Here is a 223,677-nt window from a genome sequence, read left to right as displayed (position 1 = left end):
GCCGGATAATTCCTGGGACCGCCGCAGCGGCGGCGAAGCCGCCGCGCACCGCGCGCGGGCGTCGACGAAGGGCAGGAGCGCCGAGGTCGCGACGGGCGACGCGTCGGCGCGGCCCATGCCGCTGCGGCCGAATCCGCAGCCGGCGGGGGAGCGGTCGTCCGTCCGTGACACGTCACGAGCTTCAGCCCAGCAGGACGCTGCGCTCCCTCCCCCCTTGTGGGGGAGGGCTGGGGAGGGGGGTGCCCCAAGCAACACTGCCCGTGAATCCACCCCCGCCTCCTCCCCGCAAGGGGGAGAGGAGGAGAGCGTGGCAGCGCGACCTGCGCCGCCTCCCGCGCTGGCTGACGACTCAGACGCAGCTCGTGCCGGAGTACCCCCCTCCCCACCCCTCCCCCACAAGGGGGGAGGGAGCGCCGCGGCGCAAGCGGACGCGCCCTCTGACAACACTACTGGCGCTTCCGGCCTCGCCGAAGCGCCGCAAGCCAAGTACGGCACCGCCGCCACCATCCCGACGCTCGATCCGGAACTGGCGCGGCAGCTCGGCCTGCCCACCGCCGAGGACGACGAGGAAGCGCTCGCCCGCCCGCCGCGCAGCAAGATGGAGGCGCTCGGCGTCAAGGCCACGGCGGAAGCGCTGGAGTCGCTGATCCGCGAGGGCCGTCCCGAGTTCCGCAAGGACGACGGCTCGCTCAAGGTGTGGACGCCGCATCGTCCGCCGCGCCCGGAGAAGTCGGAAGGCGGCGTCCGCTTCGAGATCAAATCGGCCTATGAACCCAAGGGCGACCAGCCGCAGGCGATCAGGGAGCTGGTCGAGGGCATCCAGCGCAACGACCGCACCCAGGTGCTGCTCGGCGTCACCGGCTCCGGCAAGACCTACACCATGGCGAAGGTGATCGAGGCGACGCAGCGCCCGGCCATCATCCTGGCGCCGAACAAGACGCTGGCCGCGCAGCTCTATGGCGAGTTCAAGAGCTTCTTTCCCGACAACGCGGTCGAGTACTTCGTCTCCTATTACGACTACTACCAGCCCGAGGCCTACGTTCCGCGCACCGACACCTATATCGAGAAGGATTCCTCGATCAACGAGCAGATCGACCGCATGCGCCACGCCGCAACGCGCGCGCTGCTGGAGCGCGACGACGTCATCATCGTCGCCTCGGTGTCCTGCATCTACGGTATCGGCTCGGTCGAGACCTACACCGCGATGACCTTCGCGCTGAAGAAGGGCGAGCGCATCGACCAGCGCCAGCTCATCGCCGACCTCGTCGCCCTGCAATACAAGCGCACCCAGCACGATTTCACCCGCGGCACCTTCCGCGTCCGCGGCGACGTCATCGACATCTTCCCGGCGCACTATGAGGACCGCGCCTGGCGCGTGAACCTGTTCGGCGACACCGTCGAGAATATCGAGGAGTTCGATCCGCTCACCGGCCACAAGCAGGACGAGCTGGAGTTCATCAAGATCTACGCCAATTCGCACTATGTGACGCCGCGCCCGACCCTGGTGCAGGCGATGAAGTCGATCAAGTCCGAGCTGAAGGTGCGGCTCGACCAGTTGCACGCGCAGGGCCGCCTGCTCGAGGCGCAGCGGCTGGAGCAGCGCACCACCTTCGACCTGGAGATGATGGAGGCGACGGGGAGCTGCGCCGGCATCGAGAACTACTCGCGCTATCTCACCGGCCGCCTGCCCGGCGAGCCGCCGCCGACTTTGTTCGAATACGTCCCCGACAATGCGCTGGTGTTCGCCGACGAAAGCCATGTGACCGTGCCGCAGATCGGCGGCATGTTCCGCGGCGACTTCCGGCGCAAGGCGACCTTGGCCGAATACGGCTTCCGCCTGCCGTCCTGCATGGACAACCGCCCGCTGCGGTTCGAGGAGTGGGACATGATGCGGCCGCAGACCGTGGCGGTGTCGGCGACCCCCGGCGGCTGGGAGCTGAACGAGGCCGGCGGCGTGTTCGTCGAGCAGGTCATCCGCCCCACGGGCCTGATCGATCCTCCCGTCAACATCCGCCCCGCCCGTACCCAGGTCGACGATCTCCTCGGCGAGGTCCGCGCCACCGCGCAGGCCGGCTATCGCTCGCTGATCACGGTGCTGACCAAGCGCATGGCCGAGGACCTCACCGAATATCTGCACGAGCAGGGCATCCGCGTCCGCTATATGCATTCGGACATCGACACGATCGAGCGCATCGAGATCATCCGGGATCTCCGCCTCGGCGCCTTCGATGCGCTGGTCGGCATCAACCTGCTGCGCGAGGGTCTCGACATTCCCGAATGCGCGCTGGTCGCCATCCTCGACGCCGACAAGGAAGGTTTTCTGCGCAGCGAGACCTCGCTGATCCAGACCATCGGCCGCGCCGCGCGCAACGTCGACGGCAAGGTGATCCTCTACGCCGACCAGATGACCGGCTCGATGGAGCGCGCCATCGCCGAGACCAACCGCCGCCGCGAGAAGCAGGTCGAGTACAACACCATCAACGGCATCACGCCGGAGAGCGTCAAGAAGTCGATCGGCGACATCCTCAACTCGGTGTACGAGCGCGACCACGTGCTGATCGAGACCGGCGGCGGCACCACCACCGACGACGTCATCTCCATCGGGCACAATTTCGAGGCCGTCCTGGCCGACCTCGAAACCCGCATGCGCGAAGCCGCCGCCGATCTCAACTTCGAGGAAGCCGCTCGCCTCCGCGACGAGGTCAAACGCCTCCGCGCCACCGAGCTCGCCGTCGTCGACGACCCCACCGCCAAGCAGCGCACCGTCCAGGGCAAGGCCGGCGCCTACGCCGGCACCAAGAAATACGGCGACGCCGCCAATTTGCCGACGGCGGCCTTGAAGGGCCGGGGTGGCTCGCGCAGTTCTTCATCCCGCAGCGGCGGTCCCTCCGTTCCCTCCCCCCTCGTGGGGGAGGGTCAGGGAGGGGGGCCCGCGAGTCGCGGCGGTCGTGGCGGCGCAAAGTCTCGCGACCACGATCCACTGCTGCCCTCGGTCGACGAGATCACCGGCGGCGCCTCACGCAGCACCAGCTCCAAAGTCCACAAGCCCCATCTCGACGAGATGCACGGCCCGGAATCCCTGCCCTACCGCCCCAACGCCAAGCTGCCGGCAAAGCCGTTCGGCAGCAGCAGCAAGATCATCCAGCCGACCAACTCCCGCGAATCCGGACCCGAATTCGGCCCGGCCCCACGCTCGACCGGCGGCGCGCCGGGGAAGCGGGGCGGGTGGAAGAAGCGGTGAACACAAACCTTACGGAAAGCCACACTGATTAAACGAGATCATCAAATCATGCGCGACTATTGAGTCGACCGCAACAATTCTAGAAACCGCGTCGATGAGGAGAAGACGGGACGGCGATAGCGAAGCGATCTTGTGCCGCTTCTTTCAGTCGATCGAGGAAATGCGGATCATCTTCTATACTTCTGCCATCTATGCTTGGCTCGATTTTGCCTTCTGCTATTGGAAAGAAAATATCCTCAAACCCGCGAGCCTCATGTAGCCATAGTGCCGTCACATACATTGCAGGCACCTCCAGCGCTCTGACCTCATACTCTTCACTCGAGGATTCATACTCCCGCTTCACTATCTCCGTCGCTTTGAAAAAGCGCTCGGCCACAGGTCCGCGAATAAGCGCTGAGAGATTTGGAGGAGCTTTATCGGCTCGGACGTCAGCCAAGGCTATGCCGCCTGCCCAAACGATCGGATATCGCCACGCCGTGGGATCGCTCTTGTGCAGAAAATCAGATTTTAGTGCGTCTGCTGGACTAATCAGAAAAAGCGGGATCGCACCTTTGTTATGAACTTTCTTGGCGCCGCCGAGCGTAGAACTGCTGCTTCGAGGGCCCCTGGACAACAAATGCGGGAGAGCGGCGTTCACCGCAGCCACCCCGCCAGACGGACCAAGACGACTGACAATAGTCATATCGGGAGTCCCTTTTTACGATCCCATTACGCCGAAAGCGGAGCGTCCGCGACAGGGCCGCCGGCCACGGGGCTAGGAGTTGCAGAAGTAAAATACGTATGCGTCCATGTGTCTCCGGGAGAACGGTAAGACGAGCAAAAATCGTTGTATGCGATTTGAACGAAGCCGTAAAATGGATCGTGAACCTCCACATACTCCAGGCCCGTACCATCCCGGGACCATCCGCCCACTCCGACAAAGTGGGCGCCAAAGCCGCCGGCCCACTGTATCCGGCAACCTAATGGCCGATCAGCATTCATTTCGCTCACGAGGTCCGCGAAGGATATGTCGGAGAGAATGAGACCGGCAAAGTGACCAACGCGAGTGAGCGCGCGGTCCAGGTACCACGCCCGATTGCATGCACCGCTCGCATCCACCCCACAGCAATCCAAAGGTGCCAGTTCACCTGAAGCAACTTCGCATTGTGTCCGATTGACCGCACCGTAGAAGATGGCGACGCTCGCGCTCACGGCAGCCCAGCACCAGAACTCTTGTTCCTGCATCTGAACCGCGAAGCCACTCAATGATTTCGAACCAGCGCCTCCACCGGTGGATCCCGACGATACCGTCTGCATAGACATCCGTTAGTCCTTCGCCAGTATTCATTCCTGAAAATCAATAGGACGTGGGTGCATCAGACCGACGCTGTCATCTCAGAACAGCCTCGGCGGCCCTTTACAACTTCAAACGTCCGAAATCTATCATAGATTGTAGATTTTTAAAATCAAACTATCCGAGTAGTCGGGGGGGGGGAGAGGCGCCTAACTGTTGAGGCGATTTCCTCGCCGTGACCGACGAAGCCTTACATTGTAGATATAGGCGAGGATTTCAGTCGGCAGACCGCTTGCCGCCAGTGGCCATAACGCCAGCAAGACGGTTGCCCTCGCGAGAAGGCTGCAGAGGGCTGCTCGGCACGAGGCAATCACTTCAGCGACACTCCGCCCTCAAATCGAGACAGCGATTTTTTCATTGGCCTCAGGATGCCGAGCGGTCCTGAGGCAACCGAACCAGCTCCGCCAGATAACCGGCCTGACAAGCGAAAGACCCAGCGCTTATTCCGAAAAATAAAAACATATTGCGTTTTATCGGAAATCATGATTATCTCCGCGCATCCCGCCTCACCGCAGAGGGGCGTAGCGCGCGATCGTCACGACACGCGAGGTGGGGATGCGATGGCCGCGATCAAGTCGCAGCGTGTCTTCGGATGCGCCGACGAACGGCTTGGCACGGACGTGAAGTCGCAGCGTCCTGATACCCCGACGCTGGTATCAACCTGGCGCAATGCTAGCGCATTGCGCTGGGGATGGTGGCCAACAAGCCCGGCGCACCAGGGAGACTGCGTATAAGCGTGAAAACCGTCGCGCAGGGAATGCCGGAGTGTTCGGCTTTGCCTGTGGTACCTGCCGCCTGCATTTTTTTCGCAGGCGGGCCATGGGTGAGGCCTTCACCCGGCATTCCCTGCGCCCTCCGCACTTTCAAGAGGGCCACATGGATCGCAGCACTCGGGCATCACATGCCGCGAGGCCGCGCTGCCGTGTCCCGGCCCTGTCATCGGCTGTTTGAGTCGTAAATCCGCCAAACCCACCGCTGTCGTCCCGGACAAGCCGTGACGCGCGCCAGCGCGTCACGGCGCCGATCCGGGACCCATACGCCGCGGCGGACGTGATGGGCACAATGCCAATGACCGGTCTGCCTCAAACCCCTCCCTGGGGGTATGGGTCCCGGCGCCGCGTGCGCAATTGCGCACCAGGCCGGGACGACAATGGAGTTTGTCGCGGCAGTCAAAGCCATTTCCAGTGCATGAGACAACCGAGCAAGGGATTGAGACGTTCCGTGGGCGATGCACCTGATCGTGATGATCCCGCTTTGGACAACCGCTGCTCTGCGATTGCAACTGCGCCGTTTGCTGTTATGGAAACGCGGCTTCAACGGGGGGTAAGATGATTTGGAAATTGCGTTTGGCTGGTCTTGCGCTGGCGACCGTCGTGATGGCGCAGCCCGCTTTGGCTGCCGATGATCCGACCGGCACCTGGCTGACCCAGGCCGGCGACGCCAGGATCAAGGTCGCCAAATGCGGCGCCGGTCTCTGCGGCACCGTCGTGTGGCTGAAGGAGCCGATGGACACCGACACCGGCAAGCCGGCCGTCGACAACAAGAATCCGAATCGCGCGCTTGCCAACCGCCCGATCATCGGCCTGCAACTGTTCGAAGGCGTTCACGCGGAGGGGCCGAACAAATGGTCCGGCAAGATCTACAACGCCGATGACGGCCAGAGCTACACCAGCCACATCTCCGTCTCCGGCCCGGACACGCTGAAGGTGGAAGGCTGCGTCGGATCGCTGTGCGGCGGCGAGACCTGGACCCGCGCGCGCTGATCAGCGCTCAGGCGACCGCGGCCTTCAACGCGGTCGCAGCCGACGCGTAGCCGCCTCGCGCGCCGTCGATGAAGTGGACGTGATCCGGCCGGATCGCGGACGGCGTGAAGCAGGTCATCATCGCGGCATCCTGGCGATGCAGCCCGTAGCGGACGATGCCGCGCGACGCCGCCGCGCCAAGCCGGCGCTCCAGGTCCTGCGCGAGCTCGTCGGTGCAGTCGAGGATCATGCGCAGCGCATCGTCATATTTGCGGAAGTCGGAATTCTCGACCACCTGCTGCTTGTAGAGATCCGGCACGAAGCCGCCGATGCTGATGTTGAACCGCATCACGGCATAGACGAACAGCGTCCGTCCGAGCACGCGGGCCCAGCGCGACAACAGCGGTCCGCGCGCGGCGCGGACTTCGTAGCCGAATCCCTGCGGCGGCCATCGCAGCGCCGGCGCGCCGGCCGGCACCGGCCGCCCGGCATCGGGGCTGCGTTCGGTCAGGGTGATGATCTCCTCGATCACCTTGCGATAGGCCTGCGCATCGGCGCCGGGGGCCGGCAGCACCAGCACCGACAGGATGAGGCCGCGCGCCGCCGGGATCTCCTCGAACCGGCACGACAGTCCTGACAGATCGGGCTGCGCACCGGACGCCGCCGGCGGAATCGCGAACTCGCCCCGCTTCATCGCGGCCTCGGCCCAGCCCAGTCCGCCGCCTGCGAACATCGCGTAGGACAGGTTGGCCGACGGACCGTAGCGCGCCACGCGGACGTCGAGGCCCTGCGCGCGGATCGCGCTCACCGGCACCAGGGCGACACGCATCGCGAGATCGAGATCCTCCCTGACCCAGGTCGCGGTCGCGGCAAGGGCCTCGCGCGCGGCCGCTTCGTCATCCGGGCTGACGGCGAAGCTCGCGCCGTCGCCCCCGAACACGAATGGGAATTCGCGCCCTTCCAAGGCATTGGTGACCGCGGCGATGACCGCCGCCCCGGCCATGTTGACCGCCTTGTAGCGCCTGTCGGCGATCGCCTTGGTCGACTCGACGATGTCAGCCGTGCCGATCAGCCAGTCATCCGGCACCGGCTGGTAGAGCTGCGGCTCCATCAGGCGCGCGAAGCCGCGAAACACCGGAATCGAGGCATAGTAGTCCGCAGCGCTGGTCTTCGACATTGAGAGGCATCCGTCCGGGGTGCGCGTCCAATGAGGAGCTACGTTCTTTCCTGTCAAGCGGGTTCAGGCAACGATATTCGGCAGCGGACGTGTCGCCTGACGGATTGCACCGCGTTATCGTTCCATCGGCATTGACGTGCTAGCCTATCGCCATCATGGCCGACACCTCACCCGTTCCACAACTCGCCGCCCGCGCGCTCCAGATCGCGGACCGCATCAATACCGCCGGCTTCGAGGGCCAAGTGCTGTCGGCGACGCCGCTGGCGGTCCGCATCGGCGAGACGGGTATCGCCGTGGTCTTCCGCTACGGCGTCGTCGTCTTCATCGGCCTGTCGGTGGCGGAGGAGATCAACTTCCTCGACCGGCTGAGCGCGCGACTGTTCGGCCCGATCGCGCCGCACGAGGAAGAGACGGCCAAGGTCCAGGTCGCGCGCGAATCCGACGAGCCGATCCCGGTCGGCGGCCCGGTCCTGGTCAAGGAATTGTCGCTGGAGCGGCTGCTCATCGTCGCCGATGCGCTGGCCAAGAGCGTCGTGCTCGGCCGCAGCGAGCGCGAGATCGCCAACGTGTTCGACACGATCGAGCCGTTCGCGCGCGAGCTGGCGCTGCTGGGGCGAACATCGAAGAGCCGGGTGGCGATGCTCAAGCTGCTCGGCGAGGCGCTGCTGGTGCAGCACCGCGTCTCCGGCCGCGTGGCGGTCGGCGAGAAGCCGGACGTGTTGTGGGACCGGCCCGATCTGGAACGGCTCTATGCACGGCTCGAGGACGAGTATGAGCTGAAGGAGCGGGAGGACACCCTCAACCGCAAGCTCGCGGTGATCGCGGAGACGGCGACCACGCTCGCCGACATCATCGACACCAAGCGCTCGCTGCGGCTCGAGGTCATCGTCGTCATCCTGATCGCCTGCGAGATCGTGCTCGGCTTCTACGAGATCTTCGCCCGCGGCGGGCATTGACGGCAGAGCCTCGACCGGCGGCCATCGCATTCAGCGATGGTTCAGACGCGGCATGGAACTCTCGCATGGGCGCGATGAGCGATGCTGGGGGATGTCGAACCATGACGTGGGTGGGGAGCTTGCGACCGTCGCCGGCGGCAGCCAGCCACGAGGTGTGGCGAGCGCCCCGCCGCCGGCGCGGCGATGCTGGTCCGCCAATGCCGTCACACCAGCGCTCTGACGTTCCAAGTCGCATGACGGACCCCGGCAAGCTTCGCCAGCTCGGACACGACGCGGTCGAGATCGACCGTATCGACCGCGAGCGGCACCAGCGTCGCGATGATCTCGACGATGTCCTCGGAACGATAGACAACCTCGGTCTCCCGCACCGGGTATTTGGCCGCCTCCAGCCGCTCGTCGAGCGCCTCGCGCAGCTCGGCGGCGCGCAGCCCGTCGGTGGTCAGGACGATCTCGTAGTTCGCCTCCGAGGTCTGCGCATTGAGCGGGATGCGATCGATGGCATTGACCAGCGGCCGCAGCAAGGTGTTGCCGGCCAGCACGAACACCGTCAGCGCCACCGACTGCGCGATCAGGTCGGCGCCGGCGCAGGCGCCGACCGCGGCGGACGCCCACAGCGTCGCGGCGGTGTTGAGGCCGCGGACGTTCATGCCCTCCTTCATGATCGTGCCAGCGCCCAGGAAGCCGATGCCCGACACCACATAGGCGATGATCCGCACCGCGCCGTCGGCGCCGGTCAGGCGGTTGCCGAGGTCGACGAAGGCGGCCGCGCCGACGGCGACCAGCACGTTGGTGCGCAGGCCGGCGCTGCGCTGCCGGTATTGCCGCTCGGCACCGATCAGCGTGCCCAGCACGAACGCCGTGAACAGGCTCACGAGCGTGTCGAGGAAGTCGAAGACCTGGAAGGTGTGGAGGAATCGCATGGGCTTGCTGACTGTCTACGGTATTACGCTCCGTGGCCTGCCTGGCGGCAGCGGCACGCGTGGCATCCGGCGGCGGAACCGTCGCGAGAAGGCCGCTTTCTTAAGCCGTCCTTGATCGAAATCAAATCCCCGTCCCTCCCGTATACTTTAGGCTGATATGATCAACAGGCAGATGACGTCCGGCAAACACATGACGCCATTCTCCGACGTCCGCAGGGATCACAGCCCGGCCGTCCGGCTGGGACATGATGCGGTGAGCGCGGTGAAGCTGTCCCAGGAGCTCACCGCCGAGATCGACGCCTGGGCGGAGGCTCACCAGATGACACGCTCCGACGCCATCGGCCAGTTGCTCACGATCGGCCTGCATGCATCGCGGCCGGCCGCAGCCGGGCAGCCCACGTCGCGGGATCCCGTCGCCATCGAGCAGAATGCGATCCGGCTGATCGATCGGATGCTCGATCCGAGCCTGTCCGCCGAGGAGCGCGAGCGGCGGATCCGCCGCCTGATCGAAGGTCCTGCGGAATTTGCCAACGAACGGATCGACCTGCCGCGGCATCCAGGCTGACGCGAACGGCTCAGGCGGCCGAGCGCGCCACTACGGCCTCGTAGATGTCGTCCTCCTGCGCCGTGTGCATGCGGACCAGCGTCTCGATCGCCTCGATCACCCGTTGCGCATCGCGGATCAGATAGCGGTCCACATGTTCGGACGGCAGATCCTCGACCAGCCGGCCGAGCAGGCGCGCCAGATGCAGGATCTCGCGATGCGCGCGGCTCATTGCCGACAGGCCGTGGCTCTCCTGCAGGAGCCGCGCAAGCTTCGGATAGACCGATCCCTCGTCGTCGCGCTCATGCGCCACGACCTTGTCCTGCACCACGCCGTTCGCCTCCATGATCAGCGCCACGGCGCCGTCGGGCGGGGCTTCGTCGAGCGCATCGACGATCGCGCGCAGGCGGTCGAGGCCGCGCAGCAGCGCCTGGTGATCATGCCTGAGCCCTCGGCCGTCTTCGGCCGTGATCCGGCCGGCCTTGCTGCGGCCGGCCGGGAACAGGGCGCGGAGCGCGTTGAGGATGACGGCGACGTCGATGGCTTCCTGGACCAGGGCCGCAGGCACCGGCTGCAGCAGGCCGAAGGCCGCGGCCCCCATCGCCACGAACGACAAGCCCATGCCGACGAAGATGCTCTCCAGGGCGATGCGTCGGGCGCGCTGCGCGATCACGATCGCCTCGCCGACGCGATCGAGCCGATCGGCGAGAATGACCACGTCGGCGGCTTCCGACGAGGCGCTGGCACCACGGGCGCCGAGCGCGATGCCGACGTCGGCGGAGGCCAGCGCCGGAGCATCGTTGATGCCGTCACCCACCATGATGGTGGGATGCAGCCGCTGCTCGCTCTTGACCGCCTCCACCTTGTCGGAGGGGACACGGTCCGCCAGCACGGCGTCGAGGTCGAGCGCCGCGCCGATCGCCTGGGCGGCCGCGGCGCGGTCCCCGGTCACCATGACCATGCGCGCGATGCCGGCCTCGCGGAGCCAGCGGATCGCGCGCGGCGTATCCGCGCGCAGTTCGTCCGCCAGCAGCAGCGCCCCGATCGGGCGCCCCTCGATCGCAACGAAGACGATCAGCGCCGACCGCCACGACGCCCGGCGGATCGCGCGCGCCGCCCAGGGCGGCGGCGTCCGGCTGCCGAGCACGAGGTCGCGCGAGCCGGCCATCACGGGGCGGCCATCGATCAGACCTTTGAGGCCCGAGCCCATGGTTTCTCTGACCTGTTCGGGCACCTTCAGCTTCAGCCCGCGCGCCTGGCCGGCCTGAACGATCGCGTGCGCCACCACGTGGTGCGAGGCCTGCTCGAGCGATGCGCAGAGCAGCAGCACCGCATCGGCGTCCTCGCCCGGTGCGGCGTCGACCGACAGCAGCCGCGCGCCGCCGACGGTCAGCGTGCCCGTCTTGTCGAACAGTACGGTATGGGCGCGCGCGAGCGCCTCGAGCTTGCCGCCGCCTTTGACCAGAATGCCGCTTCGGGCCGCCTGCGCCACGCCGGCAATGAAAGCGACGGGTGCAGCGAGAATCAGCGGGCACGGCGTTGCCGCCACCAGCACGGCAAGACTCCGGATCAGATCGCCCGAAGCCAGATAGGCGGCCCCCGCGATGGCGAGGCTGACGGGCAGGAAGATCAGCGCATAGCGGTCGGCAAGCCGCACGAACGGCGCCTTCGCGGTCTGGGCCGTCGTCACCAGCTTGACGATGCCGGCATAGGTGCTTTCGCCCGCAGTGGCGGTGACCGCCATTTCGAACGTGTCGCCGGCATTCACCGATCCCGACAGGATCGCCATCCCGCGCGTCTTCGTCACCGGGATCGGCTCCCCCGTGAGCGCCGACTCGTCGACGACCGCGATGGTCGCTTCGACCATGCCATCGACCGGGACGATCTCGCCGGCGCGGACCATCAGGCGATCACCGACCGCGACGCTGGCGATCGGAACGTTGTCGATCTGGTCGCCACGGCGGCGATGTGCCTCGCGCGGCGCGCGATCGACCAGCGCGCGCAGATCGTGCTCGGCGCGGGCGACGGCAATGTCTTCGAGCACGTTGCCGCCGGAATACATCAGCGCCACGACAGCGCCGGCCAGCGGCTCGCCGAGGATGATCGCCGCGCTCATCGACACCAGCGCGATCGCGTCGACGCCGATGCGGCCGGCCAGGACATCGCGGACGATCGAGACGATCAGCCCGAGGATGACAGGAACGGTCGATGCCGTGAACGCGATCCCCGCAAGATCGGGGCGACCGAGCACATGCGCGAGGCCGCCCGCGGCGAGGCCCGCGATTGCGATCGCGACGAGGGTCCACCGCATAATGCGCTCGAACATGGATGCCGGTTCCGGATTGCGCGGACACTATCGCTGCTGCCGCCCGTCGGGTGCTTGAGCGAAATCAACGGCGAGAGCGACCGATCGCCGCAAATGGCTCAGGCGGTATTGCCTGCATCGACCGTCAGCACGGTGCCGGTGACATTGCGCCCGCCGTCGCCGAGCAGGAATTCAACCATCGCCGCCACGTCATCCGTTTCCGGCAGCCGTCGCAACGCGCTGCGGCCGGCGATGCGCCGCTGCTGCTCCTCGTCCATGCTCTGCGTCAGCTCGGTGGCGATGAAGCCCGGTGCGATCGCGTTGACGGTGATGCCGACCTTGCCGACCTCGCGCGCCAGCGAGCGCGTGAAGCCGTTGGCCGCCGCCTTGGTCGCGCCGTAGACGGACAGGCCGTTGTAGCCGGTGGAGGCGATGATCGAGGAGATGTTGATCACCCGCCCCTCGCCCGCGGCCATCATGTGGCGAACGACATATTTCGTCAGGATCATCGGTGCCAGCACGTTCAGCCGCACCAGTGCCTCGATCTCCGAATTGTGCATGGTCGCCAGCAGCCCTTCGGTGCCGAGACCGGCATTGTTGACGAGACCGTAGAGCGGACCGTACTCGTCGCGGACCGACTTCACGAAGGCCGGAAGTTCGTCGACGACGCTGAGATCACAGGCGCGGAAATGAATCCCGGCGCTGCTGGCGCTGAACTCGGCGATCGCAGCGCGCAGTTCCTCGCTTTCCCGGCGGGCCACCGTGACGACGTCATAGCCAGCGCCAGCGAGCCTGCGCGCGATGGCGAGCCCGATGCCGCGGCTGCCGCCGGTGACGAGAACGTTACGCATCGGCGCGCGCCAGCTTGCCGGCCGGTGTGACGTCGAGCGCCGGCACGACACGGATCATCGCCGGCACCTTGTGGGGCGCGAGGCGCGCGCGGCACGCGGCGAAAATCTCATTGCGAACCGTCTCGGTCCGCGCCGGATCGGCATCCGCCGTCAGCACGACCTCGGCGACGACGATGCCGCCGGTGATCGGGCTGCGCCGCGACTTGGCGCGCGACATCCGCACCTCGGGATGGCCATTGATCACGGCCTCGATTTCTTCCGGATGGACCTTGAGCCCGCCGACATTGATGATGCCGTTGCGACGCCCGACGAAGTAGTAGCGATCGCCGCGCAACTCGACCATGTCACCGGTGTCGACATAACCATCCGTATCGGTCAGGGCGGCCGCAGCGCGTCCGACATAGGCGTGCGCGGCGCGCTTGGAGCGAATGCGCAGCGAGCCGTCCGTGACCTTCATGTCGACGGCCCCGCGGCCTTCGCCGAGCAGCGCCGCCGGAAAACCCTCCAGCCCATCATTGACCGCAAAGCCAACGCCGGCCTCGGTCGAGGCATAGGCATGACCGATCGAAGCGCCGGGGAATGCCTGCTTCAATCCGTCGAGCACGGCCTGGTCGGCGATCTCGCCGGAGAGACGCACATAGCGCGGCGCGAAGGCGTCCACCGACCCACTCATCAGCAGCTTGCGCCAATGCGACGGCGTTCCGGACATGTGCGTGACGCCGCGTGCGTTGAGACGCGCGACGTGGTTCGACAGCCCCTCGTCCGGATCCGACAATACCATGGAGCCGCCGCCGACGACGGCACGCAGGAAGATCTGCAGGCCGCCATAGCGGCGGATGTCGTAGAACGTCGCCCACACCGGCATGGCTTCGCCGGGTACCGGACGGTCGCCGATGACCGCGCCGCACAGACCCTCCAGAGTATGCCCGACAATCTTTGGCACGCCCGATGTGCCTGATGTCAGCATCAGCCATTCGGTGGCGCGCACCGTCTGCACGACGGCGGCAGAGGGCTGCGGCAGGGCGACCTCGATCACGAGATCGACGCCGCAGGCGTCGAAACGCTGGACCTCATCGGTCACGATGGCGTCGATGTCAGCATCGGCAATGATGCTGGCGAGGTGCTCGCCCTTGAGATCCGGCGGACACAACAGGAGACGTCGTGCGACGCCATCGATCTCGATCAGCGCAAGGCCGGCGAGGAGCTGGCCGGAGGGCGCCAGCAGCACCGAACGTCCGTTGAGCTCTTCGGTGCGGCCGCCGAGGCTGCTTCCGCGCGAGAGCTCGGCGAGCGATATGACGTGACGCGGATCGGAGATCGTCCGTTCGGTCAGCGCGGTCCCGAGATGGTCGCGAAGGGCGAAGATCTCACGCGGGGACATTCTCATAGGCCCCGATGAAGTCGCCTATCGTGTTGGGGAACGTCACATCCTCGGACAGGGTGAACGGATCGACGCCAAGATCGTCCTCGAGACGGGCGACCAGGATGGCGAAAGCGAGCGAGTCGAAGCCGGTCTCATGCAACGTCAGCTCGTCGGTCAGCGGCGGCAGCTTGACCTTCTGTTCTTCCGCAATCTGCTTGATCGCTGCAATGATTCTTAACCGTACCGACATGGGCCAATCCGCTCACTGTTCAAACGATGAAACCGACCATAGGGCCAGAAGGTGAAGGAACCCGGACTGGCCCGCGATGTTTCGGGACCGTTGGTAAATGCCCATCATGGCCTATGATTAAAATCACCTACAAACGAACCTCGCCGGCGAGGATCCGCGCATGCAGATCGCGATCGAGCGGGTAATATGCACCTGTCCCGGCGTCTCGCACGTAGAGCGGCTCGTGCACGACCGACGGATCGAAGCCGTCGCGCATCAGCTCCTGCTTCTTCTGCTTGAATGTTTCAGTCGACTGCAGCGACGACGTGATGCGGAGCGCCACCGGCCGCGCGTAGGACGGCAACCTTCGGGCAAGTTCGACGGAGAGACGATCGAGATCGAAGCTGTCGCCGACGACGAGCGCGGCCATCCCGGCGCGCCCATCGGTCCCCGGCACGACAACACCATAGGTCGATGCTTCCAACACGCCGGGACATTGCAGGATCGCCTCGTTCACCTCGCTGGTCGCGACGTTCTCGCCCTTCCAGCGGAAGGTGTCGCCGAGACGATCGACGAAATAGAAGAAGCCCTGGTCGTCCTGGCGCATCAGGTCACCGGTGCGGAACCAGGCGTCGCCCTTCTCGAAGACGTCGCGCAGGATCTTCCTCTCCGTCTCGCCCGTATCGGTATAGCCTTCGAAGCGACCGCCTCCCTTGTCCGCCGTACCGATGCGGCCAATGGCCTCGCCGATCTCGCCGCGCGTGCAGACGAGGCACCGTCCGTCAGCTCCGCGCAGGGGTGCGCGCTGGTCGGCGTCCAGCTTGATGATTTCGGCGGGAAAGCGATGCGCGAGCAGCGACGGCACGCGCCCGATCGATCCCACCCTGCCCTCGACATTGTAGAGCGAGAAGTTGCCTTCGGTCGCGGCATAGAATTCCAGCACCTGAGGAATGCGGAAACGCGCCTGGAACGCCTCCCAGACGTCACCGCGCATGCCGTTGCCGCAGGCGAGCCGCAGCCGATGGGCGCGGTCGAAATCGGACGGCGCGGCGGCCAGCAGATAGCGGCAGAGCTCGCCGATATATTGCAGCAGCGTGCAATCGTGACGGACGATGTCGCGCCAGAAATTGCGCGCCGAGAATTTCTCGGCGAGCACCGCGGCTCCCCCGGCGCGCAGCATGCTGCAGGGCGCGACGATGCCGCCGACGGAATGATAGACCGGCAGACAGTCATAGAGGCGATCGTCGGGACCTGCGCCGGTGAGGCCGGCAAACCATCCCCCCCAGTTCATGATGCGGCGATGGCTGATGCTCGCGGCCTTGGGCAGGCCCGTCGTGCCGGAGGTGTAGATCAGCAGCGCGCGGTCGTTGATCGTCACGGCGCGGCGCTCGGTTGCATCGAGCGCGTGCGTATCCATCGCGGCGATCGCGACGTCGAGATCGCCGCCGTCGGCAAACCAGACACGCGGCCCGCCCGCGATCAACGGCGCAACCTCCGTATAGGCTTCGTGGAAGTCCTTGGAGACGATCACATGGATTGGCCGGGCCACATTGATGCAATGCGCGAGCGACGGTCCGATGAGATTGGCGTTGATGAGCGCAACAACACCGCCGACGCGGCTGATCCCGAGCCACGCGGCCAAGTAGTCGGGCCGGCTCGGCATCATCAAGGCGACCGTGTGGCCAGGCCCGATGCCGTTGGCCAACGCCCAGCGGGCGTATCGGTTGATGCGCGCAGACAGGGCGGAATAGCTCAGCGTCTCGCGATCGGAGACCAGCGCCGGCCGTTCGGGCTGCTTCGCAGCCCAGTCGTCCACCACGTCGGCGAACAGCCGCGTGGGCTCTGCCTCGATGCGCGAGGTCAGCTCGATCGCCTTCAGCCAGATCTTCGCCGCCGACGGCTTCCGAGAGGCCGTGCTGAGTTCCACAGATCGATCCGACGGCCCGGAGTTCATGAACGCCCTCACCCCAATTCGGCGTGCTTATAGGCGGTGTGGCCTCACCAGCCGTTAATCGGGAGGGTTAACCGGCCGAGAGTGCGTGGCTGTTGATGCGAATGCGATCCTTTACGAAGTTCTCGGAAATGCCGGTTAGCGTACCGCTCCCAGAACATGCCAACGCGAAGGCCGGCATGCCCAAGGACACGATGACACGACGCGCATTGCTGCGCTGCGCCGCCTGGAGCAGTGTTGCAGCCATGACTTCGACCACGGCGTTCGCCGGAGTTGATGCGCCCTATCCGGCTCAGCCGGTCACCTGGGTCATTCCGTTTGCCCCGGGTGGAGCCACCGGCCGGCTGTCGCTCCTGATCTGCGACCGGCTGACCCGCCGCCTGGGCCAGCCCTTCGTGCTCGATCACCGGCCGGGTGCGGGCGGCGCCACTGCCACCAAGAGCGTCGCGAGCGCCGCGCCGGACGGCTATACGATTCTTGCGACCTCGACCGCCAACGTCATCACGGCCTCGACCGACGGCTCGCCGAACACCGACGAAGGCCTCACGCCGGTCGCCGGCATGGCGCGCATGCCGCTGCTGCTGCTGGTCAGCCGGCAGCTGCCTGTCAAGACGCTGCCCGAATTCCTGGCCTATGCCAAGGCCAACCCGGGCAAGCTCAGCGTCGGCTCCGCCGGTCCCGGCACCGTCCAGCTGCTGTCGGCCGAGCTGTTCCGGACACTCGGCGGCCTCACGTGGTCGACTGTGCACTATCGTGGCTCGGGTCCGGCCCTGACCGACCTCGCCTCCGGCCACATCCACGCGATGTTCGACAACGCCGCTTCCGCCGTCGACCTTTTGCGCAGCGGCAAGGTCCGGGCGCTGGCCGTCACGACGCGCGAGCACGCCGCCGCCTTCCCCGATCTGCCGCCGGTCGCCGACGTGCTGCCGGCGTTCGAAACCTCCGGCTTCTATGGCGTCGCCGTGCCGCACGGCACGCCGAAAGCCATCGTCGAGCTGCTCAACCGCGAGATCAACGCCGCGCTGGCCGATCCCGACATCAGCAGGCAGTTCGCCGAGGTCGGCGCCACGCCGCTCATCGGCGACGTCGGCGTCTACACCGCGACCTACCGCGCCGAGATCATGCACTGGCGCAAGCTGGTGCCGCAGGTGAGCGCGAAGAACTGACCTCCGCGCCCGGCGACCCGCCTGCCTCAGGCCCCCGCGACGCCCTGCAGCACCAGCCGGTTGAGACGGGCCGCGAAGGCGGCCGGATCCTCCGGCAGTTCGCCGTCGAGGATCTGCGCCTGCTCGAGCAGCAGGAACGACAGATCGTCGACCTTGGCCTTGTCGGCGGCGGCCTTGGCGACCGCCACGACCAGCGGATGGCGCAGATTGATCTCGAGGATCGGCTTGGTGCGCGCCCCGCGCGCCTGCTGCGACAGGATGCGCTCCAGCTCGCGATCGGGACCATGGCTGCCGGCCACCAGGCACGACGCGCTGGTGGTGAGCCGGGTCGAGACCTTCACGTCGGTGACGTGATCGCCGAGGCTCGCCTTGATCAACGCGATCGTGTTGGCCTCGTCGGCCGCCGGCTGCGCCTCGTCCTCGGCCTTCGGCTCCGTCACCGGGATCGGATCGAAGTTGATGTCGCCCTGGCTCAGCGACTTCAGCGGCTTGCCGTCATATTCGAGCCGCGCCGAGGTCCAGAACGCATCGACCGGATCGGTCAAGAGCAGCACCTCGACGCCGCGTGCCTTGGCCGCCTCGAGCCGCGGATTGGACTTCAGCCGCTCGATGCTGTCACCGACCAGGAAGTAGATCTCGGTCTGGTTCTCCTTGAGGCCCTCGACATATTGCTTCAGCGAGCGCTTCTCGCCGGTCGTCGTGGTGAAGCGCGCCAGCGCCAGCAGCTTGTCACGGCGCTCGAAGTCCTCGTAGAGTCCCTCCTTGATGACGGCGCCGAAGGAGTCCCAGATCTTGTCGAAGTTCTCGGCGTCCTTCTCGGCCAGCTGCTCCAGCTCGCTGATCACCCGCGTCGTCACCGCCTTGCGGATCTGCGCCAGCTGCGGATTGTTCTGCAGCATCTCGCGCGACAGATTGAGCGGCAGATCCTCGCTGTCGATCACGCCGCGGATGAAGCGCAGGTACGCCGGCATCAGGTCGGCGTCGTCGGTGATGAAGACGCGGCGGACATAGAGCTTGACCTTGCCCTTGCGCGCCGGCTCGAACAGGTCGAACGGCTTGGTCGAGGGCGCGAACAGCAGCACGGCATAGGAATAGCGGCCCTCGGCGCGGTAGTGCAGCGTCATCGCCGGCTCGTCGAACGCATGCGCGATCGACTTGTAGGCCTTGCTGTAGTCCTCCGGCGTCAGCTCGGATTTGGAGCGCTGCCACAGCGCGCTGGCGGAGTTGATCTGGCGCGGCTCGCCCTCCTCCGGCACCAGCATGATCGGGAACTGGATGTTGTCGGAATAGGCGGTGACGATGCGCTCGATCTCATAGGTTTCGAGATATTTCTTCGCGTCGTCCTTGAGGTGCAGCACGATCTCGGTGCCGCGCGCAACCCGCTTGGCATCCTCCTCGGACGCGGGCGCCACCTCGAAGCCCGCCCCGCCCGACGAGGTCCAGGTCCAGACCTCGCCGCCGCCGGCGCGGCGGCTGATCACCTGGATGCGGTCGGCGACCATGAAGGCCGAATAGAAGCCGACGCCGAACTGGCCGATCAGGCCGGTGCCGTCCTTGGCCTCGGCCAGCTTCTGCACGAACGCCTTGGTGCCGGAGCGGGCGATGGTGCCGAGATGGTCGATCAGCTCCTGGCGCTCCATGCCGATGCCGCTGTCGGCAATGGTCAGCGTGTCGGCGGCCTTGTTCGGGATGATGCGGATCTGCGGCGGCTCGCCGTCGCCGATCAGATCGGGTCTGGCGATCGCCTCGTAACGCAGCTTGTCACAGGCGTCCGAGGCGTTCGAAATCAGCTCGCGCAGGAAAATGTCGGTCTCGGAGTAGACCGAATGCACCATCAGATGCAGCAGCTCGGAGACTTCGGCCTGGAAGGAATGGCTAACGGTGGCGGTGTCGGTCATCGTCGTACGTTGGCCCATGCTATCAGGGGAGGAGAGAGACCGTCGATATAGCGCGGCGGCGGCACCGATCAAGCCTTTCGGCCAGGGGGATCGTCGACCGATCGTTCGGCGGCCGCGAGCAGCTTGTCGATGACCGTGTCGAGGGTCGCGATCTCGGCGGCCGAAAGCACGCTCAGCAGATCGGCCTCGCGCGCCAGCGCATGGGGCACGATCCTGCGGTACAGCCCTCTGCCGGCAGCCGTCAACGCCACGATCCGCTCGCGGCCGTCCGCGGGATCGCGGCTCCGGCTGACGATGCCGCGGGCCTCCAGGCTCTGCATGGCGCGGCTGACATTCATCTTGTCGAGCGTCGTCAGCCGGCCGATCTCCTTGGTCGGCAGCCGCGGCTGCTCGCCGAGCGCCGCCAGGATCCGCCATTCCTGGCGCGACAGCGCGAAGCGGTCGGCATAGACCTCCGCCACCGCCAGCGACACCTGCTCGGCGAGCCGGGCCAGCCGGTAGGGAAAATAGCGCTGCAGCCGAAGCTCGGGCTCGGCGGCCCCCTCTCCATTTGTCCGGCCGCGGGTCTCGTTGGCCACCTTCGTCATCTCATCCCTGCCTTCGTCCGTTCCAGGCGCTCGTCCCGGCGACCTCGATCCGATCCACATCGGGTTGATCTGGATCAAAGCCACACAATCGTATCATTCGTTACTATCCTGCCAACAATGATCATGGGAGGACCATCGTGCAGATCGAGAAGATTCATCACGTCGCCTATCGCTGCGTCGACGCCAAGGCCACCGTCGAGTTCTACAAGAAGGTCCTCAACATGGACCTGCTCGGCGCGATCGCCGAGGACAAGGTGCCCTCGACCAAGGCGCCCGATCCGTACATGCACATCTTCCTCGATGCCGGAAACGGCAACATCCTCGCCTTCTTCGAGCTGCCGAACTCGCCGCCGATGGGACGCGATCCGAACACCCCGGAATGGACTCAGCACATCGCCTTCCAGGTCAAGGACATGGACGAGCTCGAGGAAGCCAAGGCGCGCGCCGAGGCCGCCGGCCTCGACGTCGTCGGGATCACCGACCACACCATCTTCAAGTCGATCTATTTCCATGATCCCAGCGGCCACCGGCTGGAGATCGCGGCCTGGACCGCGACGCCCGAGCAGATCGCCCGGATGAAGTCTGTCGCCCACGCCATGGTCGACGAATGGGCGACCACCAAGAAGCCGCCGCGGCACACCGCCTGGATGCACGAGAAGGAATTCGCAGGCAGCGACTGAGCGCTTGCTCCTCCCGATAGTCCCGACCGCAACGCGCCAGCCGAGGCAGCCATGAGCAACTATGTCTATCCGCGATTTCCCTATGTCTGCTCGGCAGAGCAGAGGAGCGGCACGCTCCGGCGGCATCCGATCGTCGTAATCGGCGCCGGGCCGATCGGCCTGACGGCGGCACTCGATCTCGCCGCCCGCGGCCAGCCGGTCGTCGTGCTCGATGACAACGACACCGTCAGCATCGGCTCCCGCGCCGTCTGCTACGCCAAGCGCCCGCTCGAGATCTGGGACCGGCTCGGCTGCGCAGCGCCGATGGTCGAGAAGGGCGTCAGCTGGAACATCGGCAAGGTGTTCTTCCGCGACCAGCTCTCCTATCAGTTCGATTTGCTGCCCGAACCCGACCACCGCTGGCCGGCGATGATCAACCTGCAGCAATACTATCTGGAGGAGATCCTGGTCGACGCCTGCAGCAGGAGCCCGCTGGTCGATCTGCGCTGGAAGCATCGCCTCGTCAGCCTGAAGCAGAGCGAGGATTGCGCGCAGCTCGCGGTGGAGACGCCCGACGGCATCTTCACCATGGAGGCGCAATGGGTGATCGCCTGCGACGGCGCCAATTCCGACACCCGCCGGATGGTCGGCGCCGAGTTCACCGGCCAGTTCTTCCAGGACCGCTTCCTGATCGCCGACGTCAGGATGAAGGCGGACTTCCCCACCGAGCGCTGGTTCTGGTTCGACCCGCCATTCCATCCGGGACAGTCGGTGCTGCTGCATCGCCAATCGGACAACATCTGGCGCATCGACTTCCAGCTCGGCTGGGACGCCGATCCGGACGAGGAGAAGAAGCCCGAGCGCGTGATCCCGCGTATCCGCGCGATGCTCGGCGCGAGCGTCGACTTCGAGCTCGAATGGGTGTCGATCTATCAGTTCGCCTGCCGCCGGATCGACAATTTCCGCCATGGCCGGGTGCTGTTCGCCGGCGATGCGGCGCATCAGGTGTCGCCGTTCGGCGCCCGCGGCGCCAACACCGGCGTGCAGGACATCGACAATCTCGCCTGGAAGCTCGCTCTGGTGCTGCGTGGCGAGGCGCCGGAGAACCTGCTCGACAGCTATCACGAGGAACGCGCTTATGCTGCCGACGACAATATTCTGAACTCGACGCGGGCGACTGATTTCATCACGCCGAAGACGCAAGCGAGCCGCCATTTCCGCAACGCCGTGCTCGACCTCGCGCAGCACCACAGCTTCGCGCGGCCGCTGGTCAACAGCGGCCGGCTGTCGACGCCGACGCCTTACGTCACCTCGTCGCTGAACACGCCTGACGGCGGGATCGTCCCTGGCGCGATGATGCCGGGCACCAATGCGGCCGATGCGCCGGTGACGATCGCCGGTCAGCCCGGCTGGCTCCTGAACTGTCTCGGCTCCGGCTTCACGATCGTCTCGTTCGACGACGCGATCACGACCGAACAGCTCGCCATCGACGGCATGGCTGTCCGCGTGATCGTCGTCGGCCGCGACATCGCGGACCCGAAGGGCCTGCTCGCGGCGCGCTACGGCGCATCGCCCGGCACGACCTATCTGTTCCGGCCCGATCAATATGTCGCCGCCCGTTGGCCGCAGTTCGACGCGGACGCCATCACCGACGCGGTCCGGCGCGCCTGCGGCAGGCACAGCACGGCCCAACAGGAGCTTGCGGCATGAGCCTGACCCTCACCCCGAACATCAGCGACCCCGACGGCTTCTACGCCGAACTGATCGGCGGCCAGCGCGACCTCAGCGAGGACGATGCGCAGCGCATGAACGCCAGGCTGGTGCTGCTGCTCGCCAACCACATCGGCGACCGCGCCGTCCTCAGCGCGGCGATCCGGCTGGCGCGCTCGCCCGCCGGCTAACGCAGGCCGCAACACGTCACATCGGCAGCCGGATTTGATCCCGATCAAAGCCGGCTCACCACGGTTTGCGGCAGACAGAGAGACCAGTCGGCGCGTCCTGCGCCGGTGCGGAGTTCGCGCGCCTGCGCACGTTGCGGCTCGTGATCCGATCCCGGTCGGTTTCATTGTGACAACATCATAATGTCACGCCAGCTTCACTGAGGCCCTCTACCTCTTCGCCTCGTTCCACAACGGCACGGGGATTCGCATGTCGCGCTACTACAAGACGCTGCAGACGCAGCGCTTCGACGACTATCGCTACTATCATCAGAGCCGGATCAATCAGACGCTGCACCTGATCAGCGCCGTGATCTTCCTCGTGTGCTACGCGCTGCTGTTCAAGGATCCGGCAATGGCCGGCCTGGTCGGCTGGCTGGCGATGCTGACGCGGCAGACCGGGCACTTCTTCTTCGAACCGAACGGCTACGACCACGTCAACGACGTCACCAACGCGTACAAGGAGGCGGTCAAGGTCGGCTACAATCAGACCCGCAAGATCGTGCTGCTGACGGTATGGGGACTGGTGCCGGTGGCGCTGTTCGCGTTTCCGACGCTGTTCGGCCTGTTCGCCGAGCCGGCCGGCCGGATCGACTTCGTCCGCCATGTCGGCCTGCTCTGGCTCGCGGTCGGCATCGGCGGCGGCCTGTTTCGCGTCATCCAACTGTTTGCGACGCAGGATGTCTCGACCGGCCTCATCTGGGCGTTCAAGGTGCTGACCGACCCGTTCCACAACATCGCGCTGTACTGGAAGTCGCCGCTGGCGTTGCTGCGCGGCGAGCTGATCGACCCGACCATCAAGGACGCCTCGCACTGGGGCGCCGCCGAGGACGAGGCCGAAGAAGCCGCGCATCTCACCTGATCGCGAGTTCCCGCCGCGGGACCGTCCCGCGGCGGGCGTCGTCGGAGTGACGGGCTTCAACACCATGGAACGACTCTCCTGCTGCGCCGTTGCGGGCTTAGTGCTGGTGGCCTTCAGGAGCTTTCCATGTGTGACTACAGCCTCCATACTGTTGCTTCCCGTGACGCCAAAACCGCCGACGTGCTGGTCTCCTGTCGCTTTCCCGGCACGGAGACCCGCGGCTTCTGCACCAAGGACGATCCGTTGACCGCGGTGTGCCTGCGCCCAGGCACCGAGCTCGCCTTCGAGGGCGACGTGCGCATCAAGGGCCTCTTCTTCCGCCGCAAGGTCGGCGCGCATCTCGCCCGCTTCCGCCAGGTCGACACCAACAAGCCGGCCGAACATCACGATGCGCTCGAATTCTCCAATGGCCGCATCGTCAAGGTCACCAACCTCGCCGCCGGCCAGCGCGCCCGCGTGGTGCAGATGCCGGCCGACCCGGCTACGAGGCGCACGACCGCGCCGCTTACGATCGAACTGCGGGCGACGCAGCTCTGAAGACGTCGACACGGCCGGCGTCAGCGCCGCAGCGGCGCTGGCGTCGGACATGACCGGCTGGAGATATTGCGCGTCGTCGGAAGCTGCGCGCGCGAATCCTGGTGCCATGCCGAACATGTGATCCTGCGTGCGTGCTCGCGATCCCGCGGCACGATCGATGCCCGGGTGATGCGGCCGTCAGCCCTCTCGGCGAGAGGGCGCGGGGAAGGCCGGGTGCTGACCGCGGCCCATGGCCCGCCTGCAACAAGAAAAGCAGGCGGCAGTCACCACAGGTCGGGCCACCAAGCGGCCTCCCCCGCGCAATGGTTTTACGGTGTCCTTCGTGCTCTCCCTGGGGATCGGCGTTCTTGCCCCCATCGCCCGCGCGTGCCGTCAAGCAACCGACCGCGGACTTGACCTCAGCGTCGAGAGGCCAGGACCACACGACTTCGCCGTCCGTGCCGCATGCGCTCGTCTGGCACAGCCATCACGTCCATCGCAACCCACCTCCACGTTCGTGACGACGCGTCCGTCCCTCTGCACGAGGCGGGATGGGGGATAGAACCACATATTCCGTAAAAACGCAAGGCGTTTATATTTTTCCGAATTCTAATCGAGCGCGGTCGGACAGAACCGATCCACACTCCCGGCAGCGGCGGATCAGCATCATACGAAGCACGCGCCAGACTGCAGGAAATTTCACCGCGAACGGCTGCTGCGGGGGTTGAACTTCGGCTATATGCGGCTGATCTTCCGCGTTCCGTTCAGAAAGCCTCACCGTGCCGCTCATCATCTTCGACTTCGACGGCACGCTGGTCGACAGCCGTGCGCTGATCCTGGAATGCCATCGCACCGTGTTCACAAAGTTCGGCCTGCCGGTACCGGCTGCGCAGGACAGCCTCGCGCTGATCGGCCGCTCGCTGGAGCTCGTGCTGGCGGAGCTCGCCGGCCCGGATGCGCCTCTGCTGGACATGGTGGCCACATATGGCCGTGTGCTGCCGCGGCTGCGGGCCGATCCGGCGTTCGCGGAACGACCGTTCGAAGGGATTGGCGCATTGCTGCTTGGCTTGAGCCGCAGGAGCCGGACGCAACTCGGCATCGCAACCGGTCACACATCAGAAGCGGTGGTGCCGGCGCTGACGACCCTCGGCTGGCGCGATTGGTTCAGCACCATCCAGGCCGCCGACATGGCGCCATCGAAGCCGCATCCCGCCATGCTGCTGCAGGCGATGGCCGCGGCCGGGGTCACCGCCGGAGAGGCGGTCTTCATCGGCGACACTAGCTTCGACATGCAAATGGCAAAGGCCGCGGGCGTCAGGTGCGTCGGCGTGACCTGGGGCTACCACACCGCGGAGCAGCTCAAGGAGGCTGGCGCGAGCGAGGTGGTACCAACGGTGGGTGAGCTGCAGGCGTTGCTCGAAAGCTCGCTCTAGCCACAGCCTGCGACGTGTGAGGCCCAGTAACTAATCGACCGTAGCCTCCGCACCGCTACCCAATACGGTGCCCTCGCCCCTTGTGGGAGAGGGCATCGACGGCCCATCCTCCTATTCGGTTGGGTGAGGGGTTTGTCTCCGCGAGCAACGCGCGTGGAGACAAACCCCTCACCCAACCGAGCCCGTTGCACCGTCCTACATGCCCTCTCCCACAAGGGGCGAGGGCACAATAGTGACCACTGCGCCCGCAGCGAGGCCGAATGATCCGAGGCATCGAGTCGACGATCATCCCCGTTCAATCCGGCAAATTCGTAAACCTCGGACGCCAGACGCCCAGGATCACGTTCACGGTGGCGACGCCGAGCATGACCCAGATGGCGCCCTGCTCGGTGCCGAAGTTGGGCGCAAGCGTCGCCGGGTCGATCTGGCCGGCGACGGCGCGGGCGGCCTCCTCGGCCGCCTCCTGCATCGGACCCTGCACGGCGGCAAAACCCCATTCGAAGACCAGGATGCCGGAGGCGAGCTTGGCGAGCGCCCAGCCGGCGCTGTGCAGCGCGCGGTTGATCGCGATGGCGAGCAGTCCGGCGATCAGGGTCAGGCCGAGCGAGGGGAAGAACACGTAGCGCACGATGGCGCCCATCGCCGCGCGCATCTCGGCGTAATGCGACAGCGACACCGACGGCTGCGGGATCAGGCCGAGCAGCACGACGAGGCAGGCCATCGCGCCCATCATGCCGATCGCGCCCATCGTGTGCAGGAACTTCATCAACCGTCGCATGGCATTCCCCCGGCGTCGTGAAGATGAGATCTCGTCCGGCAGGGCTCGCGGTCCCCCGCCAAGTCAAGCCACGCTGCATGCGCGGGCGGCCGTCACCCGTCATCCATACGATCAAGACCGGACATCGGATCACGCATCGGGACGAGCACCTGGCTCTACCAGTGCCGCGTACCCGGCCCGCCCTTGAACGGTCCGACGACGCGAGAGGTGATCCAGCCGCCGTAGAAATCGCCCTCTTGCGCGGCAACGCGCTCGTCACCGACGAAGCAGGCGTCGACGCGGGAGGCATAGAATGCCAGATGGCCCGCGATCGGCGCGAAGGCGGGCGTCGGCTGCTCATAGCTCCACGCCGCCTGCTCGGACCGGCGGCCATCGACCTCCACGGTCCAATAGCTGGCGACGCCCTTGAACTCGCAGAACGACCGGCCCGGAGCGGCACGCAGCCACTGCATCGCGACATGCTGCGATGGGATGTAGTAGACGGGCGGATGGCTGGTCTCGAGCACGCGATAGCCGTCCTGCGTGTCGGCGATGGTGACGCCGGCGAATGCGACGCGCAGCCGCGACATGCAGCGCTCCAGCCGCGGCGGCCGCGGATAGTCCCACACCGATTCCTGTCCCGGCCCCGGCACGATCCGCTGCATGTCCCTTCTCCGTCATGGCGCCGCCGCCGCGCGTAGCGACCGGCCAGCGCAAGGCAACGGCCCAAGGGAGGCAGAGGATCACCGTAGATTGATGGGGAGCGGCGGCTGTCGTTCCGGCTTCACGACGGTGAAGCCGCCGGCGGAGCGGGTTCAGGCTCGCGCACCGCGGCCTTGCCGTTGCCCTGCCCGATGCGGAACAGTTGGATGTAGCTGCCGAGATAGAGCGGCGAGAGGCCGGCGACCGGCTGCTCCGGGACCGGCGGGTCGAGCAGCAGGACAGCATCGAAGTTCGAGCGCCAGCCGGCCAGATAGCGCGCGAGCGGCAACACGTCGGCGGGCGGCGTGTCCGGCTGCAGCCAGCGCCACGCGGCGGGCTCGGCCAGCGGCTGCGCGAGACGCGCGAAAGAGGGACGCACCGTGACGGGCTGCTGGTTCGGATGGGCGAACATCAGCGGCCAGAACGCCCGCCGCTCGATCACGAGCAGCGCCGCCATATGGGAATCGACATAACGGAAGCCGGGCAGGATGCGCTCGCGCCGGCTGGAGACGGGCTGCTCGTGGCCATGCGCGGCGATGACGCGCGCGCCGGGCTGCACATGCGCGATCGCCGCGCGCAGTTCGGCGAGGTCGACCCGGTGATCGATCCAGGCCGATGCGATATCCGCGGTCCGAACCAGCATCAGCCCTGCGAGGACGATGCCGACGAGCGCCGCCTTCCTGCCGGACACGACCGGATGCAGGCCGGCGAACAGCAGCAGGCCGTCCATCGCGGCAAAGCGCATGTCGATCAGCGTTCCTCCCAGCGCCGTCCAGGGCGCCGCGACGAAGGCCGTGAACAGCGCCGCCAGCGCCAGCGGAACGCCCGGCGCGATGACGAGCTGGCGCCGGACGAGAACCAGCACCGACATCACCACGACGGTCGTGATGATCGTCAGCTCGGCGCTGGTGGTCAGGAACGGCGTCATGATGCGCCACAGCTTCGGCGGTCCGTCCCAGTCGCCGAGTTGCAACCCTCCCTCGCCCAGCGGACAGAGCCCATAGAGCAGCACGGCCGGGCTGAGCGTGAGTCCGAGCGCACAGGCCGCGACCGCCAGCTCCCGCGTCAGGACCGCCGACCGGCGCAGCCGCCACAGCCGATCGGCCTCTCCGGCGCCGATCAGGACCGCGAAGAACAGCAAGCCGAAGATGTGGCAGAGGAAGGCAGCCGACGCAGTGATGGCCCCCCAGGCGATCGCCGGCAGCCAGCCGCCCCGACGGCGCAGCGCCACCCAGCCGGCGGCGCCGCCGAGGGCAAGACCGAGCGAGAGCTGGAAATTCATGAAGCCGAGCAGGAAGACGCCGTCATAGGCGACGATGCCGGCCGCCAGCGGCCACAATGACAGCCGGCCGAACACCGCGCGGTGATAGGCGATGACCCCGAGGAGCGGCGCGAACAGGCTGAGCGCGAGCAGGATGCGGCCGCCGACATGAACGCCGGTGATGCGCAGCAGCGCGACGCCGATCACGTCCATGCCGAGATTGGGCAGGATGCGCCAGTTCGGCGCGTACATCTGCGACAGCACGGGATCGTCGGGATGCGCCAGCACGAACAGCCGCGCGAGGTGGTTCGGATAGTCGAGCACCGGCGGGACATCGACCAACAGAAACGGCACCGCGAGCACGATGGCGAGCACCAGCGCCAGCAGGATCCAGCGCCAGGGCAGCTCGCCGGCGCTGGAGGCGGACACGGGAGGATGGGGGACTGATCGGAAGTCTGAATGCACGAGGAGGCTGGCCGGCGCGATGGCGCCAGTCGCCGGCGAGCACGATGGCAAATGCATTGAGGTACCCCATTCCGCCCGGGATACTTCGATACCATCCGACCAAAGACTGCAAGATGTCCTGAGGCAACCTTCTGGTTGTGCCTAATGCTCCGTTACTTTACGGGGATTCCGCGAAACCGGCGGCTCAAGCGATCGCCTGGAGATAGCGCCGCACCGAGCGATCGAACGCCGCCTTGGCATCGTCGGCGATGTTCTTCTGCCACCAGGCGCCGTAGATCCGATCGAACGCGAGCGGCGCGACCGCATCGGCGATGCGGCGCACGGCGGCGGCGCCGAGCGGGATGTAGTTCGGATAGGAGTACATGAAGCTGACATGGCGACGATCCATCGCCACCATGGCGATGTCGCCGGTCAACAGCGCACCCCTGCCCTCGGCTCCCTTCCGCCAATGCAGGATGGTGGCGCCGGCGAAGTGCCCGCCAGTCCGCAGCAGCACGATGTCGTCCGAGAGCGCGAGGCGGTCGCCGGTCCACGGCACGATCGCGGGATGCGGCCGCGTGACGAAGGCCGCGTCGTCGCCGTGCAGATAGACCGGCGCATTGCCGAACGCGGCGCTCCAATCGGCGAGCGCGCCATAATAGTGCGGATGCGACACCGCGATGGCCTTCAGCCCGCCCAGCGAGCGGACATGGGCAATGGCCGCATCCGTCGCCAGCGGAATGCAGTCCCACATCACGCAGCCGTCCGGCCCGGGAACGAGCAGCGCGCGCTGGCCGATCGCGAAGCCCGGCTCCAGAGCAAGGCCGATGAGGCCGTCATCCTCGCGCCAGACGACCTGATGCCGTTCGGCGAGGTCGTCGCGGCTGAGGAAGCTCTGTCCCGTCCAGTTCACATATTGCCGCTCGTCCTCGCAGACGACGCAATGGCCGGGCGGCGCCGGCGTATCGGGAAACTGCGCGCCGCATTGAAAGCAGGTCCAGAGAGGCATGGATCACCGGTCGTCCGGGTTGGGAATGCCAAGGATAGCATGCGGGCCATCTCGGAACACCGTCGCGCGCGGCTTCGTGATTGCCTAGTGTCGCCGGACCGCACCAGAGGAGTTCTCGACATGCCGACCCGGCTGCGCCGCGCCTACGTTCACCGCCTGCCGATGCGGAGCCCGGACGATGTCGGCGCGCTCGAGGCCGGAATCGCGCAAGGGGCGATCGATCCCGCAGGGATCGTCGCCATTCTCGGCAAGACCGAGGGCAATGGCTGCGTCAACGACTTCACCCGCGCCTTCGCCGTGCGCTCGCTGGAGGCGCTGCTCGGCCGATATCTTGCGGCGGACGCCGTGCGGCAGATCGCGATGGTGATGTCCGGCGGCACCGAGGGCGCGCTGTCGCCGCACATGATCGTGTTCGAGGCACGCGACGGCGGGGACGCCGCAGAGCCACGCGATGTCCCGACGTCGCTGGCGCTGGGGCGCGCGCGCACGCCGGTGCTGGCGGGCGAGCATCTCGGCCGCATGCAGCAGGTCGAGCTCGTGGCCGCCGGCGTGCGCGCGGCAATGGCCGACGCCGGCATCGGCGATCCCGCCGACGTCCATTACGTGCAGGTGAAATGCCCGCTGCTGACGATGGAGCGGATCGAGGCGGTCGAGGCCCGGGGACAGCGCACCGCCGTGCGCGATACGCTGAAGTCGATGGGCTTTTCGCGCGGCGCCTCGGCGCTCGGGGTCGCCGTCGCGCTCGGCGAGCTCGCCGCCGGCGATCTGTCCGATGCGACGATCTGCGCCGATGTCTCGCGCTACAGCGGGCGCGCCGCCACCTCGGGCGGCGTCGAGCTGCTCGACCACGAGATCATGGTGGCCGGCATGTCGGCCAGGTGGAGCGGGCCGCTCGCGATCGATCATGCCGTCATGGGCGATGCCATCGACATCGAGCCGGCGCGGCAGGCGCTCGCCCGGCTTGGCCTGAACGTGGCGGGCCAGGTGCCGGCGGCCGATCGCAGCCGCATCGCCGCGGTGCTCGCCAAGGCGGAGGCGGCGCAGAGCGGCCGGCTGCGCGGCCAGCGGCATACCATGCTCGACGACAGCGACGTCTCCTCGACCCGCCATGCCCGCGCCTTCGTCGGCGGCGCGCTGGCCGGGCTGTTTGGCTTCACCGACCTGTTCGTCTCGGGCGGCGCTGAGCACCAGGGCCCTGACGGCGGCGGGCCGGTCGCGGTGATCGTCGCGCGCGGCTAGATCGACGGTATCGAGATCCGGCAGGCGCCGCTCCCGCGGTTTGCGGAGACCTCGCGGGAGTTTGGGCGCGACCGGTAATGAATAACCAACAGACCCTTACCTGCGACTGATTATCACATGCATTAGGTACGATCATCCCAGGCGGGCCACCAGCGCAACCCGTTTTGGTCGAATTTCGAGGACTTGTTGAGAGGCGTTCGCAACAGGAGTGATCCTGATGGCGAATCCACGAACAAGATTTGTCCTTGAGTAGCCATTGGGGTGGTTGAGTATGGGTCGAGCCGTCTTTCCAGCAAGCTTGCGCGGGGGCACCGCGCTTCGAGGCGATCCCTCCGCTGATGTATCGGGGGTCAAGGTGTCGGCGGTCGCGGGGCTGATCGCCGTCGCCTCGTTCTCCGGCGCCGAGGCGCAGCAGGCGCCCCTGCCCTCCGTCACCGTCGAAGCGCCGGCCGCGCGCGCCAAGCCGGCGCCGTCGCGGCCGTCGGCCGACCAGGTCCGCGCCCGCAGCGCGCTGCGCCGCGCGGCCCGCCAGCCGCAGCAGCCGCCGGCTCAGACCGGACCGCAGACGCCGCCCGACGCCAACCCTTACGCGGACGCGGCCGCGCCCTACAAGGTCGACCGCGTCGCTTCCGGCAAGTTCACCGAGAAGCTGGTGAACACGCCGAAGACCATCACCGTGATGAGCAAGGAGGTGCTGGAGGACAAGCACGTCACCACGCTGAAGGAGGTCGGCCGCTCGACCGCGGGCGTCACGCTCGGCTCGGGCGAAGGCGGCAACGCGTTCGGCGACCGCTTCTTCATCCGCGGCTTCGATGCCCGCAACGACATCTTCATCGACGGCATCCGCGATCCCGCCGTGTCGGTGCGCGAGAACTTCTTCACCGAGCAGGTCGAGATCCTGCGCGGTCCCGCCTCGGCCTATGCCGGCCGCGGCACCGCGGGAGGCGCCATCAACATCATCACCAAGCAGGCCGGCGACCGCAACTTCACCAACGCGGAGTCGACGCTGGGCACCGACCAGACCAAGCGCGTGACGCTGGACGTCAACCAGACGATCTCGCCGACCTTCTCGGTGCGCACCGGCGGCCTGTTCCAGGACGCCAATGTCGCGGGACGCGACCACGTCACCGACGACCGCTGGGGCGGCTTCATCTCAACCAAGTGGACGCCGACGGACTCGCTGAAGGTCACGACCAACTACGTCCACACCGACCTCTCCGGCTATCCGGACTTCGGCGTGCCGTTCTACAAGCAGGGCAACATTCCGGCGACCTCGGCCGGCATCCCGCGCAACAATTGGTACGGCTTCCTCAACCGCGACTTCCAGGCGGCGCGGCAGGATTTCGGCACGCTGGCCGGCGAGCTCAAGCTCAGCGACAGCGTCACCTTCACGAGCAAGCTGCGCGGCGAGCATTCCGAGCTGAACTACATCGGCACCCTGCCGAATGCGAGCGTGGCGGGAACGGCCAGCCCCGATCCGACCAAATGGTTCTTCAATGCCAGCGCGCAGAGCCGCTATCAGACCGTCGACAACTGGGCCAACCAGAACGACCTCACGTTCAAATACGACACCGGCCCGGTCAAGCACACCACCGTGGTCGGCACGGAGTTCTCCAAGGAGAACATCTCGATCGACCGCTACGCCGGGCTGACCTCGGAGGCGTTCGGCTCGCAGGGCACCACCGGCGGGGGCTTGCAGAACCAGAACATGTTCAGCCCCGCCTACACCAACCTGCCGTTCACGACCGTGCCGTTCCTGACCGGTAATCCGACTCGCTACGATGTCGACAGCAAGAGCGCCTATGTGATCGACACCGCGAACTGGCGCGACACCATCATCCTCACCGGCGGCCTGCGCTATGACGGCTATGCGATGCGCTCGTCGAACAACACCGCCTCGGCGACCGTCGATTCCGACCTGATCAACTACAATCTCGGCCTCGTCTACAAGCCGCTGCCGATCGGCAGCCTCTATGCCGCCTATGCGACCTCCGCCAATCCGTTCGGCTCCGAGCTCGACGGCACCGCGACCGACTACGGCGGCATTCCGCCGAACAGCACCATCATCCTCGGGCCGGAGCGCAACAAGGGCGCCGAGATCGGCACCAAATGGGAGCTGGTCGACCGCCATCTGCTGGTGACCGGCGCGCTGTTCCAGACGGTGAAGGAGAACGCCCGCGAGACCGTCAACGGGCTTTTGACCTCCGGCGCCGCCTACCGCATCCAGGGCATCGACATCGAGGCGGAAGGCAAGCTCACCGACCGCTGGAGCATCTTCGGCGGCCTCGTGCTGATGCAGTCCAAGGTGACGCAGAGCGGCGTCGCGTCCAATACCGGACTGCAGCTCGCCAACATCGCGCACCAGTCGCTGAGCGTGCTGACCAAGTACAAGTTCGACGACGGCTGGGAGATCGGCGGCCAGGCCGTCTACCGCTCGAAAGTGTTCGGCGGCACGTTCGCGGCCAACACCGGCAACGAGCTGCCGAGCTACTGGCGGTTCGATGCCTTCGTGGAGAAGCAGATCGACAAGAACTGGAGCATGAAGGTCTATGCCCAGAACCTCACCAACCAGCTCTATTACGACACCTTCTACCGCAGCAACGTGCCGTTCACCCAGGTCGCTCCCGGCCGTGCGTTCTACCTGATCACGACGGCGAAGTTCTAAGGCCGCGCGCGTCCCGGTCGGGAAACAGATTCGCCAGATTCCCGCCGCATCTCGCGATGCGGCGGGAAGCAGCTCGAACCGAAGATCGCCGAAGTGATCATCAAGCGCACGATTAACCTCGCGGGACGGGGTGAAGGCCGGCCAATTCTCCCATCAGCAATTGAATGACGGAGATCAGCTCAACCAGGAGGTTTCAAGTGTTGCCGTGACGCGACACTTTGCGAACAACTCTCATTTTCAGAAATGGATGGAAACTTTTCGCATTCCGGCCACCGGCGGAACCAGCTTTGGACCGCTTTCCCCCGCTTCTTGACTTGCATTCGCAACAGGCACGCGCCGGTTGCGGGCGTTCAAACGAACCCAAGTCAGAGTTTTGCGTAACGAACGGGGTGGTCGAGTATGGGTAAGGCAATCTTTCCAAGGAGCTTGCGAGGGGCAAGCGGGCACGAGTGGGAGCCATCTCCCGAGATTTCCGGTGTGAAAGTCTCGGCAGTCGCGAGCCTGATCGCGGTTGCCTCGTTCTCCAGTGCCGAAGCCCAGCAGGCGCCGCTGCCGTCCGTCAACGTCGAAGCCCCGGTCGCGCGTCCCAAGCCGGCCGCCTCGCGCCCGACCGCGGACCAGGTCCGCGCCCGCGACGCGATGCGCCGCGCCGCCCGCCAGCAACAACAGCAGCAGGCCGCGGCGCCGAAGAGCAATCTGCCGCCCGACCGCAACCCCTATTCCAGCCCCGCCTCCGACTACAAGGGCGAGCGGCTGCAGGCCTCCGGCAAGTTTCCGGAGAAGCTGCTCAACACGCCTAAGACGGTGACGGTGCTGAGCAAGGAGATCCTGGCCGACAAGAACTCCACCAGCCTCAAATCCGCCGTGCTTTCCACCGCCGGCGTGACGCTCGGCACCGGCGAAGGCGGCAACGCGTTCGGCGACCGCTTCTTCATCCGCGGCTTCGACGCCCGCAACGACGTCTTCATCGACGGCGTGCGTGACGCCGGCGTCTCCGTGCGCGAGAACTTCTTCACCGAGCAGGTCGAGATCCTGCGCGGCCCGAACTCCTCGTTCGCCGGCCGCGGCACCACCGGCGGCGCCATCAACATCGCGACCAAGCAGGCCACGACCGAGAACAGCTTCTACAACATGGACACCACGCTCGGCACCGACCGCACCAAGCGCGTGGTGATCGACGTCAACCAGAAGATCACGCCGACCTTCGCCGCGCGCGTCGGCGGCCTGTTCCAGGATGCCGGCGTCGCGGGCCGCGACTACGTCACCGACAACCGCAACGGCGGCTTCATCGCCACCAAGTGGACGCCGCTCGACACCGTGACGCTGTCCGCCAACTACATCCACAACGAGGTGACGGGACGTCCGGACTTCGGCGTACCGTATTATCGGCCGAGCACGCTCACCGCCGGCGCGCCGTTCCCCGAGGTCGGCGCTCCGCGCAACGCCTGGTACGGCTTCGTCAACCGCGACTTCTCGCGCGTCGGACAGGACATCGGCACGCTCAATGCCGAGGTGAAGGTCACCCCTGACCTGACGATCTCCGACAAGTTCCGGGTATCGCGCTCGACCCTGAACTATATCGGCACTCTGCCGGAAGGCCCGACGCTCACCAATCCTCTCTCGAACTCGACGATCCGGGCCAATCCGCAGAGCCGCTTCCAGCAGACCGACGTGCTCGCCAACCAGCTCGAGGCGACCTACAAGTTCGACACCGGCAACTTCAGGCATACCGTGCTCGCCGGCCTCGAGGTCTCGCAGGAAAAGGCGCTCATCAACAGCTACACCGGCCTGACCTCCGAGCAGCAAGGTCTCGCGTTCGCCGGCAGCGGTTCGCTGTCGGGCGTGAGCGTGTTCAACCCGCAGTTCACCAACCTGCCGTTCGGCATTCCGTCGCTGGGACAATTCCCGACGAACGTGAAGATCGACTCGGCGAGCGTCTACGCCCTGGACAGCGTCAACTACCGCGATCTCGTCATCCTCAACGGCGGCGTGCGCTATGACAAATACGACGTTCGGGTCGATGGCTTCGGGACGGTCAACGGCGTCGCCAACACGCCGGGCTCGACCGCGGCCTCCAGCGGCATGCCGAACTTCAACGTCGGCATGACGTTGAAGCCGGTGCCCTACGCCAGCTTCTATGCGGCCTATGCCACGTCGTCGAACCCGGTCGGCGCCGAGTTCGACGGTCTCAGCCCGCAATATGGCGGCCTGTCGGCGGTGACCAATGGCGGCGCCAACCAGATCTTCGGGCCAGAGAAGAACACCTCGATCGAGATCGGCACCAAATGGGAGCTGCTCGACGGCCGCCTGCTGGTCACGGGCGCCTTGTTCCAGACCGAGAAGGAGAATGCCCGCGAGTCGCGCAACATCACCAGCGCCGCGCAGGCCACCGCGGACTGCCCGTATCCGGCAGGCACCGTCGGCTCCGTGCCGTGTCTCTCGGCCGGTGCCGCCTACCGCATCCGCGGCATCGATCTGCAGGCGGGCGGCAAGCTGACCGACAAATGGAGCATCTTCGGCGGCATCGTGCTGATGCAGTCGGAGGTGACGAAGTCGAACATCCCGCCGGCCAACACCGCGCTGTTCACCAGCAATGTCGGCCTGCAGCTCGCCAACACCGCGCACCAGTCGTTCAGCCTGCTGACGAAGTACCAGATCAACGACACCTGGGAGATCGGCGGCCAGGCGGTGTACCGCTCGAAGATCTTCGGCGGCACCTGGCTGGCGGCGAACCAGGGCACCGAGCTGCCGAGCTACTGGCGCTTCGACGCGTTCGCGGAAGCCAAGCTCGACAAGAACTGGACGGCGAAGCTGTTCGTTGCCAACATCTTCGACAAGCTCTACTACGACGCTCTCTATCAGAGTGCCACCCCGTTCGTGCTCGTCGGTCCGGGACGAAGCGCATCGATCGTCCTGTCAGGACGGTTCTGATCGCACACCCAAGCCGGGGCATACATCAAGTGATGAGTTCATGCTGATCTGTGTCCCCGGAATTCTGAGCAAAGACGATGTGGCGGATTTCCGCCGCATCATGGACTCCAGCGACTGGGAGGACGGCCGCTCGACGGCCGGCGCCCAGTCGGCCATGGTCAAGCGCAACGAGCAGTTGCCGCCCGACAGCGAGGTGGCGCGCAAGCTTGGCCACCGCATCGTCTCGGCGATGACCGCCAATCCGCGCTTTCTCGCCGCCGCGATCCCGCAGCAGATCTTTCCGCCGCTGTTCAACCGCTACAGCGCGCAGTCGGGCCACCATTTCGGCATCCACGTCGACAACGCGGTCCGCGGCGACAAGCTCACCGGCCTGCGCATTCGCACCGACCTCTCGGTCACGCTGTTCCTCTCCGAGCCGGAGGACTACGACGGCGGCGAGCTGGTGATCGAGGATCTGTACGGCTCGCATGAGGTGAAGCTGCCCGCCGGCGACCTCGTGCTGTACCCCGCCTCGAGCCTGCACATGGTCACGCCGGTGACGCGCGGCGTCCGCGTCGCCTCGTTCTTCTGGCTGCAGAGCATGATCCGCGATCCCCTCGCGCGCAGCATGATCTTCGATCTCGATACGACGATCCAGGGTTTGTCGCAGCGGATGGGGCGCGACGATCCGGAAATGGTGCGGCTGACCGGCCTTTATCACAACCTGATCCGCTACTGGGCGGAGAACTGAACTTCCGTCCCCAATCGCGCCGATCACGTTGAGTTCGATCGCCTTTGAGCCGGGTTGCACGAGATGCAGCCCGGCTCATTCGTTTGGATGGCGACCGCTCGCTGCAGCACTGTTCTCGGCGCGCTCGCGATGGACCGCCATCCGAGCTCACATTCGGCAGCTATGCCGGAGAGATTGTGCGTTTCGCGAACTACCGCCATTCCCTTGCGGCCGACATCGACGTTGATCACGACGAAAATAGAGTCGCGCGGCGCACGCTATCTTTCGAACCGTGCCGATCTCAGCAGCACTATGATTCGGTCCCGAGGCCTTCTGGCTTGTCGGACGGCATCACAGATGCACGCACAAGTGCTCTCACCGGCCGAACGGGCCCATCACGCCCGCACCGACTAATTAGAATTGATGGAAGACCGAACGGCGGCATTTGCGTGACAGGCAGCCGCATTGGCGACGCTGCGCAAGGCGCATCCGCCTCACAGCAGGACTTTCAGGGAGTTAAGACGCGATGCACGCCATCGCGGGCTGTTACGCAGGTCGCACGATTCGATTTTTCGTTTGGCATCGCACCCACGGCGGCAACTGCCGGCGTCGATGTTCCCGCTTTGAGTCAACGCGGCGTCTCAAAACAGCCGGGTTAGGACTGGAAACATTACGGAGCGGTTAACTACCAAGGGGTGTTCAGCAACATGTTCAGGATCGTTCTTCAAGTAGGAGCGGTGATCGCAGCGGTTTCGGCCGGCGCCATGGCGCATGCCGAGCAGCCGGCCACATCGCCGAGACCTGGCCAGGCTGCAACAGCGCCGCAGACCACAGCATCAAATCCAGCGAATGCGACCGGAGCGAAAGCCGCTCAGACTCCGACGACAGCCGCCACCGCGCAGGCGCCTGCAGTTGCGCCCGTCAACACCGCGGCCGGTGCGTCGACTCCCGCTGCGCATGCGGCTCCGGCTCAGAGCATGGCACCGAAGCCGGTGACGACGGGACAGGCATCCACGGCGCCGGCCGTTGCCCAGGCCGCGCCCGCGCCGCAGGTCGCGGCGCCTGCGCCCGCGGCTCCGACGACCAGCGGCGTCGCACCGACGGCTGCGCCGGCTCCGTCTGCTTCCACGCCGCAAGCCGCGGCACCGAGCCAGCCGCCGGCGGCCGCAACGACCGACACCCAACCGTCGACGGCGGCCGAAGCCGTGACTGACGCGGCAGCGGGCGACAAGGCGAAGGACCAGGCAGAGAAGCCGGCGCAAGGCGGCGCGCAGCCGTCAGCTCACGTTCCGCATGATCTGTCGCCATGGTCGATGTTCCTGGCCGCCGACATTCTCGTGAAGTCGGTCATGATGGGGCTTGCGCTCGCCTCGCTCGCGACCTGGACCGTCTTCATCGCCAAGACCATCGAGTTCTCCATCCTGCGCCGGAAGCTGAGCCGCGCGCTGCGCAAGGTCGACGACGTACGCTGGCTGTCGGAAGCCAAGCTCGCGCTGGGATCACGGCAGAACGTGCTGACGACCCTGATCGATGCCGCCATGCACGAAATCAGGATGTCGTCCGAGCTGCCGTCTCACGGCGTCAACGAGCGCGCTGCGTCGAGCTTCTCCGAGATCGTGCGTGCCGAGGGCCGGCGTTGCCGGACCGGCATGGGCCTGCTCGCCACGATCGGCTCGATCTCGCCCTTCGTCGGCCTGTTCGGCACGGTCTGGGGCATCATGAACAGCTTCATCGGCATCTCGAAGTCGCAGACCACCAACCTCGCCGTCGTCGCGCCCGGCATCGCCGAAGCGCTGCTCGCAACCGCCATCGGCCTCGTCGCCGCGATCCCGGCCGTGATCATCTACAATCACTTCACGCGGGTGACGAAAGGCTACATGGAGCTCGTGAACCGGTCCTCCGGCGCCACCGCCCGGATGTTGTCGCGCGATCTCGATCGCGGCCAGAGCCATCACGGCGAGCGCTTCGAGCCGATCCACGTCCACTCTGCGCCTCCGATGGCGCTGGCAGCGGAGTAGCTCCATGGCCGTCTCTCTCTCGGAAGGCGATGGCGACGATGATCTCGGCGAGACCAGTGACATCAACGTCACGCCCTTCATCGACGTGATCCTGGTGCTGCTGATCATCTTCATGGTGGCGGCCCCCCTGTCGACGGTCGACGTGCCTGTCGATCTCCCGACATCGACGGCCACGCCGCAGAAGAAGCCGGACAAGCCGATCTATGTCAGCATCAAGCCGGATCTGACACTGTTCGTCGGCGAGGAGCAGGTGAAACGGGCGAGCCTGGTGAGCACCCTCGAACACATCCCCGAGGCAGCGAAGGACAAGTTCATCTTCCTGCGCGCCGACCGGGGCGTGGCGTATGGAGAGCTGATGGACGTGATGGAGCTGCTGCGGACCGGCGGCTATCCGAAGATCAAGCTCGTGACTGTCGAAGGCGTCTCACAGGCCGCCGCCCAGGCTGCACATTGAAACCAGTGAAACGACGGAACTGAAGAATGGTCGAACACAAGTATCAGGGAGCGTCGCGCCGCTTGTGGATCTCAGCCGCGATCGGCGCCCTCATGTTGCACGGTGGCGGCGCCGCGCTCGCGGTCGTCCATCTCAGCGGCAATGACGTGGACGGCGGCCTCGGCGCGGCCGGCGCCGAATTCGCGCTCGAGATAGCCTCGCCCCAGGTCGAGGACAACGATCTTCCGCCGGGTCCCGACAGCGACGCGGCCGAAGCTGCGCCGGAGCAGATGCAGCAGACCGCCGAAGTCAAGGAGTCCGACGCCGTCAAGGACAAGCCGACCGAAACCGAGGAGGAGGCCGATCGGGTCGTCACGCAGAACGAACCCAAGAAGCCGGAGAAGGAGGAACAGCAGCAGGCGACCCAGCAGGCCGAGGCGTCGGTCGCATCTGCCGCGCAGGAGGAATCGGCCCGCAAGGCGCTGGACGAGGCCGCGCCGCCGGCCGAGACGGCCAAGGCCCCCAATCCGGGAATGGGCAAGGACAAGCAGAAGCTGACCAACGATTGGGGCCGCAAGATCAGCGCCTATTTCGAGCTGCACAAGCGCTATCCGGAAGGCAAGAAGCACAATGGCACGGTCAAGGTGGCGCTGGTGCTGAGCCGGGCCGGCAAGGTGGTGTCCGCGTCCGTCATGCAGTCGTGCGGCGACTCGATGTTCGATGATGCCGCGCTGGCGATGATCCGCCGCTCCGACCCTGTGCCTGCACCGCCGTCCGGACTGACGGACGATCAGTTCAGCTTCAGCCTCGACGTGAACTTCAATCAGAAGAAATAGTCGCGGCCGGACTGCCGCGCAGATCCGGACCTGGCAGCGCTCACGTCGTGGGCGCTGCATTTCATTTTGGAGACTGGAGCCGGGCACTCCCGCTGCGCGTCCACCCGTTGCAGGGGAGCTATACTACACGGCGAAGCCAGAGCGGGAAACTCCGGCTTCCAGGCTTGCGGCCTTGCCCGGGGGATGACTGTTGGCTGCGTCACGACAAGAAGCGCGATCTCCAGGCACGTCCTCAGAAGACCACAGATGCCGCGCGCGGGTGCGTGCCGGGCTGCCGATCAGTACTGCACCCGGGCGCCGACCTGCACCACGGTCGCCGACAGATTGTTTTCGCGGAAGTTGGAGCGCGTCTCCTCGCGCCGGACGCTGGCCCTGAGCTGCAGCAGGCGCGAGAACTTGTAGAGCATGCCGAGCTCGACCAGATAGCGGTTGTCGACCCGCGTCGTGCCGGTGAACGCGTCCTCGCCATAGCCGGCGAGGAACGTGCCGATGAGCCAGGGCTCGAACTGATGCTCGACGCCGACGGTGACGTCGCGCTTGAGCACCCCGGAAATGCCGGGCTCGGTGATCTCCACCACCTGCGACTTGGCTCCCAGCGCGATCGCCGTCTCCTTGGCGAACTGCCATGTCAGATTGGCGTCGGCAATGAAGCCGTTGACCGGCTTGAGCATCGGATCCTGGTAGCGGCGCGTCAGGTAGCCGACGGCGACGTCGCCGGTCAGCTTGTCGGCGTAGTTGAATGTCACGCCGGCCTCGACCGCCGTCCCGGTGGAGTCGCGGCGGAAGCCTTCGGCATCGACCGCGATGTCGTGAACGCGGCGATCGATGGCGACGTCGACGAAGGGGCGGATCTCCGGCGTCAGATTGTAGGTGATGCGGCTCTGCGAGCCATATTGGACGAAGTTGCGATCGGCATTGCTGACGATCTGGCCGTCGACGAGCGGCGCGTTCTGGAACGCGACGCGGTCGATGGCGGCCTTGGTCGAGACCTCGACCTCCTCGAACCGCTTGGTGACGCCGGCGGAGCCGCCGACGGTGGAGGCCAGCGGAATCCTGGCGAACCGGCCGGCGAAGCGCGGCGTGCCGGGATCATCGGCATCGACGGCAACGTGGCCCTCGCCGTTGAGCGCAAACGTATCGGTGATGTCGTAGCGCCCATTCACCTTGGCGTCGACGGTAGGCCTGCTGAGCTGCCGGAGCTTTGCATAGTCGATGTAGCCGACGCGCACATCGGCGTTGAGCAGATGCCGCTCGAACTGAGAGCGCACGAGCAGGACCGGCGCAACGCTGACGAAGGCCGAGCCCTTGCCCTGCGGTACACGGCCGGGATTGCTGTCGAAGCCCGAGGACATTTCGAACGCAGGCTTCAGGATGAAGTTTCCCACCGTGATGCCCTTGGGCTCATAGGGGTCTTCCTCCATCATCGGCGGCTGCGGCTGATCCTGCGGCTTCTGCCCCTTGTTCACCGGCGGCAGCCGCATCTTGGGCTTGTCGGCCAGAACGGGCGGAATCGGCTGTGCATCCTGTCGCGGAATCGGCGGCAGATTGCGCGGCAGCACGCCGCGCGTCGCCGGCGGCGGACTGACGGCGAACGCCAGCGCGTCAAGGCAGCGATTGGGGACGTTCGTGACCGACAACCGGCCCGGCGTCGACAGGCAGCCACCGACCAGAAGGCCGGCTGACGGTGTGCCGAAGAAGCCATTGCGGACAGGCGCCAGGCGCGGCGCCGGCTCGCGGCGCGCGGCCTGCGGAAGCGCGCCCGCTCCGGCATCGACCGGAGATCGCGGCCGCGGCGGTGGAGCCTCGTCCACCTGGGTGGCCGCCTTGGGCTCCGGCTCGACGCCACCAGGCGAAACGATCACCTGCGGAATGACCAGCGGTCCGTTGCCGTTGGCAGGCCGCGCCGGCTGCCGGCGGCGATTGGGCACGACTACCACCGGCCCCCCGTCGGAGGCTCCGGGATCTGCATAGGCTCTCACCTGGCTGCCCGGAACGACGGTCTCAGCGGACGACGGCGCGGCTCCAAGCAGCGTCACGAGCAGCACGGTGATCGCAACCGTCTCCTCCTGGCACCGTGAGACGTCGCGACCGATGCCACGTCTGGAAGCGACCGTCTCTCGTGCTGCCCGTTCCAAAGAGCCTCGTCTCCGTCGAGTTCGGCAACCTGCGAAGCGCGGCGCCCGCGGCGTGACGCATTCCGGCATCACGGCGCCGCGGGACCGAAGGCCGGATCACTCGATGATCAGCGCGCCCTTGTTGCCCTGATGGAAATCGTCGAAGAATTCGTAGCGTCCCGGCTTCTGCGCCTTGACCTTCACGACGCCTTCCATGTTCGGCTTGATCACCGTTTCGAACTCCAGCGGCTCGCTCTCGAACTCGACCGGCGCGCCATCCAGATTCTTGACCTTGAACACGATCGGCGTGTTGGCCGGCGCCTTCATCTCCGCCGGCTGAAACTTGTTGTCCTTGACCGATATCTCGATGGTCGTCTCAGCCGCTCCTGCCGGCAGCGCGAACGCCGCGATCAACAGCACGGCGGCTCCCGCTGCCTGTCCCTTCCCAAAGAGATTCATGATTTATGTCCCTGTCCCGAATTCACCCGAATGTGCCGAACGTCTTCCGGCGCTCGCCTGCTTCGACGAGTCTCCGACACTTCATAGAACGACTATGAAGTCCCGAATGCGGCAATTTGCCGTGTCGAAATTTGACAACATCGTTGTGTGCGACAAAGCGCGCGAATTTATTAGTTGTTCGGCGTCGAGGCGCCGCGCAGACGCGTCGGCTCGAGCATCGCCGATGCGCGCCGAATGACAATGACGAACATCAGCGGTCTCCGCGGTCGGGAGCAGCACGATCACCTGAGTTCGCAGCTGTGCTGATATGAGACACGACAGGTCATGCAGCGCCGTCGCGCACGCCGCGAACCACACGAGGCTCACGATCGACCGCTTACGCTGCGTACAGCACCTGCATGATTCTCATGCACCGGCTCATCGAGACGAGTACGAGCGAGATGCACGAAGGAACGCGCTCGCACTGGTCTCATGCGGCATGGACCGCAATATGCGTGTGCGCCCATCCAGCTCGAGCCGTGTGCGGACGAGCCTCGCGCGCACCAGAAATGAAATCAGGCGCGGGCCTGCTCGCCCATATCGCCGGCGAGCGCACACGACCGATGCCCGCCGTCTCATCTGCCGACCCCCAGCCGCCTGTCGTGAACGCTGAGGGATCGCGGCATACGCGCAGGCTTCGCGGCGCCGGGCGCCGGATTCACGCGCAGGGGCGGCAGATCGGGGACGACGGATATTTGCTCCTCGTCCGCCACGGGCTCGGGCTCCGGGCTCTGGCGTGCGACGCTGCGCGCCGGCGCGGCGCGCATGATGCCCGGCACGCGCTTGCGTCCCGTGACCATCGCGCGCATCAGGTTCTCCCGCTGCAGCAAGCTCATCCACACCGTGCCGAGCACATGCACGGCGATCAGGGCGATGATGGCATTGGACGACAGCGCATGCGCCTGCTCGATCCAGCCGACGCCGAAGAACCGGACCGAGACCTGCATGACGCCGCTGATGGTCGAGACGATCAGAAGCGCGAGCATCACGACCAGCATCGCGGCCCCCGCCGGGTTCAGCCCGAGATAGCGTCCCGTCTCTCCGCGCAGCATGCCCACGATATACTGAGGCGCCGCCCGCAGCTTGAGGCTGATCCGCGCGAACAGCGAATGACGGCTGCCGATCAGCCCCCAGATCAGCCTGAAGGCGAGAAGACCGATGACGGCATAGCCCGCGAGGCGGTGCAGGCGATCGAAGGTGTTGGGCGTGACGCAGGCGACGAGCACGAAGGCCGCGAGCGACCAGTGCCAGACGCGCAGCGGAAAATCCCAGACCGCCACGGTCCCCGGACGTGAGTTCGCCGGCGTCGGGGAGGCGACGCTCCGCTGCGCCTGGCCTGCGTCACGCATGACCATCAGATCACTTCGCCTTGGTGTGCTTCAGCGCGAGGTCCTCGGGGCTGTAAAACAGCTCATAGAGCTTGCCGCCCTTGACACCGTAAACCTCGTAGCAGGTGCCCTCGATCTTGGTCTGCCGAACCTCGTAGCCCGCGGCCTTCGCCTTCGCCTCGGCTTCGGCGGTGGTCTTCCACGACGCCTTGTCGAGCCTGGTGCAATCCTTGTAGCCGTCGGCGAGCGCCGCGGAGCCCGACGCCAGACCCGCCGCCAAGACCACGCCTAACAGTTTGATGACCTTCATTATGAAATTCCTCCTCGAAGACTGCGCCATCGGCGCCAACAGCGCTCGATGCGCGGACTACAAAGGGGAGGGAGATTTCAACGAAACTTGGACGTCATCGTCCGCGGTGGATGGCCTCGACCACGCAGGCGCGGCTCGAAACGTTCCACATCCGGCCGCAATGTCGCTGAGATGCGAACTCACATGCGGTCCAGTCAGGATCGAACCATGTCAGCAGGCTACTGATCTCTTCAGGACTCGACCCCGTGCCGGGTTCCCTGCGCGTTGCAACTGATATTGATTCGCAAGGATGTAGCAGCATCGTCGTGAGGCGTATGCGCTTTGCTCCCGCACAAGGCGTGGCCGGCGCGGCGTGCGGGACCACACTCCCGCCCGATTGCCGCTGTGACCATGGTGAGGCGAGAAAGGAACCGACAGCTACAAGGCTGCGACCTTAAGCCTCAGAAAAATTTTCTGAGCATCGCGATCGTTCGCACGACCAGATCGAGATCGGTGGTGGACGATGACGATGCGGCTGCTTGCGAACGGATCTAGCGGCCGTCAGACGCACATCCGTGCGGACAACGGCAAGGCCATCCTGATCCTGGACGCGGGCGATACTCTTGCCGGCACGGACTGCCGACCAGGATGGCGAGTCGCTGCAGGAAAACGACGTCTCGGATGCCTCGGCAACGACGTCCCCGCTTGCGCCGGGATCTGCCATGGACGCGCGTCCGGACGAGCGGCCGTTGCCGGATGGCGGATCGTCCTTGCCGCCATCGCGCGACAGGCGCCGCCCTCAGCGATGGATCCTCGCGGAGCGACCGAGCTTGCGTCCCACGGTCGCGCGCAAGCCGACGCGCATCACGCGCCCGGCCGTTGGGAATCAGGGCTATCGCACTTGACGATACAAGTTTGAGGTCGGCTCCTTCCACACCGTCATGGCCGGGCTCCGTCCCGGCCATCCGCGTCGTTCGGCATCCTGGGAAGGACGTGGATGCCCGGGACGGAGCCCGGGCATGACGACGTGGAGGCAGCGCAGCGAAACACTCAGATCTTCATATGCGATAGCCCTGGTTGGGAATGGAGAGGTCGTCACTTCGTCCCGGAGAAGACGCGGCTGATGAAGTCGGAGCTCTCGGGCGACTTCGTCATCTCCGGCGACGGCTCGGGCTGGGCCGGCGGCTCGGCTGGTACGGACCGGATCTGCGGTCGGTTTCGGACGGTGACGCTGCGCGTCGCCCGCGCCTCCTGCTCGCCTCCGTTCGGCTTGCTCACCGTGATCATGATCTTCTCGGAGATCACGGGCGGATCGAAGTTGAGATGCCTGGTGTCGCCCAGCACCAGCTGCAGCGTGTGCTTGCCGGGCGACAATTCGATCCGCGCCTCGGTCTCCCCCGCTGCGTAATGAACGTGTTTCTTGTCACGCGGAATCTCCTCGCCGGCCTGCATCGTCTCGTCGACGTCGACGAGAAGATGATGATGGCCACTGCCGGCGAAATCGTCGCCCGCATGGGTGACGCCCATGTTGCGCAGTCCGAAGCGAGCGATAAAGGGCCCGGTCACCGTCTCCCCATCCGCAGGAGAGATGAAATAGACGCGGGCATCCTTCGCAGCCTTCGTTCCCTTGGCCGGCGCCAATGACGGCGCGAGCACGAGCGATGCGGTCAGGATAAGGCAGAGTCGCGCAGACCTCGGCAGCATGCAAATCCCCTATGGTGAGAGCGCGACGCGGAAGCCCAGGGTCGGATGCCGGATGCGGCCGTCATAGCGGTCGCGACTGCCGGCCCGCGCATCGGCGGCGCCGTTCTTCCACGATCCCGAGCGGATGACGCGGGCATAGCTGCCCTCCTCGAGCCAGGCCGATCCATCCGCCGGCGCGCCCCTGTAGTTCTTATGCCAGTTGTCGGCGACCCACTGGCCGACGCCGCCGCCCATGTCGAACAGGCCGTAAGGATTGGCCTGGACACTGCCGATCTTCGGCGGCTGATCCGTCTCGGCGTCCCCCGTGCCGTTGCAGCCCTTGCAACTGGCCATCCCCGGGCGCATGCGATCGCCCCACCAATAGCGGGTGCGCTGGCCGGCGCGCGCGGCATATTCCCACTCGGCCTCGGTCGGCAGCCGGAACGACTTGCCGGTCGCCTTCGACAGCCAGGCGAGATAGGCCTGCGCGTCGTCGTAGCTCAAGTTGGTGACCGGACGATCATCCGCACCGGCCGCGATGTCGGCGCAGCTTGCCGCCGCGACACACTGCTTCCACTCGCCGATCGTCACGGGATGCTTGCCGAGCGAGAACGGTCGCACGCTGACCTGATGCGACGGCTGCTCGGACTCGTCGTCGCCGCCCATCGCAAAACTGCCGCCGGCGATCGCAACCAGCTCGGGCACGCGCAGCTTCGGCTCGGCGTCCGGCGCCGGCGGGATCGCCGCGGTGCCGGATGATCGCGCCAGCGTTGCCTCGAGTGCAGGAGCCGGCTGACGCGGCGCGATGAAGGCGCTGGACGGCGATCGCGCAACGTCCTGGGGCGCGCTGGCGGCTTCCAGCAGGATCCGGCGCGGCGGAGGCAGCGGCGCGGCGGACTGCGCCTCCTGCTGCGAGCTCGATGATCCTGACCCAGGCGGCGCCTGAATCAGCAGCCTGATCTCGCGTAACGGCAGCAGCACGCCGCCGAGGAAGACGATGCCGAGGACCCCGACGCCGAGCGCTCCGCGGATCAGCTTCTTGCGACTTCCTGGAGCCGGTGCGAGGAGGACGTTCAGCCGGCCGCCCTCACCCGTCTCCTCCTGATCATCGTCGCTGCCGTCGTCCCATCTGCCTGGAAGAGACGCCGGCGCGGGCGACGGGTGCGGGCGCACCGGAGAGACGGGCGCAGGTTCTCGTCGAGCCGCACTCTCCGGCTCTGCGGTCTCCCATTCGGCATCGAGCGACTGCTCCAGCGCGCCGCACATCATCAGCAGCAGCCCGCCTTCGCTCTTGCCGGTCCAGCGCTCCTGCACCTCGGGACACTCGACCTGATCCTCGACGCGCAGGAAGCTCGGCGGACGCATCGGGCTGAGCGAGACCTGCACCGTGCGGCCGCAGCGCCGGCAGGCCACCGCGCGGGAATCCTCCGGCAGCGCGTCCTCGGCGAGCTTGGGAGCCCGCAGCCATTGCAACGCTGAACTCTCGCTCATGCTGTCCTCGCTCTTGATGCCCGCCAGCCCCGTCACTGACCCCAGCTGGCGAACACGTCCTTGAACACGCGCTCGCCGTCGGATCCCTTCTCGATCGACAGCAGCGCCCGGTTGCCGCCCTCGTAGACGATCGGAATGTCGAACCACTGCTTGCCCTTGAGCAGCATCAGGTTGCGCTTGGTGTCGACCTCGTTGGCGGACAGCGCGACCATGAAGTACTTCGGCGTCACCCGGGCGGTCTGGGTCACCAGCGCCGTCCCGCGCTCGGCCTCCTCGCCCTTCAGGCCGATGCCCCTCAGGCTCGTCAGGCCGCTCACCGACTGATCCGGCCAGTCGAACTTGAGCTCCATGATGTGGCTCGCCGGCATCTCCATGTCGGCGTTCCGCCGCAGCGAGATCGTGGCCTTGGTGCCGTTCTCGATCTCGATCTCCCCCTTGATCGCCGGCGCCGCATCGAGTCGCGGACCCCTGCTCTGCTCGATCGACCAGGTGACCTTGCCGGGATAGCGCTTGCCCTTCGGATCCTGCGGATCCTCGTGATAGAGGAACGCCTGCGCCGGTGTGCTGACCGGCACGCTCATGCCGACCGTGGCATGCTCCTCGGCCGCAGCGGCGATCGCCGGCTTGGCCTCCGGCGTGATCCGCTCGGCATTGACCTTGCGGGCGCCCGGTTCGCTCGGCAGCGCGGACGCTGCCGTCGCACCGCTCAGGGCCGGCTGGATCCATTCCGACGCGCGCTCCCAGGACACCGCCGCACCGACGATCGCCAGCAGCCCGGCCGCGGCAACTGCCATCACGCGCCGGCTCGGCACACGGCGGCGTGGTGCCGCGGCGTTCTCCGTCGCCTTGAACGCCATCTCGACGAGAGAAGGGTGAATCTTGATCTCTGCCGCCGGCGTTACGGACTCCGCAACAGAGGCTGGAGCCGCGGCAGCGGCGGCAGGCTCAGTGGTGGCAGAAGCCGCTGCCGCAGCGGATGTCGCAACGACGCCTGTCTTCACGGGCTCTGCCGACGCGGCGCTCGTGGGCTTCGCGTCGATCTCTGCTGTGACCACCTTGCTTTCGCCAGGGCGCTGCGGCACCGCGAGCCGATCGGCGACAATGATCGGCGCTTCGACGACGGTGGCCGCGCGCGGTTGGGTCGGCTCGACCGTGGCCGGCTCCTCGACGGCCGGAAGCTCGGGCGGAGCCGAAGCCGGCGTCACGATGTCCGCGGCCGGCTCGCGCGGCGGACGCCGGCGCAGAACGCGAATCTCCGGCGAGGGCTTGGGCGCAGCCGCGCGGCTCTCGGCACGCTGCGCTATCGCGGGCGCGCTCGGCTTGCCCGCGGCAGACGTGGCGATGTCCGTCCCCGAGCGGCGCGCCATCGAGAGATATTTCGCGACAGTGGCGATCTCCTCTTCGAGCGAGTGCGTCGTGATGACCTGCCGCGGCTGCGGCCGCTGCTTCGGCGCCGGCGCAGCCGCGCGGGCCGGCCGCGGCAGCTCGGCGGCTGGTGCATCGGCCGATCTGGACGTATCGGCGGGCAGCAGCTGAGCTGTGACCGAGGCCGCCTCGACGCCGGCAGGGCGCGCACGCAGCTCGATCATGCGATCGGGAAAGAGGATCGCGGCGAGATCGCGCAGCGAGGCACCCGGCATCAGCAGCCGCCGCAGCGCCGGCGGAACGCGGCGCAGCGCGGTCGTCTCGGTGCGTTTGACAACAGCATCGTTGCGGCCGGCTTCGACCGAGGTCCCGTCGTCATGACGCGCGTCGCTGATCAGAACCTTACGGGCCCGCAGCATCGCCGTCAGCTCGCGCAGATCCGAGCGCGAGGCGTGGTCGACGACCAGAAGATCGAAGGTGCCGATCCGGGCCGGCAGCAACTCGGCGACACGCCAGGCCGGCATCACGTGACAAGGAATCTCCTCGAGCCAGCCGTCAAGAGACCTGCGCGCGGCAAACCGAAGCCGGCGCGCGGTCGGACCGGAGCAGGCCGACGCCATCTTCTGCATCGAGTCCCTGAACCGCTTCACCGCTTGCCTGACGGCGCCGCCCGCATTCTGCGCGATGGCCAGCGACATGCGGGCACCGATCACCGCTTCGAACAGAGCGAGCGAGCGCGTCTCAAGCCGCGCGCGCTGAGCCGCGAGGTCATGCAGCAGCTGCCGCTCCTCCGGACTTTCGATCCGCATCAGCACGGCCCAATTCCACGCCGCCACCCATTCCGCGAGCGTCGTCGCATCCTTCGCCTCGCCCGCGGCCGGCGCGGACCGCAGTCGCTGCGCCAGACTCGGCGCGCCCGCTGCAGTCGCCATCCGGCAGGCGGTCCTGACGAGTTCGTAGTCCGGGCCGGCCTCGCGGATCTTCTCCATGGTTGCGAGAATGCCTGTCCACCGCGTTTCGAGCTCCTGGGGCTCCGTCTCGGCGTCACCGACCCGCGACAGCACGTCATCCTGAACAGAGACGGCGAGTTCTCCCGCCCGGGCGAACAACTCGCCCAGGCGAGCGAGCTCGACCAGCGGTCCCGATACGCGCGTCATGACGGTCCGGATCGCCGCGCCGAACGCGGCCAGCCGCTGTGCATCGGCCAGCATCGCCCTGACGTCGCCGTCCGGCATCGACAGCTTGGAGCAGGCATCGGCCACGTTGCGGACGGCGAGCGCGGCCGTCACGACGGCGGCCTCGACGCTCCTGACGATGTGCTCGAGGTCATCGAACGCCCGCGCCGATTCCAGTTGAAGCGCGGGTGCATCGATCTGCGTTGCGATCGACGTCCAGCGCGCACGCAACGCATGCAGGTCGTGACGCCACAGCAGGAAGCGCCCGACATATTGCCAATCCGCCGGCTTCGACGGCGCGGCCCCGTCCACCGTGATGGCCTCGACGGCGGCCTTCAGCGCGCGGCGCGACGGCGAGAACCGCGCGAACGGCTTCTCGCCGGCCGCAAGCCGTTCGACCACGCGAATCGCATCCCTCCTGGTGAACGCCTCGACCGGCGCCTGCACCTGACGCCTCGTGAATTCGGCGCTTCGGGACAGCTGGAACGACGCATCACGCGCCCAGCCCACGACCTTGTCGAGAGCCACGGGCTCGTCGGCCTTGGCGGTGCCGAGCGGCGACAGACGCGCGAGCCAGGGCGCCTCCGCGATGGCGCGATGGCCAGTCACCAGCGCATCGAGATCGGCCGCCAGGCGGTTGGTTGCGTCGAGCCCGAAGGTCGCGATGGCGTCGAGCGCGAGATCCTCGTCGCGGCCTGCGTCCGACGTCAGCCCTGCCTGGTGCTGCAGCTCCGCGTGCAGACGCAGGATCGCGGCAGTGTCGGGAAGCGCCGCGAGCTCTGGCAACTCGACATCGATGTGCTTGAGATCACCGGCAAGCCGCAGCCGCGCCTCGCGTGCCTTGTCGACCGCCGTGACGAGCGGGTCGGTGGCCGCGAGCAGGCGCTTCGGCCGGTCGGTGAACCAGGCATGCGCCTCCTGTTCGCCGATCAGCGCCTTGAACAGATCGAACGGCAGCTCCGGCAAGCCGCCGGCGACTCGCAGGTTGCGCTGGACGATCTCGGCGATCTCGTCGTCGAGCGATGCGATCTGCGTGCGCTTCGAGATGATGTCGCGTTCGAGCCGGCCGATCTGACCGACCTGATCGCGCAGATTCGGCGTGTCCAGGATCGATTGCAGCCGGCCGGCCAGGGCTTCGGCCTTCCTGAGCACGTCCTTGTCGGAGCCGGTCGAGCTGACGGTCAGCTCGCGAATGGCCGGCGGCAGCTTCTGATGCAGCAGGGAAAGTGCAGCCTCGTCCCTGGACACGACGAGGACGCGCGAGCCGAGCGCGAGGTGATGGCAGACGACGTTGACGAGCGCCGCGATCCGATCGTCGCGTGCGACAGACTGGACCATCAGGCCATCCGACCGCGACAGCTCGCGCACGACCTCGACATCCTCCGCGACAGCCGGCAGCGGGAAGAACAGATCACCCTGCTCGACCGCGGCAGGCTTTGGCGCAGGCGCAATGTCGATGGGGCCCCCGACGATGCCGGACAGGTGCCGGCGCGCATTGGCGTGGCCACGTCCATCCGGCTGCGAGAGCAGCGCGTTCACGGCTCCCGACAGGCAGCACTCACTCTGCGGCGCATGCTCGATCGCGGTCTTGAGACTGTCGATGTCGCGCAGGGCGAGGCTCTCCGGCCGCCGCCGCGCGGATATGACCCAGCGTCCCGCCGCGATGGCGGCCTCCATGGCCGGCGTGCCGTCCGACGACACGGGATCGCGCGACGTCCTGTGACCGGATTGCACGCCTGCGGCGCTCAGGATCTGATCGGTCCCGATCGGCGTGAACGGCGACAGCTCTGCGCGCTGCTCCAGCGCCTCGACCAGGCGATCCGGCTTGTCGCGCACGGCAAGCGCGGCGTCCGGCGCCACGGCATCGAGCGCCCTCAAATTGACGGTTGCGCCGACGAAGCGCGGCCGGACCCTGACCTCGGCATCCGGGCGCGCGATGATCTCGATCTCGACCGCGCGCTCGAACAGCGGCAACTCGAATTCCCGCCCGCCCTGCCGCCAAGACGACAGCGCGACGCCCCACATGACCTCCATGACCTGATCGGCGCCGGCCGTGGCCGCCATGTCGCGCAGCCGCTGGTGGATCGACATGGTCCGGCGGCGCATGCGCTCGGTGTCGGCCCAGGCGGTCCATGGCCCGCTGATATAGCGCTCGAGCCGCTGCACGAGGTCAGGACGCTGCTCCAGGCGCAGCCGTCCAGTCCAGGCGCCCAGCTCCGGGGCCGGCGAAAAATCCTCGGGCCGCGCGTGGCGGGCAAAGGTGAGGCGGTTCTTCTCGATCTCATCGACCGTGACCACGATGCTCTCGTGCGGCGATGGGCGGCGGTCGGGGTCGGACGACGGCTCGACCCAGGTCTTGAGATCGTAGTCGATGGCAGGCGGCTCCGTCGCGGCAAGCGCCTCGACGGCGAGCCAGACCGGACCGTCGACATCGAAGGTATTGATCACCACGCCCGGCAGGCCCGCCAGCTCCTCCTGGTCGAGCGCGAAGCCATGATCGTCGGCGAATGGATGATCCGGCTGACGCTCCGCCGGGGAGCCCTCGGCACGAATGATCTCGGTCAGACTGCCGAGCACGTCCTGCAACGGCTCGACGACCGATCCCATGCCGAGTGCTTCGCTCGTCGAGGACGCCCAGGCGTCGGTCGGCGACTGCGGCTCCAGGGCTGCCGCGCCGATAGCACCAAGCAGCCGCATGCCGTGATCGGCTGCACTGCTCTGCGCCTTGCGATCGCCCGCGCCGGCCTCGTTGGGCCGCACATTCACCAGCTGGCTCATCGCGCAGATCCTTCTCTGAAGTCGGCCGCAACGTCGGCGCGAGCTCGGCGAGAGGCTGACCGACAAGGATGGCCCTGCGCATGATCACGGAGCGCCGGGCGATCGGAGAGTGGGTTCAGAGTGGACAAGCTTGCCTCGCTGCAACGTCGACGGAACTCCCGACTCGTTGCGGAGGGGTATGGCGAAGTGAGGTCACATCAATGACCCGACAGGTAGATGAATGTGACGATTCTCGCTCCCGTCGGAGAATCGTGAAAAAATCCCGGGTCATTCGATGAGGAAAATCGCGCCTAAGAAGTTTGTTAGTCTTGGCTTTTTGTGTAGCGTCGCGCGCGTGGCCGACAACAAGCTTGGGTTGCGGACGAATACGCTGGAATGTGTCTAAGAATACTTCTAACGCTCAAGAAGAAATATCGAGACGCATGCCGAACGCCCGATGTCCACGCCGCAGCACGGCTGCGGTCCCTGTTCGACCACGAGCCCGCCGCGTATGCGGCTCGCTTGCAGGGGGGCGGCGCCACAAGCATTGGCGCCAGCGTGCATGGCACCGCGTCGTTCCCTCCCCGAATACGGTGATTGCATCCGACCGAAACGGCGTCGCCGTGCCCCACACGATGGCCCGCCAAAGAAGCCCGGGGATGTCGCCGGATCCCATGCGATGGCTCTGCAGCCGACGCTGCTTGAAACACCCTCGAAGCTGAAGTAGCTGTTGTTGCAATGACATCGACGTCGTCCAGACGTTTCCCGATCGATGGGGCCGGGACTGCATGGTGAGGCAACGGACGAGGGCTGCGGCCGCATGCGGTGCCGTGCTGTTCACGCTGGTTTCGCTGCCGTCGCGCGCGCAGTCGCAGACTGCCGGGACGGCCGAGCGCGAACCTGCGTCGGTCAAGCTTTCCGCGACGCAACAAAAGCAGATCGGGCTCCAGACCGCCGTCCTGAAGGCGGAATCCCATCCCGAGCAATTTCGCGCCTACGGCACGGTGCTGGACGTCGCCAGGCTCACCGACCTGACCAACAACTACGCCAATGCCCAGGCGCAGCTGCAGACGGCGCAAGCGAAGCTCGACGTCGCAAGACTGGCGTTCGAGCGCGCCCGCGACCTCGTGCAGTCGGCGGCCATGCCGCGCAAGGACGCCGAGGCGGCGGAGGGCACGTTCCGGACCGATCAAGCCTCCCTGGCCGCGGCGGAATCGCAAGTGAAGACCTTGATGGCGACGGCGCGGCAGGAATGGGGCGCCGTCATCGGCAAAGGCATCATCGAGCGCTCGCCGCAGGTCGTGCAACTGATCGAACGCGAGCAGTTGCTGGTGCAGGTCACGCTGCCGCCCGGCGTGAGTCTGGCCGCGCCGCCGCGCGGTGCGCTGGCGCAGGCGCCGACCCGCAGCGCCAACATCGATCTGCGCTATCTGTCGGCTGCGCCGCGAACGGATCCGCGCATCCAGGGCGTGAGTTATTACTTCGTCGCCGCCGGCGACAGCGGGCTGCTGCCGGGGATGAACACCATCGCCTACGTACCCTCGGGCAAGTCATTCGACGGCGTCTTCGTCGAGGACACCGCGATCGTACAATGGCAGGGCCGCTCATGGGTCTATCTGCGCGCCGGTCCCGAGATCTTCAAGCGCCATCCGATCCGCACCGACCAGCCGGTGTCCGACGACGACTATGTCGTGCAGGACATTCCGTCGGGCTCCGAGATCGTCCTGCGCGGCGCGCAGGTGCTGTTGTCGGAGGAGGCCAAGAGCGAGCTGCGCGGCGGCGGCGACGATGATTGACGGCGTTCGCGGCGCCGCGGCCGGCCCCCAGGCGGCGCTGATCTCGTTTGCCATCCGCTTTCGCGGCATCGTGCTGGCGCTGGCCTGCACCATTCTCGGCTATGGCATCTTGTCGCTGGGTAGCGCCAACTACGCGGTGTTTCCCGAATTCGCTCCGCCCCAGGTCTCGATCCAGACCGAGGCGCCGGGGCTCAGTCCCGAACAGGTCGAGGTGCTGGTCACGCAGCCGATCGAGACCGCGATCAACGGTCTCGCCGGCGTCGAGAGCATGAGGTCGTCGTCGATCCAGGGCTTGTCCGTCATTTCGGTCATTTTCCAGCCCGGCACCGAGGTCTACCGGGCGCGGCAATTGGTGACCGAGCGGCTCGCGGTCGTTGCCGGCAGCCTGCCACAGGGCGTGCGGGCGCCATCGATGACGCCGCTGGTGCCGGCGGCCGGCACCGTGCTGGCGATCGGGCTGACCTCCGAGCAGCGCTCGCTGATGGATCTGCGCACCATCGCCGACTGGACCGTGAGCCGGCGGCTGCTCGCGGTGCCCGGCGTCGCGCAGGTCACGACCTATGGCCGGGACATCCGGTCGCTGCAGGTGCAGGTGCGATCCGACGATCTGGTCCGCTTCGGCGTCGGCATGAACGATGTCGTCGCCGCCGCGCGCAAGGCCACCGGCGTGCGCGGCGCCGGCTTCGTCGACACCGCCAATCAGCGCGTCATCCTGCAGACGCAGGGCCAGTCGCTCACACCCGAGCAGTTGGCGCGCACGGTCCTGCTGCATCAGGGCGGCGCCAGCGTGGTGCTCGGCGACGTCGCAACGGTCGTGAACGCGCCGGAGCCGCCGATCGGGGGCGCGCTGATCAACGGCCGGCCCGGCATCATGATGATGATCAGCCAGCAGTTCGGCGCCAACACCCGCAACGTCGCGGCGCGCGTCGAGGCCGCGCTGCGGGAGCTGCGCCCGGCGCTCGACAGCGAGAAGGTCAAGCTGCACGCCGATCTGTTTCGTCCGGCGACCTTCATCGATGCGGCGACGGAGAACGTGCTGTTCGCCCTGCTGATCGGCGGCGCCCTGGTCATCATCGTGCTGTTCCTGTTCCTCTACGATTGGCGCACCTCCGTCATCAGTTGCACCGCGATCCCGCTGTCGCTGTTCTCGGCCGTGCTGGCCCTGCAGTGGATGGGACAGAGCCTGGACACGGTGACCCTCGGCGGTCTCGCCATCGCGATCGGCGAGGTCGTCGACGATGCCGTGATCGGGGTCGAGAACGTGGTGCGCCGGCTGCGTGAGAACCGCGGCCTGCCGTCGCCGCGCAGCGAAGCGCGCGTCGTCTATGAAGCCATGCTCGAGGTGCGCGGCGCGGTCGCCTATGCGACCTTCGCCGTGCTGCTGGTGTTCGTGCCGATCCTTGCGCTGCCGGGCCTCGCCGGCCGGCTGTTCGGGCCGCTCGGCATCGCCTACATCCTCGCGGTGGTCGCCTCGCTGATCGTCGCGCTGACCGTCACACCGGCGCTCTCGATGCTGCTGTTGGCCGGTCGCAAGCCGCGAGAGCAACGCGAGCCGCCGCTGGTGCGCTGGTCGCGCCGCTCCTACGAGACGCTGTTGCGACGGCTCGGCCGCTTCCCCAAGTCGGTCATGGTGACGGCCGTGCTGGTGACCGCCGGCGGCGCAAGCCTGGTGCCGTTCTTCGGCGGCACCTTCCTGCCCGACCTGAAGGAAGGCCACCTGATCCTCCACGTCTCGACGCTGCCGGGCACCTCACTCGACGAATCGCTGCGGCTGGGCACGCTGATCGCCGAGGCCCTGCAGGGCGTGCCGGAGGTCCGCAGCGTGGCGCAACATGCGGGCCGCGCCGAAGCCGGCGTCGATACCGCGGGCACGCATTCGAGCGAGATCGAGGTCGACCTGAAGCCGGGGCTATCAGGCGACCAGCAGGAACTGGCGCAGCAGCGCATCCGCGCCGCGCTCGCCAACTTCGCCGGCATCAACCTGTCGATCAAGACCTACCTGACGGAGCGCATCGAGGAGACGCTGTCCGGCTTCAACGCCGCCGTGGTCATCAACGTGTTCGGCCCCGATCTCGACGATCTCGAGCGCGCGGCGCGCGACATCGCGCGCGAGCTCGGCGAGGTCCGGGGTGCGATCGACATCCAGCAGCAGTCGCCGCCGGGCATGCCGCAGGTCAACGTGACCCTGCGCCCGACCGATCTGCAATCCTGGGGCCTGGATGCGGTCGAGGTGCTGGAATTGATCCGCACCGCCTATCAGGGCGACGTGGTCGGCCAGGCCTATGAAGGCAACGTGGTCTTCAATGTCATCGTCAAGCTCGATCCCGATGCGACCGCACGCCCGACCGAGATCGGCAACATGCCGATCCGGACGCCGAGCGGCGCCTACATCCTCCTGAAGCAGGTCGCGGACGTCTACGGCACCGCGGGGCGCTACGTCGTGCTTCATCGCAACGGGCAGCGCGTCCAGACCGTGACCGCCAACGTCGCCGAGCGCGACCTCGAATCCTTCGTGGCCGCGGCCAAACGGAAGATCGCCAAGGAGGTCAAGCTGCCGCCGGGCGCGCATGTCGAGTTCACCGGCGCGGCCGAGGCGCAGGCCAAATCGCGGCGCGACCTGCTGGTGAACTCGCTGCTGGCGACGATCGGCATCGTGCTGCTGCTGTCCTTCGTCACCGGGCACTGGCGCAACCTGGTGCTGGTGCTGATCAACCTGCCGTTCGCCTTCGTCGGCGGCGTCCTCGCGGTCGCACTGACCGGCGGCGTGCTGTCGCTGGGCTCGATGGTGGGCTTCGTGACGCTGTTCGGGATCGCGCTGCGCAACTCGATCCTGATGATCTCGCATTACGAGCATCTGGTCGTCACCGAAGGCCGCGCCTGGACTCTGGAGACCGCGATCGCCGGCGCCGCCGACCGCCTGGTGCCGATCCTGATGACCTCGCTGGTGACCGGCCTCGGCCTGCTGCCGCTCGCCCTCGGCGCCGGCGAGCCGGGCCGCGAGATCGAGGGACCGATGGCCGTGGTCATCCTCGGCGGGCTCCTGACCTCGATGGCGCTGAACCTGCTGGTGCTGCCGACCTTGGCGCTGCGCTTCGGCCGGTTCGCGCGCGGCGTGCACGCCCGCGGAGATGTCGCGGCGAGCTGATCTTGGGCGTGAGACGTCCGCGACGTTCGCCGCACTGCTCGACGCTTCACCGTGCGGGCCGGATGAAGGAGATTAAATTCCGCCCCGTGTTGACGAGCTTGTCCCTGGTCAACTGCAGACCTTCGCGACCGAATGACCGGCGTCCGCGTTCAGCTCGATGCGGACGTGGCGAGAACATTCCCGATCGGCGGCTTCGTGCGACAGGCTACGCACAACGCACACAAGCTTGCATGCAAAGAGTGGAAGATTATTCGGATTGTTGGCTAGGCGCGCTAGGTTCGAGGTCAACGCCGCGGCGATACTGGTCGCTTGTTCGAAACTCCGCGATCGATTCCTGAATGGCAAGCGCGAACGAGCTGACCAGCGCGACCCCGAGCGTGACGTAAGTCCACTCCTCGTGCCCGCCGTTGGAATGTGAGGTAATTCGCGCATAAAAAAGCGTTCCGGCGACCAGAGACAGAATCGCCAAAAGCATCATCAAATATGTCAATGCATTCTTGGGTGTTTGGCGTCGTCCTCTCGCAAATTGCGCTATTGAGAGGAGAGATAGCCCGGAGATGACGACGGCTAACACGCATACCTCTGCGAGCGGGCTATCGGGGTAGTCACCACAAGCCTTTGCATAAAGCGCGTAAGGTTGGTGGGCAGAATCGTCGCACAGTGCCGTGAAAAATGAGTCGTTTCCGAAGCCGTGATTTAGGAGATATGCGAAAAGCGGCAACAATCCTACGACCGCTTCGCCTATCCATTGAACGCAGCCATTGCCGATGGCGCCCGCCCAAAGCCGGTATTTGCCGAAAATCCCCATGACAACTTCCCTTGCTTCCTCTCCGCAAGGTACCATTTCTCCATCGCGCAATCTTGTAAACCCACTGGTATTTTGGCGCGCAAACAATCTCCAGCAGTGCCGGGCCGTAAGATCGGTGGAACGAAGCGATGCCCATCAGCCGTAGCGAGTAGGGCGGATTAGCCGAAGGCGTAGTCCGCCGTCGTAGCCATGACATCACGCCTGCTGCCGATTTTCCCGAACGGCAGATATGCTCCGCTAATCCGCCCTACGGCCTATCTTACCGCTTCTTTTGCAGCCTTTATAAGCTCGGCCAGCTGACCGAGCGGTGGCTGGGGCACTTTGCCAAATTCGAGAGTGGGGGTTAAGGCCGCCGCTAGAAGACTATACTCGGAGACTGTTGCGCCAGATCCTAGAAGACGCAAGAGATCGGCTCTGGCTGTATAGAACGCTGCTAATCGAATGTTGTATCTGTAAAGCGAAACGAGGATGCTGACGAAAAATCCAATGACCGCCAATAATCCAAAGCGCGTTACGCTCGTCTGCAGCAAACGCAGAAACAGGTCGCTTCCGTTCTTGGGCAACGTTTCAGTGCTCTTGATGAGTCCAACCTCAGCTTCTAGTTTCTCCAAGTTTGTCTGATCTGTAATTGCATCGAGTGACTTCGATCGTGCTTCCAGCGAGGCTATTTCCGTTTCACGCTCGATTTGGTCTGTAATCAGCTTGATTGGAAACGTGGACCTAAACTCGTCAAGCTGTTGTTTAGATATCGAGAACCCGTACTCACCGTGGCAAATAAACATGCCAACCTGCACTGAGTTCACGTCTGGTTTGTCAGAAAAAGCGGATTCAACTTTCGAAACAACCTCCAATCCCGACTTTGGAGCGAATCTTTCTTGAGAAGATGGCTGCTGCACTGCTTGTTGCCACCTGCGAATTGCCTCTATGACTGTTCGTCCGCACTTTCGTTCTGGCTCCGCGAGATCCGACCGGCGCGCACGGATTTTGGCTTGCTCACGATTTATGGTAACGATTTTTTCGTCGTAGGTCGGACTTCCAATGTCTCCAGCGGTTAAGTTCGGAGCTAAGATGACGGCTGCTACCCCGCCCACCAGCAATAGGAAAACCAAGGCTAAGAATAGCAAAGCTTGATTGGCGAGGCGTTTACCGCGCGAATCGAAGCGCTCAATCGCGTCCGCGACTTCCATGCCATTGGCCTCCCTCAAGGTGATGAAGCAGAACCACCACGTGAAGGTCGACGCGCTCAAGGGCTACGACCGACGTGACAACGGGTTCGAAGTTAATCTCGGTGAGAGCTTTCTTTAGCTGTACGACGTCACGTCGCCCGAGTACTCCGCCTTGCACTCGGGGCAAGCATAGGGCATTCCCGGCTTGTGCACGACAGTCAGCTGATAGAACCTTCCTTTGTTTTGTTCACAACGCGGACAGAAAGCTGAGCCGGTTGGGTTGCCTTCAGCGTTCTTTCTGTATTTGAATCCTCGCTGTTCAATCAGATCCTGCTTGAATTCGAAGGCTTTTTTCAGAGCGGAGATTTCTGCGTCCTTTTGGCGTAGTTCGTCCTGGAAATCTGCGACAGCGATCTTTGCTGTCGCAAGTGCGCTTGTTAGATCGGCTATCTTCAACTTAAACTCGGCCTCGGTGAGAGCCTTGTTCAGGTTTAAGAGCTCCTTAGAGAAACCAATTGCTGCAGTTAAGGCGGCAGCGCCTTCGGCAATCGTGCTCATTCCTCCCCCCATTCGCGCGCGAAGCGCCGCCACCATTTAAGCACGTCTGCTGAGGCTAATGGAGTCCGATGATCGCCCTTCTCGGACCTTCCGACCGCCGCCAAAGACGTCGGCCTGCTGGGCTTGAGCGGATCTGCTTGTCGAGACTCGTGCGGGCCCGGAGCCAGGCGCGCACGACCGACAAAACAACCTCCGATGCGATGCGCCCAGAATCTGATTTTACTCACCGCCTCAAGCACATCACCCTTGTCCAGTCCTCCCACGGAAAATATTCTACTTTCGTTTTTCAGAAAAACATGATTGACTATGCGCATCCCGTCCCGCCATGAGGGGCGCTTCGCGATCGTCACGAGACGTGGGTGCGGGATGCGGTGGGTGCATTGGATCGCAGCGCGAGCAATCGTGCGGACGAACGAGCCCGATGCGCCGGCGAAATCGTAGGGTCCTGGCCTCCCGGTGCTGAGGCCAAGCGGACGGTGACGATGATCCGTTCGTGACGGGGGCAAGACAGCCGGTCCCCGGGGAGAGGACGTATAAGCCGCCCAACCATCGCGCGGGGAATGCCGGGATGTCTCGGCTGAACCTGTGGTACCTGCCGCCTGCATTTTTTTCGCAGGCGGGCCATGGGGGCGGCCAGCTCCCGGCATTCCCTGCGCCCTCTTCGTCGATGAGGGCGAAACGACCCGCACAACTCGGACGCAGGGCGCGCCGCGAGGCCGAATGACTGCGTTCTAAGAAGCACTCATCGCAGATGTCGGCGCCCGCAGCGTCGAGGCGGCGGAGAGACGATGGACGTCCCGCATGACAGCGCGCACAAACGCTGGGACTGTCGACCATTGGCCCGATGGATTTCGGCGCCGAACTGCCTCAGGCGTTCAGCCGGTCGATGTGCACCTTGCCGGCCTTCATCACCAGCGGAATGTGATCGCCCTGGCCGAGCAGGCACGAGACGTCGCGCAGCGGATTGCCCTCGACCACGAGCAGGTCGGCAAAGGCCCCGGGCGCGATGCAGCCGAGCTTGCCCTGCATGCCCAGCACCTCGGCGCCGATCACGGTCGCGCTGGCAATGACCTCGCGGGCACCGAGGATCTCGGCGCGGATCCGGAATTCATCGCTCTGCAGGCGCTGCGACGGTCCAAGGAGGTCGCTGCCGTAGCCCATCTTGACGCCGGCGTCGCGATAGATGCCGAGCGAGCGCAGGCCGGCATCGCGCACATCCGCGATCTTGGCGACGCTCTCCGGCGGCAGGCCGTATTGCGCGCCTTCATTGGCGAGCGCCTCATAGGTGACGAGCGTCGGGACGACATAGACGCCCTTCTCGGCCATCAGGCGCGCAGTCGGAAGGTCAACGAGATTGCCGTGCTCGATGGTGCGCACACCGCAGTGGACGGCGCGGGCGATCGCCTCCGCCGTGTAGGCATGTGCCACGACGTAGGTCTGCCGCGCGCGGGCCTCGGCGACGATGGCGCGGATCTCATCCTCCGAATAGCCGAACGCGCCGACCGGATCGGTCGGCGAGGCGACGCCGCCGGAGGCCATGATCTTGATCTGGTCGGCGCCCATCTGCAGCTCCTCGCGCACCGCCTTGCGGACCGCATCGACGCCGTCGGCCACGCGGGCCAGCGCGCCGACCCGCACGCAGCACGGACAAGGGGCGTTGTCGGACAGGAAATCCGTCCGCGCCCGCATGTCGCCATGGCCACCGGTCTGGCTGAGCGCCCGGCCGGACACGAACAGCCGCGGGCCCTCGGTGAGGCCGGTGTCGACGGCCTGCTTCAGCGGATAGCCGGCGCCGCCGGCGTCACGCACCGTCGTAAAGCCCCGCCGCAGCATGCCCTTGAGCAGCAGCGCCGAGCGCAAGGTGACCAGCACGTTCGGCATCTGCACCTGCTGGGCGAGATTGAGCTCGACCGCGATCGCATGGACGTGCAGATCGATCAGGCCCGGCATCAGCGTCTTGCCCTGGAGATCGATGGTCTGGTCGACGCTGGTCTGCAGCGGCTTGTCCGACACATCCTTGATCAGATGGTCCTCGACCAGCACGTGATGGCCTTCGCGCAGCTCCGGCTGCAGCGGGTCGAGCAGAGCGGCATTCTTGAACAGGATGGTCGGCATCAAGGTGTCCTCGATCGGAGCGAAGCGTGCGTCAGCGGGCGGAGCGAGCCGACGATGACAGTGTTCTCCCCTATCCTGTCCTGCGGCCTCGAGCCAGCCCGGGACGGAATACCTGTCTTCTCAGCCGATCGACATCAGGCTGGCATTGCCGCCGGCGGCCGCGGTGTTGGTGGAGAGACTGACCTCGGTGACCAGCCGGTCGAGATCGTAGCAGCCGTCGCTGGCGCGCGGCGTGACGAGCGGGACGATCGGTCCGGGGCGCGTGGCGAGGTCGCGGCCGAGCGCGATCAATTCATCCGCCGCGCCATCGGAAAGCACGGCCTGCAGATCGCGGAGAGCCCGCCAGCTGTCGACGATCCGCAGGCGGCCGCGCAGCCGGCTGGCGAGCGGTCCCAACACGGCAGCAGCGGGATTCGCGCGTTCGACGAACGCGTCGTTGCCGGTCATCAGAATGACGCCGATCTGGACCAGCAACGCCTGCTCGCTTCTCGCCAGTGCAGCGACGACGCCGCGCGCGGTGATGCGATAGATGTTCTGTTCGCCAACGGGTCCTGGCAACTCGATCTCGAGCCCGGCCAGCACCTGGGGCCCATGCGCCTCGCACGCCAGCGCCGCCGCGGCATGTCCGCTGGCCCGCAACCCGTCGAGATAAGAGCGCAAGACCGCGTCAGACTGCGACGCCATGAGCCGCTGGCGCGGCGGCATCGCGAACAGCCGGCGCAGATACAGCGGCCCGCCGGCCTTCGGCCCGGTCCCCGACAGGCCGGAGCCGCCGAACGGCTGCACGCCGACCACCGCACCGATCACGTTGCGGTTGACATAGATGTTGCCGGCGGCGCTGCGGCTCGAGGCACGGGCAATCGTCTCCGTGATCCGCGAATGGATACCGAAGGTCAGGCCATAACCGGTGAGGTTGATCGCGTCGACGAGGTCAGCGAGCTGCTCGCGACGGTAGCGCAGGACGTGGAGGACGGGGCCGAACACCTCGCGCTCGACATCGAAGATGTTGCTGATCTCGATGATGGTCGGCGCGACGAACGTGCCGTGCGCCGCCTGCGGTGGCAGCGGCAGCCGCTCCACGGCATGGCCGCGCGCCTGCATCGTGGCGACATGCGCATCGAGCGTGTCGCGGGCCTCGCCGCTGATGACCGGGCCGACATCGACCGACAACGACGCGGGATTGCCGAGTTCAAGCTCGCGCAGCGCGCCGCGCAGCATCGACAGGATGCGGTCGGCGACGTCCGCCTGCAGGCAGAGGATGCGCAGCGCCGAACAGCGCTGGCCAGCGGAGTCGAAGGCGGAAGCGATGATATCGCCGACAACCTGCTCGGCGAGCGCCGAGGAATCCACGATCAGCGCGTTCTGGCCGCCGGTCTCGGCAATCAGCGGCACGGGCTGTCCATGGACGGTGAGGCGCTCGGCAAGCTGTTTCTGGATCAGCCGCGCGACGTCGGTCGATCCCGTGAACATCACGCCCTGCACGCTGTGATCGCCGACCAGCGCGGCGCCGACGCGGCCATCGCCGGGCAGCAATTGCAGGACATCCGCTGGAACGCCGGCCTCGTTGATGATGCGAACCGCTTGGGCGGCGATCAGCGGCGTCTCCTCGGCAGGTTTCGCCAGCACGGGATTGCCGGCCGCGAGCGCGGCCGCGACCTGGCCGGTGAAGATCGCGAGCGGAAAATTCCACGGGCTGATGCAGACCACGGGACCAAGCGGCTTGGGCATCTCGCCCTCGGCGAGAGCTTCGATCTCGCTCGCATAATAGCGCAGGAAATCGACGGCTTCGCGCACCTCGCCGACGGCGTTCGCAAAGGTCTTGCCGGCCTCGCGGACGATCAAGCCGATGAGGACGAGGCGACGCGCCTCCATCGTTTCGGCCGCAGCACGCAGGCATGCGGCGCGCACGCGCGGGCTGGTCGCGGCCCAGGCCGGCGCGGCGTTCGCCGCACGCGACAGTGCGGCCTCGATCTCGGCAGGCGCGGCATCCCTGGCCGCGCCGACGACGTCACGGCGATCGGCGGGATTGCGAATGCGGCGCGCACCTTCGCTGCCCGTCGCTCCGGTCGGCACAGCCTTCCAATCGAGGCTCGCGCTCGTGACCAGGCCTTCGCCGAGACGCGCCAGCGCGCGCTGATCGGAAAGGTCGAATCCGGCCGAGTTCACGCGGCCCGGGCCGAACAGCGCGGGCGGGCGCCTGATCTTGTCGTGCGGCGCGCCCGGGCGTTCCAAGGCGCGAACGATGGCGACGGGGTCCGCGATCAGATCGTCGACGGACACCGCGGGATCGGCGATGCGATTGACGAAGGAGGTGTTGGCGCCGTTCTCCAGCAGCCGGCGCACGAGGTAGGCCAGCAGCGTCTCATGCGAGCCGACCGGCGCGTAGATGCGGCACGGGCGTCCGAGCCGTGCGGGTCCGACAACCTCCTCGTAGAGCGGCTCGCCCATGCCGTGCAGGCACTGGAATTCATACTGGCCGCGCTCGTAATTGGGACCGGCCATCTCCACGATCGATGCCAGCGTGCGCGCATTATGCGTCGCGAACTGCGGGAACACGGCGTCGGGCGCGGCCAGCAGTTTGCGGGCGCAGGCGAGGTACGACACATCGGTATGGGGCTTGCGCGTGAAGACCGGAAAGTCCTGGAGACCATCGACCTGCGCGCGCTTGATCTCGCTGTCCCAATAGGCGCCCTTGACGAGGCGCACCATCAGCCGGCGCTGCGTGCGCCGCGCGAGGTCGATGAGCCAATCAACCACAAAGGCGCAGCGCTTCTGATAGGCCTGGATGACGAAGCCGATGCCGTTCCAGCTGGCGAGGTCCGGATCGATGCAGAGCGCCTCGAGCAGATCGAGCGACAAATCCAGACGATCGGCTTCCTCGGCGTCGATGTTGAGGCCGATGTCGTAGCGCTGCGCCAGCACGACCAGTTGCTTCAGTCGCGGCAGCAGCTCGCTCATGACGCGGTCGCGCTTGATGCTGAGGTAACGCGGATGCAGCGCCGAGAGCTTGATCGAGATGCCTGGCCCGTCGTAGATGCCGGCGCCGGCCGCATGCCTCCCGATCGCGTGGATCGCCATCTCATAGGCGGCGAAATAGCGCGCGGCGTCGCCGGCCGTCGTCGCCGCCTCGCCCAGCATGTCGTAGGAGTAGCGGAAGCCCTGCGCTTCCCGCGGCCGGCCGTTCGACAGCGCCTCGTCGATGGTCTGCCCTGCCACGAACTGCTCGCCCATCAGGCGCATGGCGAGCGTCACGCCCCTGCGGATGATCGGCTCGCCGCCGCGGGCAATGAGCCGCGTCAATGCCGACGCCAGGCTGTCCTCGCTCGCGGCGGCCGTCAGCGTGCCGGTGACGATGAGGCCCCAGGTCGCGGCGTTCACCAGCAGCGACGGGCTGTGCCCGATATGGGCGCGCCAATCGCCGGTCGCGATCTTGTCGCGGATCAGCGCATCGCGCGTCGCCGTGTCCGGGATCCGCAGCAGCGCCTCGGCCAGGCACATCAGCGCCACGCCCTCCTGGCTCGACAGCGAATATTCGTGGATCAGTCCCTCGACGCCGCCGGATTGCGCCTTGCCGCGCAGACGCAGCACGAGATCGCGCGCCAGCTCGGCGGCCCGCGCCGACGACGACTCCGGGAGCGCGGCGAGATCGAGCAGCGGCGCGATGCAGTCCGGCTCGGCGCGGCGATAGGCCGAGGTGATCGCAGCGCGCAGCCCGCTCTGGCTCTGGCGCTGGACCTGGGCATCGAACGCCGCGAACGGTCGTGGCGACAACTGCGACATGACCCGTCTCCTCTGAAGCGATCCTCGTCACTCGCGACGCTTGCGCGGCCTGAGCGCGTGCCGAGTTGCCTACCGCCCGATCAACTGATCGGCGTAGTAGCCGATGGTCTTGCGGTAGATCACCGCCCTGTTCCACTCGCGCATCGCCTCGAAATTCGCACTGCCCTCATCATAGGGCGCGCCCATCTTGAAGCCGTTGCTGTGCAGCAGGTTGGCGGTCGAGGCCAGCACGTCGGCGGTCGAGTGGCGCAGGTCGACACGGCCGTCGCCATCGAAGTCGACGCCGTATTTGATGTAGGACGACGGCAGGAACTGGGTCTGGCCGATCTCGCCGGCGAAGGCGCCGACGAGGTCGCGCAAGGTGAGATCGCCGCGCTGGACGATCTTCAGCGCGGCCAGCAGCTCGCCCTGGAACAATTCGGTGCGGCGGCAATCATGCGCGAGCGTCGCCAAGGTGCGGATCACCGGCAGCTTGCCCATGTCGCCCTTGCCGAAATCGGTCTCCAGCCCCCAGATCGCGACCAGGATCTGGCGCGGCACGCCATATTGCTGCTCGATCTTCGACAGCAGCGCCGCGTGCCGCTGCAGCATCGCGCGGCCGCCATTGATGCGGCCGGCGCCGACGCGGGTCGAGACGTACTGCTCGAAGCTCTTGTTGAAGGTGTAGCGCTGGCGGCGATCGAAGGCGAGCACGGCCGGATCGAGCGTCACGCCCGACAGCGCCTGGCTGATCGTGCCGCCCGAGACGCCAGCGCCCTGCGCCTCCGCCGAGAAGCTCGTGATGAAGCTATTGAAGTCGCCGCCGCAGCGCGCGGCCAGGGCAGGAGAGGCAAATGAGAGGATCGCAACAACTACGAGGGATCGGACAACGAGCATGAGAAGAAAGGTCCCTGCATGAGAGCGTGATGAGGACAGGCGGCGCCAAGCGCGGTCACCATGCCCGATTTGGCGGCGGCAGGCCAGCCGGCAGGAATCGCCCCCGATCTGCATTGCGTCTTCGGCTCCTTTGAACGCAACGCGGCCTCCCCGCCACATATGCAAGGCGCGTCTTCGTCGCGGTCGCATTCCTTGCGCGCGCTGATCGAGCGCCCTCTGCACGCCACACGCGTTAGCCCGCTTTGCCTGCCCTTTGCCTGGAGAGGTCCCCCATGAGAATGACGTTCCGACTCGGCGCACTGACGCAGCTCGCGCTGTTCGCGGCTCTGCTCTGTCACACGCTGGCGCCTGCAGCCGCCCAGCCCGGCGACATCGCGGGAGCCAAGGATTATCCAGGCATCGGCCGTTTCGCCGGCAGCGTGATCACCGGCTACGTCGCCAAGGATTTCGATGCGGCGCGCATGCAGGCGGCGCCGTTCAAGGACGGCAAGGCGACCGACGAGCGGCGCCCGGAAGGCCGCATCGTCAGAATCGCCTATCGCACCGCGCCCGGCCCCTCGATCCTTGAAGTGTCGCGCAATTTCGAGAACCAGCTCGCCAAGGCCGGCTTCGAGCCGCTCCTCGCCTGCGACACCGATGCCTGCGGCGCCATCCCGTTCACCGAAGCGATCGACGCGCTGCCGGTGCCGCAGATGTGGGTCGACGGCTTCGATTATCGCTATGTCGCCGGCCACAAGGCGGCAGGCGGACGCGAGACCTATGCCAGCGTGCTGGTCAGCCAGAACAACCAGCAGATCTACGCCCAACTCACCATCGCCGAGCTCGGCGCGATGGAGAACAAGATGGTGAGCGCCGCCGAGATGGCGAAGGGCCTCGGCGACAAGGGCCACATCGCGCTCTACGGCATCTATTTCGATACCGACAAGGCGACGATGAAGCCGGAGAGCCGGCCGACGCTGGAGCAGATCGCGCAGTTGCTCGCCGGCCAGCCGCAGCTCAGCGTCTTCATCGTCGGCCACACCGACAATCAGGGCAGCTACGACTACAATCTCGATCTGTCGCGGCGGCGCGCCGAGGCGGTCGCCGCCGAGCTGGCGCGGAGCTATCGCATCGCGCCGGCGCGGCTGCGCACCGCGGGCGTCGGCCTGCTCGCTCCGGTTGGCAGCAACGCGACCGATGCAGGCCGCGCGCTCAACCGGCGCGTCGAGCTGGTGGCGCCCTGAGACGGCGCGCAACCCGCTTGATCCTCGTCAAGACAGTGCCATCGTGGCTCTCTAAGCTCCGCGGCCAAACTGGAGACGACGCCATGATCGGAATTACGTTGACCGCCGACCAGATTCGCTCGGCGCCACCGGAGGTGCGGCGCTGGATCGAGCACCAGGTGCTGTCGGGGCTCGGGCTCGGGCCGGAGGCCCCCTCGGCACCGCCCGCCCTGCCGGAGCCGGGCGCGCACCTCGTGGCCTGCTCGGCCGACGATGCGGCCAAGATCCTGGCGCAGATCCAGGGCGTGCTGCCGGCCGTGAACGTGTTCTTCGAATTCGGCCGCCCGGGCATCGCACTCGGCCAGCCGCCGGTGATGATGTTCCGCCTGATCGACATCCTGCATCACACGCGGCTGCAGAACATCGGCCAGGTGATGGCCTCGCTGGACATGATCAACAAGGCGCTGATCGAGACGAGGCACGATCCGTCTGTGCGGTTCTGCGGCTTCGATCCCGAGGGCCATTGCCTGATCGCGCCGGAGACCCAGCGCGCGATCGCCAGCGTCTGGCAGAGCGTGATCGCCAAGCAGCATGGCGTGGCCGAGGGCGAGGCGGCGTGAGGTCATCGGCGCGCGGCCTGCCCGGCGCGCCATCGTCCAGAAACGGCGCGCCGCGATGGCGCGTCAGCCATGTTCCTGCCAGACGGCTCCGGCCTTGAGCCCGTTGCGGCCGGTGCTACCATGTCGAGGTCGTTCACGATCCGCGGGAGATCGCCGATGCCGCCAGGCCAGCGACGACGCAGACTGCTTCAGATCCCCCTGTTCCGCCTGCTCGCGATCAACCTCGCGCTCGGCCTCGGCATGGCCGTGGTGCTGGTCGGCGGCCTGCTGGCGCTCGACCCTTTCGGCCTGCGCCACCTGATCTTCTCCGATCGCTCGCCCGGCGTCGCCATCGGCCTGCTGCTCGGCTCGTTCTTCGTCACCTTCGGCTCGACCGCGATGGGCACCGCGATCATGGCGCTCGGCCGCGGCGACGATGACGACGAGCCGCGCGGCGGCACACGGGTGCATGCGCGGGTCAAGGTGCGGAGGCGATAAGCTTGAAATCTCTGCCGCAATGGAGGTGCGCTCCCCTCCCCGCAAGGGGGAGGGGAGCGCACCGCCGTTGTGGCGACATGGCAAGCGTCCGTCCGCCCTCACCAATGCCCCTTCCGCCTGTTCCAGGCGAACAGCACATCGGCGAACCGGTCGTAGCCGAACCGCGTCAGTGGCCGCACCAGACGGTTGCCGAACAGCTTGGCGAGCCAGCCCTCGCCGGGCGTCAGCGCCCACAACAAGAGCGCGACATCGGCGCCGGTGATCAACTGCCCCTCCTCGTCGGTCGCGTGCAGGCGGCGGCGGACGGCGTCGACATCGGCGCCGAATGCGGCGAGCGCCTCCGGCTCTTCATTGATGTCCCTGAACGCGACCCGCCCCGACCTGACCAGCGCCAGCAGCTTGTTGCGTTGCCAGTCGATGCCGGCGTCGCAGACCGGGCAGCGCGTGTTGTACCAGACGGTGAGTTGGGGCATCGACATGTCGGGAATTCGCCGCGGGTTCGGGGCCGCGATGAACGCATTGTCATCCGGCAAATTCGAGGAGTTTTCGAGAGGACGCGGCCGTGCCCGGCCACTCCTCCGATTCCACGAAAATCATATGACGGAAAAGTCAAATTCGGGCAGCGGATAAGCATTTTCCTGCATTGACCGGACCGGCCCCGCCGCCGTAGACCGCCGACCATGGCAAAGAAACCCGGCACCAACCCCAAAGGCGAATTCGCCTTCTTCAACGTCACCTATGAGGACGGCTCGCAGCGCTCCAACCGGCGGGTGCCGGCCGAGCTGCTCGGCGGCCTCGACGGCGACGAGCCGGCCCGCGGCTTCATCATGGAGCAGGACCGCGACATCGCCGAAAAGTCCGGCCGCCCGCCGCTGGCGATCAAGTCGCTGGAGAGGGTCGGCGCGAAGAAGAAGTAGCGAAAGCCCCGCTGCCGTAGGGTGGGCAAAGCGCGCAGCGCGTGCCCACCATCAGGTGCCTGCCGCGAAACGCGGTGGGCACGGCACGCGATGCCTGCGCCAGCCCCAACACCGTGCAGGCGCCTTTGCCCACCCTACGGCAGGGCGCTATGCGGCTTGCTTCTGTCGCTCCGGCAACAGCACGCTTTCCCGGGTGTCCATCTCCTGCGGCCGATTGATCAGGCTGACCAGCGTGTAGCTGATGATCAGCAGCAAGAACCAGGAGCCGAGCTTGGTGACCGACACCATGGCCCAGCCTTGGGCCTGCGCCGGATAGATCCAGGTGCGCGACAGCGTGCCGATATTCTCCGACAGCCAGATGAACAGCGACACCAGGATCAGCCCGAGCAGCAGCGGCATCGAGCGGTGCACGCGCCAGACCTTGAAGTGGACGGTCGCCGGCGCAAACAGCAGCGCGGCCCAGCCGAACAGCACGAGCCTCAGATCGAGCCTGTAATGGTCGGTGAAGAAGTTGAGATAGATCGCAGCGCTCAGCCCGACCAGCCAGCGCCGCGACGGATGGCCGGTGAAGCGGAAATCGAACAGCCGCCAGACGCGGCAGAGATAGCTGCCGATGCAGGAATACATGAAGCCGGAGAACAGCGGCACGCCACCCAGGCGGATCAGGCTCGGCTCGGGATAGATCCACGAGCCGGTCGCGGTCTTGAACAGCTCCATCGCTGTCCCGACAAGGTGATAGACCAGGATGACCTTGGCCTCCTCAAAGGTCTCGAGTTTTGCCGCGAGTAGCGCGGCCTGGACGGCGAGCATGCAGAGGAAGAGAAAGTCGTACCGGGCCAGCGGCGCATCGGCCGGATAGAACCGCCATGTCACAAGCATCAATGCCAGCGCGATGCCGCCGAACAGGCAGGCCCAGCCCTGCTTCACGCCGAAGCGACTGAATTCATAGAGGAAGGCAGTCCACGGCGTTTCGGCCGCACGCGCCGCGAGGCGGGCCTCCGCGGCGATGAAGCGGCGCAGGGGCGGCCAGATGGCGGCGGCACTGGACTGCGCTGCGGCCGATGAAACCTCGTTGTCGTGCATGGGAGTCCGCGTCCGGTGAGACGCCAATCCCTAGCAGTCGATCGCCCAACGCCGTCTGCGCAAAGTTCAGCCTCTTGCGGCAAGGGCACGGACATCTGCGGACAAGAGGCCTTGTCGGCCCCCGTCACCTCGACGCCACCTTCCAAACCTTCCTGCAACCTCCCCACCGCCGCGCGATGCAGTGCCCTTGCCCCGTGTGGGAGAGGGCAGCGCTGGCGGAGCCGCGGGCTCGGTTGGGTGAGGGGTTCTGTCCGCGAGCGCAACTCGGGGAGATAGACCCCTCACCCGACCGAGGTCGTTGCACTGTCCTACATGCCCTCTCCCACAAGGGGCGAGGGCGCAGTCACCGCCGCTGCGCCTGCGGCACGATCGTTTGGCTTCCCGCTTCTCGATGACTGGTTCTTGTTAGGTCTGTCGACCGCGGCAATAGGTCTGCCACATCTCGCGATAGGCCGCTTCGACGGCCCTGGTGTAGATGGCCGGACCACAACGTGCGGCGATGAGGTCGGGAAGCTGGTGACGGATCATCCTGAGCCGGTCCGGCGTCGACCGCAAAGCGATGTCCACATACTCATCATCGGTCGTGGCGACCCAGTCGGCCATGCCGATCGCCGTCAGGATCGCGCCGCCGGCGCGGCTGCACATCCCGTTGCCGAGCTTCGACACGACCGGCACGCCCATGTGCAGGGCTTCCCAGGCCGAGACGCCGCCGCCATTGGGAAATGGATCGAGCCAGATGTCGATGAGCCGGTGGGCGGCCAGATGCTCGTCGCGAGAGGTCGGCCCCATCAGGTCGATGCGATCCGGCGCGATGCCGCGCGCGGCGAAGTCAGCCAGCAGCCGGGCCTGGATCGCAGCATCGCCAAGCAGATAGTCCTTGACCAGCAGCCGGGCGCTGACATCGGCGCGCAGGATGCGGGCCCAGACGTCGAGGACGGCGCTCGATAAGCGGTTCGCCCGGGTGAACGCGCCGTACGTTACATGGCCATTGGACATCACGGGCGCCTCGAGGCTGCGCAGCCCCGCCGGCGGCGGCTCGATGATGATCAGGCATGGCAGATCGTAGATCTGCTCCGTGAACAGGTGACGCGCCTCCAGCGGCGCCATGACGGGATCGCCGAACAGGTAGTCCATCGTTGCCAGACCGGTGCCGGTCGCATGTCCCCAGGCGGTAACCTGCACAGGGGCCGGCTTGCGCGCGAAAGTGGCCAGCCGATTGCCGCGGGAGTGTCCGGACAGGTCGACGAGAATGTCGACCCGGTCGGCCCGGATGGCATCCGTGAGCTGATCGTCGGACCATTGCATCACGTCGCGCCATCGATCAGCAACAGCCCGGAACGTCGCCGTGATTTCGTCCTGGACCGGTGAGTTCGAATAGCAGATCACCTCGACCTGCGATTTGTCGTGGTTCTGCAGCACGGGCCGGATCGTGCGGGCGGCGGAATGCTCCTTGAAGTCGCCCGACACATATCCCACCACGATCCGTCGGTGAGGATCGAGATCATTGGTGTGAACAGGCGGATGCATCTCCGCGATTTTGGATCCGATCCGGCGCCACCACTCCGATCGGACGGCCTGGTGCTCCGCATAGCCGACATCGCAGAAATCCAACGAGAAGATGCGGTTCGCCAGTGCGACTTCGTCGGCCGGGTCGATCGCGAGCGCCCGATCGAAAAGTGCGACAGCCGCCTCTGCATCGCCCATCAGCGCATGACATTGACCGATCTGGCTCAGCGCTTTCGCGGAGTTCGGCTCGATCGTAACGGCGCGCTGGCAGGCCTCCAGCGCCTCGCTCACCCGCTTGTTGAGCATCAGGACGTTGGCGCGGCCGAGCCAGCCCAGGGTGAATTGCGGATCGAGCGCGATCACCCGGTCGAAATCAGCGAGCGCGTCGTCGTTACGCTTGAGCTGGAGGAACGTCTCGCCGCGATTGATCAGCGCCGTGGTGTCGTCGGGCGCAAGGGCCAGCGCCCGGTTGAATTCGGCGATCGCCTCATCGGATCGACGCAGATCCTTGAACGCGCAGCCTCGATTGATGATGGCGGCCAGATGCGTGGGTTTCGCCGCGAGAAGCTGGTCGTAGCATGCGATCGCATCGGCGAACCGGCCGAGATAGTGCAGCGCTTCGCCCTTGTTCATCAACACGTCGAGGTGCTGCGGATTGATCCGGAGGGCGTTGTCGAAACTGACGACCGCCTCCGCGAAGCGCTGGAGGCGCGACAACAGCTTGCCGCGTTCCAGCTGCGCCTCGAAGAAATCCGGTTTCAAGGCCAGGAGATCGTCGAAGCAGGTCAGCGCTTCGTCGTCGCGCTGGAGCGCGGACAGGACGACGGCCCGCGCATATCTCGCCGCAACGTTTTGCGGGTCTGCCAGCACCGCCCGCTTCAGAAGGCGCTCCGCCGCCTCTGAATTGTTGCTCTGGTGCTCGGACAGTCCAAACATATAGAGCGCGCCGAAATGGTTCGGCCGCTTCTTGAGGATTTTCTTGTAGCCGGCCTGAGCCTTGGCCAGATCGCCGGAGCGGTGAAACGCACTCGCCCGGGCGAACAGGTCGGCGATCTCATCGCCTTTCCGCAAGGCTGGCTGCATGCTGAAAACGTCCAGGGATCAGCCGCCATCGCCAAGTTCTGTCACGACGGGGCAGAGTGCCGGAATGCAGGCGTCATTCGGTCGCCCGCCGAACCTTCGATGACAAGCGTAAACAATTCATTAACCATGTTTTCTGCGGGAATTTGCTGGGTGAATGCCGTCATTGGTCCTTCCGCAGCGCGTCACGTCCATCGCCGTCAGAGTACCAACTTAATGCGTACGGTGGGCGAAGCGCCGCCGAAGGCGGCGCGTGCCCACAATTGGCCGCCTGCCGCGGTAGGCACGGCGCACGACACCGTCGCCAATCTCGACACCGTGCACGTGCCTTTGCCCACCCTACGCATCACTGTCGCCGCCAGGGTTTGCAAAACGCTGGAGCGAACTCGACGGCGAGCGCTTCGAGACGCGAAAGCTGGAGATCTTTCGGGACGGCAGCATCGGCTTCGCAACCGCGACCGAGGCGACAGATCGGACGCGGCTCGGGAAGATAGCTGTTCCTCCCATCGACGAGATCGGGCAGGATCCTCAATTCGTGGCGGAAGAGATTTCGAAGGAAAAGTTCGAGCGCCGTTGGAGCGCCAGGCGTGCGCGTTAGGTCACGTCGACAAATTGCCTGGCTTACATGGATCACAAACTAAAACGGCGAACCTCTCGGTCCGCCGTTGTCCCTTGATGGATTGCCGGGTCAAGCCCGGCAATGACGACTGATGCAGTGATTAGTTGTCCAGGAACGACCGCAGCTTCCTTGACCTCGACGGATGCTTCAACTTACGCAGCGCCTTGGCCTCGATCTGGCGGATACGCTCTCTCGTCACCGAGAACTGCTGGCCGACCTCTTCCAGCGTATGGTCGGTGTTCATGCCGATGCCGAAGCGCATGCGCAGCACGCGCTCTTCGCGGGGGGTGAGCGAGGCGAGCACGCGGGTGGTGGTTTCGCGCAGGTTCGACTGGATGGCGGCGTCGATCGGCAGGATGGCGTTCTTGTCCTCGATGAAGTCGCCGAGGTGGCTATCCTCCTCGTCGCCGACGGGGGTTTCAAGCGAGAGCGGCTCCTTGGCGATCTTGAGGACCTTGCGCACCTTCTCCAGGGGCATGCCGAGCTTCTCGGCGAGCTCCTCCGGGGTCGGCTCGCGGCCGATCTCGTTCAGCATCTGGCGCGAGGTGCGGACGATCTTGTTGATCGTCTCGATCATGTGCACGGGGATGCGGATGGTGCGGGCCTGGTCGGCGATCGAGCGGGTGATCGCCTGCCGGATCCACCAGGTGGCGTAGGTCGAGAACTTGTAGCCGCGGCGGTACTCGAACTTGTCGACCGCCTTCATCAGGCCGATGTTGCCTTCCTGGATCAGGTCGAGGAACTGCAGGCCGCGGTTGGTGTACTTCTTGGCGATCGAGATCACGAGACGGAGGTTGGCTTCCACCATCTCCTTCTTGGCCTGACGGGCCTCGCGCTCGCCCTTCTGCACCGAATGCACGATCTTGCGGAATTCGCCGATCTCGAGACCGGTGAGCGCGGCCATGGCCTGCACCTCCTGGCGCAGGTCCTTGATGCGGTCCTTCTCGTAATGGACGAAGTTCTTCCAGCCTTTTGCGGAGAGCTTGGAGACGCGGTTGAGCCAGCGCGGATCGAGCTCGGAGCCCTGGTAGTTGCGCAGGAAGTCCTCGCGCGCGACGCCGTGAGAATCAGCAAGCCGCATCAGCCGGCTCTCGAACGAGACCAGCTTCTTGTTGATGTCGTAGAGCTGCTCGACGAGGCTGTCGATGCGGGCCTGGTTGAGGCGCAGCGACTTCACCTCGACGATGATCTCGTCCTTGAGCTTCTTGTACTTGCGCTCCTGCGACGGCGACAGCGACTCGCTCTGCAGCTGGTTGGCGATGTCCTGCTCCTGCAGGCGGCGCAGCTTCTTGTACTCGGACGCGATCTTGTCGAAGGTCTCGACCACCTTCGGCTTCAGCTCGGCCTCGATGGCGGCGAGCGACATCTGGTTCTCGAACTCGTCGTCGTCCATGTCGGCTTCGGCCGCCGCCTCGCCGGGATCCTTCTCCTCGGCGGGCGCGCCGTTCGGCGCGGCACGGAACGGGGTCGGCTGCTGCGGGGCGGCCGGCGGCGCGACCGCGGCCTGGACGTCGCCGCCCTCGGCCGGAGCGCCCTCGCCATTCACGGGCGCGGCGATCTGCGGATTCATGCCGCCCTTGGCTTCCGGGCCGGCATAAGTGGCTTCGAGATCGATGATGTCGCGAAGGAAGATCTTGCCTTCGTTGAGCTCGTCACGCCAGATGATGATGGCCTGGAAGGTCAGCGGGCTTTCGCAGAGGCCCGCGATCATCGCCTCGCGGCCGGCCTCGATGCGCTTGGCGATCGCGATCTCGCCCTCGCGCGACAGCAGCTCGACGGTGCCCATCTCGCGCAGATACATGCGCACGGGATCATCGGTGCGCTCGCCGGGCTCCGACTTCTTGACCTCGGTGACGGCCTTCTGGGTGATCTCGACGAGCTCGTTGTCGGTCTCGTCCTCGCCGTCGTCCTTCTCGTCGGACTCGTCGGCCTCCTCGGCCTCGGTCACGTTGATGCCCATGTCTGATAGCATCGACATGATGTCTTCGATCTGTTCCGGCGAGGTGGTGTCGGAAGGCAGGACCTCGTTGAGCTGATCAAAGGTCACGAAGCCGCGCTTCTTGGCCTGCTTGATCATCTTCTTGACGGCGGCGTCCGACAGGTCGAGCAACGGCGAAGGCGCATCGGCGGCGTCCTTCTCAGGAGCGTCCGCGGCCTTGTCGTCCTTTTCCTTGTCCTTCACCTGCAGCGTCTTTGCCTTCGTGGCCATTCATTGCTCCCGAAACGCGCCCGCTCCGCCCGTGGCATCTTCGCCCTTGGCATCGCGGCGCCCGCCTGCTCTACTCAAACTGTTCTCGACGCGGAAAGGGCGGCGCACATTCAACGTCGCCACCCCCTGAAGTCCGTCGCTCGTGTCGTCCTACGCTGGTGTCGTCCCGTTTTCGGACCGGCGCGCGTTTCTTGCAAAAGCGATACCGGTTTTGCAATCGAATCCGGCGCCCGACATGCAGGCGCGGTGTCCGACAGCGAAACCAACCCATCTGCTGCAGAAAATGCCCCGGACCTCTTAAACTTCGATTAACCCTGTTTTTGCAGCCAAACCATGGATTTGGCGAGTCTTTTCGCGCGGACCTGAGACCGCGCAAGCGGACCGGGTCGAAATGTGCTCAGTTCGCGACAGGGCGCCGGGCATCCGGTCTACACGTTGCGGTTGGTGCGACCGGACAGTTCCCCGAAGCCTTCGATCAGCGCTTCGGTGCCGTCCATCTCGGCCATCCTGGCCTTCACGTCCCTCAACCAGCCCATGTTCGGCTCGCTCGGCTCCTCGCCCAAGGCAAGCTCGGCATCCTTCAATTCCCTAAGTAAGGAGTGCCATTGCCGATGCAAGGCAACGAGCTGGTGCCAGGTCGCAAGAACGTCATCGCGCGCCGCGCCGGGCTTCGCCGCCCACACCGCAGCGGTCGTGATTGCCCGCTCAACCCGTTGAAGAAGCTCGGAAAAGCCTGACTTCTCCAGGTCGGCCCGCATCTTCTCGGCCTGCTCGTCCGGGTCCGGCGAATGGTGGTGGTCGTGGGCGAAGGCCGCGATGATCGCGGCGCGGAGCTTGTGCGCCTCGGGATGGGCCAGTTCGAGGGCTGCGACCTCCTCGAGGTGGTCGTGCAGGATCCAGGGGTGGTTGATCAGGCACTGCAGGATCAGCGCCTCCCGGCGCGAGATCGCCGAGCGCTGGCCGCGCATGATCGGGCTCATGGCGAGCTGGGGGCTCGCCGCCTGGTAGGGTCCGCGGGCCATCGCGGGTCCTGTGGATGGCGCGCCGCCGCGGCGGCCGCCCCCTGTGGATAACCGCCCCGGCTGTCCGGAACCGGGACTGCGGGGGCCAAACCGCCGTCCTGATTCGGCACCGTAGCCGCGGCCAAAGCCCCGGCCACCGTCCGGCGCGAACGCCCGGTACAGCCGGTCGCTGAGATCCTGCTTGTAGTAGCGCCGTACCACCTCGTCGGCGATGCCGCCGGTGAGCTGACCGATCCGCGCCTCCAGCGCGGCGCGGCGCTCCGGGGTGTTGAAGCTGCCGCCCTCGATCTCGCGCGACCAGATCACCTCGGCGAGAGGTTTTGCGACCTTGAGCACCTCCTCGACCGCGCCGCGGCCGCCGGAGCGGACGAGATCGTCGGGATCCTGTCCCTCCGGCAGCAGCGCGAAGCGGAGACTCTTGCCGGGCTTGAGATGCGGCAAAGCAAGGTCCGCGGCACGATAGGCTGCCTTTTGGCCGGCGCGGTCGCCGTCGAAGCAGAGGATCGGTTCGTCCACCATCTTCCAGATCAACGAAAGCTGGCTCTCGGTCAGTGCGGTGCCGAGCGGCGCCACGGCGCCGGCAAAGCCGGCCGCCACCAGCGCGATGACGTCGACATAGCCCTCGACCACGATCATCGGCGCGCCGTTATGCGCGGCCTGACGAGCGCTCGGCAGGTTGTAGAGGTTGTCGCCCTTGTGGAAGAGCGGCGTCTCCGGCGAGTTCAGGTATTTCGCCGGCACGTCCTTCTGCAGCGCGCGGCCGCCGAAGGCGATGACGCGTCCACGGAGATCGGTGATCGGAAACATCACGCGGTCGCGGAAGCGGTCGTACGGCACGGGAATGTCGTCGCCGCCGACCAGCAATCCCGCCTCGACCATGTCGGCCACCGGCACGCCCTGGGCGCCAAGATATTCCTTCAAGCCGAACCGATCCGGCGGCGCGTAGCCAAGCCGGAATTGGAGCTGCGTCTGCGGCAGGATCGCGCGATCGGCAAGATAGCCACGGGCGCGCGCGCCATGACGGGACGCCAGCGTGTCAGAAAAGAACTTCGCCGCCAGCTCCATCACGTCATACAGCGTCTTGCGCTGCCGCTCCTGGCGCGCCGCGTCGGGCGTCACCGCGGGCAAGGCCAGGCCGGCGATCCCCGCCAGCCGCTCGACCGCCTCAGGGAACGAGCAGCCCTCAGTCTCCATCACGAAGTCGAAGATGTTGCCATGCTTGCCGGAGGAGAAGTCGTGATAAAAACCCTTCTGGTCGTTGACGTAGAAGGACGGCGTCTTCTCCTGCTGGAACGGCGACAGCCCCTTCCACTCCCGCCCCGCCTTCTTGAGCTTCACGCGCTTGCCGACGACGTCCGAGACCGGAAGCCGGGCGCGCAGCTCATCGAGAAATTCCGGCGTGAAGCGAGCCATGGGTGAGGCGGTGGTCCTGTGTTGATGGACTTACGCATATAGGCACCCGTGTACGAAATGTGAACTTCCTCGCCCTTGTCCGGGCTATTCACAGGCCCTGCTCTCTCCTTCAGTCATTCCGGGGCGACCGCAGGGCGCGCCGCGGAATGACGGGAGGAGAGAGGGGATCAAGGCGCCAGAAAGCGCCCCGAGGCGATGCGGGCGGCCTCGTCGACCGGCCAGTTGTAGACATAGGTCCAGGCCTCGCGGGCCGAGCCGTCGGCCAGCGTGACGCTGAGGCGCTGACGCAGGTACTCGGTCGGCTGCGCGAAGCCCTCGCCACAGGCCTCGTACATGTCGAACTCGCGCAGCATGGGCTCGGGCTGGCGCAGCCGGAACAGCTCGCCATGGACGGCATCCACGGCGTCATCCGAGAGCACGAGGCCGGGATAATGCTGGATCCGGTACAGCCGGCCGCGGCAACTGGCCTCGGCGACGAAATCGGCGTTGGCCGACAGCAACCGCGCCATCGGATGGTCGAAGCCACGCATCAAGGTGCCGTAGACGAACAGGAGATCGGATGTCGTGTCGGAGGTCATCGCCCTGCATAGCCGGCCTCGCGCGGCGAGGCCAGCTTCACGCCACGCCGCGGGCCGCCACGATCTCGTCGCTGACGACGTGGAATTTGGTCAGCGTCATCCGGCCGAACGAGGTCGACAGTGCGACGTCGGCGGCATCGCGCCCCGTGGCCATCAGGATGCGGCCGATGCGCGGCACGTTGTGGCGGGCGTCGAACGTGTACCATTCGCCCGAGAGATAAGCCTGAAACCAGCCTGAGAAATCCATCGGATAGGGCTCCGGCGGAATGCCGATGTCGCCCATGTAGCCGGTGCAATAACGCGCCGGGATGCCCATGCACCGGCACAGGGTCAGCGCCAGATGCGCGAAGTCGCGGCAGACGCCGGTGCGCTGCTGATAGACGTCGTGTGCCGACTTCATGTGATGCGCATGCTCATAGCCAAAGCTGACATGATCGTGGACGAAGTCGCAGATCGCCTGCACGCGCGCCCAGCCCGCCGGCACGCTGCCGAACAGCGACCAGGCGACGTCGGTCAGCTTGTCGGTCTCGCAATAGCGACTCGGCATCAGATACAGCAGCAGATCGTCCGGCAGCTGGTCGATCGGCAGTTGCTGCGCGGCGGGCTCGACGAGATCGGGCAAGCCCGTATCACGCACGATGGCGCTGCCGTGGAAGGTGACACCGCCGCTAGGCGCCACCAGGCGGCCGCAGATGTTGTCGAAGCTGTCGCGGTAGAAGCTGATCGGCACACCCGGCTCGGCGACGATGGTCTCGGCGCCAATGATGTCCTGGCGGCGCGAGGGATGGATCGACAGCATGATCACCATCGGCGTCGCCGCGGGCGCGGCGTAGGCGATCTCGAACCCGACCTTGATCTCCATCAGTCCCCTCTTCCGCACGCGCGGCTCTCGGCGTGTTCGATGGTCTCAGCACGCGGCTCGGCGGCGCTGACGGCCTGACGCGAACGCCACCCACAGAACCGATCGGGTCCGGCCATATCAGGCCTTGTGATCGCCTCGCGGGATCGGCATCGTCATCGAATCATCATCGCGGTTTTCGGCGATCCGATCCAGATTGGCCCCTGCTCAATTGCAGATCGTCATGCCGCCTGAATGAGCAACGAACGTGATCATGAATCAGCCGCGCGCGACCGATACGAAAAGACTCCTTCAGGGCGACGAAGTTCCGCCGGTCTACGAGCAGAACCAGGATGGCGCCTCCGCGCTGGTCTTCACCTGCGATCATTACGGCCGCCTGCTGCCGCGGGCGCTCGGTAATCTCGGCCTCGACGAGAGCGAACTGGAGCGGCACATCGCCTGGGACATCGGCATCGCCGGCGTGGCGGAGGCCGTGTCGCGCGCGCTCGATGCGCATCTGATCGCGCAGCGCTATTCGCGGCTGGTGATCGACTGCAACCGCTCGCCGAAGGCGCCGAACGCGATTCCGATGATCAGCGAGCGCACCACGATCCCCGGCAATGAGGGCCTGACGCATGAGGACGCCGAGCTGCGGCGGCGCGCCATCTTCGATCCCTATCACGACCGCATCACCGCGGTGCTCGATGCGCGCAAGGCCGCGGGGCGGCCGACCATTCTCGTCTCGCTGCACAGCTTCACGCCCGTCTATGCCGGCATCGGGCGGCCCTGGCACATCGGCACGCTGTATCAGCACGACCGTGTGCTGCCGCCGCTGCTGTTGAAGGCGCTGCGGGCCGAGCCCGATCTCGTGGTGGGCGACAATCAGCCCTATGCGGTCGGCGACGGCACCGACTACACCATCCCCGTGCATGGCGAGGCGCGCGGGCTGATCAATTCCGGCATCGAGATTCGTCAGAACGAAATCGCCGAGCCCGAGGGCCAGCAGCGCTGGGCCGAGCGGCTGATCCGCATTCTCGGCGAGATCGAGGCCGAGCTGCGCAGCAAAGGCCTCGCGTAACCTGCTACTCCGTCATGTCGGAGGCGTCGTGATGCGACAGCAATCCGGCAAGCCGCCACAGAGCTGTGCGCAGATCCTCGTGGCTTGGCAGGCCGAGCGCGAGCCTTACCGCGTTCGGTGAATGACCGTGCGCCACTGCAAAGGCGCTCGCCGGGGTGATCGCGATGCCGGCACGGGCTGCTGCGGCCGTCAAGGCTTCCGCGCGCCAGCCCTCCGGCAGATGCAGCCAGACATGGTAGGAGCGCGGATCGGCCTCGATGTGATGGCCGGCGAGGCACTCGGCGACGATCGCCTGGCGCACCAGCGCATCGGCGCGCTTGCGCCTGGTGATCTCGGCCGCCGTGCCATCGGCGAGCAGCCCCATGCCGGCGGCCAGCGCCAGCGACGTCACCGACCACGCCCCGGTGCGCACCGTGGCGGCGAATTTTTCGCGCATGGTCGAGGGGACGTACAGGAAGCCAACGGCGATGCCCGGCGCCAGCCGCTTGGCAAGGCTGTCGACCACGACGACGCGCTCCTCGGCCTGCGTCGCCAGCGAGACCTGATCGCTGAGGAAGCCGTAGACCAGATCCTCGATGATCATCAATTCGTGCTTGCGCACCAGACGCACGATCTCCTCGCGCCTCGCCTCGCTCATCGTCAGGCCGAGCGGATTCTGCATCACCGGCTGGATGTAGATCGCGTTGAGCGCGCTGCTGCGATGCGCCTTGGTCAGCGCCTCCGGACGGATGCCCTCACCGTCCATCGCGAGCGGCACCAGGGTGACGCCGAGCCGCGCCGCGATGCCCTTGATCATCGGATAGGTCACGGCCTCGACGCCGAGCCGGCCGCCGACCGGCACCAGCGCCGAGATCGCCGCAGCCAGCGACTGCCGCCCGCTGCCGGCGAAGACGAAATTTTCCGCACGCGGGCGCCAGCGCTCGCTGGCGAAGAAGGCCGCGGCGGTGCGCCCGGCCTCGGCCAGCCGACGCTGCGTGATCGGCGCCAGCACCGGCGCCAGCTTCTCCGGCCGCTGCCACGCGGCCAGCGACTTCGCGATCAGGGCCGCCTGATCCGGCAGGGTCGGAAAATTGAATTCGAGATCGATGCGGCCGTCGAACGGCTCCAGCCGCAGCGAGGGTGGCACCGGCACCGCCTCACCCGCGACGAAGGTGCCGCGCCCGACCTCGCCCACGACCAGGCCCCTGCGCAATAATTCGGCATAGACGCGGGCTGCCGTGGATGCGGCAATTCCCCGCTCATAGGCGAACTGGCGCTGCGGCGGCAGCCGGTCACCGGCCTTCAGCCTGCCGTTGGCGATGTCCTCGGCGATGTCGTCGACCAGGGCCGTATACGAAGCATTCATGCTATATTGTACCGAGAGCAATGTTTCGATTGCACCGAGATATGTATGGCGCGATTGCTCTTCGAACAACGCAATTGAAGAGCAATAGGTGACTCATGGCATATTCCCTGGCGCAGCGTTGGGCAACTCCGCAAGTTGCCCACGGAAAGAGCAATTTGCTCGGGGTGCCGCAACTCTGGCTGCAGCGCCTGTTCTGGCGGTCCGAACTGGCAATGCTGGATCGCGACCAGATGCGCGACTGCGGCCTTGATCCGGCGATCGTCCAGGAAGAGGCCAACAAGCCGTTCTGGCGCGACTGACAACGACGTCGAGGAGGACACCGAAATGCCGACGCTTCCGTTCCATCAAGTCGACGTGTTCTCCAAGGTGGCCTTCAAGGGCAACCCGCTTGCCGTGATCGCCGAGGCCGACGGCCTCGACGATGCGGCGATGCGGGCGATCGCCAACTGGACCAACCTGTCCGAGACCACCTTCCTGTCGCGTGCCCAGGATCCGGGCGCTGATTATCGCGTGCGCATCTTCACCCCGCAGCGCGAGCTGCCTTTTGCAGGCCATCCGACGCTCGGCTCGTGCCACGTATGGCTCGCGCTCGGCGGCCGGCCGAAGGGCGAACACGTGGTGCAGGAATGCGGCGCGGGCCTCGTGCGCATCAGGCGCGACGGAGAGCGGCTCGCCTTCGCAGCCCCGCCGCTCAGGCGCTCCGGCCAAGTCGATGCCGAACTGACCAGCAGGATCGCAGCAGCGCTCGGCATCCAATCGAGCGCGATGCGCGCCGTGCAGTGGGTCGACAACGGCCCGGGCTGGATCGGCGTGCTCCTCGACTCGCGCCGCGCGCTGCTCGACATCCGCTTCAATCCGGCGGCGCTGCCGCAACAGCCGATCGGCGTGGTCGCACCATGGGATCGAGCGCAGGATGGCATGGATGCCGACTACGAGGTCCGCGGCTTCATGTGGGGCGGCGGCGAGGACCCGGTGACGGGCAGCCTCAATGCAAGCCTGGCGCAATGGCTGATCGGAGCCGGAATTGCTCCGAAGCAATATGTTGCGTCCCAGGGCACCGTGCTCGGCCGCGCCGGCCGCGTCCATGTCGCGCAGGACGGCGACACGATCTGGATCGGCGGCGACGTCGCGCCGGTGGTGAAGGGGACGATCAGCCTGTAACGCCGGCGGCCCCTCCTCCCTCCCCCCCCCGGGCCCTCCGGGGTGAGAGCAGGCGCTAAACTCAATGCGGGCTCACCGCGCCCGCGTCAGCGCCAGCCAGACCCCGCCCCCGATCATGAAGCCGCCGGAGATGCGCGACACCAGCCGGGTCCGCCTGGCCGAGAACAGTTTTCGCGCACGGCCCGCGAGCAGCGCATAGATCGCGTCGGTGAGACCCGCGATCACCATGAAGGTGACGCCGAGCAATCCGACCTGCGGCACGTGATCCCGGCCCATGTCCATGAACTGCGGCAGGAACGCCCCGAAGAACACCATCACCTTCGGGTTCGACAGCAGCACCAGCAGGCCCTGCAGGAAGAAGCCGCCGCGCGGCGGCGGAGGCGGCTCCTCGCCCGCCGAGATCCCCTCGATCGGCGAGCGGATGAGCTGAATGCCGAGCCACACCAGATAGGCCGCGCCGATCAGCCGCACCCATTCGAACCAATAGCCCATGGTCGCCATCAGCGACGTCAGGCCGACAGCGACGATGCCGATCGCGATCGCAAGCCCGGTCTGCACGCCGGCGATATTGATCAACGCGGCACGGGTTCCGTGACGCAGACCGTTGGCGATCAGCAGCGTCACGACGGGACCGGGCAGCAGCGCAAGCCCGATGCAGGCGGCAACGAAGGCGAGATAGACTTGCAGGGACATGAGGCGCCTCGATGTGGATGAGATGTCACTAATGCACGGCATGTCGGCAGAGGGAAGCTGCAACATCTCGACGTATTCCAAGTCGAACAACTTGCAGCGCTCCGCTTGACACGTAACCTTTTGGTTGCCTATTCTTCATCATATGGACGACGTCTTCAAGGCGCTGGCGGATGCGTCGCGGCGGGCGCTGCTCGACAGGCTTCATGCGCGGAACGGCCAGACCTTGACCGAGCTCTGCGACGGCCTCGCCATGACGCGGCAGGCGGTGACCAAGCACCTGGCGATTCTGGAAGCGGCCAATTTGGTCACGACGCTCCGGCACGGCCGCGAGAAGCTGCACTTCCTCAATCCGCTGCCGATCCACCAGATCGGCGACCGCTGGATCAGGAAATTCGAGCGCGCCAAGCTCGTCGCGCTCGGTGAATTGAAGAAGCGATTGGAGGAACGGGATGACTGAGCCGAAGGAGACCCACGCCGTCGATCTTGCGCACTTCAAGCCGGAGACGGTGTACACGATCTACATCGCGGCGACGCCGGAGAAGGTGTGGCAGGCGCTGACCTCGGCCGAGTTCAGCCGGCAATATTTCTTCGGCTTCGCGATTGAAGCCGAGCTGAAGGCGGGCGGCGCCTTCATCGTGCGCGCGCCCGACGGCTCCGAGCACATCAGCGGCCAGGTGATCGTCTGCGAGCCGCCGTACCGGCTGACGGTCACGTGGGATGTCAACTGGCCGGGCCTCGTCGACGCACTGGGCCGCACGCTCGTGACCTACGAGATCGAACCGGCTGGCGACGCCGTCCGTCTCACGATGACCGAAGCGCATGAGCGGCCGCTCTCCGACGACATCCTGTCCGGCGGGCGCCAGGGCTGGCCGGCCATCCTGTCGAGCCTCAAGAGCGTGCTCGAGACCGGCAAGCCGCTCGCGGTGAAGATGACGCCGCCGACGCGCATGCTGGCGGCCCTGAAGGCGATGGGGATTGCGGTGCCTTGAACGACAAGGCCTGCTACGATACCGCAGCGATCTGTGGGATGCTGGCGAGAACAACGCCGACCTGGACCGCATTGCTCAGCATGCCACCCCAATGTAACCGGCGCAGCCGACGCACGGCCGTCGCATCGCCGGAATCCCTGTCGCGGATGCGCGCGTCCATCTGCCGCAGAAACCAGCGGCGCGAGAGCAGCGCGAACGCCGCGATCAGGCCAATGCCCAGCCCCAGAACGGGGCGACCGTCGGCCAGAACGACCAGCGCGCCGATGCCACCAGCGATCGAAAGCGCCACGAAGTAGGAGTCGAACATACCGCGCAGGAGCCGGGTGACCGGCACGATGTCGAGCCGCACCAGCAGAAAGGCCGGCGCGGCCAGCAGCAGATAGAACATTGGCAGCAACAAGACGATCGTGGCAAACAACGCGATGTTGTCCGGCATCATTCTCCTCCGATATTGGCGCCGGAAGGACCACCGGCGAGCCGCGTTTCGAAACGAGCCCGTTCGAGGGCGTCCATGCTCCATCGAACCTTCGTCGCGGCTCGCCCTTGCCTTACGCCGGAGCTACGATCCGGCGGTACAGATGCCAGGTCGCATGGCCCAGCACCGGCACGGTGACCAGCAGTCCCAGGAAGTACGGCAATGCCGAGATGATCAGCAGCACGGTGATGACGGCGGCCCAGCCGATCATCGGGCCGGGACTGGTGACGACCGCGCGCACGCTGGTGATCATCGCCGTCACGAAATCGACGTCGCGCTCCAGCAGCAGCGGAAACGACACGACCGTGAGCGAGAACAGCACCAGCGACAGGGCGGCGCCGTCGAGATTGCCGATCGCGAGGAAGAGCAGACCTTCGTTGGTCGTCAGCACCACGGTCATGAACTCCCTGATGCTGGAGAAAGAAGCATTGAGCCCGAGCAGCAGCGCGATCAGGAGGCGCACCTGGTACATCCAGATGATGAAGAAGAATAGCGTCACGAACGCCATCCAGCCGATCTCGCCGCGCGAAGTGATCGTGCGCCAGATCCCGCCATAGGACATCGGCTGGCCGAGTTCGCGGCGGCGGCTGACCTCATAGAGACCGATCGCGACGAACGGGCCAATCAGCGCAAACCCCGCGGCCAGCGGATAGGCCAGATAGACCATGCCGAAGGCGGTGACGCACAGCACGATGCTGATGCCGCCGAGCACGTAGATCAGCCCGAAAGCAAGGCCGAACATGGGCTGAGCCTGAAAATCGCGGAGGCCTTGCGTCAAGGCCTCGGCAATATCGGCCGTGGTGATGCGGCGCACCACGGGATCGGATCGTCCCGAGACGGATGCGGTCATCGGCGTACCCTCCAGACTGTTGTTCTTTGCACCGATGCTAACAGCGGGAGGGCGGGGATTTCAATTTCAACTTGTAGGCAGAGGATAAGGGCGTGACCTTCACATCTCGTCCGACGATGAAGCTCTCACAGCACGGACGGTATGCTCCCTCTCCCGTTCTTACGGGGTGAGGGTTGGGGTTAAGGGGCAAACGCACGGGAAGTGTCCGTGGCGAGACCTGTCCCCCTCACCCGGATTGCATCTGACGATGCAATCCGACCTTCCCCGCAAGCGGGGCGAGGTGCACCGAGCGTGCCGCGCCACCTTGCTTTACATCTCAGCGACTACCGACGAAAAGGCGGTCGGACCGCCGCCCCTACCCCCGCGCCCTCAACTCCCGCCGCAGCACCTTGCCGGTCGCCGTCATCGGCAGGGTGTCGGTGAATTCAACGTGGCGGGGGTATTCATGCGCGGCGAGCTTCACCTTGACGAAGTCCTGGATCTCTCGCGATAGCGTGTCATTTGCAACGAAGCCGGGCCGCAGCACGATCCACGCCTTGATGGCCTCGGTGCGCACCGGGTCGGGAATGCCGACGACGGCCGCCAGCGCGACCGCCGGATGCTTGAGCAGCGTGTCCTCGATTTCCGCCGGGCCGATGCGATACCCGGCCGACGTGATGACGTCGTCCTCGCGGCTCGCATACCAGAAATAGCCGTCGTCATCCTGGGTGCCGAGATCGCCGGTCAGCAGCACGTCGCCCGCGAACTTCTTCCGCGTCGCCTCCGGATTGCGCCAATATTCTATCATGGTGCAGGGGTTGGGCTGGCGCACGCCGATGATGCCCCTCTCGCCGCGCGGCAGCTCCTCGCCCTTGTCGTTGACGATCAGAACCTGGAAGCCGGGCGTCGCCTTGCCCATCGAGCCCGGCCGGATCGGAAACAGCTTTGCATTGTTGCCGACCACGAGATTGCACTCGGTCTGGCCGTAGATCTCGTGCGCATCGATGCCGAATGTCGCGCGCACCCAGTCGAGCAGCTCGGCGCCGAGCGACTCGCCGCCGGTGAGGATGCTGCGCAGCCGGACCCCCTCGTGCTTGACGTTGGCCTGCCGCATCAGCTTCAGCGCCGTCGGCGGCAGGAATACGTTGCGGACGGCGTAGTCGGCCATCAATTGCATCGCCGCCTGCGGCACGAACTTCTTCGCGCGATACCCCACCACCGGCACCGCGTGATACCAGGCGGGAAACAGCGCGTCGAACAGGCCGCCGATCCAGGCCCAATCCGCCGGCGTCCACATGACGTCGCCGGGCTTCGGTAGGAAGCCGTGCACCATCTCGACATTGGGCAGATGTCCGAGCAGCACGCGATGGGCGTGCAGCGCGCCCTTGGGGTTACCGGTCGTGCCCGAGGTGTAAATGATGATGGCAGGGTCGTCGCTTGACGTGGCGACGGTCGGGAATTGATCCGAGGCGCGCTCCAGCGCCGGCCAGAATGGCCGGGCGCCGAGGCCGTCGCCGTCAGTGACATAGATCGTCTTGAGCTCCGGCAGATGGTCGCGAATGCGCGCAAGCTTCGCAAAGCCCGTGGTGTCGGTGACGACGACCTTGGCGCCGGAGTTCTGCAGCCGGAATTGCAGCGCGTCCTCGCCGAACAGCGTGAACAGCGGCACCGAGACGAGACCGGCGCGAAACGCCGCCAAATGGACGATCGGCAGCTCCAGCGACTGCGACAGGAACACCGCGACGCGGTCCCCCTGCGCGAGACCATCGGCCTTCAATACGTTGGCGAAGCGGCAGGAGTCATCGCGCAGCTCATCGAACGACACGCGCCGTGCGGCGCCGTCCTCCTCGACGACGATCAGCGCCAGTCGCCTGGAGCCGTCGGCGTGGCGATCGCAGGTCGCGACCGCGATGTTGAACTGCGCCGGAATGTCCCAGCGGAAGTCGCGCGTGAGCTGTTCGTAGTCGGACGTTTCCTTGAGCATGGAGGAGGCGTTTCCCTCTCGGTTGTTAGTTCAAGCGCTTCGCCCATGAGCTGGCGATTGCATGGGCGCTTGCACGGTCTCCTTACGTCACCCCGCTCTTGTCCGCCGTAGCTCGAAGAGCGAAGGCGGATGCGGGGGAGAGGTCGGATTGCATCGAAGATGCAATCCGGGTGAGGGGGTACAGGGGGGGTACAGGTCTCACCACCAGCACTTCCCGTGCGTCTGCCCCTCACCCCAACCCTCTCCCCGTGAAGAACGGGGAGAGGGAGCGCACTGCACGTGCGGCTCGCGCCGTGCGCAAAAATAGGCGGTGGCTAGCCCGACAGCGCCGCCTTCACCAGCGCGCTCGCCTTGGCGAAATCCATCTGGCCGGTATACTTCGCCTTCAGCACGGCGATCACCTTGCCCATGTCCTTCATGCCGGCGGCGCCAGTCTCGGCGACCGCAGCGGAGATGGCGGTCTTCACCTCGTCGTCGCTCATCTGCTTCGGCAGATAGGCCGAGATGACCGCGATTTCCTCGCGCTCGCCGGCGGCGAGCTCGGCGCGGCCGCCCTTCTCATACAGCTCGACCGATTCCTGACGCTGCTTGATCATCTTCTGCAGCACCGCGAGCACGTCGGCGTCGGTCAAGGGCGGCTTGCCTTCGCCGCGCGCGGCGATGTCGGCGTTCTTCAAGGTCGAGTTGACCATGCGCAGGGTGGACAGCTTGCGCTCGTCCTTGGCCTTCATCGCCTCCTTGACCGCATTGTTGATGTCGTCGCGCAGCATGATCTTGCCCTCTCGAATTCCGTTGCGGCTGGTCTAGGCGGTTCGTCCCGGCGAGACAACTCGGTTCCGCATACGTTCCGGCCGTTCACTCGTAAACCAGGCCATTCTCCGTGCAAATTGACCGAAATCGCGTGTGAATCGCTCGCTTCCCGCTTTGACGCCGCTCGCCAGGGGCACTATGTAGAGGCCTCATGACACACATCGAAACTGACGCCGCCTGGCCGGACCATAAACCGACCGCGCTCCTCGTGCTCGCCGATGGAACGGTGCTGGAAGGCTACGGCCTCGGCGCCGAGGGCCACGCGGTGGGCGAGGTCTGCTTCAACACCGCAATGACCGGCTACGAGGAGATCCTGACCGATCCGTCCTATGCCGGCCAGCTCATCACCTTCACCTTCCCGCATATCGGCAATGTCGGCACCAACGACGAGGATATCGAGACGGTGAACATGGCGGCGACGCCGGGCGCGCGCGGGGTGATCCTGCGCACGGCGATCACCGACCCATCGAACTACCGCGCCACGCGCCATCTCGACCAGTGGCTGCGCGCGCGCGGGATCATCGGGCTGTCCGGCATCGACACAAGGGCGCTGACCGCGCTGATCCGCTCCAAGGGCATGCCGAACGCCGTGATCGCGCATGCCAGGGACGGCCATTTCGACCTCGACGCCCTGAAGAAGGAAGCGCGGGAGTGGCCGGGCCTGGAGGGCATGGACCTCGTGCCGATGGTGACTTCCGCCCAGCGCTTCACCTGGGACGAGACCCCCTGGGTGTGGAACGAGGGCTTCGGCCAGCAGACCAAGCCGGAGTTCAACGTCGTCGCGATCGACTACGGCATCAAGCGCAACATCCTGCGCCTGCTCGCCGGCGTCGGCTGCAAGGTGACGGTGGTGCCGGCGACGACGCCGGCCGAGGACATCCTGGCGATGAAGCCGGACGGCGTGTTCCTGTCGAACGGACCGGGCGATCCCGCGGCGACCGGCAAATATGCCGTGCCGGTCATTCAGCAGGTGATTTCATCGGGCACGCCAACCTTCGGCATCTGCCTCGGCCATCAAATGCTCGGACTTGCGGTCGGCGCCAAGACCAAGAAGATGCATCAGGGCCATCACGGTGCCAATCATCCGGTCAAGGACGAGACCACCGGCAAGGTCGAGATCACCTCGATGAACCATGGCTTCGCTGTCGACCAGGATACGCTGCCATCGGGCGCGACGCAGACCCACATCTCGCTGTTCGACGGCTCGAATTGCGGCATCCAGCTCGAGGGCAAGCCGGTGTTCTCGGTGCAGTACCACCCGGAAGCTTCGCCCGGCCCGCGCGACTCGCACTATCTGTTTCAACGCTTTGCCGAGCTGATGCGCGAGAAGAAGCGCAGCGCAGCCTGAGGCCGGTGACTCCAGACAATTCGAAATGCCCGGGCTGGTCCCGGGCATTTTTCTGTCCGCAATCATGTGATCGCCTGCGTCGGTATTGCCCTCGATCTTTTCGCACAGCATTTATATGATAGATGTCATACCTTGGAGGTCGACAACATGAGCGAGACGGATTTGCGCGGTGAATTCGGCGTGGTGCCCGCGGCGGTGCTGGCCTCGATGTCCGGGCTCGATTTCGTGCGCGGCATCTTTGCCGGGACTTTGCCGCAGCCGCCGATCATGCAGACCGTCGCGCCGTTTGACTGCAGCGCCGAGCCCGGCCAGGTCGTCATGCACAGCGTTCCGGCCTTGCGGCACTACAATCCGATCGGCTCGGTGCACGGCGGCTACGCCGCGATCCTGCTGGATTCCGCGATGGGGCTCGCCGTCCACACGATGTGCCCGCAGGGCAGCGGTTACACCACGCTTGAATTCAAGGTCTCTTTCATCAAGGCCATGACCGAATCCACCGGCATCGTGAGAACGGAGGGCAGGACGCTGTCGTTCGGACGCCGCGCCGCGACGGCCGAGGCACGCATCGCCGATTCGCAAGGGCGCCTGCTGGCGCACGCCACTACGACTTGCCTGGTGTTCGAACTGCCCAAGGCGTGAACTGGAACGGCGGCCACGCAGGCCGGTTGATGGGGGTGAGGTTCATCTTTTTCCGAGGTCGCCATGCCTGCCGCCCCCTCGCCACGCGTCAAGACAAGCGAACCGCTCGGCATCGTATTCACGGACGACGGCCTCGTGCCCAACAATCCGCTGCCGTTCCTGGTCTACGAGGCCGTCATCGATCTGGATAGCACCGATCCGGCGGCCGACATCGAGCGCATGTTCGCCGCCAATGGCTGGGGCGACATGTGGCGCAACGGAGTCTACGACTATCTGCACTATCATGCGACCGTGCATGAGGCGCTGGGCGTCGCCAGCGGAACGGCGCGGGTCCGCTTCGGCGGCGACCGCGGTCGGGAACTGGAGCTTCGGCCAGGCGACGTCGCCATCCTGCCGGCGGGCACCGGACATCAATGCATCGCCGCCAGCAGCGATTTCTGCATCGTCGGCGCCTATCCGCCCGGACCAAAGATGCAGATCACGCGGCCGACGCCGGAGAACCACGCGCGCGCCCTGAAGACGATCCCGGCGGTACCGCTGCCCGCGACCGATCCCGTTCTCGGTGCGGGCGGCCCACTGACGCGCCTGTGGCACCAGGCGCGCTGATCAGGCGCAATACAGCCGATACAGTGTCTGCAGGATCTCGCGGACCTCGCGGCTCGCCAGCCGATAGTAGATCGTCTGGCCATCGCGCCGGGTGGCGACGAGATCCAGCGCGCGCATCTTGGCGAGATGCTGCGACAGCGCTGCCTGTCGCAACCCGACCTGCTCGGCGAGATCGCCGACCGCGCGCTCGCCGTCGATGAGGTTGCAGAGCACCATGAGGCGCTTCGAATTCGCCATGGCAGCGAGCAGGCCCGCCGCCTCCTCCGCCTTGACGTCGAGCGCCGCCACCATGGCCTCACGGGTTTTGCGCCTGGCCTGTGTTGTCATCATTGTTACTTCTTCATTTTCGTATATATGCAATAATGCACATGATAGCTGATTGCAACATGCCCCCCTGACGAGGGAATCAAGGACGATATGATCACGGAGTATACAGCGGTCACGGCGCTCGCAGGCGGCGCCCTCATCGGCGCTGCAGCCGTCATGCTGATGGGCCTGACCGGCCGCATCGCCGGCGTCAGCGGCATTGCCGCGCGGCTGTTGCCGCCCTGGGACAGCGCCCTCGCTGGCCGGCTCGCCTTCATAGGCGGCCTGGTCGCGGCCGCCCTTGCAGTCCGCATCGTCAGCGGGAGCCTGCCGCCGCTGAAGCTGGAGGTCGGTCCGATCGATATGGTTGCAGCCGGGCTGCTGGTCGGCTTCGGGGCGGTCTGGGGCAACGGCTGCACCTCGGGTCATGGCGTCTGCGGCATCGCCAGCCTGTCGCCGCGCTCGATCGTCGCCACGCTGGTGTTCATGGCCACCGCGGTCGCGACCACCTTCCTCGTTCGCCACGTGCTGTGAGGCGCCATGATCATCTTCGTCCAGTTCACCGTCGGCCTCGTCTTCGGCCTCGGGCTGCTGCTCTCGGGCATGTCCAATCCGGAGAAGGTGCTCGACTTCCTCGATTTCGCCGCGATCCGCTCCGGCGGCTGGGATCCGAGCCTGATCCTGGTGATGGCTGGAGCAGTGGGCGTCGCCTTCATCGGCTTCCGATTGGTTTTCCGGCGCCGGCGTCCGGTCCTCGGTGACCAATTTCACCTGCCATCCTCGCAAGTGCTGGATTGGCGGATCGCAACCGGCCCTGCGATCTTCGGCATCGGCTGGGGCCTCGCCGGCATCTGCCCGGGCCCGGCCTTCGTGGCGCTCGGCTACGGCTCGCCTGCCGTGGTCCTGTTCGTCACGGCCATGATGATCGGAATGGCCGCAGCCCGCATGCTCTCGCGCCGCCGGCCCTCGCTCGCCGCGGTCACTTCAGAATGAGGAAGGATTGAATGCCCGGCATGCCACATCCGGTCGACCTGTCGGTGAAACCCGAGGTCACACCGTTCTTCGACCCCGCCACCAACACCGTCAGCTACGTGGTCAAGGATCCAGGCTCGCGGGCCTGCGCCGTGATCGATTCAGTCATGGACATCGACTATGCCTCGGGGCGCATCGCGCCGCATTCGGCCGACAAGATCATCCGCCTGATCGAGGATCGCGGCTGGCAACTGGACTGGCTGATCGAGACCCATGTCCATGCCGACCATCTGTCGGCTGCGCCCTACATCCAGTCCCGGCTGGGCGGCAGGATCGGCATCGGCGCCAACATCAGGATGGTGCAGGAGACCTTCGGCAAGATCTTCAACGAAGGCACCGAGTTTCAGCGCGACGGCAGCCAGTTCGACCGCCTGTTCCATGATGGCGACAGCTACCGGATCGGCGCAATGACCGCCTTCGCCATGCATACGCCGGGTCACACGCCGGCCTGCATGACCCATGTGATCGGAGACGCCGCCTTCGTCGGCGACACGCTGTTCATGCCGGATGGCGGCTCGGCACGGGCCGACTTTCCTGGCGGCGATGCGCGCACGCTGTATCGCTCGATCCGCCGCGTGCTGGACCTGCCTGACGCGACGCGGCTGTTCATGTGCCACGACTACGGTCCAAACGGCCGCGACATCCGCTGGGAAACGACGGTGGCCGAGCAGCGCGCGCACAACATCCACGTCCGCGACGGCATCACCGAGGATCAGTTCGTCGCCGCCCGCGAGGCGCGCGACCGCACCTTGGACATGCCCAGACTGATCATCCCCTCCCTGCAGGTGAACATGAAGGCGGGACGGCTGCCGACGCCCGATCAGGACGGCCGGCGCTTCCTGAAAGTGCCGCTCAACGCACTCTAAGACACCCCTCGCCCCACCGAGCACGCGGCAGACGTCGCGGCTCGGCTTTCCCATTTGGCAGCGGCCGGGCACCGGCGCGGCACGCCACTCTGGAGCATCGCAGGATGACTTTGTCCGCTGCCGAGCTTGCGCTCGGCTCGCTGTCCGGCTCTTTCGTCGGATTCACGCTCGGCCTGATCGGCGGGGGCGGATCGGTGCTGGCCGTGCCGCTCATGGTGTATCTGGTAGGCGTCGGCAATCCCCACGTCGCGATCGGCACGAGCGCGGTCGCCGTGGCGATCAACGCGGCGGCCAATCTCGCCAATCATGCCCGCTCCGGCAACGTCAAATGGCCTTGTGCGCTGGTGTTTGCTGCAACGGGCGTGGTCGGCGCCTTCGCTGGCTCGACGCTCGGCAAGATGGTCGACGGTCAGAAGCTGCTGCTGCTGTTCGCCCTGGTCATGATCGTGATCGGACTCTTGATGCTGCGCAAGCGCGGCACGAACAGCCAGCTGGACGTCAAGCTTTCGCGCGACAATCTTTTGCCGCTAGTGGCATTCGGCTTCGGCACGGGAACGCTGTCCGGCTTCTTCGGCATCGGCGGCGGCTTCCTGATCGTTCCGGCTCTGATGTTTGCGACAGGCATGCCGATCCTCTACGCGATCGGCTCCTCGCTCGTGTCCGTCACGGCGTTCGGACTGACGACCGCGGCGAACTACGCGCTGTCGGGGCTGGTCGACTGGGCACTGGCGGCGACCTTTCTCGTCGCCGGCATCGCCGGTGGCCTGGTCGGTGCCAAGCTGGCCGCTCGCCTGTCCGGCACGCGCGGCACCCTGAACAAGGTGTTTGCCAGTGTGGTGTTCGTGGTGGCGGCTTACATGATCTACCGGAGTTGGTCGGCACTCGGCCACTCCACATAGCGCGGCATCGAGACTGCACGGGCGCACCACGTGCTCGCAGCGCGCCCGGACCTCAACTCGACGCGGGCCCGCTTATGCCGCGTTGCTGCCTTCCTGGCGGCTGGCTTCGAACAAGAACCAGGTGCGGCGCTCTGTCTCGTCGATGAAGGTCTCAAGCAATCCCGCGGTGGCCGGATCGTCATTGTCGTCGCACAGCTCGTGCGCCTTGCGCATCGCGGCCGCCATGTGCTTGTTGTCCTCCATCAACTCCCGCAACATCTCGCGCGGCGGCACATACTCCTCGTTGTTGTCCTTGATGGTCTGCAGCTTGCTGATCTGGCCGATCGACTTGACCGTGGTACCGCCGAGCTTGCGAACTCGCTCGGCGAGCTGGTCCGTTGTGGCGAAGATCGCGTCCGACTGCTCGTCGAGCATCAGGTGATAGTCATGGAAGTGCCGGCCGCTGACGTGCCAGTGGAAATTCTTGGTCTTAAGGTAAAGCGCGAACGCATCGGCAAGCAGCGTGTTCAACGCCGTCGAAATCTTGTTCACGGCGTCCGGCGACAGATCGGTCGGGGTATCGAGCTCGGGGGCGGTCTTGTCGGTCTTTGCTTTACTCACGGGTCAGCCTTCCTGTTAGAAGCAGCGATGGACACGGGTGATCGGACCCGTTAACGCTCGCTGACCCCCCAAGTTCCCATCAAGGAACTGTGTTTGCCGGAACCCGCCATGGACGACTGGATCGACTATTACGATTCCACGCACACGATCTATGCGAGCAAGCTGCATCGCGACCTGCACTTCCAGGCGATTGCGCGCGACATCGTCGGCTATATCCCCTCGCCCGACGCGGTCGTTCTCGACTATTCCTGCGGAGAAGCCTTATCGGCCGCCAAGGTCGCCGACGCCTGCATGACGCTGATCCTGGCCGAGCCGGCGCCGGGCGTGCGCGGCCGGCTGATCGCGCGTTTCGCCCCCAACACCAAGATCCGCGTGCGCTCGCTGGACGAGCTGCGCAACATGCAGGAAGGCTCGATCGACCTCGTCGTCATGAACTCCGTGGCACAGTACATGAGCGAGGCGGAATTCGACGCAGCCCTGGCCGTGATCAGGCGGCTGCTGAAGCCGTCCGGAAAGTTCGTCCTCGGCGACGTCCTGCGCCCGGACGTTGGCATGGGCCGCGACGTGCTCGCGCTGCTGATGTTCGCCGCACGGGACGGCTTCCTCAAGGACGCCATGGTCGGGCTGGTCGCCACTGCCCTGTCCGATTACCGGCAGCTGCGGACGAAGGTCGGCCTGCAGCGCTACAGCGAGGCCGAGATCCTGGCGCGGCTGAAGAAGGCCGGCCTCAGCGCTGTCCGAGCGCCGAAGAATATCGGCCACAATCCCTGGCGCATGACCTTCGTGGCGCAGCCGGTGACGGGAACCGCGTGACCGGCCGAGCCGACCAGCCCGCGCGCTGGCCCAACATCGAGCAACCGGATTAGGGTTAACTGAAACACGGGCTGGCTCACGCGGCCGTGAGAGGTAAGATCATTCCCGGCCCGGTGGCGGAAGCTACGACGCGAAGAGCGGTGCAACGCTCTTGAACCTGGTTCAAGTCCAGGCCGGGCCTCCAGCCTTCGCCGCTGCGCGGCTTCGGCTCTGCGAGCCATCCGCCGCCCTTCCGCCAGCTCCGGCCAATTTGACCGTTGATTTCGGGCCAAAACCCTTTTCGCTCAGAGGAAACTGGTCTAAAGACCGCTCGCGCGCGAGCACTGGTCGCGCCTTGGCCCTTGGCCTTCGGGGACGCGCAGCACGCGCGCCCTTTTTTTGTGCCCAATTCTCTGCCGTTTCTTGCCCGTGAGCTTGAATGCCGAAACGAACCGACATCTCGACCATCCTGATCATTGGCGCCGGTCCGATCGTGATCGGCCAGGCCTGCGAATTCGACTATTCCGGTACGCAGGCGGTGAAGGCGCTGAAGGAGGAGGGCTATCGCGTCGTCCTCGTCAATTCCAATCCGGCCACGATCATGACCGATCCGGAATTGGCCGATGCGACCTATATCGAGCCGATCACGCCGGAGATCGTCGCCAAGATCATCGAGAAGGAACGCCACATCATCCCCGGCGGCTTCGCGCTGCTGCCGACCATGGGCGGGCAGACCGCGCTGAACTGCGCGCTGTCGCTGCGCCGGCAGGGGACGCTGGAGAAGTTCGACGTCGAGATGATCGGCGCCACGGCTGACGCGATCGACAAGGCCGAGGACCGCCAGCTCTTCCGCAACGCGATGGAGAAGATCGGGCTGCAGACGCCGAAGTCGCGGCTCGCCAATGCGTCGGCGCTGAAGAAACAATATCGCGACAAATATCTGGCCGAGCGCGAGACGCTGTCGGGCGCCGCGCGCGACGAGCTCGACCGGCAATGGACGCTCGGCGAGAACGAGCGCCGCAAGCGCTATCAGGAGCATGCGCTGGGACAGGCGCTGATGGCGCTGTCCGAGATCGGCCTGCCCGCGATCATCCGTCCGTCCTTCACCATGGGCGGCACCGGTGGCGGCATCGCCTACAACAAGGAAGAGTATCTCGACATCATCGAGCGTGGTCTCGATGCCTCCCCCACCAACGAAGTGCTGATCGAGGAATCGGTGCTCGGGTGGAAGGAGTACGAGATGGAGGTCGTCCGCGACAAGAAGGACAACTGCATCATCGTCTGCTCGATCGAGAACCTCGATCCGATGGGCGTGCACACCGGCGACTCCATCACGGTCGCGCCGGCGCTGACCTTGACCGACAAGGAATATCAGATCATGCGCGACGCCTCGCTGGCGGTGCTGCGCGAGATCGGCGTCGAGACCGGTGGCTCCAATGTGCAGTTCGGCGTCAACCCGGCCGACGGCCGCATGGTCGTGATCGAGATGAACCCGCGCGTGTCGCGCTCCTCGGCCTTGGCCTCGAAGGCCACCGGCTTCCCGATCGCCAAGGTCGCGGCCAAGCTCGCGGTCGGCTACACGCTGGACGAGATCGCCAACGACATCACCGGCGGCGCGACCCCGGCGTCGTTCGAGCCGACCATCGACTACGTCGTCACCAAGATTCCGCGGTTCGCCTTCGAGAAATTCCCGGGCGCGTCGACCACGCTGACCACCTCGATGAAATCGGTCGGCGAAGTCATGGCGATCGGCCGCACCTTCCAGGAGAGCCTGCAAAAGGCGCTGCGCGGTCTCGAGACCGGTCTCACCGGCCTCGACGAGATCGACATCGAGGGGCTCGGCCGCGGCGACGACAAGAATGCGATCCGCGCCGCCCTGGGCACGCCGACCCCGAACCGCCTGCTCCAGGTCGCCCAGGCGATGCGCCTCGGCTGGTCGGACGAGGACATCTTCAACTCCTGCAAGATCGATCCCTGGTTCCTGGCGCAGATGCGTGGAATCGTCGAGATGGAGGACAAGGTCCGCCGCCACGGCCTGCCGCCGAACGCGAGCGGCATGCGCACGCTGAAGGCGATGGGCTTCTCCGACGCGCGGCTCGCGGTGCTCGCCAACACCACCGAAGCCGAGGTCGCCGCCAAGCGGCAGGCGCTCGGCGTCCGTCCAGCGTTCAAGCGAATCGACACTTGCGCGGCGGAGTTCGCTTCACCGACCGCCTACATGTATTCGAGCTATGAGACGCCGTTTGCAGGCCGACTCGGCGACGAGAGCGCGCCGTCGGACAAGAAGAAGGTCATCATTCTCGGCGGCGGCCCGAACCGGATCGGCCAGGGCATCGAGTTCGACTATTGCTGCTGCCATGCCTGTTTCGCGCTGGCCGATGCCGGCTACGAGACCATCATGGTCAACTGCAATCCGGAGACGGTCTCGACCGACTACGACACCGCCGACCGGCTGTATTTCGAGCCGCTGACGGCCGAGGACGTGCTCGAGATCATCGCCACCGAGCGCAAGAACGGCACCGTGCATGGCGTCATCGTGCAGTTCGGCGGCCAGACGCCGCTGAAGCTCGCGCGCGCGCTCGAAGCCGCCGAGGTACCGATCCTCGGCACCTCGCCTGAGGCCATCGACCTGGCCGAGGACCGCGACCGCTTCAAGCGCATCCTCGACAAGCTGCATCTGAAGCAGCCGAAGAACGGCATCGCCTACTCGGTCGAGCAGGCGCGCCTGGTGGCGGCCGATCTCGGCCTGCCGCTGGTGGTGCGTCCGTCCTATGTGCTCGGCGGCCGCGCGATGCAGATCATCCGCGAGGACAACCAGCTCAGCGACTACCTGCTCGGCACCCTGCCGGAGCTGGTGCCGGCCGACGTCAAGGCGCGCTATCCCAACGACAAGACCGGCCAGATCAACACGGTGCTGGGCAAGAACCCGCTGCTGTTCGACCGCTACCTGTCCGACGCCACCGAGATCGATGTGGACTGCCTGTCCGACGGCAAGGACACCTTCATCGTCGGCATCATGGAGCACATCGAGGAGGCCGGTATCCATTCCGGCGACTCCGCCTGCTCGCTGCCGCCGCATTCGCTCGACGAGGCGACCATCGCCGAGCTGGAGCGGCAGACCCGCGAGCTGGCGCTCGGGCTCGACGTCGTCGGCCTGATGAACGTGCAATATGCGATCAAGGACGGCACGATCTACGTGCTCGAGGTCAACCCGCGCGCCTCGCGCACGGTGCCCTTCGTCGCCAAGGTGGTTGGCACGCCGGTCGCCAAGATCGCGGCCCGGATCATGGCGGGCGAGAAGCTCGCCGATTTCGGGCTGACAAAGCGCGCGCTCAAGCATGTCGGGGTCAAGGAATCGGTCTTCCCGTTCGCCCGCTTCCCCGGCGTCGACACCGTGCTCGGCCCGGAGATGCGCTCCACCGGCGAGGTGATGGGCATCGACCGCTCGTTCGCCGTGGCGTTCGCCAAGAGCCAGCTTGGGGGCGGCACACGCGTGCCGCGCAAAGGCACGGTGTTCGTGTCGGTGCGTGAAAGCGACAAGGCGCGCATCACGGAGGTGGTGCGGATGCTCCACGAACTCGGCTTCAAGGTGGTGGCGACGTCCGGCACCCAGCGTTTCCTGACCGACCAGGGCGTGCCGACCGAGAAGATCAACAAGGTGCTGGAGGGACGGCCGCACATCGTGGACGCCATCACCAATGGCGACATCCAGCTGGTCTTCAACACCACCGAAGGCCCGCAGGCGCTGGCTGACAGCCGCTCGCTGCGGCGCGCTGCCCTCTTGCATAAAGTGCCGTATTACACCACTCTTTCGGGTGCCGTGGCGGCCGCGCAAGGCATCCGTGCCTATCTCGGGGGAGACCTTGAGGTCCGCACCCTGCAGAGTTACTTTTCCGAAAACTAATCGCAGCGCGCGGGCGAACGCCCGCTAAGCGGTTGGCAACAATCGGCAATAGAAGCTTTCAGGAACTCGCCGCCCCGTTCGATGTTGTACCGGCCTTTGACGGGACGGTCTTGCCGGGCCTTCAGGCTTTGCTTTGAGCCGCAAAGGCCTATTCTGAAGATGCTGATCGTGCGCGCCCCCGCCCGCACGACTGAAGGACGAGAAGAGATGGTGGAAAAGGTTCCCATGACTTCGATGGGCTACGCCGCGTTGGAGAACGAGCTCAAGCAGCGCCAATCGGTGGACCGTCCGCGCATCATCGAACATATCGCGGAAGCGCGTTCGCATGGCGACCTGTCCGAGAACGCGGAATATCACGCCGCAAAGGAAGAGCAGTCTCACAACGAGGGCCGCATCGCCGAGCTCGAGGACAAGCTCGCGCGCGCCGACATCATCGATGTGACCAAGCTCTCCGGCGACACGATCAAGTTCGGCGCGACGGTGACCCTGATCGACGAGGACACCGAGAAGAAGACGGTCTGGCAGATCGTCGGCGAGGTCGAGGCGGACGCCAAGAAGGGCAAGATCTCGATCACATCCCCGCTGGCGCGTGCGCTGATCGGCAAGAAGATGGGCACCACCGTCGAGGTCATGGCGCCCGGCGGCGCCAAGTCCTACGAGATCGCCAAGGTCGAGTGGCGCTGAGCGCACCCCGGCGATCTCTGCCCAAAGGCCGCGCTTCTCGCGCGGCCTTTTTCATTGTCGCGCTCGTCATCGCGGTTCGCTCGCGCAACACAACTATCGATTGCCCGCGGCCAGATATGTCCGCAATGCGGCGAGAACACGCGTAATTCATCTGTTTCGGCACCACCTGCCCGTGACGCAGTTCCGCGATTGCGCTAGCAATTGCAACACTGTCTCAAGTTAGAACATGGGGGATGACTACATGGAGCAGATGCTTTCCAGATACCAACCGCTGGCGTTGAGCCTGTTTCGCTTCATCACGGGGCTGATGCTGTTTCAATATGGCGTCGCGAAAATTCTGAGAATTCCGGCGGAGTCCCCGTTCGCGAAGGTGGAGCTGACGTCGCTGTACGGGGTCGCGGGCGGCATTGAACTCGTTCTCGGCGCGTTGCTGCTGCTCGGCCTGTTCACACGGCCAGTCGCATTCATCCTCTCCGGCGAGATGGCCTTCGCTTATTTCATCAGCCACGCCCCAAGGGGCTTCTTCCCGGTCGTCAATAACGGTTCGCTTGCGATCGAACTCTGCTTCGCCTGTCTCTTTCTTGCGACCGCCGGCGGCGGCCCGATCAGCCTGGATTCGATACTGCGCAAGAAGGGGTGAGCTCCCGGCAGCGCGCCGTCATTCCGGGGCGGTGCGCCAGCATCGAACCCGGAAATGATGGGCTTGCTTTGCGGTCTCAGGATTCCGGGCTCAGCCCTGCGGGCTGCCTCCCGGAATCATAGTCGAGCCTTATCCGCGTCCCTTGACCTCGAGCGGCACGGCCGCCTCGTATTTGGAGTTATGCAGCACCAGCGAGGTCCTGACGTTGCGCACATGGGGTGCCGCCGTCAGGTGGGTCACGAACTCCTGGAACGTCGCCATGTCCGGCGCCACGCATTTCAGGATGAAGTCCACCTCGCCGGACAGCATCCAGCATTCCCGAACCAACGGCTCGGACCGCACGAACTCTTCGAACGCCTTCAGGTCGGCGTCCGCCTGGCTGGATAGGTGGACCGAGGCGAACACGGTCACATCGAAGCCGAGCTTGCGCGGGTCGAGCAGGCCCCGGTAGCCGGTGATGTAGCCTTCCTCCTCCAGGGTCCTGACCCGGCGCAGGCAAGGCGGCGGCGAGATGCCGACCCGCTTGGCGAGCTCGACATTGGTGATCCTGCCATCGGCCTGGATTTCGCTCAGGATTTTGAGATCGATCTCATCAAGATTCTTGGACACGGGGATTGTGGGCTCTGGCGGGATAGGAGGAGGCGCAGGGGCGCCGGGGGACGATGGGCAACTCTCTTAGCGCAGGCTGGTCAATTTGCGCAATTTTATTACTTTAGATTTCCCCCGTTGACCGGGTCGTGAAGGGAAAATTCGCCGAGATGCGTTGCAATTCTTGCATAGCTTGCCAGATGGCTTAGACTTGGATTTGACATTTTCGATGGGGCTTCGGGGCGTTTCTTTTGCGCATTCCGCTTGCTGCGTCGTCAATTCTCCCTCTTCCAGCGAGTCTTCGGTCACATGCAAGCTCCGATCCATGCCAAAGTCGTCATCATCGGTTCCGGCCCTGCCGGCTATACGGCGGCGATCTACGCGGCACGAGCTATGCTGGAGCCGGTGCTGATCCAGGGCATCCAGCCCGGCGGGCAGCTCACCATCACCACCGACGTGGAAAACTATCCGGGCTTTGCCGACGTCATCCAGGGTCCCTGGCTGATGGAGCAGATGGAAAAGCAGGCGACGCATGTCGGCGCACAGATCAAGACCGACCTCGTGACCAAACTCGAGCTGGGTCAGCGTCCGTTCCGCCTGACCTGCGATTCCGGTGACGTATACCTCGCCGAGACCGTCATTCTGGCGACCGGCGCCCAGGCGCGCTGGCTCGGGCTGCCGTCGGAGGAGACGTTCAAGGGCTTCGGCGTCTCGGCCTGCGCGACCTGCGACGGCTTCTTCTATCGCGGCAAGGAGGTCATCGTCGTCGGCGGCGGCAACACCGCGGTCGAGGAAGCGCTGTTCCTGACCAATTTCGCGTCGGCCGTCACCGTCGTGCACCGGCGCGACCATTTCCGCGCCGAGCGCATCCTGCAGGAGCGGCTGTTCAAGCATCCCAAGATCAAGGTCGTCTGGGACAGCGCCCTGGATGAGATCTGCGGCGCGAGCTCGCCATCCAAGGTCACGCATGTCAGGCTGAAGAACGTCAAGACCGGCGCGCTCACCGAGCTGCCCGCCGACGGCGTGTTCGTCGCGATCGGCCATGCGCCGGCCACGGAGCTGGTCGCCGGTCAGCTCAAATTGAAACCGTCCGGTTACGTCGAGGTGGTGCCGGGCTCGACCGCGACCTCCGTTCCCGGCGTGTTTGCCGCCGGCGACGTCGCCGATGAAACCTATCGGCAGGCGATCACCGCCGCCGGCATGGGCTGCATGGCTGCCCTCGAAGCCGAACGCTTCCTCGCCCACGCCGCGAGCGAACGCGCCGCGGCGGAATGAACTGACGATGCCACGATCACGGGATGGATTTACGGATATGGATTGGGACAAGCTGAAGGTGTTTCACGCAGCGGCGGAAGCAGGCAGCTTCACGCATGCCGGGGAGCAGCTCGGGCTGTCGCAATCGGCGGTGTCGCGCCAAGTCAGTGCGCTCGAGCAGGAGCTCGCAGTCTCGCTGTTCCACCGTCACGCCCGCGGGCTGATCCTTACCGAGCAGGGCGACCTGCTGTTCCGGACCGCGCATGACGTCTTCATGCAATTGCAGGCGGCGCGCGCCAAGCTGACCGACAGCCGCGAGCGGCCGAGCGGCGATCTGAAGATCACGACAACCCCGGGCGTCGGCATCAACTGGCTGATCCCGCGGCTCGGGGAATTCACCGCGCTCTATCCGGAGATCCGGATCTCGCTGATCGTCACCGACGAGGAGCTCGATCTGTCGATGCGCGAGGCCGACGTGGCGATCCGTACCCGCAAGCCGACCCAGCCCGATCTGATCCAGCGCAAGCTGTTCGCGATCAGCTTCCACGCCTATTGCTCGCCGGAATACGTCAAGCGCTTCGGTACGCCGCGCACCCTCGACGAACTCGATGATCATCGCATTATCATGCTGGCCGACGGCCAGGTCGCCCCGCATCTGCAGAACCGCAGCTGGCTGGTCGATGCCGGCCGCAACGGATCCGGTCCGCGCGAGGCCTATTTCAGGGTCAACAACATTCTCGGCCTGGTCCGCGCCTGCCAGCAAGGGCTCGGCATCGCCGCGCTGCCGGACTACCTCGTCGAGGAAAACAGCCGTCTCGTGCAATTGTTCGGAGAGTCGGATTCGATCCAGCTCGACACCTACTTCGTCTATCCCGAGGAATTGAAGACGGTCGCACGCGTTCAAGTGTTCCGTGACTTCGTCGTGAGCAAAGCGCAGCGCTGGCCGGCGTGACATTGTGCATGTCTGACATGCGGCTTGCATGGTTGCTGCGACGCCATGTGAGAGCCCATAGTGACCATGTGCTGAGCGTTGGCGTTGCGCATTGTCCCCCTCCTCCAGTGACGCGAGCGCTCAGAAATCCCTCTTGGAAGGTGATTGTGTCGGCCTCTTTGGCCAATACCTCCAGCCGGGCTCATTTGGGCCCGGCTATTTTTTTGCCGAATGTTTCCGTGTCGTGCCCGATGCGGCGTTGACAGCATCGCCTGCACCGCGCATCTAGATCGCATGTCCACGTCTTCGCACGCCAAGTTGTTGTCGAAAAAAGCTCCCCTCCCGGGGACATGTGGACGCGCGCGCTAGAATCTCTCGAATTCACCGCCGCATCACCAGCCCCGCCGCGAGGTCGGGGCTTTTTTGCGTGTCCCGTCTCCGGCTCCTGCCACCCAAGGAGATGGACCATGACCAACGTTACGACCCGACTGCGGGGCCTCTGGCTGCCCCTGATCACGCCGTTCCGCGATGGCGCGCTCGACGAACCATCCTTACGCAATCTGGTTCGGCACTACGCCGCCAAGCCGATCGATGGACTGGTGCTCGGTGCCACGTCAGGCGAAGGACTGGCGCTGTCATGGGACGAGCGCGCCCGTCTGATCAGCGTGGTCCGGGACGAGCTCGACACCATCGGCCGGCCGCTGCCGATCTGTCTCGGTGTCGGCGGCGTGGCGACGGCCGAGGTGATCGAAGCGCTCGACCGAACCGCGTCATGGCCGATCGACTTCTATCTGATCTCGAGTCCGCCTTACGTGCGTCCGTCGCAGCGCGGCCTGCTGGCGCATTTCACCGCGTTGGCCGACCGCACCGTCCATCCGATCGTGCTCTACAACATTCCCTATCGCTCGGCGGTCGGCCTCGACAACGAGACATTGCTGCAGCTCGCCGAGCATCCCGCTATCGCTGGCCTCAAGGATTGCTGCGCCAACCGCACGCAGACGCGCGACCTGATCACGCGCCGGCGCGCAGGGTTTCATATCCTGACGGGCGAAGACGCCCAGAGCTTCGATGCGCTGCAGGCCGGTGCCGACGGCGCCATCCTGCTCTCGGCACATCTGGAGACCGAGACGTTTGCCACAATCCTGCAGCACGTGAAGGCCGGCCGTCACGACGCGGCAGCAGCGTGCTGGGCGCTGGTCGAGCATCTCACGCGGCTGCTGTTCACCGAGCCGAGCCCCGCACCGGCCAAGTACTGGCTGGCGCGCACCGGCGTCATTGCGAGCCCCGAAGTACGGCTGCCAATGGTGGAGGTTGGCGCTGAGCTGGCCGCACGGCTGGATCAGCAGATCGAGCGGCGCCAGCCGACGACCACGCAGAACCGCGTTGCCTGAGCACGCCCCGACCTATTCGCGGGCTCTGCCTGGCCTTCCCGATCGGAAAGGCCAGGCAGAGCCGCGCCACCGCTGCGGAGCCGGAGCAGAATCTCCGTGGTTAATCCGAGCTAACAAACGCGATCAAAAGCGGCGCAGTCCGCAACCTCGTGTTTAAAGATGTTCCGCTATGGATGTTGAAAACGTCAAAGAGCGCGAGGACGTCGTGGCTTTGCAGGATCATCCATACCCTGAGCATCAGGGTTTCAGCGTCGAAGACATTCTCTGGGCGGTCGGGATCTGGTCCGTGATCCTGACCCTGACGCCGGCAATCGCCTTCTATTTCCTGATGGTTGCCTGACCTCGCCGCGCCCTCTCGCGCGGCGCGAATTCGGCACTCACGCGAGAGCTTGTGACCCGACGCGAAAAACGCGCGGAGGACCGCGCGTCGATGCCCCATCTGATGCCGCGATCAGGCCGCCTGCTTGTGCATGGCGCCGTTGGCCGACACAGTACCGCGAATAGCCCGCACCGAACGCTCGATCGCAGCCCAGAGGCGTGCGATCTCGGCCGCAGCACGGCCCTCCGCATAATATTCGCGCACGCCTTCACCCTGGCCCAGCGCCATCAGCAGATCGGCGCGGTTGGTGATCTGGCCGCCCCACACCGGGGCCTTGAACTTCGCCAGCGCCTCGCGGGCGATGGTGACGATCGGACTTTCGGCATCGTCGCGGCGCGCTGGCGCGCCATTGAGAACGACCGCGTAGGGCTTGCGCGCAGCGCGGCAGGTCTGGATCGTCTCCTGCACCGCGTTGACGTCGAACACGCCGGGGCGGGCCGGGATGATCACCATGGTCGCATTCTTGATCGCATCCTCGACGACGGCCGAGATGGTCGGCGGCGTATCGATCAGCACCCACTCGACGCCGTCGCGGCGGGCGGCGGACACGATCGCGCTCACCGAGTTCACGGCCGTCTTAATCGGCGGCTCGTTGGTGCCGCGCAGCTTGTGCCAAAGCGTGAGCGACCCCTGAGGGTCGGCATCGATGAGCAGACAAGACTTGCTCGACTTGATCTGCGCAGCGAGATGGGCGGCCAGGGTGCTCTTGCCTGAACCGCCCTTACGCGATGCGAAAACAATAACGTTCATACCTTGGCCTCCAGATTGACCCCGGCAGCGAAAATGAATCAGCGGACTGATTCGCGGAAGATAAATTTAGCGATTGATAAGACGTAACTCCTGATTGCCGAAACGCATTGGTTTTTGAGTCACACCAAAGCAGGCAAAACAGCAGATCAGGCGGCGATGTTCGACAACATCCGGTCATGCCCCATCGCATTTACATGTTGAGGCTGCGCATCGAGGTGTGCGTCCGAAGACTGCGGTCATTCCGAGTGCCGCCAAAGGCGGCAATCGGCGTCGCTCAGGTCGCGTCTGGTCGCGTCGACTTCTTCGATTTGCCAGCGCGCGCAGTGACCGGCTTCCTGGTGACAGGACGAATGCTCATCGGCCGTTCCGCACGGCCAGATGACGCTGCCTGGCGCTCTGGCGGCCCGAATTGGGCGCGGCATGACGGCGACAGCTCGGCCTTGCGGCGAACCATGCAGGCGGTGACACGATCGACGTCGGGAATGTCGGAACTACAAAGCCGGAACGCATCGCCTGTGCATGCCTGCTCCTGCTCGGCGGTATAGGCCCGTGCGGTTACGGGGACTAACAGCGCGGCCATTACGATCAGTACGGCAGAGATGCGTGGATCGAGATCAATCCCTCTCATCGTCCCCTCCCCCTCGTTGCCGCAAAGTGTGATTGAAGGAGACCGGATTCGCAAGCAACAGTGCCACGTCGTGCTACCGATCCGGCGCGGCAAACCGCAAGCGAGCGCACGCCCGGCGATATATCCGTCGAAATACGGAGACCGGGCTCAGGCTTCCGCGGGCAAAGCTCTGCGGCCACGCCCCGGCCACAGCCATGCGCGAGAGGTCGCGACGGGCGACCAATCACGGCGCACGATCGATGGGACGCGGAGCACGGATAGAGGTGAGCTTGCGAACGGCCCAGCGATGGTCCCGGCCATGGTACAGTTGGGTGGGCTCGAACCACCGACCTCCTGTTCCACAGACAGGCGCTCTAACCAACTGAGCTACAACTGCATCCGCCATGGGACTGCCCGCGAGGGGCGTCCGAACGGGCCGGAAACTAGGTGCAACGGGCGAATTTGGCAAGGCCGAGAACGGATAAAGTCCCCTGCCATGACTGCGTTTTTTGACGCCGTTTCGGCCCGAGCGAGCCCCCGTTCAAGCGGGGAGCCCAGAAAGCATCGAACCCGGCCGCAACGCGCCCGGGTTCTGGATCTACCGCCGTCCATGCCGGCGCGCGGCCGCATCGCGCACCTGGCGAGACTTGAGGCTGCCTCAGGCCGCCGTCTTGAACAGCTTGGTGGCGCTTTCCTTGATCGGCTCGACCGTCTCGGCCGCAACCTTCTGGCCGAGCTCGCCGAGCTCCTTGGCCTGGGCGGTGAAGGTCTCGAACTGCTTGCGCGCGAAACCGGTCCACAGCTCCATCGCCTCCGACGGCGACTTCACACCGAACAGCTCCTGGGCGAAGTCGAGCGACGCGGTGGTATTGGCCTTCGTGAATTCCATGACCTTCGACGAGTAGACGCCGGCGCCCTTGCTGGCGTTGGCGAAGAAGGCCTCGATGGCCGAATTGTGGGTTTCCGCAGCGTCCTTGAACTTGGCGTAGTTCTCGCGGGCCTGCGACACGCCTTTTTCGGCGAGCGCGCGTACCTGTTCGGGAACCTCGAACGGAATGATCGACGCGGAGAAAGGATCGGTGGCATTGGTCATGGCATGCATCCTTCGAAACATTGAGACTGGACCGGCCCGGCAATCGGGAAGTCACTTCGGATCACGCAGAGGAACCGCCCCTGGGAGGTAACAACCTCGCGTAGAGCTATATCGTGGCGCTTTTGTGCAACGCAACGGAAATTCCACTATCAGGAACTGTTGCCGCGCCCGCTTCCAGAAAAAGGGGGATCGAGGCATGTCTGATCAGGCCTTGGGCTTGGTTGCGTCGATCGCGGCCTTGCCGATGGCCTGGCCGACTTCGCTTGCCTGTTCGGCGAGCGATCGCATCTGGCCCTGAACGAATTCGCTGTGCAGCCGCAGCACCTCGGGCAGGTCCTTGGCGTGGACCAGCGATTGGGCGTAGTCGAGCGACGACTGGACGTTCTTTTCCGCGTAGGACAAGACCTTGGAGCCGATGTCCTTGGCTCCGGCCCGCACTGTCGCACCGCGCTGTTCGAGCGAGCCGGCCGTCGCCTCCGCTCCGGCCAGAAACTTCTCAAACGTCTGACGTGCCTGGTCGAAGCCCGCCTCCGCCATTGCCCGCACGTCTTTCGGAATCTCGAATCGTCGTCCATCGTCGGTCATGCTTTCCTCCTTCTGAAGTCCCGATTGGCTGCGCCCTCGTCTCTCAGCAGCTTTCCCGCTGCCGAGCGGCCCCGATCCAGTCCAGGGTATCATCGTGCTATCGAGAGCCGAGATTGCAACGGTCCATGCCGGTTTCGCCGCGATTCCGAGCCCGGGGGGCTCACGAGGAACACATTAAGGTTATCCAAGCTTTAGCAGGACAGGAGTGCGGCCCCGCCGTGGACCTCGGCCCTCAAAACGCGCGATAGTAACGAATTCTTAACGCTTCCAGTTCCGGCCGCCGGTCGTCCACGGCCGATCAACATCACAAGAGCCGTTCGCCGTCGTCGCCCATGACCCACGCCGATCTCGAATTGCAGGCCCTCAGCGACCCCCGGCTGGCCGTCCACGCCGCCGGCAGTCTGCCGGCCTGGCTATGGTCGGCCGATGGCGGCCGTGTGCTGTGGGCCAATGCGGCCGGTGCGCGCGCCCTCGGTGCGACAAGCGCAGCGGCGCTGATCGCGAAAACGTTCGGCCCCGCCGACGCGCATCGCCGCCAGGTCGCTCAATTGGGACGGCGGCTGCCCGAGACCGGCGCTTTGCGGCTGGAACGTCTACGTGGTTTCGGCGCGCCGCTCGGCACGCTCGCGACCTGCGGCTGCGCCAGGATCGACCTGCCCGATGGCACGCGCGCGGTGCTGATCACCAGCACTGACGGGGGTGGACGTAGCTTCCCACTGGCGGATCGCCTGAAGCGGCTGGCGGAGACGAGCGAGCATGCGCTGATCGCATTCACCCAGGACGGCCAGTTCGCCGGCATTAGTTCAGCCGGACGGCGCCTGTTCGGCATGCGCGACCTGACCGAGCCGGATTTCGTCGAGATACGCAGGGCGGCGCTGGCCGATGGCATGGCCGAGGTGACGTTCGGCACGGAGCGCGCAGCGCTCTACCGCATCGGCAGCGGCAATCAGGTCGGGCTGGTGGCCGTCCCGATGCCGGCCCCTGCCGACGAGATCGAGGCGCCGGGCTCGGCGCCAATACCTGAGCCAACCGCAGATGCCGCCCCGGCATCATCAGCCCCCGTGGATGTTGCCGCTGGGCCCGCGGTCGTGACTTCGCCTCCTCTTCCGATGGATGCAATGACTGAACGCCAAACCGACGACGAATCCCCCGCGCTGTCGAACGACGCGCCGGCCGAGTTCCTGCTGATCGACGATCCGGCCGAAGCTGATCTGTTCAAGGCGCCGGCGCCGCAAACGGAAGATCACGCGCATCCTGCCGAATCCGGCGCGGCGGAGCCTTCAGTCGGCCGCCGCCATCCGCTCCGATTTTCCTGGCAGATGGATGCCGAGGGACGTTTCTCGATCGGCTCCGATGAATTCACCCACCTGATCGGGCGGCACAGCGCCGCCGAGCTCGGCCGTCCCTGGCATGAGCTCACTGCATCACTAGGCCTCGATCCCGACGGGCGGGTCGGTGCCGCGATCGAAACGAAAGAGACCTGGAGCGGGCTCGTCGTCAGCTGGCCCGCCGAGGGCGAGCGGCTTGCGGTCGAATTGTCGGGACTGCCCGTCCTGGCGGAGGACAGGACCCATGCCGGCTATCGCGGCTTCGGTGTCTGTCGCGACCTCGACGCCCTGGACCGGCTGGCCGCACTGCGTCGCCCCGCATCGACCGATGCAGCCGCGACCGATGTTCCGGACGCCGACGAAACCGAGCTTGCCCAATCCGACCATGTGCGGGCCGCAGATGTGCCGCCGCAGCAGGACAACGTCACTGCGTCATCGCGTGAGGCTTCCATTGCGCCGGACGTACACCACATCGAGGGCATCGGGCTCGAAACGACCGGGAACGTGGTCCCGTTCCGCGCTCCGGGCGAGTCCAAGCATCCTGTGCTCACGCCGGTGGAGAACAGTGCGTTTCATGAGCTCGCGCGCCAGCTGTCGGCCCGCCTCGAAGGTGAGATCCGCAACGCGCCCGCGGACGTCCAGGGCGTGGTGCCCGAGCCGGGATCGCGAATGAGCGATCCGCTCGTCCCGCCGCCGCAGCAGGCTCCGTCGGCGACGGAGACGGCGCCCGATCAAGGCGCGGAGCTGCACACCGAATGGCTCACACCCGAGGAGCCGCCGGCCCAGGGCGACAGCCAGCGCGACCGCATCCTGCTCGACCTGCTGCCCACGGGCATGCTGATCTACCGGCTCGACCGCCTGCTCTACGGTAACCCGGCCTTCTTCAAGCAGATGGGCTACGCCGACCTTGCGGCCTTGGAGCAGGCCGGCGGGCTCGATGCGCTCTATGTCGAGCCGGGCGTGTCATCTGCACCCAACAAGTCCGAGGCCGGCACTCCCGTCACGATCTCGGCCGCCGACGGCTCCTCCAGCGAGGAGGTGAAGGCGGAAGCCCGCCTGTTCACGATCACCTGGGACGGCGATAGCGCGCATGCCCTGATCTTCGCTCCGTTGCCCGGCCCTGCGGCTGCGATTCCGACGACCGACGTGGCACCGATGCCGGCCCCGGCCCCCGCCGCGCTGGTCGTCGCCCCGCCTCCGGCTGCGGGCCACGCCGAAGCCGAAGATCTGGCGGCGATCCTCGACGTCACCGCCGAGGGCATCCTGATGTTCGACGCCGGCGGCAACATCCACGCCTGCAACCGCAGCGCCGAGGCGCTGTTCGGTTACGATGGCGCGGCGCTGGTCCGCCGCAACCTGATCGAGCTGTTCGCACCGGAGAGCGCACGCCTCGTGCTCGACTATCTCGACAGCGCGCAGCAGTCCGGCGCGTCGAGCGGGCTCGACAAGGGCCACGAGGTGCTCGGGAAGATCGCTCAGGGCGGCGTCATTCCGTTGTCGATGGCAATTGGCCGGACCAGGACCGACGGTCCGAATTTCTTCGCCGTGTTTCGCGATCTGTCGCAGCTCCGCCGCGGCGAAAGCGAATTGCTGCAGGCCCGTCGCGTCGCCGATCGGGCCGCCAACGCCAAGGCCGACATGCTCGCCCGGATCAGCCACGAGGTGCGCGCGCCGCTGAACGCGATCATCGGCTTTGCCGAGGTCATGATCGGCGAACGTTTCGGCACGATCGGCAACACCCGCTACGCCGAATACATGAAGGATATCCGCGCCTCGGGCGAGCGCGTGGTGTCCCTGATCGACGATCTCCTGGAGCTGTCGCGCATCGAGACCGGGAAGCTCGAGCTCGCTTTCACCAGCCAAAATTTGAACGAGCTGGTGGAGGGCTGCGTCGCAGCGATGCAGCCACAGGCCAACCGCGCACGCATCATCATCCGCACCTCGCTGTCGCAACTGCTGCCGCCGGTGATCGCCGACGTCAGGGCGCTGCGCCAGATCGCGATGAACCTGATCTCGGCCTCGATCTCGCTGGCCAATCCCGGCGGCCAGGTCATCGTCTCGACCGCGCTAACCGATTTCGGCGAGGTCGCGCTGCGCGTGCGCGACACCGGTCATGGCCTGAACGATCAGGAGGTGGCCGCCGCGCTCGAACCGTTCCGTGCGCCCTCGGCGGCCGAGCAAGGCTCCGACGGCGCCGGTCTCAGCCTGTCGCTCACCAAGGCGCTGGTCGAGGCCAACCGGGCGCAGTTTCACATCAAGGCGGCGCCGAAATCCGGCACGCTGATCGAGGTGGTGTTCTCGCGCGCCGTGGCGCGCAATCAGAGCACCGGCTGAGCCGATCCCGCCCGTCGCACCGCCAGTGACCGACGCTTGAGGCCGAGCAGGAGCGGACCGAACGCCACCACGAAGCCGGCGAAGGCAATGATCCAGGCCAACGCCGCGACGTGCAGCAGCGCCTCGGCATGCGTCGGCGCCAACACGGCGCAGACCCGCGTGACCGCTGCGACGATGATCGCCAGATAGATCGCCTGGGTCGCGGGCGCGGCCGTCAGCGCCTCGCCGGTGTGGCCGAGCGTGGCCCGCGTCATGACGGCGAGCGTCGTGATGCCGGCGGCCCCGACCATCCAGGCGTGCAGCCCCGCGCTCGGCAGAATCCATCCGAGGCTGGCGGCGGCCGTGAGCAGGAAGCCGAGCGGCACGAACAAATAGCCGACATGCAGGATCACCAGCAAACGCTCGCGCAAGGTGCGATCACCGGCCCAGCGCGCGAGCCTCGCCCCGTGCAGCGCGCCGGCCGCAGCGAGCGCGAGCGCCGTTGCCGCACTTTCGGGAGCCAGGATCCAGCCGAGCAGGCTCAGCGCGCTGAACAGGACGACGGCAAGGTCGAAGCGGCCGAACGGCACCGGCAGCCGGCCGGGATTGTGCTTGACCAGCCAGTTGCGGGTGAAGCTCGGCGTGATGCGGCCGCCGATCAGTGCGAGCAGCAGCACGATCACGGCAACGCCGATGCGGATCGCGTAGTCGGCCGAACCGCGCAGATGAGCCTCGACATGGAACGCGATGTTGCCGGCGCACAGCACCGTGACGATCGCGACCACCGGCAGATTCCGCCAATTCCGCCCGGCGACGATCTCGCGGGCGGCGGCCAGCACGACGAGCACCAGGAAGCTCGCATCGATCAGCATCGCGGCCCACCACGGACCGAGCGCAGACATCGTCACCGCCAGTCGTCCGGCCATCCAGACCAGCACGAGGGTGAGCAGCGGCACGCCCCGGATCGGCAGCCGTCCGGTCCAGTTCGGGATCGCCGTGAACAGGAAGCCGGTGACGATGGCCGGCAGGTAGCCGTAGAGCATCTCGTGCACGTGCCAGTCTCGGGGGGCAAAGCCCGAACTCAGCTTCAGCTCGCCGTAAAAGGCCGGGAGCCAGATCAGGATCGCCAGCGCAGCCTGGAGCGCGCCGAGCAGAAAGAACGGCCTGAACCCGTTGGCGAGGACGGTCCAGCCCTGATAGTTGCGTGGAATGGCCATGTGCATGCTCGCTCGATGGGCGACGGGAACCGCGCCGATATGGCGCTGTGTGCTTAACATGTAGTTGCGCGTCGTCCGATATGGCTTGCGCCAGCACAAACTTCCGACGGATCGCAAAAACGTGCTATTGAGCGGGCAAAATCCGCCGTCGGCCCGGAGAATATCATGGCTTCCATCGACCGCTCGCTGGTCGCGCATCTGCCGCTGTTTGCGGGGCTGTCCGCGGAGGATCTGACGGATGTGCTGCGCGAAGCCCGTTCGATTCGCGTTCCACGCAACGGCGCGGTGTTCGAGCAGGGCGCCGATGCGATCTCGTTCTTCCTGCTGCTGCACGGCCATGTCCGCGCCAGCAAGACGACGCCGACCGGCGACCAGATCGTGGTGCGCTACGTCGTGCCCGGGGATACGTTCGGCGTCGCCCCGGCTATCGGCCTGCAGCACTATCCGGCGACTGCGACCGCCGTCGACGACAGCATCGTGCTGGCCTGGCCGTCCGCCGCATGGCCGAGACTGGTCGCGAGGTTTCCGTCGCTGGCGGCGAACACGCTGCAGACGGTCGGCCAGCGGCTGCAGGAAACCCATGCGCGCGTGATCGAGATGTCGACCCAGCAGGTGGAGCAGCGCATCGCGCATGCGCTGCTCCGGCTCGCCAACCAGGCCGGCCGCAAGCTCGATCATGGCGTGCAGATCGATTTCCCGATCAGCCGGCAGGACATTGCGCAGATGACCGGGACGACGCTGCACACGGTGAGCCGCATCCTCTCCGGCTGGGAGCAGCTCGGCCTGGTCGAAAGCGGGCGTCAGAAGATCGTCCTGCGCGAGCCGCACAAGATCGTGCTGCTGGCGCAGCAGGGCGCCGGCGATGCGGCCGCATCGCGTAGCTGATCACGCGCAGGCACACAGCGCCGAGAGGAACGCGTCGGGATCGACGCCATGCTCGTGGCAGGCATCCGCGACGTTGTGAAAGCAGGCGATCGGGCAACCGACGCAACGCATCTGGAAAGCAAGAAAGACGCCGATGGTCTCCGGGCTTCGCCGCATGACATCGTCGACCAGTTCATCGAAGGAGATTGGCATGCGCGCCTCCATTCCAAGTCCAGCGCGAATGGTAGCGGGCATGCCGTTGGCGGTCTTTGTCGCGGCACAAGCACCGCGGCACCTCGACGGTCAGACCGCCCGGCTGTGCAGCTGCTTCGACGCGTCGAGATGCGCATCGAACGCCGCGGCGACACTGCGCACCAGGAACCGGGAATGCTCGGTCACCGCGAGCGCACCGCCGTTGAGCTCGACCACACCGTCGGAGATCAACGATTGCAGCCGCGGCGCCGATCTCAGCATGTCGTCGGTGTCCGTGCCATGGCGGGTGCAGATGACATCGAGGTCCACGCCGTAGTCGCACATGATGCGCTCGATGATGTCGGCCCGCAGGCGGTCGTCATCGGTCAGTCCATAGCCTTTCACGGTCGCGAGGCTGCCGGAGGCGATCTTCTGCTCATAGGCCCGGACCTGCGGCGCGTTCTGGACATAACCTTGCGGCAGCTGCCCGATCGCCGAGGCCCCGAAGCCGAGCAGCAGATCATTTGCATCGGTCGTATAGCCCTGGAAATTGCGATGCAGGCGGCCTTCGCGGAACGCGATGGTCATGGGATCCGTGGGCAAGGCGAAATGATCGAGCCCGATCTGCACGTAGCCTGCGTCCTTCAGCGCGTCAGCGATCGCGCAGGCCTGATCGTAGCGTTCCAGGCTGTCCGGCAACGCCGAGTCCTGAATCTTGCGCTGGTGCGTCTTGAACGATGGCACATGAGCGTAGCCGAACACGGAGAGCCGGTCGGGGCGCAGGTCGATGGCGCGCCGGACGGTGTCGAGACACGACTCAACGCTCTGATGCGGCAGTCCGTAGATCAGGTCGAAGTTGATGCCGGCAACGCCGGCCTGACGCAATCCGTTCGTCGCCGCCGCGGTCTGCTCGAAGCTCTGCACCCGGTTGATGGCCTGCTGCACCCGCGGATCGAAGCTCTGCACGCCCAGGCTGGCCCGATTGACCCCGCTCACCCCCAGCGCCGCGATCATCTCCGGCGTCAGCGTGCGCGGATCTATCTCGATGGCGATCTCCGCCGACGGCAGCACGAAAAAGGAATGGCGCAGCGATCCGACGAGATCGACAAAGGACTCCGGCGCCATGATGGTGGGCGTGCCGCCGCCGAAATGAATGTGCCCGACCTGCAGCCGCCGGCCGATCTGGCGCGCCACCATGTCGACCTCGCAACGCAGCGCCGATTCGTAGACCGCAATGGGCTCGTCGCGCTTGGCGACCATGGTGTTGCAGCCGCAATACCAGCACATCGAGCGACAGAACGGCACATGCAGGTACAACGATGCCGTCGCGCTCGCTGGTATCGCGCGCAACCATTCTGCGTAGGTGGACGGGCCGACCGCGGCGGAGAAATGAGGCGCCGTAGGATAGCTGGTGTAGCGCGGGAGGCGCTCCTGTCCGTAGCATGCTGCAAGATCTGGTCTCATGTCCTGCCTGTCACCTGAGCGTATCGACCTGGGGTTGGGAGCTTCTTGACACAAGGCAAGAGGGACGGCCTTGAGCTTTCTCAAGGCGCGGCCGGCAGATACCCCGTTGGAACAGTAGAACGCCGGTGATCACCGCGAACTTTGCGCTTCCTCAAAGTGGCCGGCTCATTTCACGTCATTATTGATTCACCGACGATTCGAGGAAACCGCAATGGAAGCCCTGCAACTGCTGCTCCGTTCATTTGCTTTCCTCGCCGGCATCCGCGGCCATATCCCCCAGTCCGACGGCTTTGAATCGTTCCGCGACGAGTCGGGGCCAACGGGCCTGCTTGGCAACATCGCCATGTTCATGACCACGGTGTTTTGTATCGCGGCGGCAGTCGCCTTCGTCGTGTTGTTGGCGGTGCGCTGGCTGAGCTGATGAGTTCGGAAGCACATCGTCGGTCCAGAGTCCTGCTCTGAAGCAGCGCATCATGGCGCCCGCGATTCTCGTGCCGTGTGGACAAACGGATAGATCGCGTCTTATCGCGTAGTCGCGCGAGACAGCCTGCCCGCTTTGCTCCGCACCCTGTCCGGCCTCCCAAGAAACTGCGCGCCGATGCAACTCATTAGCGCTCTGCGCGGGTACAGTCGCGCCAATCTCGCTCGAAATCCGCCGTCTGATTCCGCAATTGCGAAGTTGCTTGTTGCAGCACAAACAAGCCGAGTTCCAACGGGAGCATGCTGATTGCGGCACTACAACAGATCCAATGAAGGAGCGATCCATGTTGACCCGCCGCACCGCCATGTTCAGTGCAGCCATCGCCGCGATGATGATTGCGGCTCCCGCTGTTGCCGAGGACCTCAAGCTGCCGCGCCAGAAGGTCGATCTGGTGGCTCCGCCGTTCGTGCATGCGCACGAGCAGGCGACCAAGCAGGGACCCAAGATCATGGAGTTCAAGCTCGTGGTCCAGGAGAAGAAGATGGTGATCGACGAGAAGGGCACCACCTTCCAGGCCATGACGTTCAACGGCTCGATGCCAGGCCCGCTGATGGTGGTCCATGAGGGCGACTATGTCGAGGTGACCCTGGTCAATCCCGCGACCAACAGCATGCCGCATAATATCGACTTCCACTCCGCGACCGGAGCGCTGGGCGGCGGCGCGCTGACCCTGGTCAATCCGGGCGAGCAGGTCGTGCTACGCTGGAAGGCAACGCGGACCGGCGTGTTCGTCTACCACTGCGCCCCGGGCGGACCGATGATCCCCTGGCATGTCGTCTCCGGCATGAACGGCGCCGTGATGGTGCTGCCGCGCGACGGTCTCAATGACGGCCGCGGACACGCGCTGCGCTATGATCGCATCTACTACATCGGCGAGCAGGACCTCTACGTCCCGCGCGACGACAAGGGAAACTTCAAGTCCTACGACTCGCCCGGCGAAGCCTATAGCGACACCGAGGAGGTCATGCGCAAGCTCACGCCGACCCATGTGGTGTTCAACGGCAAGGCCGGCGCGCTCACCGGAAAGAATGCGCTCACGGCCAATGTCGGCGAGAACGTTCTGATCGTGCACTCGCAGGCGAATCGCGATAGTCGTCCGCATCTGATCGGCGGCCATGGCGACTATGTCTGGGAGACCGGAAAATTTTCGAACGCGCCGGAGACCGGGCTCGAGACCTGGTTCATCCGCGGCGGCTCGGCGGGCGCCGCGCTCTACAAATTCCTGCAGCCCGGCATCTACGCCTACGTCACCCACAACCTGATCGAGGCGGCCAATCTCGGCGCGACCGCCCATTTCAAGGTCGAAGGCAAGTGGAATGACGACCTGATGACGCAGGTCAAAGCCCCGGCGGACATTCCGACCGGCACGACGAACTGATCGGCCCAGGGGGGCCGGCGTATCCGGCCCCCACTCTCCTGAGTGTGCTGCCATGCTGCTCGCTTTCAAGATCAAGCTCACCATCGCCTGCGTCGTCGGATTGGCTGGCCCGACCGCAATGGCACCGATCCTTGCAGATCTGCCAAACCGCGCTGCGGGCCTCGACGGCCCTGCCCTCACCGAGATCGCACCCGGTGCGATCGCCTACCGCGACTCTGGTGACCATCTCCGCAGCGGGCGGCAGGCCGAAGCTCCCATCACGACGGTCCGCTTTGATCATCCGCTGACGATCATGACGAACCAGGTCAGTGCCGCAGACTACCACGCCTGCGTCCAAGCGCATGCGTGCCGCGCGCTCGATCGCAACGTTCCCATCGCCATCGATCGCCCGGCCGTGCAGGTGAGTTGGCATGACGCGGTGGCCTACGCTGAATGGCTCTCACGCCGGACCGGCCACAGCTATCGTCTGCCGACCGATACCGAGTGGGCCTATGCGGCGGGCAGCCGCTTCAAGGACGATGGCGTCTCGATCGACGACGCCGATCCCTCGCGGCGCTGGATTGCCCGCTACGAACGGGAAGCCGCCCTGCAAGAGGACTCCGAGACGCGCGGCTTCGGCGGCTTCGGCATCAATGAGCACGGCGTTGCTGACTTGGCGGGCAATGTCTGGGAATGGACCTCGACCTGCTTCACACGCAAGATGCAGGATAGTGCAGGTCGCGTCACCAAGACCGTCAGCAATTGCGGCGTGCGGCTGGCCGAAGGCGCGCATCGAGCCTACGTGACCGACTTCATCCGCGACGCGCGCGCCGGCGGGTGCGCCTCCGGCACGCCACCTGCCAATCTCGGCTTCCGCCTGGTCCGCGAACAGCCTTCATGGAGCCGCAGCCTGACGCAGCGCCTCAGCCGGCTCCTCGGCGCCATTCGCGCATGACGCGGCATGCTCAGCCTCAAGCACGCTCGACAGCAGCCGACGCCGGTGCCGGATCGGCGGTGCCCTGACACTGGCACAAATGACAGTCATACAAAATCAACTTTCGGTTGCGAGATGTAAGCTACAAACGTTAGACAATTTCCGTTGAGAGACGCGATGAGCGGACCAGGAGGCGAGTGTGAATTCTCGACATCCGCCGGTCTTCTTCACGTCCGACCTGCATGGTTACGGAATTGGCAACACCAGCTGGTTCGACGACGATTCGCCTCGCGCACTGGCTGGACGCTGCCTCATCGACGCGCTCGAATATCTGCGGACATCGCCTAAGTTCGCCGCCAAGGACTGGCATGTGGTGAATGCGGGCGCGGCGCGTCTCGTGCACCAATGTCTCACGGACGGCGCGCTGGCGCGCAAGGATATTCTGGATCGTGTGGCTCCCGCCATCGAACAGGTTTGCGCACGGATCGTCGCGAGCCGCCAATATCGCATTCCGTTCTATGGCGACGACTTCTGGGACTGGGCCAGTGTCGTCGACGGCTTGTTCGAGGTACAGCAGGTTTCGGTGACCGCGGCCCAGGTGGCAAGACGCGAGCTCGACCAGTTTCGCAGGACGGTCCACATCCGCATGCCCAGCGGTCTCTCGGTCGGCGACCCCGAGCACGAATGGTTCGGACCGGCGATCGCAACACGCGCCTATCGGCTGCTGGATTCCCGCGCATCGGGAATGGATCCCGACCTGCGCAACGAGTTGCAGGCACAATCGCTCGAACGCATCGAGCGCGGCAGGTATCGCGGGAGGCAGGTGACCCCGTGGCAATTGAGCTGGCACTACGGTCAGGTCGTCGGCGAATTTCAGCGTGCCGCCAGCGAGCAGGCCGCCGAGCTGGCTGATTTTGCCTGGCTTGCCGTTCCGCTCGAACTTGGCAAGCGCGCCCAGGTTCTCGCGCGCATCCTGCAAGGAGCCTACGCCGTCAAAGACCGCAGAACCGTCCAGCAGGCCTTGGAGGAGCTCTACCGTTGTGAGACACCCGGCCGCCCGCTCGGCCAGGGCGTGATCGGCGCCGGCATCGAGGCCTCCCTGGATGTGCTCGAAGCGCTGTGGCAGCAGCTCGATGGTCGGGAGAAGGCCAGCATCAACGCGATGCTCGACGCGCTGCGATTTCTCCATGCCAAAGCCAACACGATCGGTTTCGTGGTCGAAACGCCGGAGGATATCGAAGCCCTGGTCCAGGCCATGGGCCCGGGCACACTGATTGAACAGCGCAACGCGGCGCGCGCCATCATCAGGCATTCCTGCTTCCATGCGGTCGTATGCCTCGGGCGATCGATGGCCGAGGTGGCGAGCGCGGCCGCAGTGGCGATCGAAGAGCATGGGGCGCAGTGGCTGATCATGCCGGGACGGGCCGAGGCACTGGGACCGAATCTCCCGCACGTCTCCCGCGGCCCGCGATTCGTCGGGGCCGGCCCCGGTGACCTCGTCATTGCCACCTCGGTCGCGCCATTCCGGATTCAGATCAAGCTGCGCGACGCGCTCAGCATTGCCGAGCCGCCCTCGGTCGATGACAGCGGAATGATCATTCCGGCCGACCCCGAGCTTTGCCGCCTCGCGCACGAGGCCACGGATGGCATGCTGGATGACATCGGCGTGTTCTTCGAAGGAATGACAGTGACGTGCGATGGCGACGGCACGGATGCCGAGATATCAGCAGCGTTTCCAGGTGCGCTTGCGACGGACAACGTGGCCTATGCGATGGGGCTGATCTGCCTCAGCCGCAGTGTGCCGTGCCTCATCATCCAGGGGCTGGCGGAGACCGCGCCGCCCGCTGCTGCGAGCCCGCCACGGCATGCTGCGTGCCGGCTCGCCGTCAAGGTCGCGGAGATGCTGTGTCGGCGCTGGTAGTCGCGCCCTCAGACATTCTTGAGCGCGACCCGGAACTCGGCTTCGGTCTTGGCCTTGACCTCGTCGAGCGTCACGCCATCGGCGAGCTCGATCAGGGCCATGCCGTCATTGCCGTGCTTGTCGATCGTGAACACCGCCAGATCGGTCACCACCATGTCGACCACGCGCTCGCCGGTCAGCGGCAAGGTGCACTGCTTGAGCAGCTTCGGGCCGTCCTTGGCGCTGTGCTCCATGACCACGACCACGCGCTTGACGCCGGCGACGAGATCCATCGCGCCGCCCATGCCCTTCACCATCTTGCCGGGGATCATCCAGTTGGCGAGATCTCCGTTCTGGGCGACCTGCATGGCGCCGAGGATCGACAGGTCGATGTGGCCGCCGCGGACCATGGCGAAGGATTCAGCTGACGAGAAATAGCTGGTGATCGGCAGCTCGGTGACGGTCTGCTTGCCGGCATTGATGAGGTCGGGATCCTCCTCGCCCTCATAGGGGAACGGACCCATGCCGAGCATGCCGTTCTCGCTCTGCAGCGCGACGTCGACGCCCGGCGGAATGAAGTTGGAGACCAGCGTCGGAATGCCGATGCCGAGATTGACGTAGTAGCCGTCCCGCAGCTCCTTGGCGGCGCGCGCCGCCATCTGCTCTCGCGTCCAGGCCATCAGACTTCCTCCCCGGCTGCAGCGGCGGCTTCACGTTTGCGCACGGTGCGTTGCTCGATGCGCTTCAGTTCGGTTCCGACCTGGATAATGCGCTTGACGAAGATGCCGGGCGTATGAATGTGGTCGGGATCGATCTGGCCGGCCGGCAGCAGATGCTCGACCTCCGCGACTGTCACCCTGGCCGCAGTGGCCATCATCGGATTGAAGTTGCGCGCGGTCTTGCGGTAGACGAGGTTGCCGGCGGTGTCGCCCTTCCAGGCGTGCACGATCGCCAGATCGGCGAACAGGCCGCGCTCCATCAGATATTTCTCGCCGTCGAACTCCCGCACCTCCTTGCCCTCCGCGACCAGCGTGCCGACGCCGGTCTTGGTGAAGAAGGCCGGGATGCCGGCGCCACCGGCGCGGATGCGCTCGGCCAGGGTGCCCTGCGGGCAGAATTCGAGCTCCAGCTCGCCGGCCAGATATTGCTGGGCAAACAGCTTATTCTCGCCGACATAGGACGAGATCATCTTCTTGATCTGCCGTGTCTCCAGCAGCCGGCTGAGGCCGATGCCGTCCACCCCGGCATTGTTGGAGATGACGGTGAGGTCCTTCACCCCGGACTCGCGAATGGCGTCGGACAGGGTTTCTGCGATGCCACAAAGACCGAACCCACCCGACATGATGGTCATGCCGTCCTTGAGGAGGCCAGCAAGGGCGGATTTGGCGTCCGGATAGACCTTGTTCATACGGAAATGACCTGATGCAGAGCGGCGACCGCGCGGATATCGACCGGATTATTAGGCGAAATCTTCGCAATGCGTCAATGACGCCTTCCCAACGCGCACATCCTGCTTTAGCTGTGGCGCCAGCCTGCGCCTCCGGGGCGATCCGGAGTCCGGAATATCAGGGATCCGCCGCAATCCGGCCACACCGGCGGCGTGGCCTTGAAAGCGTCAAGAAAGCGCATCAAGTTGTTGATGTTGGCAGGGGTTTTCGGCGCACCCTGCCCATCCCGCGCAACCAGCGATCCGACGATCCCAGGACATGTCCGTGACCATGGCCCAAGGAATGAGGCGCCTCGGCACACCGATCGCGGTGCTGCTGGGCATCGCGTTCGTGGCCCTGCTGGCGAGCTCCTGGCTGGTCAATCGCGAGGCACTGCGGCAGGCGGTGGAGCACCAGATCCGCGCCGTGACCGGGCTCGAGCTCGTCGTCAACGGACATATCGACGTCTCCTTGTTTCCGGGCAGCTACGTCTCGTTCCACGATGTCGGCCTGAAGGGCAGCGGCACCGAGGATCCGGCCCTGCGCGTCGACGTGCTGACCGCCAATCTGCAATTGCTGCCGCTGCTGTTGCAGCGGTTCGAAATCGCCGATGTCATGATGCTGCGGCCGCAGATCAACGTCACCCGCGAGGCCGACGGCAACAGCAACTGGACTCCCTTCATCGAGACCATCGCGCGCACGATGCGTCCGGGGCCCGACAGCCAGATGTCGTTCTCCGAGATCCGCATCCAGGACGGCATCCTGGTCTACGAGGACACCGACCACCATGCTTCCGAGCGGCTCGACGATATTGATCTGTCGCTCGCCTGGCCGTCGATCTCGCGCTCGTTCGCGGCGACCGGGCAGTTCGATTGGCGCGGCCAGCGCATCGAGGGCTCCATCAGCGTCAGCGACTTCCTGGCTGCGCTGTCGGGGGACCGGTCGGGCTTGAAGATGCGTCTCGCCAGCCCGCCACTGAAGGTCGCCTTCGATGGCACGGTCGCGAACCGCACCAGCGCGCTGATGGAAGGCACGTTGACCGTGGACAGCCCGTCGCTCCGCGATGCGCTGCGCTGGACGGGGCAGACGCCGCTCGGCGGCGGCGGCTTCGGGCGCTTCGCCTTGCGTGCCCGCGCCAACGTGGTCGGCGCCTCGGTCGCCCTCACCAATGTCAACGTCGAGCTCGACGGCAACACCGCCGAAGGCGTGATGACCTACGCCAATAACGGCCGGCAGACGCTGCAGGCGACGCTGGCGGCCGACGCCCTCGACTTCACCCCCTACATCTCGACAGTCCGGCTGCTGGCCAATGGTGCGCGCGACTGGAACCGGCAACTGTTCGACCTCAAGGCCTTGTCCACCACCGACCTCGACATGCGGCTATCGGCCGCAAAAGTCACGGTCGGCTCCTCGAAAATCGGACGCACGGCCTTCGGCGCCAACCTGCGCAACGGCGTGCTCGCCCTCTCGGTCGGCGAGGCTCAGATGTATGGCGGCATCGTGCGCGGCTCGTTCGGAATCGCCCGGGCCGACACCGTGGCCGACGTGAAGGCTGAGCTGCAATTCAACGATGTCGATCTACAGGCCTGCGCCAACGAGATGTTCGGCGTGTCGTCGCTGTCGGGACGCGGCAATCTCAACGTCTCGCTGACGGCTTCGGGCTCGAGCCCGTTCGGGCTCGCCCAGTCGCTCGACGGCAGCGCCAATTTGCAGGGCCGCGATGGCGCGATCTCCGGCTTCAACGTCGAGCAGCTCCTGAAGCGCCTCGAGCGCAGCCCGCTGTCGCGCGGCGGCAGCTTCCGCTCCGGCTCGACGCCTTACGATTCGCTGACGATCGCGGTCAAATTCTCTGAGGGTATCGCGACCGCGGAGGACATCCGCGTCGAGAGCCCGACCGCGCGCATCACGATGACCGGTACGGCCTCGGTGCCGACACGGGAATACGATTTCAAGGGCGTCGCGAGCCTGCTGTCGTCAGGCAATGGCAGCAACGGCTTCGAACTGCCTTTCGTCGTCCAGGGCCCCTGGGAAGATCCACTGATCTTTCCCGATCCGGAAAGCCTGATCCGCCGCGCCCCGGCCGCCGCCCCTCTGCTCGATGCAGTCAAGGACCGCAAGACGAGGGATGCGGTGCGCTCGGTGCTGGAACGATTCACTGGCGGCGGATTGCGCCCGGCCCAGCCGGACAATGCGCCGCAGGCTGACGCGCCGACGGGCGGCACTCCCACCAAGCAGAACTGACCAACTCGGCTTGCTTCGCGTGCCGAGACGCGGCCGCCGCCACGACCTATGTCTGATATATTACTTCTGGATCACGTCGGGTCCCTGGGCTAGTGTCCGCCACAACCGATCGAGCAAGATCGGCGGATCAGGGAGAGACATGTGAAATCCAGGGGAATGGGTGCGCTTTCAATCGCAGTAGCCGCCGGGCTTTTTTGCGCTGCAGCACCAGCTATCGCTCAGGACACCATCACGATCTGGTGGAGCAAGGGCTTCTACAAGTCCGAGGACGATGCGCTGCTCAACGTCGTCAAGAAGTTCGAGGCCAAGACCGGCATCAAGGTCGAGCTGTCGCAATACGCAATCCAGGACATGATTCCGAAGACGGTCGCCGCGCTCGATTCCGGCACCGTGCCCGACGTAGCCTATGCGGACACCTACGACGTTCAGGCGCAGGGTAAGTGGGCCTACGAAGGCAAGCTCGAGGATCTCACCGACATCCTGGAGCCGATGAAGTCGGCGTTCGCTCCGAACACGCTCGAGACCGCCTACCTCTACAACAACGTCGCCAAGAAGAAGGCCTATTACGGCTTCCCGCTGAAGCAGCAGAGCATGCACGTCCAGATCTGGGGCGACATGCTGGGCAAGGCCGGCTTCAAGCAGAGCGACATCCCGACCAAGTGGGAAGACTATTGGACGTTCTGGTGCGACAAGGTGCAGCCGGCGATCCGCAAGGCGACCGGCCAGCGCATCTACGGCGTCGGCCAGCCGATGGGCGTGGAATCCACCGACTCGTTCCAGTCGTTCTACACCTTCATGGACGCCTACAACGTCAAGCTGGTCGATGACGATGGCAAGCTCTTGGTCGACGACCCCAAGGTGCGCGACGGCCTCGTCAAGGCGATGAAGGATTATACCGACACCTACATCAAGGGCTGCACGCCGCCCTCGTCCACGACGTGGAAGGATCCGGACAACAACGTCGCCTTCCACAACAAGACGATCGTGATGACCCACAATTTCACGATCTCGATCGCGGCCAAGTGGTTCGAGGACTCCACCAACCCGGCGCTGACACCCGAGCAGCGCGCGGCCGGCAAGAAGGCCTATGAGGAGGACATCATCACCGCGTCCTTCCCCAACAAGCCCGACGGCACGCCGATCAAGTACCGCTCCGACGTCAAGACCGGCCTGATCTTCGCCAATGCGCCGCACAAGGCGCAGGCCAAGGAGTTCATCAAGTTCCTGATGCAGGAGGAGAACCTCGGTCCCTACGTCGAGGGCGCGCTGGGCCGCTGGTTCCCGGTGACGACCGCCGGCCAGAAGAGCCCGTTCTGGCAGGCCGACCGCCATCGCAAGGCCGTGTACACCCAGTTCACCGGCGGCACCACGCCGTTCGACTTCACCAAGAACTACAAGTTCACGATCCTCAACAATGAGAACGTCTGGGCGAAGGCGATGAACCGCGTTGTCAGCGAGAAGGTGCCGGTCGAGAAGGCCGTCGACGAGCTGATCGCGCGGCTGAAGGAGGTCGCCGGCTAGTCTCTCGCCTCGCGAGGCACTGGCTTGCGATCCTGACAAGACACCAAATCCCGGCCGCAGCGCATGCGGCCGGGATGGCTTATAGGCGGGAAGAGACGACCCGGGAAAAACGACCATGGCGATCACGCTCTCAGCTTCCGATTCCGCGATCGCGGAGGCGCCGCGCCCGGTGCTGCTGACACCGTCGCAGGTGTGGGGCATCGTCATGCTTGCCCCCTATCTGCTCGTCTTCCTCGCCTTCGTCGTCTATCCCGTTGGCTACGGCCTGTGGCTCGCCCGGGAGCCGGCCAGCTACGTCGCGCTGTATAACGACCCCATCTTCGCGCGCGCCGCGGTCAACACGCTGATCTTCCTTCTGGTCGGCATCAATCTGAAGATGGTGATCGCGCTGTTCCTGTCCGGCTTCTTCATTCAGCAGCGCGGCTGGATCAAATGGCTGTCGGTCATCTTCATCCTGCCCTGGGCGGTGCCTTCGATCCCGACCATCCTGTCGGTGCGCTTCATGCTCAATCCGGAATGGGGCGTGGTGAACCAGCTGATCTTCAAGTTCACCGGCGATGACGGCCCGAACTGGCTGAACGATCCGACCGTTGCGCTGTCGATGGCGATCGGCATGCACATCTGGAAGTCGCTGCCGTTCTGGACGCTGATCCTGATGACGGGTCGGCTCGCGATCTCGCAGGACCTGTTCGAGGCGGCCGAGGTCGATGGCGCCACCTGGTGGCAGAAGTTCCGCTTCATCACTTGGCCGTCGATGCAGACGCTCTACATCACCTGCACGCTGCTCTCGATGATCTGGACGCTCGGCGACTTCAACAGCGTCTATCTCCTGACCGGCGGCGGTCCCGCCGATCTCACCCACGTGTTGTCGACACTCGGCATCCGCTATCTCCGGCTCGATCAGCTCAGCCTTGCCATGGCCTCGATCGTCTGCGCGATGCCGCTAGTGCTCCCCCTGGTCTATTTCATGATGAAGCGGTTGTCGCGATGAAGCTCCCCACCCTGCGCGAGGTTGGCACCGAGGCCCGGCTGCTGCTGATCGGCATTCCCGTCTTCATCTGGACGATGATTCCGATCTACCACATGTTCCTGTTCGCGATCTCGCCGAAGGAGGACGCGTTCTCGGGTAAGCTGTGGCCGGATCATCCGACGCTGCACAACTTCTCGATCGTGTTCCACCAGCAGCATTATTTCCTGCGCGACTTCTGGATCCAGTTCGGCAACTCCGTCCTCATTGCCGCCGCCGTCGGCGCGCTGACCCTGGTGATCGCGACCTGCGCGGCTTACGCCATTTCGCGCCTGCGCGTGCCCGGCAGCCGCGTGGTGATGAACCTTGCGCTGTTCACCTATTTCATCCCGGCCGCGTTCCTCGCGGTGCCGATGTATCGCACCATGGGCAAATACGGCCTCCTCAACAACGACTGGTCGCTGATCCTGGCGATGGTGACGATCGCCTCGCCCTATGCGATCTGGGTGCTGAAACAGGCCTCCGACAAGCTGCCGGTCGAGCTGGATGAGGCCGCCGTGATGGATGGCGCCAGCCCGCTGCAGATCTTCCGCCTCGTCTATGTGCCGTTGATGATGCCCTCGCTGGTCGCGATCGGCACCTACGCCGTGCTGCTGGCCTGGAACGAGTACCTCTACGCATTCCTGCTGCTGTCGAACGACAAGGATATCACGCTGCCCGTGGCGCTCGGCAACTTCCTGGCCGCCGACGATTCGCCGTGGGAGCTGCTGATGACCACCGGCTTCATCTACGCGTTGCCGCCCGCCGCGGTCTACTATGCCTTCAAGCGCTATATGGTGGGCGGGCTGACCGCGGGCGCCGTGAAGTCGTGACGGAGCGATGAGGGTCGGATTTCGTCAGGGACGGTTCGCCGACGCATCGCGGGCGAACTGGGATGGCGACGGGCCGCGACCGATCGACTGGTTCGCCTGGTACCCGGTCGCCGACGACGCCGAGGAGACGGCGCTCCCGCTCGCACCGTGGCCGCAGGGCTGGTTCAATGCGGGACCAGCGGCCTTGAATTCGCCGCTCGCTGCAAGCGCGGACGCCTGTCCTCTCGTCGTGTACTCGCACGGCACCGGCTGCAACGGCCTGCAGTTCGAATGGCTGGCGCGCGAGCTGGCGGCCCGCGGCTTTGTCGCGGTCGCCGTCAATCATCATGGCAACAGCAACGCCGAGCCCTACCGCGCAGAGGGCTTCCTCTGCTCATGGGAACGCCCGCGCGACGTGTCCTTGCTGATCGACCACATCGTCGCTCATCCCGATTTCGAAGGCCGCATCAACCTCGCCCGCAACTACGCCGTCGGCTATTCGCTCGGTGGCGTCACGGCGACCGCCCTGCTCGGCGCCATCATGCTCCGCTCGCCGTTCGAGCCCGGCGCCAATCTCGGCCGCGGACCGCGCGAGTTTCCCGATCTCGTCGATCATCTGCCGCGGCTGATGGAGAAGAGCCAGATCTTCCGCGACTCCTGGGCGCGGATGTCGGCCTCCTATCGCGATCCCCGCATCAAGGCGGCGCTGCTGCTGGCGCCGGGCCGATCGGTGCAGGGCTTCTCGGAGGAGAGCGTCACCGCGATCCGCGTGTCGACCCGCATCATGGTCGGAGGTGTGGACGCGCTGCTGCCGGCCGCACGCTGGCTGCAGGAGCGGTTGCCGCGCAGCACGTTCGACATGGTCGCCGCCGACGCCGGCCATTATGTCTTCTTGCCCGAGAGCACCGACCTCGGCCGCAGCTCCGATCCGGCCAGCTGCGTCGATCCGCCTTCGGTCGATCGCGGCGCGGTTCATCGCTCGGTCATCGCTGCTGCGTTAGAGCTGTTCGCTGTTGAGTGACGCTGCGACAACATCCTCCGTCGTTGCGAGCGAAGCGAAGCAATCCAGAGTCCTTGCTCGGCCCTGGATTGCTTCGCTTCGCTCGCAATGACGAGAAGTTAGAGCGGGGCCGCGCTCTCGCCGCGGTCGCTCGACAATTTCGAGGCGAGTGATGCGATCACGATCACCACGGCGATGACTCCGATCACCAGCGTGCAGATCGCGTTGATCTCCGGCTTTACCCCGAGCCGCACCTCCGAGTAGATTCGGATCGGCAACGTCGCCGAGCCCGGTCCGGTGGTGAAGCTCGCGATCACGAGATCGTCGAGCGACAGCGTGAAGGCGAGCATCCAGCCAGCGATCACCGCAGGGGCGATCAGCGGCAAGGTGACCATCACGAACGCGCGCAGCGGATCGCAGCCGAGATCCATCGCGGCCTCCTCCAGGCTGCGGTCGAGCGACACCAGACGCGACTGCACGACGACAGCGACGAAGCACATCGTGAGGGTCGTGTGGGCGATCGTCACCGTCCAGAAGCCGCGCTCGGCCTCCAGCGCCACGAACAGCAGCAGCAGCGACAGGCCGGTGATCACCTCGGGCATCACCAGCGGCGCATACAGCATGCCGGAGAACAGCATGCGGCCGCGAAAGCCCTGGCCGCGCGACAGCGCCACCGCGGCCAGCGTCCCCAGCACCGTCGCCGCCGTCGCCGCGGTGGCGCCGACACGCAGGCTCATCCAGGCCGCATCGATCATGGCACGGTCGTTGAAGAACTCGTGATACCAGCGCAGCGACCAGCCGCCCCACACCGTCACCAGCCGCGAGGCGTTGAACGAGTAGATCACCAGGATCAGAATGGGCAGATACAGGAACGCCAGCCCGAGCGTCAGCGAGGCTACATTGAAGCGAGAAAGGCGGGAGGCTTTAGGCATGAGCGCCTCCTCCGTCGACCCGGGCGAAGCTTTCTCCGTTCTCTCCCCCCTTGTGGGGGAGGGTCAGGGAGGGCGGCCCCCAGCAAAGACTGCCGATGCGGACCCCTACCACCAACCCCTGCCCGCAAGGGGGAGGGGAGCGAGAGAGCGTGCCTCGCTGCACTCCAGCCATCACCGGCTCTCCTCCAGCTGCCGGCGTTGCAGCCGGTCGTTGAGCAGGAGCGGGAGCAACAGGACGGCGAGCAGCACCACGGCGATGCTGGAGGCCACCGGCCAATCCTTGTTGGTAAAGAACTCGAGCCAGAGCGTCTGGCCGATCATCAACGATTTCGAACCGGCGAGAAGGTCGGGAATGACAAACTCGCCGACGATCGGGATGAAGCACAGCAGCGCGCCGGCGCCGACTCCCGGCAGCGACAGTGGAAACGTCACCAGCCAGAAGGTCTCGCGCGGCGAGGCGCCGAGATCGGCAGCGGCCTCCTCCAGCGCCGGCTCCAGCTTCGTCAGCGTCGCAAACAGCGGCAGGATCATGAACGGCAGATAGGAATAGACGATACCGACATACATGGCGCTGTCGGTCGACAACCACACCACCGGCGCCGAGACCAGATGCAGCGCGAGCAGCACCTGGTTCAACAGCCCGTCATGCTGGAGGATGTTGACCCAGGCATAGATGCGGATCAGGAACGAGGTCCAGAACGGCACGATCACAAGCATCATCGCGACGCCCTGCCAGCGCCTCGGCAGCCGCGCCATGCCATAGGCGACGGGATAGCCGATCAGCAGCAGGATGGCCGTCGACGTCGCCGCGACGACGACGCTGCGCAGATAGGACGCGAGATACAGGTCGTCCGACAGCAGCAGACGGAAATTGTCGAGCGACAGCGCCGCAAATGCATCCCGGAGCGACGACAAACCATCAGCCAGCGAGAACACCGGCGTATAGGGCGGCTGCGCGATCGCAGTCTGCGACAGGCTGATCTTGGCGACGAAGGCGAACGGCACCAGGAAGAACAGCACCATCCAGACGTAGGGCGCGATCGCCGCGAAGCGGGCCGGACGCGAGAAGATGCGGCGCGCGCTCATCGCTCCAGCACCACACAATCATCGGGCGTGAACCAGGCCACGACGCGCTGGTTCAGCCCATAGCCGTCGGCGTCGAGCCGGGCCGTGTTGGCCTGCGAGGCGTGCAGGACAGCACCGCCGTCGAGCTGGATCTTGTACGCGGTCTTGCCGCCGAGATAGCTCGCATCGGAAATGGTCCCCTCGACACAGTTGATCGCGGCGGCATCGCCGGCCGGCCGGCGAAGCGCGAGACGGATCTTCTCGGGACGGATCGCGACCGCAACCCTGCTCTCGCTGACGGGAGTGACGGGCTGTGCCGCAGCGAGCTCGCCGGCCGAGGCAGTCGTGATCCGAAGCCGGTGCGGCTCCCGCGCGATCACCTCGCCCTCGAACAGGTTGATGTCGCCGACGAACTCCGCGACCCACCGCGACACGGGCTCTTCATACAGCCGGCGCGGTGCAGCGACCTGTTCGAGCCGTCCCGCATTCATCACGCCGATCCTGCTCGCCACCGTCATCGCCTCCTCCTGATCGTGGGTGACGATGATGAAGGTCATGCCGAGCTTGCGCTGCAGCTCCATCAGCTCGAACTGCGTGCTCTCGCGGAGCTTCTTGTCGAGCGCCGCCATCGGCTCATCCAGCAGCAGCACCTGCGGCCGGCGCGCCAGCGAGCGCGCCAAGGCGACGCGCTGCTTCTGGCCCCCGGACAGTTGATCGGGCTTGCGCTTCTCCAGGCCTTCGAGCCGGACCAGCGCCACCATCTCGGCGACACGGGTGGCGATCTCGGCGCGCAGCATGCCGGCACGCTTCAGGCCGAAGGCGATGTTGTCGCGCACGTTCAGATGCGGGAACAGCGCGTAGTTCTGGAACATCATGTTGACGGGCCGCTGATGCGGCAGCACCTGCGCGATGTCCTCCCCCGACAGCAGAATGCGTCCTTCGTCCGGCGTCTCGAAGCCGGCCAGCATGCGCAACAGCGTGGTCTTGCCGCAGCCGCTGGGGCCGAGCAGCGCGAAGAATTCGCCGGCACGGATGTCGAGCGAGACGCCATCGACGGCGCGGAAGCTGCCGAAGGTCTTGACGACGTTCTCGATCCGCAGGAGCGGCGGCTGAGGATCGGGGCGCGGATCCGGCGGTGGTGATGCTGCCGGCGCCTCGGCGGGTGCTGGATTTTCGATCTCGTCAGCCATGTCCCGATCTAATCACCCTGCCCGGCCACAACGTCGGGCCAGTCGGCAAGCTAGCCGCCCACGGATTGCAGCTCAACCGCACGGACCGGACTATCCCCGCTCGCGTCAGCCGCCTGCGGCGTGCTCCGGCCGCAGGTCGCAATGGCCATGAACGCGGCGAGCGCATCGCGTTCGGCGACGGGAAGCGTCAGGCCCAGCTTTGTCCGCCGCCACAGCACGTCGTCGGGAAACCGCGCCCATTCACGCGTCATGAGGTAGCGGACCTCCGCCTCGGTCAGCTGCGGCCCGAACGCCTGTCCGAGATCGGCCCGGCATCTCGCCTCGCCGAGGATCTGCGCCAGCCGGGTGCCATAGGCGCCGACCAGACGCCGGGCCTCCGCTTCGCTGAGAAAGCGCCAGCGGTCCCGTGCGTCATCGACGAGATCCTCGAACCGATCCCAGGCGAAGTCACCCCCAGGAAGCGGCGCGCTCGCAGTCCAGCGTGGCGACATTGGATAAAAGCGCGCGAGGCGGGAGACCGCCTGCTCGGCCCGGTGCCGGACCGTCGTGACGTCGCCCCCGCACATGGTCAGCAGCGGCGCCTTGGCGGGCTCCTTGGCGCGTCCAGCATCAAGGCTCACGACCGTTTCCAACCGCCCGCTGTCGGCGGCGCGCAGCACCATCATGTTGGCGCCGGCCACGCTCAGGACCACGTCCGCAGGCTGGATGTCCGAGCGAAAATAGCGGTTCGCCGCCTTGCAAAGATAAGCCACGTCTGCCGCCGGCACCGCCACCACGGCTGGGTCGCCCTTGAAGCCGCGGGCCACCGTGCCGATCAGGGTGAAATCCTGCTCGTAGGGCTGGGCAAAGATCAGCCGTCCATCCGAATTCTGAAACACATAGACCGCTTCGACATCGAACAGCCGCGGCACGATGATCTGGCTGACCTGCCGCACGGTCACCCGCGGCAGCGGCTGACGCAGCACGGTTTCCGCCGTCGAGACGCTCCACGCGCCGGTGGCGTTGGCGAGCGCGCGCGAGGTGACGATGCGGCGATGGCCGCGGTCGATGATGGCGAGGCGCCATATTTGGTCGCGGTCGGCCCGCACGCAGCGGGCGCCGGTGCGGATCTCTGCGCCGCGCTCGGCGGCATCCATCGCGGTCAGGACCACCAGGCGGGAATCGTCGACCACGCAATCGGAATAGTCGAATGCCGTCCCGATCGGACGCTTCAAGGCATCGCCGACCGGATGATGCGTGACATCGAGCGCCGACGCGGCCGGCAGCCGGTTGCGCGCAGCGAGGCGATCGTAGAGCCAGAGCCCTGCGCGCAACTGCCATGGCGGCCGCTCATCGGCGTGAGCCGGAATCGCAAAACGGATCGGCCGCACAAGATGCGGCGCGACCGTGAGCCAGACGTCGCGCTCGGCAAGCGCGCGACGCACGCGCAGAAAGCCGCGGCGCTCCAGCGCCGCGAGGTCCCCGTGCACCAGCCGCGACGTGGCCGACGAGGCGCCGCCGCCGAGATCGCCCTGCTCGACCAGGATCACGCGCAAACCGCGGCCAGCCGCATCACGCGCCAGGCTGACGCCGTTCAGACCTCCGCCGATAATCGCCAGATCGTAGTCCGCCATACGCAAGGTCTTCGAGCGTGCCAGGACGAACGATCGTAGACCGGCGGAAATGATTCTCGTAGCGACCCAACTGTTACGAGTGCGGATAAATTCGCGCTGTTGCGCAACAGCCTCTGACCGGACTGCCAGGTCAGCCGGTCTTGCGAACGGACGCGACGTCGTCGTCGTCGTGAGCGCGACCGACAATGCCGTCATATTTGTCGATCGGCAGGGGCTTGCCGAGCAGATAGCCCTGAACCGAGTCGCAGCCCTGCTCGGCGAGGAAGCCGAGCTGCTCCGGCGTCTCGACGCCTTCCGCCACGATCGACATGTTCATGCCGTGACCCAGACCGATGACCGCACGAATGATCGCCGCCGATTGCGGGTTGCGGCCGATATTCATGACGAAGGCGCGGTCGATCTTGATCTTGTCGAACGGGAACGCCTGAAGGTAGCTCAGCGACGAGTAGCCGCTGCCGAAATCGTCCATCGAGACGCGAACGCCGAGCGCCTTCAGCCGGCGCAGCAGCGCGACACCGCGATCGAAATCCTCGATCAGCACACCCTCGGTGATCTCCAGCTCGAGCCTGCCGGGCGCGAGCCCCGTCTCGATCAGGATCGAGTGGACCAGCGCAACGAGGTCGCCATGGACGAACTGCGCCGGAGACAGGTTGACCGCGACCTGCAGCGGCTTCGGCCACGACGCCGCCTCGCGGCAGGCCTCGCGCAGGATCCACTCGCCCATCTCGACGATGAGGCCGCTCTCTTCCGCGAGCGGAATAAAGTCGCTCGGCGGCACGAACCCCCGGACCGGGTGCTGCCAGCGCGCCAGCGCCTCGAAGCCGATGATCTCGCTGGCGTCGACCGTGCGGCCGGAGACGGCCTGCGGCTGGAAGTACAGCGACAGTTCGCCATGCTTGATCGCGACAGACAGCTCCTGATGCAGAACGCGGCGGTCGCGAATCTGCTGATCCATTTCAGGCTCGTAGAAGGTGATGCTGCCGCGCGATTTGGCCTTGGCGCGGAACAGAGCAGCACCCGCATTGGCGAGCAGCGACGCCGGATCCGAACCATTGTGCGGAAACACCGAGATGCCCGTCGTCAGCGCGGTGCGGATCGATTTGCCCTCGATCTGAAAGTCCACCGCGATCGCCGCCGCCAATTGCTCGGCCAGGGCCCTGCCCGTTTCCGGTTGCTTGCCGTCGATGATCAGCCCGAACTCGTCGCCGGAGAGACGGGCAACGACGCCGCCCCGGGCAACGGCATGGACGCGACGGGCGACCTCGATCAACAGCTTGTCGCCGATGGCGTGGCCGAAGACGTCGTTGACGTCCTTCAGGCCCTTGAGATCGACGTTCAGGACCGCAAACTCCTCGTCCGTATCCGCGCAGGCCTCGATCATCTGGCTCAGGGCCTGCAGGAACGCGGCGCGGTTCGGCAGATCGGTCAGGCCGTCGTGATAGGCCATGTGCGCCATCCGCGATTCGGTCTGGCGCCGATCGGTGACGTCCTCATAGGTCTTGATCAGATATTGCGGCTGGCCGGTCTCGCCCAGCACGGTTGCCCGCCGCGTCAGGAACAGCCGCAGGCCGTCCTTGGTCGAGATCGGATGTTCCTCAGTCAGAAGGCCGCGCTTCTTGATGGCGGCTTCGTCGCGCGCCGTGATCAGTCTGGCCTCGCGCGGATTGAAGATGTCGGCGGTGGTCAGGCCGGTGGCGTCCTCGCGCTTGCGGTTGAGGATGATCTCGGCGCTGCGGTTGGCGAGCAGATAGCGGCCGTCGCTGACGCTCTCGACGATGAGCGAAACCGGAATGTTGTCGACGACCAGTTCCAGGAACTTCTTGCTGTTCTCCAGCTCGCGGCTCAGCGATCGCCGCTCCGTGGCATCGTCGAACAGCGCGATGAGGAATTGCGGTTCGTTCTTGTCGTTGCGTGCAACGACCCGGTGGGCGTCCAGGATGCGCTTCTCGTCACCGCGTTGAACCACGAGTTCGCTGCAATAGGTGGTGCCGGGCGCCAGCATCGCTTCGCGGTCGGCAGCCGCGATGTCGGCCGCGGTCTCTTCGCCGAACAGGTCGCTCGGGCGCCGTCCGATGATCTGATCCCGCGGCACCTGCGCGAACTGCTCAAACGCCCGGTTGGCGAAGATGTAGCGGCCGTCCTCGATGTTCTTGGCGGCGACGCAGACGGGAACCTGATCGACCACCGATTCCAGGAACTGCTTGGTCGAGGCGAGCTCGCGCTCCAGCCGGTGCTGCACCGTACAGTCTTCATGGATGCCGATTGATCCGCCGGTCGGAAGACGGAACATCTGGGCGCGCACCACACGTCCGCCGGGCAGCTCGGTCAGGCACCCGTCCGGCTGCCGCGCCTGGCGCGCATAGTCCTCGACCGTCAGATTGAGCAGGCCACGCTGCCGCCGCAACTCGACCAGATCCCGGCCGGTGCAGCCGGGCGGAATGTCGGCCCGGCTCATGCCGTAGATCTCGAGAAAGCGGTGGTTGTAGAAGACGACGCGGTTGGCGGCGTCCGTCAGCATCAGCCCCTGGCTCAAATTGTTGAGCGCGGAGCTGATGAAAACGTTACGCCGAAGTTGTGCCCGCTTGGCGCGCCGCAAGGCCGAATGGATCCAGATCACGACCGACGCGAGGAAGGCGCAGACGACAACGCCGGCGATCAACACCTTCCAGAGCACGTCCGGCTCGATGGTGCCCAGGTAGCCGGAGGGCGAGAAATCGGAGGAAGCGGCCCAGGCGCGCGTCGGCGCAGCCGCCCACGCTGCCATGGCGGCCACCGAGGCCGCAACGACACGCGCAGAAAACGCGTTTCGGTCGCTCGCCTGCCAATTCTTGCCAGCCATCAATCACCCGCGGTATTCGGCGACAGTATCTGGCTTCACCTATTGGGATCGGGTAAACGGGTTCCGCAAACTTCGAAAAAGACGAAGCAAATTTGGTCAATGGCCGCCCTATGATGAATGGTTTGCTAAGGGCACGCGCACTCCGGACTGAAGTTCCACCCACCAGGGATTGCAGCGAGACATGACTTCCCCCAATCGTCTCAGGACTATGCATGGATAAAGTGGATTGCGTGGTCGTTGGCGCCGGCGTCGTCGGACTTGCCGTCGCCCGTCAATTGGCGCGGGCCGGACGCGAGGTCATCGTTCTCGAGGCGGCCGAGGGCATCGGAACCGTCACGTCGTCTCGCAACAGCGAAGTGATCCACGCCGGCATCTATTACAAGGCCGGGAGCCTGATGGCCCGCTTCTGCGTGGCCGGCAAGCGCATGCTTTACCGCTATTGCGACGAGCATGGCGTGCCCTACCGCAATTGCGGGAAACTGATCGTTGCAACCAATCCAGCCGAGACCGAGAAGCTGCAGGGCATCCGCGCGCACGCCGAAGCCAATGGTGTCGAAGGGATGCGGCTGCTGCCCGGGTCCGAAGCCCTGGCGCTGGAGCCGGCCCTGGCCTGCCAGGCCGCGCTGCTGTCGCCATCCACCGGCATCCTCGACAGCCATGCCTTCATGCTGTCGCTGCGCGGCGAGATCGAGGACGCCGGCGGTGCCTTCGCCTTCCACACGCCGTTGCTGCGGGCCAAGGCGACGGGGGGATCGATCGAGGTCGATGCGGGCGGCGCGCAACCGATGACGCTGAGCTGCCGGCTGCTGGTGAACGCCGCCGGCCTCGACGCGCCCGAGCTGGCGCGGCTGATCGACGGCATGCCGTCGCCGCTGGTGCCGATGACCTATCTCGCCAAGGGCAACTATTTCAGCTGCAGCGCCCGGGCACCGTTCAGCCGGCTCATCTACCCGGTGCCGGAACCAGGCGGCCTCGGCGTGCACCTCACGCTCGACATGGCAGGCCAAGCCAGATTCGGCCCCGACGTCGAGTGGATCGACCGGATCGACTATACGGTCGATCCGGCGCGCGCCGAGCGCTTCTACCCGGCGATCCGCAAGTACTGGCCGTCGCTGCCGGATGGGGCGCTGATGCCGAGCTATTCGGGCATCAGGCCGAAGATCGTACCGCCGGCCGTGGCGTCGCAGGATTTCGTCATTCAGGGCCCCCGCGATCACGGGGTGCCCGGACTCATCAATCTGTTCGGAATTGAATCGCCTGGATTGACGTCATCGCTGGCGATTGCGGCTCACGTCCGCGATCTCGCCTTGAGCTGAAGACCCCGATATCGGGATGAACGGCGTGTGGCGATAGCGGGAGACAACGCAGGCAGATGCGCTCGCGTCATCGTCTATCGCAACTAAGTCTATCGCAACTAATTTGATTGAAGTTGCGTCTGGGATGGGCAGTCACCATCCCAGGCGCACGGTCTTACGATCAGATGGTACGGCGGGTGATGGTCACATGTCAGTGAAGTGTTTCGCTGGTTACCTGTCTCAAGCGCTCGATCTCATCCTTCACCATCAGTTTGCGTCGCTTCAGTTCGGCAATTCGCAGGTCGTCCGTCGATGGATGCAGGAGAGCTTCATGCAATTCGCTTTCAAGAACTTTATGCTTACGCTCCAGTTCAACGAGATGCGCCTGAATGGCCATTCGAAACCTCCTCGGTAGGTGAACCTGAGATTCGACCAGGGCTAACGAGTGTACACAAGTCGCTTGACCTGTCGATGGGGCCAAAAGACCGCACATGCAAATTTGAGCGCCGTGTGTAACGAAGCGTGAGCAGATCCGGACGAATCTAACGCCGGTGCCAACCTGAAATTCACGGGACAGCTGCACGGATCTTGAGGGGCGCGGCTTGCTTATCAGCTTCGCAGGCGCAATATTTTCGCCCGCCTTCGCAAGGCTTTCCACTTCCTTCCGCTTTTTTGCTATCATAGATCATGGCTGACCAAGACGAGCGCGAACTGCAGGCCGAACTCGCGCGCCTGCAGCAGGAGCACCGCGATCTCGACGCGGCGATCGACGCTTTGCATCAATCGCCCGCCCCCGATTTGTTGCGGCTGCAACGACTGAAGAAGCGGAAGCTTCTGCTACGCGATCGGATCGCCTTCATCGAAGACCAGATCACGCCCGACATCATCGCCTGAGGCGAAGCGTCAGCACGGCTGACCGTATGCACACAGGCAATATGCATCAGCGGTGCAGGATATGCCCAGGCGCCTTGACAAATAGAACAAAAAGAGAACAATCAGGACATCCCTCGTTCCCCAGACGACAACAAGGATGGTTGTGATGCCCGCCTCCTTCTCCCCACAGGATCGCCTCTACGAACAGGCCTGTGACCAGGCCATCGCGATGTGCGACGGCAATCTGCGCTCCACGATCAAGGCGCTGATCATGGCGAACGAGTATCTTGAGCTGGAGCTGCAGGAGCTGCGGGCCGCGATCTCCTGCGGCTGCGTGCCCAACACCGCTTCGGACGGTCCGGAGAGCAATGCGGCCTGAGCCCTGCCTGAGTCTTACCTGAGTCCTCGGGCCGTCGAGACTCTCCGGACGATTGCCACCGCGCTCGCTCGCAGCTTCGACGAAGGCCGGGAGGTGCGTGCAATGCCTGATATCACCTATTACGTCGCCATGCCGTTCAGACGGGACGAGGCAGGGATGCTGGTCGCGGGCGCGGCCGAGGAATGCCAGAGTTCGTCCGCAGCGCTGCGTCGTGCCGAAGCGATGTCGCGCCTGCCGGACAACATCGGCGCCATTGCCTTCAGCCGCAGCGGCGATCCCTTGATGGGGGAATTCAGCGACGCCCGGCTGCTGCACAAGTTCGGCGAGTTGCCCGACGATCTCGGCGAGTTGTGAGCGCCGTGCACCACAAGCTCTGTCATCGGCGCGGATGGCCCGGGAGCGTCACCGCTGGTCGCCCGACCGGGCCGTTGCGTGCGCTGGGCTCTCGTACCTTCGTTGGGCCTTGCGCATGTACATCGCGCGGTCGGCTTCCTCCAGCGCACGCACCGGGTTGACGCGCTTGTCGAGCAGAGCAATCCCGGCCGACGCGCCGGCACGCACGGTCTGATCGCCGAAGGTGAAGGTCAGGCTGTCGATGGCCTGCTCCAGTTCCGCCGCCTTGGCATGTGCGTCCGCCGCGCTGAGATGCCAGAGCAGCACGCCGAACTCGTCGCCGCCGAGCCGGCCGATCACGTCGGAGGATCGGACATGCTCGCTGAGGACACGCGCAACCGCCTTCAGGACCTCGTCACCAGCGGCATGGCCGAACGTATCATTGATCGGTTTCAGCCGATCGACGTCGAGCACGACCAGGGCACCGGTCGCGTCATAGCGCTTGATGAAGGCGATCGAACGATGGAGCTCGCGGGCGAAGCCGCGACGATTGAAGATGTCGAGCAGGAAGTCGCGCTCAGCGGAGGCCGTCAGCTCGGCGATCCGGGCCTGTGCTGTCGCCAACTCGGCATTAAGGCGTCGGATCGTCTGCCGCGCGCCTGCCGGTACGGAACCGGGTTCAGGAGCCCGCGCGCGCCGCGAAGGCCGATGACGGTACCGGGTTCTTCGCTTCCCGGCTCGCCACGCGGCCGCCATGCGCTTCTTTTTCATCGGACACCTGCCGCGCCACCGTTTGGGCTTGCCGGGCTTGACCAAGACAGGATAGTCCATTCGGACCTTCATGCCATGGCTTGCCGCTGTCAGGACCGATCCTATACTCCGGCCCATGCTGATGGATTCCCGAGAAGAATTGAGGTCATGACCGCCCCGATCGCCATCATCATGGGAAGCCAGTCGGACTGGGATACCATGCGCCATGCCGCCGAGACGCTCGAAGCCCTGGGCGTGAGCTACGACGCCCGGATCGTCTCGGCGCACCGCACCCCGGACCGGCTGTATGCTTTCGCCAAGGGTGCCAAGGCGGCGGGCTACAAGGTCGTGATCGCCGGTGCCGGCGGCGCCGCCCATCTGCCGGGCATGACGGCCTCGCTCACGGAACTGCCCGTGTTCGGCGTCCCCGTCGAGTCGAAGGCGCTGTCGGGGGTCGATTCGCTGTATTCCATCGTCCAGATGCCGGCCGGAATTCCGGTCGGAACGCTCGCCATCGGCAAATCCGGCGCCATTAACGCAGCGCTGCTGGCGGCCAGCGTGCTCGCTCTCTCGGATTCCGCGCTCGCCGGCCGCCTGTCGGCTTGGCGGCAGGCGCAGACCAATGCGATCGCCGAACGTCCGGAGGGCACGGCGTGACCGGCTCCAATCGGGTGAAGCTCAAGCCCGGCGACACCATCGGTATTCTCGGCGGCGGCCAGCTCGGCCGCATGCTGGCGCTGGCTGCGGCGCGGCTCGGGCTGCGCTGCCAGGTGTTCTCGCCGGACCCGGACTCGCCCGCCTTCGACGTCGTGCTGAACGCCACCTGCGCCGAATATGCCGACGTCGAGGCGCTCGAGCTGTTCGCCAATGACGTCGACGTCGTCACCTACGAGTTCGAGAACGTCCCGTCGGCGGCCGCGATGGTGCTGGCGGCAAGGCGCCCGGTGCTGCCGAGCCGCTCTGCGCTGGAGACGACGCAGGATCGGCTGATCGAGAAGGATTTCGTCACCTCGCTCGGTATCCGCACGGCGAACTATGCCGACGTGTCCTCACTCGCCACGTTGCGCGAAGCAGCCTTTCGGATCGGCCTGCCGGCCGTGCTGAAGACACGGCGGTTCGGCTATGACGGCAAGGGCCAGATCAAGATCCGCCAGGGTGACGATCTCGATCGGATCTGGGCCGAGCTCGGCACCAAATCGGCGATCCTCGAGGCGTTCGTTCCGTTCGAGCGCGAGATCTCGGTCGTAGCGGCCCGCGCGGCCGATGGCCAGGTCGAGTGCTTCGACGTCACCGAGAACGAGCATCGCGATCACATCCTGAAGGTGTCGCGGGCGCCAGCCCGCATCCCCGATCCGCTCGCCGACGAGGCCCGGGACATTGCCAGCCGGATCGCCACCGCCCTCGATTACGTCGGGGTGCTCGCCGTGGAGATGTTCGTGGTATCCGATGGACCTGCGCCCGGCGTCCTGGTCAATGAAATTGCCCCCCGGGTGCACAATTCCGGCCACTGGACCCTCGACGGTGCCTCGATTTCCCAGTTCGAACAGCACATCCGCGCGATCGCAGGCTGGCCGCTCGGCAAGCCGCTGCGCCACGGCCACGTCACGATGACGAACCTGATCGGGGACGAGATCGACACCTACGAGCAGTGGCTCACGGTTCCCGGCGCCACCGTGCACCTTTACGGCAAGGGCGCCGCCCGCCCGGGTCGCAAGATGGGGCATGTGACCCAGGTCTCGCCCCTGCCGCCGAGGCAGGGCTGAAATAAACCGCTCGGGCGGGTTAAACTTGCGGTCAAGAGCCCGTCAGCGGGTGGACAGCGACGGTGTCCTCTGATACACGGGCGCCCTCAAGGTTAAGGGCGCGGCCATTTGCCAGCCCTGACTTCACCAGATTTCAAACCGATAGACTGAGAAAGAGGATGCCGCGTGCAGGTTCTCGTTCGCGATAACAATGTCGATCAAGCCCTCAAGGCGCTCAAGAAGAAGATGCAGCGTGAGGGCATTTTCCGCGAGATGAAGCTTCGCGGCCATTACGAGAAGCCGTCCGAGAAGAAAGCCCGCGAGAAGGCCGAAGCCGTGCGCCGTGCGCGCAAGCTGGCCCGCAAGAAGCTGCAGCGTGAAGGCCTGCTGCCGATGAAGCCGAAGCCGGTGTTTGGCGCTGGCCCCGGCGGTGACCGTGGTGCTGGTCGTGGTCCGGGCGCAGGTGCCCGTCCCGGCGCGCCGCGCTGATCTGGCCCGATAGATCTGACGTCGTCTGAAGCGCGGGCCTCTGGCTCGCGTTTTTGTTTTGGGCACCTCATTTTGATTTCGCGCCTCCCTGCCATCCGGCGTCCGGAGCCGGCCGCGGTGTGCCCGCCCGTCGCTACGATGCAGAGCACGGCACGCCCCAAAGAAAAAGCGGCGGACCAGCAGGCCCGCCGCTCGATCTCGTTCGAGAGCAATGCCGATCAATTATTTCGGCAGCACCGAGTGGAACACCGATTTCGCCGCCGACATCATGTCCTGCGCCACGTTGGACATCTGGTCCTTGATCGAAGGATCGGACTTGTCGGCACGCAGGTCGAGCGGACGCAACTGCTGGACGGGGATCTCCGCGGGCGGCGTCGGGCGCCCGTCCGGCTGCAATGATCCCGTGTAGGTCGGGCTCGAGGCCGACGGCATGATGAAACCCTGCTCGGCCGGAGGCGCGGAGACCGTCACCGGAGGCGGCAGCGGACGAACCGGCGACACCTGAGGTGACACGGTTGCGACGCGCGGCGCCTCGCCAGCCCCGCGGGCTGCATCGGTCGACGGCTTCTCGGCAGCCGCCTTGCCGGCACCTTCGCTCGCGCGCAACCGCTCGATCGCGGCGCGGGCAAGATCGGCAGCATCCCGGCGATCTTCCTGCTGGGTCGCTGGGGCCTCGGCCGGAGTGCCACGCACGATCAGCTTTTCCTTCGACGATGCAGGATGGCGCGAGGCCTGCGGATCGGCCGGGAGGCTCGCCGTTTCGGTCGGCTTCACTTCGACGGCCTTCTCAGCGGCCTTGTCGGCCAGCGACTTCTCCGACACGCCCTTGGCCTTGATGCCGGGAGCGGGAATGCTGGAGACCTCGTTCGACGTTTCCGCCGGCTTGGCGTCAGACTTGGGATCGGCCTTCGCGTCCAGCTTGGCAGGGTCGGTCCCCTTGCCCGTGGATTTCGGAGCCTCGCTCTTACCGCCTGTGAGCTTGGCATAAGCAGCCGAGGCCACCGCCGCCATGGTCGATGGCGGCGAGTCGGGCTTGGTGTTGATGTAGTGATTGACGATGTAGGCCCCGATGATGGTGGCAACCACCGACGGGATGATCTCCATGGCGAACTTTGTGAGATATTTCAGCATGCTGACCACTCCCGCGCGGTATTTGCGGGAACTTTGAGGCACAATTAAGGGACCATCCCACACCTTCCGGAGCTCGCGGACTGCACTCCGTGCAGCCGCGACCGCCGAAAAGTCGTTTCCTGAAACCCTTCGAACCGGAGCCGTGCAGCAATCCGAGGGTGTTGCCACAGCTTCCGGATCGCCGGCTCAAGATACCACAATCAGCGGCATCCCGGTAAACAATTGGTTACGGCTTCAATTCAACTTCGAGGAAAACGATCTCGGAACCGGTCTCGTTCAGCACGTCGTGTTCGACCCCGGCCTTTCGGAAATAGGATTTACCGACCGCGAGCTGCGCCTTCGAGCGCTCGCCGGACGGCGCCACGATCGTCATCTCACCCGCGGTGACCGGCACGATCACGTAATCCATCTCATGAACATGGCGCCCCGTGGCACTGCCGGGCAATAGCCGCCACTCCGTGACGCGGACTTCGGGCGTATCGACCTGGACGTCGGACTGGGCGCTGAGCATGCTGGATCTCTTGAATCAGGGGACGAAGAGCAGAAACAGGAATATCGCGAACACCACCATGTGCACCAGCCCGAACAGGATGTTCGTCCGTCCGGTGCCGAAGGTCAGCATGCTCAGGACGAAGGTCAGGACCAGCAGCACTATTCCCTGCGGGTCCAGCCCGAGGACGAGCTGCTTGTCGAGCACATGGGCGGCGACCGCCACTGCCGGGATGGTCAGCCCTATGGTGGCGAGCGAGGAGCCAAGCGCGAGATTGATGCTCTTCTGCAGGTCGTTGGCGCGGGCGGCCGAGAGGGCGGCGACACTCTCCGGCAGCAGGATCAACAGCGCCACGAGCACGCCTGCGACCGCCTGCGGCGCACCCGTTGCGGCAACGCCGGCGTCGACCACCAGCGAGAACTTCTTGGCAAGCAGGACCACAGCGAGCAGCGCGACCAGCAGCAGCCCGACACTGAGCAGCAGCTTCGCGCGCGGCAGCCTGACATCGTCATCGGCGAACCCCACCGAGTTGCCGACGAAATAATCCCGATGGCGGGTGGTCTGCGTATACAGGAACACCGCGTAGAGCAGGATCGTCACGACGCTGACGAAGGCGATCTGCACGGCAGAATACACCGGACCTGGCGACGTCAAGGTATAATTCGGCAGCACCAGCGTGATGGTTGCCATCGTGAACAGTACGCTGAGATACAGATTGGCACCGGAGACCAGCACGTCCTGCTCGCGATAGCGCAGGCCGCCGATGAAGATGCAGATGCCGGCCAAGCCGTTGCACACGATCATGACCACCGCAAACACGGTGTCGCGGGCCAGCGCCGGCGCAGCCTTGTCGCCGAGCATGATGGTGGCGATCAGCGCCACCTCGATCACCGTCACCGCCAGGGTCAGGAGCAGCGTGCCGAACGGCTCGCCGATCTCATGCGCGATCACCTCGGCATGGTGCACGGCCGCGAACACCGTGCCGAACAGGACCACCAGCAGCACCGCGGCGAAGACCACGCCAGCGGCCGAAGGCGTGAAGTCATAATGCGTCGCCGTGACGATCGCGACCAGCGCGACCGCCAAGCCGGGAAAGATCACCGATGATGCGGGCGTTGCGCCCTTCACGCTCATGATTCGCGTCCTTCGATCCGTTCTGTCCGACTATGCGCGACAGCGAGGCGATCGTCACGCGGTCCGGCCGTGACAGGGTCTCAACCAGGACGGTCTCCGAAGGTGCCGTCGATCAGGTCAATGCGGACTGAGCAGCGGATGAATCGGAAGCACGGTCAGCAGCACGAACAGCGGAATGAGGACGGCACCTGCCCGCAGCATGTAGCCGAAGAAGCTCGGCATCTGGATGCCCCGCTCATTGGCGATCGCTGCGACCATGAAGTTCGGCGCATTTCCGATATAGGTCAGTGCGCCCATGTAGACTGCGCCCATCGAGATCGCCGCCAGCGTTCCCGAGAGCTCGCCCATCAGCACCTTGGGATCGCCGCCCGCCAATTCGAAGAACAAGAGATAGGTCGGGGCATTGTCGAGGAAGGCCGACATCAGCCCGGTGGACCAGAAATAGGCGACCTCCCGCGGCGCGCCGGCGGGTGTCGTCACGGCATCCAACAGCCAGCCGAAAGAGCCACTGCGACCCGCATTCAGCATGGCGATGACCGGAACGATCGCGGTGAAGATCGCCGCGAACAGCTTGGCGACCTCTCGGATCGGCTCCCAGTTGAACCCGTTCGCCTCGCGGTGCTCGTCCGGCGTCAGCCAGAGCGACAGTCCGGCGATCGCCAAGAGAACGGCATCGCGCACGAGGTTCTGAAGTTCGACATGCGTGCCGAAGACGTCGAAGGAGATGCCCGGCTTCCAGGTCGCCGATACCAGCGTGTTGACGACGATGGCCGCGATCAGGACGACGTTGACGAGCCCGCGAACACGAACCGGCTCGCTCGTGCCATCCGTGCTCGAAGGCTTCTCGGCACGGAAGCGCCATGCGTCGATCGCGGCAAAGATCACGAGCAACAGGCCGGCGACGATCGCGGTCTGCAGCCAGAGGTGTTGCGTCGTCCAGAAGAAGTCGACGCCACGCAGAAAGCCGACGAACAGTGGCGGATCGCCGAGCGGGCTCAGTGCACCACCGACATTGGCGGCCAGAATGATGAAGAAGATCAGCACGTGCACATTATGCGGCCGGCTCAGATTGGCGCGGATCAGGGGACGCACCAGGATCATCGCGGCGCCCGTCGTGCCGACGACGCTCGCGATGATCGTGCCGAGCGCCAGGATGGCGGTGTTGGTCGCGGGCGTGCCCTTGATGTCGCCGGTCACCAGGATGCCGCCGGCGACCGTATAGAGGGCGAACAGCAGCACGATGAAGCTGAGATATTCGGCGAGCAGCGCGTGGACGAAGGCAGCGAGCGCCGTGCCAAGCCCTGCATTCCAGGTCAACGCCGCCAACGCCACCAAGGCCCATGCCGCGGCGATCTTTCCGTAGTGATGATGCCAGAACCTGGCAAACAGCAACGGCCCGAGCGCGATCGACAACAGCAGTCCCGCGAATGGCAGTGCGAACGGCCAGGTCATCGCCGCGCCGTTCAGCCCGGCGGCATGCGCCTGCACCGGCAGGCTCCCAAAGAGCAGGACGATCCCGAGGAGAGCCGGCCACCGCGATCGATGAACGTTACAAGCCGTCGATGAAGCTCTTGGCCGTCTCAGTCGCACCGAAAAGATCCAGGTCATTATGTCCGCCGTTGGGAAACCGTACGAAGCGCTTGGGGTCATGCGCAAGTGCGAACAATCGTTCCCCGAAGCGGATCGAAATCGCCGGATCCCTTTCGCCATGCATGATCAGGAGCGGCACACGCACATCGGCGATGCGCCGATCGGAATGGAAGCTGTCGAGCATCAGCAGACTGACCGGAACCACCTTCAGCATCTCCGACGCGACATCGACCGTGGATGTATAGGGCGCTTCGAGGATCAGCTTGGCGACCGGATGCTCCGCGGCGATCGCGGTGGCCACGCCGCTGCCGAGGGAAAAACCCCAGGCCACGATCCGTCCCGACTCGTAGCGCTGTGTCGTGAACGCATAGGCGACTGCGGCATCTTGCAGCAGCCCGTGCTCACTGGGACTGCCGCTGGACCCCGCATAGCCGCGATAGGACAGCGCAACGAGACCGGTGCCGTCGGCCGTGAGCGCCTTGAAGCGCGACACCACGCCCGCGAGAAAATCGCCATTGCCCGGGAAGTACAGAACGACCTTGTGGCCAGGCTTCGCCGGCACATGCCAGACGATGACCCTCTCGCCATCGACCGAGGTCAGCACATGCTCCTCAGCCTGAGGAAACCCGGCTGCAGCCGGTGCCGTGCGGCCCACCGGCGGAATGGGGAACAGCACTGCACGCTGGCGGACGAATAGGGCCGCAAGCACGCTGCCGTAGACCGCCGCCACGACGATCAGGAGCCATTTCAGAAACGTCATGGCTCCCGATGCCGCCGGCTACATGCCCTTGACGATGTTCTCGGTCATCTTCTTGGCGTCGCCGAGCAGCATCATCGTGTTGTCGCGGTAGAACAGCGGATTGTCGATGCCGGCATAGCCCGACGCCAGCGAGCGCTTGATGAACATCACGGTGCCGGCCTTCCAGACCTGCAGCACCGGCATGCCGTAGATCGGCGAGGACTTGTCCTCCTCGGCCGCCGGATTGGTGACGTCGTTGGCGCCGATCACGAAGGCGACGTCGGCCTGGGCGAATTCCGAGTTGATGTCCTCGAGCTCGAACACCTCGTCATAGGGAACGTTGGCTTCGGCGAGCAGCACGTTCATGTGGCCGGGCATGCGGCCAGCGACCGGATGAATCGCGTATTTCACCTCGACGCCTTCCTTCTTCAGCGTGTCGGCCATCTCGCGCAGCGCGTGCTGCGCCTGGGCGACCGCCATGCCGTAGCCGGGCACGATGATCACCTTCGAGGCGTTCTTCATGATGAAGGCGGCATCGTCGGCCGAGCCGAGCTTGGCCGGCTTCTGCTCGCCGGTGCCACCGCCCGCCGCTGCGGTCTCACCGCCGAAGCCGCCGAGGATGACCGAGATGAAGGACCGGTTCATCGCATGGCACATGATGTAGGACAGGATCGCACCGGACGAGCCGACCAATGCGCCGGTGATGATCAGCGCCGAATTACCGAGCGTGAAGCCGATGCCCGCGGCCGCCCAGCCGGAGTAGGAGTTCAGCATCGAGATCACGACCGGCATGTCGGCGCCGCCGATCGGGATGATCATGAGCACGCCGAGCGCCAGCGCCAGCAGCGTCACCATCAGGAAGTCGAAGCCGCCGCCCGTCATCACCAGGCGGATCACGAAGAAGACCAGCGCCACGGCGAGCGCGATGTTGATGATGTGACGCGCCGGCAGGATGATCGGCGCGCCGCTCATCCGCGCGGACAGCTTGAGGAAGGCAATGACCGAGCCGGTGAAGGTCAGCGCGCCGATGGCGACGCCGAGCGACATCTCGACCAGGCTCTGCGGATGGATGTTGCCGGGCGTGCCGATGTCGAACGCTTCCGGCGCGAAGAACGCGCCGGCGGCGACCAGCACCGCGGCCATGCCGACCAGCGAATGGAAGGCGGCGACGAGCTCGGGCATCGACGTCATCGGCACCCGGCGCGCAATCACCGCACCGATGCCGCCGCCGATCGCAACGCCGAGGATCACGAGGATCCAGGCGATCGCATCCGCCGGTGGATGCCCAGCCAGCGTGGTGGCGACCGCAATCGCCATGCCGGCCATGCCGAAGAAGTTGCCTTGCCGGCTGGAGGCCGGGCTCGACAGCCCGCGAAGAGACAGGATGAACAGCACACCTGCCACGAGATAAAGGAGTGCCGACAGATTGGCGTTCATTGCAGATGCCCCGTTGTGCCTGTCATCCCGCGTCGTGCGGCGTTGTTACTTGGACTTCTTCTTGTACATCGCCAGCATGCGCTGGGTGACGAGGAAGCCGCCGAAGATGTTCACGCAGGCGAAGATCAGCGCGATGAAGCCGAACGCTCGCGCCAGACCACTGCCGCTCGACAGCAGGGGAACGCCGACCGCCAGCAGCGCGCCGACAACGATCACCGAGGAGATCGCATTGGTCACCGACATCAGCGGCGTGTGCAGGGCCGGCGTCACCGACCACACCACGAAGTAGCCGACGAACACCGCCAGCACGAAGATCGACAGCCGGAAGACGAAGGGGTCGACGGCTTGGACGACATGTTCCATGGCTCTGCTCCTTAGGCCTTCGGCTGGAAGTTCGGGTGGACGATGGCGCCATCCTTTGTCAAAGCCGTGGCCTTGACCAGCTCGTCGTCCCAGTTCACCGCCAGTGTCTTTTCCTTCTTGTCGATCATCGTCTCGATGAAGGAGAATAGGTTGCGGGCGTAGAGGCCGGAGGCGGACGCTGCGACCCGGCCGGCGAGATTGGGGTAGCCGATGATCTTGACGCCGTCGATCTCGACGGTCTCGCCGAGCTTGACGCCCTCGACATTGCCGCCACGCTCGACCGCAAGGTCGACCAGGACCGAGCCAGGGCGCATCGACTTCACCATCTCCATGGTGACGAGGCGCGGCGCCGGACGGCCGGGAATCAGCGCAGTGGTGATGATGACGTCCTGCTTCTTGATGTGTTCCGCCGTCAGCGCCGCCTGCTTGGCCTGGTACTCCTTGGACATCTCCTTGGCATAGCCACCGGCCGTCTGCGCGTTCTTGAACTCCTCGTCCTCGACCGCCAGGAATTTGGCGCCGAGGCTCTCCACCTGCTCCTTGGTGGCGGGGCGCACGTCGGTGGCGGAGACCATGGCGCCGAGCCGGCGCGCGGTTGCGATGGCCTGCAGGCCGGCGACGCCGACGCCCATCACGAAGACCTTGGTCGCCGGCACGGTGCCGGCCGCGGTCATCATCATCGGGAAGGCGCGACCGAACGCCTCGGCGCCCTCGATCACGGCGCGGTAGCCGGCGAGGTTCGCCTGGCTCGACAGCACGTCCATCACCTGGGCGCGGGTGATGCGCGGCATCAGTTCCATCGCGAACGAGGCAATGCCGGCATCGGCCATCGCCTTGAGCGCGGCATCGTTGCCGTAGGGATCCATGATCGCGAACACCAAGGCGCCGCGCCGATAGTTGGCGAGTTCGGAGGCTTCCGGCCGCTTCACCTTGATGATGATGTCGGCGTCCTTCAGCGCGTCGGCGCTGACGGTTGCGCCTGCCGCCGTGAATTCCGAATCCGGCAGGCCGGACTTGATGCCGGCGCCGGGCTCGACCGCGATCTCGGCACCCAACGCCTTGAACTTCTTCACCGTGTCGGGAGAGGCGGCGACCCGCGGCTCCAACGGGTCGATTTCCTTGGCGACGGCAATCTTCATGAGGCCTCCGGCGCGAATGCGCGCGCGAGCTTAAAAGGGCGGGACGTCCATGGCTTCAGCATGACGGCGGATCGGCCCGGCCAGTCAGCTGAAGGCCCGCCGGCGGAGATGCCGGCGGGCCCATAGCGACATTAAGCGAGGAAAATAGCCATCAAGATGACGATGAGAGCGACGCTGATCGTGCCGTACTTCACCAGCTTGATGAAGCCCTCATAGGTGGCCTCATGTGCCACGTAGTCGTTGCCGTCAGCCGTCGAGTAGGCGATCTCGCCATGGTTTGCCATCGGGGTCCCCCAAAGAAAAATTGCTTTGTTAAGGTCGCATACCTCAAAGCCGATGCAAGGGCAACGGCTGGCATGCAAGGCGATTTTATCGGTTTTTCCGATCGGGCTATTGGCCAGGCCAATTGTCACGGATCCAGCGCGTCAGGCTGGCCTCGCTGACCTCGCCGGCGGCGAGGGCGAGGATCATGGCAGTTGCCTGCGCAGGGTCGGGCGCGAACGCGATTTCGTTTCTGCGCAGAAACGTCATCATCGCCATGAACGCGATGCGCTTGTTGCCGTCGACAAAGGCGTGGTTCTTGGCGAGCCCGAATGCGTAGGCCGCGGCAAGCTCCGGCAGCGTCGCCTGCTCATAGCTCCATTTGTTGACCGGACGCTCCAACGCCGACCGCAGCATTCCTTCTTCGCGCAGTCCTGGCGCGCCGCCGAAGCGGCGCAACTGACGGGCGTGAATCGCGATCGCCTGCTCGTAGGTGATCCAAAGCGGCTCTTGCTGGTCGCTCATTTGGCGAGCGCGGCAAGGGTGTCGCGGTACTCGTCCATAATGTCGTCGGCGATCTCCATCGTCCGCTCGAAATCCGGATCGTAGGGGAGCGCCTGGAATCCGCCCCCGGGCAGTTCCACGATATGCAACTGCTGGCCGCGCTTGAGATCGAGCCGCTGCATCAACTCGCGCGGCAGCAACAGGCCATCGGAATTGCCGATCTTCTTGATCTCGATCTTCATGGTGAGGTCCGGTAGCGAGAAAGGGGCGTGTTATACAGACGTATAACGCACCCCTTTCTGCCGTTCAACAAATGTTTAACAGCCCTACCCCATCGCCTCCAGCTCGTCGATCATGCCGGCGATGACCGACAGGCCGCCGTCCCAGAACCTGGGGTCCTTGGCGTCCAGCCCGAATGGGGCGAGCAGCTCCGAATAGTGCTTCGTTCCGCCGGCGGACAGCATCGCCAGATAGCGCTCGGCGAAGCCGTCGGCGGCGTGCTCATAGACGGCATAGAGCGAGTTCACGAGGCAGTCGCCGAACGCATAGGCGTAGACGTAGAACGGCGAATGGATGAAGTGCGGGATATACATCCAGAAGTTCTCGTAGCCCGGCTTGATCTCGATCGCCTCGCCGAGGCTCTCGGTCTGCACCGAGAGCCAGATCTGGCCGAGCCGCTCCGCGGTCAGCTCGCCATTCTTGCGCTCGGTATGAACCGCGCGCTCGAACGAATAGAACGCGATCTGCCGCACCACCGTGTTGATCATATCCTCGACCTTGCCGGCGAGCAGCGCCTGGCGCTGCTTGGCGTCCTTGGTCTCCGACAATAGCCGCTTGAAGGTCAGCATCTCGCCGAACACGCTCGCGGTCTCGGCGAGCGTCAGCGGCGTCGGCGCCATCAGCGCGCCGTTCTTGGCCGCCAGCACCTGGTGCACGCCATGGCCGAGCTCATGCGCGAGCGTCATCACGTCGCGCGGCTTGCCCTGGTAGTTCATCAGCACATAGGGATGCGCCGAGGGCGTGGTCGGATGCGAGAACGCGCCCGGCGCCTTGCCCGGGCGCACCGGCGCATCGATCCAGCTGTGATCGAAGAAGCGCTGGGCGATGTCGGCCATCTCCGGCGAGAAGCCGCGATAGGCCGTCAGCACCATGCTCTTCGCCTCCGGCCACGCGATGGTGGCATTGGCGGCGAACGGCAGCGGCGCGTTGCGGTCCCAATGCGCGAGCTTCTTCTTTTTGAACCAGCGCGCCTTGAGCTGGTAGTAGCGATGCGACAGCTTCGGATAGGCCGCGCGCACCGAGGCCACGAGCGCATCGACCACCTCGCGCTCGACGCGATTGTTCAGATGGCGCGAATCCGCCACATCCTGGAAACCGCGCCAGCGGTCGGAGATGTCCTTGTCCTTGGCGAGCGTGTTGGTGATCAGCGCGAAGGTTCGCTCATTGGCCTTGAAGGTCTTGGCCAGCGCCTCGGCGGCGGCCTTGCGCTTGGCGCCGTCACGGTCCTGCAGGAAGTTCAAGGTCGGCTCGATCGCGAGCTCCTTGGCCCCGACCTGAAACCGCAGACCGGCGATGGTCTGGTCGAACAGCCGGTTCCAGGCCGAATAGCCGGTCTGCGACTTCTCGTGGAATAGCTGCTCGACGCGATCCTCGAGCTGATACGGCTTGTCCTTGCGCAGGTCCTCGATCCACGGCCGGTAGTGACCGAGCGCGGGCGCCTCCATCGCGCGCGAGATCACGGCGTCGTCGATGCGGTTGAGCTCGAGCGGAAAGAACAGCAGATGCGTCGACGCGGCCGTCAACCGCTCCGAGATGTCGCCGTAGAATTTGGAGATCGCCGGATCGACGCTGTCGCCGGCATGCGCGAGACCCGCGAACGAGCCGAGCCGTCCGGCAAGATCGTCAATCGCCTCGTAGCGCCGCACGGCTTCTGCGAGCCATTCGCCGCCATCCTCGCGCGCCACATGCTCGGCGAGCTTGCCCTTGTAGTCGGTCTCAAACGCGACGCATTCGGCATCCATCTTCGCGAGATCGTGAGCGATCTCAGGCGCGTCGATGCCCATATAGAGATCGCCGAGATTCCATTCGGGCAGCGTTCCGATTCCGGTCTTGGCCGCGACCACCTTCTTCGCCGGCTTTGCAGATGATTTGGCCGTCGCGCCACGCTTGGCCTTGGCGGCCGCCGGCTTCGACGGCGTCTTGACGACGGACGTCTTGGCCGGTTTGGCCTTGGCAGTCTTTGACGCGGTTTTGGGCGGAGGAGCAGCTTTGGTCGGCTTGCGAAGGGCAGAAGAGGCGCGCGAGGTCATCGGATGGGTAACCTGTTGTTCGAACGTTTATCCCGATCAGCGAGGTTTAAGGTTGCGTTAATCGGCGTCGGCGAGAGTGCCCCGATTCGAGACAGATAGTCGTAGCGTGCAAGGAAAGCCATGGCTGCCAGCATTTTGATTGCCGATGATGATCCGGTCCAGCGCCGGCTGGTGGAGAACATGGTGCAGAAATGCGGCTACGAGGCGGTCGTCGTCGAGACCGGCGACGCCGTCATCGAGAAGCTGACCAATCCTGACGCCGGCCCCATCGACGCCATCGTGCTCGACCTTGTGATGCCCGGCCTCGACGGCATGGGCGTGCTCTCGAAGATGCGCGAGATCGGGATTTCGATACCTGTCATCGTGCAGACCGCGCATGGCGGCATCGACAACGTGGTCTCCGCGATGCGCGCCGGCGCGCAGGATTTCGTCGTCAAGCCGGTCGGCATCGAGCGGCTCCAGGTCTCCTTGCGCAATGCGCTCAATACCTCGGCCCTGAAGGGCGAATTGCAGCGCATCCGGCACAGCCGCGAAGGTCGCCTGACCTTCGCCGACATCATCACCCGCGCCGAGGCGATGGCGCCGATCCTGCGCATCGCGGAGAAGGCCGCGGCCTCGTCGATTCCCGTGCTGATCGAAGGCGAATCGGGCGTCGGCAAGGAGCTGTTCGCCCGCGCCATCCACGGCACCAGCGAGCGCAAGACGAAGCCGTTCGTCGCCGTCAATTGCGGCGCGATTCCGGACAATCTGGTGGAATCGATCCTGTTCGGTCACGAGAAGGGCGCATTCACCGGCGCGACCGAGCGTCACATGGGCAAGTTCGTCGAAGCCCATGGCGGCACGCTGTTCCTCGACGAGGTCTCGGAGCTGCCGCTCACCGCCCAGGTCAAGCTGCTGCGCGCCCTCCAGGAGGGCGCCGTCGAGGCCGTCGGCGGCCGCAAGCCGGTCAAGGTCGACGTGCGCATCATCTCGGCGACCAATCGCAGGCTGCTCGACCGCGTCAAGGAAGGACATTTTCGCGAGGATCTGTTCTACCGGCTGCATGTGCTGCCGCTGACCATTCCGCCGCTGCGCACCCGCCGCGAGGACATCCCGCATCTGTTGCGGCATTTCCTCGCGCGGTTTGCGGCCGAGGAGAACCGCGCCATTTCGGGCATCACCGGCGAGGCCGTCGCCTATCTGACCAAGCTCGACTGGCCCGGTAACATCCGCCAGTTGGAAAACGCGGTCTACCGCGCCGTCGTCATGGGCGAGAGCGACCAGCTCGGCGTGGCCGATTTTCCGCTGATTCCCACCCACGCGCCGCCGGTGGAGCCTGCGCCGGCCCTCACCGTTGAGCGGCCTGTTCCTCCCCTGCCTGCGATGGTGCCGGGTAGTGAAGTACCCATTGCCCCTCTGCCCTCGCATGGGTTCCTGCCGCTGCTCACCGCGAGCGGCGAGGTGCGGCCGCTCGAGGAGATGGAGCATGAGATCATCCGCTTCGCCATCGCCCATTACCGCGGCCAGATGTCGGAGGTGGCGCGCCGCCTCAAAATCGGACGCTCAACGCTCTACCGCAAACTCGACGAAGCCAATGGCGAGACGCCCGCAACGGAAAGCCCGCCGCTCGGCTGAGCCGCGCGGATGCTCACCATGGTCGCGCTCGGCTGTCGTCCGAAAAAGGCCGCAAGTCTTGGCAACAATGGAACATCTGAACCGTTGCCTTGCGGTGACAGACAAAGGAAATAACGCGTGGCACAAACGCACGATCGGTTTGGCCGGGGTTTCCCAAGAGTCAGTTTGTCGTGAGTTGTCCCGTGTGGCGCTGGCCGCAGAAGTGGGGCTTGAGTATCGTTTGGGCGTGAATCATTGCGTGCAGACGTGAGCCATCCTCACCGGCGGTACCTACGCCGAAGCTGGCGGATCGACCTTGTTACACCTGTTCCAGCCGGGACAGATCATCCGAGGGATTGACGATGCGAGATTGTGTGACCACCCGTGGCGGATATGACCGCGTGCTCATGGCTGTCGCGGCGACCTTCCTCGCGGTGTCCTCGACCTCTGCTTTCGCCCAGAGCGATCCGCCCCGCAACAGCGCGGCCGAGCTGGCCATCGATGCGGCGATCCCGTTCCCCGAGCCGGCCAACGTACCGCCGCCGACCGCCAGTGACTTCAAACTCGACACAACCAAATCCGACACCACCGCAACCGTGTCGCCCGAGCAGGTCAAGGCGCCCGAGACCACGGTCAAGCCGGTCGACTCTGCGGCGGCGCCTGCGGCCGATCCCACCAAGACCGTCGCCACGCCGCCCGCAGCGGCTCCTGCCACCGCGACAGCCCCGGAGCCGGTCAAGGCCGCCAGCACCGTTCCCGCCGCCGACCAGCCCGTTGCCGACCGTCTGCGCGACCTGATGGCGACCAAGGCGACGAAGTATTTCGACCGCAAGGCCGAGCGCGCCGCCGTCGAGAAGTTCTACACCGGCCGCGACTATGCGCCGGTCTGGACCCAGGGCGGCAGCCTGACCGCCGCCGCGAAGGGCGTCATCGCCCGTCTCAAGGATGCAGCAGCCGACGGCCTCAATCCCGGCGACTATCCGGTGCCGGACTTCGCAGCCGCAGCCTCCGCACCGGATGCACTCGCGGAGGCCGATCTCAGACTCACCGAGAGCATGATGGACTACGCGCGCCAGGCGCAGAGCGGCCGCATGCACTGGTCGCAGGTCTCGGCGGACATCCAGTATCCCGACCATCCGGTCGACCCCAACGAGGTGCTGGCCAACGTCACCGGCGCCAAGGACGCCTCGGCGGCGCTCGAGAGCTACAACCCTCCGCACAAGCTCTACAAGCTCTTGAAGGCCAAGCTCGCCGAGCTGCGCGGCGTCACCGACGGCGCGCCCGTGATCATCGACGAAGGCCAGCCGCTGAAATACACGCCTGCCCGCGGCAAGAATGCGCCGGAGGCCGAGGCGCAGATGTCTGACCCGCGCGTGCCGAAGCTGCGCGCCAAGCTCGGTCTCACCGAGAATGCCGACGACATCCGCTACGACGCCAAAGTCGCCGCCGCCGTCCGCAAGTTTCAGGAGAGCGTCGACCTCAAGCCGACCGGAGTGCTCGACGACCGCACCGTGAAGGCGCTGAACACGCCCAAGCGCGATAAGCAGATCGATACGGTCCTCGTCAACATGGAGCGCTGGCGCTGGCTGCCGCGCGACCTCGGCGCCCCCGGCATCGGCGACGCCTATGTGATCCTCAACATCCCCGACTACACGCTGAAGGTGATGCAGCACGGCGCGCAGGTGTGGAGCACCCGCGTGGTGACCGGCAAGCCCGGGCAGCATGCGACGCCGCTGCTCAGCGAGACGATGAAGTTCATCACGGTCAATCCGACCTGGAACGTGCCGCCGTCGATCATCTACAACGAGTATCTGCCGGCCCTGCAGCAGGATCCGACGGTGCTCGACCGCATGGGGCTCCGGCTGGAGCGCGCGCGCGACGGCTCGATCCACATCTCGCAGCCGCCGGGCGAGGCCAACGCGCTCGGCCGCATCCGCTTCAACTTCCCGAACAAGTTCCTGGTCTATCAGCACGACACGCCGGACAAGAACCTGTTCGCCCGTGACGAGCGCGCCTTCAGCCATGGCTGCATGCGCGTACAGTATCCGGATCAGTACGCGTCGGTCCTGCTCAACATCACCATGCCCGGCGAGCGCTACACGCCCGAGCGCATCCGCAGCATGTACGGCCGGAGCGAGATCGACCTGAAATTCCCGACGCCGATTCCGGTCAACATCACCTACCAGACCGCCTTCGTCGACGATGCCGGCAAGCTGCAATTCCGCAAGGACATCTATGGCCGCGACGCCACCATGATCGCGATCCTGAAGAACAGCCGCGGCAAGGATCTCGAGAACGTCGTCGCCCATGCCCAGCCGAGCTACGCGCGTCCGAAGGGGCCGCTGCCGAACTCGGTCAGCCTCAGCGACAACAGCTTCTCCTCCGGCCCGAACTTCTTCGAGCGGCTGTTTGGCGGCGGCGGCGCGCCGACGCCGCCGGCGCCGGTCGGCCGCCCTGCCCGGCGGGTCTTCACCCGCTGATCAGGCCGCCGATCACGGTCAAATTCCATTTTGAGATCAAAGGCCTCGCCGATCGGCGGGGCCTTTGCTTTAGGTTAACCACAATGATCAACCAAGATTCGATGGCTCTTTTTCGCCACACTCAAGAGTATATGTTAAGGGTAATTGGGGGGCGGGTCGGTGAGTATCCCTTAACCATCCCGCCTTAGGTAAGCGTTTCCTCTCTCTTCCGCCGGACGGGCCGCAAGAGGGTATTCGAGTAAACGCTCGTCGACGGGGTGGGCTGCATCTTGCTGTCTGTTTTCGCGCGCCAATCTGTTTCGCTCACGAGAGCGGGCTGGAAGGCTGGATGCCAATACGGACTGGCGGCACTGCTCCTGGTGCTGGGCGCCGGCTCGGTGCATGACGCCGCTGCACTGAACGAGACCAAGACGCTCTCCTTCCACCATACCCATTCCGGCGAAGATCTCACGGTCACCTTCAAGCGCGAGGGCCGCTACGACGAAGACGCGCTGAAGAAGCTCAACCATTTCCTGCGCGACTGGCGTACCCAGGACGAGACGGTCATGGACCGCCGCCTGTTCGACATCCTCTGGGAAGTCTATCGCGACGTCGACGCCAAGCAGCCGATCCAGATCATCTCGTCGTACCGGTCGCCCGCCACCAACTCGATGCTGCGCCGGCGCTCGGCGCATTCCGGGGTGGCCCGCCACAGCCAGCACATGCTCGGCCATGCGATGGACTTCTACATCCCTGGCGTGCCGCTGGAGCAGATCCGCTTTGCCGGCCTGCGCCTGCAGCGCGGCGGCGTCGGCTTCTACCCGACCTCCGGCTCGCCCTTCGTCCATCTCGACACCGGCAACATCCGCCACTGGCCGCGCATGACCGCCGAGCAGCTCGCCCGCGTGTTCCCCGACGGCAAGACCGTTCACGTGCCGAGCAACGGCGTTCCGCTCAAGGGCTATGAGCTGGCCAAGGCCGAGATCGAGAAGCGCGGCAATGGCGATGACACGTCGTCCAGCCCCAACCTGTTTGCACGGCTGTTCCGCGGTCGTCCGAGCGAGGATGACGAGGAGTCGGGCGAGAGCGAGAGCAAGGCCGACGCCAAGCCGGTTCAAACCGCGGCACTCGCCGCCAAGCCGGCTGACAAGAACTCCGACAAGGACAGCCGGACCGCCGAGCGATCGGTGGACAGCAAAGCCGCCACCGCGCGTGGCAAGATCGTCAACGCCCTGCAGTTGGCCTCCGCGGATGCGCAATCTGCAGCTCAGCCCGTGGCGACCAAGCCGGAGACGAAGTCCGAAACGACGGGCGCCGTCGGCAGCAGATCCAGGGACGGCGCGCCGCAGAGCGTCGCCGACATCATCAATTCGCGCGGCTTCTGGGGTGACAATCCCGGCACGCCGAAGCAGGCCACCCCCGAGCAGGTTGCCGCGATCACGGCGCGCCGTGCGCTGTCGTCGATCGATCAGCAGCAGACCGCGAGCCTGATGCAGGCCATGGCCTTCGCGCCCCCGGCCTCCTCTCCGCTCGATCGCGCCAATGCCGCCTCCACGACCGTCATCCCGGTGCGAAATGCCCGCCCGGCGACCCGCAGCGTCGCGCCGGTGCCGGAGGCCGCGAAGAATGGGCAAGGTCAGGACGGCGCCATCACGATGGCGACGCGGATCTCGGCGGCCAAGGGTCCCGATTCGACCTGGATGCGGGCCATCATGCTGACGCCGAGCGCTTCATCCTCGATGTCCGTGACGAAAATGGGCGACGTGGACCTCACCGTGATGCGCAGCTATTTCGTCAAGCCGCAGGTCGCGCTGGCGATGAGCTTCGCCGCCGAGCCGACGCCGGGACTGAGCTACGACCAGTTCACGGGGCCGGCGATCATCAAGCTCGAAACCAAATCCTTCGCCATGCGCGCGGCAGCCTTGCGCTGACGCCGCGGCGGCCTGCTAGTCGTTCTCCTCAGCATCGACGGGTTTGGAGTGCGGCGTCGATCGCCGCAACATGCGCATGCCGCCGGCAAGCCGAGCCGGATCGGGAGAAAGCGAATGCCCCGTCAGGGGCAGCGGAGATCTCCTGCAGGTGAGCGAGGCCTGCTGCTCAGATCATTCCGAGCGCCTGCATATAGGTCTCGAGGATGCTTTCCTCTTCCTGGCGCTCGTTCGGGTCCTGCTTGCGCAGCCGGATGATCGTGCGCAGCGCCTTGACGTCGAAGCCATTGCCCTTGCTCTCGGCGTAGACGTCCTTGATGTCTTCGGAGATCGCCTTCTTCTCCTCCTCGAGACGCTCGATCCGCTCGATGATCGACTTGAGCTGGTCTACGGCAAAGCGGGTCGCGGGCGAGTCGTCGTCCTTCGCGGCGGCGGAGGTGGCCATCTGATACTCCTGAGTGGAACTCTGTGTCCAAGGAAGGCGCCAAAGGGCGCTACGTGTTCGCCGCGACCCTCAAATCTAGCGTGCCCTGCGTCAAGGCGGCATCGACCTCATCCACAGAGCGCCCACACCTTGTTGGCCTGCGCAGCGTCAAGCCTGCGCAAGCCGCTCGCGCCACTTGTGTTTCGTCGCCATCCCGCGCAGCACCCGATTCGCACATTGCCGCGCCGGACAGTGCGGCTCCTGCGCGTCTGATCAGTGGCCCGGATGCGACTTCTTGAAGGCTTCGCGCTGCTCGGCGCTGGCCTCACGCTGGTGTTTCGCCTTCCATTCCTCGTAGGGCATGCCATAGACCGCCTCGCGGCTCTCGTCCCTGGTCATTGGCGCTCCCTGGGCGTCGGCGGCGTCCTTCAGCCAGTTGGAGAGACAGTTGCGGCAGAAGCCTGCCAGATTCATCAGATCGATGTTCTGAACGTCGGTTCTCGTCCGCAGATGCTCGACGAGCCGGCGAAAGGCGGCGGCTTCGAGCTCGGTCCGGGTGGTGCTGTCCATCGTCATCTCTTTGTTCCCTGTTCCGCGCCGTGACGGATGTCTGCTATATAATGAGGCTTCGTCGCGGATTTGGCCATATCGCAGCACCGTCAGGAGGAGCGAGGCGCTCGATCGCAGCGGCTTCGCACGAGATCGTCATGGCGTTGACAGCCGCAGCCAAGCCCAGCGACATCGTTCAACGGTTGATATAGCGTCGCGCAATGATCCCGAAAATCTCCTCTCTCCTGCATCGCAATCCCTTCCGCCCCGGTTACGGACTGCTTTCGCTGCTTGGGCTGGCCGCGCTCTGTCTGTGGTCCTCCCCTGCGGCCGCCGATTTTCGGCTCTGCAACAACACCTCAAGCCGGGTCGGGATCGCCCTCGGCTACAAGGACTCCGAAGGCTGGACCACCGAAGGCTGGTGGAACGTGTCGTCACGCAGCTGCGAGACGCTGCTCAAGGGCACGCTGGTGGCGCGCTATTATTACATCTATGCGCTGGACTATGACCGCGGCGGTGAATGGTCGGGACAGGCCTTCATGTGCTCGCGTGACAAGGAATTCACCATCAAGGGCACCGACAATTGCCTGGCCCGCGGCTTCGACCGCACCGGCTTCTTCGAAGTCGACACCGGCGACCAGCGCGCCTGGACGGTACAGCTCACCGAGGCCAACGAGCAGCCGGCGCAGCAGCGCGTTCCAGGTATCCCGGGCACGCTCGGACCGGGAGGCAACGTCCCCGGTCTGCCGAATGGGCCGCAGGGCGCGCCGCCGGCGGCCGCGCCGGCCCTGCCGCCAGGGCAAGCGCCCAAGCCATGAGGCGGCTGCGACGCATCAAGATCCTCGCCACGCTCGGTCCCGCCTCCTCGGACAGCGCGATGATTCGCAAGCTGTTCGAGGCCGGGGCGGACATTTTCCGGATCAACATGAGCCACACCCCGCACGACAAGCTGCGGGAGCTGGTGGCCACGATCCGCAGCGTCGAGGCGAGCTACGGCCGCCCGATCGGCATTCTGGTCGATCTGCAGGGCCCGAAGCTCAGGCTCGGCACCTTCGCCGAGGGCCCGGTTCAGCTCAACAACGGCCAGAGCTTCGTGCTCGATTCAGACAAGACGCCGGGCGATGCGACGCGGGTCCACCTGCCGCATCCGGAAATCCTGGCCGCCCTGCAGCCCGGACATGCGCTGCTGCTGGATGACGGCAAGGTGCGGCTGATCGCCGAGGAGACCTCGCCGACCCGCGCCGTCACCCGGGTCGTGATCGGCGGCAGGATGTCCGACCGCAAGGGCGTGAGCCTGCCGGACACCGACCTGCCGGTGTCGGCGATGACGCCGAAGGACCGCGCCGACCTCGACGCCGCCTTGAACATCGGCATCGACTGGATCGCGCTGTCCTTCGTGCAGCGCGCCGACGACGTGCTGGAAGCCAAGAAGATCATCCGCGGCCGCGCCGCCGTGATGTCCAAGATCGAGAAGCCGCAGGCGATCGACCGGCTCAACGACATTGTCGACGTCTCCGATGCCTTGATGGTGGCGCGCGGCGATCTCGGCGTCGAGCTGCCGCTGGAGCGTGTGCCCGGACTGCAGAAGCAGATGACGCGGCTGGCGCGCCGCGCCGGCAAGCCGGTGGTGGTGGCGACGCAGATGCTGGAATCGATGATCCAGTCGCCGGTGCCGACCCGCGCCGAGGTCTCCGATGTCGCCACCGCGGTCTATGAAGGCGCCGACGCCATCATGCTGTCGGCCGAATCGGCCGCCGGCAAATATCCGGTCGAGGCAGTGTCGACCATGAACCGCATCGGCGAGGAGGTCGAGCGCGACGTGGTCTACCGCTCCGTGATCGCAGCGCAACGGCCCGAGCCGGAATCGACCGCGGGCGACGCCATCGCCGAAGCCGCGCGGCAGATTGCGGAGAATCTCGATCTGCCCACCATCATCTGCTGGACCTCGTCGGGCTCCACCGCCATCCGCGTCGCGCGCGAGCGGCCGAAGCCGCCGGTGGTCGCGATCACGCCCAACCTGGCGACCGGGCGCCGCTTGTCGGTCGTGTGGGGCGTGCACTGCGTGGTGGCCGAGGACGCGCGCGACCAGGACGACATGGTCGAGCGCGCCGGCTCGATCGCCTTCCGCGACGGCTTCGTCCGCGCCGGGCAGCGCGTCATCATCGTCGCCGGCGTGCCGCTCGGCACACCCGGCACCACGAACATGGTGCGGATCGCCTATGTCGGGCCGTCGAGCGACGCCCATATCTGAGACGAACGCTAACGCGTCGTCGACCCCAGTCCGGCGGTGGACGGCGCCTTGGCCCGCGCGATCACCGGACAAGCCTCGATCGCAATGCCGGCGGCGCCGGGGATGCGCTCGCAGCCGCGCGACGCATCGATCTCAAGGTTGTAGTCCGCGAGCGCCGCGAGCCGCGGCGGGTTGTCGTCCGGGCTGTTGGAGAAATACAGCGCCCAGACGCCGCCCGGCAACGGATCGGCCAGGCCGTTGCGAACGCGGCGATCGAGCACGCCGCCGGGCACGATCGGCACGACGAGCTCCGACAACTGATAGACGCGCGAGCCCTGGGGCAGGAACGACGTGACGTAGCCGAGCGGCTTCTGCAGCAGCAGGAACGTCGCCGGACGTTGCAGGCTGGCCGCGAGCTGCGGCCGGTAGGGATCCGACCACGGCCGCCGCATCCAGTCGGTCGGCTGCGATGCCAGCGCGATGCCGAGCGCGGCCATCACCGCGACGGCCTGCGTCATCCGCCGCGGCGGTGACACGTCCAAGCCAGAGCCCGCCTGCCAGGACTCAATCAGGCGGATGAGCAGCAGGACGATCAGCGGCGCCGACAACAGCTCGAGCGGCATCAGATAGCGCTGGATCGAGAAGGCCAGCATCCACAGGACGTAGCTGAGCCAGAAGAAGATCAGGAGCCGCCGCTCGCGCAGCGGCAGCACCTCGCGCCGCTGCCACAGGCCGGTGACGATCAGCGCGACGAGCAGCACGATGACGACGGCGAAGCGCGGATCGCGAAACGGCCATTCCGACGAGGGATGCTTGCCGATCACCCAGTAGAACGGATAGGCGAGCGCATCGAGCAGGCCCTGCGGCATGAAGCGCGTATCGACGATCGAGGCGAGCGGCGCTTCGGGCGACCGGAAGATCGTGTTGTAGAACGGAAACAGCGGGCTGCCGTAGTCGCGCGTCATCTTCAGCGCCCACGGCCCCGCAGTCACGATCACGCCGGCCGCATTGCCCGCTCCGAACGCGGCGATCGCGCGCCACGGCCGCGCCACCAACAGCAGTGACACGCCGGCTCCGACCAGAAACGTCGCATTGGTGAGCTTCAATCCCGTGGCCGCGCCGATCAGCAGCCCAGCGGCGACGAAACGGCGGCCGCGCTCATCGTGCTCCCCGAAGATCAGCGCGATGCCGGCAAGGATCGGAAGGGTCGTGAGAATGTCGGCGAAGCTGGTACCGACCTCGGACAGCGCCATCGGACTGAGGGCCGCGATGAGGATCGCCGCGCTGAGCGTGAACGCGTCCGCCAGGCGCCCGAGCAACACGCGCGCGACCCAGTAGACCAGCGCGAGATTGAGGCCGTGCAGCGCGCCCAGCGCGACGCCCCACCACGGCGCATCGAGCCCGTGGCGGACGGCATAGGGCAACACATAGATCAGCGGATTGAGGAAGCTCTGAAAGCCGCCGGGCGCCACATCGACATCGAAGCGGCCATGCAGCAGCGCGAAGCCGGCATAGTCGTGATAGTTCTGCCAGTCCCAGTTGATGTCCTCGCCGGCCAGATACGCATAGACGGCGCCGGCGGCGGCCGATCCGGCGATGACGAGGCGCGTCGCCAGAGGGTTGCGTGCAATCGACATCGTCCGAGGAGGCACCTGGAGTGGGGCAAGGCGGTGCTCTCGCGGCACGCCAGCCTCACCATCGCCGCGCCGGGTGAATCCTTGCTTAAGCGCGGACTACGCGCCGACCAGGCTCCTGACCGGCAGCACGGCCTGCACGACGAGACCGCGCGCACGCGCGTCCATGACGCCGACCGCGCGCAGCGCCAGCAGGGTGACCGCCTGAACGGTGTCGCGGAGTTTGGCAGGGTCGTCGGGATTCTCCGTCGCCAGCGGCCCCACCAGCGCCTCGTGCAGCGCGCCGAGCAGCGCGGTCGCGGCCAACTGGGTGTCCTGCGCCGGAAGGTGGCCGGCACGGACGGCCGCGTCGATCCGCGAGGCGATCTCGCCGACGATCTCGCGGCGGCTCGCGATCCGTGACGCCGTCACGTCGACGTCGACGGGCTCGGCCAGGATGCCCCAGGCGAGCTTGCGCTGCGACAGGACGTGCACTGCGACCGTGGATACCGCGGCAGCCAGCGCCGAGGATGGACCGGGCGCGGCATCGGCGGCGCGCCGGACGGCGGCGAGCTCGTCGCGCGAGACTTCCGCGATCAGCTCCGAGATCAGATCGGCCTTCGAGGGAAAGTAGCGATAGACGGTGCCGGCTGCGACATTGGCCCGGACCGCCACCGGGGCGATCTGGACGGCCGACATGCCGCCTTCGGCGGCGGTCTCACGGGCGGCAGCCAAAATCGCGCTGCGGCGGGCCGCCAGCCGCTTCACGACCTGATGGGTTCGCCGATAGACCATGGCGTTTCTCGTCCCGGACGCGCTCGTCCAGGGCACCCGGCGAACGCTGGTTCAGTGTTTTTGGAGGATCGACCTCACAAAAGGCAGTAAGAACTGAACACCTGTTCACGAAGGAAGACAAGGGAAATCATGACCCTACCCGGCCCCGATCAGCGAGTCAGGCGCTCGCGAGCGCCATGTCGGCGGGCGCCGGCTGCCGACGCCACCACGAGCCGGCGCGCGCCAGCACCAGGCCGGCCATGATCAGGTTGGCGGCGAGCCCGAGCGGAATCCCGGACAGCATGAACGTGATCTGAAGCGCCGCGATGCCGCCGAGCGCGGGCAGCTCGTAGCGGCGAAAGCCCTCGGCGAGGCCGATCCGCACCAGCCAGGCCACGGCGACGGCCTGAACCATCATGTCGTACATGAACAGATACGGCGTCGTCAGCAGCAGCCCGACGGCAAGCGCCGCCGCCTTCAGCGCGTAACGTACCGGGCTGCGCCACAGCGTCACCAGCACGACTGCGACGGTTGCGGTCAGGACCCATTGGAAGGTCCAGCCGAGCGCTTCCGAGCCGCCGAAATAGCGCACCAGCGAAAACAGGCTCTGCAGCTTCCACCAGGTCGCCTTGCCCTCGGTCAGGAACGCCTGCGAGAACATCGGCAGCCAATGGAAGAAGGCCTGCCAGCTCTCCAGCCCGAAGGCGAGCCATGACAGCAGTGCCAGCACGACGGCGGTGACGCTCGCCGACATGAACGCGGTCCAGCGCTGGGTGGCGATCAGCACGATCGGGAAGAGCAGACCGTATTGCGGCTTGTAGGTCAGCAGCCCGAGACAGATCCCCGCCAGCACCGGCCGCACCGGCAGCAGATAGAGCGTGCCGCCGACCAGCGCGGCGGTGAGGCATCCGTTCTGCCCGACCAGCGCGTTGGAGAACAGGGCCGGAAAGCCGGCTGCCAGCAGCAGGCCGAAGCCGCGGCCGACGATCGCGCGCATCGCGAGCGCATAGGGAACGAAGCTGGCATAGACCCAGCCGACGAAGGCGAGCGTGTAGGGAAACTGCGCCAGGAACGCCGCGACGAACAGGAACGGCGGCGGATAGTGCCAGGCAAAGTAGCCCGGGAAATCCTGCCGCAGCAGATCGAGCTCGACCTGGCGCTGCACGTCCCAGTCCCAGGCCAGCGCCGGATGTCCCTGCAGCGCGAGCTTGCCGGCCGCCCAGACATTGACGAAGTCGGTGGGAATCCCGAGACCCGCCTGGTCCCAGATCCAGGTGCCCGACCACAGTCCGGCCGGGAAGAACGAGGCGTTGATGCAGGCGAGCGCAAAGCAGACTGCGAACAGGCCAAGCGGAACGTCACGACGCTGCGATGGGATCGCGGCGGCATCAGGATTGTCAGCCATCTGGACCTCGCCCCGCGCCTGCATGGACGCCTCCTCATCGAGACATAGGCGGGGACGCTTGAAGAAGGCTTAAGCGCGGGCGACGGAGCGCGGCTGCCGGCGCCGCACCGATTGTTTACTCGCGATCTGTATCGCAGGAGTCCGAATGCAACCGACGGCGGCAGGCCGGGGAGATTCCATGTTCGTTTATCGCGCTCTCATCGCGGTGCTCGTCTGCGCCATCTGGCCGACCGCAAGCCGTGCCCAGGACAAGGCTCCCGTCCGCGTCTCCTCCGACGTCAGCTATGAATATCTGGCCCGCTGGGACGTCGCCCGGCTGAACACCATCCTCGCCGTCGACACGCCGAAATTCGCGGGCGTTTCGGTGACCTACACCCCGGCCCGCAACGCCGTCAGGCTCTATCGCGTCACCTATGCGTCCGTCATCCCCGAGCGCGGCAACAAGCCGATCACGGCGAGCGGCCTGCTCGCGGTGCCCGAGACCGGCGAGACCAGCCTGCCGATGGTGTCCTATCAGCACGGGACGGTGTACGGGAAGCAGGAGGTGCCGTCGTTTCCGGAGCAGTCGCCCGAGACCCAGCTGATGATCGCGCAGTTCGCAGGACAAGGTTATCTGCTGATCGGCGCCGACTATTTCGGAATGGGCATCTCGACCGAGCCGGAAGGCTACATGGTGAAGGCCAGCCATCAGCAGGCCACTTACGACATGCTGCGGGCGAGCCGCGCCGTGCTCGAACAGATGAAGCTGACGAGCGCCCGGCTCGACATCGCCGGCTGGTCGCAAGGCGGCTTCGTGACCATGGCCTTTCTCGAGAAGCTCGAAAGCGCCGGCGTGCCGGTGACGGCGGCGGCGACCGCGAGCGCTCCTGTCGACGTGTCCGTGGCGCTCAACGGCTTCCTCAGCTTCCCGCGCAAGAACGACGCCGCCTGGGTCAATTCGCTGTTCATCCTGTCGGCGTTCGCGTTCGAGAACTACTATGCGGTGCCGGGGCTGGCGCGCTCGGTGATCAGCGACAGCTACTACGACGTCGCGCGCAAGGCCTATGAGCGCGAGCCCTTCAACGTCGCCGACGTCCCGACCGATCTGCACAAGCTGCTCAAGCCCGACTATTTCGATGCGGAGTATTTCGCGGCGTCGGCCTACGGCCGCCTGGTCGCGCAGACGCAGGCCTATCGCTGGATCATCAAGACGCCGGTGCGCAACTATTACGGCGAGACCGACGAGGCGATCTCGACCGGTCTGGGCCGGCTGGCGATGACCTACCAGCAGGCGATCGGGGCCGGCAACAGCAAGGTCGAGGCGGTGTCGACGGGACCGACCAGCCATCGCGGCACGTTCGCGACCGCCGTCCCGCAGTGGAAGGCCTGGTTCGATAAGCCGTAAGGCGCGCGGCGCCGCTGGATGCGGTCCGCGGCACTCCGTCAACCACCGACTTGGCAAGAGCTGACACGCTCTTCACCCCCGGTTCGGACCACCGCCGGCACATATCTCCAAACAAACAAAAGGCCCGGCTGCAAGCCGGGCCTTTCGTTTCTCTTGGCCTTCCGGATCAGACGGGCTGACCGCCGGAAGCCTGTCGCGGCTATCAGCTCACGCCTGGGGCTGCGGCTCCAGGCCCGGATCGGGTCGCGGCCGCGGCTTGCCGGCCGGCGGCACGGCCGACGCGCGCGGCGTCGACGGCTCGATCGCCGATTCGCGGTTCGGCTTCTTGCCCTTGAGCAGGTCGAGAATCTCCTCGCCGGTCAGCGTCTCGTATTCCAGCAGGGCCTGGGCGATCGCTTCCCAATCGTCACGCTTCTCGGTGATGATACGGCGCGCCTCCTGCTCGCCGGCCTCGATCAGGCCGCGAATTTCCGAGTCGATCAGGCGGGCGGTATCGTCGGAGATGTTGGTCGAGCGCGCCACCGAATGGCCCAGGAACACCTCCTGCTCATTGCTCTGGTAGCGGACGCGGCCGAGCTTGTCGGACATGCCCCATTCCATCACCATCGCTCGCGCGAGGTTGGTGGCCTGCTGGATATCGCCGGTGGCGCCGTTGGTCACCTTCTCCGGACCGAACTTCTGCACCTCGGCCTCGCGGCCGCCGAACATCATCGCGAGCTTGGAGACGCACCATTCACGGGTATGCGAGTGACGGTCGGCCTCGGGCAGCGACTGCACCATGCCGAGCGCGCGGCCGCGCGGAATGATGGTCGCCTTGTGGATCGGGTCGTGGCTCGGGACGTTGAGGCCAACGATCGCATGGCCCGCCTCGTGATAGGCGGTCAGCATCTTCTCTTCCTCGGTCATGACCATCGAGCGGCGCTCGGCGCCCATCAGCACCTTGTCCTTGGCTTCCTCGAACTCGGACTGCGTGACCATCCGCTTGTTGCGGCGGGCGGCGGTCAGGGCGGCCTCGTTGACGAGGTTCATCAGGTCGGCGCCGGAGAAGCCGGGCGTGCCGCGGGCGATGGTCTTGAGGTTGACGTCCGGCGCCAGCGGCACCTTGCGGACATGAACCTTCAGGATCTGCTCGCGGCCGATGATGTCGGGGTTCGAGACCACGACCTGGCGGTCGAAGCGGCCGGGACGCATCAGCGCCGGATCGAGCACGTCGGGACGGTTGGTGGCGGCGATCAGGATCACGCCCTCATTGGCCTCGAAGCCGTCCATCTCGACCAGCAGCTGGTTGAGGGTCTGCTCGCGCTCGTCATTGCCGCCGCCGAGACCGGCGCCACGATGGCGGCCGACGGCGTCGATCTCGTCGATGAAGATGATGCAGGGCGCGTTCTTCTTCGCCTGCTCGAACATGTCGCGGACGCGGCTGGCGCCGACGCCGACGAACATCTCGACGAAGTCAGAACCCGAAATGGTGAAGAACGGCACGTTGGCTTCGCCGGCCACGGCGCGCGCGATCAGCGTCTTGCCGGTGCCCGGAGGGCCGACCAGCAGCACGCCGCGCGGGATGCGGCCGCCGAGCCGCTGGAATTTGCCGGGATCGCGCAGGAATTCGACGATCTCCTGCAGGTCCTGCTTGGCCTCGTCGACGCCGGCGACGTCCTCGAACGTCACCCGGCCATGCGCCTCGGTCAGCATCTTGGCGCGCGACTTGCCGAAGCCCATCGCCTTGCCGGCGCCGCCCTGCATCTGCCTGGAGAGGAAGATCCAGACGCCGATCAGCGCGATGAAGGGCAGCCAGGAGACCAGCAGCGACACGAACCACGGCACGTTGTCGCCGGGCGGCTTGGCCTGGATGTTGACCTTGGCGTCGTACAGCCGCTTCACGAGGTTCGGATCGCTCGGCGCGTAGGTCTGGAACGACGAGCCGTTCTTGAAGGTGCCGTGAATCTCCGGCCCCTGGATCACGACGTCGCGCACATTGCCCTGATCGACCTCGGTCAACAACTGCGAGAAGTTGATGTCGGTCGACGACGCGCGTTGCCCCGGGTTCTGGAAGAGTGTGAACAGCGCCAACAGCAACAGGACAATAATGACCCAAAGGGCGAAATTGCGCAGATTGGCGTTCATCGATTTTCCTTCGTGGTCGCGCGGATCGCGGCCGTTAGTCCTCGGACTCATCCCTGGGTAGCCACGAGGGAATCCCCCGGTCGACCGTCTCGTAATCTAGGTACCACTCACGGCAATGCCAAGGGAACTAGAAAGGACTATTTATCGCATCCTAGCCCGATTCCCGCTCAAAAAATGGCGCGGGAAAGCGTCGCCAAGGCAGGTGGTTAAGCGTCCGCGAAGGCGGTGAACCGCTTCAAATCCCGCGCGAGCGCCGCGGCGGCGCGGGCGTGATGCGGATCGTCTCTCTCGTCATGCTTACCAGTGCACCAGCCAGGGTCTGTTTTAGCCTGCCCGGAGCAGACGTACCACCATCTGCGATCCCCGCAAGAGTCCGGTCCAGCCTCGCCAGCAGCGACTCTGCCTTGCCGAGTTCCACGGGACCTTCGGTTCCAATGCGATTGATCGCGCGGATCAGCAGCCTCAGCCTGATTTCGGCTGGAAGTGCGACAAAGGCGCGCGCCTCGAAGGTCTCGCCGTGACCCCCGCCGACCGGCCTGCTCCCGGCCGCGCGCAGTGCGAGATAGCGTTCGGCGCCATCCACCATCAATTCGATCGCGGCGTTGGCCCGTCCGAGCCGGTCGGCCAGCGTCGCCAGCGTCCGGGCATCGCCGCCCTCCGCGGCCAGGGCCGGCATCAGGGCGCGCAGCCGCGGCCGGGTGAAGGCGGGATCTTGATTGGTCGGGTCATCTGCGAACGGGATTCCGGCCGAGCGCAGCGTCGCTACCAGCCGGACTTTGGCAACGTTCAGCAGGGGCCGCGCCAGCAACACCCCTTCACGCTCGCTGAGCGGTGCCATCGCCGCGAGCCCCGCAATGCCGCTGCCGCGCAACAGCCGCATCAGCACCGTCTCAGCCTGGTCGTCACGGGTGTGGGCGGTGACGACGTGTCCGGCACGCGCCTGCCGCGCCGCGCGCGCCAGCAGGCGGTATCTTGCCAGCCGCGCCGCTTCGGGAATTCCGGTGTCCGGCTTCGCGTCGGTCCAGCGCAAGGTCCGGTGCGGAATTGCGAGCCGGCGCGCGATCTCCTTCACCACGCGGGCTTCACGGGCGGAGTCGCGCCGCAGCGCATGGTCGACCGTCACGGCCACAAGGTGCGGTCCCTGTGCGAGCCCCGCACGCCACCGCGCCGCGAGCCACATCAGAGCCATCGAATCGGGACCGCCCGATACGGCGAGCACCAGTGCGGGCGCGGCCGAAAGCGGCGCGAACAGGCGCTCGGCTTCGGCGGCGGAGATCGCAAGATCGGCTTCGGAACGGGCCTTCGACATGGCGCCGCAGCCTATCCGCCCAGCCGGTTATAGGCGAGAGGCCTCCCCTCGCCCGCAGGCGCTCAGCACTTCACCCGCTTCTGCTCGCGATCGACGGTCGCCTTCACGCCCGCCGAGGCGCGCGGATATTTGCGCGTCACTTCGCCGAACGCGGCGCAGGCCGCCTCCTTCTCCTTCAGCGCGGCCAGCGACTGGCCGAGCCGGAGCAGCGCATCCGCCGCCTTGCCCGACTTCTCGTATTTCGTCGTCACGGCGAGGAAGACCTCGGCCGCATCGCGATATTGCTGACGCTGGTAGAAGCTCTCGCCGAGCCAGTATTGCGCGTCGCCGACCATCGGATCGTTCGGATATTTCTGGGTGAAGTTGCGCATCGTCTGCTCGGCCAGCGCGTAGTCGCGGCGCTGCATGTAGCCGATGCCGAGGTCGTATTCGTCGCGCGGCGTCTGCCGCGGCGGCGCGGTCTCCAGTCCGCCCGCCCCCGGCGCGGCGGCCGGCGGCGCGCCCTGGGGATAGCGCCCGCCCGCGGTGTTGGCGAGAGCCGCGGGATCGCCGACGGGACGGCCAGCGGGCTGGCCGCCACCCGGCTGGATCGGCAACTGGCCGCCGCCGAGCGCCTGCGGGGCGCCTGGAGCGGTCGGATTCTGGCTCGGGTCGAACGCATCGCCGCGGCGGCCCCGACCGGGGGCCGCGGGCTCCTGGACGATTTGCACCGGCGCACCGACGGCGGGCGGCTGCGCGTAGACCGGCTGCTGCTGCGGATAGGCCTGTTGCGGCTGGCCGTACGGCTGCTGGCCATAGGGCTGCTGGCCGTTGGCCGCCTGAGGGGGCTGGCCGTAAGCGGGATTGGCCGGCGCGGGAGCAGCCGCGTTGGTCTGCGCCGCGGGCGCACCGCCGGGTGCAGCGCTCTGCAACTGCCGCAGCCGCTCCTCGAGCTGGCGATTGCGATATTGCAGCTCCTCGTTCTGACCGGTCAGTTGCCGGAGCTGATTTTCGAGCCGCTGAATCCGGATCTCGGGATCATCGTCATCGGTCTGGGCGAGCGCCCGCGACGAAACTGCCTGGCACGAGAAAATGACGAGCGCGGCGAGGATCGCGGCGGCGCTCCGTGGAAGAAACATGAATGACATGCTGCCCTGACGACCGGATCGGCGAGACATTGAAAACAGGCCTGTGAGCGAGGCTGTAAAGCAGAAATGCGATAGATACAAATGACGTTCAAGCGAAGACAAGACCAAGTCCGGACGAGACCCGCCGACCAGAAACGACGAAGCCGGCGTCGATGGGCGACGCCGGCTTCATCAGCAACGGATTCGTTCAGCTTTATGAACTGGCGTTCAGGACCGTCACCGCACGGCGGTTCTGCGACCAGCACGAGATGTCGTTACAGACCGCCACCGGCCGCTCCTTGCCGTAGGAGATGGTGCGCATGCGGCCCTGGTCGATGCCGCGCGACGCCAGGAAGTTGCGGACCGACTGCGCGCGCCGCGCGCCCAGCGCGATGTTGTACTCGCGGGTGCCGCGCTCGTCGGCATGGCCCTCGATCGTGAAGGAGTAGCGCGGATAGCTCTGCAGCCACTGAGCCTGCTTCTCCAGGGTCGCGATCGCCTGCGGCGTGAGATCGGTCTGATCGCTCTCGAAGAAGACGCGATCGCCGACATTCACGACGAAGTCCTGCTGGCTGCCTGGAGTCGCAGCGCTGGCCATCGCCCCGTCGGCCCCGGTGAGATTCTTGTTGGCGCAGGCGCCCATCGACAGCGCCACGGCCAGCACGGCGGCCAACTTCAATCCCTGGAGGATACGCATCTGATATTTCATTCCCGGAGCCTCCACGCTCACGTTCTTAGACTGCCATCCGGTCTACAGGGCGATGGTTAAGCGAACGTTCCGTCAACCTTGATGGGGTCTTGCCGAACCCCGTCAAATGCTAACGAAACCCGAAAAGCGACCGCGATGGTTAATGGGTTGTAAATGTGGCGCCAGGGTGAAGGCAAGCCGCTCAGCGCCTGCAGCAGGGCGCTTTTTCGCTGATTTTTGCATCAGCGCCACGGTGTGAACCGGCCGGACGGCCGAACCGGCCCCGATATCGGCCGATGATCAGCCGGCCTTCGCGACCGCCTGAATCCTGAACGAATCAGTGAAGGCGTCCGGCGCGGGACGATCGAACAGCATCCGCCGTTCGAACGCGCTGGATCGCATGAACGGAAAGCGCTGGAACACGCGATCGCGGATCGACGGATAATGCGCCGCCACCAGGCCGACCGGCTTGGTGAGGCCGGAGTAGAGCCGCGGCTCGCCCCATGGTTCCTGCAGGAACACTTTCTTGTAGAAGGCGCGATGTTCCGGGCGCACGTTGGCGAGACCGATATCCGCGTTGAAATGAGCGCAGGCGACGTAGCCGAGCCGGACGGTCACATAGGGAAGCGCCGGAAACAGCCGCGCCTTCTCATGGTCGGCGACGAACCGTGTCGGGTCGATGATGACCTTGCCGCGATCGAGCTCGGGATGCAGCAGGTCGGCGAACATGTCCGAGGACAGCGATCGGCGCCATTGCGAGTTCAGCACGCTGATGCGGATCGAGCTGTATAGCTCGCCATTGACGTAGACGCCGAAGATGAAGCTGTTGGGAAGATCATCATATTCGTCGCTGACGCGTTCGCTGGGCGACGGCAGGATGGCGCCTTCACGCAGATAGGCGCGGTAGCGCAGCCGATAGATCTCGTCCTTGTCCTCAGCAGTCAGCGCCAGTCGATAGTCCACGTTCTCCAGCACATCCGACTTCTGTTCAGCAACGGCACTCACTCTAGCCGCCGACTTCATCCGCAACCCCTTTTCACACAACTCCTACGAGCAGTATGAGCTTAACAGCGGGTTAATGCCGACGCAAAGCTTTCGGCGGTACAAAGTTAACGGCACGTAGAATCCCGGAGACTTAACCGTGACTTACGGGATTGGATGCAGTGCTGGACGGATTGCTTCGGATCACTTGCGTGTCAAATCGAAACGGATTCGCTTGGCATACACGTGCAATGTTTCCGAATGATGCGACGTGGGGTTGTCACATCGCCATTCACATACGAGCCATGCTCGGACCGGCGGGATGCAGCGCACAGGGCTCGCCTCCACTGGTCGATCTTCGCGGCACCTCCGCATCAAGGCGGAGGTCGAGCGATCAAGCGATCGAACGTGTCCCGCCGGCGGCCGCGATCGCCCCGTCGCTCGAACGGCGCCCATGCGATGCATTCAGGAGCTGCCGGATGCGGATTGCGGGGACGGGCCGGCTGAACAGATAGCCCTGCGCTTCGGTGACCGTGCCGTCGGCGCTGACCAGTTCGAGCTGCTCGTTGGTCTCGATGCCCTCCACCACCACCGACATGCCGAGATCGGCGGACAATCTTGCGACACCGCGCAACAGAGTCAGCGGCCGATCGCTGTCGATGCCTTCGAGGAAAGAGCGATCGATCTTGACCTTCTCCAACGGGAAGTTGTGCAGATAGCTGAGGCTGGAATAGCCGGTGCCGAAATCGTCGAGCGAAATGCGGACCCCGAGCATGTGCAGCTGCGACAGCACATCGTGGGTGAGCTGGGTGTTGCGCAACAGCGAGGATTCGGTGATCTCGATCTCGAGCCGATGCGGCGGCAGCCCGGACACTTCCAGCGCGTAGCGGACCTCACTGAGCACATCGCGCTGATGGAACTGCTGCGGCGAGAAGTTGACGGCGACGCTGACCGCATCCGGCCATTTCATGCATTCCAGGCAGGCCTTGCGCAGGATCCAGCGGCCGAGATCGACGATCAGGCCCATGTCCTCGGCGACGGGAATGATGTCGACCGGCGAGACCGTCCCGCGCACCGGGTGGTTCCAGCGCAGCAGCGCCTCGCAGGTGGAGATCTTGCCGGACTTCAGGTTGACCAGCGGCTGGTAGAACAGCTCGAACTCCTCGTTCGCCAGCGCCTTGCGCAGGTCGAGCTCAAGGATGCGGCGTGCTTCCACCGTCTGGGCGAGCTCGTCGCGGAAGAAGCAGAAGGTGCCACGTCCCTCCGCCTTGGCGCGGTACAGCGCCATGTCGGCATTCTTCAGCAGGGTGTCGGCGCTGATCCCCGGCGCGGTCATCGCGATGCCGACGCTGGCGCCGATCTCGACCAGGTGATTGTCGATCTTGTAGCGCTCGCTGAGCTGGTCGACAATCCGGCGCGCCAGCATCGCGGCGTCGTCGTTGGAGCGGATGTTGCGCTGGAACACCACGAACTCGTCGCCGCCGAAGCGCGCAACGAAATCTTCCGGACGCAGCATGTCGCGCAGCCGCTCGGAGACCGCGCAGAGCAGTTGATCGCCGCAGGGGTGGCCGAGCGTGTCGTTGACCTGCTTGAAGCGGTCGAGATCGACGAACAGCAGCGCGGACAGTTCGCCGTGCCGCTGCGGAATCCTGAGCAGCCGTTCGATCTCGTCGCGGAAGCTGACGCGGTTCGGCAAGGTCGTGAGCTCGTCGTAGCGCGCCAGATGCGAGATGCGCGCCTCGGCATGCCGCCGCTCGGTGATGTCCTCGAGCAGGACCACGGCGCCGCCGTCGGCCATCGGCTGGAAGGTCCAGGACAGCGACCGGTCGCGCGCGACGTCGGGATCGCTCGTGATGACATTATGGGTCTTGGTGTGCTCGATCTCGGCCAGGATCAGCCGGCCGCTCGAAGCGGAGATCGAGCCTGCGATCACGCAGGCGTTGATGATGTCGGCCGCCTTGCCGCCACGCTGCAGGATGTCATCCGGCAGGTTCATCATATGGCCGAAGCGATGGTTCATCACGGCCAGACGCCCGTCGGAGCGGAACATGCACAGGCCGTGCGGCATGTTGTTCAGGGCCGTATCGAACTGCTTGGCCAGTGCAGCCTCGCTTTCGCGCGCCACAAAGGCCTGGACGAAGATCCGTTGCAGGTTGGTCGAGATGTGCTTCAGCGATACGAAGAACAGGACGCAGAACGCCGCCATGCCCAGGTAATAAGGGCTGCCGTGGATCGCGAGAGCCACTGCGAGCGGTCCGCAGGCGAGCAGGATCTGGACGTGGAAGATCCAGGGCCGCCCGTAGGTCCGGCCTGCGCCCGCCGACATGTAGCAGAGCGTCACCGTGATCGCGATCAGGTGCACCACCGGGTCGCTGTTGTCGACCAGGGCGACCACGCACCAAATGCCGAGCACCAGCGCATAGATCATGGCGCCGATCTGATAGCGAACCTCCCAGCGCTCGACCGCCGTCTGCGTGAGGCGGCCGGCGTCGCACAGGCTCCGATAGTAGCGCATGTCGAGCGAGCGGAACGCTCCTGCGATGATCAGCATCGCGGCACACGGCCACAGATTGACGTCGCCGCTCTTGATCGCGGTCATGACGGCGGCGACGGCGGCGCAGAGTGCGCCGGCGAACATCGGGCCGGGATCCTGGAAGAGGGAGTCGACGAGAGCCGCCTGGATCGCAGGCGACAACTTTCGATCGTCTTCTCCGTTCTGAGTGGCAAGCTGCATTCGTGCGCACGCGTCCTGTTCGGTGCGCAACATTACCGTTCGCAGGTGAAGTCTTTCTGAGGGAACATCGTTAGCAGAGCGTTTCCGCACTCGCGAAGTGCTCGGATTCGCTCGAAAATTCAGCCAACTAGGCAAACACTACCCGGTTGCTGCAACGAATGGTTCCATATTTTACGGGAACACGCATCGCGCGACTCGAAAAATCGCGTCCACCACGACGTGAGCGGGCCCAGAGGCTCGCTCGCCGTCACGACAGCAGCGGCGACCAGGCCGGATCCGAGGCGAAGCCCGGCGTCGGCACCTTCTGCTCGAAGCGGCCGGAGACGTCGATCGAATACAGCGACGGGCCGGCGGTGCCGCCGGGGTCACGGAAGAACATCAGCACGCGGCCGTTGGGCGAGAAGGTCGGCCCTTCGTTGTGGAAGCCGGCGGTGAGGATGCGCTCGCCCGAGCCATCCGTCTTCATGATGCCGATCGCGAACTGGCCGCCACCCTGCTTGGTGAACGCGATGTAGTCGCCGCGCGGCGACCACACCGGCGTCGAGTAGCTGCCCTCGCCGAACGAGATGCGCTGCGCAGCACCGCCACTGGAGGCCATCACATAGATCTGCGGCTTGCCGCCGCGATCGCTCTCGAAGCAGATCTGGCTGCCGTCCGGCGAGTAGCACGGCGAGGTGTCGATCGCCGGCGTGTCGGTGAGACGCGTCGTCGTGCGCGAGCGCAGGTCCATCACGAACAGGTTGGAGTTGCCGCCCTGCTGCAGGCTGAGGATGATGCGCTGGCCGTCCGGCGAGAACCGCGGCGAGAACGACATGCCCGGGAAGTTGCCGACGATCTCGCGCTGGCCGGTCTCGATGTTGAACAGATAGACCCGCGGGTCGCCCTGCCCGAACTCCATGTAGGTGATTTCCTGGCTCGACGGCGAGAATCGCGGCGTCAGCACGAGGTCGGCGCCGCGGGTCAGATAGCGGACGTTGGCGCCGTCCTGATCCATCAGCGCCAGCCGCTTGACGCGCCGCTCCGACGGCCCGCTCTCGTCGACGAACACCACGCGGCTGTCGAAATAGCCCTTCTCGCCGGTCATCTGCGTGTAGATCTGATCGGAGATGATATGGGCGATGCGCCGCCAATACTCCGGCGCCGTCACATATTGCTGCCCGGTGAGCTGCTGGCCTGAGTTCGGGTCCCACAGCCGAAACTCGGCCTTCAGGCGCCCGTCCGGCTGCCGCGTCGCGCGGCCGGTCACGAGCCCGGTGAGGTTGAGCGGCTTCCAGCTGGCGAACTGCGGCGGCGCCTCGAAATTGCTGATGCGCTCGGGAAACGCAGCCGGGTCGACCGGCGCGAACAGGCCGCTGCGCTTCAGATTGTTCGTGATCACCTGCGCGATGCCGTTGCCGACATCGGCATCGCCCGCACCGCCGGGAACGAAGGGCGGAATCGCGATCGGGATCGGCTTGAACTCGCCGGGATTGATCTGCAGACGCTGCTGAGCGAAGGCGGGTCCCGCGCCCCACGCCGCCATCGCGGCTCCTCCGGCCAGCAGAACCTGGCGCCGCGTGGTGAATCCAGTCTTGCGCGTTGGAGGTGTCGTCAAGTTCGGCCTCGCATCGAATTCATCATTTTGAGATTGAATGTCGTCGGGATCAACTTCCACTCATTGTACCGGTTCTTCGGCAGAAACGCGTAGGGCGCGCAGTTCTCGACCGCACGCTTCGCGCTATCCGCCATCGCCGCGCTCACCCGCGGCGGCCCTCGCGTTCCCGCGACCGAGGGGACGGCGGCCAGCGAGCCGTCGGGACGGAGTTGGATGTCGATATCGACTTCGATCTTGTCTTCATCGACGCCGTTATAAGGCGTCGTGAAGCAGCGCGTGACCGCCTCCTGGAAGGCGGCCTGCCAGCTCGCGACATTGCTCTCCGCCGTGCCATGAACAGCGCCGAGCGCGGCGTTGGCGTTCAGCTCCGAACCCGTCACGGCCTGGCGCGTCGGGTCCTTCTGATTGATCAGGCTCGCCATCTTCTCGGCGTCGAACTTGCGCTCGCTCTTGTGCTTGGGCGGCTCAGGCGGCGCCGCGGCGGCCTGCTGCGGCTTCGGCGGATGCTTCGTCTTGTCCTTGTTGAGCATGCTGGCGATCTGGTCCGGATTGAACGGATCCGGCTTCTTCTCTTCCGGCTTCGGCTTCTCGGCCGGCGCGGGCTTCGGCGGCTCCGGCTTCTTCTCGGCGACGGGCTTAGGCGTATCAGGCTGCTTCTCGACCGGCTTCGGCGGGTCGGGCTTCTTCTCGACCGGCTTCTCCGGCTTGGGCAGCGGCTCGGGCGCAGCATCGGTCTCGGTGACCTGCTTGGTATCGACCTTGCCGACGATGTCCTCGGTCGGCTTCTTCTCGCCGATCTTGTCGGCCAGCAGCTTCTGGGCTTCCTTCTTGCCGGTCAGGGCGCCGGCCTTGGCCTTCGAGCTGTTGTCCTCCGAGATCACGTCGACCGGCACCAGGTCCTCCGGCGGCGCCACCATCGAGCGCGCGGAGAAGCTGAACAGACCCCAGCACAGCACGAGCACGTGCAGGGCGACGGACAGCACCGTCCCCTTGCGCGTGCGCACGAACCGGATGAGGTCTTTCGACGTCATGAGCCCTGATCCGGCAGCACGACGATGCTGGCGCGATAGCCGGCGTCGCGCGCCAGTCCCAGCACCTTCATCATGTCGGAGTAGCAGGCGTCACGGTCGCCGCGGATCTTGACGACGTTGTCGGCGCCGCCGGCGCCCGCATCCTTCATCGCCTTGATCTTCGGCCCGAGCTCGTTGATCGCGATCGGCGAGTCGCCGAGATACACGTCGACCTTCGACGCGCAGCCGCCGCCGGTCTTCTTCACGGTCACCTCGAGCGGCGGCTTGGCGTCGGCCGTCGAGGCCGAGCCGCCTTGCGCCTGGGGCAGGTCGACCTGGATGTTGACGGTGAGCAGCGGCGCTGCGACCATGAAGATGATCAGCAGCACCAGCATGACGTCGACCATCGGCGTGACGTTGATCTCCGCCATCACGGCCGCCTTGCGCCGACCGCGGCGACCACTGCCGCCGGACGCGCTGCCCATGCTCATGCCCATGCTGTGGTACTCACGATCCGGATGCCACTATACCTGCCCTCATCCCCGCTCGTCGATCTGACGGGACAAGATGGCGGAAAATTCATCTGCGAAGCCTTCCAGCCGCTGCGCCTGCCGGTTCACCTCCGAAGAGAACTTGTTGTAGAAAATCGTCGCCGGGATGGCCGCGATCAGGCCGATGGCGGTGGCGAACAGCGCCTCCGCGATACCCGGGGCGACCACCGCCAGCGAGGTGTTCTTGGAGGCCGCGATCGCCTGGAAGCTGGTCATGATGCCCCAGACCGTACCGAACAGGCCGACGAACGGGCCGGCGGAGCCGACCGTGGCGAGCACCAGGAGACGGCGTTCCAGCCGCTCGACCTCGCGCGCGATCGAGACGTTCATCACCTTCTCGATGCGCATCTGCAGGCCGGCGAAGGAGCGCGCATGGCCCTCGAACGAGCGCTTCCACTCCCGCATCGCCGCCACGAAGCACGCCGCCATGGATTGCGTCGGCTTCGCCGACAGCACCCGGTACAGCTCCTCGATCGATTCCCCGGACCAGAAGGCTTGCTCGAACCGGTCCATCGAGCGGCGGGTGCGTGAAAACAGGAACATCTTGTCGATCGCGATCGCCCAGACCCAGATCGAGCAGGAGATCAGGCCGAGCATGATGATCCGGACCACCCAGCCGGCATTGCCGAACAGATCGATCAGGGACAGGCCGCCGCTATCGACAGACATCTGCAAGTATCCTCTCAACCAATCATCCCGGGACGCCCGGGACCATGCAGCCGCCGTTCCATGCCGGATGCCGTCGCGGCGGAAAGCGCCTGCGCGAGAAAACCCTGAACTGATCGCTTTAAGAGGCCCGCCGAAGCCATAAGCGGCCTGCTTCCTCTGCCAACGTGTCAAAACAAGGGCTCTTGGCGCGCGTAAGCGCCCCTTAACCAAACCCCGTCCGGGGTTAAGGCGGGGTTACCGCGGAGTATTGCGGAGGTCAAAGGTCCAGCCGGACCAGCCAGATAGAGCCTTTGTGATCAGCCGCTTGACCATTTTGGCCGGCGTCGGCAGCGGCCAGCCGCCGCAGCCGGACGGTAACGGGAAACGCAAAACGCCCGCCGGCGGGGAACCGCAGGCGGGCGTCTTGTGCCGTCAGGGCGGGGGCTGAAAGCCCTGCGGCGTCAGGGTGAGGGGCGATCAGCTCGAGGGCTGGTCGTTCGGCGGGGTCGCCGGACGCGGCTTGTGCTGGGCCATGAACGCGTCGAACTCTTCCTTGTCCTTGGCGTGGCGCAACCGGGTCAGGAAGTCGCGGAACTCCTGCTGCTCCTCCTCGAGCCGGCGCAGGGTCTCCATGCGGTATTCATCGAAGGCGCGGTTGCCGCTCGACGACGGCGCCGAGAACCCGAAGCCGAAGCCGCGGCGCTCCATCTTGTCGCGCATGCGGTCCATCTTCCACTGCATCCGCTCCATCTTGTTCGACCAGCGATCACCGCCGTTCCAGCACGCCATCTTTCTGCTCCCGAGTGTGAAAAAGAGAAGGGCAAGTCCGATCGGCCACCAGATGATGAAGCCGAGCACGGTCACGGCGATCCAGCCGGGATGCCAGGGCGACTCCATCATATGGGGCCGGTACCTCTGCTCCTCCTCCGAACCGCGCCAACGATTGACATCTGCGGTGTAGGCCATCTCCCTCTCCATTCGCGGCGCCATGCCGTGTGAATGTAAATAACATTTACATAGCTAGACCAACCCGGGATTTTGTCAAGGCGACCGCCTGACGCGCCGCCCGAATTATTTCTCGCTCGTCTTTGAACCTTATTTCGGGCGGCCCCAGGGCCCGGCCGGCTTGTCGTCGTCCGGCAGCGGCGGCGGCTCGGCGGCGGAGGACCCGGCAGGCCGGCGATCGGTGGGGAAGCCGAGCCCACGCAGATAGATCAGCACCTCGGCTTCCAGCAGCTCCTCGGGCGACATCGGCAGCTTGCGCCGGGCGGCGTCGCCACGGGCGAACAGCGAGGCGATGCCGTGCGCCATCGACCAGATGTGCAGCGCCATCATCATCGCCGGTGGCCGCGGCACGCCAGGCGGCGCCAGCGCCGCCAGCCGCTCGGCCGCGGCGCGGATCACGCCGAACGCCCGCTCGCCGGCCGCCAGCAGGCCCGCCGTGGAGTCGGCCGGCACACCGGATTCGAACATCGCCGAATAGAACGCTGGCTCCGCGCGGGCGAAAGCGAGATAGGCCTTGCCGACGCGCTCGAACGCCGTAACGGTATCGGGGCGGCCATCGTCCCACGCCGCAGAGAGCTGGGATTCGAACTGCTCGAAGCCGCGCTGGGCGATGCTCGACAGCAACTCGTCGCGGTCACGGAAATGCCGGTACGGCGCGGCCGGGCTGACGCCGGCCATGCGGGCCGCATCGGCAAAGGTGAAGCCGGCGGCCCCCTTCTGCGCGATCAGGTCGAGCGCCGCCTGCAGCAGCGCCTCCTTGAGGTTGCCGTGATGATAGCCGCGCTCGGCGCGGCGCTGCTCCTTGCGCCAGCTCATGTGAAGGGCTTTTACATGAGCCGAACGAAAAGACGCCAGAGACTTTTCGAACGTGCCAACAGTCGCCGACCACCGCCGAGAGTGACGGAGCGCTTCCGTCCCGGTCCGCGGCGTCGATGAACTTGCTCAGGCGCCTGCGGCTGTCCGCAGTCCTGCGGCCGGCCCCCGGCGTTCCGGCAGCGCGCAAGCCTGCCCAAATGTAGTTGACTAGGAAACCAAATCCATTTAGTTTCCTTGTCAACCACATGGCGATCACATGACCCCCGTCTCGGACCTGACTGACCATACCGGCTTCTGGATGCGGATGGTGTCGAACGCGGTGTCGCAGGAATTCGCGCGGAAGGTCGCGGCCGAGGGGGTCACGGTTGCGGAATGGTCGTTCATGCGGGCGCTCTACGACCAAGGCCCGATGCCCCCCTCCGTTCTGGCGCAGCGGATGGGCCTGACCCGGGGGGCCGTCAGCAAGCTTGCGGATCGGCTTCTGAGCAAAGGCCTGATCGCGCGAACGGAGAACCCGGAAGACAAGCGCGGGCACCGCCTCGCTTTGACGGCCGAGGGACGGTTCAAGGTGCCCGTGCTTGCCGCGCTGGCCGATGCGAACGACGCAGCCTATTTCGGCGTGCTCAGCAAAAGCGAACACCACACGCTCAACCGCCTGCTGAAGGCGTTGGCCGAAAAACGCGGCCTCAAGACGATCCCGTTGGACTGAACGCACTCAATTCATCGAAGGACGCCGATTCATCGAAGGACGCCGATATGGACACGGACCGGATTTCCATTGCCAAGACATGCCTCAATGCTGCCCACGATGGCAGCCTGAGCTTTCCGGAAATCGTCGGCCGGCTGATGGCTGCCGGATTCGAGAGCTACACCGTCGACTATCGCTGCAACACCCAGACCTGCTATTTGCCCGACGGCGACCATGCGACGCTCGCGATGCAGCCGTCAGCCGGACGCGTCGCGCCCGCCTTCGATGCCCGGGAGATCGCGCATCTGGTGCGATGGGCGCAGGCAAATCCCGCCGACTACAACTACGTGGCCTTCTGCGAGAAGGCGAAAGCCGCCGGCTGCGCCGGCTACCTGGTGTCGTTTGCCGGCCGCCGCGTGGTCTATTTCGGCCGCACCGCCGAGACGCATGTCGAGCATTTTCCCGCTTGAGAACGTGCGAGCAGGAGCAGGACCGGCACCAAGGCGGATGCCGGCTCGCCTAGTACTGCGCGTCGACCACAGGAGCGCGCGGCAAAAGCCGCGCCTCCTCGCGCCCGACAACTATCCGCCGCCCGGGATCGGCAGCACCGGCATGATCTCGACCCGCTCGCCCGGGAAGATCGCAAAATGCGGATGGTTCACGAACATCTTCGCCGCATCCTCATGCGACGCGGCGCGGACCACGGTGAACGCGCCCATTTCGTTGGCGATGTCGTTGACGCCGCCCTTGTCGACCCGCTTGGTCTTGCCGAGCGGCCCGCCCATCGCGAGGATCGCGTCCTTGTGCTGGTCGACCCAGGCATGCCAGGCCGCCATGCCCTGCTGTCCCCTGGCATTGCGCTCCGTCTCGGACAGCGCCTCCCAGGCTTTCGAGGCCGGACTGGTCTTGCTGCCGAGAAAGACGGCGAGATAGGTGTTGCTGTTGTCGCTCATTGCACTTCCCTCTCCTGCTGTGAAACGGATCGATCAGACACGGCCGGCATGCGGCAGCTCGGCGAAGCCGGCCGCGGCCTGCTGCACCTCCTCGGAAAAGTCCGCCATCTCCTGGACCTGGCGAATCTCGATGATCTCGTTGTCCGCGGCCGGGCACTGCCTGGCCCAGGCGATCGCCTCGTCGCGCGACGCGACCTCGATCATCCAATAGCCGCCGAGCACCTCCTTGGCCTCCGCGAACGGGCCGTCCGTCACCACGGGCTTGCCGCCCGCGAACGAGACCCGCGCCCCCATCGACGGCGGATGCAGGCCCTCCAGCGTGATCAGCACGCCCGCCTCCTTCAGCGCCTCGTTGTAGCGCATCATCGCCGCGACCCGCTCGGGATCGAGCTGCACGTCGGGCGGCGCGCTCTCATAGCCGAGCGGGATCATCAGCATCATGAATCGCATTGCGCTTCTCCTCTCCTGATCAGGCTCGCGGCTCAGCCCTTGGCGACCTGCGCACGCAGCCGTTCGACCCGCTCGCGCAATTCGGATGTGAACGTCTCGCCGAAATCCTCCGGTGCATAGACCTGCCGGATCTCGATCTGGCCGCTCGGGAACGGCGCGCGCGTCATGTGCGCGATCACCTGGTCGAGCGAGCCGGCCTTGATCATCCAGAAGCCGGCGGCGAGATCGCCGGAGAGGTCGAATGGACCGCGCGCGACGCTCGGCGTCCCGTTCGAGAAGTCGATCCGCGCGCCCTTCGCGGTCGGATGCAGGCCCTCGCCCGCCTCCATCATGCCGGCCTTGACCAATTCCTCATTGAATCGGCCCATCGCCGCGAACTCCTCGGTGGTCGGCAGGATTCCGGCTTCCGTGTCCCGGGTCGCCTTCACGATCACCATGAACCGCATGGCTTCTCTCCTGGTGCTGTGCGGCAGGACTGCCCTGCCCGCATCAGTAAGACGATCCGGTCCCGGCGCCGCCGACACGCCCTCGCGATTATTTTGACCGGGTTCCCGGTTCAGCCCGCCTCTTGCGGGAACATGTGGAAATAAGGCTGGGCCTCTGCGAGCACCCGCGCCACGGATGGCCGCGCCTTGAGCCGGTCGAGATAGGCTGTGACCCCAGGCAGCCCGTCACCCAGCGGCTCGACTCTGTCGGCGTAGAACAGCGCCGGCAGGGCCGCGCAATCCGCCAGGGTGAACGGGTCGCCCATCGCCCAGCCACGCGGCGGCAGCTCGGCCTCGAGCATCGCGTAGGACGTGCGCAGCCGGCTTCGCGCGTCGGCGACGCCGAGCGGATCGCGGGCATCGGCCGGCCGCAGCCGGTCGAACACGACGGTCTGCGTCGGCATGTGCAGATAAAGGTCGAGAAAGCGATCGCGCAGACGTGTCCGCAAGGCGAGATCGGGATCATCGGGAATGAAGCGCGTCCCGCCCGCATAGTGCTGGTCGAGATATTCGATGATGATGCTCGATTCCGGAATCGTGCGCTGCTCGTCGCGCAGCACAGGAAATTTGCCGACCGGCCACAGCTTCAAGAACGCCGCGCGCTCATCCGCGTCACCGAGATTGATCAGCTTCGGCGTGAACGAAACGTCGTTCTCATACAGCGCGATCAGCACCTTCCAGCAGAACGACGACAGCGGATGATAGTAAAGGGTCAGGGACATCTTAAGCTCCTGATAGGTTGGGGTGAGAACAAGTTGTTTGGTCCCGAACGCGCGGCCGCAGGACGGCGCGCTCCCGCGCCCCGTTGTTCGAGGGGGCTGAGGTGAGGGGCTGGACGGGCGGGTGCGTGAGTTGAAAGACCTGCGCTCGCCCGGGACACGGAACGCGGCGCAAGATAGGGCTCACACGTCCCGAACGGGGGCGTAGCGCGCGATGACGACGCCGTTGGACAGCGCCCGGCTGTCGATCAGGCGGAGCTTCAAGGCCTGACCCGGCTTGAACAGCGGGCGTCCGGCACCGAGCACGCGCGGATTGATCGCGATTCGAAACTCATCGATCAGGTCGGACGCCACAAGCGTCGAGGCGAGGTCCGCGCTGCCGAACAGGAACAGGTCCTTGGCATTCTCCTGCTTGAGCTTGTCGACCTCAGCCGCGAGCTGCGGACCCAGCAGATGCGCGTTCGACCATGGCAGGCGAGACAGCGTGCGGGAGGCAACATATTTGGGGATGCTGTTCATGAAGTCGGCGGTCACGCCCTTCTCCGTCGGCCAATAGCCGGCCATCAGATCGTAGGTCACCCGGCCGAACAGCAATCCGCCCGCCTCCTGCAGCTGCGTCTCGGAGATCTGCTCTAGCTCCGGGCCCCACACATCCTCGTGCCAGGAGATGTCGCCGTTCGGGCCCGCAACCATGCCGTCCAGCGTCATCATGTTCCACATCACCAGTCTCGCCATCGACGCTCCTCCCTGACTGCTTTCATTTTGCAAGCAGTTGGAGAATGCCCAGACCGGTGCAATATTGCAAGCGGTTTATATGCGATCCCTCCCAATGAGACGTCGATGTCCGACCTTCAGCGTTCCGGCTGCCCGATCAACCTTTCGCTCGAAGTGGTGGGCGACAAATGGAGCCTCTTGATCATCCGTGACATGATGTTCGGAAATCGCCGGCATTATCGCGAGCTGCTCGGCGGCTCGGAGGAAGGCATCTCCTCGAACATTCTCGCCGACCGGCTGAAGACGCTGCTCGCCGCCGGCATCATCAGCCGCGAGGACGATCCGAGCCACAAGCAGAAGGGCATCTATTCCCTGACCGAGCAGGGCATCGAGCTGCTGCCGATCCTCGCGCAGATGGCGGGCTGGGGTTACAAATATCTGCCGGTTTCAGAGGAGCTCGGCATCCGCGCCAGGCTGCTGATGGAAGGCGGGCCGAAGATGTGGGCCGAGTTCATGGATGAGCTGCGCGAGATTCATCTCGGCACGAAACGGCGCAGGAAGGCCGGGCCAAGCGTCGGTCAGCGGCTAAGGGCGGCTTACGAGAAGGTGGTTGCCGACAAGAAGGCCGCTTCGGGCAAGTCGTGATCAGACGCTCGCTTGCCGGACACGCGCATGGGACGCGCGGATCGCACGCCCCTCGATCGTCCGGAACGATGCTCCCGTCAGAACCGCGTGTTGTCGGCCCTGTAACGCGACGACCTGCGCGGCGCGCGCTCGGGGGTCTGCTCGAGCTGCGCGATCGGACGGCGATAGGTCTCGGCGCGACGCAGCCAGCCCGCCTCCCACACGCGGTTCGAGGGTAGATTGCGCACCCGCTGCTGCAGCACGACCTGCACCGCGTCGGAATATTCGGCGAGCACGGCCTTGGACTCGGTCGTGGTTCCGTTCATCTTGAGCAGCACCTGCTTGAGACCCCAGCCCTGGCGCTGGCCCGTCTCCTTGTCCACGGCGGTCTCGGATGGGTTGGTGCCCTCGCCCTTGAAGTTGATGTAGTCGATCAGCGGATAGAGATCGTTCGAGGCACGGACGACTCGCGAATACTGCGCGACGATGTGCTCGCGTTCGGCGCTGTCGGGCGTGTTCGCGAGAATCTTGTCCATCGCGCCTTGCGCACGCGCCACCAGGAACTGCGTCTGCTCCGCAATCGTGTCGAGCAGGAACTGCCGCAATTGGCGCATTTGCGGCGAATTGAAATTGCGCTTGAAGTCGGCCCGGCTGGTCCAGGGGCATGCCGGAGTCGGCGTCTTGGCGAGCCATGCAGGCAACGGCGTCTTGCCCTTGCGCAGAAATGCGATCAGCCCCGGAAAGCCCTCCTCATAAGGCGGCTTCGCGGTGGCCGGGTACCAGATGAAATGCCCGATTCCCAGCGAGGCGAATTCTTCACCTGCATTCCACGACGTGATGGCGTCGCGCCGTCCCCCGGCCTCGTTGAGCCAGATCTTGCGGCCGATCATCTGCGCGACGCCGGCCGGCAGCGCGCGCTGAGGCACCGACAGATTCTTGGTGGTCTTGGTCTCGCTCCGCGGCTCGGCCTCGCGTTCGGCCGCGACCGGCTTGGCGGGCTCGGTCGACGGCACCACCAGCTTCGGAGCCGGCGTCTGCGCGTCTGCCGGTCGCCCGACCGTCTCCGGCGCCGCCTTCTGAGGTTGCTGCACCGGCGTGACGTCGTGGGCAGCCTGCTCGGTCTCTGGCGGCTTCGCAGCAACGCCGCCTTCCGCTCCGGCCGCGACGGATGTCGCGAACCCGAGGACAATGCAGGACAACAGCAACGCGCCGCGCGCGCGCTTCAGGCCGTTGGGCTTGCCTGACAACGCCCGCAGCTCCGTGCTTCTGACGAAGGTGATTCGCTGGCTGATGAATTGATCGCCCATGTCGATGCTACCGAGACTCTCAAACTCTACGCTACCAGTTCCGGATCCGTCCAAGTCACGTCCAAGTCACGTCCGAGACCGACTCGACGGGCAAATCAGCCGATGGCGGGACTGTCCCTGGCACGCGGGATGCGCTTTTTCGGGCTGCGGCGCCGCCGCGCCAGGAAGCTTTTTTCGTGAAGACTTTCAAGTCGATCATCCTTGTCCAGTCCATCCCGTAAAAACATTCTTCGTCTGCTTTTTCCGGAATTCATGGTCTTCTCCCCAAGTCCTGTTCCCGATCGCGAGGGACGTACGGTCGTCACGAACGCGGGGAGCAGTGCGGTGGAGGCGTCGATGTTGCAGCGTGGCGCATGATTCGGAACCGGAAGCCGTTGACGCGTATTGCGCCACAGCTTTCCGACAAGATCATGCTCATATGAGGACACGCAGACGAACAACACGGCACGTACGGCGAAATCGTGTGGTCCTGGCATCCCGACGCTGATGCCGTGTCCGATGCGCGAGCGCATTGTGGCGGAAACGGGGGCAAGACAGCCGGTCTCGCGCGAGCGCGCGTCTAAGCCGTCAGACCATCGCGCAGGGAGGGTCGGGATGTCTCAGCCGAACCTGCGTTCCTGCCCCGTGCATTTTTCCCGCACGGGGGCCATCGGGGCGGCAAGCTCCCGGTCTTCACTGCTCCCTTCGATCGGGAGGGAGGCGAAGGCGAGCATGACTCGGGTGCTTTGAGACCGCGAGAACGCGAACCGATGTGCCCGCTACTACCCCTGGCTGTTTGACAACGCCCACGAACTTCGCTGGCTATACGCATCGCGCGGAGATGGATTGAACGTACACTGACAGATGTGACGGCCTTCACAGCCGATCCGCGCAGCGCATGTTAGGACTCAAGGACGAGAAGAGCCGGACTGCCGGCCCGAGGAGTCGACCCCCGTGACGGAAACATCGACGACGCTGACTGACAAGGTCGCCCTGATCACCGGGGCGGCACGCGGCATCGGGCTCGCGACAGCAAAGAGATTTCTGCGTGAGGGCTGGCGCGTGGCGCTTCTCGACATCGAGAAGACGCTGCTCGACGATGCCACGTCGGCACTCAAATCCCCCGATCGAACGCTCGCGCTGCATTGCGACGTCGCGGACGCGGCGATGGTCGCCGATGCGCTGGCGCGCGTTGCCGGCCGTTTCGGTCGTCTCGATGCGCTTGTCAACAATGCCGGCGTGGCGCGCTTCGCCCCGATCATGGAAACCAGCGAAGCCGACTGGCAACGCATCCTCGACGTCAACCTGACCGGGCCGTTTCTGTGCACACGCGCCGCAGTGCCGCTGATGCGCGAGCATGGCGGCACCATCGTCAACATCACCTCGATTTCGGCCGTCCGCGCCTCCACGCTGCGCTCCGCCTACGGCACCAGCAAGGCGGCGCTGGCGCATCTGACCAAGCAGCTCGCGGTCGAACTCGCGTCCGCCGGCATCCGCGTCAACGCGGTCGCGCCGGGCCCGGTGGAGACCGCGATGGCCAAGGACGTGCACACGCCGGAGATCCGCGCCGACTATCACGACGCCATTCCGCTCAACCGTTACGGCCTCGAGGACGAACTCGCCGAGGCCATCTTGTTTCTGAGCTCCGAACGCTCCAGCTATATCACCGGACAGATCCTGGCCGTCGATGGCGGCTTCGATGCCGCGGGAATCGGATTGCCGACCTTGCGCGGCCAGCGCAGGAACACATGAAACGATGCCGAGCCGGACGCGCATCATCCTGACCCTGCTGCTCGCCGTCCTCCTGTGGGGAATCGCGACGATGCTGGCGCGCGCCGACGTCCGCATCATCTCCTCGCCCGGCGGCGAGGTGGGACCGTTCCTCGACCTGTTCGAGAAGGTGCGCGCTTCCGGCGAGCGCGTCATCATCGACGGCCCCTGCCTGTCGGCCTGCACGCTGGTGCTCAGCGTCGTGCCCGAAGACCGCATCTGCGTGACGCGGCGGGCCACGCTCGGCTTCCACGCCGCACGCTCGGTCGACCGGCGCGGCCACGTTTATGCGGAACCCGAGGCGTCCAAGCTGGTGCTGCAGACCTATCCCAAGCCGGTGCGCGGCTGGATCGAGCGCCGCGGCGGCCTGACGTCGCGGCTGCTCTTGTTGCGCGGGCGCGAGCTCAAGGCGATGTATGCCTCTTGCCGCTAGCGGCCTCACGCCGCGTAGCCATCCGCCGGGGAATTGATCATCCACGGAATGCCGAAGCGATCGACGCCCATGCCGAAGCCCTTCGACCAGAAGGTCTTGCCGAACGGCATGGTGACGGCACCACCTGCGAGCAGCGCGTTGAACTTGCGCTCGGCCTCGGCCGGGTCTGCGATCTGGAGCGAAACCGAGATTCCGTGCGGCTTGCCTTGATAATATTCGGGCGGCGAATCCGAGGCCATCAGGACGCCGTCGCCGATCGAGAAGCGGACATGCATGACCCTGTCCTTGTGCTCCGGCGCGGACGGCATCTCCGGCGGCGCCTCGCCATAGCGCATCATCATGTCGACCTTGGCGCCGAGCACCTCGCCGTAGTGTTTCAACGCCTGTTCGCAATCGCCGTTGAACGTCAGATAGGGACAGATCATCGTCATCCTCCTTGGTTGAAAGATCATTCGTCAGCGCGAGAGCGGCAGCAGCGTGCGCAGCCGGCGGTCGCGCAGCCACAAGCCGCCCCACAGCATCAGCCCGAGATAGAGGCCGAACAGGACGTGGCTGAACAGCGGACTGCCGATCCGGACATGCGAGGCGATGGCGCCGCCGAGATAGCCTGTCAGCAGGATCGCGCCGACGAACGCTGTCGGCGGCAGGATATAGAGCAAGGTGCAGAGAAGCGTGATGAGCCCGAGCGCACGCGCCATGGCGTCGCTGGCACCATAGCCCATCTGGTCCAGCGTTTCCGTGACGACGGGCAGAGGAACGAGCTTGATCGCGCCGTCGAACAGCAGGAACAGCGTCACCAGCCCGCTCAGGATGCGGCCGCTCCACAATTCGGCGCGCGAGACCGGTTCTTCCAAGGTGATCGTCGTCATCTGCAGCTCCTCCCCCGTGATGCTGCTCCAAGGACGAATGAAGGAGCGTGCCACCGACAGCCCGGTGCAGAATTTTAGATCGAATCTCGGCAGAATTTCACTGGCCGACCCGAGCCCGAGCCGTCGCACCGTCGCGCATCAGCCGGTCGAGCTGCATGCGGATATGCGCGGCCTCCGCCGAGCTGTGCGCCAGCGCGATGGCGCGGTCGAAGGCGGTCCGTGCCTCGTCGGTGCGCCCGAGCTGCATCAGCAGCGCGCCGCGCACACCGAAGAAATAGAAATAGTTGGCGAGCCGCCCTTCGAGCGGCGCGATCAGGTCGAGCGCCGCCTCGGCGCCGCGGACCTTGGACACCGCAACGGCGCGATTGAGCGTCACCACCGGCGAGGGCTGCACCACTTCCAGCGCGCCATAGAGCAGGTCGATCTGGGTCCAGTCGGTGTCCTCCGGGCGCGCGGCGCGCGAATGCAGCGCCGCGATCGCGGCCTGGATCAAATACGGTCCGCTGCGGCGATGGCGCATCGCCTTGTCGATCAGGGCTACGCCTTCCGCGATCATCGGCTGGTTCCACAGCGAACGATCCTGGTCGTCGAGAAGGATCGGCATCCCCTCTGCATCGAAGCGGGCGGCGCTGCGCGCGTGCTGCAGCAGCAGCAGCGCCGTCAGCCCCATGATCTCCGGTTCGCTCGGAAACAGGCGCAGCAGCAGCCGCGCCAGCCGGATGGCCTCCTCCGACAGCGGCTGGCGCAGCGCGGCGGTCTCGCCGCTGGCCGAATAGCCCTCGTTGAAGATCAGGTAGATCATGGCGGCGACCGCAGTCAGGCGCTCCGACCGCTCGACCGCGCCCGGCGTCTCGAACGGCACGTTGGCCTGCGCGACACGCGCCTTGGCGCGGGTGATGCGCTGCTCCATCGCGGCGTCGCCGACCAGGAAGGCGCGGGCGATCTGCTTCACCGTCAGCCCGGACACCACGCGCAGCGCCAGCGCGATCTGCTGGGTCGCCGGCAGGTCCTTGTGGCAGCAGATGAACAGCAGACGGAGGATGTCGTCGCGATAATGCGAGCCGTCGAGCCGGTCGGCCAGCGCGCTCTCGGCATCGTCGAGATCGGAGATCGCCTCGTCCTCCGGCAGCGGCTGCTCGCGGCGGACGCGGCGGACATCGTCGATGGCAGCGTTACGTCCGACCATGATCAGCCAGGCCGCGGGATCGCGCGGCGGCCCGTTCTGCGGCCAGCTCTTCAGAGCGCGCAGGCAGGCGTTCTGGAACGCCTCCTCCGCCGTGTCGAGGTCGCGGAAATAGCGCAGCAGCGCGCCGACGGCCTGGGGACGTGCTGATGTCAGGGCTGCATCGATCCAGGCCGCGTCGCTCATGCCAGCGCTCCGCCCGGCCTGAACGTGCCGACGGGACGGATCTCGTAGGAGCCGCCGGGATTGGCCTCGCCGAGCTCGCGCGCGACCTCGAGCGCCTCGTCGAGATTGGCGCAGTCGACGAGATAGAAGCCGAGCAATTGCTCCTTGGTCTCGGCGTAGGGACCGTCGATGACGAGCGGCGGATCCTCCTTCCGGAAGGTCGTCGCGGCCGTGGTCGGCAGCAGCCGCGCCACCGGCCCGAGCCGCCCCTGCTTGGCGAGCTTCTCCTGCACAACGGCAAGCTTGGCCATGACGGCGGCGTCCTGGTCCTTGCTCCAGGTGCAGACGACGTCCTCGTCATGATAGCAGAGCAGCGCATACAACATCGGAAGGCATCTCCATTCGTCTTCAAGACGGCGGAGTATGCCCGGAGCCGACAGACCGGCGAAGAATTTTCGCCGGTTCCGTGGGCCGGAACGACCGGCTTACCAGGAGATGCCGTACTTGGCCGCGATGTTGCGCGCCCGCGTCTCCTGTGCGCTCTCGCGCGGCTGCTTGGCCCGGCCGGCCTGGCGCTGCGACTGACCTTGGCCTTGGCCCTGCCCTGCGGCACTTTGACCACCCGCACCTTGCGCCATGCCGGCCGCGGCGCCCTGCTGACTGCCGGCCTGCGGCTGACCGCCGCCCTTGCCGATGGAAATGCCGTTGGCCGACAGGATCGAGCCGACGTCGATGGTCTGGGCCTGAGCCGGGACTTGGGCCGAGGCGGATGCGATGACGAGAGCAGTGGCGAGAAGCAATTTGCGCATGGCGATGTCTCCGTGTTGATGGCCGGAGATTGGCCTGCCCGCACGATCTGGTATGTGGAACGCGTCACATAAGCTCGAGGACCCTCCGATGACCAAAGGCGCGCTGGCGCTCCTGATCCATGGCGGCACCGACAACTGGTCGCCGCAGCGCTGGAAGGCGCGTTTCGACGATGTCTGCGGCGACCGCCCGGTGGTGCTGCTGCCCGATGCCGGCCTCGATCCGGCCGACGTGCATTACGCGGCGGTCTGGAAACCGGTGCCCGGCGAGCTCGCCGGCTTCCCGAACCTGCGCGTGATCTTCAACCTCGGCGCCGGCGTCGACGCGCTGATGGCCGACAAGACGCTGCCGAGCGTGCCGCTGGTCCGGGTCGCGGTCGATGATCTCACCGCCCGGATGACCGAATATGTCGTGCTGCACGTGCTGATGCATCATCGCCAGGAACTGTATCTGCGCGAGTCGCAGCGACTGAAGCGCTGGGCGCCGAAGTACCAGTGGCCGGCGGCCGCGATCGGCGTCGGCATTCTCGGCCTGGGCACGCTCGGGATCGATGCGGCCGAGGTGCTCAAGCGGCTCGGCTTCAAGGTCGCCGGCTGGAGCCGCAGCGAAAAGCAGGCCGACGGCATCGAGTGCTTCCACGGTGCGGCGCAGCTCGATGCGTTCCTGGCGCGGACCGACATTTTGGTGTCGCTGCTGCCGCTGACGCCGGATACGCGCGGCATTCTGGATCGCAGGATGTTCGTGAGGCTTCGGCGTAGTTCGCCGCTGGGCGCCCCCGTCCTGATCAATGCCGGCCGCGGCGGCCTGCAGAACGAGGCCGACATCCTCGCCTGCCTCGACGACGATACGCTCGGTTCAGTGTCGCTCGATGTGTTCGGCCAGGAGCCGCTGCCGGCCGAGAGCCGGTTCTGGACCCACCCGAAGGTGGTGCTGACGCCGCACAATGCGGCCGACACCGACGCCGATGCGATCTCGCGCTACGTCGCCGAGCAGATCGCGACCTTCGAGGCCGGCGGGGCGCTGCGCAACCTGGTCGATCGCGTCAGGGGATATTGAAACGCTATTTTTTGCCAATCATCATATCGATTGCGCCGGCGACGATCGCCTCCAGCTCCTGACGCGGCACCCGCGCGCGCGCCCGGACCGCGATCGAGTGGATCGTCGCCGACGCCAGCCGTGCCAGCACGGCGGGGTCGGCGTCCGCCGGCAGCTCGCCCTTCTCCTTGGCGCGGCGGAAGCAGTGCGCGAAGGCCTTGTCGAGCTCGGTCAACGCGTTCTGCACCATGGCGCGGATGTCGGGATCGGCAACCGCCTCCGAGCCGGCCGTCATCACCGTGAAGCAGCCGCGCGGTCCCTCCTCGCCCGAGAGATAGATGTCGAGCGCCGTGGCGAAGATCTGCTCGAGCTGCCGTCGCACCGGCCAATCGTTGCTGAAGACGTCGCCCATGAGGGCGCGCGCGTTGTCGCGATAGCGCTGATAGCTCTTGATGTAGAGCTCGCGCTTGTCGCCGAACGCGCCATAGAGGCTCGGCCGGTTCATGCCGGTGGCGGCGCTGAGATCGTCGAGCGAGGTCGCCGCAAAACCGGTCGACCGGAACAGGTCGAGCGCCTTGCCGAGCGCGACCTCCGGCTCATACGCCCGCGGCCTCCCGCGCCGCTTCGGCTCGACCGCTTTATCGGGGGGCGGGTCGCCCTGCGGCGGCCCCTTCTTTTTTTGTACCATTTCGCACTAAATTCCTTGACCGGTATTATATTATGCGAGACAGTATAAAAATCAATCAATGCTCCGGTCCGGAGCCCGAGGGAGACGTCCATGGACCTGTATTTCTCGCCGCTCGCCTGCTCGCTCGCCACCCGCATCGCGCTCTACGAAGCCGGCGCCAAGGCGAACTATCTCGAGGTCGACCCCAAGACCAAGATCGTCCTCAACGACGGCTCCGATTTCCGCGCCGTCAATCCGCTCGGCCTCGTCCCGACACTCCGCACCGATGACGGCGACCTGCTGACCGAGAATGCCGCGATCCTGCAATATGTCGCGGATCGCTTCCCGCAAGCGAAGCTCGGCACCGGCCCCGGCATGGACCGCAGCCGGCTGCATCAATGGCTGTGCTTCATCGGCACCGAACTGCACAAGGGCCTGTTCATTCCGATCCTCGATAAGACCGCGCCCGAGGAGATGAAGGCCCATGTCCTGAAGAAGAACCTGTCGCGGCTCGATTATCTCGACAACCACCTGCGGGATCGCGACTATCTGCTCGATCATTTCACGGTCGCCGACGCCTATCTCGTCACCGTGATCAACTGGACCATGGCAACGCCGCCGGTCCAGCTCGCGAAATGGCCGGCCGTGAAGGCCTATTACGAGCGCCTGCGCGCACGGCCGTCGATCGCGCGTGCGATCGCCGAGGAGTTCGAGCTCTACAAGGCGGAACTGGCACGGCACAAGGCTGCGGCGTGAACCGCATACGAATTCATCTCCCCTTTATGGGGAGATGAATTCTGCGGGGAGATTGAACATTGTTCCACGAGCACATCTCCACCGCGCCGGATGCTTGACCGCGATCACGCCGGGTTGCAATCCTCGAATCGCAGGAGGATTGCACGTGGCAACCACATCCGTACGAGACCGATTGCTGGCGGACCGGCGCGCGCTGCTCGATCTGGGCACGCGCAACCGGCTCGTGCACATCCCGCTCAAGACCAAGACCATCCGCACCATCGACATCGTCGGCGCGCGCTCCGCTGCGCTGTTCGAGCTTCTCGGTGAAGGCAAGCGCTTCACGTTCCTGCCGGCGAAGGCGGAGGCTGCGGAAGCGGACGGCACCCTGCCCTTGAGCCTGCCGGCCCCTCGGTCCGACGCGCCGAGCGTCAAGCTGGACCAGCAAAAGGATGATTCGGAGTCAGCTGCTTCGGAGTCAGAGCCCCGGCAGCCCGACACCCGGCTCAGGACCCGGCTGTCATCGGAGGCGCTGCAGAAGCGCCTGCTGGACATCTGGTACGACGCACGAACGCTCGAGGAAGAACAGGGCGTCAATATCCTCTATCTCGCCTTCGGGCTGCTGAAATGGTTCGAGGACGACAAATCCGACGTCGAGCGCTTCGCGCCGCTGGTCCTGCTGCCCGTCCGTCTCGAACGCAGCAGCGCCGCCGATCGGTTTCACCTGGTCTCGCGCGCGGAGCCGCCGTCGCCGAACCTCTCGCTCCAGGCCAAGCTCGACGCCGAGTTCGGACTCAAGATCGAGGATTTTGGCGACGAGGACGATGTCGACATCGCGGCCTATCTCGCCGGCGTCGCAGAGACGGTCGCCAACAAGCAGCGGTGGGAGGTCAGGACGGACGCGATCGTCCTCGGCTTCTTCTCGTTCTCCAAGTTCCTGATGTATCGCGATCTGGACCCTGACAACTGGCCCGCAGATGGCGGCCTTGATCGTCATCCCCTGATCGCAGCGCTGCTTCAGGACGGCTTCGAGGGCGCGGAGCCGATCGTGGCCGACGACGGCAAGATCGATTCCGTCATCCAGCCGGTGGCGATGAACCACGTCGTCGATGCCGATTCATCGCAGGCCGTGGTGATCGAGGAAGTGGTCCGTGGACGCGACCTCGTCGTCAAGGGACCGCCTGGCACCGGCAAGTCGCAGACCATCACCAACATCATCGCGTCGGCTGCCGCCGAGGGGAAGACGGTGCTGTTCGTCGCCGAGAAGATGGCGGCGCTCGAGGTCGTGCACCGGCGGCTGAAGCATGTCGGCCTCGGCGCGCTCGCGCTGGAGCTGCACTCCAACAAGGCCAACAAGCGCGTTCTGCTCGAGGAGCTGAAACGCTGCAAATCGGCCGAGGTCGCGGTCCCGCGCGGCGAACCCACGCTGGTGCAGCGCCTGACCGACAGCCGTGATGGCCTCAACCGGCATGCGGACATGATGCACCAGCCGCACCAGCCGAGCGAGCTGACACCGTTCAGGCTGCTCGGTCATCTCGTGCGCTGCGGAGACAACTCCGCGCAGCCTCCCTATCCGTTGCAGGGGGCGCCGTCCTGGTCTCCCCTGGATCTGGAGCGACGGCGCGAGCTGATCGCCGAACTCGCCGAACGAATTGCGGCCGACGGCGCGCCTCACCTGCATCCGTGGCGCGGTGTCGGCCGCGACGCGCTCGATCCCGCCGAAATGACCGAGCTGCGGAGATCGCTGGACGACATCTCGAATGTTGTCGGCAGCGTCTCCACGGGCGCGGCCCGCCTCGGCACGCTGCTCGATCTCCCGCCGCCGGCCAGCTTGGCCGACGCCACGGCGGTACTGGCCTTTGCGCAGGCCGCGGCCGCGATGCCGGAGTGCGACCGGACCGCCTTCCGCAATGCCATCTGGAGCCAGGCCGGACTCATCACGGACATCATCGAGAAGGGGCTGCGTTACGCGAAACTGAGGACGGCCGTCGAGAGCGCCTTCGTCGAGGCCGCCTGGGATGCACCGATCGCCGAGTGCCGCAAGGTCATCGCCGAGAAGGGCCGCTCCTGGCTGCGCCTGCTCAGCCCGCGCTATCGCGAGCAGGTGGCGCTGCTGGCCTCGTACCTGAAGGTGCCGATGCCGAAAACGCTCGAGCAGCGGCTTCTGCTGCTCGACGGCCTCATCGCGGCGCAAGCCGCGCGCCGGTCCTTCGCGGAGGTCGAAGCCGCCGGCAGCACCGCATTCGGAACGGCGTGGCAGAAGGAGCAGTCGGACTGGGACGCGTTGTCCCGATTGGCGAGCTGGTGGACCGCATTCCCCAAACCGTTCGCAAACGACGACACGCGCCAGCGGCTGGCGCAGCTCACGCTGTCGGCCGATGATCGGCGATCCATCGAACAGCTCGACGACGGCCTCGCAGGTCTGAGGTCCGGGCTCGGCAGGCTGATCGATTGTCTCCAGCTGGAGCCTGCCCGCATCCCGCTCGACGCCGGCGACCAGATCCGGTTGGCCGACCTGTCGCAGACCTTGTCGGAGTGGCAGACCGCGACCGAGCGCCTGACCCGCTGGATCGCGTTCATGGGCCGGGTCCGCCTTGCGCGCGCGCAAGGCCTCGCCGCGCTGGTCGACCGCACGCTCGACGGCTCCTTGCCGGGCGAAGCGCTCGAAGCCGCCTTCGACCGGTCGTACTACGACGCCATGCGCAGCGTGATCTTCGCCGATCATCCCGAGCTGAAACGGTTCGACGGCGAATCGCACGACCGGCTGGTCGACGGCTTTCGCAAGCTCGACGTCGCGCGCATGCAACTGGCCCGCGACCAGATCGCTCACGAGCATGCGGCGGCCCTGCCGCGCAACGCCGGCGGCATCGGGCCGCTGGGCGTGCTGAACGGCGAGCTTGCCAAGAAGCGCAATCATCTGCCCATCCGCCAGCTCCTGGAACGGGCCGGTCCGGTCATTCAGCAGATCAAGCCGATCTTCCTGATGAGCCCGCTGTCGGTGGCACAGTTCCTCAAGCCCGGCGCGATCGCCTTCGATCTTCTGGTGGTCGACGAGGCCTCGCAGATCGAGCCGGTCGACGCGCTCGGTGCGGTCGCGCGCTGCCGGCAGATGGTGGTCGTCGGCGACGAGCGGCAGCTGCCGCCGACGCGGTTCTTCGCGAAGCTGACGGGCAATGACGACGAGGACAATGACGACGAGGATCAGCCGACCTTCCAGGTCAAGGACGCCGAGAGCATCCTCGACCTCTGCCTTGCCAAGGGCCTGTCGCATCGGATGCTGAACTGGCACTATCGCAGCAAGCACCAGTCGCTGATCGCCGTGTCCAACAAGCAGTTCTACGACAACCGGCTGTTCATCGTGCCGAGCCCGTACGATGCGGTTGCGGGAATGGGGTTGAAGTTCAACTACACCCCCGATGCGCACTACGAACGCGGCAGCAGCCGGACCAACCCCAGGGAAGCGCGGCTCGTCGCCGAGGCCGTCATGCGCCATGCGCGCGAGACGCCGGACCGCAGCCTTGGCGTCGCGACCTTCTCGGTGGCACAGCGCCAGGCGATCCAGGATCAGCTCGAAATCCTGCGCAAGGAGAATCCGGCAACGGAGAGCTTCTTCGTCCGCGGGGCCACCGAGCCGTTCTTCGTGAAGAACCTCGAGAACATCCAGGGCGACGAACGCGACGTCATCTTCATCTCCATCGGCTATGGGCGAACGAAGGAGGGGTTCGTCTCGATGAGCTTCGGTCCCCTCAACTCGGACGGCGGCGAGCGCCGGCTGAACGTGCTGATCTCGCGCGCCAAGCTCCGATGCGAGGTGTTCTCCTCGATCACCGGCGACGACATCGACCTGTCGCGCGCCAAGGGCCGCGGCATCGCCGCGCTGAAGACGTTCCTGACCTTCGCGCAGACCGGGCAGCTCGGCATCGCGCAGGAGACCGGCCGCGATCCCGACTCGGTGTTCGAGGAGCAGGTCGCCGCCAGGCTGCGGGCGCTCGGCCACGACGTGAAGACCCAGATCGGCACCGCCGGATTCTTCGTCGACCTCGCTGTCGTCGATCCCGACAAGCCCGGCCGCTTCCTGCTCGGCATCGAATGCGACGGCGCCCAGTACCATGCGTCCCGTTCGGCGCGAGACCGCGACCGCCTGCGGCAGAACGTGCTGGAAGCGCATGGCTGGGTGCTGCATCGCATCTGGTCGACCGACTGGTTTCTCCGTCCCAAGGAAGAGACAGACAAGGTTATTCGCGCGATCGAGGCGGCAAAGGCGCATTGGCAGGACATCGACCAGGGGGCCGCGCGAGCTCACCCCGAGCCTCCGCCAAACCCCGCCGTGCCGGCGCCGGAGCAGGCCGAGCAGCGCCCTCTGGAGATGCTCGCACAGGCACCGACGGTGGCCTCCTATGAAGAGGCGAAGCTGCGCGTGCGTCGGGAGATCGAGCCGCACGAGACGCCGCTCGGCGACATGACGCGGCACGTCGTCGAGATCGTCGCCGTCGAAGGGCCGGTGCATGAATCGGAGATCATCGTCCGGATCAGATCGGCCTGGGGCCTTGCCCGCGCCGGCAATCGCATCCGCGATGCCGTGCGAGCGGCGCTGACGTCGGCAGTGGCGAAGGGACAGATCGCCGGAGGTCCGTTCTACGCCGTGCCCGGCCAGGCGATCATCGTTCGAAACCGCGAGGACGTGCAGTCACAGTCCTTGCGCAAGCCCGAGATGCTGCCGCCGGACGAGATCAAGGCGGCCATCATGCAGGTCGTGGAGCAGAACTACGGCGCCGAGGAAGACCAGTTGATCCAGGCGGTCGCCCGCCTGTTCGGCTTCGGCTCGACCAGCGCCCAGCTGCGCGAGGTGCTGCAAGGCAGCCTCCAGGATCTTCTCGCCGCAGGACAGCTGCGCCGCGAGGGAGAGCTGCTGACGAAGCCGCAGGAGGTCTCGCCGGCTGCGCAGGACTGACCCGCCACTTGCTGCGAGGACCTCACGACCCGAACGCCGCCTGACAGCCGCCGAGATCGGCGGTCGGGCCACGGCCCCGGCCGGTCGCTTCTTCAGAGGCATGAATTCCGCGGCGGCATCGCCGCGGCAGCGGAACTGGCGAGGTCGGAAGCTCGTTCAGATCAGGCGCTCGTCCCTGCCCGGGGCAGCGGAGCGGGATTGCACGGCTCCGTCCCTGCCACTATCCTCGGGCACGACACGCGCTGGCCCGCACCGCAACAGGAGCGCCCCATGCCGACCGCGACCCTGTCTCAGACTCCGGCTCCCCTGGACGAGACCATCACCATCGCGGAGCTGACGCGCGATCCCTATCCGATCTACCGGCGGCTGCGCCGCGAAGCGCCGGTGCTGCGGGTCAAGTCGGTGGGCCGGACGTTCCTCACCAAGGCGGCCGACACCAAATATGTGAAGGACAATGCGGCGCTGTTCTCGTCCGACGATCCGAACACGCCGATGAAGCGCGCCTTCCTCGCGCATACCCTGATGCGCAAGGATCACGACGAGCACCGCGCGGAGCGCATGGCGATGATGCCCGCCCTGATGCCGAAGACGATCGAAGCCGTCTGGGAGCCGCTCTACACCCAATTCGCCACCGAATATCTCGACCGGCTGCAGCGCGGCGAGATCGTCGATCTGTTCCCTGCGCTGGCCGGCCCCCTGGCCGCGCGCATCCTCGCTGAAGTGATGGGCATCCCGGACGCCAGCGATGCGGACATGCAGCGCTGGTCGCAGGCGCTGATCGACGGCGCCGGCAATTTCGGCTGGACCCCTGGTCCGTTCGACGCGTCCGATATCGCCAATGCGGAGATGGACCGCTGTATCCGCGCCAACATGGCGCGCGTGAAGGCCGCGCCGGATTCCTCCGCGCTGTCCTTCATGGTCAACGCGAAGAACCCGATTGCCGAGAGCCAGATCATCGCCAACATCAAGATCGCGATCGGCGGCGGCATCAACGAGCCGCGCGACGCGCTGCTGACGATCCTCTACGGCCTCCTCACCAACCCGGACCAGTTAGAGGCCGTCCGCGCGCAGGACAAATGGCGCTCCGCCTTCGAGGAAGGCGTGCGCTGGGTGGCGCCGATCCAGGCGAGCTCACGCCTGGTGATGGAGGACACCGAGATCCGCGGCTGCCTGATCCCGAAGGGCGACACCGTGATGACCATCCAGGCCTCCGCCAATCGCGACGAGGAGCTGTTCACCGACGGCGAGCACTACAACGCGCTGCGCGACCCCAACCCCCACCAGGCCTTCGGCAACGGCCCCCACCACTGCGCCGGCGCCCACCTCTCCCGCCGCACCGTCGGCGCCATCCTGCTGCCGATGCTGTTCGAGCGGTTTCCGCGGATGGAGCTGGTGGATGCGGAGAGCGTGCGGTGGCATGGGTTCGGGTTTCGGGGGCCGCTGGGGTTGGCGGTGAGGCTTGAATAGGGAAGGATTCCGAGGGGGCTTTAAGCTTCTACGGGCGCCACCGCCAGTGCATGATTGGTGGAAATCTTAGTCAGGCATTGACACAACATATTCGTTGTGTTCTACCCCGCTCATGGTATTCGCTCTAATTTCGACCGACCGTCAAGCTCGCGACGCCGAGGAGGCAATAGCTGAGCTTGATTCGGCGTTATCGTCAGAGCAGGTGCTTAAATCAATTGTAGAGGGGCTTCCCCGCGAAATTATCGAAGGTGTGCGCCGATCCTTGGTTACCGACCGGCGTGAACGAGCCTCTATGTTGCTCGCCTATCAAAACGCTAAGCAGAAGGATTATGACCTTTTGAGGAAACGCGCCGGAAATGATCCCGGAGCGTTTCTTATTGCGGCCCGAATTATCAGGGGGCTTTCGCAAAAAGACCTCGCCCGCCGGCTCGGTCTGCGTGAACAGGCGATCCAACGGTGGGAGACGGAGAAGTATCGCTCCATCAGCCTGTCGAACTACCAGAAAGTCGCTCAGGTGCTGGGGGTTCGCTGGCAGTTTACCGATGTCACTGTGCCTGCCCAGCATGCGACACCGCTCTACGACATCAAACGTGATGACCTTAACAAGCTTGTCCGGCACGCGCGCGCCAACGGTTGGTTGGAAAAAGCGGATTCCGACGAAACTGCAATAGAAAAACTTGTACGCTACGTTGGCGACCATGTTACCCGGTACGGTACACCGTCATTGTTGCGAACTGGACTAAACGTCGTCGATCGTTCAGAAGATTGGTCCCTGTTGTCCTGGAAGGCGCAGATTACGCGGCGCGCGGAGATCCTGATAGACCGACATAAGCCGCGCTACCGGCCAACCAAACTGTCCTGGCTCGTAGAGTTGGTGCGGCTGAGCCAGTTCCCCGATGGGCCCAAACGTGCCCGCGACTTACTACTGGAAAACGGGATCGTTCTTATCGCCGAACCACAAATTCCGGGAATGCGCGTTGACGGCGCCGCGTTTCTTGCCGACGACGTTCCCGTTATCGGGCTCACGCTCCTACGCGATGCGATTGATAATTTCTGGTTCACATTACTGCACGAAGTTGGTCATATCATTTTGCACTTTCGAACTGGCCTTGCATCTGGCTTCTTTGATGACATAGCCTCAACTGGAACGGATGAATTCGAAAAAGAGGCTAACGCGTTTGCCTCGAATCTGCTCATTCCAGACGAGATATGGACACGCACTCCGGCGCGTATCGCAAGGACAGCCGAACCAATCGAAAAGCTGGCAAGCCAAATCAAAATCCATCCCGCCATTATTTTCGGGCGAGTTCGGATGGAAAGAAACGACTACACACTTTTCTCAAACAAGATAGGCAGAGGAACGGTGCGCGAGCAACTCCTGGCCTAAAGTTGGAGATGATAATGGTAGTTATGAGAAAGCCGTTTTATGTCCCGGCGCTGCGTATGAAGGCGGGCGAGCTTATGGGTATTCGCGATCTAGCGCCGGAGATCGCCGACCGGATTACGCCCCGCATGATTATCCCCCCTCAACTCGAACGTGACGACGCGCTGCAACCAAAGTTATTTGCAAGCGATCCGTTCCCGGATGTCAGCGCGGCGCTCGGGCAGCATTGGTTCCGCCGCGAGGTCTTGGTGGAAGCAACGCACCTTGTCAGCGAGTTTAGGCGAGATCGCATGGGCCTGTGGCTGCCCAAAATGTTCGAAGCCGCACGAAAGTCACAGGTCCACGCAATCCCCACTGTGATGTTGAATGATCTTTTGATCGACCGCGATCTGGAAGCCTACAAGGCCGCTGTCGAACCCCGATATTCCTTGAAACTCGGATTGGTGGTACCTTCCGGCGATCTGACCGATGCCGAACTCGTGAAGAAAGGCCTGAAAGCACTCGAAAAACTTCGTCTTACGCCAGAAGACTGCGTTGTGATAGCGGACTTCTCAGGCGACGACTTTAGCCAGGCGGATATCGTCGCTCCGATTATCACCGGCGTGATGGAGACCCTCCAGGCAACTGCCCGTTGGCAACAGATCGTCTTTCAGGGCACGAATTATCCGGAGCACAATCCTGCCGAACCGGATTCCTTCTGCCATGTTCCTCGGAACGAATGGCTCGCCTGGCGGAAGGCCATCCGGTTTGCACCGGAAACCGCTGATCATATGATCTTTGGGGACTACGCGGCCGATTGCGCTAAGATGGTGTTCCGCGCAGGCGGCGCCCCTGCGATTAGACATCATCGGTATGCCATCGCGGATGCTTGGCTGATTCAGCGAGGCCCGGAGATTGGCACCCAGGCAAGCGCCATGCGAGCGGTCTCAGAAGCGATTGTCACAAGCGGTCATTTTGCTGGTCGTACTTTCTCAACGGCAGACAACCGCATCTACCTCGTTAGCAAAGGTTTGGTTGGGCCCGGGACTGCGAAGGAATGGCGCGGGATTAATACCACGCACCACATCACTCGAGTTGTCACTGACATAGGCACAGTCCGTGGCGTCACATTTCCGCAACTCGAAACCAGTCCCCTGCCAGAACAACAAAACCTTTTTGCCTAACAGAACCCACTCGGAGCTTGTCCTATCGTTCGTCCGTTGTGTCGTTGGTCAAGATTTGTCTTGAACGGATAATGACGGCCACTTTCGTGGCCCATCGCGGCGCGATCAAAGGGTCAATGAACTTATTAGAAGATAATCGCACGTCTAATGGGATGAGTTGAATCAAATGTCCGCTCAAACAATTTAAGCAGTTCACGTGTGAAATGATGCCCTTCGTTCTTCAGATCTCGAAAGATCGGATCGTCGCGCTGTTCTCTGGTCAGAGACTTGAGATGCTCGCGAATCTCCGGCTTCTCAAGTTGACTCAAAAAACGATCGTAGCTCTTTAATACCTGACGACAGTCGTGCTCGCCGCAAATGTCTAGCAAGCGGTCGATCACAGTCATGTCGAACAGCCTTTCCAACTCCTCTATCTTTTTATCCCGGCGCAAGTCAGCCGTCGCTGCAACGCTAAATAGACCACTGGCGTATAACAACTTTCGCGAGAATATCAGCTTGATATTCCTAATACCCCAAGGTTTTTTCTTTGGACCTTCGACCGTCTTGAATTCGTAATCAACCGCCATCGTGCGATAGTAACGAACAATGTCATTGAGCAGAAAGAGCGCGAGTTGATGGTCGGTAATCGTCTCAGCGATGTATCGCTCAAGAATCGACCTACGAACGCTCTTAAGTCCGGCCTCGTTGAATAGCCACTCCCCCTCCAACAGAAGAAGCATGCGCCGGGTGATATTCTGGTTGCTATCGTTTTCTCCACCAATATTGTGCAGAAGAGTTGCCCGCGGCTCGATTTTTGCGAAAGCTCCATCCTCTGCGGGCTCGATCGGCACGACCTGCTCAATTTTTGCCTTAACGTCACGAACCCAATCGGGCGCTGTCTCGGGCCTCGCCCCGGTCGTCACGATATAGAAGTCTATATCAGAGCCCTCGGAAGCTTCTCGCCGCGCATAAGAGCCGTTAACGAGGACCATTTCGGCGGGAGGAACGAAATTGGCAATGCTGCTACGCAGCTCCTCCAACCGTTTCACGGAATAGCACTTTGCGCGCTCAATCGCGTTGGTCACCGAACAAATCTCCCATTTCAAATATCACCTCGGTTACGCGAGGCTCAACCGGCATCATTTCGCGTTTACGCGTTTGCGAGTAACGGCGCCGATCTTCTCGCCGGAAGAAATCGCCAGTGGGGTCCACGAAAAATCTTCTTTTGCGAACTTCGATAACCTCACCAATCGATGTTCTCACCAAGTCACCAAAAGTTTGCGTCCTCAGCAAATCGCGGAGACCAGGCAATTTCCGAAAGATCGCGTCTTCCGTAGAAAAGTAATCATCTCGCACTAGAACTCCTAAGTGCTGCCTCATGGAAATCTGACAAGAGAGATCTGCCAACACACCGGCCTTCGAGCTTATCACATGCGTATAGACTTGATCTTTATACGACCAAAACTGATCAACAGCCTGTTGATCTGATATGCTTGATCTACTTACAGCGGCAGAAACCACCAGCTCTGGCGCGAGAGGACTAATCGCTGGCTTGATATAGACTCTAGTTCTCAGTATCCCCTCAATAGTGTCAAAGTTGATTGGACCGGAGAAGAAGGCATGAAAGCTATCGTCTTCGCCTGAAATGAGTGCGATAAGCCGGTCAACATCGACGCCGTTGTTCCTTAAGGATTGCAACAACGATCGTCCAGCGGGAGCATTGCCCGTAATGATATCCTTCGTTGCCTGATGATGATCGATATCGAATACTTCTTTGAATACCGGCTCAAGGGAATGAGACAGCGGCGCATGGCCAATGTCATGCAAAACCGCAGCTGCAAAAATCAGACGCCGATCTCTGTCGGACAGTTCGCAGGCACGTGCATACATCAGAGCGAGCCGTGCAACACCCAGGCTATGCTGAAAACGCGTGTAGCGCGTATTACCCCAAACGCCATTTGGGTTTTGCACAAGAACATAATCGATACCTCCCAAAAAACGGATGTAACGAAGGCGCTGGAATGCAGGTTCCGAAACAAGCTCGAGAAAGAACGGATCTACCGAGCCCCAGGATTTCGGATCCATGGGGTTGGAGAAATCATAATCGGGGAGATATTCCGCATTCATATTCTCAGCGGGAAACGAACGTTGTATCACCTGATATCCGATCCGGTCCGGTTTGCATTTTAGTAGATTAGCCAGTTGGCCAGGAGCTGACGCTGGGTCTACGACAGATATCGTCCGCACCAGCCGGTCTGTACAACCAGTTCCGAAACTTTGCGGCGACCATGCCCCTCCGAACCGTCGGGGGTCAACGACACCGGCCTTTCCAGACTCAACGCCTCGACTCGGACCAACCGACGTATCTTAGCAAGCGCCAGCTGAGATGTATTCGTCAGCTCACAGTCTATTCTTGCCCTGAGCTTCTTCGAGGCCATTTTGCATGCGACCCATGCCAAACTGCCCGTCCTGCCAGTTTGTCGCATTCCGTCGGGCAAATCCGGCCTTGTGCCGTCGGGCAAATCAGAACGATGCTCCTCGCCGTCTTCCGCTCACTGAAGGGGCGTTTCGCGATCGTCACGGACCGTGGAGCGGGAGATGCGGTGGCCGCCTGGGGTCGGCGTACGCGTTTCGCGTGCGGACGAACGACTTCAAGCGGACGGTCAAGCCGTGTGGTCCCGACACCCCGACGCTGGTGTCTTGGTCGGCGACATGCCGATGACGGGGGCAAGCAAGCCCGGTCCCCTGGGAGAGCACGGAGCAGCCGTTCAACCCATCGCGCAGGGAAGGCCGGTTGTTCGGCCAATCCTGTGGTGACTGCCGCCTGCTTTTCTTTCTGCAGGCGGGCCATGGGTGCGGCCTGCACCCGGCCTTCCCTGCGCCCTTCTTTATGAAGGGTGCCTCGATGAGCAAAGCTCGGACGCAGGAATGCGCCGCGAGGCTGAGGAGCCGCGTCGTCAGGTCGGAGATGAAGGGTTGAGCGCCGGGGAATGGCGCTCCCTAGGGAAGCGAAAAAAACCAAGAAAATCAGCGGACTAAGAATCCATTTGGGAAAGAACGGCATCGTTGTTCTGCAAAGCCTTTCACGACCGTTACCCAAACGACGCGGCCGAACTCGGACGGCATCAGGCGCAATTTCAATAGATGTCCCTATGGGGGACTCGACTCAAAGTTCTTCATATGTTCTCATTCTGCCATGATCGACCGCCCCGCCAGCTGGCGTATGCCGACACGGAAACAGATGGAGCATATAGCCCGCCGCGTTGGCAGGGAGAGCCTTCCCGTGCGCGGGCTGGCTCCGGGAGACGATTTGCCTGACGAATACTGGCAAGCCCTCCTGGAGGCCGCGGGCGCCGACGGCGGACAAGCCGGCCCCGGCACCTCCGAGCGGCTACTGCGGCTCAGTCAGGTGCCCGGCCACGTGCTGCGGGTTGACTGCCGGCGGTGCGGCCGGATCGTCGAGATTCAAAAGGCCGATGCCCTCCGCCTTTACGGTGCGGAGGCGGTCTGGCGGGGGGTCCGGCAACGCCTCCTGGACGACACCTGCACCCATAGGACTGGGCGCTACGAAGAGGACGGCTGTTGGCCGTCGTTCGACTGACCACGTCCAATGGCGCCTAAACGTCACCCGACGCCGCTCAGTGGAGGCGACCGCAAGGCGCTGCAGAAGGAGCTCGGCCGGGCACGGGCTATGACGACCATCCTCGCCGAGCAGGCCGCCGATGCGCGGGCCGAGGGCGAGGCGCTGATCCGGAAAGCCGACAAGCTTCTCTGCGAAAGCTGGAACGAACGCATGTGGGCCAACGGCGGCCCGGTCGACCCGTCGCCGGCGATCGACCAGGCGATCAGCGGCGGCTACCCGTGGCTGGAGATTGAGTGCTCCCGGTGTAAGGCGCGGCGGGACGTCGACCTGACCACCCTTCATCATCCGCCGACCACTTTCGTCCACGACCTAGCCAGCCGGCTCCGGTGCAGCCGGTGTGCGGCGGCCAATCGCCGGCCGCCGGCGACGCTGTTACAGTTGGCGCAGCGCCCTCGCCAGGCCGCTCCGGAGACCTGACGATGTGCAACCTATACTCGATGACCAAGAACGCCGACGCGATACGGCGGCTTTTTGGGGTGCCGCAGGGGAACGACCGAACCGGCAATCTGCCGTCCATGCCCGGCATCTTTCCCGACTATCCGGCGCCGATCGTCCGCAGCTCGGCCGCCGGCCTCGAGCTCGCAATGGCTCGCTGGGGCATGCCGTCGTCGGCCAAGGCGCTCATGGACGCGACGAAGAAGCGCGCCGAGAAACTCGAGGCCAAGGGCAAGGCCGTCGACTTCAAGGAGCTACTGCGCCTGGAGCCGGACAGCGGGACGACCAACATCAGGAACGTCACCAGCGCGCACTGGAAGCGCTGGCTTAGCCAAGAGAATCGGTGCCTGGTGCCGTTCACCAGCTTTTCCGAGTACGACACCATCGACGGCAAGAAGGTGCCGGTGTGGTTCGCCACGGACGAGACCCGGCCTCTGCTGGCGTTCGCCGGCCTTTGGACGACCTGGACGTCGGTTCGCAAAGCTAAGGAAGGCGAGGTCACGATCGACGTCTACGGCTTCCTCACCTGCGAGCCGAACGCCGAGGTCGCCCCCGTCCATCCGAAGGCGATGCCGGTGATCCTGACTACGGCAGAGGAATACGACGTTTGGATGCGCGCGCCATGGGACGAGGCCAAGGCGCTGCAGCGGCCTCTTCCGGACGGCGCGCTTCGGATCGTTGCTCGCGGCCTCAAGGAGGACACCGGCGGCGGAGCGTAGGCGTTTGTCGACACGCGCACCTAGTACTTGGGCGTGCGGTGCGTACGACAATCATACGGCCCGTCCGATCCGGAGCCCTTGATCTTCGCGTTGTAAAATTGACCCATGGATGGCGCAGCCAAAAATGCCTCGAATGTCGCTGGAGGCATCTCGCAGTATGGGTAGTATACCGACCTCAGCTGCACCACCATGAACTGCTGGGACTTGTCGTAACACGCGCGGTTAACGAGACTGCTCCTTGTGACTTCGGTGCAGGAAAATGGCGCGAGATCTAGCTTGCCGTAGTATTTGACGTCGATGACTTCCGCCATCGCCCAACTAGCGCCGGCCAAAGAAGCTGCGATCAATACGGCGCCCCTGTACATGCAGGACCTCCCACTGTAGACGTCAGGTGCTAGTTCGTCCTCCACGTCGGTGCTCAGCCGGCAACTTAGGCTGGAGTATGCCGCACCGCGATATAGTTTACCGGGGCACCGCCGCGTACTTGTCCGGGATGAGTTCTAGACTGGCGTCGAGTGGTGGCTTGACGTCAAACATCTGAACGCCGTTCTGGAAATGATATACTCGCCGGACGCGGTAAGTCGACGGGTTCTGAGCCGCAACTTCGTACTGGGTGCGCGACAACCAGAATCGAGTCCGCGCGTGCCCGTTTGTGGTTTTAATCTCGAGTAGCCGCTCCTCGCCATGCGGTTCGAAAGATCGCACGTCATAGCCTCGATGATCTTCGCCGCGATCTGCGGGCCAATCCATTTCCTTGGCGAGATCCCGCCGGCCAGCCCGGCAGAGCCGATCAAATTCGAACTTGAACACCATTTCCTCGCCAGCGCGCCCCAGGGAGCGGTTGAGCTCGTCCCTCGCCGCCGGGTCGTATTTCCGGACCAGGCGCTGCAGCACCGGATGACGGTCCTGCATGTCTGAATTCAGGAACGCAGGTGGTGGGACCAAGACAGGCGCTCCCGCAGGCGTAAAACGCGGCGTCACGGAGATCGGGTTAGTGAGAACCTGCGGATGTTGTTCTAACTGGATCTCTACTGCCTCCACTAGGGAATCCTGGTAATTATGCGCGGGCACCAGCCCAGAGACCCAGGCGATCCCAAGCTCGTCCAGGACCGCGGATACGTTCCGAAGTTTCCATTCGATCGATTTCTCGGAGCGGCCCACCTCTGGTGCCAGTCTGCGGTACAAGTCGGCCTTGTTGAGCTTCACGCCGGCGCGCTCCTTCTCGAGAAGCGCGAAGTAGTTTGCGACCACGACGGCAACCTGCTCGGCTGTCCAGTCAGTTACCTTGGATCCTTGCGCCGAGCCTTTGGTATTCACCGATCGCTTCCCGTGCCCACTAGAATCGTACCATGGACCTTTAGATCCGCAATTCACCAAGGCGCCCTTGGCGGCTGTGTTTTTGAGTCGGCCTCAGTGCGATTCGATCTCCTCGATAGAGGTCCGCCCGCACATTCCAGCCTGGCTCCAGGTCAGCATCGCCAGATTCGAATCCCTGATGCTCGCTAGCCGCACGGAACGATGAGGCGGGCGGAAGGATTCGTCCGGGTGGAGTGATTTCTATGCTGACGACGACCGAACGACGAGCTGGAATCCGAAGTCTGCGGGGTTGGGCCATCCATGTCCTCCAAGAAGCCGGCGCTATCCACGAATGCGAGGAGCACGGCTGGGCGAAGGACCGGATGGACCCGCACGCTCACCATCGCGCGGTCGAGATCGCCCGTCAGGATCATCCGGACGACATTACGGCCAACGAAGCCGTCGCAGAGATCCTCAATGTCCTCGGTTCGCTGGGAGACACCTGTCCGGAGTGCCCGCCGGAATAGCGCCACAGAGCTAGCTCCGTGCCCGGTGCAGCGCATCCTGTAGCTTTTCCCGCTCGGCCGCCCAGCGCGCATCCTCGGCTTCAATCCGTTTCTCCAGATCGCGCCGCTCGGTTTCGAGAGCTTCCGAACGGTCCTTATGCTGCCGCTGCGCGAGCTCCAGACCCGCCTGGGCTTTTGCGACCAGCTTCTCGCGTCTGGCCTGCTCCTTCTCCCGCGCCGCCTCTTCCCTGCGCCGTTCGGCCTCGCGCTTCTTCTGCTCGCGCTCGAACTCCGCGGCGGCTTTGCGCGCCCCTTCGACGCTGAGCGCGGGAGCCGTCCTCTTCTTCGCTGCGGGAGGCCGCTTTCTTTTCGCGCTGGCGGACCCGCCGTCTAGGTCAGGCAGGTCGGCATGCTCGGCGAAGCGGCCGCTCGACCCGGCCGGGCGTTTCAGCACCGCGCCTGGCTTCGCCAAGGTTGCGGCGACGATGTCCGGATCGTCGGTCTCCTTGGCCGCTCCCTGATGGAAAAGATTGCTGCCGGCGCCCCACGCTTCGAGCGCGGCCTTCATGGACGGCGCAGCGATCGCGAGATCGTAAAATCCGAGCGAGGTCTGATAGGTTTTCAGCTTACGTGGCACGGGAGTTTACCTGCACGATCATGAGACTTCAGCGTACCATGTGGCGTAAGGCGTGTTCTTCGCCATGTGGCGGTTGAAATCGGGTGAGTCGTCCGTCCACCAGACCGGCCCCCGCTCCCCCAGCGCTCTCTTGGCTTGGTCCACAGCGCGGTGTGCCGCGGCTTCGTCCTTAGGGTCCTCCGCCATCTTGGCCGCTCGAACGGCGCGCCTGGCCGACATCAGCTGGCGCGTCAGATCGGAGCGCTCGGTCTCTCCAAGCCTCGGATCAGCCATTCGCCAAAGGCGCCCGCGGACCACGAAGTAGCGCCCGTCCGGAGTTACGGGATGCTTCAAGCGGATTTCCGTTGACGGCCGGCGGCTGGCTTTTTCGCCGGTGTCTCCTTGGCGGCAGCCTTCTTGCCGGCGATCGGCATCAACATCTCCTTCTGGCCGGCAGCAGCTTTCTTCGGCTTCTTCGCGGGCTTGGCCGCCTCCGAAGGCTGCGCTTGCTGCCCGACCGAGCGGCGCAGCGCCTCCATCAGATCGACCACGTTCTCCCCCTTCGGCCGGTCCTTCGGGCGGATCGTCTTGCCCGCACGCTTCTGGTTGATCAGGTCAACCAGCGCGGTTTCATAGTGGTCCTCGAACTTCTTCGGCGTGAACGTCCCGGCCTTCTGGTTCACGATGTGCCGGGCGAGGTCGAGCATGTCCTTCGTGATCTTCACGTCCTGAATCTCTTCGAAATATTCCTGCTCCGACCGCACCTCATAAGGGTATCGCAGCAGAGTGCCGACCAGGCCCTTGTCCATCGGCTCCAGCGCGATGATGTGCTCGCGGTTCGTGAGGACGATCCGGCCAATCGCGACCTTGTTCATCTCACGGATGGTCTCACGGATCACCGCGAAGGCGTCATGGCCGACCTTGCCATCCGGGCGCAGATAGTAGGGGCGGATCAGGTAGCGCGGGTCGATGTCGGCCCTGTCCACGAACTCGTCGATCTCGATGGTGCGCGTGGACTCCAGGGCGATCTCCTCGAGCTCTTCCTTCGAGACCTCGATGTACTCGCCCTTCTCGAGCTCATAGCCCTTGACGATGTCCTCGTTGGGGACCTCCTCGCCGGTGTCCGCATCGACCTTGACGTACTTGATCCGGTGGCCGGTCGTCCGGTTTAGCTGGTTGAAGCTGATCTTCTCGGACTCGGACGTGGCCGGGTAGAGGGCCACCGGGCAGGTGACGAGCGACAGGCGCAGGAAGCCTTTCCAATTGGCGCGGGGGGCCATGTACGCGGAACTCCGGTTTCAACGGTCCAGATTCAAGACGAATGACAGCGCCGGGTTCCGACATGGCGGCCGATCAAAATCGGCAGATCAGGCGATCCTCTTCGCACTGCCCTGCGAGGCTGGAGGTGGGCCGAAAATGGCCGTGAATCGCCTGACTCTCCGATACCTGGTGGTCATTTGCTTGGGTATGGTGGCGCGTCATGACTGCCGCGCCGCGATTCCACCGACACCATTTTGACGAGGCTGCCGACTTGGCGGCCATGGCAGATGCCCTCGCCCAATCGCCCGATTACCGGGTGCTGCGCAGGCTTGTCCCCCGAGCCCCCTCCCCTGCCGCGGTCGGAGAGGAGGTCAGGACGGCCGTCCTGCTGGACACCGAGACCACCGGCCTCGACCACTCCCGGGACGAGATCATCGAACTCGGCATGCTGTCATTCGACTACACCCGGGAAGGTCGCATCGTCGGCGTCAGGAGCGTCTTCTCCGCCTTCCACGAACCCAGCCGCCCCATCTCCGCCGAGGTGACGGCGCTCACCGGCATCACCGACGAGATGGTCGCCGGACAGCGTATCGATCCGGACGCGGTATCGGCGTTCGTCGCGGGCGCGGCCATCGTCATCGCCCACAACGCGGCCTTCGACCGTCGGTTCGCCGAGCGCTACTGGCCGATTTTCGAGCGTAAGGCCTGGGGCTGCAGCGCGACCGAGGTCGACTGGCGCTCACACGGTTTCGCCGGCGCGCAGCTGGGATATCTTCTGCACGGCGCCGGATTCTTCCACCAGGCCCATCGCGCCGTTGACGACTGCCACGCTCTGCTCGAGGTCCTGGATTTCGTCCTGCCGACGACGGGGGCCCCGGCGTTGGCTGCCCTACTCCAGACGGCGCGCAAGCCGATCATGAGGGTGTGGGCGGAGCAGTCTCCCTTCGGCCTCAAGGATACCCTGAAGAAGCGCGGCTACCGGTGGGCCGACGGCACCGATGGCCGGCCGAAGTCCTGGTACATCGACATCCAGCAATCCGCCATCGAAGCCGAGATCGCCTTTCTCAGAGAGGAGGTCTATCTCTGCGACGTCGAACCCCGGCTGCAGCGCCTGACCGCATTTGAACGCTTTTCGAATCGTGGCTGAGAGGGGCAACCGCCGAACATTCGTCCCGAGAGTGCCGCGCGTCGCCCTTTCCCTCCCTAATGATTTCGTACCGAGTTGACACGTTCTCTAGTCTCCACACCACGTTCCCAGCGCGTCCACGAGACCAGCGTCAGTTCCGTCTCCGACCCAAGCGACATGACCGTCAGGACGGATGAGGACGGCGGACGGGGATGGGACTGTACCGATCACCGGCAGTTCGCACACACTTTCAAAACGTGCATCTATCAGCACGACGCGGCCCCATCGACCAACTGAGAGCGAGCCTGGAGTCCCGAAGTTGACCAGCACCGGTCGGGCTTCGTGCAGGAGCTCGAATATGCGAGCGGGCCCCTGGCCGTCGCCAATGCTAATGTCCAGATCGGGCATGCGGCGACCAAGCAGAGGATGAGTCCCCTCGTCACCATATCGGATGTCGAGGCCCGACATTGTCGCGGTGTACCATTTCCTTGGTTCATCCATCTGCATGACTTTGGCCATAAGCCCGCGGAGCGCGGTCGTGCGATCATCGCTTCGGTTCAGTGCGGTAAGCGCCAGCGTCTGCTCGAGCAGCGCCGCCCCGACGGGGTGCCGCTCCTCGTGATAGGTGGCCAGGAGGGCATCGGATGATATCCCCTTCACCACCTGCGCAAGCTTCCATCCGAGGTTGACGGCGTCTTGCATGCCAACGTTCAAGCCCTGCCCTCCCACGGGCGAGTGGACATGTGCGGCATCCCCTGCCAGCAGGACGCGTCCCTTTCGATAGGTCTCTGCCTGCCGCGCCGCATCGGTAAACCGGGACACCCACGTGACGTCATTGAGCCCTAGATCCGATCCATAGCCAGCCGCGAGCGCAATCTTGAGAGCCTCCTCGTCCGGGCTTTCACCCCGCTCCAGCTGTGTTTCTGTTGCGACGCCGCGCACGCGGGGGCCATCATCGAACCGCCCAAGTGCATATAAGCCGCGCTCGCCATACCTGATACCGAGAGGCGGATCGACCATGGCGGCCTCGAAGATGAGATAACTTGTCTGGGGATCCGATCCGGGAAATCGGATGCCGGCCGTCTTCCGCACGCGGCTACGTCCACCATCACAACCGACCAGGTAGCTGCAGCGGAGCGCTCGCCCGTCGGCCATTTTGATTTCTACGTATTCTCCGCCATCGACGAAGGTCCGCAATTCGCAGCCGCGGTAAACCGTCACGGCAAGCTCGGAGATCCAGTCGGCGAGCCCGCGCTCAATTTTCTCTTGCCAAAGACCGAGCGTGTAATTGTGGCGGGTCGGACGATCGCTGGCATCGACGATCATGCCGGCGACCGCCACCGCGTAGTGTTTCTTCCCTTGCGCGAGGAACCTGTCCGCAATGCCTCGCTGATCCAGAATCTCTATGGCGCGCGGGTGCAGGCCGCTGGCTCGGGAACCCTCGACATCTTGATTGAGTCGCCGTTCGATAATCGCAACATCCACCCCCGCCAGAGCCAACTCACCTGCCAGCATCATCCCGGTCGGCCCGGCGCCGGCGATGATCACTTCGTGTCCTTGTATCGACATTGCCACCTCAGAATAGACAGTGGCTGGTTCTACGGTGTGTCGGGGGACTTGAAGCAATCGGCTTGAAGGCCATATCTATGAATTGGAAGGGTAGTATGCGGCCTCGCGCCGCGCTTCCAAACACCGGTTCGTTTCGGAGCTTTGCGCTTTCCGTCCTGACATCGACGGAACCCCGCCGCGAACTGTGCCGGAGCAATAGTCCCACCAGCCAGGCCTGCCGCGACTGATCTGATTGGCCCTCAGGCTGACCGGGAGAAATTCTCGACCGAAGCGGAGGCGATGGTGGATCGCGGCCGATCAGGCAACAGACGAGACTGGCGCACGCGCCTTATCCAGCCAGAGGTTGAGCCGCCGAGTGACTTTGTCTCATTGGCGCCCGCCGTTCACCGGGGATCGACTGTGGTGTTCGAGCGCCTGGCGGACGTCCGGGACGATTGGCGATCTGGTCGATACACCTACGGCCTTTACGGAACGCCGACCGTGCTCGAACTCGGCCTGCGGATCGCCGACCTCGAAGGCGCGCGGCATAGTTTTGTCGTCCCGGGCGGACAGGCGGCTCTCGTCCTTGTCTACCTCGCGTTCTGCACCGCTGGATCGCATGTTCTCGTGCCCGAGAGCGCTTATGGTCCGAACAAGGAGTTAGGCCCCGGGCTCCTGCAAGGTTTGGGCATCTCCGTCGAAACCTATCCACCGATGATCGGCGGCGACCTGGCGCATCTGATCCGGCCTGAAACTCGCCTTGTCTGGTGCGAGAGCCCTGGCTCGATCACGATGGAGGTCCAGGACGTGCCGGCCATTGTGGCGGCTGCTCGCGCACATGGCGTGCCCGTTGCGCTCGACAATACTTACGCCGCAGGCATACTGTTCGACGCCTTCGCCGCCGGCGTGGACGTGTCGGTCCAGGCACTGACTAAATATGTCGGCGGCCATAGCGACCTGTTGCTCGGGACGGTCTCCGTTCGGGACGAGGCAACCTACGAACGGGTAGGTTCGGTGAACCGGCTGCTCGGGCTTGCGGTGTCCCCTGACGACTGCGCCTTGGCGTTGCGCGGACTTGAAACACTGGCTGTCCGCCTCGATGCCCTCGAGCGCTCCACCCTAATTATCGCTCAGTGGCTGAAGGAACGGCCGGAAGTCGCCCTGGTTCTCCATCCGGCTTTTCCAGACTGCCCGGGGCATGAGATATGGAGAAACCAATTTACCGGCTCCGCGAGCGTGTTCTCGATCGTGTTCGCAGAGGATTGGCATGCGAGGCGCGTTGCCGGATTCGTCGACGCCCTTCGGCTCTTTCGTATTGGGTACAGTTGGGGCGGAACGACCAGTCTCGTCATGGCTTACCCGGAAGACGGTTCGAATTCGAGATCCTATGGAGCACGCTTGGTCCGCCTGAATATCGGGTTGGAGCAGACCCAAGATCTAATCAACGATCTCAGACAGGCGCTCGCGAACTGAGCGCGACCTAGTGAGCGCTCGATCATCGTCGCAGCTAGCGCCGTTGCTCGACTGAGCTTCGCGTTCGGTCCTGTCTTTCAAGCTACTGAATGAGAACACTCGCTCGCATACGCTTGGGTTCGCTATGCTACGATGAGTGCCATGAAGAGCACTGATCTGGCAGGCAAACACCGCAAACGCGGCACGCGCTGCGACCGACCGGCACCGTTGAACACAAGCTATGTCAATAGCTTGCTGATCAACCGGCGAGCCGCTTTTATCTTGCCGCTTTAATCGGCCGGGTGTTCTGCCTCTCTGCCACGATCGTCTTCGTCGCTTTCGCCATCGGTGCTCTCCATCTTCATCGTCAAAAACACGTCTGCAGCGCAGCCTGATCTGCAGCTCGTTGACAGCGAGGAGTCCCAGTGCGCCGTGCAGCTTTCCGCGCTCAGCGACGGCGTGGCGCGGCTGCACGATGGCAGCAGCATAGCCGTTGCGGCGCAATTTTCCATCGGTCTGACGGAGCCACGTCACAGGCAATTTCGCGCGATCGCGCCGTCCCTTCGGACACCGCCTCGCAGGCAAGATAGCGTGCGTTCCGTCGTCTTGGATCTGCACCGGTCCTCATCCGCTGACAGCGGAGCTCCATCACTTCGCGCGTCGTCCGCGACGCCTGTTCGTTGCTGCCGGGCTGTTGCTATGGTTCATGCCAGCGCTCCCAGCAGCCTGCGGTCCTTGCGCTTGGCATGGGCGGCCGCGTCGGCGGTGCTGACGGCCTGATCGCCACAATACGCCGTGCCGTCGCACCACATCGCGTGCATGATCACCGCAAGTTTGCGCGCCACCGCGACCACCGCCTTGCGGTGTCCAGACCGCTTGGCAACCGCCAGTCCCCAGGTCTTCACCTTGTCGCGACGCTTGAAGCGCGTCAGCAGCGCGCTCGCCGCCTCTTAGAGCGCGCGCCGCACATCGGCGTCGCCCGCCTTGCTGATCGGCCCCTGCACATCGATCGAGGTGCCCGACTGCCAGCGCCGCGACGTCAGGCCAAAATACGCCGCGACATCGCGTGACCGCCGAAAGCGCGATGGATCGTCGATCGCCGTCATGAAGCTCAGCGCGGCGATCGGCCCGACGCCTGGAATCTGCATGAAGCGCCGGCACAGCTCGTGTCCGGCGACCAGCTTGACGACCAGGCCGTGCAGCCGACAGTACTCCTTCCACAGCGCCGCGCGTGCGTTCAGCATGGCATCGATCAGCTCGCTGATCAGCGCGTCGCCGGCCACCGCGTCGCGCACGGTCTGCGCAAAGGCGCCGCGGCCGATGCGGTTGAGCCGGATGCCGAACGCCTTCAAGGAGTGCCGGATCGCGTTCTCGAGATCGAGGAATTTGCGCTTGAGATTGCGGCGATGCGTCAGCAGCAGTCGCAGCCGATAGCACGGCGCGGTCTTGATGTGCGCGCGCCGGAACCAGCCAGTGCGCATGATGTGCGCGATACCGAGCGCGTCCGCACGGTCGGTCTTGTTGCGCTGCGCATGCAGCGCGGCGCGCACGTGCTGGGTCTCCAGACAGATCGCCGGCAGGCCGAGACGGAGCAATTCTGGGTGCAGCCACGGCGACAGCGCGCCGGCCTCGTGGCCGACCCGCCGCAGCCGCCCAAGATACGGCGACAGTGCGCCCTTGATCGCGCCCGGGTCGGTCATCACAGCGACCTCCAGCAGCACTTCGCCCTTGTCATCGACCACACAAATCGCGGTCTGATCCATGCCGACATCCAGTCCGCAGAAGAACTCCATGGCGCGCCTCCTGTGTTGGGAGAGCGCTCATTCTGCACAGCCGCCGCTGCCGCGTCAGCAGACGGACGGTCAGGCCGATTACGGACGGCAGCTTTAATCGGCCGGAGATAAGCGTCCGGACCTTGCACGTCTTTTCGGTAGTACATTGTCGCTCCATTTCGGGTTCTCTGCCGCTGTGGAGAATCTCCGGTGGGATCCAAACATTTCGAGAACAAGGCCCGCCGCGAATGGTGGTCGCTGCACATCGAAGCATGGCGTCGAAGCGCTCTCGGGATACGCAAATACTGCCAGCAACAACGTCTGACCGAGAACACATTCCGGCGTTGGCTGAAGCGGCTGGCCGCCGAAGAGGCTGCGCTCAAGCTCGAGAAACAACAGACGGAATTGCGCCGCGAGCGCGCCCGGGAGGAGCGGCAACAAGCCCTCCGAAAGCAGAAGCGATGCAGAATCACGGTCACCTCGGATGTACGCAATCGGGCGTCCCAAGCGTTCTGGGCGATGCATGTCGAGGCGCTGAACTGGAGCGGAATGGGTCTCCGCTCCTATGCCGTCGCAATGCAGCTGTCGCCGCACTCGCTGCGCAAATGGCGTGACCGGCTGGACGCTGGCGAGGTCACGATCGACTGGCGCGCCCATCTTCATCCCTCCGCCCGCCCCGCCGTGGCGGCATGGAAGTGCAGCATCAGGTGCGGCTGCCGCTTCCCCGCGGTCATTACGATGTCGATGTGTTTGCCGAAGAGACGATCGAGGGGATCACGTATCGCATTCTGTGCGAGTCCAAGAACTGGCGCACGAAAGCGCCGCAGGAAAAGGTACATGCCTTCCGCACCATCATGCAGGAGACGGGCGCCAATCGCGGCTACATCATATCGCGCACGGGATTCCAGGCCGGCGCGATCGAGGCCGCGCAGGCCACCAATATCGAACTTGTGACCTACGCGCAGTTTCAGGAAATGTACTTCGCCAAATGGATCGCGCGGCGCTGCCGCGCCATCGAAGATGCGATCGGTAATTTCAACGTCTACTACGAGCCGCTTGGCCGTCCCGGCTATCATTTACTGCAGAGCGACGAGGAACGCGCTGCCTACGACGCTGTCTGGAACCGGTACTGCTTCGCCGGCGTCATGCTACTGCCGTTCTCGCCGTATCTGCGCATCGCCGGCCGGGACGTTCCGTTTCCGCCATTGCCATTCGACGTAAGCGAGCTCGATGCAAACGGCTTTACTGTGCCGGACGAAGTCAGAAACGCACGCGGCTATCGCGAGCTGCTGGCCTTGCTTGAGCACTATGCCCGCATCGGCCTCGCGGAGCTTCGCGAGGTGAACCCGCTGACGCGCGGCCAGCCTGCTGACGCCATCGTCGAGGAGCTCGATGCGCCGATGCCCCCTGCCCGCTGAATTGTCGTAATCTATATTATCACTTTTCTGTATTATCCTCATGCATCAGAGAGTTATGTGACTCACTCGCTGCGTTGCTTAGCCATGCAAATCTACAGTTGAAGATTTGCACGATACCGCCTTGCCGCTTATCATTACGCGCGCTGAGGCCCTGAGAAGCCGGATATTCACGTAACGTCAAATACTTGCGGCGGCGCGCATGCCCTGCAGCGTCTCGCGAAAAAAATAATGCAGCCGGGTGGTTTCGGCGGACCCGGCTCGGGGGATTAGCGGCATGCAAGGAGACCGGCCAGCGGCGGCCTCCATAACCACTGTTGCGCCAAGCGAGGCGGTCGATGCCAAGAGCACTGAACAAGATGACCAAGGGAGGTGCTGGCTATCAGCGACCCCCTGAAATTACGGCCGGTATCGATGCCGCCCTGAAGCAGGATCTGAACGAACAGTTCCGGCGGGCTAACATCGGCGATCCCGCCGATCCCGACTACATGCCGAGCGAATGCCTGCTTCATCTGGTGCGCGAGGCGCGCCTCACCGGCGATAAGCGCGCCGTCGACAGGCTTCTGCCAGCCCTGCTGACGCGATGCGAGCGGAGGCTGAAACGGACGATCCCGGATAGCTGGCCGGATGCGCAGGGACTCCGGGATGAAGTGCTCCAGACCTTCTGTGAGTTGCTCGCCCGCGTCGGCACCAATCATGATGCGACCGCGCTCGACATCTTCGAATGCAAGTTCAACAAGGGTCTCGCTACCCTTCGCTACCGGCGACTGAGGAGAGAGAACAACCGCGGCAAGCTATTCCGCGACATTGGCCGCGAAGTCGACGACGACGGCCAGCCTGTCGATCCGAACGACACACTTGGCCGCCTGTCGCGCGCAGCGCAGACTCCGGCCGGACAAGAAGACTTTGTCTACCTCGCCGAGATGCTCGAGGCGATCAAGGAGCTGCCGGCCGCGCAGCGCAAGGCTGTCGAGCTCTGCTGCCTGCAGGGCTACGCGCCAGGATCGGAAGATCCGAACGAGATTACAGCCGCGACGATTTGCGGCGTCTCCAGCACCGCCATCCGCAAAAATCTGCGCAAGGCGGCGGAAAAACTTAAGAACCGATGAGGAGCGTTGCTATGACCACCACACCCGCAATGCCACTGGACGACGTGTTGCACGCGTTCGCCATGGCGAAGGCGGTCCCCGATGCGGAGACGCTGGAAGAGTTCACGCGTAATTATCCGGCCTATGCCGATGCGTTGACGGAATTCGCCGTCGAATTGCTGCTCGACGACGCGCTTGCGGACGAGGTTACGGAAGCCGACGGCAGCGAAAGCGTGTCGCCCGCCGTCTCCCGCG

At 65.3% G+C, this 223,677-nt stretch carries 201 protein-coding genes, 2 tRNA genes and 2 pseudogenes (2 of these 205 running past the window's edge); 91 read left to right on the top strand and 114 right to left on the bottom strand.

Going from position 1 to position 223,677, the window contains the following annotated elements; genetic code table 11:
• On the top strand, positions 1 to 3,241 hold the 3' portion of the coding sequence (gene uvrB / locus ACQR1X_RS20600) for an excinuclease ABC subunit UvrB (protein ID WP_434899472.1). Its footprint begins 164 nt before the window's first position; the window shows 3,241 of its 3,405 coding nt (coding positions 165–3,405); the start codon falls outside the window, past its left edge; its stop codon occupies positions 3,239 to 3,241.
• Between the two features lie 79 nt (positions 3,242 to 3,320).
• On the opposite strand, the gene ACQR1X_RS20595 is transcribed toward uvrB, so the two are convergent.
• The 3 genes from ACQR1X_RS20595 to ACQR1X_RS20585 all read right to left on the bottom strand — a co-directional run bounded on the left by ACQR1X_RS20595 (position 3,321) and on the right by ACQR1X_RS20585 (position 5,058).
• The gene (locus ACQR1X_RS20595) at positions 3,321 to 3,923 is read right to left on the bottom strand and encodes a hypothetical protein (protein WP_316217504.1); all 603 of its coding nucleotides are present in this window, start codon (positions 3,921 to 3,923) and stop codon (positions 3,321 to 3,323) included.
• Between the two features lie 26 nt (positions 3,924 to 3,949).
• The gene (locus tag ACQR1X_RS20590; protein ID WP_434881263.1) at positions 3,950 to 4,543 is read right to left on the bottom strand and encodes a papain-like cysteine protease family protein; all 594 of its coding nucleotides are present in this window, start codon (positions 4,541 to 4,543) and stop codon (positions 3,950 to 3,952) included.
• A 341-nt stretch (positions 4,544 to 4,884) separates the two neighbouring features.
• Positions 4,885 to 5,058 (bottom strand): hypothetical protein, encoded by a 174-nt coding sequence (locus tag ACQR1X_RS20585; RefSeq protein WP_316217505.1) that lies wholly within the window; start codon positions 5,056 to 5,058, stop codon positions 4,885 to 4,887.
• A gap of 844 nt (positions 5,059 to 5,902) precedes the next feature.
• On the opposite strand from ACQR1X_RS20585, the gene ACQR1X_RS20580 reads away from it, so the two are divergent.
• A complete protein-coding gene (locus tag ACQR1X_RS20580) occupies positions 5,903 to 6,337 on the top strand; it encodes a DUF2147 domain-containing protein (RefSeq protein WP_315802707.1) in 435 nt (144 codons plus the stop codon).
• A gap of 7 nt (positions 6,338 to 6,344) precedes the next feature.
• Here the strand turns inward: ACQR1X_RS20580 and ACQR1X_RS20575 are convergent, their stop codons facing one another.
• Positions 6,345 to 7,493, bottom strand: a complete 1,149-nt coding sequence (locus ACQR1X_RS20575; RefSeq protein WP_316236774.1) for a DUF3095 domain-containing protein — start codon at positions 7,491 to 7,493, stop codon at positions 6,345 to 6,347.
• A 155-nt stretch (positions 7,494 to 7,648) separates the two neighbouring features.
• On the opposite strand from ACQR1X_RS20575, the gene ACQR1X_RS20570 reads away from it, so the two are divergent.
• A complete protein-coding gene (locus tag ACQR1X_RS20570) occupies positions 7,649 to 8,449 on the top strand; it encodes an RMD1 family protein (protein WP_315802705.1) in 801 nt (266 codons plus the stop codon).
• Between the two features lie 203 nt (positions 8,450 to 8,652).
• Here ACQR1X_RS20570 and ACQR1X_RS20565 read toward each other — a convergent pair whose 3' ends face one another.
• On the bottom strand, positions 8,653 to 9,369 hold the full coding sequence (locus ACQR1X_RS20565) for an MgtC/SapB family protein (protein WP_315802704.1): 717 nt from the start codon (positions 9,367 to 9,369) through the stop codon (positions 8,653 to 8,655).
• 157 nt (positions 9,370 to 9,526) lie between these two features.
• Here ACQR1X_RS20565 and ACQR1X_RS20560 point away from each other — a divergent pair, with 157 nt between their 5' ends.
• Positions 9,527 to 9,934: a hypothetical protein gene (locus ACQR1X_RS20560; protein ID WP_434839635.1), complete on the top strand. Its 408-nt coding sequence runs from the start codon at positions 9,527 to 9,529 to the stop codon at positions 9,932 to 9,934.
• A 10-nt stretch (positions 9,935 to 9,944) separates the two neighbouring features.
• Here ACQR1X_RS20560 and ACQR1X_RS20555 read toward each other — a convergent pair whose 3' ends face one another.
• The 5 genes from ACQR1X_RS20555 to ACQR1X_RS20535 all read right to left on the bottom strand — a co-directional run bounded on the left by ACQR1X_RS20555 (position 9,945) and on the right by ACQR1X_RS20535 (position 16,615).
• Positions 9,945 to 12,239, bottom strand: coding sequence for a heavy metal translocating P-type ATPase (locus ACQR1X_RS20555; RefSeq protein ID WP_434899471.1), 2,295 nt, complete (start codon positions 12,237 to 12,239; stop codon positions 9,945 to 9,947).
• A gap of 98 nt (positions 12,240 to 12,337) precedes the next feature.
• Positions 12,338 to 13,069 carry an SDR family NAD(P)-dependent oxidoreductase gene (locus ACQR1X_RS20550; RefSeq protein ID WP_316179664.1) on the bottom strand — a complete coding sequence of 244 codons (732 nt, stop codon included), beginning with the start codon at positions 13,067 to 13,069 and terminating at the stop codon, positions 12,338 to 12,340.
• Positions 13,062 to 14,450: a class I adenylate-forming enzyme family protein gene (locus ACQR1X_RS20545; RefSeq protein ID WP_434899470.1), complete on the bottom strand. Its 1,389-nt coding sequence runs from the start codon at positions 14,448 to 14,450 to the stop codon at positions 13,062 to 13,064. Before ACQR1X_RS20545 ends, ACQR1X_RS20550 begins: the two co-directional genes overlap by 8 nt.
• Complete coding sequence (locus ACQR1X_RS20540) at positions 14,437 to 14,682, bottom strand: acyl carrier protein (RefSeq protein WP_315802699.1); 246 nt, start codon at positions 14,680 to 14,682, stop codon at positions 14,437 to 14,439. The genes ACQR1X_RS20545 and ACQR1X_RS20540 overlap by 14 nt, the downstream gene beginning before the upstream one ends.
• A 127-nt stretch (positions 14,683 to 14,809) precedes the next feature.
• On the bottom strand, positions 14,810 to 16,615 hold the full coding sequence (locus ACQR1X_RS20535; protein ID WP_434899469.1) for a long-chain-acyl-CoA synthetase: 1,806 nt from the start codon (positions 16,613 to 16,615) through the stop codon (positions 14,810 to 14,812).
• 176 nt (positions 16,616 to 16,791) lie between these two features.
• Here ACQR1X_RS20535 and ACQR1X_RS20530 point away from each other — a divergent pair, with 176 nt between their 5' ends.
• Complete coding sequence (locus tag ACQR1X_RS20530) at positions 16,792 to 17,778, top strand: Bug family tripartite tricarboxylate transporter substrate binding protein (protein ID WP_434899468.1); 987 nt, start codon at positions 16,792 to 16,794, stop codon at positions 17,776 to 17,778.
• 26 nt (positions 17,779 to 17,804) lie between these two features.
• Here the strand turns inward: ACQR1X_RS20530 and htpG are convergent, their stop codons facing one another.
• Both htpG and ACQR1X_RS20520 read right to left on the bottom strand, forming a co-directional pair.
• The gene (gene htpG, locus ACQR1X_RS20525) at positions 17,805 to 19,676 is read right to left on the bottom strand and encodes a molecular chaperone HtpG (RefSeq protein ID WP_315802696.1); all 1,872 of its coding nucleotides are present in this window, start codon (positions 19,674 to 19,676) and stop codon (positions 17,805 to 17,807) included.
• Positions 19,677 to 19,744: 68 nt separating this feature from the next.
• Positions 19,745 to 20,263: a MarR family winged helix-turn-helix transcriptional regulator gene (locus ACQR1X_RS20520; protein WP_315802695.1), complete on the bottom strand. Its 519-nt coding sequence runs from the start codon at positions 20,261 to 20,263 to the stop codon at positions 19,745 to 19,747.
• A gap of 137 nt (positions 20,264 to 20,400) precedes the next feature.
• On the opposite strand from ACQR1X_RS20520, the gene ACQR1X_RS20515 reads away from it, so the two are divergent.
• From ACQR1X_RS20515 to ACQR1X_RS20490, 6 genes are all read left to right on the top strand, one after another.
• A complete protein-coding gene (locus ACQR1X_RS20515; protein WP_434899467.1) occupies positions 20,401 to 20,943 on the top strand; it encodes a VOC family protein in 543 nt (180 codons plus the stop codon).
• A gap of 51 nt (positions 20,944 to 20,994) precedes the next feature.
• Complete coding sequence (locus tag ACQR1X_RS20510) at positions 20,995 to 22,632, top strand: FAD-dependent oxidoreductase (RefSeq protein WP_434899466.1); 1,638 nt, start codon at positions 20,995 to 20,997, stop codon at positions 22,630 to 22,632.
• Positions 22,629 to 22,823 (top strand): DUF2783 domain-containing protein, encoded by a 195-nt coding sequence (locus ACQR1X_RS20505; protein WP_434899465.1) that lies wholly within the window; start codon positions 22,629 to 22,631, stop codon positions 22,821 to 22,823. The genes ACQR1X_RS20510 and ACQR1X_RS20505 overlap by 4 nt, the downstream gene beginning before the upstream one ends.
• A gap of 247 nt (positions 22,824 to 23,070) precedes the next feature.
• Positions 23,071 to 23,721, top strand: a complete 651-nt coding sequence (locus tag ACQR1X_RS20500) for an Mpo1-like protein (RefSeq protein WP_434899464.1) — start codon at positions 23,071 to 23,073, stop codon at positions 23,719 to 23,721.
• A 126-nt stretch (positions 23,722 to 23,847) separates the two neighbouring features.
• Positions 23,848 to 24,258: a hypothetical protein gene (locus tag ACQR1X_RS20495; protein WP_434899463.1), complete on the top strand. Its 411-nt coding sequence runs from the start codon at positions 23,848 to 23,850 to the stop codon at positions 24,256 to 24,258.
• Between the two features lie 758 nt (positions 24,259 to 25,016).
• Positions 25,017 to 25,670 carry an HAD family hydrolase gene (locus ACQR1X_RS20490; protein ID WP_434899462.1) on the top strand — a complete coding sequence of 218 codons (654 nt, stop codon included), beginning with the start codon at positions 25,017 to 25,019 and terminating at the stop codon, positions 25,668 to 25,670.
• Between the two features lie 295 nt (positions 25,671 to 25,965).
• On the opposite strand, the gene ACQR1X_RS20485 is transcribed toward ACQR1X_RS20490, so the two are convergent.
• From ACQR1X_RS20485 to ACQR1X_RS20470, 4 genes are all read right to left on the bottom strand, one after another.
• Positions 25,966 to 26,448, bottom strand: coding sequence for a hypothetical protein (locus tag ACQR1X_RS20485; protein WP_434882764.1), 483 nt, complete (start codon positions 26,446 to 26,448; stop codon positions 25,966 to 25,968).
• Between the two features lie 155 nt (positions 26,449 to 26,603).
• Positions 26,604 to 27,092 (bottom strand): DUF427 domain-containing protein, encoded by a 489-nt coding sequence (locus ACQR1X_RS20480; protein ID WP_434887881.1) that lies wholly within the window; start codon positions 27,090 to 27,092, stop codon positions 26,604 to 26,606.
• 119 nt (positions 27,093 to 27,211) lie between these two features.
• Positions 27,212 to 28,819 carry a hypothetical protein gene (locus tag ACQR1X_RS20475; RefSeq protein ID WP_434887882.1) on the bottom strand — a complete coding sequence of 536 codons (1,608 nt, stop codon included), beginning with the start codon at positions 28,817 to 28,819 and terminating at the stop codon, positions 27,212 to 27,214.
• 220 nt (positions 28,820 to 29,039) lie between these two features.
• Positions 29,040 to 29,843: an MBL fold metallo-hydrolase gene (locus ACQR1X_RS20470; protein WP_434899461.1), complete on the bottom strand. Its 804-nt coding sequence runs from the start codon at positions 29,841 to 29,843 to the stop codon at positions 29,040 to 29,042.
• A 120-nt stretch (positions 29,844 to 29,963) separates the two neighbouring features.
• On the opposite strand from ACQR1X_RS20470, the gene ACQR1X_RS20465 reads away from it, so the two are divergent.
• The 4 genes from ACQR1X_RS20465 (at position 29,964) to ACQR1X_RS20450 (ending at position 37,408) form a co-directional block, all read left to right on the top strand.
• Entirely contained in the window at positions 29,964 to 31,082 is a 1,119-nt protein-coding gene (locus tag ACQR1X_RS20465; protein WP_434899460.1) for a ring-opening amidohydrolase, read from the top strand.
• A 271-nt stretch (positions 31,083 to 31,353) separates the two neighbouring features.
• Entirely contained in the window at positions 31,354 to 33,747 is a 2,394-nt protein-coding gene (locus tag ACQR1X_RS20460) for a TonB-dependent receptor (protein ID WP_316236763.1), read from the top strand.
• Between the two features lie 399 nt (positions 33,748 to 34,146).
• Positions 34,147 to 36,678, top strand: a complete 2,532-nt coding sequence (locus tag ACQR1X_RS20455) for a TonB-dependent receptor (protein WP_434899459.1) — start codon at positions 34,147 to 34,149, stop codon at positions 36,676 to 36,678.
• Between the two features lie 40 nt (positions 36,679 to 36,718).
• Positions 36,719 to 37,408 carry a Fe2+-dependent dioxygenase gene (locus ACQR1X_RS20450; RefSeq protein ID WP_434899458.1) on the top strand — a complete coding sequence of 230 codons (690 nt, stop codon included), beginning with the start codon at positions 36,719 to 36,721 and terminating at the stop codon, positions 37,406 to 37,408.
• Between the two features lie 949 nt (positions 37,409 to 38,357).
• Here ACQR1X_RS20450 and ACQR1X_RS20445 read toward each other — a convergent pair.
• Entirely contained in the window at positions 38,358 to 38,567 is a 210-nt protein-coding gene (locus tag ACQR1X_RS20445; protein WP_434893743.1) for a hypothetical protein, read from the bottom strand.
• 25 nt (positions 38,568 to 38,592) lie between these two features.
• On the opposite strand from ACQR1X_RS20445, the gene exbB reads away from it, so the two are divergent.
• From exbB to ACQR1X_RS20430, 3 genes are read left to right on the top strand one after another with little or no spacing between them, the layout of a single operon-like run.
• On the top strand, positions 38,593 to 39,405 hold the full coding sequence (gene exbB / locus ACQR1X_RS20440; protein WP_434899457.1) for a tonB-system energizer ExbB: 813 nt from the start codon (positions 38,593 to 38,595) through the stop codon (positions 39,403 to 39,405).
• Between the two features lie 4 nt (positions 39,406 to 39,409).
• Entirely contained in the window at positions 39,410 to 39,859 is a 450-nt protein-coding gene (exbD, locus tag ACQR1X_RS20435) for a TonB system transport protein ExbD (RefSeq protein ID WP_315736414.1), read from the top strand.
• 26 nt (positions 39,860 to 39,885) lie between these two features.
• Positions 39,886 to 40,674 carry an energy transducer TonB gene (locus ACQR1X_RS20430; protein WP_315802679.1) on the top strand — a complete coding sequence of 263 codons (789 nt, stop codon included), beginning with the start codon at positions 39,886 to 39,888 and terminating at the stop codon, positions 40,672 to 40,674.
• 278 nt (positions 40,675 to 40,952) lie between these two features.
• Here ACQR1X_RS20430 and ACQR1X_RS20425 read toward each other — a convergent pair whose 3' ends face one another.
• The 7 genes from ACQR1X_RS20425 to ACQR1X_RS20395 form a co-directional block, all read right to left on the bottom strand.
• A complete protein-coding gene (locus tag ACQR1X_RS20425; protein ID WP_315802678.1) occupies positions 40,953 to 42,809 on the bottom strand; it encodes an outer membrane beta-barrel protein in 1,857 nt (618 codons plus the stop codon).
• 96 nt (positions 42,810 to 42,905) lie between these two features.
• Entirely contained in the window at positions 42,906 to 43,247 is a 342-nt protein-coding gene (locus ACQR1X_RS20420; RefSeq protein ID WP_315802677.1) for a cupredoxin domain-containing protein, read from the bottom strand.
• A gap of 614 nt (positions 43,248 to 43,861) precedes the next feature.
• A complete protein-coding gene (locus tag ACQR1X_RS20415; RefSeq protein WP_315802869.1) occupies positions 43,862 to 44,635 on the bottom strand; it encodes a cytochrome b/b6 domain-containing protein in 774 nt (257 codons plus the stop codon).
• A 10-nt stretch (positions 44,636 to 44,645) separates the two neighbouring features.
• The gene (locus ACQR1X_RS20410) at positions 44,646 to 44,924 is read right to left on the bottom strand and encodes a PepSY domain-containing protein (protein WP_315802676.1); all 279 of its coding nucleotides are present in this window, start codon (positions 44,922 to 44,924) and stop codon (positions 44,646 to 44,648) included.
• A 1,074-nt stretch (positions 44,925 to 45,998) separates the two neighbouring features.
• Entirely contained in the window at positions 45,999 to 46,607 is a 609-nt protein-coding gene (locus tag ACQR1X_RS20405) for a DUF4399 domain-containing protein (RefSeq protein ID WP_315802675.1), read from the bottom strand.
• A gap of 9 nt (positions 46,608 to 46,616) precedes the next feature.
• On the bottom strand, positions 46,617 to 48,077 hold the full coding sequence (locus ACQR1X_RS20400) for a formylglycine-generating enzyme family protein (protein WP_434899456.1): 1,461 nt from the start codon (positions 48,075 to 48,077) through the stop codon (positions 46,617 to 46,619).
• A gap of 32 nt (positions 48,078 to 48,109) precedes the next feature.
• Entirely contained in the window at positions 48,110 to 53,395 is a 5,286-nt protein-coding gene (locus ACQR1X_RS20395; protein ID WP_434899455.1) for an AAA family ATPase, read from the bottom strand.
• A gap of 767 nt (positions 53,396 to 54,162) precedes the next feature.
• Between ACQR1X_RS20395 and ACQR1X_RS20390 the strand changes: the two genes are divergently transcribed.
• Both ACQR1X_RS20390 and ACQR1X_RS20385 read left to right on the top strand, forming a co-directional pair.
• A complete protein-coding gene (locus ACQR1X_RS20390) occupies positions 54,163 to 55,170 on the top strand; it encodes an efflux RND transporter periplasmic adaptor subunit (protein ID WP_434899454.1) in 1,008 nt (335 codons plus the stop codon).
• Positions 55,163 to 58,315, top strand: coding sequence for an efflux RND transporter permease subunit (locus tag ACQR1X_RS20385; protein WP_434899453.1), 3,153 nt, complete (start codon positions 55,163 to 55,165; stop codon positions 58,313 to 58,315). Before ACQR1X_RS20390 ends, ACQR1X_RS20385 begins: the two co-directional genes overlap by 8 nt.
• A gap of 247 nt (positions 58,316 to 58,562) precedes the next feature.
• Here ACQR1X_RS20385 and ACQR1X_RS20380 read toward each other — a convergent pair whose 3' ends face one another.
• From ACQR1X_RS20380 to ACQR1X_RS20355, 6 genes are all read right to left on the bottom strand, one after another.
• Positions 58,563 to 59,123, bottom strand: coding sequence for a hypothetical protein (locus tag ACQR1X_RS20380; RefSeq protein ID WP_316179704.1), 561 nt, complete (start codon positions 59,121 to 59,123; stop codon positions 58,563 to 58,565).
• 254 nt (positions 59,124 to 59,377) lie between these two features.
• Complete coding sequence (locus ACQR1X_RS20375) at positions 59,378 to 60,310, bottom strand: hypothetical protein (protein WP_316179706.1); 933 nt, start codon at positions 60,308 to 60,310, stop codon at positions 59,378 to 59,380.
• A gap of 114 nt (positions 60,311 to 60,424) precedes the next feature.
• Entirely contained in the window at positions 60,425 to 60,847 is a 423-nt protein-coding gene (locus ACQR1X_RS20370; RefSeq protein WP_316179707.1) for a hypothetical protein, read from the bottom strand.
• 867 nt (positions 60,848 to 61,714) lie between these two features.
• A complete protein-coding gene (locus tag ACQR1X_RS20365; RefSeq protein ID WP_434899452.1) occupies positions 61,715 to 62,962 on the bottom strand; it encodes an amidohydrolase family protein in 1,248 nt (415 codons plus the stop codon).
• 120 nt (positions 62,963 to 63,082) lie between these two features.
• Positions 63,083 to 66,742, bottom strand: coding sequence for a trifunctional transcriptional regulator/proline dehydrogenase/L-glutamate gamma-semialdehyde dehydrogenase (gene putA, locus ACQR1X_RS20360; protein WP_434899451.1), 3,660 nt, complete (start codon positions 66,740 to 66,742; stop codon positions 63,083 to 63,085).
• Between the two features lie 69 nt (positions 66,743 to 66,811).
• Complete coding sequence (locus ACQR1X_RS20355) at positions 66,812 to 67,618, bottom strand: lytic murein transglycosylase (RefSeq protein WP_434899450.1); 807 nt, start codon at positions 67,616 to 67,618, stop codon at positions 66,812 to 66,814.
• Between the two features lie 278 nt (positions 67,619 to 67,896).
• On the opposite strand from ACQR1X_RS20355, the gene ACQR1X_RS20350 reads away from it, so the two are divergent.
• The 3 genes from ACQR1X_RS20350 to ACQR1X_RS20340 all read left to right on the top strand — a co-directional run bounded on the left by ACQR1X_RS20350 (position 67,897) and on the right by ACQR1X_RS20340 (position 69,917).
• Positions 67,897 to 68,841, top strand: coding sequence for an OmpA family protein (locus ACQR1X_RS20350; RefSeq protein WP_316217976.1), 945 nt, complete (start codon positions 67,897 to 67,899; stop codon positions 68,839 to 68,841).
• An 83-nt stretch (positions 68,842 to 68,924) separates the two neighbouring features.
• A complete protein-coding gene (locus ACQR1X_RS20345; protein WP_316179714.1) occupies positions 68,925 to 69,440 on the top strand; it encodes a hypothetical protein in 516 nt (171 codons plus the stop codon).
• A 156-nt stretch (positions 69,441 to 69,596) separates the two neighbouring features.
• Positions 69,597 to 69,917, top strand: a complete 321-nt coding sequence (locus ACQR1X_RS20340) for a hypothetical protein (RefSeq protein WP_316217906.1) — start codon at positions 69,597 to 69,599, stop codon at positions 69,915 to 69,917.
• Between the two features lie 98 nt (positions 69,918 to 70,015).
• Here ACQR1X_RS20340 and ACQR1X_RS20335 read toward each other — a convergent pair whose 3' ends face one another.
• Positions 70,016 to 70,390, bottom strand: a complete 375-nt coding sequence (locus ACQR1X_RS20335) for a thiol-disulfide oxidoreductase DCC family protein (protein ID WP_315802867.1) — start codon at positions 70,388 to 70,390, stop codon at positions 70,016 to 70,018.
• 207 nt (positions 70,391 to 70,597) lie between these two features.
• Between ACQR1X_RS20335 and ACQR1X_RS20330 the strand changes: the two genes are divergently transcribed.
• Positions 70,598 to 70,834, top strand: coding sequence for a hypothetical protein (locus ACQR1X_RS20330; protein ID WP_316217907.1), 237 nt, complete (start codon positions 70,598 to 70,600; stop codon positions 70,832 to 70,834).
• Between the two features lie 147 nt (positions 70,835 to 70,981).
• On the opposite strand, the gene ACQR1X_RS20325 is transcribed toward ACQR1X_RS20330, so the two are convergent.
• The 3 genes from ACQR1X_RS20325 to ACQR1X_RS20315 all read right to left on the bottom strand — a co-directional run bounded on the left by ACQR1X_RS20325 (position 70,982) and on the right by ACQR1X_RS20315 (position 74,670).
• The gene (locus ACQR1X_RS20325; protein WP_434846761.1) at positions 70,982 to 71,917 is read right to left on the bottom strand and encodes a DUF817 domain-containing protein; all 936 of its coding nucleotides are present in this window, start codon (positions 71,915 to 71,917) and stop codon (positions 70,982 to 70,984) included.
• A 405-nt stretch (positions 71,918 to 72,322) separates the two neighbouring features.
• Positions 72,323 to 74,506: a tetratricopeptide repeat protein gene (locus ACQR1X_RS20320; protein ID WP_434899449.1), complete on the bottom strand. Its 2,184-nt coding sequence runs from the start codon at positions 74,504 to 74,506 to the stop codon at positions 72,323 to 72,325.
• 41 nt (positions 74,507 to 74,547) lie between these two features.
• Positions 74,548 to 74,670: a hypothetical protein gene (locus ACQR1X_RS20315; protein ID WP_315802661.1), complete on the bottom strand. Its 123-nt coding sequence runs from the start codon at positions 74,668 to 74,670 to the stop codon at positions 74,548 to 74,550.
• Between the two features lie 140 nt (positions 74,671 to 74,810).
• On the opposite strand from ACQR1X_RS20315, the gene ACQR1X_RS20310 reads away from it, so the two are divergent.
• Complete coding sequence (locus ACQR1X_RS20310; RefSeq protein ID WP_434899491.1) at positions 74,811 to 75,101, top strand: DUF6881 domain-containing protein; 291 nt, start codon at positions 74,811 to 74,813, stop codon at positions 75,099 to 75,101.
• 121 nt (positions 75,102 to 75,222) lie between these two features.
• Here the strand turns inward: ACQR1X_RS20310 and rpoD are convergent, their stop codons facing one another.
• The 4 genes from rpoD to ACQR1X_RS20290 all read right to left on the bottom strand — a co-directional run bounded on the left by rpoD (position 75,223) and on the right by ACQR1X_RS20290 (position 81,206).
• Positions 75,223 to 77,331, bottom strand: a complete 2,109-nt coding sequence (rpoD, locus tag ACQR1X_RS20305) for an RNA polymerase sigma factor RpoD (protein WP_315802660.1) — start codon at positions 77,329 to 77,331, stop codon at positions 75,223 to 75,225.
• A 428-nt stretch (positions 77,332 to 77,759) separates the two neighbouring features.
• Entirely contained in the window at positions 77,760 to 79,766 is a 2,007-nt protein-coding gene (gene dnaG / locus ACQR1X_RS20300) for a DNA primase (RefSeq protein WP_316179721.1), read from the bottom strand.
• A 167-nt stretch (positions 79,767 to 79,933) separates the two neighbouring features.
• Entirely contained in the window at positions 79,934 to 80,344 is a 411-nt protein-coding gene (locus ACQR1X_RS20295) for a gamma-glutamylcyclotransferase family protein (RefSeq protein ID WP_315802658.1), read from the bottom strand.
• Between the two features lie 37 nt (positions 80,345 to 80,381).
• Entirely contained in the window at positions 80,382 to 81,206 is an 825-nt protein-coding gene (locus ACQR1X_RS20290) for a transglutaminase-like domain-containing protein (protein WP_434884676.1), read from the bottom strand.
• A 250-nt stretch (positions 81,207 to 81,456) separates the two neighbouring features.
• On the opposite strand from ACQR1X_RS20290, the gene ACQR1X_RS20285 reads away from it, so the two are divergent.
• A complete protein-coding gene (locus ACQR1X_RS20285; protein ID WP_434884675.1) occupies positions 81,457 to 82,260 on the top strand; it encodes an N-formylglutamate amidohydrolase in 804 nt (267 codons plus the stop codon).
• A 4-nt stretch (positions 82,261 to 82,264) separates the two neighbouring features.
• On the opposite strand, the gene ACQR1X_RS20280 is transcribed toward ACQR1X_RS20285, so the two are convergent.
• Entirely contained in the window at positions 82,265 to 83,674 is a 1,410-nt protein-coding gene (locus tag ACQR1X_RS20280; protein WP_316179726.1) for a PLP-dependent aminotransferase family protein, read from the bottom strand.
• Between the two features lie 26 nt (positions 83,675 to 83,700).
• Between ACQR1X_RS20280 and ACQR1X_RS20275 the strand changes: the two genes are divergently transcribed.
• Positions 83,701 to 83,904 carry a hypothetical protein gene (locus ACQR1X_RS20275; RefSeq protein ID WP_315802654.1) on the top strand — a complete coding sequence of 68 codons (204 nt, stop codon included), beginning with the start codon at positions 83,701 to 83,703 and terminating at the stop codon, positions 83,902 to 83,904.
• Positions 83,905 to 83,929: 25 nt separating this feature from the next.
• The gene (locus ACQR1X_RS20270; protein WP_434899448.1) at positions 83,930 to 84,766 is read left to right on the top strand and encodes a PhzF family phenazine biosynthesis protein; all 837 of its coding nucleotides are present in this window, start codon (positions 83,930 to 83,932) and stop codon (positions 84,764 to 84,766) included.
• A 72-nt stretch (positions 84,767 to 84,838) separates the two neighbouring features.
• Here the strand turns inward: ACQR1X_RS20270 and ACQR1X_RS20265 are convergent, their stop codons facing one another.
• Positions 84,839 to 85,459, bottom strand: a complete 621-nt coding sequence (locus tag ACQR1X_RS20265) for a LysE family translocator (protein ID WP_316236741.1) — start codon at positions 85,457 to 85,459, stop codon at positions 84,839 to 84,841.
• 142 nt (positions 85,460 to 85,601) lie between these two features.
• On the opposite strand from ACQR1X_RS20265, the gene ACQR1X_RS20260 reads away from it, so the two are divergent.
• Together ACQR1X_RS20260 and ACQR1X_RS20255 are read left to right on the top strand one after the other, a co-directional pair.
• A complete protein-coding gene (locus ACQR1X_RS20260; protein ID WP_315802651.1) occupies positions 85,602 to 85,916 on the top strand; it encodes an ArsR/SmtB family transcription factor in 315 nt (104 codons plus the stop codon).
• Positions 85,909 to 86,448: an SRPBCC family protein gene (locus ACQR1X_RS20255; protein WP_315802650.1), complete on the top strand. Its 540-nt coding sequence runs from the start codon at positions 85,909 to 85,911 to the stop codon at positions 86,446 to 86,448. Before ACQR1X_RS20260 ends, ACQR1X_RS20255 begins: the two co-directional genes overlap by 8 nt.
• A gap of 13 nt (positions 86,449 to 86,461) precedes the next feature.
• Here the strand turns inward: ACQR1X_RS20255 and ACQR1X_RS20250 are convergent, their stop codons facing one another.
• The 4 genes from ACQR1X_RS20250 to ACQR1X_RS20235 all read right to left on the bottom strand — a co-directional run bounded on the left by ACQR1X_RS20250 (position 86,462) and on the right by ACQR1X_RS20235 (position 90,506).
• Positions 86,462 to 86,884 carry a hypothetical protein gene (locus tag ACQR1X_RS20250; protein WP_315802649.1) on the bottom strand — a complete coding sequence of 141 codons (423 nt, stop codon included), beginning with the start codon at positions 86,882 to 86,884 and terminating at the stop codon, positions 86,462 to 86,464.
• 112 nt (positions 86,885 to 86,996) lie between these two features.
• On the bottom strand, positions 86,997 to 87,773 hold the full coding sequence (locus ACQR1X_RS20245; protein ID WP_316179733.1) for a DUF2189 domain-containing protein: 777 nt from the start codon (positions 87,771 to 87,773) through the stop codon (positions 86,997 to 86,999).
• A gap of 355 nt (positions 87,774 to 88,128) precedes the next feature.
• The gene (locus tag ACQR1X_RS20240; RefSeq protein ID WP_434873585.1) at positions 88,129 to 89,736 is read right to left on the bottom strand and encodes an acyl-CoA synthetase; all 1,608 of its coding nucleotides are present in this window, start codon (positions 89,734 to 89,736) and stop codon (positions 88,129 to 88,131) included.
• A gap of 314 nt (positions 89,737 to 90,050) precedes the next feature.
• Entirely contained in the window at positions 90,051 to 90,506 is a 456-nt protein-coding gene (locus ACQR1X_RS20235; protein WP_315717508.1) for a GatB/YqeY domain-containing protein, read from the bottom strand.
• A 191-nt stretch (positions 90,507 to 90,697) separates the two neighbouring features.
• Between ACQR1X_RS20235 and carA the strand changes: the two genes are divergently transcribed.
• From carA to ACQR1X_RS20220, 3 genes are all read left to right on the top strand, one after another.
• A complete protein-coding gene (carA, locus tag ACQR1X_RS20230) occupies positions 90,698 to 91,894 on the top strand; it encodes a glutamine-hydrolyzing carbamoyl-phosphate synthase small subunit (protein ID WP_316236738.1) in 1,197 nt (398 codons plus the stop codon).
• A 147-nt stretch (positions 91,895 to 92,041) separates the two neighbouring features.
• Positions 92,042 to 92,533, top strand: coding sequence for a PaaI family thioesterase (locus tag ACQR1X_RS20225; protein WP_434899490.1), 492 nt, complete (start codon positions 92,042 to 92,044; stop codon positions 92,531 to 92,533).
• A 63-nt stretch (positions 92,534 to 92,596) separates the two neighbouring features.
• Positions 92,597 to 93,139: a cupin domain-containing protein gene (locus tag ACQR1X_RS20220; protein ID WP_434899447.1), complete on the top strand. Its 543-nt coding sequence runs from the start codon at positions 92,597 to 92,599 to the stop codon at positions 93,137 to 93,139.
• Here the strand turns inward: ACQR1X_RS20220 and ACQR1X_RS20215 are convergent, their stop codons facing one another.
• Positions 93,140 to 93,466 carry an ArsR/SmtB family transcription factor gene (locus ACQR1X_RS20215; RefSeq protein ID WP_315802866.1) on the bottom strand — a complete coding sequence of 109 codons (327 nt, stop codon included), beginning with the start codon at positions 93,464 to 93,466 and terminating at the stop codon, positions 93,140 to 93,142. It abuts the gene before it with no gap.
• 90 nt (positions 93,467 to 93,556) lie between these two features.
• Here ACQR1X_RS20215 and ACQR1X_RS20210 point away from each other — a divergent pair, with 90 nt between their 5' ends.
• The 4 genes from ACQR1X_RS20210 (at position 93,557) to ACQR1X_RS20195 (ending at position 96,242) form a co-directional block, all read left to right on the top strand.
• Entirely contained in the window at positions 93,557 to 93,979 is a 423-nt protein-coding gene (locus tag ACQR1X_RS20210) for a YeeE/YedE family protein (RefSeq protein WP_315802865.1), read from the top strand.
• Between the two features lie 6 nt (positions 93,980 to 93,985).
• A complete protein-coding gene (locus ACQR1X_RS20205; protein WP_434873588.1) occupies positions 93,986 to 94,438 on the top strand; it encodes a DUF6691 family protein in 453 nt (150 codons plus the stop codon).
• 11 nt (positions 94,439 to 94,449) lie between these two features.
• Complete coding sequence (locus ACQR1X_RS20200) at positions 94,450 to 95,343, top strand: MBL fold metallo-hydrolase (protein ID WP_434899446.1); 894 nt, start codon at positions 94,450 to 94,452, stop codon at positions 95,341 to 95,343.
• 104 nt (positions 95,344 to 95,447) lie between these two features.
• A complete protein-coding gene (locus ACQR1X_RS20195) occupies positions 95,448 to 96,242 on the top strand; it encodes a sulfite exporter TauE/SafE family protein (protein ID WP_316217919.1) in 795 nt (264 codons plus the stop codon).
• A 72-nt stretch (positions 96,243 to 96,314) separates the two neighbouring features.
• On the opposite strand, the gene ACQR1X_RS20190 is transcribed toward ACQR1X_RS20195, so the two are convergent.
• Positions 96,315 to 96,842 carry a Dps family protein gene (locus ACQR1X_RS20190; RefSeq protein WP_315802641.1) on the bottom strand — a complete coding sequence of 176 codons (528 nt, stop codon included), beginning with the start codon at positions 96,840 to 96,842 and terminating at the stop codon, positions 96,315 to 96,317.
• A 108-nt stretch (positions 96,843 to 96,950) separates the two neighbouring features.
• Between ACQR1X_RS20190 and ACQR1X_RS20185 the strand changes: the two genes are divergently transcribed.
• From ACQR1X_RS20185 to ACQR1X_RS20165, 5 genes are all read left to right on the top strand, one after another.
• Positions 96,951 to 97,655, top strand: coding sequence for a class I SAM-dependent methyltransferase (locus ACQR1X_RS20185; protein WP_315802640.1), 705 nt, complete (start codon positions 96,951 to 96,953; stop codon positions 97,653 to 97,655).
• 107 nt (positions 97,656 to 97,762) lie between these two features.
• A tRNA-OTHER gene (locus tag ACQR1X_RS20180) sits at positions 97,763 to 97,839 on the top strand.
• 234 nt (positions 97,840 to 98,073) lie between these two features.
• The gene (gene carB, locus ACQR1X_RS20175) at positions 98,074 to 101,538 is read left to right on the top strand and encodes a carbamoyl-phosphate synthase large subunit (RefSeq protein WP_315802639.1); all 3,465 of its coding nucleotides are present in this window, start codon (positions 98,074 to 98,076) and stop codon (positions 101,536 to 101,538) included.
• A 207-nt stretch (positions 101,539 to 101,745) separates the two neighbouring features.
• On the top strand, positions 101,746 to 102,222 hold the full coding sequence (greA, locus tag ACQR1X_RS20170; RefSeq protein WP_315717519.1) for a transcription elongation factor GreA: 477 nt from the start codon (positions 101,746 to 101,748) through the stop codon (positions 102,220 to 102,222).
• Between the two features lie 241 nt (positions 102,223 to 102,463).
• Entirely contained in the window at positions 102,464 to 102,862 is a 399-nt protein-coding gene (locus ACQR1X_RS20165) for a DoxX family protein (protein ID WP_434899445.1), read from the top strand.
• 129 nt (positions 102,863 to 102,991) lie between these two features.
• Here the strand turns inward: ACQR1X_RS20165 and ACQR1X_RS20160 are convergent, their stop codons facing one another.
• Positions 102,992 to 103,471: an Lrp/AsnC family transcriptional regulator gene (locus tag ACQR1X_RS20160; RefSeq protein ID WP_434894582.1), complete on the bottom strand. Its 480-nt coding sequence runs from the start codon at positions 103,469 to 103,471 to the stop codon at positions 102,992 to 102,994.
• A gap of 288 nt (positions 103,472 to 103,759) precedes the next feature.
• On the opposite strand from ACQR1X_RS20160, the gene trxB reads away from it, so the two are divergent.
• The 4 genes from trxB (at position 103,760) to ACQR1X_RS20140 (ending at position 107,366) form a co-directional block, all read left to right on the top strand.
• Complete coding sequence (trxB, locus tag ACQR1X_RS20155) at positions 103,760 to 104,725, top strand: thioredoxin-disulfide reductase (protein WP_315802637.1); 966 nt, start codon at positions 103,760 to 103,762, stop codon at positions 104,723 to 104,725.
• Positions 104,726 to 104,732: 7 nt separating this feature from the next.
• Entirely contained in the window at positions 104,733 to 105,656 is a 924-nt protein-coding gene (locus tag ACQR1X_RS20150; RefSeq protein WP_315717522.1) for a LysR family transcriptional regulator, read from the top strand.
• A gap of 446 nt (positions 105,657 to 106,102) precedes the next feature.
• Entirely contained in the window at positions 106,103 to 107,026 is a 924-nt protein-coding gene (dapA, locus tag ACQR1X_RS20145) for a 4-hydroxy-tetrahydrodipicolinate synthase (protein ID WP_434882322.1), read from the top strand.
• Positions 107,027 to 107,195: 169 nt separating this feature from the next.
• The gene (locus ACQR1X_RS20140; RefSeq protein ID WP_315802635.1) at positions 107,196 to 107,366 is read left to right on the top strand and encodes a hypothetical protein; all 171 of its coding nucleotides are present in this window, start codon (positions 107,196 to 107,198) and stop codon (positions 107,364 to 107,366) included.
• Between the two features lie 111 nt (positions 107,367 to 107,477).
• Here the strand turns inward: ACQR1X_RS20140 and ACQR1X_RS20135 are convergent, their stop codons facing one another.
• The 4 genes from ACQR1X_RS20135 to ACQR1X_RS20120 all read right to left on the bottom strand — a co-directional run bounded on the left by ACQR1X_RS20135 (position 107,478) and on the right by ACQR1X_RS20120 (position 110,440).
• Positions 107,478 to 108,155, bottom strand: a complete 678-nt coding sequence (locus ACQR1X_RS20135) for a ParA family protein (protein WP_231327589.1) — start codon at positions 108,153 to 108,155, stop codon at positions 107,478 to 107,480.
• A gap of 927 nt (positions 108,156 to 109,082) precedes the next feature.
• Positions 109,083 to 109,159: transfer RNA gene (locus ACQR1X_RS20130), tRNA-His, on the bottom strand.
• A gap of 261 nt (positions 109,160 to 109,420) precedes the next feature.
• Positions 109,421 to 109,855, bottom strand: coding sequence for a phasin (locus ACQR1X_RS20125; RefSeq protein ID WP_315802633.1), 435 nt, complete (start codon positions 109,853 to 109,855; stop codon positions 109,421 to 109,423).
• A 204-nt stretch (positions 109,856 to 110,059) separates the two neighbouring features.
• Positions 110,060 to 110,440 (bottom strand): phasin, encoded by a 381-nt coding sequence (locus ACQR1X_RS20120; protein WP_315802632.1) that lies wholly within the window; start codon positions 110,438 to 110,440, stop codon positions 110,060 to 110,062.
• Between the two features lie 332 nt (positions 110,441 to 110,772).
• Here ACQR1X_RS20120 and ACQR1X_RS20115 point away from each other — a divergent pair, with 332 nt between their 5' ends.
• Positions 110,773 to 114,102 carry a PAS domain-containing sensor histidine kinase gene (locus ACQR1X_RS20115; protein ID WP_434899444.1) on the top strand — a complete coding sequence of 1,110 codons (3,330 nt, stop codon included), beginning with the start codon at positions 110,773 to 110,775 and terminating at the stop codon, positions 114,100 to 114,102.
• Here ACQR1X_RS20115 and ACQR1X_RS20110 read toward each other — a convergent pair.
• Positions 114,087 to 115,298, bottom strand: coding sequence for an NnrS family protein (locus tag ACQR1X_RS20110; RefSeq protein WP_434839593.1), 1,212 nt, complete (start codon positions 115,296 to 115,298; stop codon positions 114,087 to 114,089). The genes ACQR1X_RS20115 and ACQR1X_RS20110 overlap by 16 nt on opposite strands.
• 165 nt (positions 115,299 to 115,463) lie before the next feature.
• On the opposite strand from ACQR1X_RS20110, the gene ACQR1X_RS20105 reads away from it, so the two are divergent.
• Positions 115,464 to 116,183, top strand: coding sequence for a Crp/Fnr family transcriptional regulator (locus tag ACQR1X_RS20105; RefSeq protein WP_315802629.1), 720 nt, complete (start codon positions 115,464 to 115,466; stop codon positions 116,181 to 116,183).
• Here the strand turns inward: ACQR1X_RS20105 and ACQR1X_RS20100 are convergent, their stop codons facing one another.
• Together ACQR1X_RS20100 and hemN are read right to left on the bottom strand one after the other, a co-directional pair.
• A complete protein-coding gene (locus tag ACQR1X_RS20100) occupies positions 116,184 to 116,387 on the bottom strand; it encodes a DUF1858 domain-containing protein (protein ID WP_409997929.1) in 204 nt (67 codons plus the stop codon).
• 78 nt (positions 116,388 to 116,465) lie between these two features.
• Positions 116,466 to 117,818: an oxygen-independent coproporphyrinogen III oxidase gene (gene hemN / locus ACQR1X_RS20095; RefSeq protein ID WP_315802862.1), complete on the bottom strand. Its 1,353-nt coding sequence runs from the start codon at positions 117,816 to 117,818 to the stop codon at positions 116,466 to 116,468.
• Positions 117,819 to 118,029: 211 nt separating this feature from the next.
• Here hemN and ACQR1X_RS20090 point away from each other — a divergent pair, with 211 nt between their 5' ends.
• The 4 genes from ACQR1X_RS20090 (at position 118,030) to ACQR1X_RS20075 (ending at position 122,511) form a co-directional block, all read left to right on the top strand.
• Positions 118,030 to 118,239 (top strand): hypothetical protein, encoded by a 210-nt coding sequence (locus ACQR1X_RS20090; RefSeq protein WP_434873592.1) that lies wholly within the window; start codon positions 118,030 to 118,032, stop codon positions 118,237 to 118,239.
• A 343-nt stretch (positions 118,240 to 118,582) separates the two neighbouring features.
• On the top strand, positions 118,583 to 119,677 hold the full coding sequence (nirK, locus tag ACQR1X_RS20085; protein ID WP_315802627.1) for a copper-containing nitrite reductase: 1,095 nt from the start codon (positions 118,583 to 118,585) through the stop codon (positions 119,675 to 119,677).
• A 52-nt stretch (positions 119,678 to 119,729) separates the two neighbouring features.
• On the top strand, positions 119,730 to 120,611 hold the full coding sequence (locus tag ACQR1X_RS20080) for a formylglycine-generating enzyme family protein (protein ID WP_315802626.1): 882 nt from the start codon (positions 119,730 to 119,732) through the stop codon (positions 120,609 to 120,611).
• Positions 120,612 to 120,789: 178 nt separating this feature from the next.
• On the top strand, positions 120,790 to 122,511 hold the full coding sequence (locus ACQR1X_RS20075) for a hypothetical protein (protein WP_315802625.1): 1,722 nt from the start codon (positions 120,790 to 120,792) through the stop codon (positions 122,509 to 122,511).
• 8 nt (positions 122,512 to 122,519) lie between these two features.
• On the opposite strand, the gene ACQR1X_RS20070 is transcribed toward ACQR1X_RS20075, so the two are convergent.
• A complete protein-coding gene (locus ACQR1X_RS20070; protein WP_434899443.1) occupies positions 122,520 to 123,170 on the bottom strand; it encodes a 3-oxoacid CoA-transferase subunit B in 651 nt (216 codons plus the stop codon).
• Positions 123,170 to 123,898 carry a CoA transferase subunit A gene (locus ACQR1X_RS20065; protein ID WP_315802623.1) on the bottom strand — a complete coding sequence of 243 codons (729 nt, stop codon included), beginning with the start codon at positions 123,896 to 123,898 and terminating at the stop codon, positions 123,170 to 123,172. The genes ACQR1X_RS20070 and ACQR1X_RS20065 overlap by 1 nt, the downstream gene beginning before the upstream one ends.
• A gap of 310 nt (positions 123,899 to 124,208) precedes the next feature.
• Here ACQR1X_RS20065 and ACQR1X_RS20060 point away from each other — a divergent pair, with 310 nt between their 5' ends.
• The 5 genes from ACQR1X_RS20060 to ACQR1X_RS20040 all read left to right on the top strand — a co-directional run bounded on the left by ACQR1X_RS20060 (position 124,209) and on the right by ACQR1X_RS20040 (position 130,518).
• On the top strand, positions 124,209 to 126,158 hold the full coding sequence (locus ACQR1X_RS20060; RefSeq protein ID WP_434846805.1) for an AsmA family protein: 1,950 nt from the start codon (positions 124,209 to 124,211) through the stop codon (positions 126,156 to 126,158).
• 141 nt (positions 126,159 to 126,299) lie between these two features.
• Entirely contained in the window at positions 126,300 to 127,679 is a 1,380-nt protein-coding gene (locus tag ACQR1X_RS20055; protein ID WP_315802622.1) for an ABC transporter substrate-binding protein, read from the top strand.
• A 115-nt stretch (positions 127,680 to 127,794) separates the two neighbouring features.
• Positions 127,795 to 128,670, top strand: a complete 876-nt coding sequence (locus ACQR1X_RS20050; RefSeq protein WP_434887914.1) for a carbohydrate ABC transporter permease — start codon at positions 127,795 to 127,797, stop codon at positions 128,668 to 128,670.
• Positions 128,667 to 129,518, top strand: a complete 852-nt coding sequence (locus tag ACQR1X_RS20045) for a carbohydrate ABC transporter permease (RefSeq protein ID WP_315802620.1) — start codon at positions 128,667 to 128,669, stop codon at positions 129,516 to 129,518. Before ACQR1X_RS20050 ends, ACQR1X_RS20045 begins: the two co-directional genes overlap by 4 nt.
• 7 nt (positions 129,519 to 129,525) lie before the next feature.
• Positions 129,526 to 130,518 (top strand): alpha/beta hydrolase family protein, encoded by a 993-nt coding sequence (locus ACQR1X_RS20040; RefSeq protein WP_434899442.1) that lies wholly within the window; start codon positions 129,526 to 129,528, stop codon positions 130,516 to 130,518.
• 98 nt (positions 130,519 to 130,616) lie between these two features.
• Here the strand turns inward: ACQR1X_RS20040 and ACQR1X_RS20035 are convergent, their stop codons facing one another.
• The 5 genes from ACQR1X_RS20035 to ACQR1X_RS20015 all read right to left on the bottom strand — a co-directional run bounded on the left by ACQR1X_RS20035 (position 130,617) and on the right by ACQR1X_RS20015 (position 138,136).
• Positions 130,617 to 131,429: an ABC transporter permease gene (locus ACQR1X_RS20035; protein WP_315802618.1), complete on the bottom strand. Its 813-nt coding sequence runs from the start codon at positions 131,427 to 131,429 to the stop codon at positions 130,617 to 130,619.
• Between the two features lie 171 nt (positions 131,430 to 131,600).
• Positions 131,601 to 132,515 carry an ABC transporter permease gene (locus ACQR1X_RS20030; protein ID WP_434899441.1) on the bottom strand — a complete coding sequence of 305 codons (915 nt, stop codon included), beginning with the start codon at positions 132,513 to 132,515 and terminating at the stop codon, positions 131,601 to 131,603.
• Positions 132,512 to 133,684: an ABC transporter ATP-binding protein gene (locus tag ACQR1X_RS20025; RefSeq protein ID WP_434893489.1), complete on the bottom strand. Its 1,173-nt coding sequence runs from the start codon at positions 133,682 to 133,684 to the stop codon at positions 132,512 to 132,514. The genes ACQR1X_RS20030 and ACQR1X_RS20025 overlap by 4 nt, the downstream gene beginning before the upstream one ends.
• 50 nt (positions 133,685 to 133,734) lie before the next feature.
• Positions 133,735 to 135,297, bottom strand: coding sequence for a glycerol-3-phosphate dehydrogenase (locus ACQR1X_RS20020; RefSeq protein ID WP_434899440.1), 1,563 nt, complete (start codon positions 135,295 to 135,297; stop codon positions 133,735 to 133,737).
• A gap of 130 nt (positions 135,298 to 135,427) precedes the next feature.
• Positions 135,428 to 138,136, bottom strand: a complete 2,709-nt coding sequence (locus ACQR1X_RS20015; RefSeq protein ID WP_316236979.1) for a sensor domain-containing protein — start codon at positions 138,134 to 138,136, stop codon at positions 135,428 to 135,430.
• A 212-nt stretch (positions 138,137 to 138,348) separates the two neighbouring features.
• On the opposite strand from ACQR1X_RS20015, the gene ACQR1X_RS20010 reads away from it, so the two are divergent.
• Positions 138,349 to 139,452, top strand: coding sequence for an NAD(P)/FAD-dependent oxidoreductase (locus ACQR1X_RS20010; RefSeq protein WP_316179769.1), 1,104 nt, complete (start codon positions 138,349 to 138,351; stop codon positions 139,450 to 139,452).
• A 190-nt stretch (positions 139,453 to 139,642) separates the two neighbouring features.
• Here the strand turns inward: ACQR1X_RS20010 and ACQR1X_RS20005 are convergent, their stop codons facing one another.
• Positions 139,643 to 139,828: a YdcH family protein gene (locus ACQR1X_RS20005; protein ID WP_315802612.1), complete on the bottom strand. Its 186-nt coding sequence runs from the start codon at positions 139,826 to 139,828 to the stop codon at positions 139,643 to 139,645.
• Positions 139,829 to 140,118: 290 nt separating this feature from the next.
• On the opposite strand from ACQR1X_RS20005, the gene ACQR1X_RS20000 reads away from it, so the two are divergent.
• The 3 genes from ACQR1X_RS20000 (at position 140,119) to ACQR1X_RS19990 (ending at position 141,037) form a co-directional block, all read left to right on the top strand.
• Positions 140,119 to 140,325 carry a YdcH family protein gene (locus ACQR1X_RS20000; RefSeq protein WP_009028242.1) on the top strand — a complete coding sequence of 69 codons (207 nt, stop codon included), beginning with the start codon at positions 140,119 to 140,121 and terminating at the stop codon, positions 140,323 to 140,325.
• A 145-nt stretch (positions 140,326 to 140,470) separates the two neighbouring features.
• On the top strand, positions 140,471 to 140,683 hold the full coding sequence (locus tag ACQR1X_RS19995) for a hypothetical protein (protein WP_315802611.1): 213 nt from the start codon (positions 140,471 to 140,473) through the stop codon (positions 140,681 to 140,683).
• A gap of 102 nt (positions 140,684 to 140,785) precedes the next feature.
• Positions 140,786 to 141,037: a hypothetical protein gene (locus ACQR1X_RS19990; RefSeq protein WP_315802610.1), complete on the top strand. Its 252-nt coding sequence runs from the start codon at positions 140,786 to 140,788 to the stop codon at positions 141,035 to 141,037.
• A 48-nt stretch (positions 141,038 to 141,085) separates the two neighbouring features.
• Here the strand turns inward: ACQR1X_RS19990 and ACQR1X_RS19985 are convergent, their stop codons facing one another.
• Positions 141,086 to 141,787 carry a GGDEF domain-containing protein gene (locus ACQR1X_RS19985; RefSeq protein WP_315802860.1) on the bottom strand — a complete coding sequence of 234 codons (702 nt, stop codon included), beginning with the start codon at positions 141,785 to 141,787 and terminating at the stop codon, positions 141,086 to 141,088.
• Positions 141,788 to 141,934: 147 nt separating this feature from the next.
• Between ACQR1X_RS19985 and purE the strand changes: the two genes are divergently transcribed.
• The 3 genes from purE (at position 141,935) to rpsU (ending at position 143,997) form a co-directional block, all read left to right on the top strand.
• Entirely contained in the window at positions 141,935 to 142,423 is a 489-nt protein-coding gene (gene purE / locus ACQR1X_RS19980) for a 5-(carboxyamino)imidazole ribonucleotide mutase (protein ID WP_315802609.1), read from the top strand.
• Entirely contained in the window at positions 142,420 to 143,529 is a 1,110-nt protein-coding gene (locus tag ACQR1X_RS19975; RefSeq protein ID WP_315802608.1) for a 5-(carboxyamino)imidazole ribonucleotide synthase, read from the top strand. Before purE ends, ACQR1X_RS19975 begins: the two co-directional genes overlap by 4 nt.
• A 165-nt stretch (positions 143,530 to 143,694) precedes the next feature.
• Positions 143,695 to 143,997, top strand: a complete 303-nt coding sequence (gene rpsU / locus ACQR1X_RS19970; RefSeq protein WP_011924350.1) for a 30S ribosomal protein S21 — start codon at positions 143,695 to 143,697, stop codon at positions 143,995 to 143,997.
• A 222-nt stretch (positions 143,998 to 144,219) separates the two neighbouring features.
• On the opposite strand, the gene ACQR1X_RS19965 is transcribed toward rpsU, so the two are convergent.
• The 12 genes from ACQR1X_RS19965 to ACQR1X_RS19910 all read right to left on the bottom strand — a co-directional run bounded on the left by ACQR1X_RS19965 (position 144,220) and on the right by ACQR1X_RS19910 (position 155,094).
• Positions 144,220 to 145,128 carry a hypothetical protein gene (locus ACQR1X_RS19965; RefSeq protein WP_434899439.1) on the bottom strand — a complete coding sequence of 303 codons (909 nt, stop codon included), beginning with the start codon at positions 145,126 to 145,128 and terminating at the stop codon, positions 144,220 to 144,222.
• 226 nt (positions 145,129 to 145,354) lie between these two features.
• Positions 145,355 to 145,639, bottom strand: a complete 285-nt coding sequence (locus ACQR1X_RS19960) for a cupin domain-containing protein (RefSeq protein WP_315717559.1) — start codon at positions 145,637 to 145,639, stop codon at positions 145,355 to 145,357.
• 15 nt (positions 145,640 to 145,654) lie between these two features.
• Positions 145,655 to 146,752, bottom strand: a complete 1,098-nt coding sequence (locus ACQR1X_RS19955; RefSeq protein WP_316217933.1) for a calcium:proton antiporter — start codon at positions 146,750 to 146,752, stop codon at positions 145,655 to 145,657.
• Positions 146,753 to 146,869: 117 nt separating this feature from the next.
• Positions 146,870 to 148,204: a sodium:proton antiporter gene (locus ACQR1X_RS19950; RefSeq protein WP_434888161.1), complete on the bottom strand. Its 1,335-nt coding sequence runs from the start codon at positions 148,202 to 148,204 to the stop codon at positions 146,870 to 146,872.
• 97 nt (positions 148,205 to 148,301) lie between these two features.
• Entirely contained in the window at positions 148,302 to 149,102 is an 801-nt protein-coding gene (locus ACQR1X_RS19945) for an alpha/beta hydrolase (protein ID WP_434899438.1), read from the bottom strand.
• 18 nt (positions 149,103 to 149,120) lie between these two features.
• Positions 149,121 to 150,518, bottom strand: a complete 1,398-nt coding sequence (locus ACQR1X_RS19940; RefSeq protein ID WP_316236982.1) for an NAD(P)(+) transhydrogenase (Re/Si-specific) subunit beta — start codon at positions 150,516 to 150,518, stop codon at positions 149,121 to 149,123.
• Positions 150,519 to 150,563: 45 nt separating this feature from the next.
• Positions 150,564 to 150,881: a proton-translocating transhydrogenase family protein gene (locus ACQR1X_RS19935; RefSeq protein ID WP_434899437.1), complete on the bottom strand. Its 318-nt coding sequence runs from the start codon at positions 150,879 to 150,881 to the stop codon at positions 150,564 to 150,566.
• Between the two features lie 11 nt (positions 150,882 to 150,892).
• The gene (locus ACQR1X_RS19930; RefSeq protein WP_315753919.1) at positions 150,893 to 152,020 is read right to left on the bottom strand and encodes a Re/Si-specific NAD(P)(+) transhydrogenase subunit alpha; all 1,128 of its coding nucleotides are present in this window, start codon (positions 152,018 to 152,020) and stop codon (positions 150,893 to 150,895) included.
• A gap of 131 nt (positions 152,021 to 152,151) precedes the next feature.
• Positions 152,152 to 152,304 (bottom strand): aa3-type cytochrome c oxidase subunit IV, encoded by a 153-nt coding sequence (locus ACQR1X_RS19925; RefSeq protein ID WP_315736334.1) that lies wholly within the window; start codon positions 152,302 to 152,304, stop codon positions 152,152 to 152,154.
• Between the two features lie 106 nt (positions 152,305 to 152,410).
• On the bottom strand, positions 152,411 to 152,806 hold the full coding sequence (locus ACQR1X_RS19920) for a type II toxin-antitoxin system death-on-curing family toxin (protein ID WP_315802604.1): 396 nt from the start codon (positions 152,804 to 152,806) through the stop codon (positions 152,411 to 152,413).
• Positions 152,803 to 153,027 (bottom strand): AbrB/MazE/SpoVT family DNA-binding domain-containing protein, encoded by a 225-nt coding sequence (locus ACQR1X_RS19915; protein ID WP_315802603.1) that lies wholly within the window; start codon positions 153,025 to 153,027, stop codon positions 152,803 to 152,805. The genes ACQR1X_RS19920 and ACQR1X_RS19915 overlap by 4 nt, the downstream gene beginning before the upstream one ends.
• 84 nt (positions 153,028 to 153,111) lie before the next feature.
• Positions 153,112 to 155,094: a M3 family oligoendopeptidase gene (locus tag ACQR1X_RS19910; RefSeq protein WP_434899436.1), complete on the bottom strand. Its 1,983-nt coding sequence runs from the start codon at positions 155,092 to 155,094 to the stop codon at positions 153,112 to 153,114.
• A 120-nt stretch (positions 155,095 to 155,214) separates the two neighbouring features.
• Here ACQR1X_RS19910 and ACQR1X_RS19905 point away from each other — a divergent pair, with 120 nt between their 5' ends.
• The 3 genes from ACQR1X_RS19905 (at position 155,215) to ACQR1X_RS19895 (ending at position 161,077) form a co-directional block, all read left to right on the top strand.
• On the top strand, positions 155,215 to 156,708 hold the full coding sequence (locus tag ACQR1X_RS19905; RefSeq protein ID WP_315802601.1) for a sigma-54-dependent transcriptional regulator: 1,494 nt from the start codon (positions 155,215 to 155,217) through the stop codon (positions 156,706 to 156,708).
• A 386-nt stretch (positions 156,709 to 157,094) separates the two neighbouring features.
• A complete protein-coding gene (locus ACQR1X_RS19900) occupies positions 157,095 to 159,167 on the top strand; it encodes a L,D-transpeptidase family protein (RefSeq protein ID WP_434899489.1) in 2,073 nt (690 codons plus the stop codon).
• 269 nt (positions 159,168 to 159,436) lie between these two features.
• Positions 159,437 to 161,077, top strand: coding sequence for a DUF882 domain-containing protein (locus ACQR1X_RS19895; RefSeq protein ID WP_315802600.1), 1,641 nt, complete (start codon positions 159,437 to 159,439; stop codon positions 161,075 to 161,077).
• A 166-nt stretch (positions 161,078 to 161,243) separates the two neighbouring features.
• On the opposite strand, the gene ACQR1X_RS19890 is transcribed toward ACQR1X_RS19895, so the two are convergent.
• A complete protein-coding gene (locus ACQR1X_RS19890) occupies positions 161,244 to 161,519 on the bottom strand; it encodes a DUF2312 domain-containing protein (protein WP_008961835.1) in 276 nt (91 codons plus the stop codon).
• A gap of 252 nt (positions 161,520 to 161,771) precedes the next feature.
• Complete coding sequence (locus tag ACQR1X_RS19885) at positions 161,772 to 162,068, bottom strand: DUF1244 domain-containing protein (RefSeq protein WP_316179843.1); 297 nt, start codon at positions 162,066 to 162,068, stop codon at positions 161,772 to 161,774.
• 200 nt (positions 162,069 to 162,268) lie between these two features.
• Between ACQR1X_RS19885 and ACQR1X_RS19880 the strand changes: the two genes are divergently transcribed.
• Positions 162,269 to 162,865, top strand: coding sequence for a DUF1036 domain-containing protein (locus ACQR1X_RS19880; RefSeq protein WP_434899435.1), 597 nt, complete (start codon positions 162,269 to 162,271; stop codon positions 162,863 to 162,865).
• The gene (gene pyk / locus ACQR1X_RS19875; protein WP_315802597.1) at positions 162,862 to 164,298 is read left to right on the top strand and encodes a pyruvate kinase; all 1,437 of its coding nucleotides are present in this window, start codon (positions 162,862 to 162,864) and stop codon (positions 164,296 to 164,298) included. The genes ACQR1X_RS19880 and pyk overlap by 4 nt, the downstream gene beginning before the upstream one ends.
• 8 nt (positions 164,299 to 164,306) lie before the next feature.
• Here the strand turns inward: pyk and ACQR1X_RS19870 are convergent, their stop codons facing one another.
• The 3 genes from ACQR1X_RS19870 to ACQR1X_RS19860 form a co-directional block, all read right to left on the bottom strand.
• Positions 164,307 to 165,914: a glycosyltransferase family 87 protein gene (locus ACQR1X_RS19870; protein ID WP_434899434.1), complete on the bottom strand. Its 1,608-nt coding sequence runs from the start codon at positions 165,912 to 165,914 to the stop codon at positions 164,307 to 164,309.
• Positions 165,915 to 166,010: 96 nt separating this feature from the next.
• Positions 166,011 to 166,685 (bottom strand): TetR/AcrR family transcriptional regulator, encoded by a 675-nt coding sequence (locus ACQR1X_RS19865; RefSeq protein WP_315802595.1) that lies wholly within the window; start codon positions 166,683 to 166,685, stop codon positions 166,011 to 166,013.
• 157 nt (positions 166,686 to 166,842) lie between these two features.
• Entirely contained in the window at positions 166,843 to 168,069 is a 1,227-nt protein-coding gene (locus ACQR1X_RS19860; protein WP_434899433.1) for a glycosyltransferase family 87 protein, read from the bottom strand.
• Positions 168,070 to 168,247: 178 nt separating this feature from the next.
• On the opposite strand from ACQR1X_RS19860, the gene ACQR1X_RS19855 reads away from it, so the two are divergent.
• Entirely contained in the window at positions 168,248 to 169,453 is a 1,206-nt protein-coding gene (locus ACQR1X_RS19855; RefSeq protein ID WP_434882341.1) for an alpha/beta hydrolase family protein, read from the top strand.
• 207 nt (positions 169,454 to 169,660) lie between these two features.
• Here the strand turns inward: ACQR1X_RS19855 and ftsH are convergent, their stop codons facing one another.
• The 12 genes from ftsH to ACQR1X_RS19795 form a co-directional block, all read right to left on the bottom strand.
• Positions 169,661 to 171,577: an ATP-dependent zinc metalloprotease FtsH gene (gene ftsH, locus ACQR1X_RS19850; protein ID WP_315802592.1), complete on the bottom strand. Its 1,917-nt coding sequence runs from the start codon at positions 171,575 to 171,577 to the stop codon at positions 169,661 to 169,663.
• A gap of 235 nt (positions 171,578 to 171,812) precedes the next feature.
• A complete protein-coding gene (gene tilS / locus ACQR1X_RS19845) occupies positions 171,813 to 172,886 on the bottom strand; it encodes a tRNA lysidine(34) synthetase TilS (RefSeq protein WP_434899432.1) in 1,074 nt (357 codons plus the stop codon).
• Between the two features lie 62 nt (positions 172,887 to 172,948).
• Positions 172,949 to 174,004 carry a tol-pal system protein YbgF gene (gene ybgF / locus ACQR1X_RS19840; RefSeq protein ID WP_316217941.1) on the bottom strand — a complete coding sequence of 352 codons (1,056 nt, stop codon included), beginning with the start codon at positions 174,002 to 174,004 and terminating at the stop codon, positions 172,949 to 172,951.
• 202 nt (positions 174,005 to 174,206) lie between these two features.
• Positions 174,207 to 174,701: a peptidoglycan-associated lipoprotein Pal gene (gene pal, locus ACQR1X_RS19835; RefSeq protein ID WP_172133860.1), complete on the bottom strand. Its 495-nt coding sequence runs from the start codon at positions 174,699 to 174,701 to the stop codon at positions 174,207 to 174,209.
• 279 nt (positions 174,702 to 174,980) lie between these two features.
• Positions 174,981 to 175,703, bottom strand: a complete 723-nt coding sequence (locus ACQR1X_RS19830; RefSeq protein ID WP_315802589.1) for an N-acyl amino acid synthase FeeM domain-containing protein — start codon at positions 175,701 to 175,703, stop codon at positions 174,981 to 174,983.
• Between the two features lie 352 nt (positions 175,704 to 176,055).
• The gene (locus ACQR1X_RS19825; RefSeq protein WP_434899431.1) at positions 176,056 to 178,395 is read right to left on the bottom strand and encodes a putative bifunctional diguanylate cyclase/phosphodiesterase; all 2,340 of its coding nucleotides are present in this window, start codon (positions 178,393 to 178,395) and stop codon (positions 176,056 to 176,058) included.
• 247 nt (positions 178,396 to 178,642) lie between these two features.
• Positions 178,643 to 179,917 (bottom strand): Tol-Pal system beta propeller repeat protein TolB, encoded by a 1,275-nt coding sequence (gene tolB, locus ACQR1X_RS19820; RefSeq protein WP_315802857.1) that lies wholly within the window; start codon positions 179,915 to 179,917, stop codon positions 178,643 to 178,645.
• A 68-nt stretch (positions 179,918 to 179,985) separates the two neighbouring features.
• Positions 179,986 to 181,020 (bottom strand): cell envelope integrity protein TolA, encoded by a 1,035-nt coding sequence (locus ACQR1X_RS19815; protein ID WP_315802587.1) that lies wholly within the window; start codon positions 181,018 to 181,020, stop codon positions 179,986 to 179,988.
• A complete protein-coding gene (locus ACQR1X_RS19810; RefSeq protein WP_315802586.1) occupies positions 181,017 to 181,496 on the bottom strand; it encodes a biopolymer transporter ExbD in 480 nt (159 codons plus the stop codon). Before ACQR1X_RS19810 ends, ACQR1X_RS19815 begins: the two co-directional genes overlap by 4 nt.
• Positions 181,497 to 181,535: 39 nt before the next feature.
• A complete protein-coding gene (tolQ, locus tag ACQR1X_RS19805; RefSeq protein WP_315717584.1) occupies positions 181,536 to 182,219 on the bottom strand; it encodes a protein TolQ in 684 nt (227 codons plus the stop codon).
• A gap of 456 nt (positions 182,220 to 182,675) precedes the next feature.
• Entirely contained in the window at positions 182,676 to 183,164 is a 489-nt protein-coding gene (locus ACQR1X_RS19800; RefSeq protein ID WP_315802585.1) for a DUF2852 domain-containing protein, read from the bottom strand.
• 129 nt (positions 183,165 to 183,293) lie between these two features.
• Positions 183,294 to 184,019, bottom strand: coding sequence for a TetR/AcrR family transcriptional regulator (locus tag ACQR1X_RS19795; RefSeq protein WP_315802584.1), 726 nt, complete (start codon positions 184,017 to 184,019; stop codon positions 183,294 to 183,296).
• Positions 184,020 to 184,275: 256 nt separating this feature from the next.
• Between ACQR1X_RS19795 and ACQR1X_RS19790 the strand changes: the two genes are divergently transcribed.
• Complete coding sequence (locus tag ACQR1X_RS19790; RefSeq protein WP_434899430.1) at positions 184,276 to 184,728, top strand: MarR family winged helix-turn-helix transcriptional regulator; 453 nt, start codon at positions 184,276 to 184,278, stop codon at positions 184,726 to 184,728.
• 47 nt (positions 184,729 to 184,775) lie between these two features.
• Entirely contained in the window at positions 184,776 to 185,177 is a 402-nt protein-coding gene (locus ACQR1X_RS19785) for a DUF1398 domain-containing protein (protein WP_434893475.1), read from the top strand.
• 111 nt (positions 185,178 to 185,288) lie between these two features.
• On the opposite strand, the gene ACQR1X_RS19780 is transcribed toward ACQR1X_RS19785, so the two are convergent.
• The 5 genes from ACQR1X_RS19780 to ACQR1X_RS19760 all read right to left on the bottom strand — a co-directional run bounded on the left by ACQR1X_RS19780 (position 185,289) and on the right by ACQR1X_RS19760 (position 188,049).
• On the bottom strand, positions 185,289 to 185,660 hold the full coding sequence (locus ACQR1X_RS19780; protein ID WP_316236994.1) for a hypothetical protein: 372 nt from the start codon (positions 185,658 to 185,660) through the stop codon (positions 185,289 to 185,291).
• A 33-nt stretch (positions 185,661 to 185,693) separates the two neighbouring features.
• A complete protein-coding gene (locus ACQR1X_RS19775; RefSeq protein ID WP_316236995.1) occupies positions 185,694 to 186,110 on the bottom strand; it encodes a YciI family protein in 417 nt (138 codons plus the stop codon).
• A 32-nt stretch (positions 186,111 to 186,142) separates the two neighbouring features.
• Entirely contained in the window at positions 186,143 to 186,556 is a 414-nt protein-coding gene (locus ACQR1X_RS19770) for a YciI family protein (protein ID WP_315802579.1), read from the bottom strand.
• Positions 186,557 to 186,666: 110 nt separating this feature from the next.
• Positions 186,667 to 187,317, bottom strand: a complete 651-nt coding sequence (locus ACQR1X_RS19765) for a glutathione S-transferase family protein (protein ID WP_315802578.1) — start codon at positions 187,315 to 187,317, stop codon at positions 186,667 to 186,669.
• 180 nt (positions 187,318 to 187,497) lie between these two features.
• Positions 187,498 to 188,049 (bottom strand): dihydrofolate reductase family protein, encoded by a 552-nt coding sequence (locus ACQR1X_RS19760; RefSeq protein ID WP_315802577.1) that lies wholly within the window; start codon positions 188,047 to 188,049, stop codon positions 187,498 to 187,500.
• 105 nt (positions 188,050 to 188,154) lie between these two features.
• Between ACQR1X_RS19760 and ACQR1X_RS19755 the strand changes: the two genes are divergently transcribed.
• Positions 188,155 to 188,673 carry a winged helix-turn-helix transcriptional regulator gene (locus tag ACQR1X_RS19755; RefSeq protein ID WP_315802576.1) on the top strand — a complete coding sequence of 173 codons (519 nt, stop codon included), beginning with the start codon at positions 188,155 to 188,157 and terminating at the stop codon, positions 188,671 to 188,673.
• Between the two features lie 77 nt (positions 188,674 to 188,750).
• Here ACQR1X_RS19755 and ACQR1X_RS19750 read toward each other — a convergent pair whose 3' ends face one another.
• Positions 188,751 to 189,959: a hypothetical protein gene (locus ACQR1X_RS19750; RefSeq protein WP_434894597.1), complete on the bottom strand. Its 1,209-nt coding sequence runs from the start codon at positions 189,957 to 189,959 to the stop codon at positions 188,751 to 188,753.
• Between the two features lie 95 nt (positions 189,960 to 190,054).
• Entirely contained in the window at positions 190,055 to 190,213 is a 159-nt protein-coding gene (locus ACQR1X_RS19745; protein ID WP_434894598.1) for a hypothetical protein, read from the bottom strand.
• A 679-nt stretch (positions 190,214 to 190,892) separates the two neighbouring features.
• Between ACQR1X_RS19745 and ACQR1X_RS19740 the strand changes: the two genes are divergently transcribed.
• A complete protein-coding gene (locus tag ACQR1X_RS19740) occupies positions 190,893 to 191,690 on the top strand; it encodes an SDR family NAD(P)-dependent oxidoreductase (RefSeq protein WP_434899429.1) in 798 nt (265 codons plus the stop codon).
• A 4-nt stretch (positions 191,691 to 191,694) separates the two neighbouring features.
• Positions 191,695 to 192,141 (top strand): hypothetical protein, encoded by a 447-nt coding sequence (locus ACQR1X_RS19735; RefSeq protein ID WP_434894600.1) that lies wholly within the window; start codon positions 191,695 to 191,697, stop codon positions 192,139 to 192,141.
• A 5-nt stretch (positions 192,142 to 192,146) separates the two neighbouring features.
• Here the strand turns inward: ACQR1X_RS19735 and ACQR1X_RS19730 are convergent, their stop codons facing one another.
• The 5 genes from ACQR1X_RS19730 to ACQR1X_RS19710 form a co-directional block, all read right to left on the bottom strand.
• On the bottom strand, positions 192,147 to 192,566 hold the full coding sequence (locus ACQR1X_RS19730; RefSeq protein ID WP_434882351.1) for a VOC family protein: 420 nt from the start codon (positions 192,564 to 192,566) through the stop codon (positions 192,147 to 192,149).
• A 30-nt stretch (positions 192,567 to 192,596) separates the two neighbouring features.
• On the bottom strand, positions 192,597 to 193,010 hold the full coding sequence (locus tag ACQR1X_RS19725) for a DoxX family protein (protein ID WP_434899428.1): 414 nt from the start codon (positions 193,008 to 193,010) through the stop codon (positions 192,597 to 192,599).
• A gap of 97 nt (positions 193,011 to 193,107) precedes the next feature.
• Entirely contained in the window at positions 193,108 to 194,379 is a 1,272-nt protein-coding gene (locus tag ACQR1X_RS19720; protein ID WP_434899427.1) for an RNA polymerase sigma factor, read from the bottom strand.
• The gene (locus ACQR1X_RS19715; protein ID WP_315802570.1) at positions 194,376 to 194,744 is read right to left on the bottom strand and encodes a YciI family protein; all 369 of its coding nucleotides are present in this window, start codon (positions 194,742 to 194,744) and stop codon (positions 194,376 to 194,378) included. The genes ACQR1X_RS19720 and ACQR1X_RS19715 overlap by 4 nt, the downstream gene beginning before the upstream one ends.
• A 99-nt stretch (positions 194,745 to 194,843) precedes the next feature.
• A complete protein-coding gene (locus ACQR1X_RS19710; protein ID WP_434894603.1) occupies positions 194,844 to 195,167 on the bottom strand; it encodes a hypothetical protein in 324 nt (107 codons plus the stop codon).
• Positions 195,168 to 195,255: 88 nt separating this feature from the next.
• Here ACQR1X_RS19710 and ACQR1X_RS19705 point away from each other — a divergent pair, with 88 nt between their 5' ends.
• Positions 195,256 to 196,221 (top strand): 2-hydroxyacid dehydrogenase, encoded by a 966-nt coding sequence (locus ACQR1X_RS19705; protein WP_434899426.1) that lies wholly within the window; start codon positions 195,256 to 195,258, stop codon positions 196,219 to 196,221.
• Positions 196,222 to 196,225: 4 nt separating this feature from the next.
• Here the strand turns inward: ACQR1X_RS19705 and ACQR1X_RS19700 are convergent, their stop codons facing one another.
• Complete coding sequence (locus tag ACQR1X_RS19700) at positions 196,226 to 196,888, bottom strand: TetR/AcrR family transcriptional regulator (RefSeq protein WP_316179810.1); 663 nt, start codon at positions 196,886 to 196,888, stop codon at positions 196,226 to 196,228.
• Positions 196,889 to 196,978: 90 nt separating this feature from the next.
• Between ACQR1X_RS19700 and ACQR1X_RS19695 the strand changes: the two genes are divergently transcribed.
• The 5 genes from ACQR1X_RS19695 to ACQR1X_RS19675 all read left to right on the top strand — a co-directional run bounded on the left by ACQR1X_RS19695 (position 196,979) and on the right by ACQR1X_RS19675 (position 206,567).
• Positions 196,979 to 197,623, top strand: a complete 645-nt coding sequence (locus ACQR1X_RS19695; RefSeq protein WP_434899425.1) for a glutathione binding-like protein — start codon at positions 196,979 to 196,981, stop codon at positions 197,621 to 197,623.
• Between the two features lie 94 nt (positions 197,624 to 197,717).
• Positions 197,718 to 202,553, top strand: coding sequence for a DUF3320 domain-containing protein (locus ACQR1X_RS19690; RefSeq protein ID WP_434899424.1), 4,836 nt, complete (start codon positions 197,718 to 197,720; stop codon positions 202,551 to 202,553).
• A gap of 270 nt (positions 202,554 to 202,823) precedes the next feature.
• Positions 202,824 to 204,020 (top strand): cytochrome P450, encoded by a 1,197-nt coding sequence (locus tag ACQR1X_RS19685; protein WP_434899423.1) that lies wholly within the window; start codon positions 202,824 to 202,826, stop codon positions 204,018 to 204,020.
• A gap of 112 nt (positions 204,021 to 204,132) precedes the next feature.
• Entirely contained in the window at positions 204,133 to 205,407 is a 1,275-nt protein-coding gene (locus ACQR1X_RS19680; RefSeq protein WP_434899422.1) for a helix-turn-helix domain-containing protein, read from the top strand.
• A 23-nt stretch (positions 205,408 to 205,430) separates the two neighbouring features.
• Positions 205,431 to 206,567 (top strand): beta family protein, encoded by a 1,137-nt coding sequence (locus ACQR1X_RS19675; protein WP_434899421.1) that lies wholly within the window; start codon positions 205,431 to 205,433, stop codon positions 206,565 to 206,567.
• A 125-nt stretch (positions 206,568 to 206,692) separates the two neighbouring features.
• On the opposite strand, the gene ACQR1X_RS19670 is transcribed toward ACQR1X_RS19675, so the two are convergent.
• Together ACQR1X_RS19670 and ACQR1X_RS19665 are read right to left on the bottom strand one after the other, a co-directional pair.
• Positions 206,693 to 207,631, bottom strand: a complete 939-nt coding sequence (locus ACQR1X_RS19670) for a nucleotidyltransferase domain-containing protein (protein WP_434899420.1) — start codon at positions 207,629 to 207,631, stop codon at positions 206,693 to 206,695.
• Entirely contained in the window at positions 207,615 to 208,703 is a 1,089-nt protein-coding gene (locus ACQR1X_RS19665; RefSeq protein ID WP_434899419.1) for an HD domain-containing protein, read from the bottom strand. Before ACQR1X_RS19665 ends, ACQR1X_RS19670 begins: the two co-directional genes overlap by 17 nt.
• A gap of 1,153 nt (positions 208,704 to 209,856) precedes the next feature.
• Between ACQR1X_RS19665 and ACQR1X_RS19660 the strand changes: the two genes are divergently transcribed.
• From ACQR1X_RS19660 to ACQR1X_RS19650, 3 genes are read left to right on the top strand one after another with little or no spacing between them, the layout of a single operon-like run.
• Entirely contained in the window at positions 209,857 to 210,147 is a 291-nt protein-coding gene (locus ACQR1X_RS19660) for a hypothetical protein (RefSeq protein WP_434899418.1), read from the top strand.
• A gap of 9 nt (positions 210,148 to 210,156) precedes the next feature.
• The gene (locus tag ACQR1X_RS19655; protein WP_316175083.1) at positions 210,157 to 210,606 is read left to right on the top strand and encodes a hypothetical protein; all 450 of its coding nucleotides are present in this window, start codon (positions 210,157 to 210,159) and stop codon (positions 210,604 to 210,606) included.
• A 2-nt stretch (positions 210,607 to 210,608) separates the two neighbouring features.
• Positions 210,609 to 211,343: an SOS response-associated peptidase gene (locus ACQR1X_RS19650; protein WP_316237009.1), complete on the top strand. Its 735-nt coding sequence runs from the start codon at positions 210,609 to 210,611 to the stop codon at positions 211,341 to 211,343.
• A gap of 20 nt (positions 211,344 to 211,363) precedes the next feature.
• Here ACQR1X_RS19650 and ACQR1X_RS19645 read toward each other — a convergent pair whose 3' ends face one another.
• Together ACQR1X_RS19645 and ACQR1X_RS19640 are read right to left on the bottom strand one after the other, a co-directional pair.
• A complete protein-coding gene (locus ACQR1X_RS19645) occupies positions 211,364 to 211,654 on the bottom strand; it encodes a KTSC domain-containing protein (RefSeq protein ID WP_434899488.1) in 291 nt (96 codons plus the stop codon).
• 151 nt (positions 211,655 to 211,805) lie between these two features.
• Positions 211,806 to 212,660 carry a DUF3883 domain-containing protein gene (locus ACQR1X_RS19640; protein WP_434899417.1) on the bottom strand — a complete coding sequence of 285 codons (855 nt, stop codon included), beginning with the start codon at positions 212,658 to 212,660 and terminating at the stop codon, positions 211,806 to 211,808.
• A 242-nt stretch (positions 212,661 to 212,902) separates the two neighbouring features.
• Between ACQR1X_RS19640 and ACQR1X_RS19635 the strand changes: the two genes are divergently transcribed.
• A complete protein-coding gene (locus ACQR1X_RS19635; RefSeq protein WP_315753992.1) occupies positions 212,903 to 213,166 on the top strand; it encodes a hypothetical protein in 264 nt (87 codons plus the stop codon).
• A gap of 10 nt (positions 213,167 to 213,176) precedes the next feature.
• On the opposite strand, the gene ACQR1X_RS19630 is transcribed toward ACQR1X_RS19635, so the two are convergent.
• The 3 genes from ACQR1X_RS19630 to ACQR1X_RS19620 are packed head-to-tail and all read right to left on the bottom strand — an operon-like array spanning position 213,177 to position 215,041.
• Entirely contained in the window at positions 213,177 to 213,782 is a 606-nt protein-coding gene (locus ACQR1X_RS19630; RefSeq protein ID WP_434899416.1) for a cell envelope biogenesis protein TolA, read from the bottom strand.
• Positions 213,783 to 213,800: 18 nt separating this feature from the next.
• Positions 213,801 to 214,115 carry a hypothetical protein gene (locus ACQR1X_RS19625; protein WP_434899415.1) on the bottom strand — a complete coding sequence of 105 codons (315 nt, stop codon included), beginning with the start codon at positions 214,113 to 214,115 and terminating at the stop codon, positions 213,801 to 213,803.
• Complete coding sequence (locus tag ACQR1X_RS19620; RefSeq protein ID WP_434899414.1) at positions 214,112 to 215,041, bottom strand: Ku protein; 930 nt, start codon at positions 215,039 to 215,041, stop codon at positions 214,112 to 214,114. The genes ACQR1X_RS19625 and ACQR1X_RS19620 overlap by 4 nt, the downstream gene beginning before the upstream one ends.
• Before the next feature lie 200 nt (positions 215,042 to 215,241).
• Between ACQR1X_RS19620 and ACQR1X_RS19615 the strand changes: the two genes are divergently transcribed.
• Positions 215,242 to 216,168 (top strand): 3'-5' exonuclease, encoded by a 927-nt coding sequence (locus ACQR1X_RS19615; protein WP_434899413.1) that lies wholly within the window; start codon positions 215,242 to 215,244, stop codon positions 216,166 to 216,168.
• Between the two features lie 87 nt (positions 216,169 to 216,255).
• Here the strand turns inward: ACQR1X_RS19615 and ACQR1X_RS19610 are convergent, their stop codons facing one another.
• Positions 216,256 to 217,716, bottom strand: a complete 1,461-nt coding sequence (locus ACQR1X_RS19610) for an FAD-dependent monooxygenase (RefSeq protein WP_434899412.1) — start codon at positions 217,714 to 217,716, stop codon at positions 216,256 to 216,258.
• A 279-nt stretch (positions 217,717 to 217,995) separates the two neighbouring features.
• Here ACQR1X_RS19610 and ACQR1X_RS19605 point away from each other — a divergent pair, with 279 nt between their 5' ends.
• A complete protein-coding gene (locus ACQR1X_RS19605; RefSeq protein WP_434899411.1) occupies positions 217,996 to 219,168 on the top strand; it encodes a cystathionine beta-lyase in 1,173 nt (390 codons plus the stop codon).
• A gap of 683 nt (positions 219,169 to 219,851) precedes the next feature.
• Here the strand turns inward: ACQR1X_RS19605 and ACQR1X_RS19600 are convergent.
• Positions 219,852 to 220,940, bottom strand: a pseudogene (locus ACQR1X_RS19600) (IS110 family transposase).
• Between the two features lie 189 nt (positions 220,941 to 221,129).
• On the opposite strand from ACQR1X_RS19600, the pseudogene tnpA reads away from it, so the two are divergent.
• The 4 genes and pseudogenes from tnpA to ACQR1X_RS19580 all read left to right on the top strand — a co-directional run.
• Positions 221,130 to 221,294 (top strand): annotated as a pseudogene (gene tnpA, locus ACQR1X_RS19595) (IS66 family insertion sequence element accessory protein TnpA); the annotation flags it as partial.
• A 314-nt stretch (positions 221,295 to 221,608) separates the two neighbouring features.
• Positions 221,609 to 222,337 carry a restriction endonuclease gene (locus ACQR1X_RS19590; RefSeq protein ID WP_434899410.1) on the top strand — a complete coding sequence of 243 codons (729 nt, stop codon included), beginning with the start codon at positions 221,609 to 221,611 and terminating at the stop codon, positions 222,335 to 222,337.
• A 335-nt stretch (positions 222,338 to 222,672) separates the two neighbouring features.
• Complete coding sequence (locus ACQR1X_RS19585) at positions 222,673 to 223,443, top strand: RNA polymerase sigma factor (protein ID WP_316237023.1); 771 nt, start codon at positions 222,673 to 222,675, stop codon at positions 223,441 to 223,443.
• A gap of 11 nt (positions 223,444 to 223,454) precedes the next feature.
• On the top strand, positions 223,455 to 223,677 hold the start of the coding sequence (locus ACQR1X_RS19580) for a hypothetical protein (protein WP_172133944.1). The gene runs 410 nt beyond the window's last position; only the first 223 of its 633 coding nucleotides appear in the window; the start codon lies at positions 223,455 to 223,457; its stop codon lies off the right edge, out of view.

The organism is Bradyrhizobium sp. HKCCYLRH3073 (assembly GCF_051167995.1).
Lineage (GTDB): Bacteria > Pseudomonadota > Alphaproteobacteria > Rhizobiales > Xanthobacteraceae > Bradyrhizobium.
Note: the sequence above shows the minus strand (reverse complement) of the source record. Positions and strands in the feature narration are given on the sequence as shown.

What these genes read in the sequence shown, in the direction of transcription:
- ACQR1X_RS19725 (WP_434899428.1), bottom strand. Translation starts at nt 193,010, where the DNA reads ATGACGACGATCACCTTGGAAGAACCGGTCTCGCGCGCCGAATTGTGG.
- ACQR1X_RS20065 (WP_315802623.1), bottom strand. Translation starts at nt 123,898, where the DNA reads ATGAACAAGGTCTATCCGGACGCCAAATCCGCCCTTGCTGGCCTCCTC.
- ACQR1X_RS20185 (WP_315802640.1), top strand. Translation starts at nt 96,951, where the DNA reads ATGGACGACTGGATCGACTATTACGATTCCACGCACACGATCTATGCG.
- ACQR1X_RS19920 (WP_315802604.1), bottom strand. Translation starts at nt 152,806, where the DNA reads ATGAGCGACCAGCAAGAGCCGCTTTGGATCACCTACGAGCAGGCGATC.
- ACQR1X_RS20060 (WP_434846805.1), top strand. Translation starts at nt 124,209, where the DNA reads ATGGCCCAAGGAATGAGGCGCCTCGGCACACCGATCGCGGTGCTGCTG.
- ACQR1X_RS19730 (WP_434882351.1), bottom strand. Translation starts at nt 192,566, where the DNA reads ATGATCTGTCCCTATCTGACGTTCAACGGCGATTGCGAACAGGCGTTG.
- ACQR1X_RS20330 (WP_316217907.1), top strand. Translation starts at nt 70,598, where the DNA reads ATGGCAAAGAAACCCGGCACCAACCCCAAAGGCGAATTCGCCTTCTTC.
- ACQR1X_RS19800 (WP_315802585.1), bottom strand. Translation starts at nt 183,164, where the DNA reads ATGGCCTACACCGCAGATGTCAATCGTTGGCGCGGTTCGGAGGAGGAG.
- ACQR1X_RS20410 (WP_315802676.1), bottom strand. Translation starts at nt 44,924, where the DNA reads ATGAAGGTCATCAAACTGTTAGGCGTGGTCTTGGCGGCGGGTCTGGCG.
- ACQR1X_RS20120 (WP_315802632.1), bottom strand. Translation starts at nt 110,440, where the DNA reads ATGACCGACGATGGACGACGATTCGAGATTCCGAAAGACGTGCGGGCA.
- ACQR1X_RS20520 (WP_315802695.1), bottom strand. Translation starts at nt 20,263, where the DNA reads ATGACGAAGGTGGCCAACGAGACCCGCGGCCGGACAAATGGAGAGGGG.
- ftsH (WP_315802592.1), bottom strand. Translation starts at nt 171,577, where the DNA reads ATGAACGCCAATCTGCGCAATTTCGCCCTTTGGGTCATTATTGTCCTG.
- ACQR1X_RS20205 (WP_434873588.1), top strand. Translation starts at nt 93,986, where the DNA reads ATGATCATCTTCGTCCAGTTCACCGTCGGCCTCGTCTTCGGCCTCGGG.
- ACQR1X_RS19945 (WP_434899438.1), bottom strand. Translation starts at nt 149,102, where the DNA reads ATGACGTTTCTGAAATGGCTCCTGATCGTCGTGGCGGCGGTCTACGGC.
- ACQR1X_RS20090 (WP_434873592.1), top strand. Translation starts at nt 118,030, where the DNA reads ATGGAAGCCCTGCAACTGCTGCTCCGTTCATTTGCTTTCCTCGCCGGC.
- greA (WP_315717519.1), top strand. Translation starts at nt 101,746, where the DNA reads ATGGTGGAAAAGGTTCCCATGACTTCGATGGGCTACGCCGCGTTGGAG.
- ACQR1X_RS19760 (WP_315802577.1), bottom strand. Translation starts at nt 188,049, where the DNA reads ATGGCGAGACTGGTGATGTGGAACATGATGACGCTGGACGGCATGGTT.
- ACQR1X_RS19675 (WP_434899421.1), top strand. Translation starts at nt 205,431, where the DNA reads ATGAGAAAGCCGTTTTATGTCCCGGCGCTGCGTATGAAGGCGGGCGAG.
- ACQR1X_RS20495 (WP_434899463.1), top strand. Translation starts at nt 23,848, where the DNA reads ATGTGTGACTACAGCCTCCATACTGTTGCTTCCCGTGACGCCAAAACC.
- ACQR1X_RS20500 (WP_434899464.1), top strand. Translation starts at nt 23,071, where the DNA reads ATGTCGCGCTACTACAAGACGCTGCAGACGCAGCGCTTCGACGACTAT.
- ACQR1X_RS20140 (WP_315802635.1), top strand. Translation starts at nt 107,196, where the DNA reads ATGGATGTTGAAAACGTCAAAGAGCGCGAGGACGTCGTGGCTTTGCAG.
- ACQR1X_RS19635 (WP_315753992.1), top strand. Translation starts at nt 212,903, where the DNA reads ATGCTGACGACGACCGAACGACGAGCTGGAATCCGAAGTCTGCGGGGT.
- ACQR1X_RS19655 (WP_316175083.1), top strand. Translation starts at nt 210,157, where the DNA reads ATGGCGCCTAAACGTCACCCGACGCCGCTCAGTGGAGGCGACCGCAAG.
- ACQR1X_RS20215 (WP_315802866.1), bottom strand. Translation starts at nt 93,466, where the DNA reads ATGACAACACAGGCCAGGCGCAAAACCCGTGAGGCCATGGTGGCGGCG.
- ACQR1X_RS19870 (WP_434899434.1), bottom strand. Translation starts at nt 165,914, where the DNA reads ATGTCGATTGCACGCAACCCTCTGGCGACGCGCCTCGTCATCGCCGGA.
- hemN (WP_315802862.1), bottom strand. Translation starts at nt 117,818, where the DNA reads ATGAGACCAGATCTTGCAGCATGCTACGGACAGGAGCGCCTCCCGCGC.
- ACQR1X_RS20505 (WP_434899465.1), top strand. Translation starts at nt 22,629, where the DNA reads ATGAGCCTGACCCTCACCCCGAACATCAGCGACCCCGACGGCTTCTAC.
- ACQR1X_RS19780 (WP_316236994.1), bottom strand. Translation starts at nt 185,660, where the DNA reads ATGAGCGACAACAGCAACACCTATCTCGCCGTCTTTCTCGGCAGCAAG.
- ACQR1X_RS20510 (WP_434899466.1), top strand. Translation starts at nt 20,995, where the DNA reads ATGAGCAACTATGTCTATCCGCGATTTCCCTATGTCTGCTCGGCAGAG.
- ACQR1X_RS19825 (WP_434899431.1), bottom strand. Translation starts at nt 178,395, where the DNA reads ATGCAGCTTGCCACTCAGAACGGAGAAGACGATCGAAAGTTGTCGCCT.
- ACQR1X_RS20240 (WP_434873585.1), bottom strand. Translation starts at nt 89,736, where the DNA reads ATGCTCAAGGAAACGTCCGACTACGAACAGCTCACGCGCGACTTCCGC.
- ACQR1X_RS20270 (WP_434899448.1), top strand. Translation starts at nt 83,930, where the DNA reads ATGCCGACGCTTCCGTTCCATCAAGTCGACGTGTTCTCCAAGGTGGCC.
- ACQR1X_RS19865 (WP_315802595.1), bottom strand. Translation starts at nt 166,685, where the DNA reads ATGGTCTATCGGCGAACCCATCAGGTCGTGAAGCGGCTGGCGGCCCGC.
- ACQR1X_RS19710 (WP_434894603.1), bottom strand. Translation starts at nt 195,167, where the DNA reads ATGCGCAAATTGCTTCTCGCCACTGCTCTCGTCATCGCATCCGCCTCG.
- ACQR1X_RS19585 (WP_316237023.1), top strand. Translation starts at nt 222,673, where the DNA reads ATGCCAAGAGCACTGAACAAGATGACCAAGGGAGGTGCTGGCTATCAG.
- ACQR1X_RS19885 (WP_316179843.1), bottom strand. Translation starts at nt 162,068, where the DNA reads ATGGACAGCACCACCCGGACCGAGCTCGAAGCCGCCGCCTTTCGCCGG.
- ACQR1X_RS20210 (WP_315802865.1), top strand. Translation starts at nt 93,557, where the DNA reads ATGATCACGGAGTATACAGCGGTCACGGCGCTCGCAGGCGGCGCCCTC.
- ACQR1X_RS20545 (WP_434899470.1), bottom strand. Translation starts at nt 14,450, where the DNA reads ATGTCCCCGCGTGAGATCTTCGCCCTTCGCGACCATCTCGGGACCGCG.
- carA (WP_316236738.1), top strand. Translation starts at nt 90,698, where the DNA reads ATGACACACATCGAAACTGACGCCGCCTGGCCGGACCATAAACCGACC.
- ACQR1X_RS20530 (WP_434899468.1), top strand. Translation starts at nt 16,792, where the DNA reads ATGCCCAAGGACACGATGACACGACGCGCATTGCTGCGCTGCGCCGCC.
- ACQR1X_RS20415 (WP_315802869.1), bottom strand. Translation starts at nt 44,635, where the DNA reads ATGCGTGACGCAGGCCAGGCGCAGCGGAGCGTCGCCTCCCCGACGCCG.
- ACQR1X_RS19750 (WP_434894597.1), bottom strand. Translation starts at nt 189,959, where the DNA reads ATGGGCGATCAATTCATCAGCCAGCGAATCACCTTCGTCAGAAGCACG.
- carB (WP_315802639.1), top strand. Translation starts at nt 98,074, where the DNA reads ATGCCGAAACGAACCGACATCTCGACCATCCTGATCATTGGCGCCGGT.
- ACQR1X_RS20345 (WP_316179714.1), top strand. Translation starts at nt 68,925, where the DNA reads ATGATCGGAATTACGTTGACCGCCGACCAGATTCGCTCGGCGCCACCG.
- ACQR1X_RS20550 (WP_316179664.1), bottom strand. Translation starts at nt 13,069, where the DNA reads ATGCGTAACGTTCTCGTCACCGGCGGCAGCCGCGGCATCGGGCTCGCC.
- ACQR1X_RS20080 (WP_315802626.1), top strand. Translation starts at nt 119,730, where the DNA reads ATGCTGCTCGCTTTCAAGATCAAGCTCACCATCGCCTGCGTCGTCGGA.
- ACQR1X_RS19915 (WP_315802603.1), bottom strand. Translation starts at nt 153,027, where the DNA reads ATGAAGATCGAGATCAAGAAGATCGGCAATTCCGATGGCCTGTTGCTG.
- ACQR1X_RS20405 (WP_315802675.1), bottom strand. Translation starts at nt 46,607, where the DNA reads ATGCTGCCGAGGTCTGCGCGACTCTGCCTTATCCTGACCGCATCGCTC.
- ACQR1X_RS19645 (WP_434899488.1), bottom strand. Translation starts at nt 211,654, where the DNA reads ATGGCGGAAGTCATCGACGTCAAATACTACGGCAAGCTAGATCTCGCG.
- ACQR1X_RS19700 (WP_316179810.1), bottom strand. Translation starts at nt 196,888, where the DNA reads ATGGTACAAAAAAAGAAGGGGCCGCCGCAGGGCGACCCGCCCCCCGAT.
- ACQR1X_RS20220 (WP_434899447.1), top strand. Translation starts at nt 92,597, where the DNA reads ATGCCTGCCGCCCCCTCGCCACGCGTCAAGACAAGCGAACCGCTCGGC.
- ACQR1X_RS20030 (WP_434899441.1), bottom strand. Translation starts at nt 132,515, where the DNA reads ATGAGCGCGCGCCGCATCTTCTCGCGTCCGGCCCGCTTCGCGGCGATC.
- ACQR1X_RS19755 (WP_315802576.1), top strand. Translation starts at nt 188,155, where the DNA reads ATGTCCGACCTTCAGCGTTCCGGCTGCCCGATCAACCTTTCGCTCGAA.
- ACQR1X_RS19770 (WP_315802579.1), bottom strand. Translation starts at nt 186,556, where the DNA reads ATGCGGTTCATGGTGATCGTGAAGGCGACCCGGGACACGGAAGCCGGA.
- ACQR1X_RS20165 (WP_434899445.1), top strand. Translation starts at nt 102,464, where the DNA reads ATGGAGCAGATGCTTTCCAGATACCAACCGCTGGCGTTGAGCCTGTTT.
- ACQR1X_RS20025 (WP_434893489.1), bottom strand. Translation starts at nt 133,684, where the DNA reads ATGGCTGACGAGATCGAAAATCCAGCACCCGCCGAGGCGCCGGCAGCA.
- ACQR1X_RS19900 (WP_434899489.1), top strand. Translation starts at nt 157,095, where the DNA reads ATGGCTGTCGCGGCGACCTTCCTCGCGGTGTCCTCGACCTCTGCTTTC.
- ACQR1X_RS20580 (WP_315802707.1), top strand. Translation starts at nt 5,903, where the DNA reads ATGATTTGGAAATTGCGTTTGGCTGGTCTTGCGCTGGCGACCGTCGTG.
- ACQR1X_RS20255 (WP_315802650.1), top strand. Translation starts at nt 85,909, where the DNA reads ATGACTGAGCCGAAGGAGACCCACGCCGTCGATCTTGCGCACTTCAAG.
- ACQR1X_RS20200 (WP_434899446.1), top strand. Translation starts at nt 94,450, where the DNA reads ATGCCCGGCATGCCACATCCGGTCGACCTGTCGGTGAAACCCGAGGTC.
- ACQR1X_RS19985 (WP_315802860.1), bottom strand. Translation starts at nt 141,787, where the DNA reads ATGAAAAAGAAGCGCATGGCGGCCGCGTGGCGAGCCGGGAAGCGAAGA.
- ACQR1X_RS20380 (WP_316179704.1), bottom strand. Translation starts at nt 59,123, where the DNA reads ATGGGGATTTTCGGCAAATACCGGCTTTGGGCGGGCGCCATCGGCAAT.
- ACQR1X_RS20275 (WP_315802654.1), top strand. Translation starts at nt 83,701, where the DNA reads ATGGCATATTCCCTGGCGCAGCGTTGGGCAACTCCGCAAGTTGCCCAC.
- htpG (WP_315802696.1), bottom strand. Translation starts at nt 19,676, where the DNA reads ATGACCGACACCGCCACCGTTAGCCATTCCTTCCAGGCCGAAGTCTCC.
- ACQR1X_RS20535 (WP_434899469.1), bottom strand. Translation starts at nt 16,615, where the DNA reads ATGAACTCCGGGCCGTCGGATCGATCTGTGGAACTCAGCACGGCCTCT.
- ACQR1X_RS20100 (WP_409997929.1), bottom strand. Translation starts at nt 116,387, where the DNA reads ATGGAGGCGCGCATGCCAATCTCCTTCGATGAACTGGTCGACGATGTC.
- ACQR1X_RS20450 (WP_434899458.1), top strand. Translation starts at nt 36,719, where the DNA reads ATGCTGATCTGTGTCCCCGGAATTCTGAGCAAAGACGATGTGGCGGAT.
- ACQR1X_RS20555 (WP_434899471.1), bottom strand. Translation starts at nt 12,239, where the DNA reads ATGTTCGAGCGCATTATGCGGTGGACCCTCGTCGCGATCGCAATCGCG.
- ACQR1X_RS19610 (WP_434899412.1), bottom strand. Translation starts at nt 217,716, where the DNA reads ATGTCGATACAAGGACACGAAGTGATCATCGCCGGCGCCGGGCCGACC.
- ACQR1X_RS19715 (WP_315802570.1), bottom strand. Translation starts at nt 194,744, where the DNA reads ATGTTGTATGCGCTGCTCTGCTATCATGACGAGGACGTCGTCTGCACC.
- ACQR1X_RS20325 (WP_434846761.1), bottom strand. Translation starts at nt 71,917, where the DNA reads ATGCACGACAACGAGGTTTCATCGGCCGCAGCGCAGTCCAGTGCCGCC.
- ACQR1X_RS20335 (WP_315802867.1), bottom strand. Translation starts at nt 70,390, where the DNA reads ATGCCCCAACTCACCGTCTGGTACAACACGCGCTGCCCGGTCTGCGAC.
- ACQR1X_RS19960 (WP_315717559.1), bottom strand. Translation starts at nt 145,639, where the DNA reads ATGCTCAGCGCCCAGTCCGACGTCCAGGTCGATACGCCCGAAGTCCGC.
- ybgF (WP_316217941.1), bottom strand. Translation starts at nt 174,004, where the DNA reads ATGTTTCTTCCACGGAGCGCCGCCGCGATCCTCGCCGCGCTCGTCATT.
- ACQR1X_RS19855 (WP_434882341.1), top strand. Translation starts at nt 168,248, where the DNA reads ATGTTCGTTTATCGCGCTCTCATCGCGGTGCTCGTCTGCGCCATCTGG.
- ACQR1X_RS20115 (WP_434899444.1), top strand. Translation starts at nt 110,773, where the DNA reads ATGACCCACGCCGATCTCGAATTGCAGGCCCTCAGCGACCCCCGGCTG.
- ACQR1X_RS19955 (WP_316217933.1), bottom strand. Translation starts at nt 146,752, where the DNA reads ATGAGCGTGAAGGGCGCAACGCCCGCATCATCGGTGATCTTTCCCGGC.
- ACQR1X_RS19810 (WP_315802586.1), bottom strand. Translation starts at nt 181,496, where the DNA reads ATGGGCATGAGCATGGGCAGCGCGTCCGGCGGCAGTGGTCGCCGCGGT.
- ACQR1X_RS19890 (WP_008961835.1), bottom strand. Translation starts at nt 161,519, where the DNA reads ATGGCCACCTCCGCCGCCGCGAAGGACGACGACTCGCCCGCGACCCGC.
- ACQR1X_RS20455 (WP_434899459.1), top strand. Translation starts at nt 34,147, where the DNA reads ATGGGTAAGGCAATCTTTCCAAGGAGCTTGCGAGGGGCAAGCGGGCAC.
- ACQR1X_RS20575 (WP_316236774.1), bottom strand. Translation starts at nt 7,493, where the DNA reads ATGTCGAAGACCAGCGCTGCGGACTACTATGCCTCGATTCCGGTGTTT.
- ACQR1X_RS19990 (WP_315802610.1), top strand. Translation starts at nt 140,786, where the DNA reads ATGCCTGATATCACCTATTACGTCGCCATGCCGTTCAGACGGGACGAG.
- ACQR1X_RS20355 (WP_434899450.1), bottom strand. Translation starts at nt 67,618, where the DNA reads ATGCTCGTTGTCCGATCCCTCGTAGTTGTTGCGATCCTCTCATTTGCC.
- nirK (WP_315802627.1), top strand. Translation starts at nt 118,583, where the DNA reads ATGTTGACCCGCCGCACCGCCATGTTCAGTGCAGCCATCGCCGCGATG.
- ACQR1X_RS20000 (WP_009028242.1), top strand. Translation starts at nt 140,119, where the DNA reads ATGGCTGACCAAGACGAGCGCGAACTGCAGGCCGAACTCGCGCGCCTG.
- ACQR1X_RS19685 (WP_434899423.1), top strand. Translation starts at nt 202,824, where the DNA reads ATGCCGACCGCGACCCTGTCTCAGACTCCGGCTCCCCTGGACGAGACC.
- ACQR1X_RS20015 (WP_316236979.1), bottom strand. Translation starts at nt 138,136, where the DNA reads ATGGCTGGCAAGAATTGGCAGGCGAGCGACCGAAACGCGTTTTCTGCG.
- ACQR1X_RS19705 (WP_434899426.1), top strand. Translation starts at nt 195,256, where the DNA reads ATGACCAAAGGCGCGCTGGCGCTCCTGATCCATGGCGGCACCGACAAC.
- ACQR1X_RS20420 (WP_315802677.1), bottom strand. Translation starts at nt 43,247, where the DNA reads ATGAATCTCTTTGGGAAGGGACAGGCAGCGGGAGCCGCCGTGCTGTTG.
- ACQR1X_RS20265 (WP_316236741.1), bottom strand. Translation starts at nt 85,459, where the DNA reads ATGTCCCTGCAAGTCTATCTCGCCTTCGTTGCCGCCTGCATCGGGCTT.
- trxB (WP_315802637.1), top strand. Translation starts at nt 103,760, where the DNA reads ATGCAAGCTCCGATCCATGCCAAAGTCGTCATCATCGGTTCCGGCCCT.
- ACQR1X_RS20045 (WP_315802620.1), top strand. Translation starts at nt 128,667, where the DNA reads ATGAAGCTCCCCACCCTGCGCGAGGTTGGCACCGAGGCCCGGCTGCTG.
- ACQR1X_RS20470 (WP_434899461.1), bottom strand. Translation starts at nt 29,843, where the DNA reads ATGCCTCTCTGGACCTGCTTTCAATGCGGCGCGCAGTTTCCCGATACG.
- ACQR1X_RS19925 (WP_315736334.1), bottom strand. Translation starts at nt 152,304, where the DNA reads ATGGCAAACCATGGCGAGATCGCCTACTCGACGGCTGACGGCAACGAC.
- ACQR1X_RS19830 (WP_315802589.1), bottom strand. Translation starts at nt 175,703, where the DNA reads ATGAAGTCGGCGGCTAGAGTGAGTGCCGTTGCTGAACAGAAGTCGGAT.
- ACQR1X_RS19905 (WP_315802601.1), top strand. Translation starts at nt 155,215, where the DNA reads ATGGCTGCCAGCATTTTGATTGCCGATGATGATCCGGTCCAGCGCCGG.
- tolB (WP_315802857.1), bottom strand. Translation starts at nt 179,917, where the DNA reads ATGGCGGCGTGGGGCGCGGGACCCGCCTTCGCTCAGCAGCGTCTGCAG.
- ACQR1X_RS20570 (WP_315802705.1), top strand. Translation starts at nt 7,649, where the DNA reads ATGGCCGACACCTCACCCGTTCCACAACTCGCCGCCCGCGCGCTCCAG.
- ACQR1X_RS20295 (WP_315802658.1), bottom strand. Translation starts at nt 80,344, where the DNA reads ATGACCTCCGACACGACATCCGATCTCCTGTTCGTCTACGGCACCTTG.
- exbD (WP_315736414.1), top strand. Translation starts at nt 39,410, where the DNA reads ATGGCCGTCTCTCTCTCGGAAGGCGATGGCGACGATGATCTCGGCGAG.
- ACQR1X_RS20465 (WP_434899460.1), top strand. Translation starts at nt 29,964, where the DNA reads ATGCCGACCCGGCTGCGCCGCGCCTACGTTCACCGCCTGCCGATGCGG.
- putA (WP_434899451.1), bottom strand. Translation starts at nt 66,742, where the DNA reads ATGTCGCAGTTGTCGCCACGACCGTTCGCGGCGTTCGATGCCCAGGTC.
- purE (WP_315802609.1), top strand. Translation starts at nt 141,935, where the DNA reads ATGACCGCCCCGATCGCCATCATCATGGGAAGCCAGTCGGACTGGGAT.
- ACQR1X_RS20070 (WP_434899443.1), bottom strand. Translation starts at nt 123,170, where the DNA reads ATGGCCTGGACGCGAGAGCAGATGGCGGCGCGCGCCGCCAAGGAGCTG.
- rpoD (WP_315802660.1), bottom strand. Translation starts at nt 77,331, where the DNA reads ATGGCCACGAAGGCAAAGACGCTGCAGGTGAAGGACAAGGAAAAGGAC.
- ACQR1X_RS20585 (WP_316217505.1), bottom strand. Translation starts at nt 5,058, where the DNA reads ATGATTTCCGATAAAACGCAATATGTTTTTATTTTTCGGAATAAGCGC.
- pal (WP_172133860.1), bottom strand. Translation starts at nt 174,701, where the DNA reads ATGAAATATCAGATGCGTATCCTCCAGGGATTGAAGTTGGCCGCCGTG.
- ACQR1X_RS20595 (WP_316217504.1), bottom strand. Translation starts at nt 3,923, where the DNA reads ATGACTATTGTCAGTCGTCTTGGTCCGTCTGGCGGGGTGGCTGCGGTG.
- ACQR1X_RS20340 (WP_316217906.1), top strand. Translation starts at nt 69,597, where the DNA reads ATGCCGCCAGGCCAGCGACGACGCAGACTGCTTCAGATCCCCCTGTTC.
- ACQR1X_RS20290 (WP_434884676.1), bottom strand. Translation starts at nt 81,206, where the DNA reads ATGGAGATCAAGGTCGGGTTCGAGATCGCCTACGCCGCGCCCGCGGCG.
- ACQR1X_RS20320 (WP_434899449.1), bottom strand. Translation starts at nt 74,506, where the DNA reads ATGCAGCCAGCCTTGCGGAAAGGCGATGAGATCGCCGACCTGTTCGCC.
- ACQR1X_RS20460 (WP_316236763.1), top strand. Translation starts at nt 31,354, where the DNA reads ATGGGTCGAGCCGTCTTTCCAGCAAGCTTGCGCGGGGGCACCGCGCTT.
- ACQR1X_RS20150 (WP_315717522.1), top strand. Translation starts at nt 104,733, where the DNA reads ATGCCACGATCACGGGATGGATTTACGGATATGGATTGGGACAAGCTG.
- ACQR1X_RS19860 (WP_434899433.1), bottom strand. Translation starts at nt 168,069, where the DNA reads ATGGCTGACAATCCTGATGCCGCCGCGATCCCATCGCAGCGTCGTGAC.
- ACQR1X_RS20485 (WP_434882764.1), bottom strand. Translation starts at nt 26,448, where the DNA reads ATGCGACGGTTGATGAAGTTCCTGCACACGATGGGCGCGATCGGCATG.
- ACQR1X_RS20565 (WP_315802704.1), bottom strand. Translation starts at nt 9,369, where the DNA reads ATGCGATTCCTCCACACCTTCCAGGTCTTCGACTTCCTCGACACGCTC.
- ACQR1X_RS20050 (WP_434887914.1), top strand. Translation starts at nt 127,795, where the DNA reads ATGGCGATCACGCTCTCAGCTTCCGATTCCGCGATCGCGGAGGCGCCG.
- ACQR1X_RS20560 (WP_434839635.1), top strand. Translation starts at nt 9,527, where the DNA reads ATGATCAACAGGCAGATGACGTCCGGCAAACACATGACGCCATTCTCC.
- ACQR1X_RS20235 (WP_315717508.1), bottom strand. Translation starts at nt 90,506, where the DNA reads ATGCTGCGCGACGACATCAACAATGCGGTCAAGGAGGCGATGAAGGCC.
- ACQR1X_RS20005 (WP_315802612.1), bottom strand. Translation starts at nt 139,828, where the DNA reads ATGGCCATTCAGGCGCATCTCGTTGAACTGGAGCGTAAGCATAAAGTT.
- ACQR1X_RS19735 (WP_434894600.1), top strand. Translation starts at nt 191,695, where the DNA reads ATGCCGAGCCGGACGCGCATCATCCTGACCCTGCTGCTCGCCGTCCTC.
- ACQR1X_RS19695 (WP_434899425.1), top strand. Translation starts at nt 196,979, where the DNA reads ATGGACCTGTATTTCTCGCCGCTCGCCTGCTCGCTCGCCACCCGCATC.
- ACQR1X_RS20125 (WP_315802633.1), bottom strand. Translation starts at nt 109,855, where the DNA reads ATGACCAATGCCACCGATCCTTTCTCCGCGTCGATCATTCCGTTCGAG.
- ACQR1X_RS20385 (WP_434899453.1), top strand. Translation starts at nt 55,163, where the DNA reads ATGATTGACGGCGTTCGCGGCGCCGCGGCCGGCCCCCAGGCGGCGCTG.
- ACQR1X_RS19590 (WP_434899410.1), top strand. Translation starts at nt 221,609, where the DNA reads ATGGAAGTGCAGCATCAGGTGCGGCTGCCGCTTCCCCGCGGTCATTAC.
- ACQR1X_RS19935 (WP_434899437.1), bottom strand. Translation starts at nt 150,881, where the DNA reads ATGGAACATGTCGTCCAAGCCGTCGACCCCTTCGTCTTCCGGCTGTCG.
- ACQR1X_RS20105 (WP_315802629.1), top strand. Translation starts at nt 115,464, where the DNA reads ATGGCTTCCATCGACCGCTCGCTGGTCGCGCATCTGCCGCTGTTTGCG.
- ACQR1X_RS19995 (WP_315802611.1), top strand. Translation starts at nt 140,471, where the DNA reads ATGCCCGCCTCCTTCTCCCCACAGGATCGCCTCTACGAACAGGCCTGT.
- ACQR1X_RS19615 (WP_434899413.1), top strand. Translation starts at nt 215,242, where the DNA reads ATGACTGCCGCGCCGCGATTCCACCGACACCATTTTGACGAGGCTGCC.
- tilS (WP_434899432.1), bottom strand. Translation starts at nt 172,886, where the DNA reads ATGTCGAAGGCCCGTTCCGAAGCCGATCTTGCGATCTCCGCCGCCGAA.
- ACQR1X_RS20040 (WP_434899442.1), top strand. Translation starts at nt 129,526, where the DNA reads ATGAGGGTCGGATTTCGTCAGGGACGGTTCGCCGACGCATCGCGGGCG.
- ACQR1X_RS20250 (WP_315802649.1), bottom strand. Translation starts at nt 86,884, where the DNA reads ATGCCGGACAACATCGCGTTGTTTGCCACGATCGTCTTGTTGCTGCCA.
- ACQR1X_RS20395 (WP_434899455.1), bottom strand. Translation starts at nt 53,395, where the DNA reads ATGAGCCAGCTGGTGAATGTGCGGCCCAACGAGGCCGGCGCGGGCGAT.
- ACQR1X_RS20195 (WP_316217919.1), top strand. Translation starts at nt 95,448, where the DNA reads ATGACTTTGTCCGCTGCCGAGCTTGCGCTCGGCTCGCTGTCCGGCTCT.
- ACQR1X_RS20245 (WP_316179733.1), bottom strand. Translation starts at nt 87,773, where the DNA reads ATGACCGCATCCGTCTCGGGACGATCCGATCCCGTGGTGCGCCGCATC.
- ACQR1X_RS19775 (WP_316236995.1), bottom strand. Translation starts at nt 186,110, where the DNA reads ATGCGATTCATGATGCTGATGATCCCGCTCGGCTATGAGAGCGCGCCG.
- pyk (WP_315802597.1), top strand. Translation starts at nt 162,862, where the DNA reads ATGAGGCGGCTGCGACGCATCAAGATCCTCGCCACGCTCGGTCCCGCC.
- tolQ (WP_315717584.1), bottom strand. Translation starts at nt 182,219, where the DNA reads ATGTCTGTCGATAGCGGCGGCCTGTCCCTGATCGATCTGTTCGGCAAT.
- ACQR1X_RS19930 (WP_315753919.1), bottom strand. Translation starts at nt 152,020, where the DNA reads ATGAAGATTGCCGTCGCCAAGGAAATCGACCCGTTGGAGCCGCGGGTC.
- ACQR1X_RS20390 (WP_434899454.1), top strand. Translation starts at nt 54,163, where the DNA reads ATGGTGAGGCAACGGACGAGGGCTGCGGCCGCATGCGGTGCCGTGCTG.
- ACQR1X_RS20430 (WP_315802679.1), top strand. Translation starts at nt 39,886, where the DNA reads ATGGTCGAACACAAGTATCAGGGAGCGTCGCGCCGCTTGTGGATCTCA.
- ACQR1X_RS20285 (WP_434884675.1), top strand. Translation starts at nt 81,457, where the DNA reads ATGAATCAGCCGCGCGCGACCGATACGAAAAGACTCCTTCAGGGCGAC.
- ACQR1X_RS20225 (WP_434899490.1), top strand. Translation starts at nt 92,042, where the DNA reads ATGAGCGAGACGGATTTGCGCGGTGAATTCGGCGTGGTGCCCGCGGCG.
- ACQR1X_RS19745 (WP_434894598.1), bottom strand. Translation starts at nt 190,213, where the DNA reads ATGAATTCCGGAAAAAGCAGACGAAGAATGTTTTTACGGGATGGACTG.
- ACQR1X_RS20010 (WP_316179769.1), top strand. Translation starts at nt 138,349, where the DNA reads ATGGATAAAGTGGATTGCGTGGTCGTTGGCGCCGGCGTCGTCGGACTT.
- ACQR1X_RS20400 (WP_434899456.1), bottom strand. Translation starts at nt 48,077, where the DNA reads ATGAGCGAGAGTTCAGCGTTGCAATGGCTGCGGGCTCCCAAGCTCGCC.
- ACQR1X_RS19795 (WP_315802584.1), bottom strand. Translation starts at nt 184,019, where the DNA reads ATGAGCTGGCGCAAGGAGCAGCGCCGCGCCGAGCGCGGCTATCATCAC.
- ACQR1X_RS19790 (WP_434899430.1), top strand. Translation starts at nt 184,276, where the DNA reads ATGACCCCCGTCTCGGACCTGACTGACCATACCGGCTTCTGGATGCGG.
- ACQR1X_RS20370 (WP_316179707.1), bottom strand. Translation starts at nt 60,847, where the DNA reads ATGAGCACGATTGCCGAAGGCGCTGCCGCCTTAACTGCAGCAATTGGT.
- ACQR1X_RS19720 (WP_434899427.1), bottom strand. Translation starts at nt 194,379, where the DNA reads ATGAGCGACGCGGCCTGGATCGATGCAGCCCTGACATCAGCACGTCCC.
- ACQR1X_RS19785 (WP_434893475.1), top strand. Translation starts at nt 184,776, where the DNA reads ATGGACACGGACCGGATTTCCATTGCCAAGACATGCCTCAATGCTGCC.
- ACQR1X_RS20590 (WP_434881263.1), bottom strand. Translation starts at nt 4,543, where the DNA reads ATGTCTATGCAGACGGTATCGTCGGGATCCACCGGTGGAGGCGCTGGT.
- ACQR1X_RS19620 (WP_434899414.1), bottom strand. Translation starts at nt 215,041, where the DNA reads ATGGCCCCCCGCGCCAATTGGAAAGGCTTCCTGCGCCTGTCGCTCGTC.
- ACQR1X_RS20020 (WP_434899440.1), bottom strand. Translation starts at nt 135,297, where the DNA reads ATGGCGGACTACGATCTGGCGATTATCGGCGGAGGTCTGAACGGCGTC.
- ACQR1X_RS19880 (WP_434899435.1), top strand. Translation starts at nt 162,269, where the DNA reads ATGATCCCGAAAATCTCCTCTCTCCTGCATCGCAATCCCTTCCGCCCC.
- ACQR1X_RS20480 (WP_434887881.1), bottom strand. Translation starts at nt 27,092, where the DNA reads ATGCAGCGGATCGTGCCGGGGCCGGGACAGGAATCGGTGTGGGACTAT.
- dapA (WP_434882322.1), top strand. Translation starts at nt 106,103, where the DNA reads ATGACCAACGTTACGACCCGACTGCGGGGCCTCTGGCTGCCCCTGATC.
- ACQR1X_RS19765 (WP_315802578.1), bottom strand. Translation starts at nt 187,317, where the DNA reads ATGTCCCTGACCCTTTACTATCATCCGCTGTCGTCGTTCTGCTGGAAG.
- ACQR1X_RS19950 (WP_434888161.1), bottom strand. Translation starts at nt 148,204, where the DNA reads ATGACCTGGCCGTTCGCACTGCCATTCGCGGGACTGCTGTTGTCGATC.
- ACQR1X_RS20375 (WP_316179706.1), bottom strand. Translation starts at nt 60,310, where the DNA reads ATGGAAGTCGCGGACGCGATTGAGCGCTTCGATTCGCGCGGTAAACGC.
- ACQR1X_RS20135 (WP_231327589.1), bottom strand. Translation starts at nt 108,155, where the DNA reads ATGAACGTTATTGTTTTCGCATCGCGTAAGGGCGGTTCAGGCAAGAGC.
- dnaG (WP_316179721.1), bottom strand. Translation starts at nt 79,766, where the DNA reads ATGGCTCGCTTCACGCCGGAATTTCTCGATGAGCTGCGCGCCCGGCTT.
- ACQR1X_RS20350 (WP_316217976.1), top strand. Translation starts at nt 67,897, where the DNA reads ATGACGTTCCGACTCGGCGCACTGACGCAGCTCGCGCTGTTCGCGGCT.
- ACQR1X_RS19910 (WP_434899436.1), bottom strand. Translation starts at nt 155,094, where the DNA reads ATGACCTCGCGCGCCTCTTCTGCCCTTCGCAAGCCGACCAAAGCTGCT.
- ACQR1X_RS19965 (WP_434899439.1), bottom strand. Translation starts at nt 145,128, where the DNA reads ATGCTGAAATATCTCACAAAGTTCGCCATGGAGATCATCCCGTCGGTG.
- ACQR1X_RS19940 (WP_316236982.1), bottom strand. Translation starts at nt 150,518, where the DNA reads ATGAACGCCAATCTGTCGGCACTCCTTTATCTCGTGGCAGGTGTGCTG.
- ACQR1X_RS19815 (WP_315802587.1), bottom strand. Translation starts at nt 181,020, where the DNA reads ATGACGTCGAAAGACCTCATCCGGTTCGTGCGCACGCGCAAGGGGACG.
- ACQR1X_RS20315 (WP_315802661.1), bottom strand. Translation starts at nt 74,670, where the DNA reads ATGACGGCATTCACCCAGCAAATTCCCGCAGAAAACATGGTTAATGAA.
- ACQR1X_RS20365 (WP_434899452.1), bottom strand. Translation starts at nt 62,962, where the DNA reads ATGCCGACCATCCTGTTCAAGAATGCCGCTCTGCTCGACCCGCTGCAG.
- ACQR1X_RS19650 (WP_316237009.1), top strand. Translation starts at nt 210,609, where the DNA reads ATGTGCAACCTATACTCGATGACCAAGAACGCCGACGCGATACGGCGG.
- ACQR1X_RS20260 (WP_315802651.1), top strand. Translation starts at nt 85,602, where the DNA reads ATGGACGACGTCTTCAAGGCGCTGGCGGATGCGTCGCGGCGGGCGCTG.
- ACQR1X_RS20035 (WP_315802618.1), bottom strand. Translation starts at nt 131,429, where the DNA reads ATGCCTAAAGCCTCCCGCCTTTCTCGCTTCAATGTAGCCTCGCTGACG.
- ACQR1X_RS19605 (WP_434899411.1), top strand. Translation starts at nt 217,996, where the DNA reads ATGGTGGATCGCGGCCGATCAGGCAACAGACGAGACTGGCGCACGCGC.
- ACQR1X_RS20540 (WP_315802699.1), bottom strand. Translation starts at nt 14,682, where the DNA reads ATGTCGGTACGGTTAAGAATCATTGCAGCGATCAAGCAGATTGCGGAA.
- ACQR1X_RS20110 (WP_434839593.1), bottom strand. Translation starts at nt 115,298, where the DNA reads ATGGCCATTCCACGCAACTATCAGGGCTGGACCGTCCTCGCCAACGGG.
- ACQR1X_RS19680 (WP_434899422.1), top strand. Translation starts at nt 204,133, where the DNA reads ATGGTATTCGCTCTAATTTCGACCGACCGTCAAGCTCGCGACGCCGAG.